The organism is Acidisoma cellulosilyticum (assembly GCF_020621385.1).
Taxonomy (GTDB): domain Bacteria; phylum Pseudomonadota; class Alphaproteobacteria; order Acetobacterales; family Acetobacteraceae; genus Acidisoma; species Acidisoma cellulosilyticum.
The window spans coordinates 111,529-335,188 of sequence record NZ_JAESVA010000002.1 but is presented as its reverse complement, the minus strand read 5'-3'; the positions used below and the strand labels follow the sequence as shown (position 1 = coordinate 335,188).

Below are 223,660 nucleotides of genomic sequence, written 5' to 3'. Positions count from 1 at the left end.
CCGGTGGCTCAGCGGCGTTGTGGCCCAGTGCACGGAGTCATACACTTCACCCCACACGTTGACCCCTTGCTGCATCCCCGCGGGGTCTCCAGCTTTGGCGTCACGCACGTCGAAGCGCATCTGTATGTGTCTGTTTTGAGACCAGTATTTGATGATACGCTGGGTCAGATGGTTCCCGGCACCTTGCAGCTTATTCTTCAGTTCCACCGTATTGTTGGTGGCCACGAGCTTGCGATGGTCAAGGCGCGCGAGGTTGATGAGGCCAATAAGCGGATAGTCCGAATTCAGGAGCTGGTCGTTGTCTTCGCGCGAGATGAGGGCGTTTAGATTGGCCTGCCCCTCCATTTGGTAGTATTCATCGAAGTAGAGGAATTTGGGCACCCGGGGCCAGATCAAGTCGTGATAGATGTAAGAGCGAACAGTATCGCTCTTGACGGCCTTAGTGACTAAGGCTTTGAGTGCCGTGACAGCTTCAGTAACTTCTGCCCCATTGAGCGCCGCAGCAAATGCCCGCCAGTCCGTTGCTTCGAGCAGCTTTGTCTTCAAGTCATCGTTTAAGGCTGCGTTGTCAGCAAGGTGCTTCCTTGCCGCAGCGTCATCGCAAGTCAGATAACCCATGCTGTTGTTTTTGCCATAATAGCAATCACGGGTGAATGTCGGGCCGATGAATGCTTTTGGTCCGAAGACATTCGATATCGCGTCGAAGTCATCCTGTTCGAGTTCGTAAGTGCAACTGACAACCACAGCTTTCTCGCGCTCGCGACTTTCGACCGAGTACCGGTAGTCCTCTACTTCGCGCTTGGGGTAATCGTAAGTTTCGTCGAAAACGGCCTCACTAGGTCGAATCGGGTTGGTGCGATAAAGGGCTGTCAGAACAGTGGTCTTCCCGGCCTCATTTTTGCCTACGAAGCAGGTCGTCTGGTCGTCTACCTTGATGGGGCCGGTGTCCCAGATGCTGCGGAACTCGCGAACCCTGTATTCCTTCAGCATCATCTCAAATCACCCTGCTATGTTCAAACTCGAGAATTGCGCGAGATATTTATGGAGGAACAGAAGTCGAACAGCAAGATTCGTTATTAGCCGACTTTTAGTCAGATACAAGAAAGATTGGCAGGAAATCAACACGGTATCGTGGCCGTTCCAATCCCGCCATTCCCGGTGTCCACCGTCAGGAATTCGGCGTGGTTACGCTTTTGGTCGTGATAGGCGTTGAGCCACCCGTTCGCCATGACGGGGGAGCGTCCGCTTCTGGGATAGCCTTCCCAGCCTCGCTATGCCGTGGAAGGGTCGGCTGCCAGCACGCCGGTGATGGGTCTTCGGGGGAAGGCCGAATGTCGGCTTCTAGCATTGGGGAGCAGAAAGCCAACAGTCACCTGTGTGCGCAATCCATTTTCCATTTCAGTCTATTTTGCCATTTCTCACAGCCACCAGTGGAAGGAATTGCTGCCTCACACTTGCCCGCACTGACGGGTCTCTCGGTTGTTTGACTTTTTTAAAAGTCACGACCAAGCAATAATTCCAAGAAAATTCATTTTCATGCGTGACTAGTAAACGTGCTTCACTAGTCACGCATTATGGGCGGCCTGCATCCATTCAATTCATGGGGATGGCGCCAGCATTTGTTTTGGCACGGGAGCAAACACAAATACATCTGCAGCATTATTGCTTCGAAGAAGGCTTACGTCGAGAATACAATCTTTTAACAGCTCCTTGTTGGACACTGCTGCCTGCTGGCAGATTGATCTAGCATGCTCCTGCTCAGGGGGAGAAAGATCAGAAACATTTATAGCTTTAGGTGGCATACTGAAGCCAATGGGGGCATCGCAAAGTAGGGAGTTTTTTTTATCTATGCGCCAACTTTCTGCATATTGCTGAAACTGACTATATGTGAATGGCGTTTTAAGCACATGTCCGTTTCTCATGACGAGACTATGAGAGTCATCTACGCTACTTCCAAGAAGACCCCGAATTGTGCTTGGGTTCGTCGCGCCCAAATTCACAGTTAAATTTATTATATCTCCAGCTCTAGCGGCTTGAACGACGTCACCACTCGGCCGCGAAATAGTGTATATGGGGCCTCTGCGGGAAACCAGGACATTCCCCGACAGCATAATGCCGTTTCCATCAGTCATTTGGGTGAGCGCGCCATTTAGCAAAACACTGTTTTCACAAATCGCGACACGCGCACTTCCCATTTTAATGCCAACTTCGGTGTTCACTGATACGCTGGGGGGATTGACTGGTTGCTGCCGAACCTGAACTTCGAGATCGGGGTCTGCCTCAAGTAGTTCGAAGTCGCCGGACGCTTGAAAATCGTAATGTGATCGGGCAAAAGTCGTGAGATGTGTGTCGCCGATGCTAACACCTTTCGGCAAATGGCCTCCTCCCGTTTCCAAGAAAGTAATGTTCGGCGAGGCACCGCCGTTAGCGGAGCATGCCCCCAATGCGAGATTATTGGTTTCCGCAGTCGCGCCACCTCCTGCGGTCGAGCCGCTCGCTGTTACCACGCATTGAGGAGCACTAGTGGATCCATTCGTCTCAGCAATGCGAACAGATAAATTAACGCCTGGATTGAAATAAGCTTCAGATGAACAGCAGTCACCAAATATGTTAAACTCCGAAGATTTCCAATCTTGTCCAAGACCAAGGGTGTTGCTTGGCCCTGAAGTTGCCAAAGGAGTATTAATATTATTCGATGTCATAATTAGAGAATCTAGTGCTGATGATTGAGCTGTGCCGATGAGATTGATCGCGTTCAAATTCGTAATCGGCTGGCTAGGAACCACTGTCGCTTTGCTATTCATATAGCAGCCGCTAGCGGATATGCCAGGCTGCCCTGGATAATAATTCCAACTACTACTAGGACAAGGCTCTCCATGTCCGATCAGCCAATATTGCATGAAGATGCAAGCCTGAAGGCCCGGAACACATCCACTATTGGTAAAAATGAACTGCTGCCAACCATAGCAACTCATCGCGCCTCCACAGGCGGTAGTGGTAAAAGTATTCGAATTGATCTGAAGCGAATACGTGTTAGGATAAACAGTTGCCGAGTTTGCTCCTCGAAATCCATATTCGTCAGTAACTCCGTTTTCCGTTGGGAAGGATGCCGTTACGGACGAAATGACACCTGACGTAACTGTAGAAAACCAATCGGATCCATTTCCGACATAAGCGGGCTTGGCTTTGCTAATCGCTAGTGGATAAGGTTGGTTGGGAGCCTCAACGCATTTGACTTTCTGCCATTTTGTTAAGGGATAGTGCGCAGCAAAGCACCCGCTACCCGGCAATTTTGTATGAACCATTAAAGTTTTGAATTTTCCTAACTTTACCGCAGCCGCTTCGTCGGAATGCTGTATTTTAGACACACCCGCGGTACCAACGGCCGTTTGTGCTTTGGCTACGATGTTAAAGGGATAAGCTAATTGAAAAACCACGACGATAAAGATTGAAAACCTGAAAAGCCAAATCAATGAGATCATGGAAGTTGTCCCTCTGGCGATGCTTTCATTCTAAGCTTCAGTAGATCTACATTATTTTGTTTATACATTAAACTGAAACATTTCATGAATTCGTTACGTTCTGACAATGCGCCCAGTGGGCGTTTGACCATGCTGTCGCGGCTCGCTTAATGAGCTTACGACCTGAGACTGGTACGGACGAGCCTTGCACGTCTGCTTTCAGACAGGCGCTGTCCCTTGCTCAACGTCTTACTTGGGTCGAAAGCCGACATCCGATATCCGTCGCGTGCCTCAACGCGATCTTGCGCGATCAGCCTTCGACGGGGACGGACGCGCGCTGTGCCTTACGGGCCGCCACCAGTGTCGCGATACGGCTCAGACGCTGGTCTTTCAACCCGAGGGATTGCAAGGTTTCCAGCGTATCCTTGAGGTAGGACGTGCAACTGCCCAGAATGCCGGATGCGGTGGCAACGCGGCTCGCGATTTCATCATCCGAGAGTTTGCTGGCATAGCGAGGGGATCGACGGTCAACCACAAAGGTCAGCGCCCGCACCGGGCCGTCGGCGGAATGCGCCGTCACCCATTGCGCACGATAGGTATAGCCCGCCATCTCCCGCCGCCACAGCAGCGGCATCTCATGTTCCAGCAGATGCGCCGGGATGCGATAGGCGAGCCCGGCGCAGGACCCGCCACGGTCCAGCGCCAGCATCAGTCCGGGATGAGCGGGAGAGCCACGGCCGAGCAGCAGCCAGATGCAATAGGCGCGGTGAAAACCGTAGATGGTGGCAACCCGCCGCTCGGCGAAATCGATGACCGGATTCCACATCAGCGAGCCATAGCCGAACAGCCAAAGATCCTCGCCGGCCGGATGGGCTGCCATGAACTTGGCCTGGCTTGCCGCCAATTCCGTCTCGGACATGAATTTCATGTCGACCGGGGCTTCGGCGATGATCCGCGCCAGAATGCTGCCGTCGCTCAGCGTTTCCCGCGTGATGGAGATGAGCTGGTCTTCGGGGGCTTCCAGGGCAGGCAGCGACCCCGTCTCAGCGTCATCCGGCGGTTCAAGATCTGACATAGCCATGAGGCTAGGGGCGGGGCTGGTGCAGGGTCAAGCGCGCGCTGCAATGGTCTGCCCTGGCAAGGATCACCCAGCGCTTTCCCTAAACCGACCACAGTGGCGGGGCGGCGAGAAGATGCCGGCGCAAACTCTGCAACTCCGCACCCGTCATGCGGGCGGCCAGGCTTTCGGATGCCACCGGCGCGGACCAGGGCAGCGCCCAGGCCCCGGTCTCCAACCCTTCCGCGACGGCGATCAGCCGGGCGGCCAGACGCTCGGCTTCAGCGTCGGCCAGGTTCCAATCGGTGGTGCCGGGCAAGGCGCCATGGGCGGCGGGCTCCGGGCTGGTCGCCAGTTCCAGCAGGCTGAGGAACAGGCGCAGGCTGCGCTGGATGCTTTCCAGCTGCGCCATGGGCAGTTTCGTCTCCCGCGCCACCGGCGGCATCAGCGGCCGCAACCGGTTGAGGACAGGGCTGATGGTCTCCACGCTCGCACGCGGCTGGGTTTGATCGTCGGCCTTGGCGGGCAGGATCAGCTCGGCACAGCGGCGCAGCGCATCGGCCATGCCGAACCGCCAGTAATCCCGCGCATAGATCGGCAGGGCGAAGGATAGGGCCAACGCGATGACGATGCCGATCAGCACATTCACCGTCCGCCACAGCCCGACCGTGATCGGGTCCAGGCCATAGCCCGCGACGATCATCAGCGTGATGGCCGATAGCTGGGCGACATAGCCGCCGCGGCTGATGGCATGATAGCCGCAGGCACCGCAGAACAAGGCCATCACCATGAAGGTCAGCGGGGTGATGCCGATCGTGCTCTGCATGCCGATGATGACCAGCCCGGCTGCCGCCCCCAGCAGCGTGCCGGCCGCGCGTTCCACCGCTCGCCTCCGAATATTGCCGTGATGCTGCAAGCCCACCATGACGATCAGGAAGGAGATCGAGGTCCATTCCCCGTTCGGGATATGCGCGCTGTAGGTGATGCCGAGGCCGAGGAAGATGCCCAGCGCACAGCGCAGCGCATGGATCAGCCGACCGTGGCGGTAGCGCAGGCGGGGATCGCGGAGCGCGCGCAGGATGCGGTTCGGGGCAGGATCAGGCATCGGTCAGTCTCGGGACAGGCTTTGCGTCCCGTGTATTACAGCGCCCTTGGATGGTGGAGGTCGCGATAGATCGACGGGCTGACCTTCCGCCAGCGCCGTCAGCACCTTCAACGGCCCGCCATGGGTGATGATGACATGACGGCCGCCCTCGGCCTTGATCTCAGCCCAGAAGGCCGAGACGCGGGCAATGAGTTGGTTACCGCTTTCGCCCTGCGGCGGGGTGAAACCGTGCAGGTCGGCCGCCCAGGCGTCCAGCGCGTGACGGGGGACGTCATCCCAGCTCAGACCTTCCCAGGTACCGAAATTCATTTCGATCAGACGGTCATCGATTTGCGCGGCATCGCCCCAATCGGCGGCGAGCGCTTCGGCCACCAGCCGGCACCGATGCAGGGGGCTGGTATGGATCACGGCGCCGCGCATCGGCGCCAATTGGCTGACGAGCAGCGGAATATCTCGCTTCGGCGCGGCCAGACGCAAATCCAGCTGACCGTAGCAGCGGCCGGCGCCACCCGACACAGCCGGATGGCGGACCAAACTATAGTGAAGAATAGAAATTTTTTTGTTCATTTTTAAAAAGAATAGAAAGCGCTTCTTTTTGAGAAAAGAAGCAAAAACTTTCCGTTCTTTTACGTCAGACCAACTTCACCCAGGTCGATTTCGACTGCGTATAGGCCAGGACGGCATCCATGCATTTGTCGCGCGCACTGCCGGACTGCTTATAGCCGCCGAAAGGCTGGGTCATGTCGCCTTCATCGAAGCAGTTCACCCAGATCGTGCCGGCTTCCACTTCTCGCGCCAATCGGTGCGCGGTCGAGAGATCGGATGTCCAGATCCCGGCGGCGAGGCCATAGATGGTGTCGTTAGCGACTTCGATGGCGTTCTCGATGCCGTCGACCGGAATGACGGCGGCGACGGGTCCGAAAATCTCTTCCTGGGCGATGCGCATTTTGGGGCCGACGCCGGTGAACAGCGCCGGGGCGACATAGGCCCCCTTTTCCAGACCCTGCGGAACATTGCCGCCGAAGGCGAGGGACGCGCCGTCCTGCTTGCCGATATCGATATAATTCAGCACGCGCTTCTGATGCTCGAAGGTCACCAGCGGACCCATATTGGTGCTTTCCAGCAGCGGGTCGGCGGGAACCCAGGCTTCCGCCTCGCGCATGAAGCTGTACAGGAACTCGTCGTGGATCTTCTTGTCGACGAGCAGACGGGAGCCTGCATTACAGACCTCGCCCATATTATTGTAGATGCCCCAGGCAGCGGTTTTGGCGGCGGTCGCGATATCCGGCAGATCGCCCATCAGCAGTTGCGGGGTCTTGCCGCCGCATTCCAGCGCCACCTTCTTCATATTGGACTGGCCGGAATAGATCATCATCAGCTTGCCGACCTCGGTCGAGCCGGTGAAGCTGACTTTCGCGACGTCCATGTGCAGCGCCAGACCTTTACCCGCGACTTCGCCCATGCCGTTGATGACGTTGAACACGCCCGGCGGGCCACCGGCCTCGGCGAAAAGCCGGGCCAGATGCACGGCCGAAAGCGGTGACTGCTCAGCCGGTTTCAGCACCACCGAATTGCCGCCCGCGAGCGCCGGCGCGATCTTCCAGACGGCCATCAGCAGGGGATAGTTCCAGGGGACGATGCAGGCGACGACGCCCAGCGGTTCGCGCGTCGTGTAATGCAGCACATTGTCAGGCGTGGCCGTCGTCGTGCCTGTCATCTTGTCGATGCATTCGGCCGAGAAACGGATGGTATGGGCGGCGGAGGGCACGTCGATCGTCATCATGTCATTGATCGGCTTGCCCATATCCAGCGTGTCGAGCAGCGACAGGAGTTCGGCCGAGTCCTCGATCAGATCCGCAAAGCGATACAGGACCGTCATGCGGTCGCGCGGCGCCATGCGCGACCAGGCACCGCCCTTGAATGCTTTCAGGCCGTCGGCGACGGCGCGGTCGACATCGGCCTGGGACGCCTGGGAAATGGCGGCGAGCACCGCGCCATCCGCCGGGTTGACGGTCTCGAAATGGCCGCCCGTCAGCTCAACCATCTCACCGCCGATGAAGGAGCGGGTTTCGAATTTGAGGTCTGCCGCTTTGTCGTGCCAGGTCGGGCTCGTCATTTCATGCTCCAGGAAAGGTTTCGGGCGGCAGCCTAACACGGGCCGCTTGAAGCGAAACAGGGGCTCGATTTTCGCCGGGCTCGCAATGATCCGACTCTTCCAAAACCTGAGGAAGTGGGTGTAACCTTCTCATGTGGCAGGGCTCACGCCCGCCGACCAACCAACAGATCCGGCCAAGAAGCCGGACAAGGGGAGACGTCAGATGAACAAGCTTGCCAACCCGGCGCCGCTTGGACTTGCCGGTTTCGCTCTCACCACCTGGATGCTCAGCATGGTCAATGCGGGCTGGTATTCGGAAGCCGGGGTGCCCATGGTCCTGGCTCTCGCCTTCGCCTTCGGCGGGGCCGCGCAATTCTGCGCCGGGCTGCTGGAACTGCCGCGCGGCAATACCTTCGGCTTCGTCGCCTTTTGTTCCTACGGCGCCTTCTGGTGGTCCTTCGCGCTATTCGTGGCCTTCTTCGCGGCCCATGTGCCGGCGGCCTTCGTCGGCTGGTACTTGTTCATGTGGGGCGTTTTCACCTTCTATATGTGGATCGGCAGCCTGACGCTGAACCGCGCCGTCTCCTATATCTTTCTCGCGCTGTGGATTACCTTCGGGCTGCTGGCACTCGGCGCCTGGGGCATCGGGCCCGCGACCAAGATCGGCGGCTATGTCGGGCTTGTGACCGCAATCATCGCCTTCTACGTGTCAGCCGCTGAAGTGATCAACGAAACCCATGGCCGCGTCGTGCTGCCCTTGGGGGCGCGGCTGTCGCCGAGTGACGTGCGTGCGGCCCGGATCATCTGATCCGCGCTTTAACTGAAGACTGACGATTGACCAGGAAAGTGAGCCAACCTTGACACAAGAACGCGTGGGATTTGTGGGCCTTGGCCTGATGGGCCAAGGCATGGCACGCAACATCTTAAGGAAAGGCTGGCCGCTTTCGGTTCTGGCCCATCGCAGCCGCACAGCGGTGGAGGCTTTGGTGGCGGATGGCGCGACGGAAGTCACTTCCGCCCGGGCGCTGGCGGAGGCATCCGACATCATCGTGCTCTGCGTCACCGGCTCGCCGGAAGTCAGTGCGGTCGTCGAAGGGCCGGATGGGCTCGCGGCAGCCGGAAAGCCGCTGATCGTCATTGACTGTTCAACATCCGATCCGGCGCAGACGGTCGCCCTGGTAACCCGGCTGGACGCGCTTGGTATCACGCTGATCGACGCGCCGCTTGGCCGCACGCCGAAGGATGCCGAAGCCGGCACGCTCGACGTCATGGTCGGCGGTGACGCTGAAACGATTGAGCGCGTGCGGCCGATTTTGGATGCCTTTGCAGGCCGCGTCTTGCAGACGGGGCCTGTCGGGACCGGGCATACCATGAAGCTGCTCAACAACTTCCTGTCGATGGGCTATGCCGCGCTTTATGCGGAGGCGATAGCGCTGGGGGCGAAGGCCGGGCTCAGCCCGCAGGTTTTCGATAGCGTCATCCGTGGCGGGCGGATGGATTGCGGCTTTTACCAGACCTTCATGAAATACACGCTGGAGCGGGACCGCGACGCCCATAAGTTCGCCATCCGCAATGCGCTGAAGGATACGAGCTATCTGGCGGCCTATGCCAATGCCGTGCAATTCGCCAATCCTGTCGGTGCGGCCGTCCGCAACTCCTTCGCCGCCGCCGTCGGTGCGGGCAGGGGGGAGGATTACGTGCCGATGCTGGCGGACTTCATCGCCGAGGCGAACGGGGTGTCGCTTACTGAAGGGGATCAGGAACAGGTGTCGATTTAATTGTAGAGCCCAATGCCCTTACGGATTGTTTCACCACCTCTGGTCCGACAAGTTGAATCAGATAGGCACCCAGAAGGATACTGAGCTCTTCTTCTTGCTTTGATCGCGCTTCCAGCTGTTGAATGGCGGTAGCGACGTCTGCCTGCTGTTCTTTGGTGATATACTGCATGGTCGTTAAACACAGAGCCGTGAGACTGCCTTTCGCTTTACTGAAAGCGATGTCTTTCATGAGTTTGGCTGCCAAATCGGCTCTGGCGGCCCCTTGCCAACGGTTAATCGATTGATCGGTGAGTGTAAGCAGGCCCTTCAGCAAGGTTGCCGGGCCGATATCGACATCCACACCGTTCACGCGCGCCGTAAAGAATGACGAACGAAAAAAGGTGACGGCGCCGAAGCTGGCAAAGAGAACCTGATAGACTTCCCCATGCGCCGTATTGTTGAAAAGCTTAAATGCGAGAACAAGACCATAAGCGCCGATGCCGGATGCGATATTAAGATAGATGTAAAGCAGTGCGGGTGAATCCGTTATCAGATGGACAGGTCTGTCTTGGTAGCGCTGAGCTATTTCTGTAAATCCGACCAGTCCTGACAATAGAGAGACAAAGGCAACACCGATAAAGACGTCGCGCTCCGCCAAGGGCGGCTGGGGCGTAAAGACAAGCACCCCCACCATGCCCAGAAGCACGATTGCGGTCAGAGTGGCCGCGCCGACCAAGCCCTTGTGCATGGAAAGGTCGTCAATGTCCGTCATTCCATGCCAGCGGCGCATGCTGACCAGAAACAACCATAGTCCGATGAGGAACGCGAATACGGCTGCCGCCGCGATTTCAAAATTCGTCATGGAGTTACCTGCAATCCAAGCTGGGCGATCCCTTCAGATCAAGCCAAAACCCTGACAGCAGCCTAGATATTCTATTGCGAAATAGGAACGTAAAAATAACGATCCCGTGACGTTTGGCTTATCGAACGTGATTGGGGCCGGTTAGCCAACCTCTGCGCTAGTGGGAAAGTCCTTGCCTTGCTCCGTCAGCCGGACGGAACCAGACTCTACCGTCACCAAGCCAAATTGCTGCAACTGGCTGAGAGCAGCGGCAAGATCATTTAGCCCGAGCTTGACGGTTCGCGCCAATTGGGCGATCGGCAACTCTCCGTTTTGCAGCGTCAGCTTAAGAAGGATTTCGTCGAGATTAACTGACACAGATACGGCAAGAGATAACGCCGAAACCTGAGGCAATCCAGGGGATGGCGCAGGTCCTGGGGCGGGAAGTTTATCCGCGTTCAGAACCGTCAAAAACGTGGAAAAATAGTCCGTTTTCACCTAACCGCTCCCATTTCCGACGCCTCACGTCTGAGAACAACGAGCAAATGCTATCATGAGATCAGGCCGGGCGATATCGGGATTATGCTACTCATCCCCGCGCAGATGCCGTTCGGCACGGCGGAGGTCGGCCTCCGTCGTGATCTTGAAAGCATCCTCTGACCCCTGAACGATCCGCACGGGAATGCCGAGCGCCTCGGCGACCGAGGCATCGTCCGTCACCGGCGGCAGGTCCCCGCGTCCGGCGACAGCGCGATGGGCGGCGAGGATCGTGGGAAAGCGGAAGGCTTGCGGCGTCTGCGCCCGCCAAAGGATGGAACGGTCGATGGTGCCGGTGACGGTACCGTCGGCGGCGGATTTGATGGTGTCGAACACCGGCATGGCGGCAATCGCCGCCTCGGCCTCATCCAAAGCCGAAATGACTGCGCCGATCGTCTCCTCCGTCACGAAGGGCCGGACGCCGTCGTGGATAAGTACGCGGTCCGGCGGGGCGCGATCCGGCGCCGTATCCGCCAGCGCTTCCAGACCCAGGCGCACGCTTTCGTCGCGGGTCGCGCCGCCGATGACAGGCGGCAGCAATCGCAAACCGCGCACGGCTTCCTCGTACAGCGCGCGATCCTCCTTATGGATGACGACGGCGATATCGGAAATCCGGCTGTGATTGAGGAAGGCGATCGCCGTGTGCCGCAGCACGGGCAGCGGCCCCAGCACGCGGTATTGCTTCGGCGCCCCCGGTCCCATGCGCGTGCCACGCCCTGCACAGACGATCAGCGCGGTCACTCTCATCTCACTCGCCTCTCTCCGGCCGCGGACAGTCACGCGGCAGGGGGCTCATGAAGCAGAAGCGGCGCCGGCTCAAGTCCTGGGGATTTCAGCCGGCTACTGGGCGCGGCCATACATGCGGTTGCCGGAGCTGTCCGAGCAGTAACAGGTGGTGCCGGGGGCGCGCGGCACTTCCATCGGGCAGGTCGATGTCGGCGTGTAGCAGGCGCGGGCGGCAGCGACGGGGGCAGGCGTCTGCGGCGGGTAATAGACCGTCGGCGGTGGCGGCGGGGCCGCGTAGATCACCGGTGGGGCCGCGTAATAGACGGGCGGCGGTGCGACCACGATCGGCGGCGGGTAGTAATAGGGTCGCGGTCCGTAATAGCCGGGGCCGGGGCCCCCGTACCAGACACCGCCACGCCACCAGGCCAAGGCCGGTTTCGGCGCGACAACCCCGCTCGCGGCCAGCAGCGCCAGGCCACCGACCAGGGCAAAAGCCATGCCCCGCAACCTTGTCGCCGTCATCACGCGATCCCTGATCATCATCGTCGCCGTTCCTGATCGCTCTATCCCCGCCACTATGGGCCCGCAACCTTGGCCAAATCGAGGCGGAGCGCTAACCGGCCCCTCAAGCTTCGGCGATCAGTCGTGCGTCAGATGGATCCATTCGCCGTCTAACACCACGCGCAGGCCCGCCATATCGGGAATCCACAGCTCGCCCTTGCGGTCGAGATTGTCGGCGGACTGGGTGGAGGCGACGGCAATCACTTGCGCGCCGGCGGCGCGACCGGCGGCAAGCCCAGCATCGGCATCCTCAAAGACGAAGCAATCCTTCGGATCGAAGCCAATACCCTCGGCACCCAGTTGATAGCAGCGCGGGTTGGGCTTGCCTTGTTCCACCGACTCGGCGGTGATGAAGACCTTGGGAATCGGGAAGCCGCAGGCACCGAGGCGGGTGCGGGCGAGGGAATCGTCGGCCGAGGTGACGATCGCCCAGCGATCGGCGGGCAGGGCCGCGATCAGCGCGCGCGCGCCGGCAATTTCGGACAATCCGTCGATGTCCAGCCGTTCGGCCTCTTCCAGCCTGCGCGCCTCGGCTTCGATATCCAGGACGGTCTTGCCGAACATGGCGATGGTCTCGATCGCGCGGCGACCGTGGGCCACCGGCATCAGCCCGGCAAAATCCAGCCCCTGCTCATCGGCCCATTTGCCCCAGACCCGCTCGACGACGGGTCCCGAATCGACGAGGGTACCATCCATATCGAAGAGGAACCCGCGCGCCGTGAGTGTCCGTCCCTTTTCAAAACGCATCTTTTGTCCTGATCTTTCCTGGGCGAGGTTGGATGATGGGCTTGGCCAGTAAGCGCTTTGCGGGCGCAGCGGTCGGGCTGAGCCGGCGCGCTTGTCTCGGCACGGCCGCCCTTGTCTGTACTGAGCGATTTACCCTTCACGACGCACAAGCGCAAATGTCGCCGCCGATTACGTCTGTCCAGGCGCCAGAGTCCGCCTCAGCGGATGGGACCGATAGTGGCGGCTATGTCTCTCCCTACGCGCTGCGCTTCTCTGTCCCGCAGCCCCTGCTGGATGCGGGTTTCGATGCCGCGCCGTGGAATGATCCGGATGCCGAATCCAATCTTTCGGCGGCGGTCTGGCAGGACCAGAATGCCCATGCCTTGGGCGCTGCCTGGGGGCCGCCGGCGCGGCAATACCCGGCGCCCAGCCTGCCGCACAGTGACGCTGGCTATCGACGCGAGCGGGTCATCAGCGTCGCCGCGCGCCATATCGGGCTGTCCTACCAGCATCATCATCTGCCGTCCTGGCAACCGCCGGGCGGCTGGCCCTGGTTGCCAGTGAAGATCGGCGCCAATGGCCCCGGTCTCGATTGCAGCAATTTCTCGTCCTTCGTCTTCAACTATGCGCTGGGGGTGAAACTGCCGACCGGGATCGGGCGTCAGGCGGCCTTGCGCCGCTTGGCAGGGCCGGGCGGGGAAGGGTGCCTGACGGCGCAGCTCATCCGCGACCAGTTTGCGGCGGTGATCGCGGCCTTGCAGCCGGCCGATCTGCTCTATTTCCGCAACCCGCAAGGCAGGATAAGGCACGTCGCCCTATGGGTGGGGGCGATCGGTCAGACCGCCGACCAGGCGCCGGCCGCGCTCGTGATCGATTGCAGCCAGCACCGGCATCGGGACGGTCAAGGCAACGCCATCCCGCCCGGGGTATGGCTGCGGCCCTTTACGGCGGACAGTTGGTATGCCGCGCATTTGTCCCATGTGCATCGGCTGATCGGCGCGACGAGCGCCCTCTGCGACGCGACGCCAGGGCCAGCGCCGGAAGGCGACGACCGGGCGTGACGCTTCTATCGCGCATGGCAAAGTCTTTCCATCAAGCCGATGCTCTGACGGGACGCTAAAATTAATTCCTACGAACGCCTGTTGGTGCAGAAAAAACAACCACATGAACGTCATGCGGGGAAGAGACTGTCTTTCTTCCGGGCGGGTGCTTGATCGGGCTAGTCCGGGATGCAATCTGGGTCCGGAAAACGCCACAAGGGACTAAGTCATGACCATTCAGCTGGGCCAGATCGCCCCGGATTTCGAGCAGGACAGCAGCCAGGGCCGCATCGGGCTCTATGATTATCTGGGCAGTTCCTGGGGCATTTTGTTTAGCCACCCGAAGGATTTCACGCCGGTCTGCACGACCGAACTGGCGGCCGTCGCAAGGCTGGCGCCGGAATGGGAAAAGCGGAACGTCAAGCCGATCGGCCTTTCGGTCGATAGCCCCGAAAACCATGCCGGCTGGGCGAAGGATATCGAGGAGACGCAGGGGGCGACCGTCAATTTCCCGGTGATCGCCGATAAGGACCGCACCGTCTCCACCCTTTACGGCATGATCCACCCCGAGGCAGATCCCTCCGTCACCGTCCGCTCGGTCTTCATCATCGACCCGAACAAGAAGGTGCGGCTGAGCATCACCTATCCGCCCAGCACCGGCCGCAACTTCAACGAAATCCTGCGCGTGGTCGACAGTCTGCAGCTGACCGACACCAATAAGGTCGCGACGCCGGCCAATTGGCAGCCGGGCGAGCATGTCATCATCGTGCCGAGCCTGTCGGATGAGGATGCCCGCGCCCGTTTCCCGCAGGGCTGGAAGACGCTGCGTCCTTATCTGCGCGTGGTCGATCTCAATGCCCCGGCCAAGGCCGCCGAATAAATCAGTAACGTCATTCGATCTTCGTCAAAAGGGCTGCTTCGGCAGCCCTTTTTTGTGCCAAGATCGACACCGCGCGCGTGGAAGGCGGCAGGGGCCGTCATTAAACCTTCACGCAAGGCCCATGGCTCCCCGTGGGCCACTCGGCTATGCGGGCTCGTGAATGGGCTCGGTCGGCTGAGATTCGATCTGGTTTTGATCGGTTACCCAAAGGCAGGTGATGTGAGATGTCGGTGACGGAACAGGCGAGACCGATCGAGGTGAACCAGGAAACGGGTGCGGCGGAAGCGGCACCGCGCATGGTGATCCGCGATCTGCACTTTTATTACGGCAATACCCATGCCCTGAAGGGCATCAATCTGGACGTGGCCGAAAAGCGCGTGCTCGCCATGATCGGCCCGTCGGGCTGCGGCAAGTCCACGCTGCTGCGCGTCATCAACCGCATGTATGACCTCTATCCCGGCCAGCGCGCCGAGGGCGAGGTCATGCTGGACGATATGAATATCGTCGGCTCCAGCATGGACCTCAACACGCTGCGCCGTCGCGTTGGCATGGTGTTCCAGAAGCCGACGCCCTTCCAGATGTCGATCTATGACAACGTCGCCTTCGGCGTGAAGCTGCATGAGAAGCTGAGCCGGGCTGAGATGGATGAGCGCGTGCAGTGGTCGCTGACCCGCGCGGCGCTGTGGGATGAGGTGAAGGACCGTCTGAAGGCGCCGGCCACCGGCATGTCCGGCGGTCAGCAGCAGCGTCTGTGCATCGCGCGCTCCATCGCCGTGCGTCCGGAAGTCCTGCTGCTGGACGAGCCGACCAGCGCGCTTGACCCGATCAGCACACTCAAGATCGAAGAGCTGATCGACGAGCTGAAGAAGGAATTCACGATCGTCATCGTGACCCACAACATGCAGCAGGCGGCGCGTTGCGCCGATCGCGTGGCGTTCTTCTATCTCGGCGAATTGGTGGAAGTGGACGCTGCCGCGACCATGTTCACGACGCCGAAGGAACGCCGCACCCAAGAATACATCACCGGTCGCTTTGGTTGAGCGCTGACATGGACAATCAGGGTGAGAGCGAGCACATCGTGAAAAGCTACGAGCAGGAGCTGGGACGGCTGAAAGCCCTCCTGACTCAAATGGGCGGCATGGTGGAAGCGCAGGCGGCCAATGCCAGCCGTGCGCTGGTCGAGCACAATTCGACCGCCGCCAGCTATGCCGTGCAGGACGATCTGGCGGTCGACCGGCTGGAGCGTGAGATCACCGATTTCGCGATCCGCATGCTGGCGCTGCGCCAGCCCATGGCCGCCGACCTGCGTCTGATCGTGTCGTCCATGAAGATCGCGAGCGATCTGGAACGCATCGGCGACTATGCCGCCAATGTCGCCAAGCGCAGCCTGGTTCTGAACGAAATGGCGATCCCGTTCTCGCTCAGCGGCGTCGCCAATATGTGCCGCCTGGTACAGGAAAACCTCAAAAACACGGTCGATGCCGTGGGCGAGGGCAATGCCGATCGCGCTTTGGAGGTCTGGCGTTCGGACATCATGATCGATGATGTCTATTCCGCCATCTTCCGTGAGCAGATCACCTATATGATGGAAGATCCGCGCAACATCACGCCCTGCACGCATCTTCTGTTCATGGCCAAGAATTTGGAACGCATGGGCGACCATGCGACGAACATCGCTGAGACCGTCTATTACGCGATCACCGGCGACATCATGCCGAGTGACCGGCCGAAGGGCGAGAGCAGCTTTACCGTCAATCGCCATAACGGCGCTTGATTTAAAGGCAGACCGTAGTGATCCCTGACAGCGTCTCTCTTTCGAATAAGCCGCTTGTTCTCATCGTCGAGGATGAGGCCGCGCTGATGACCATGCTGCGCTACAACCTAGAAAAGCAGGGTTTTCGCGTCGAGGAAGCGGGTGACGGCGAAGAAGCGCTGACACGCATCGCCGAAGTGAAGCCCGATATGGTGCTGCTGGACTGGATGCTGCCGCATCTGTCCGGGATCGAGGTCTGCCGTCAGATCCGCCGCCGTCCGGCGACCCGCGAACTGCCGGTCATCATGATCACGGCGCGCAGCGAAGATCAGGACGCGGTGCGCGGGCTGAATACCGGCGCTGACGACTATGTCACCAAGCCCTTCAGCACCGAGGCGCTGGTCGCTCGCATGCGCGCGCTGATGCGCCGCTCGAACACGGTGCCGGCGAAGGGCGAGCTGCGCTTTCACGACATTACGCTGGACCTCTCGGCCCATCGCATCACCCGCAACGGCCGCCAGTTGCATCTGGGCCCGACCGAATACCGCTTGATGGAATTCCTGATGCAGCGCCCCCGCCGCGTGTTCTCGCGGGAAGAACTGCTGGACGCGATCTGGGGCCCGTCCATCCATGTCGAGCCGCGCACGGTCGACGTTCACATCCGCCGGCTGCGCAAGGCGATCAACGGCCCGGATGAGCTGGACGTTGTCCGCACCGTCCGCGCCGCCGGTTACGCGCTCGATACCGAGAACGTCTGAGGCCCATTTAGCCGCCCGCTCATCAGCTGCAGTCACCCGCGCACTCGTTGCGCGGGCCTACCCGCTTTGGTGCCATGACGGCCGCTGGGCGCCGAGCCCGGTAGGTCCGCGGCATGAAGCCGCGGATCACGATAAGAGGTGGGGGCGGTTCGATTAAGCCCGCAGATAGGACAGATCGCCCGGCGGGCGGGCGCCCATGCGGCTGATCGTCTCGGCGGCCGCGCGTGACGCCCAAAGACCGCAGGTCGCCAAGCTCTCACCTGCGCAGAGGGCGGTCATGAAGCCCGCCGCATAGGCATCGCCGGCCCCGGTCGTATCCACGACCTTGGTCGCGACAGGCGGCACATCCACACGCTCGGCACCGCGCAGAATGACGCTGCCCCGATCACCGCGCGTCAGCGCCGCGATCTCCACCTGGCCGCGCACCGCTTCCGCCCCGGCCTCGAAATCATCCAGACCGGTCAGCGCGGCCAATTCCAGCTCGTTCGCGAACAGAATATCGATATGGTCCCGCACCATCGCGCGGAAGGGTTCCAGATTGCGTTCGACGCAGAGGAAGTCCGACAGGCTGATGGCGACGCGGCGGCCGGCCGCATGCGCGATCACGGCGGCGGCCGCGCTGGCCGCCTGCGAATCGGGCACGTACATCAGGAAACCTTCCAGATAGATGACCGCTGAATCCGCAATCAGCTGATGGTCCAGGTAATGCGGCGCCAGCGTGCTGGAAATGCCCAGGAAGGTGTTCATGGTGCGCTGGCCGTCCGGCGTCACCAGGATAAGGCAGCGCGCGGTGGGCGTGTCGCCGGTGCCGGACGGCGTCGCGTAATGCACGCCCGAGCCGTGGATATCATGACGGAAGATGCCGCCGAACTGATCATCCGCGACGACACCGATGAAAGCCGCGCGCGCGCCCATCTGGCCGGCGACGGCGGCCGTATTGGCGACCGATCCGCCGCTGGTCTGCACGGCCGGCGGCATCAGCGCATAAAGGCTGTCCGTCTGCCGGGCGTCGATCAGCTCCATCGAGCCCTTGATCATCGCCTGCTCGCTCAGGAAAGCTTCATCGACCTCGGCCAGGATATCGACGATGGCATTGCCGATGGAAAGGATGTCGTAACGAGGCGAGGTCATGCGCTTACCCAATAAGTTTAGGTTCCGGTAGCAGCGGCTTGACCATGACGCAAATGGGCTAGATCTGCCCAGGACTTCACAAAACCCCCGCCCGGGTTGTTAATATTGCCGCGTTCATGATAGGCCGACGCCTCCGTCAAGGCAGGGACGAGACGACCGTGTTTAAACGCCGCAGCACCAAACCCGAAGACGAGAGCCAGGGGGCCGCCGCACCGGCGCCGCTTTCCGGTCTCAAACCCGTGGGACAAGGTGGGAGCGCACCTGCCGCCAAACCAGCCGATAATGGCCTTGGCGTGCCGCCTTTCCGCCCAGCCCCGCCCAAGGAAAAGGATCTTCCCAATATGGCTCGACCGCCTTTCGCTCCCAGTTCATCGACCGTGCCGACCATGCCGCCGGCGCCCGGTGCCATGCGTCCCGGCATGCCGCCGCAGACCCGCACGCCCGGCCTGCCGGAGTCGAGCGAGCGCCGTACGCTCGTCGTCGGTCGCGGCATCAGCGTTCAGGGCACCATCAATGATGCCGAGCGCCTTGTCGTCGAAGGCAAGGTGGAAGCGACGCTGATCCACGCTGCTGAGCTTTCCGTCATCGACGGCGGCATCTTCAAGGGTGAGATCGAAGTCGAGGAGGCTGAGATCGCCGGCATCATCGATGGCGTCGTGACTGCCCGTACCAGCCTGATCGTGCGCGCCACCGGCCGCGTGCTTGGTAAGGCGCGCTGCCGCCGCCTGCAGGTCGAGGATGGTGGCCAGATCACCGGCCAGATCGAAATGCTGAACGATGCGCCGCCGGCAGCCTCCCCGGCGCCGTCGCCGGTCGTGACCACCGGGTTGCAGACCCCGGGTGAGATTGGCCGTCCGGATGTGCCTGCGTCGGAAGTCTGAGACGCGCGACCAAGACTAAGCGGTCGCCCGCGCACTTGTTGCGCGGGTCTACCCGTGGCGCCGCCCAAAGGCCGTTTTGGCGCCGCCATGGGTAGGTGCCCGGCATGAAGCCGGGCATGACGATGGTTTAGGGCTTGGGCGTCAAACCCCGAAAGCCTGCCGGGCCAGCGCGATAATCCGATGCGCCTCGCTCCACAGATCGTAGCGCCCTAGGTCGCGACAATCGGCCCAGGTGACATCGGCGGCGTCCGATAAAGCCTGCGGGTCACCGCCTTCCCACAGTCCCGCGAAATCCAGAATCGTATAGTGGTAGCGCACGCGACCCGCGTCGTCGCGGTCGATACTGTCGACATTGCCGGCGAGTTTGAGCGCGCCGACGGTCAGCCCGGTCTCCTCCAGCAATTCCCGCCGCGCGGCATCCTCCGCCGTCTCACCCACATCCTGCGCGCCGCCGGGCAGGCCCCAGGCGCCGAGCATCGGCGCTTGCCCGCGCCGAATGAGCAGCACCTCGTGCGGCGGCTTCAGCAATACGATGCCGATGCCGACGATCGGCCTTGCCGGATAGTCGCGTCCGCTGCTCATCCGGCCTGCATCCTTCGCACTGCGTTTTCCTTGTCGAACAGCCGCAGCAGCACATCCGCCGCCTGACCGCGCGGCGAGCGCAAATGCGGGTCGTGATCCAGCAGCATGGCGGCGTCCTTCACAGCCACTTCCCGCAGCTTCTCCTGATCCGGAATATCGGCGAGGCGGTAGCCGGGCAGGCCGGATTGCTTGGTGCCGGTGACGTCGCCATGGCCACGGATGCGGAAATCGGCGTCCGCGATGACGAAACCGTCCGTGGTGTCGCGCATCAGGATCAGTCGCTCCTGCGCGATCTTGGTCAGCCCATCCTCATGCAGCAGCAGGCAGAAACTCTCCTCCGCGCCGCGCCCCACGCGCCCGCGCAGCTGATGCAGCTGGGCGAGGCCGAAGCGCTCGGCATGTTCGATGACCATGACGGTCGCTTCCGGCACATCGACGCCGACTTCCACGACGGTCGTCGCCACCAGCAACTGCGTGCGCCCGGCCGAGAAATCCGCCAGCGCGTCCTCGCGGACCTTGCCGTCCTGCTGGCCATGCGCCAGGCCCACGCGGCCGGGGAAGCGCTTGTTGAGCATGTCGAAGCGGAATTCGGCGGCAGAGAGGTCCATCGCCTCGCTTTCGCTGACCAGCGGGCAAACCCAGTAGATGCGCGCGCCGCGCTCCATCGCGCGGGTGATGCCGCCGATGACCTGACCCATCGCACCCAGCCCATGCAGCGTGGTGCGGATGCTGCCACGGCCGCGCGGCTTCTCGGTCAGTTGGCTGAGGTCCATTTCGCCATATTGGGTGAGACGGAGGGAGCGCGGGATGGGCGTCGCCGTCATCACCAGCACATCGGTCCTGTCGCCCTTGTCGCCCAGGCTGATGCGCTGATCGACGCCGAAGCGGTGCTGCTCGTCGATGACGGCAAGACCAAGGTCGTGAAACTCCACTGTCTTCTGGAACAGCGCGTGGGTGCCGACGACCAGCGGGATGGAGCCATCGGCCAGCCCCGCCAGCACCTGCCGCCGTGCGCCGGCCGTCATGGACCCGGTCAGCAGCCCGACCGGAACGGGGGAAAGTGCGGTCAGGGTCCGGAAATGCTGCTGCACCAGAATTTCGGTCGGCGCCATGATGGCCGCCTGGGTGCCGGCCTCGGCCGCGCGCAGCATGGCGAGAAGGGCCACCAGCGTCTTGCCGGAGCCGACATCGCCTTGCAGCAGCCGCACCATGGGGCGCGGGGCCGCCATATCGGCCTCGATCTCGGCCAGCGCCATGGTCTGGCCTGCCGTCGGCTGAAAGCCGAAACGCCGCAGGGCTTCGGCGCGCAAATGCCCGTCACCGGTCAGCGACCGGCCCGGCCGTTCGCGGCGGGCGAGGCGGCGCAGGCCAAGCGCGATCTGCTCGGCCAGCAATTCGTCATAGGCGAGGCGCAGCCGGGCCAGGTCCCGCGCTTTTACGTCTGTATCCGGCGCCTGGGTCAGCCGCAGGCAGGCGGAAAAGCTCAACCAGCGGCGGCGGGTCAGCAGAGACGGCTCGATCCATTCCGGCAAGTCCGTCAGGCGCATCAGGGCGCCTGACATCGCTTTCCCGACCGTGCGGTTGGTGATGCCGGCGGTCAGCGGCCAGACCGGCTCGATCGCCGGCATTTCATGCGCGCGCGCCACCGGCAGCACGTAATCTGGATGCGGCAGGGTCAGCCGGTCCGCGAAGCTTTCCAGCCTGCCGGAGACGATGACTGTGGCACCGACCGGCATCTGGCTGAGCCTTGCCTGATGAAACAGCACGATATCGGCGAAGGCCGAGCCGTCCGTCACCACGGCGCGCCAAGGCTGGCTGCGGGTGCGCGGGCTTTCATGGCTCATCACCTGGACTTCCAGCGTCACGATGCCGCCCGGCCTTGCATGAGCCAGTTTCGGCCGCTCCCGCCGGTCCACATAACTATCCGGCAGATGCAGCAGCAGGTCGCGAATGCGGGGGCCACCGACGAGTCGCGCCAAGGGCGTCGCCAGACGCGGGCCTATGCCGGGAAGGAGGGTCAGCGGCGCGCGAATTTGGCTGAGGGGATCGGCGCTCACTGGCTGACTCTTCGGGCTTGGGTGGCTATAGCTTTGATCACCCATGAGCGATTCCGTCCCAGACCTTGACCAGCGCCGACGGCGCCTTCTGTTCCGAGCCACCCATCGCGGCACGCATGAGCTTGACCTTCTGATCGGTGGCTTCGTCTCATCCCGGCTTCTTGCCTTCACGGCCGAGGAACTGACGACGATCGAGCGACTCCTCGAATTGCCGGAGCCCGATCTGGCCGAGTGGCTGACCCGCCGTCAAGCAGTACCCCCGGAACTGGACCATCCTCTGCTCCAGGCCATGATCGCCGCAGGTGGAAAATGAGCCGTCTGACCGTCTATGGCGCGCCGGAAGGCTGGGACGCCGCGCTGCTGGTGCGGCAAGCGCTGGATGCCAAAGGCCCCATCCTTCATGTCGCGCGGGACGATCAGCGTCTGGCCCGCATGGCGGAAGCGCTGGCCTTTTTCGCGCCGGAACTGCCGGTGCTGCGCTTCGGCGCCTGGGACTGCCTGCCTTACGACCGTGTCTCGCCCAATCCGGCCATCGTCTCGGAACGCATTGCAGCACTCGCCCAGCTTTCGGGCGGCGGTTTTCAACGCGGCGTGGTGCTGACGACCGTCAACGGCCTTATCCAGCGCGTGCCGCCGCGCGGCATGTTCCAGGGCACCAGCCTCAACCTCAAGCCCGGCGCCACCGTCGAGCCCGAGAAGCTGGCGATCTTCCTGGAAGCCCACGGCTATGCCCGCGCCTCGACCGTGATGGAACCGGGCGAGTTCGCCATGCGCGGCGGCATCATCGATCTGTTCCCGGCCGGCGAGCCTGATCCGATCCGCCTCGATCTGTTCGGCGATACGATCGAGAGCATGCGCCGCTTCGATACCGACAGCCAGCGCAGCGGCGACGCGGTGAAGGGTCTGACGCTGCACCCTGTTTCGGAAGTGCCGCTGGACCCGGAATCGGTCGCGCGCTTCCGTACCAGCTGGCGCGAGCTCTTCGGCCAGGCGGCGACGGAAGACCCGCTGTATCTCTCCATCTCCGAGCGCCGCCGGCATGCCGGCATGGAGCACTGGGTGCCGTTGTTTTACGACGCCATGGAAACCCTGGTCGATTACATGCCGGGCGTCTCCATCGCGCTGGATCATCAGGCCGAGGAGGTCTTGGCATCCCGGCTGGAGCTGATCACCGATCATTATCAGGCGCGCCGCGTGCCGCCGCGTGACGGCGAGACGCCCTATCGGCCCATTCCCGCCGAGCGGCTCTATCTGAACGCCAAGGATTGGTCCGGTATGCTGGCGCAGCTGCCGAATTTCACCTTTAGCACCTTCGGTCGGCCGGACGGCGCCCAAGGCGTGGACGGTGGCGGCCGGCCTGCGCCGATCTTCGCGCCCGGCGGGGACGTTCAGCCGGATGTCTATGACAGGCTGCGCGCCCAGGCCGCGACCTGGGCCGGCGAGAAGAAGCGGCTGGTCATCGCGGCCTGGACCGATGGATCGCGGGAGCGTCTTGGCGGGCTGCTGCGCGAGCACGGTTTCGACCAGTTGACGGTCGCTGCCAACGCGGATGCCGTGCGCAAGCTGCCGCCGAACGCCATTGCGCTCGTTACCTTGGGCATGGAACGCGGCTTCGTCGGCGACCGTATGGCGGTTGTGGGCGAGCAGGATCTGCTCGGCCGACGCCTGGCCCGGCCGCCGCGGAAGCGCAAGCGCGCCGACCAGTTCATCGCCGAGGCGACCGACATCGCCGAGGGCGATCTGGTGGTGCATGAGGATCACGGCATCGGCCGTTACGACGGTCTGGTCACCATCCGTGTGAACGAAGCGCCGCATGACTGTCTGCGGCTGATCTATGACGGCGATCACAAGCTGTTCCTGCCGGTCGAGAATATCGAGGTTCTGTCGCGTTTCGGAACCGAGACGGCGGGCGTTACGCTGGACAAGCTGGGCGGTGCCTCCTGGCAGAACCGGAAAGCCAAGGCCAAGACCCGCATTCGCGATATGGCCGCCGGCCTTATCCGCATCGCGGCCGAACGCCGGCTGCATGAGGCGCCGAGCCTGGCCCCGCCCGAAGGCATGTGGGACGAGTTCTGTGCGAAATTCCCGTTCGTGGAGACGGAGGATCAGTCCCGCGCCATTGCCGATGTGCTGGAAGACATGGCCTCCGGCCGGCCGATGGACCGGCTCATCTGCGGCGATGTCGGCTTCGGCAAGACGGAAGTGGCTCTGCGCGCGGCTTTTGTGGCCGCGATGTCAGGCTCTCAGGTCGCGGTCGTCGTGCCGACGACCTTGCTCGCCCGCCAGCATTTTCGCAGCTTCTCGGCGCGTTTCGCGGGATTGCCGATCAACGTCGCCCAATTGTCGCGCATGGTGACGGCGAAGGAAGCCAGCCAGGTGAAGGCGGGGCTTGCGGACGGCACCGTCAATATCGTTGTCGGCACCCATGCGCTTCTCGCCAAATCCATCAGCTTCGCGGATATCAGCCTCGTCATCGTCGATGAGGAGCAGCATTTCGGCGTCGCCCATAAGGAACGTCTGAAGTCGCTCAAGGCCGATGTCCATGTGCTGACGCTGACCGCCACCCCCATTCCGCGCACCTTGCAATTGGCGCTGACGGGCGTGCGGGAGATGAGCATTATCGCCACCCCGCCGGTCGACAGGCTCGCCGTCCGCACCTTCATCATGCCCTTTGACGGACTGGTCATTCGTGAAGCGATTCAGCGCGAGCGCTTCCGTGGCGGGCAGATCTTCTGCGTCTGTCCGCGCCTGGAAGACATGGAGCGTGTCGGCAAGCGGCTGCTGGAACTGGTGCCCGATCTGCGCATCGTCGAAGCCCATGGACGGCTGTCGCCGACCGATCTGGAACGCGTGATGACGGAGTTCGGCGACGGCAAATACGACGTTCTGCTCTCGACCAATATCGTCGAAAGCGGGCTGGACATGCCGGCGGTGAATACCTTGATCATTCATCGCGCCGATATGTTCGGTCTCGGCCAGTTGTATCAGCTGCGTGGCCGCGTGGGTCGCGGTAAGCAGCGTGGCTACGCCTATCTGACCTGGCCGCCGAGCTTCCGCCTGTCCGCCGCCGCCGAAAAGCGGCTGGACGTGATGCAGACGCTGGATACGCTGGGTGCCGGCTTCACGCTCGCCAGCCACGATCTCGATATTCGCGGCGCGGGCAATCTGCTGGGTGACGAGCAGTCCGGCCATATCCGCGAAGTCGGCATCGAGCTGTATCAGCAGATGCTGGAAGACGCGGTGGCGGACCTGCGCGCCGAACGCGGGAAAAAGAGCCGCGCGGCGGAACGCGATTGGACGCCGACCATCGGCCTCGGCCTGCCGGTGCTGATCCCCGAGAATTACGTGAAGGACCTGCCGGTTCGCCTTGGCCTTTATCGCCGCATCGGCGCCCTGTCGTCGGTCGAGGAAACCGAGGCCATGGGTGCGGAATTGGTCGATCGCTTTGGGCCGCTGCCGGAGGAGGTCGACAACCTGCTGCAGGTGATGACACTGAAGCGCATCTGCCGGGAGGCGGGGGTCGAGAAGCTGGATGCCGGGCCCAAGGGCATGGTGCTGGGCTTCCGCGGCAATGCCTTCGGCAATGTCGCCGGGCTGATCCCCTGGATCGGCAGCCGTGGCGGGGCCATCAAGCTGCGGCCGGACCATAAGCTGGTCGTGGTCGCGGACATGGATATTTCCAAGCGCATCCGTCTCGCGAAGGATATCCTGGGTAATCTGGCGCGGATCGCCGGGCAGGAGAAGGCGGCTTAGGGTATTTGCTGATACCGCTCGCTATCAGCGAATTGTAGTTGTGTGACTGAGATGGTGGGTGAGCAAGGGATATGGTGGCTTCATAAAGGTGATGTCCGCGTGTTGTACCGGCTGGAGGGCGACAACCTGATCGTCTTCGATATCGGCCATCGAGGGGAGATTTATCGATGAGCATGACATTGCCGCAGGTCATTGCCCATGATGACGATACGGTGACGCTGCGCCGTTCCGATTGGGTTCGTCTGGTTGAAGAGCAGAGTGATCTGGCATCCTCCGCAAGGTATGATGCGATGGTGCGTGATATCGGCCTCGCTGAGGTCAAGCGGCTCAGCTATTCCGATGCTGAATTGACGCAGATTCTGGATGGCATATCACCGATTACCATCTGGCTTAGCCGCATGGGCATGACGCCGCGCGCGCTCGCCGAAGCGGCTGAAATCAGCCCCAGTTATCTGGCCGAGATCGAGTCTGCCAAGAAACCCGGCAGCGTTGCGGCATTGGCTGCCATCGCGAAGGTCTTTCGTGTGCCGATCGAGCATCTGGTAGAATGAGCGCCAAAGAAACAGGAGGGTATCGCGATGCAGGCCATACCATTGCCGACCGAAAGCGTGCTCGCGGGGCTCTATCCCGGCGCTGACCTGGCGGATGCCTTTGCGGTCCCGCTGCCGGCAGCGGTGGCTGACCGCAAGATCGAGGATATCGCCCGCAGCCTGCTGGGTGATCCGGCGCTGTGGTTCCGGACGTTACTGGCGATGCGGGACGGCGTGATGACCCGGTTCGGCGTCAAGACCACGGCGGAGGTTCGGGCGGCAGCCGCGCGCAACGGGGTGGAGCGTATCGACTTTTTCCCTGTTCTGGGACGTAGAGATCGGGAGCTGATCCTGGGGGAGGATGACCGGCATCTCGATTTTCGCGCATCTGTTCTTGTGCGTGACAGGCGCGATGGTCCTGGTCGGGAACTTGTCTTCACCTCGGTCGTGCATTGCCACAATCTTTTGGGCCGCAGTTATCTCTGCGTGATCGCGCCATTTCATCGGCTGGTTGTGATCGGCAATCTCCGCCGTGCGGTCCGGCGCGGCTGGCCGCGATTGTAAAAATCACGGAATAAAACCACCGGATGGGTGTTTACTCTTCAAAGCAGGGGTAGACGGCCATGAGGTTCAACGACAAAGCTCAGACGGCAAGGCGTCCGATCCGCTCTTGCCTGGCGGCATTCGTCATCTGCCTCTGGGCTGGAACAGCCGAGGCGCGTTCGGTCGATTACAATATCGACCAGACCACGGCCACGATCGCCTTTGGCACGCAGGTGGCCAATGTCGTGCCGGTTGATGGCAACTTTCGGCATTTCACCGCGCATATCCAGTTCGATACCGCCAAGCCGTCCGACGTCAATATCGAGGTCGTGGTCGATGACAGCAAGATCGATGTCCCTTTCGGCGGTGCGGCCACGCTGCGCTCGGCGCCCTATTTCGATACGGCCAAATTTCCGACCATCAGATTTCACAGCGATAGCGTGCAATCCTCGCCGGATGACCATTTCACCATCGCCGGCAACCTGACCATTCGTGATGTCTCGCGCCCGCAGATTTTGACGGGTGTCGTGACGCATACATCCGTCCAGGGTGTCCCGGCGATGCGCCTTGTTTTCCATAGCCGGATGAACCGGACCGATTTCGGCATGGTGGCGGATCGTCCGCTGATCGCGGACGCCGTCACGCTCACCATCACCACGGTTTTGCGCGCCCCTTGACCGGCCTCAGCCGGTCATGCGGCGCAGCACGCCGTCGCGCAGCACAAAATGATGGAAAAGCGCCATCAGCCCATGGCCGGCCGCGAGGATGATGATCGCCCAGGCCAGCCACTCATGGGTGAATGAGATGATCGGCCGCAGATCCGGCGCATAGGTAAAAGGCGAGGGGATATGGATCAGCCCGAAGACATCGACCGTGCGGCCCCGGGCCCAGCGCTTCGAAAGCCCGGCCGCCAGTTCCACCACCATCATCGTGTACAGCAGATGATGAACGCCATGGCTGAGCTTTACCTGCATTCGCGGTAGCGTTTCGGTCGGGCTAAGCGAGAAGACGCTGCGCCAGACGATGCGCAGGACCAGCGTGACGATCAGGCAAACGCCGAGCGATACATGCAGCCGCACCAGGCTATGTCCCAGATCCTCACCGACATCGTCCCAGATCAGGGCCAGGACAAATTGCGCGACGATCTGGGCCGCCATCAGCCAATGGAGGGCGCGCGTGACGCCGTCATAATGCCGGACAGTCTGGGCCTCGGCGCCAAGTTTCATGGACAAGATGAATTTCCTCATACTGTTTCATCCGTTCAACACCGGGGTTCAGGATTTATTCCCCGATAGAAGATTTAGTCGGGAATAGGATGCGTTGCGCGGTGTTGACCCTTTGACACGATCCATTCTGCCGGATCGCCATAAAGGAAATAGTCCATGAAATGCCTTCTGCTGGCTGCTTCCGCCCTGCTTTTCGTGGCACCCTTGGCCTTTGCCGGATCGCTGCCCTTCTCATCGGCCAAGACGGCCAAGGGAGCGGTCCTGGCGGATGCCAAGGGCATGACGCTCTATATCTACGACAAGGACAGCAAGGGCCTGTCCAACTGCTACGGCGACTGTGCTGAGGACTGGCCGCCTTTCCTGGCCAAGGCGGGCGCGGAACCGAGCGGTCCTTATGCCCTGGTGACGCGCAAGGACGGGCAAAAACAATGGGCCTATAACGGCATGCCGCTGTATTTCTGGGAAGATGACACGGCCCGCGGCCAGGCGACCGGCGACGGCGTCGCAGGGGTTTGGCATGTGGTCCGCAGCACCACGCAGGCTTCGTCTTCTGGCGGCGGTTCCTGGTAGACATTCTTCCGGGGGAATAGGACCGCATGACGGGCTTTCTGGACGAGATCGAGGCTTGTATCCCTGCCTTGCGGCGCTATGCCCGTGGCTTGTCGCATGACCGGGACGCGGCCGACGATCTCGTTCAGGATTGTCTTGAGCGGGCGATGCGCAAGCGGTCTCTGTTCCGCCCCTTGGGGCCGGTGCGACCCTGGCTGTTCCGTATCCTTCTCAACCTCTATCGCAACGACCAAAGGCGCGTCAGGCGACAAGGCATCCATATTCCGCTCGAACCCGACGGCAATTATCCAGATGCCTCTACCAATCAACAATCGCGGCTGGAACTCGCCGGTGTCGCGATGGCGCTGCAAAACCTGCCCGCTGAACAGCGTGAGGTTTTGATGCTCGTGGCCTTGGAAGGCATGAGTTATGAGGAGGCCTCAGAAATTTTGGAGATCCCGACCGGCACCGTGATGTCGCGGATATCCCGCGCGCGTCAGGCTTTGCGGACGGCAACCGATGCGCCGCCGCCCAGATTGCGGAGTGTGAAATGACGAGCCAACCCCACAGCCGCATTTCCGATGCCGATCTCATGGCCTATCTGGACCGCTCGCTGGATGCTGGGCGTATGGCTGAGATCGCGGCGGCGCTTGATACGGATCCGGAAGGGCGCGCGCGTCTGGCGGAATGGCGGCAGCAGAATGCGCTTATCGCCAGCCTGTATCAGCCGGTCGCGGCCGAACCCCTGCCGCCGCGTCTGAACGTCCGGCGTATGGCGGCCGAAGGCCGTGGCAAGCACCAAGCCTGGCACCGCATGGCGGCGGCGGCCATCCTTTGTCTCGGCATCGGCGCGTCTGGAGGATGGTATTGGGGGCATCAGGGTGCAGGCATCGGCGGCACTGCTCCTGCCGATCAGATCGTAGCGGCCTTGGCAGCCCACCGGCTTTATACCGCCGAGGTCGCGCATCCGGTGGAGGTCGCAGGCAATACCGACGGCGATCTCGGCACCTGGTTTTCGAAACGACTGGACCGAAAGCTGACGATCCCCAATTTGGAACAGACCGGGTGGCGGCTCGTCGGCGGCAGTCTTCTGCCTGCGGGGGACAAGGCGGGCGCGCAGATCATGTATGAGAATGCCGGGGGCCAGCGGCTGACGCTGTTTTTCACGCCTGTCGCGCCGCATAAGGACGGCGTGCCGCGCTTCGCGACATCCGGCGATCTGGGTGTCATGAGCTGGACGGATGGCAGTCTCAACTGCACGATCGTCGGGCCGATCGACCGCACGGAGATCAAGCGGATCGCGGCGGAAGTCTATGACCAATTGACATAAGGCGCTTGCCGGCCCCGAGCTTACGGGGCGTGCTGGAAGGCCCTATCCGCGTCTAGACGGAGACGGGCATCCGGAACGTGAAGCGGGTATCCGCTTCGGTTGATGACACCTCCAATGTTCCAGCATGCGCCTTGGCGATTTCCGAGCAGATAAAAAGGCCGAGCCCCAGGCCTTCCTGGCTAGAGCGAACTTTCGCGCGGAAAAACGGCTGAAAAAGCCTGCTCAAGGCATGGTCCTGAATCGGCGCGCCGCCATTCGAGACGGATAGCTCGAACACGCCCTGTCGGACCCCGCCAAGGACAATGATCGGCCGGTCGGGCGCGCCATGTGTCAGTGCGTTTGCCAAAAGGTTCGACAGAAGCTGGGAAAGTCGGACACTGTCGCAAAGGATAGGCTGCGCAAGGTCCAGGCTGACCTCGATCTGGCGGTCCAGATGTGTGCGTTGAAGTTCTGAAGCCACCTGCGTCAGAACAGGCCCCAGAACCACCTGAGCCTTATCGACGGGAAATTCCCCGCCCAAACGCCCGCGGGCAAAGTCCAGCACGCTTTCGATAAGGTTTGAAATACGGCCCGCACTTTGCTTGATCTGCCCGGCGATCTCCACGGCCATATGCGGACGCTTGAGGATTAGGGTCGCACCCGCGTCGATGGATGCGACGGGATTTCTCAGATCATGCCCCAAAACGGCAATGAACTGCTCCCGGAGTTCGGAAATGCCCTGCTGTTCATCGGCGGCCGCTTTGGCATCCGCCAGCCTGCGAATGGCGTCCAGATGGAAGGCGATCAACTCGGCGAATAGCTTGAAGGTCTGCACGATTTCGGGCGTGTTCACCCGATGGGGATGGGGGTCAATGGCGCATAAAGTGCCGAAAAACGAGCCGTCCGGCATGAGGATCGGCATCGAGATATAGCTCTTGAGGCCATAGGTCGCAGGGGTATGATGACCGCAATAAGCCGGGTCCTCGGCGACATTGTCGATAATGACGGCCTGGCGATGCTGTCGGATTTCATTGCAAATCGTCGATTTGAGGTCGAGTTCGCCCCCTGGCTTCAACCCGAAATTGATATGGTCCAGGACGCTGCAGGCCAACCACTGTGTCTCGGTCACATGGGCGACGGCTGCGAAGCCCATGCCGGTCAGGCGGCACACGACGTCCAGAATGGACGGTATAACCGCAATTTGGGCGACGGCAGCCAAATTGGCCTGGGAATTGGGCGCTTCAGTCATCTCGACTCATAAAACTGGATTGGCGGCTGAGGGTTTCAAGGCAAATTTTCCCTCAAAACCGGCCAAAAGCCAAGCTTCGTCAAACGAGAGGAGACTTGTAAAATCCGGTCGCGAGCGGCCCCCTGAAACAGTGAGACTCTGCCAGGTTGTAATCGACAATTCGTCAGATTTTTGGGGTGTTTCCAGCTAGGCCTGACGGAAATTAAGCCGAAGCAAGCCGCTCCGGCCCGCTGCCGGACAAAAGTCGCATCCTCACCCGATCGACCTCGGGCCCGATCATGCGCAGCGGCGCATAGCCCAAAGCGTCCAGCATCAGCATGGAATCGTGATGGCCAAAGCCGAAGACCGGATGAAGGGCGACAGCGCTCGCACCTTCACAAAAATTTGCGCGGTCACCGCTATCCAGATAGCTCTCGACGGCAAGGCCCTCCGCCAGGATGATGCCATGCTGGGGAAGTTCGACATGAAAATAGTCGATATGGTCCCGATCGACCTGCGCGATGCTGGACCCGTTGATGAGGTATTTCACCGGGATCAGCACGTCTTCGGCGTAGATGGCATGGTCCGGTGACAGGAACAGGTCGCGTGCGGGTCTGCCCGGGCCGAAAGCATGGGCCGCGATCCGCACGGGTAGAATATCGCTTGGGCGTGGGTGGCGCCGGCAATCGACATGGCGGCTGCCGATCCAGACGATCGGTTCAAGCTTGCCGTCCGGCGTGCGCAGCTTGTCCTCCGGCCGCAATGCCTCGACCGCGACCAGCCCTTGCTCGGCCAGAATGCGCGTCCCCGCAGCGAAGCAGGACAAGCTCACGGTGAGCAGGCTGCCCGACCCGCCATCATCCGATCGCAGCGCGAATGTGGCATGCGCATAATTGCCGGCGAGCTTCAACTCGTAATGCTCCCCACCTTCCGTCACCGTCAGCAGGCCGGTCCCACTGTCGAATCTCGCCGAAGCACCATGCGAGAAAGCGATCGTCGCCAGGTCGATCTCATCGGAAGGTTGGAAATTGTCGACGATCGCGGCAGGCATCTCCGACCCTGAAATAATCAGCGTCGCGCCGCCGTCGAGGGTGATGTCGCCTGTGGTGACGGCCCCTGCGCCGAGGGTCAGATCGCCCTCGGCTAAGTGAACCCCATCCAACACGGCGCCGTCGGTCAGCACCGCGTCACCGCCGCTCACCAGCAGGTCGGCGGCCGAACCTCCGGATGAGACCGCCAAGTAGCCGCCGCTGAGGATAGAGGTATCGATGGTGCTGCCGCCGCTATAGACGAATTCCCCGGCGGTCTGGCCGATGCTGTCCTCCACGACGGTATGGCTCGCGATACCATCGACCAGCCGCAGCGTCGCGTTTTCCTTGACCGTCGTGCTGGTCGCGAGACCACCAAAATACAGGCCAAGATAGGCGGGCGTCGCGCCATTGCCCGACAGCGCAATGTCTTGCACCACGGCGCCGTTGACGACATCGACCCTGCCGCCGCCTTGGATCGTCAGGCTGGTGGCGGAGGCGCCGGCTTCGATCTCATAATACGTGAAGGCGCTGACGACCTGATCGGTCAGGATCTGGCCGGATGCGATACTTGTCGGCTGGATGAAAAAATTGCCGCCGCTCAGCACGGTGTCGCTGATGAAACCGCCGCTCGAGACGGACAAGGCGCCGCCGGAAAACACGGTGGTTGAAACGGCGCTGCCGCCCGAGGACAGGATGACCTCCGCCAATAGCCCGACCGGCCCGGCCGGCGCGCTGACGGTGGTCACCACCGCCGTGCCGCCGGACAGGATATACAGGTCGCCGGCCGCCACACCGTTGGAGGACAAGGCGGCATCCGTGACAGAGGTGTCGCGGGCAACGCCGCCGGCCGCCAAGGTCAGAACGCCGCCGCTGACGGTCGTGCTGGTCGCAAAACCGCCGGATAGGAAAAGATCGCCGCCGTAGTCGACGACCGTATTCACCACGCTGCCGCCCGCGGTGACGGAGACTTCGCTAAAGACCGTGCCGCCGCCGATGATCGTGATATCGCTTGCCGAACCACCGTCCACTGTGACGGTGCCACCGCTGACCGTCAGATCGACGGCGGAACCGCCGGCCATAATGTCGAGACTGGTTGTCGATCCGATCGTCAATCCGCTGACGACCTGACCGGAACTCACGATGATGTCTGACATGAGGGACCATTTCAATCGAGTTGGCCGCATTGACTTGGGCAAATCAGCGGATCGCCCCTAGTCATTATCCATAAAGCAATTTTTCTTAGGAGTTTACTGACTCAATCAAAGCATCGAATTGAAATGATGACAATAATACTGAATTGTTAGCTCGTTTGATCTCCCTTTTCTGATTTTTAGACAATGCGCGGGAAGAGGCTGGGAGAATAAGGCCAGGCCCGGCCGATCGACTGGGGCGACAGAAAAAGACCCGGGCGATTGCGGCAGGGCTCTTCCCGAAGGACCTGGCCAAAGGGCCAGTACCGTCATCCAAACCTATGTGGTGGGTCGCTTGACCTTGCTATTCCGCTGGCAAATGCTCTGGCAGCGGCGCGGCGATTCCGATCGGCCTTGCCTGCTCGGTCGGATTGCCAAGCTCGTCCGTCGGGACCAGTTGCTTGTTGAACGCGGCGAAATAGGCGGCCCATTCAAGCTGTCCGAGGTCGACCAGCACGGCGCCGTCCTGCCAGATGTCATTGTGATCGTTGCTGTCATCGTCACCAACGTCAACCTTGCGATGCAAGAAGCTGCCGGTGGAGCCTTGGTTCATATGGGCGTCATGGATGCCATTGCCTTCGCTATAGAAGCGACCGAAGACATAGACCGGCGATTGCTGTTGAACCGCGCTTGTCAGCAGGCGCAGCAAGGATGCCACGGGTTCGGCTTCCACCGAGCCATCCATTACGTCGCTATTGCGCCAATCGCCGGTATTGGCCAGGAGATCGCTGCGGCAATAGTCCAGCGCGGGCAGGGCATCCTGGCCTGTCAGGGGTGACGCGCCCTGATCGGCCTGCGCCAGCTGGGCGATGATCGGGTGACGGAAATCATAAATCAGCTTGTATTTCAGCAAATCGTCGGAATCGCTGGTGCCGACATTCACCGCCACATCCCAATTCGCACCTTGTACCAGCAAGCCGAAATGCAGATGATATTGAATTTCGGAGCGATGACGCGACGGTTTCAAGACGGGTTTCGAAACGATCTTGGCTTTGACGTAACCATAGGCGAGGGTCACCGGATGCTCCTTTGATATCGTGCGTTCAAATGACGGTATCGTCATCGCCGTTCAGCAGGCGTTGCGCGATCTGTGAAAATGCCCAGCCGTCGGCGCTATGATCGAAGACCCACAAGACGTCGAAACGATCGTCGGGCCATGCGTCGGGCGTCGCCGGGACGGGATGGAGCAAGGCCGCGAGGTCAGGAATGCGGTGATGCTCCCAGGCCATCAGCACGATGCCATTGCGCGTCAGCGCCTCCGTCATCGCAGCTTGCAGGTCATCCTTGCCAAAGCTTTCGATGAAAGGAACGTGCTGGGATTGCATGAGATCAGCGAGCGGCTGCACGGTTTGCGTGGGGCGCTTGCTGTCATCCTTCGTCTTGGCACCGGCGGCGTAGATGATTGACGGAAGGAGGCCGAATCCCGGCGGCGGATGCAGGGGGCAGAAGAAGCGAACGAGCGCCCCCGCGCGTTGCCAGCCTCTTGGTGTCAAACTCTTCTTATCACAGCTGCCATTCTCGGCAATGCCCGCTATAGCCGGCTCGTCGCCTGGCTTGGTCGGTTTCTCCGCGTGGCGAATGATGATGATGCGGCTTGGTGACATGCTTGGCCTCGTCCCTCTAACAGCCCGGTCTATATTTTGGCCGGCACCCTACTGGCCTGAGAAATAGAGGCGCCGCAGCGCCCTGGATGACCCAGGCTGGTTATAATCAGCCATCCAGGAGGGGTCAGTCGCCAGGTCTTGCGGTTTCCACGTTTCTGGCGCCGCGCCGGATTGCTGGCTTGCCGTATAGGCCGCGTCGCGGAAGGCATAGCTGGAGAATTGGCGCATAAATTCGCCCAGGTAGATATCCGCCACGCGCTTGTCGCCACGGATCACCAGCATATTCTCATGATTCGTCGTCACGCTCGCGTCGCTGAAATTGGCCGATCCGGTAACCACGATCGGATCATCGGACAGCGGATCAACCAGCATGAACTTGGTGTGAACCCAACGCACATTCTCTTTCGCCTGCACGCCGCTCGCTTCCTTCAGCCAACGGTCGAACTCGTTCAGCGTGATGTTCTGGCCGATCGCGACCACCGCGTTCTTCAGGGCCCTGATCTTGGCGATCTCTGCCTCTGCCGCGGCAATCGTCTTGCCGACGCCGGCCTTATCCATCAGGGCGAAATGCAGAACCTCATTCTCGGTCTCGTAGGTCGGTATGAAGTCCTTGTTCATGCCGAAGGCAAAGGTCATGAACAGCCCACGCTGCGCGGCGGCGGCGATATCATTGTAGCGGGCCAATACGGCGGTGCTGTGCAGCGGTGAAAACACCTCCGTGATGCCCGCTATGGGCGGGTTGGGTGGCACCGGGGTTTTGGTGTCGTTCCAATCGCGGAGATCGGCGAGGGCAGGATCGCCGCTCAGTTCCGTCCACAAGTCCAGATAGGCCGAGGCCGTGGCGGCATCATTGACGATATGCGCGCAGTTGAGATGGCCGAAGATACCGTTCTCGGTATAATTCGTTGATCCGGTCAGCAGTTGAACCGGCGCACCGTCCTTCAACAGAACGATGAACTTGTTGTGCATGATTCTGCCATGCGTGATGCCGGTGCAGAGCTTATCGATCCCTGCGGCTGCGATCGCCGCTTCGTTCGGGTGGATCGGGTCTTCATGCGCATTGTCGATCGCATCATATAAGACGCGGACATCGGCACCGCGCTGCGCCGCGTCGCTGACAGCTTTCAGAACCTCCGGCCATTGAAACTCGTAAATCGCCATCCGGATTCCGTAGCTGGCGTCTGTGGCTTTGGCGAGAAAAGCGATAATCGCTTCCAGCAATCCACGCGACAGCCAAGTATAGGCGGCCGGCCCGACAACGCTTGGCCGTCTGTTCTGAAACAGCTTGGCATATTCCTGCGACGCGACGGCGCCGCGGTTGAAGAAGATGCTATGCGTCCCTGCCCATGCTGCCTCGGTCGTGATGTCGACGGCGACCTCAGCGCCATCGGTCAAGGCGCCTGGCTGCCCTGACATGGCGACAAGCCGGTAGGTGTATTGGCAGCCCGGCTGGGCGGAATAATCCGCCCATTGGAAGCTTTGAATGGGTTGTTCATGGCTGGACGCGGTGCCGCCCAAGGGCAGCGGCGTGGCGGGAAAGGACTTCATCCCCGACATCCAATAGGTCTCGCTCTTTGCGTGATCCACGCGCTGGATCGCGAAACCCAGCAGCCCGGCAGCGACCGTCTGATCCGTGATATCCCAGCCTAATAGAACGACATGCGTTCCGGCGACCGCCTGCAAGACGAGGCCCTGGGCTTTGACCTGTTGTCGCATTCTCCGCTCCTTGTCATTGAGACGGGCTCGTCTGCGTCAGGCAGCCCGGCAAAGGCGCTGTCTCTCAGGCGACGGTCTGCTACGTCAGATCGACCGTCACGGAATCGAAAGCCGTGCCATGCGGACTGCCGAGCGGCCAAAATTCCACCTTCAATTGCTTGGCCGATACCGTCAGAAAGCTGTATCCGAGCGAGGCGAGCGATCTGTCATAGGTCACGGTGCTGCTGTCGGTTGCCGGCTGGCCGGTCGCTTGGCCGACCGGTTGCGGGCTCATGCCGCCGGTGCCGGATACGACATAGACGATCATCTTGCCGTCGATACGTCTGGTATAGCGCTGGTAGTTATGCGCATGGCCGGACAGAAAAAGATCGGGATAGAGGCCGGCTGCCTTGCAGGCCGCATCGATATCGGCGCCCATCGCCGTGCTGCCGCTATGTCCGCCCTGGCTATAGGGCGGATGGTGCGTAGCGATCACCAGGGCCTTTTTCGGCTCGCCTTTGAGGGCTTTGATTGTCTTGGCAAACCAGTCGATCTGGCTGGTATCGGCGGCGCCGCCAGCGGTCTTGCCCTGCAGGAAGCCAGGATTTTCCAGCAGGTTCGAGTAAAGGCCGATCACCCGCATAAAGGGCGCGTCCAGCATCCAATAGACCCCAGGCTGGGTCATGGTTTGCCGATAGACACCGATGCCCGAAGCGGCCGCGGGCACCGCCGCATGCGCCGTGCAGAAATTCTCTCGAAAGGCCGAGAGGGAGGGCGCATCGTCGGGCGACTTGACCTCGCCATCATGATTGCCGGGGATCGCCAGAATCTTGCCCGGGTAATGCCGGTACGGACGGTAGAAGCGGTCGGTATAATTATGTGTTTTATCGGTGCCATAGACGACATCGCCGAGATGCAGCAGGAAGGCCGGATTGAGCGCGCCCGCGCTGGGGTTGAAATCCGTGGCCATATCATCGGCGACACGCTCGGCCTCGTCACCGCCGCCACAGCCGCTATCGCCGAGCGCATGGAAGCGTATTTCCCCGAGATGGTTGATCTCGTTGACACCATCCTTACCGATGATATCGATCAGATCCATATGGCCGTCGCCGATGATGGGTGGCAACGGCCCCAGATTTTGCTTATGCCAATTCTCCTCCTCGCCAGCGGCAGGTCCCGGCGCCTTGGCTGAGGCGACAAAAAAAGGATGAGCATAGCGCATGTCTGTTTTTTCCGCTGTTGAAGCGAGGTCAGACGTTCGTATTGGTTGGCCGCTGTATTATTATGCGACAAATTGATATTATATCGAATCAATATGTTTGTAAACAGATCGAAAAGTCTTGGCTTGGCTACCGCTGCGCCCCCTGGAGGGGCTGGGCCTGGCCGTTGGTGGATGATCGGCCTTTGTGCCGCCATGACGCTGGCCGAGATTGGCAGGGACCCAATTATTCCAATCAGGACTAGGTTTCAGTTTAACAAGTCATTTTACTTCTGATCGCCGGAAGCTTAGATCATAGTCTTTAGCGGCACGCGGCATGACGTAAGCCAGACCGGCGGGCCCTTGTTCTGAGGTCTTCTGCCGTGATCGATGCCATAGCCCTGCTGTTCGTCTGCCTGGGCGTCGGCGAATGCCTTCACCGCGTGGCGGGTTTGCCCTTGCCGCCCTCCGTCATCGGATTGCTGGTTCTGCTCCTTTGGCTCGCTGTCATGCGTCGGGAAAGGCCGCTGCTGAACACCGTCTCGGGATGGCTGACAGCGCATCTATCTCTCATGTTCGTGCCGGCGGCGGTCGGGCTGATCAACCAGGGGCCGGCGCTCGCCCGCTACGGCATCGGCCTTGTGGTGGCAACGACCGTTTCCACGCTTCTCACCATGCTGGTCACCGTCTCGGTCTTTCGCTTCGTCGTCAAACGGGTGGGGTCCGGTGCCGCGCAGGTGACGGCGTGAACGGCTTGCTGACGACCTCGGCCTTCTGGCTGGCGGTGACGCTGCTAGTTTTCGAGGGCGCGGATCGGCTGTCGCGCCGGTCCGGGCGGCATCCGCTCTGTCATCCGGTGCTGCTCTCCACCCCCGTTATCATCGCCATTCTGATGATCACCCACACGCCTTACGCGACCTATGCCGGCGCCACCTCGGTGCTCGCCTTCCTGCTCGGCCCGGCGGTGGTCGGGCTGGCCGTGCCGATCTGGGCGCGGGCCAGGCTGATCCGTCAGCTGGCCCTGCCGATCACGCTGGCCCTTTGCGCCGGGGCGGTCACGGCCATCGTCAGTGCGGTCGGCATTCTGTCCCTGTTCGGCGCGCCGCGGGCGATGCTGGCCTCCATCGCGCCGCGCGCGACCACAACGCCCGTCGCCATGCAGATGGCGTCTGAACTCGGCGGCGTGCCGGCGCTCGCCGCCGTCATCGTGCTATTCGCGGGCGTCGTCGGCGCGATGACGGCCACCCCCATCTTCAACCGGCTCGGCATCCGGGATTATCGGGCGCGGGGGCTTGCCATCGGCGTCACCGCCCATGGTTTCGGCGCGGCGCGGGCCTTTCAGGTCGATCCCACGGCCGGGGCCTTCGCCAGCCTGGGCATGGCCCTGAACGCCATCATCACCTGCGTCATCCTGTCGCTGGTCCAGCTGTTCCTGTGACCGGCTCCTGTGACCGGCGCCTTCGGATAGAAGTTGCGAATAATTCGCAACTCGCCTAAGCCAGCGCTGCGGGCGATGGGCTCGCTTTTCTGAAGCGAGACTTTGCCCCAGTGTCGAGGGTCGGTTGACCGAGAGTGGAGGCCCTGGCCTCGCAAGACTGGCGGCCCTGTATCAGGACGAGTTGCGGGCGCATGCGCGCCGACAAGCGCCGTCGGCGGCGGATGCCGAGGATATGGTGCAGGACGCCTGGGCGCGTTTCGCGGTGCAGGATCAAGGGGCCATCGCCAATATTCGCGCCTTCCTGCATCGCATCCTTGACAACCTCTCCATCGACCATCGGCGCAGGACTCAGCTGCGCGCGCGCTATCATGTCGCCTCCGCAGATCCCGAAGCGGTCGCGGACGTAGCGGAGCCCGCGCCGACCGTCGAGGCGCGGTTGATCGATGCCGACCGCCAGCGCGCCTATCAGGCTATTCTGGCATCTCTGCCGGCCCGCTGCCGTGAAGCGCTGATCCTCAGCCGTATCGAGGGCTGGCCCCATACCAAGATCGCCCGCCATCTTGGCGTCTCGGCCAATACCGTCACGGCCGATATCCGCCGCGCCATGGACCTCTGCTTGCAAGCCGCGAAAAATTTTGATGTCTGACTCCCCGGGAAAAGCACCCCCCTCGAACGTCATAGAGGGTGATGAGAGCATTCGCGGCCAATCCTCCGGTGACGCCTTGACCAGCGCGCGTGCGGCAGCACTCGACTGGCTGCTGGCGGGCGCGCAAGGCGACGCCTTCCAGGCCTGGCTGAAGGCTGACCCAGCCAATGCGCCCGCCTTCGCGGAGGTGGCGCGGCTGTGGCATGATCCGTCTTTCCTCGCCGCTCTGCACGGCCAGACACGCAAGCCCAGGCGCCGCATCGCCCGGCCGGTGCTCGCCTTGGCCGCGTCCTTCCTGGTTGTGGCGATCCTCGGCTGGGGCTCCCTGCGCCTCGCGGGCCTGCCGCTGCATTGGGGCGATGATTACACGACCCGCATCGGCGCCCAGCAGACGGAGACGCTGGCCGATGGCAGCCTGCTGACGCTGGATACGGGCTCGGCGGTCGATTTCGGGGTCAGCCAGTCCGAACGCCGCCTGACGCTGCAGGACGGGCGTATTTTCATCGCGGTGCATCACGCGGCGCTACCCTTCCGCGTGCATGTCAGCGGCATCACCGTTCAGGATATCGGCACGGCATTTTCGGTCGAGAGGCGCGACGGCCGCGTGACGGTCGCGGTACGGCAGGGCGCGGTCGCGATCGAGACCCCGAACGGGGCGGTGCGCGTGCGGGCCGGGCAGGCGGTCTCGGTCGATCATGGTGCTTTGCAGCCGGTGCAATCGATCGACCCCAGCATGACTTTCGCCTGGCTCGATCATCGCTTGTTCTTCCAGAATGCCCCTTTGGGCGAAGTGGTGGCGGACCTGCGGCGCTATCAGCCTGGTTGGATCATCATCGCCCGCCCCAGCCTCGCCGATATCAAGGTCAGCGGCGGCTATGATCTGCGTCGGCCGGCCGCCGCCATTCTGGATCTCGCGAAGCTCAGCGGCGCCTCCGTCACCCAGGTCTCGGACCGGCTGCTCATCCTGCACTGAATTTTGTTCGGAAATTTTGCCGGGCGATTGTGATTCCGGCGAAAGTCGCGCGTCATAGAGATGCAAACGCTTCTTAGTTGCATTTTTTGAGGAATTCTATGACGCGCCTCGTTTCAGGCCGGTTCGGCCCGCTTCCCCGCCAGAGCCGGCTTCTGGCTATTCTTGGGCTGACCACCGCTCTCAGTTGCGGTCTGATTGTTTTGCCGAGCCCGCTTTGGGCGCAAGGCGTCGGCCAGGCGACGGCGGTTGATATCGCGATTGCCGCCCAGCCGCTGGATCAGGCGCTGCGGCAGTTGATGGAGCGGACCGGCTTGCAGATCGCCTATACGGCCGATCTGACGGCCGGCAAGCGTTCGACAGAGGTGCATGGCCGCTATAACGGCGTGGACGCGCTGGGCACCATGCTGACCGGCACCGGCCTCATCTTCAGCGTCACCGGCACGGGCGTCGTCCGGCTGGATGCCATGCCGCAGGGTTCAGGCGCCAGCCTGCCGCCGGTGACGGTCGTGGGCTCCGCGAATAGCGGCCAAAGCCCGCGCGGACCCGGTGTCGGTTATGTCGCGACCCGCACGGATACGGGCACCAAAAGCAATACGCCGATCCGCGAAGTGCCGCAGGCGATCTCGGTCGTCACGCGCCAGCAGATGGATGATCAGGACGTGCAGAGCGTGCGCCAGGCGCTGTTCTATACCTCCGGTGTCGATGCCAATACGAACGGGCTCAACGGCGACAGCTTTGAGCAGATCTACGGCCGTGGCTTCCTGATGCAGGAATTTCTGGACGGCATGCTGCTGCCGCACAATGCGTACAACACCCTGTCGATCGATCCGTATGATCTGGAGCGGATCGAGGTTCTGCACGGCCCGGCCTCCGTCCTCTACGGGTCCGTCAGCCCGGGTGGCATGGTCAACCTGGTCAGCAAGACGCCGACCGAGACGCCGCAGCATGAAGTCTATCTGCAAGGCGGCTCCCCCGAGCAGATCGGCGGCGGTTTCGATCTCAGCGGCCCGGTGGACGGCAGCAATCAGGTTTTCTATCGCCTTGTCGGCTCGGCGCTGGCCGGCGATACGCAGGTCAACGGCGTCGACAAGCAGCGTATTTCCATCGCACCGTCGATCACCTACAAGCCCGACGCGGACACCAGCTTTACGATCCTTGGCCGCTATCAGTATGATCCGAAGGCGGGCTATTACAACAATCTGCCGGCCCAGGGCACGGTCTGGGGCAATCCGCCGGGACAGATTCCGGTCGATCTCAATCCCGGCGATCCGAACTACCAGAAATACAGCAAGCGCGAAGCCTCCATCGGCTATCTGTTCGATCATCGCTTCGATGATGTCTGGTCGGTGCATCAGTCGCTGCGCTACACCTATGATCAGGCCAATCTCGAAAACGTCTTTGCCTATGGCATCACGTCGAACGGTCAGGATCTGGAGCGTTACGCTTTCGCCAATGACACCTCGCTGAACCAGTTCACGGTCGATACCAACGCCCAGGCCAAGTTCAGCACCGGCCCGCTGCGCCATACGATCACCGCCGGGCTCGACTATCAGCGCATCTTCTACAAGGAAACCTACGGCAATAATTTCGACGAGCCGGACCTGGATATTTTCGCGCCCGTCTATAACCAGGCCATCAATCCGGTGACGGCCTTCACCACCGATACCGAGTTGCAGCAGCAGATGGGCCTTTACGCCCAGGACCAGATGCGCATCGGCCATCTGGCGCTGCTCATCGGTGGTCGCAATGACTGGGCAACGACGGCGGAACATGACGAGACCGACGGCAGCGCCTGGGCCAATCAGAGCGACACCAAATTCACATGGCGCGTCGGCGCCGTCTATCTGATGAATAACGGCATATCGCCCTATGCCAGCTATTCGACATCCTTCCAGCCCGAAGTCGGCACCGGCGCGTCCGGCAATGCCTTCAAGCCCACGACCGGACAGCAGTATGAGGTCGGCGTCAAATACCAGCCGCCGGGCTATAACAGCTTCGTCACGGCTGCCTTGTTCAACCTGACGCAGCAGAATGTTCTGACAACGGACCCGACGAATTCCAATTTCGAGACCCAGACGGGCGAAATCCGGTCGCGCGGGCTGGAGCTTGAGGGTCATGCCAGCCTGACGGACAGCCTCAACCTCATCCTGTCCTATACCTATCTCGATGCCGTCGTGACCAAAAGCAATACGACGAGCGGCGCCTATACCTATAATGTGGGCGATACGCCGGACGGCGTGCCCAGCAATATGGCCTCGGTCTGGGCGAATTACCTTCTGCCTTGGCATGCGCTGCGGGGCATAACGCTGGGTGGCGGCTTGCGCTATGTCGGGTCAACCTATGGCGACGATCAGGAAAGCTTTTCGGTTCATGCCGTCACGCTGCTTGATGCGGCTGTCAATTACGACCTGTCGGCTTTGAGCGATCAACTGCATGGGCTGAGCTTTCAGCTGAATGGATCCAACCTGCTCAACACCACCTATGTCGCCGGCTGCACCAGCGATATCGCCTGCACCTACGGCCTGCGCCGGGTGGTTCTGGGGTCGCTGAAGTATAAATGGTAACGTGCTTCGGTCTGACGCGACGCTCATTGCTGGCCGGCGCCGCCGGCGCCGGTCTTGCCTCTGGCAAGGCCGTCGCGGCGGTCGCGGACCCGCGTCTTGTCGTGCTGGACTGGGGCTTGCTGGAAACGGTGCTCGCCTTGGGCATCGCGCCCATCGCGGCGGCGGAGACGGGCAATTATGCCCGTGCGGCAGCGACCCTGCCGGTGCCGCCTTCCGTCACTGATATAGGCCTGCGCCTGGACCCGGATCTGGAATGGATCCACGTCCTGAGGCCGGGCGCCATCCTGATCAACGCGGCCCAATCGGCGCAGATATCCGTGCTGAAGCCGCTCGCACCGATCTGGACATTTTCCATCTATGACGGCAGCGGCGAGCCCTTGCGCAATGCGGAGACGGTCACGCGCGACCTCGGCGCGCGTATCGGACGGCGCGCCGAGGCGGCAGCGCTGGTGGCGTCAACGATGCACAATCTGCGGCCACTGCCGGGTTATGACAGTCGGCCTTTGCTGCTCTTCAGCTTTCTGGATGCGACGCATATCGCGCTCTATGACCGGTCAAGCCTGGCGGGCAATGTCCTGGATCGTCTCGGCCTCGACAATGCCTGGACGCAGGCGTCGGGCGGCTGGGGCGTGGTGCCGCTGTCGCTGCCGGCGCTCGCCCAAAGCCCCGAGGCGCGGCTGATCTGTTTCGGCCCGGTGCCGCTCTCGGCCCAGAGCATGATGGCGCAAAGCCCGCTCTGGCGCGATCTGCCCGCTATCCGGGCCGGACGCATCAGGCTATTGCCGCCGGTCTGGAATTACGGCGCGTTGCCTACCGCCGCGCGTATCGCAGACCTTATCCGCACGGCATTGGCGCGTGCGGATGGACAGGACGTTATCGGCTGATGCCATCTCGTTCGCTTGGTCTCGCTCTCGCTTTGGCTGTCCTGGCCCTGACCCTTTTGCTGCATCGCCTAGCCCATCTGCTGCCCTGCGGCCAATGGGTGCAGGCTGCGTTTCATCCCGACACCAGCAGCGTCGCGCAATTGACCCTGCATTTCAGCCTGCTGCCGCGCGTGGCGGTCGCCTTGCTGGCGGGGGCTGGCTTGGCACTGGCCGGCGTGCTGTTGCAGCAGGTCTTGCACAATCCCTTGGCCGAGCCTGCGACCTTGGGCATCTCAGCCGGGGCCGGGCTCGCCATCACGCTTGTCAGCAGCATCGCGCCCGCGATCGGGGCCAGTTGGGGTCGTCCGCTCATCGCGCTGATCGGCGCGCTCTTGGCCGTGGCACTCGTCTTCGGTCTCTCGGTCCGGCAGCGGTTTTCGCCGCTCGCCGTCCTGCTCGCGGGTCTGCTGGTCACCCTGTATTGCGGCGCCGTCAGCGCCGGCCTGCAGCTTCTCGCGAACCCTTATGATCTGTCCTTCTACCTCTGGGGCAGCGGCTCTCTCGTGCAGCAGGATTGGTCTTTGTTCCAGTCGCTGCTGATGCGCCTGCTGCCGGTCGCAATCTGCACTGTCTGTCTCATCCGTCCGCTGACCGTGATGGCTTTGACGGAGGAGGGGGCGAAGGGTTTGGGTCTGGCCCTCGCCCCCGCGCGGATGGTGGCCCTCGGCATCGCGACCTGTCTCGCTGCCTTCGTCGTCAGCGCGGTCGGCGTCATCGGCTTCGTGGGCCTGACGGCACCGGCCCTGGCGCGTGCCTGCGGCGCCCGGCGCGTCGGGCAGCAGTTGCTGTGGGCGCCGATCCTCGGCGGGCTGATCCTTTGGCTGAGCGATGAGGTGGTGCTGACGGCTTTCGGCGCGGGTCGGGAATTTCTGCCGACCGGTGCCGCGACGGCATTGATCGGCGCGCCGCTGATCTTTTATCTGGCGCCCAAGCTGCGTGGCACGGTGGGTGGCACGCGGGCCATTATCATGGCCCAGGCGCGTCACCCCGGTGTGATCCTCGCGCTCTGGGCCGCAATCCTGGTCGGCAGCGGCTATGTCGCGCTGCATCTCGGCCATATGCCGCAGGGCTGGGTCTGGTCGGACAGCATGCTCGCCTTCCGCTGGCCGCATCTGCTCGGCGCGGCGGCCGCCGGCATGCTGCTGGCCGCCGCCGGTGTGCTGCTGCAAAGGCTCACCGGCAATGCCTTGGCCTCGCCCGATCTGCTCGGCCTCAGCGAGGGCGCGGCCTGCGGTCGGATTGTCGCAACCGCTTTGTTCGGCGCTGCTTCGTCCGGTCTGGTCTGGCTCGGGTCAGCCGTCGGCGCGATGGCGGTGCTTGGGCTGGTGCTGGCGCTCGGCGGCCAGGGACCGAAAACCCAGCCGGACCGGTTCCTTCTCGTCGGTATCGCGGCCAATGCCCTGGGGGGCGTGCTGGTTACGCTGGCTTTGCTGGCGGCCGGCCCGGCGGCGGGCTCGCTTCGTGCCTGGATGCTGGGCGATACCGGGCTGATCACCGGGCGGGCCGCCATCAGCGTCACGGCGCTTTTACCGCTGGCGGGTTTAGCCCTGTTTCTCATGCGCCGCTGGCTGGTGCTGCTGCCTTTGGGCGGCCCGTCCAGCGGCAGTCTGGGCCTCGGCGTTTCCGGCGCGCGCGGGCTGTTGCTGCTGGCGGCAGGGCTGATGACCGCGACCGCGACGCTGCTGGTGGGGCCGCTCGGCTTCGTCGGCCTCATGAGCGGCCATCTGGCGCGGATCAGCGGCTTTCACCGTCCGCTGCCGCAATTGCTGGCGGCGTCCCTGGTGGGTGGGCTGATCATGCTGCTGGCCGATTGGGCGGGGCATACCCTGGCGGCACCCTTCATGCTGCCGGCCGGGCTGCTGGCGACGCTGATCGGCGGCCCTTATCTGCTTTGGCTTCTGATGGCACGGGGCCGGCGGGCGCGCGTCTAAGCTCATGCGGCGCGATCCCTTTCGATAAAAATCCGTATTATTTTTTAACCGGTCTGATAGGGTCGTGGCTGATCAGCGATTTCTTAAGATAACGCCGGAGGAAACGTGTCGGCTTCCCCCACGCTCTTTCGGCGTTTTGTTCGGATAATGGCGCGCCTTGGCTTGGATATTCGCCCCCCGGCCCGGCGGTTTCGCGAAGCGGTGCTGCGGCCACTGCGGGCCGAGGTCACCAGCGGATTCGCACAGGTCGCCCTGGCACAGCAAAATTTCCAGGACGATCTGGTCAAAGCCCAGGCAAGGTCTGACGCATTGGAGCGCATCACAGCGGCAATGCAAGATCGCCTCGATGCCTTGCAGGACGAGATGCAGAGGCAGGCGCATGCGACACAGGGGCAGCTGGACGCGATCCATGGGGAATTGCAGGCGCTGCAACAGCGTAGGATCGAACTGCTTGACCGAACAGGCGCGTTGGAACGCGATCTGACGGCCAGCAATCTGTCGCATGATGCCGATCGGGCAGCAGCGCAGGCCGATCGCGCCAAATTGGCCGAACAGCATGCCGGCCTCATCGACCTGGCGTCAGTCGTTCAAGCCTTGAACGCGCAGACCATGGCCAGGTTCCGTGAGACGCAGGAAAAGGACTCCATTCTGTCGGGTGAAATTGCATCCCTCAGGCAATTGGCTGCCGCTGAACGGGAGAGTTGGCGCGAGCGGATCTTCCGTCTTGAAAAGATCCTGACGCAATCGGCGGATTCCGCGCCTGCCGCCAGAGCGATGGAAGGTCAGTCGTCACCGGCCGTGGCGATCATTCTTCCGACCTTCAATCGGGCAAACTTCATCGGCGAAGCCATTGAAAGCGTGCAGGCGCAAAGCTTTCGGAATTGGGAACTCATCATCGTCGATGATGGCAGCACGGACGGTACGGATAATGCCGTCTGGTATTATTTATCTGATCCTCGCATTCGGCTGGTCCACCAAGCGCATCTCGGCGCTGCCGTCGCGCGCAACCATGGCATCAGGGAAACGACCGCGCCGCTGATCGCCTATCTCGACAGCGACAATCTTCTACATCCGGAATTTCTGGCGCGCGCGGTCGACAGCCTGGCATCGCAACCCGATGTCGATCTCGTCTATGGCGCGCTGATCAGTGACGATCACGAACTCGACCGCAGTTGCATCCTATGGTCGCCCTTCGACCGCGATGCGCTGCTGCGGGGCAATTACATCGACACCAATACGATCCTGCATCGACGGACGCTTGTGGCACAGTTCGGCGGATGGGATGAAGCGCGGCGCCGTCTGGTCGATTGGGATTTGTTGCTGCGCTATACGGCGGAAAAGCCGGCCCAGGCGATCCCGGTTCTGGCGGCGCGCTACAGACGGGTCGATGCGCAGAGTATTTCCGACATCGTCGCTTTCGAGCCTGATGACGTCGCGATCCGCAATAAATGGTTCCCGCCCGCCATGCCCACCCGGCGGCCGCGTATTCTCTACGCTGTCTGGCATTACCCGCAGCTCAGCGAAGCCTATGTCGAGACGGAACTTCGCTGCATGCTGGGCTGGGGCGCCCATGTGGAGCTTTGGCGGACCGCGACCGGTCCGTCCCGTTACCCAACCGTTGTGCCTATTCATGAAGGCAGTTTGGCCGAGGCGATCGCGGCGGCCAGGCCGGATGTGATCCATGTCCATTGGTTGAGCTTCGGGCTGACCCATGCCGCGGCGCTGGCTTCCTCCGGTCTGCCGGTGACGCTCCGCCTGCATGGTTTTGATACGACATCGGACGGTCTCGCGGCCTGGCTTGCCCATGATTGGGCGAAAGGCGTCTACGGCTATCCGGTTCAGATCGCGCAAACCGGGCTATCGGACCCGCGATTGATCAATATGCCGGTCGCTTTCGATAGCAAACTTTTCAAGCCGGAACCGATCAAAGACCGTCGTATGGTCGTCAGAGCGGCAGCGGCTTTACCAAGCAAGGATCTGGATCTTTTCCTGGAAGCGGCGCGACGTTTGCCCAATTACCGCTTTGTGCTGGCGGCAGTGACCTGCCATCTGCGTGAGGAATACGCGGCCGAATTGAAGGCGACCTGCGAGGGGCTGCAATCCCCCGTCGAGCTGAGGTTCGATGTCCCGCATGAGGCGGTGGCCAGGCTGGTGGGTGAGGGCGCCTTCTATCTCCATACCATGCATCCGCCGGGTGCGGCCGGTGCCACGCCCGTTGGCCAGCCGATTTCGATCTCGGAAGCCATGGCGACCGGCGCCTATTGCCTGGTCAGAGATGTCCCCGATCTGACCGAGATGATCGGCGACGCAGGGACGTCCTACAGCAATGTCGACGACCTGGTCGCGGCGATTACCGCGACCGAGGATTGGAGCGACCAGGATTGGCAGAACGCGCAACGCCGGTCCGTCAGCCGGGCCTGGGGGCAGCATGCCGATACCATGATCTTCCGCCCGTTATTCATGGAGTGGATGGCGCTGTCGGCGCAGTAGCAGGATCGGGTCGTCATGATAGATCGCGGTCTGCTCCACCACGAAGCCGAGCTTCGCGGCGACGCGCAGCGACGCTGCATGGTCGGGCTGGATGATCGCGACCGTCTCCCTGCCGGGCAGAGTGGAATCGCGCCAGGTGAGCGCGGCCTTGGTCGCCTCGGTCGCAAAGCCCTGGCCATGGGCCGCCGGGCTGAGCACCCAACCCATTTCCGGCGTGCCGTCGAAACGCGGCGTGATATCGCGGCGATAGTCGGAAAACCCGACCTCGCCCACGAACCGGCCGCCCTCGATTGTCTCGACAACCCAATAGCCGAAGCCGAGCGCCTGCCAATGGCCGATATAACGCAGTAGGCGGGCCCAGATCTGCTCGCGCGTCTGCGGCACGCCGCCAATAAACCGCGTCACCGCCGGATCGCTCCAGAGTGCCAGGCATTGCGCAAAATGGTCGATCGTCGGCACAGTCAGGCGCAGGCGGGGCGTCAGAATATCGGTCATGCCCCACCGGTTAGGACAGAACCGCCTGCCTTACCAGCGGCGGCGCGTGCCGCCGCCAGCACCGCCGTAACTGCCGCGATTATAGCCGCCATATTGCCGCGCGGTCTGATCGCGATTGAGCTGGCCCCAATTCTGGCTGCTCGTCGTCGGCCGCTGGTAGGTCGAATGGTTGGCCTGCGCGCTTTGCTGCGTCGGCTTCTGCATCTGCTGCCAGGAGCCGCTATTGTATTTCGACCAGCCGGAACTGTTGTGCTGATAGACGTTGCCGTCCGACCCGGCATAGACATTGCCGTTCGCGGTCTTCACCGCCCCGGCATTATTGCCGTTATTGGTATGGACGGCCGCGCCCTGCGCGCCATTGCTGGCATTGAAGGCGCCAGCCGTGCCGCGCGCGTTGCTGGCGCTCGCGGTATTCACGCTGCCGTTCGGGCCGCTGACCGAGCTCGATCCCCACCGCCCATAGGCATTGGCATTCTGCGTCGTGCTGCCCGCCATGCCGGTCGAGGGGTTATAGCCATAGGCATGAGCGCTGGCGCTGCCATTGCCCCAGACCGCGCTGCCATGGGCATAGGCACCGGTCGAGGGATTGTATCGCGAACCCGCCGCCGCCCCGCCGTAAGGGCCATAGACGGCAGCGCCGCGCGCATAGGTGCCGGTCGAGGGGTTGTAGCCATAACCGGCCGTCGCCGTGCGGCCATAGGCGCCGTAGACGGTGCCGGTACTGGCCCAGGCGCCGGTCGCCGTATTGTAATGGACGTTCCCGGCATAAGTGTAAGCGTAAGGGTAATAGACCGGCACATGGCCATAGGCGACGTAAGGCGGATAGTAATAGCCGGTGCCATAGGCGAGGATGCCGGCGGTGATGAAGCCCATCATATAGCCGGCGGTATAGCCGTAGGTGACGGCAGCGGTCGTCGATCCATAGACCTGCACATAAGTCACGTTATAGACCGGGCTGCTCGGCGGGATGGTGTAGATCACGGCCGGCACGGCGGTCGCCAGCATCCAGGGACCCGTCGGCGCGGATGCCACGAACCAGGCGCCCTGATAGCAGCAGTAATATTGGCCTGCGGTTCCGATCACCTGAAAGGCCGTATTGGTGGCGTAGGTCATGGCAGTGCCGGGGATCGGCGCGAAATTCGGCGCCCCGGCATAGGTGACGGCAACCTTCGTCGTGCTGCGCGGCAGCGTCGCCCGCGTCGGCACCTGGGCCTTCAGCACGGCGGCTTGGGCGGCCGTCGTGCCGGGCACGGAGGCGAGCAGATTGCCGTAGGTGCCGTCCGGCGATAGCCGCGAAAAATCGGGCGGCAGGCTGGGCGTCGCGAAGGTCCAGGGACCGTACAGGCTGCTGGCCGTGAACCAGCGGCCGGAGACGAGGTAGTAGAAGCTATTGGTCGGCGTATAGCGGAACAGCACGGCGCCGCTATTCGTCACCGCCTGCAGAGAGGTTTGCGGCACGGGCGTGAACGTCGGCGCGCCGGCGGTGACGATGATCTCGGCCGGTTTGGTCGAGATGAAGATGATCGGCACCAGGCCGGCGGTCGGCGGCTTGCCCGGCACGTTGCGCCGGATCTCGCCGAAATTGGCGTCGTTCGGAATTTTGGAGAAGGCCGCAGGCAAGGGGCCGGCCGGCTGATAGGGGCCGGTATAGGCCTGGGCCACCAGCCAGATTCCGTTATTGAGCAGATACCAGGCGCCTCCATTGGCCTGATCCTGGATGACGTCCCAATTGGTATTGACCGCATAGGTCAGGCCGGTGCTGGCGATGGGCGCCATCGTCGGCTCCCCGTCGAACACGACAAGGCTCGCCGGCTGGGCGCTGTAGAAGATGACGGGCGGGTTATTGTTAAGCGGCGGGCCAGCGGCGGCCGGCTTCTCATTCAGGCTCAGCAGCACCGTATTCAGCGGAATGATCTTGGGCGGCATCAGGGTCAGAAAGGCCGCAATGCGCGTCTGCAGTGTATAGGCCTGGCTGGTATCGAGTGCCGGGAAGCTGGAGGAGATCAGGGTCGGATTGGTGAAATAGACGAGGTTATTGTCGGTATCGACCTCGGTCGCGCCCGAAAATTCGATCGTGCCCATGATCGGCGTGGTGCGGCCGATCGGCGTGATGGCGATCGCCGCACGCGCGCTCAAGGTCGCGTGGTTCGGCCAGTCGATCGCCTGCGGCTCATAGATGGTGACGCGGGCACCATTCTCCGTGAACTGATGCGGCCAGGCGGCCATCGGCACCGCGCCGGGCGGCGGCGTCGCGGCAGCGGCTGTCAGGCCGGGCAGGGCGATGGCGGGCAGGCCGATCACGGCGGCACCGAGAAAGGAACGACGATCGATCTTCACGGTTCTCACCCTACGCTTTTGATCCTGCAACATTAATCCGGTAGAGGGCTGGCAGCAAGCGGCGCATCGGCCAAGACCGAGCGGTACTGCATGCCAGCCTTCGACCGCCGAAACGGCTCTGTATGGCCGAGACGGCTTCACCTCTGTCGTCTCACGCGACTAGAGTGCGTGTCATGCGCAAGATTATGACTTTTCTGCCCGACGCCTTCACGCTGAGTATCGTCGCCACGGTTATCTTCGCGTCCTTCGTCCCCTGCTACGGGGAAGGGGCGAGGATTTTCGGCTGGCTGACGACGCTGGCCATCGCCGTGATGTTCTTCATGCAGGGGGCAAGGCTGTCGCGGGAGGCGGTGGTCGCCGGCCTCGGCCATTGGCGGCTGCATCTGACGATCCTGGCCTCGACCTTCGTGCTGTTTCCGCTGCTGGGCTTCGGGTTTCAGGCGCTATTTCCGCATCTCATGACCCCGGCTCTGCTCATGGGGCTGCTTTATATCTGCCTGTTGCCCTCCACCGTGCAGTCCTCCATCGCCTTCACCTCCATCGCGCACGGCAATGTCCCGGCCGCCATCTGCTCGGCGACCTTTTCGACGCTACTCGGCGTCATCGTGACGCCCATTATGGCGAGCATCCTGCTCAAAACTCATGGCAGCGGCGGCGGGCTGGAATCGATCGGCTCGATCTTCATCGAACTGCTGCTGCCCTTCCTGGCGGGCCAGTTGTTGCGCCCCTGGCTGGGCGGTTGGGCTGCGCGCAACAAGCATATCCTGAAATACACGGATCGCGGCTCGATCATCCTGGTCGTCTATACCGCTTTCAGCGCCGCGGTGATGCGCGGGCTGTGGCACACGCTGCCGCTGTCGGGCTTCGTCGAGATCATCATCTCCAACGCTGTCCTGCTGGCGCTGGTGCTGCTGATCACCACCTTCGGCGCCCGCGCGCTCGGCTTCAAGCGGCCGGAGGAGATCGCCATCGTCTTCTGCGGCTCCAAGAAAAGTGCCGCGACCGGCGTGCCGATGGCGAATGTGCTGTTCGGGGCTTCCACCGTCGGGCTGATCGTCCTGCCGTTGATCATTTTCCACCAGATGCAGTTGATGGTCTGCGCGGTTCTCGCGAAGCGCTATGCGCGGCAATACGAGGCTGAGCATCCGGAAGCCGGCGGCGTCAGCGCACAGGCCGCCGAATGACAGTGGCAGAGCCAGACTGGCTGCTCTGGGCGCGTGAGATTCAGGCGACAGCCCAGACCGGCCTTGCCTTCACGAAAGACCCCTATGACCGGGACCGGTATGAGGCGCTGCGCGCGCTGGCAGCCCGCATGCTCGCGGCCCGCACCGACGGCTCGGCCGAGGGTTACGCCGCGCTGTTCGCGGCCGAGCGCGGCTATACCACGCCCAAGATCGACGTGCGCGGCGCGGTGTTCGATGCTGCGGGCCGCATCCTGATGGTGCGGGAGGTGATGGACCATAACCGCTGGACCCTACCCGGCGGCTGGGCCGATGTCAGCCAGACGACGGCGCAAAGCGCGGTGCGCGAGGTCTTCGAGGAAACCGGCTATACTGCGCGGGCTGTCAAGCTGGTCGCCGTCTGGGACTATGCGACGCAAAGACATCCTTGGCCCAGCCTGCACTCCATCGCGAAACACTTCTTCCTTTGCGAGATCACCGGCGGTGCCGCGCAGACGAGCCTTGAGACGTCGGAGATCCGCTTCTTCGCGGAGGATGACATTCCGGCCGATCTGTCCCTCGGCCGCGTTCTGCCGCGCCAGATCGCGCGCATGTTCGCCCATTGGCGCGACCGTACGCTGCCGACCGAATTTGATTGAAGGGCGACGGTTCCCGGTCCGTAAAGAGCCGGCGCCAAGTATTGAGAGAAAGTTGTGCAGTAAATCCTAAAAATACAATGGGAATTTACTTTTGTCCGCAATATCCGAGGCGGAATTTAGCTCTGGGTCAGATTTTGTCTGACCGGCCAATATCATAAGAAAATTGATCTTCTTCATATTTTTTTCCTGATTCCCGATTGCAAACTCAAGTGACCGGCATCGTGACAGGATTCTCAGCCTAAGCGGCGGTATATAAATAGTTAACATTTCGTTCTCAATATCCGTATGCAGAAACGTTTCTGGATCGTTGACAACTTCACGTTCAGGTTTAGGTTGTTCGTCTGACACTGTCTTGAATGCGCCTATCAAAATAATCGCAAAAATCGCGTCGGGCAGAATCTATCTAGGTGTTAATTCGGAGCAAGTCTTCGGCAGGGCTGGACGGGGCCTTGTTCTGTGATTATTCGGGAGTGGCATGCGATGTCTGGGATCGTTATTTCGTCTGGCGTTACGAGTTCGGGCTTGTTGATTGGCAGCGGGGAGACGCTGACGGTTCTATCCGGCGGCACAGCGCTGGCCACAGGCGATTCCGGGGGTGCCGTCATCATTTCTTCCGGCGGTTATGCCAGCGGTGGCGAGGTCAGTCTCTATGGCATCGCGCAAATACTGGCGGGTGGGACAGCCGTCGGGCTCGATGTCGCGTCTGACGGCAACGAGTTCGATTATGGGCTGGATTCTGGCGGCACGATCTACGGTGCGCAAGCTGTCACGGACGGTGGCAATGCCGTCGATGACAGCATCATGTCAGGCGCTGAAGAGCTTGTAACTCTGAGTGGGCTGACAAGCGGTTCAGTGATCTTTGGTGGCGGCACGGAGGCCGTCAGTTCAGGCGCTTCTGCGCTCTCGACCACCATCAATTCCGGAGGTGTCGTCGAAGTCTCAGATTTCGGTGCTGCGTTTGCCACGACCGTAAACGCAGGAGGTACTTTGCTCCTTTCCAATGGCACGGCGTATAACAGCATTGTAACAGGTAGTGCCGCGGAATTTGTCATTTTGGGCGGCAAAGCCTCTGGCGGATCAGTGTCTGACGGCGCCGATGCGCAGATGACGGCGACGGCCGCAACGCACTTGATCTTAGACTCCGGAAGCGAGATCAGTGCAAGCAACTCCGTGATACAGGATATGGTCGTCCTGTCCGGCGGCAGTATGTGGCTGTATGGCAACAGCGTTGAAAGTGGCACCGTCATCAGCTCCGGTGGGGTACAATGGGTCAGCGGAGGTACGACATCGGGAAATTATATATATATGGCACCCAGACAGTCACAGGACCTGCAGCCTGGGTGGTCTCCGACACAATCCTATCCGGAGGGACCGAGTTCGTAGGCTCAGGCACTTTTGCCGCTTACAATGATGTACAGGGGACCGAGGTAATTGACCGCGGTGCATCGTCATTCTTTGATACCGTTTCGGCGGGTGGCACCTATATCATTTCGTCCGGCGGCTCAGCACGAGCGATCCAGGATGTTGGAGCAGAAATCATTGTCTCGTCCGGTGGCTATATAAGCGCTGCCGGTGTTACGTCCAGTGCCGAGTTGGGCGCGGCGACGATGACAGTCCTGGCGGGTGGCACGGCAGTAGAGATTGGGCTTTTGGGAGGCGAAGACATCGTATTTGGCGAAACAAGCGGCTCGGATCTCGGTCAGGAGGAGCGCGACTCTCCGGCAACGCTGGCAACAGAGATAGTCGAATCCGGTGGGACGGCCATTGATACCCACATTGGCTACCAATTTGCAGATAACACAGATACCAGCGGTTTTGAGGAAGTAAAATCCGGCGGGGTGACTAGCGGTAGCGTTATTCAATCTGGATCAGAATCCGTGCTCTCCGGTGGTATTGCCTACGCAACATCTGGTGGTGATGGCGATATGACCGTATTTGCAGGGGGCACGAGCGTCGATGCCGTTTTTGGTTTCTTTTCAGATGCTGGCTTATACCCTATCACATACGGTGGCGGCACTATGTATCTGGCCGGCGGCATCAGCAGTGATACTATGCTCTTTGATTCGACGGAAATTGTCGAAAGCAGCAATTCAGGCAAGTCTGCTGGAACTGCAATATCTACTGTTATATCCGTATGGGGCTCGCTCATTGTCGGTGAAGGAACCGCAGTCGGAACGGTGATCAGTTCAGGCGGCTCGCTCATTGTCAGCGGGGGAACCGCGATCGATACCACGATAAAATCAGGCGGCACCGCTATCCTGGATCAAGGCGCCGTCGTTCAAAGCGGTATTGTATTCAGCGGAGGCGCGGCTGACCTTGTGGTCAGTGGCACGGATATGCCAGCGACACCGATTAGCGGCTTCGGTCTGACGGATGGAATCGATCTGGCATCGGTTATCTATGCCAACAACGGAACAGCCTCTTTCAGCGATGGCATTCTGACCGTGAAGGAAGGCAACGCAAGCTATGATCTGAGCCTTGCCGGTGACTATGACAATGCAACATTCTCCTTGACGCGGGATAGTCTGTTAGGCACCGAAATCATGGTCGCCAGTCTCGCCTGCTTCGCGGCAGGCACGCATATCGCAACCGAACACGGCGAGGTCGCCATTGAAACGATCGCGATAGACGATGTTGTCCGGACAGCGGATGGCGAGTTGCAGCCCGTGATTTGGATTGGCCACCGGCATGTCGATTGCGGACGCCATCCGGAGCCAGCGAGCATTCTGCCAGTGCTTATTACCGCTCATGCTTTCGCCCTGAACGAGCCAAAGCGCGACCTGTTCCTTTCACCCGACCATGCTGTCTTTCAGGACGGCATGCTCATCCCTGTCAAATATCTCATCAACGGAACGACAATCCGTCAGATCAAGACCGACCGCTTGACCTATTTCCATATCGAGCTCGCAAGGCATGCCGTGATCCTGGCCGAGGGTCTGCCCGCGGAAAGCTATCTTGATACGGGGGATCGCGCCTCCTTCGTGGATGGTTCAGTCACCAGATTGCATCCGCATTTCGGGGGCGCGTTGCAGGACAGTGCGCTCGTCATGGAAGCGCTGGCCTTCGCACCCCTGCGCGTCACCGGGCCGGAGGTCGAGCGGGTGAGGGCGCGGCTCGCGGCCCGCGTGCTGACGCAGCGCGCTACGGGCTAGTCGCCTGCCACACGCAGATGCGTGCCGCGCCGAAACGCCGGTCAACGAGGAGCGGCGCCTCGGTCGGCAGCGCGTCCTCTGCGCCGATTTCGGCGATGATGAGGGCGCCAGGCGCGATCCAACCGGCGGCGGCCAGGCCTGTCAATGCGGGCGGCACCAGGCCCTGGCCGTAAGGCGGATCGAGGAAGACCAGCCCCGCCGCGTCACCGCGCGGCGGCTTGCGCGCATCGGCCGCGATGACCCGCGTCACCTCTTCCGCCTTGCAGGCCGCGATATTGATGCGCAGGACCGCCAGCGCCGGCCGGTGGTTGTCGATGAAGGTCACCCGCGCGGCGCCGCGCGACAGCGCTTCCAGACCCAGCGCGCCGGTACCGGCGAAACCGTCCAGCACATGGACGTCCCGCAGACAGCCCTCCGCCCAGGGGCTATGCACCAGCATGTCGAACAGCGCCTGCCGGGCACGGTCGGAAGTCGGGCGCGTCGCGTCACCGTCCGGCGCCGTCAAGCGACGGCCGCGCAGACGGCCGGCAATGATCCGCAACGCCTTACCCCCGCCGGCGCGGGCCGGCCGCTTTGGCGCCGCCCGGCTTGGGCGCTTCGCCGGCCTTGGGCATCTGTTCCTTCAGAATCTTGCCGGGCACTTCCTCGGCGGCCCCCTTCGGCAGCACGCCCAGCTGAAACGGCCCATAGGCAAGGCGGATCAGACGCGACGTTTCCAGCCCCAGATGCTGCATGACGCGACGGACCTCGCGGTTGCGGCCTTCCTTCAGACTGACCGATAGCCAGCTATTGTCGCCCTTGCGGCTGTCCAGCCCGGCTTCGATCGGCCCATAGCGCATCCCCTCGACCACGACGCCCTGGGACAAAGCGGCCAGCGCCTTCTCATCCACCCAGCCGTTGACGCGCACGCGATAGCGGCGGATCCAGCCGTTTTCCGGCCGTTCCAGCTTGCGCGCCAATTCGCCGTCATTGGTCAGCAGCAGCAGCCCCTCGCTGTTGAGGTCAAGCCGGCCGACCGAAATCAGGCGCGGCAGGCCCGGCGGCAGTTTCTCGAAGACCGTGGGGCGGCCCTCGGGATCCTTATGCGTCGTCACCAGTCCGGCGGGCTTGTGGTAGCGGAACAGGCGCGTGCGGGCCGGGGTGTCGACCACCTTGCCGTCGACCTGCACGACATCGCCGTCCGTCACGAAGGTCGCCGGATGCTCGACCGAACGGCCGTTCAGCTTGATGCGGCCGTCCTCGATCATGCGTTCGATGTCGCGGCGGGATGCCACACCGGCGCGCGCCGCCCATTTGGCGATGCGTTCGCCGCGGGCCGCGTCTTCGACTTCGGTCTCGGCCTCAGCGCCATTTTCGGCGTCGTTTTCGATCTCGGTCATCGGCAGGCCTCGATCAGAGCGGTGAATATGCGGGCGTCACCCGGATCCGTATGGAATTCCGGGTGCCATTGTACACCCAGGCAGAAGCGATAGCGCGGATCTTCGATGCCTTCGATGACACCGTCCGGCGCGATGGCATTCACCAAAACGCCGGGTCCGGCCGTCCGCACCGCCTGATGGTGAGAGGTATTGACGGTCATCTCGGCCGCGCCGGTGATGCGGGCAAGGAGACTTTCTGGCGTCACGGCAACGCTATGGCCGGGCTCATCGTGACGGGTCTGCTGCTCATGGGCCAGCGCGTCCGAAATGCTGTCCGGAATATGCTGAATCAGCGTGCCGCCAAGGGCGACCGCCAGCAGCTGCTCGCCGCCGCAAATGCCCAGAACCGGGATGTTGCGCGCCAGCGCACCCCGCAGCAGAGACAATTCGGCCGCCGTGCGACCGGCCTTGAGGGTCACCGTCTCATGCGTATCGGCCGCGCCATACATGGTCGGGTCGATGTCGAAGGCGCCGCCGGTCACGATCAGCGCGTCCAACCGGTCCAGCCATTCGTCGGTCAGCGCCGGATCATGGGGCAGTGCCACCGGCAGGCCGCCGGCCGCGGCCACGGCGGAGGCGTAATTCTGGCGCAGGGCATACCAGGGGTAGCGGGACCAGCCGCCCGGCTCCTCGCTGTCCAGCGTAATGCCCACAAGCGGGCGGCGGGGCTCACCGATCATTGGCTGAAGCCTGCCAGGACTTGCACCAGCTTCGTCTGCGCGACCTGCACGTCGGGTGCATCGACCGCCAGCAGGGTCACACGCTGCCCGGCCTCGCTGACCGGCGCCACCAGACCGTGCAAGGTTTCCAGAAACGGGGCGAGGGCGGTGACGTCGGGCAGTTCGCCGCGGTCGCCGGCCTCATCCATCGCGACGATGAGGTCGCTGAAGGCGCGCAGCCAGGCGAAGCGCTCGTCCGACATCACGGACTGCAGCAGGCGGTAAGGGCTGGTATCAATGCCGTAGGCGCGCGCCTCGGCCTGGATCAAGGCTCGGTGCAGATCCATGATCGCGTGGGAGAGCGGGCGCTGGATAGAGCTGGGTTTCGGTTTGTCGGGTCGTATTGCCATATTGTGCTGATGGCATGAGATGGCGCCTTCGGTCCACTGGACGGTGCGCCTGCCAGAAGGCATCAAGCCGCATGACCCTGCCGATTGACCCACCGGCTGACCCACTGGCTGGCCCGTCCGCTGCCCCGATGGACCTGGCTTTGGACCAGGCCCGTGCCGCCGCCGCGCGTGGTGAAGTGCCGGTCGGCGCCGTGGTGCTGGATGCGGCGGGCAAGGTGCTGGCGGCTGCCGGCAATCGCACGGAAGCGGATCATGACGCGTCCGCCCATGCGGAACTGCTCGCTTTGCGGCAGGCCGCGCGGCTGCGCGCCTCGCCAAGACTGACGGATTGCACGCTGGTGGTGACGCTAGAACCTTGCCCGATGTGCGCGGCGGCGATCAGCGCCTTTCGGATCAAAACGCTGGTCTTCGGTGCCTATGACCCCAAGGGTGGCGGGGTCGAGCATGGGGCGAGGATCTTCGCCGCCAGTTCCTGCCACCATGCGCCGGAGGTCATCGGCGGGGTGCGTGAGACGGAATGCGGCGATATTCTGCGGGATTTCTTTCGCGCGCGGCGGTGATATCAGCCGGGAGGCAGGATGCCAAAAACCTCGACCGCGTCGTAATGCAGGAAATCCTGGCCCAACAGCCTGATGCGCAGGCTTTGTGCCGGTACTGGTTTGGCGGGGGTCCAGCGGAAAGGCTCGCCATCCGCTCCGCCGAACAGCAGATCATCCTGTTTGACGAAATGCTCGACCCAGATACCGCTGGCATCCATGAGGTCGATCGCGAATCGCGCGCCACGATGACAAACGAACCTGTTTTCCAAACGGTTATGAATGCGGACCTCCTGGATTTTGGATACGGCCTCCAGCGAGACAAGCCACCAGGGACCGGCTTCCATTGCTGTATGGAAGGCATAGCTTCCGGACAGCACGCCTTGCACGGCGCCGGCCGAATCCTCCTGCGTCGTCGTGCCACGGGAATGGTCGGACAGGGAACTTTGATCGGTCGGACGCCCGAGCGCCAGATCCGAGGTTCGCGGGGGCGGGGCGATCCGCTTCGGCGATTGCGCCGCCGCCTGCCAGTTTCTGGTCCATTGCGATTGATGAACGAATCCTACGCCATTGAGCTTGCAAGGATCGGCCAAGGGCTTGCCGATGATCGACTGCACGGCGCTTGCGGTAAAAGGCACCGAATAGTCCAGAAACCGCTTCAGAACAGGAATGAGCTTTTGCTGTGACTTCAAATGGCCGGCGACCAGATGTGCGGCGCCTTCGACGATGCTGACGGAAAAACCGTCGACCTTGTACATGCCGGCATGAACGAGGTCTTTCCAGTCCAGATTGCCGAATAGAATTTGCGCTTTGGATGTCGCGGATCGGCAGGAATAGGCCGGATATCTTTGGTCGGGATGCTCCTGCCCCAGGCGGGCGAACCTCTCGTCGAAATCGATGAAGGGCGCCATGATGCTATATTGCGGCGCGATTGCGAGGATACGATCGACGTCAGGGCAAAGCTCGGCAAAGACGATGGCCGAGGATGCCCCCATGCTTTCACCCAGAGCACCGATATTCTCGTATTGGCCGAGAAGCGTTTGGACAATCGCGATGGCTGCCGGGAAATCAGGGTGATTGCACCAGGCCGCGTTATTGTCGATGACAAAGACGATCGACGTGGACAGCTTGAGCAGCGACCCTTTGAATTCCTCGATCGGTGCGCCGATGCCATGCTGGCCGGCACTGGCAAAGACAATTGTCAGCCTATGCGGGTTCGAACGGTAATGCGTTATTCTGTAATGATCGGTTTCCCAGACATCCGGCGGCTGTGCATCCGCATCAGGGATCTCGTCTTCCGTCTGTGATGTGGACGTCATCACCGGCAAGGCTTCGTCACTCGCCACATCCGCGGAGGCAATGCCCGCCCTCGACGGCGCAGTCTCTTTGCCGAAGCTCCATAAACCCGCCATTTTATCGAGAAATCGCATCAATGGCCCTCATGCCCTGTCAGACAGGATGGCCGGGCAATGAATCCATAAAGGAACGACAACCACTCATACCCCACATGCCGGTCAATGCCTTCAGGATAGGCGGCAAAATATTACCGGGACGTTATGGGGGCGCGGTCGCGCTTCGCTTTTTTAGCGTTCTTGCAGCGGGGCCGGGCGCTCCCTCGGCCATCTCGACCAGCGTTACGCTGGCGAGACGGCTGGGGAAGGTTGCAGGCGAAGATCAACCGGCAAGATCAGGATAGGATGGTGACTTCCCCGCTATCCAGCGCGTAATAGCCGGCAAGGATTTTCAGATCGCCGGCCTTGATCAATGCCGCCAATACGGGCGAGGCCGTGCTCAGCAGCTTGGCCTGGAACAGCGCATTGCTTTTGATAGCGGCCGTCAGATCGCTGCCGGACTGCTCGATCGCTGGCTGGATCATCGCAAACAGGTCGCTGATCTGGCCGGGGACCTCATTGCCGGCAATCGCCGCTTTGACCGCGCCGCAGCCGCTATGCCCCAGAACGAGGATGGCCTTGGTGCCCAGAACGGCCGCGCCATATTCCAGGCTGGCGATGATTTCCGACGTCGCGATATTGCCGGCGACGCGCGTGACAAACAGATGGCCGATGCTTTGATCGAAAACCAATTCGACCGGCACCCGTGAATCCGCGCAGGACAGAATGGCGGCAAAAGGCTCCTGATGGGACGCGGTATTCTGCTTCAGAATGGCGAGATCCTCGTCGAACGAGACGAGTTTCTTTTCAACGAAACGCCGGTTCCCGTCCAGCAGGTCCTGCATCGCGGCATCGGGGGAGAGTTTGGTCTGTGCGGATGCCGGTTTCGCCAGAATTGCGCCGCCAAACGTTGCCGCCGCCAACCCGCCGATGCCCGCCGACAGCATGGTCCGTCTGGAGGGGCTGATACCCGGCACGCTATGCGGCTGACCGCCGCAGCAGCCGCAAGATCCGACCAATCCGACCGCTGGTATCGTCATGCCACACCCCTGTTGATCCAGCCGCTCGATCTAGCTGCCAGGACAGCAATCAATTCTAAATCGATTCGAATAATTGAATCGAATATAGAACGATAAGCGTGAACGAGCAATCTGCAACAAGGGGGAAATATTGCAGTGGCTTGACATCTGCCGAGACGCAATCAACCCGCCCGGCCGGCAATGATCGGCCGGCGCGGGCCGATCCCGTTGAACGATCAGCCGGCCTGTGAGATGGGCAAGTCTAACCCAGCCGCAGCAAGCTTCAGAATGCGGCGCAAGTGACGACGATCATTCACGGACAGATTGTCGAAACAGGCGGCCTCGCTCGCATCCGCAAGCGCCGCCAGTTTAGGCACGAAAGCGCGTCCGGCTTTGGTCAGGGTCAGCGTCTGGGCCCGTCCGTCGTGGTCGTCCGCGCGGCGTCGAACAAGATTCTTGGCGATCGCCCGATCCGCGAGTTTAGTGATCGCGCCGCGCGTCATCGCCATCTGGTTCGCGATTTCGCTCGGCGCCAAGGACGGCTGGTCGTATAGCAAGCTCAGCATCACCCATTCGGCAGGGATGACATCAAGCTCAGCCAGCTTTTGGGAAATACATATCGTGACTTGATTGGAGACTTGATAAAGCCAATAGCCAAGCTGATCGATCGGCTTAGTCAACGATTGGGACATCAGACACCCTCGAATTTTCGGCAAATTGCCGATCATTGATTTCCTCGTCAATCAGTCTCTGATCAAGAAAACGTTAACTGATATCTCAGACTTAGCCCCATTAGACCTCCCAGCAGGCGGGCTTTCCAATCACGGCGCGCAACGCCTCAACGAATAGTCGCAGCTTGCCTGGCGGCTGAGGCAAGGCGCGAAGCAGATGGATGGCGCCGGGCTGCGCATTCCAGGTCTCATTCTTCCAGGCAAGCCGAACCAAGGCGCCGCTGCGCACGTCAGGCCCCACCACCCAGCTTGGCAGGAAGGCGATGCCCATGCCGGCAAGAGCCGCCGCGCGCAGAGCCTCAAAATCATCCGAGCGGAAGGCCAACTTGGCGTCGCGCTCCTCCGCCGCCGGATGGCCGAGCACATAGGTCCAGCGCAGCAGATCGGCGCCGTGGATCTTGTCGAGCAGCCTTTGGCCGGCGAAGCCTTTCGTTGCATCGGGCGGCCCGAATTGCCGGAAATAATCGGGGCTCGCGACCAATAGGCGCCGTTCCGGCGCAAGGCGCGTCGCGATCAAAGTGCTGTTGGGCAGATCGCCCATGCGGATGACAGCGTCCAAGCGGTCAACCACCGGGTCGGCCAGCCGCTCGGTCAGGTCAAGCTCGACGGTCAGGGCCGGATAGTCGCGCATCAACCGCTCCAGCACCGGAATCACGTAGCGCTTGCCGAAGGTCGGGAAGCAGGCGATGCGCAGCACGCCGGAAACCGCTCCGTCCAGCCCGGAAACCTCGGCATGGGTATCGGCAAGCGCATCCAGCAACGGCTGGCCGCGGGCGAAAAGCCGCTCCCCGGCATCCGTCAGTGCCAGCGCGCGGGTAGAGCGGATGAAAAGCGGCAGGCCGAGATCGGCTTCCAGCGCATCGATCTGGCGCATGACGGCGGAGGGCGTCAGGCCCGCTCTGCGCGCGGCGGCCGAAAAACTGCCCGCCCGCGCGGTTTCCATGAAGACCGCCATATGCTCGGCGAATTTGACGCCCGTCATCTTTGCCATCCGCGCAAAACCATTCCTCGCAATCCCTGCCTTATCAGAAGGGCCGAGGCCGCCAATACTCCGGCCAGTGCCACGGGACGGGCTCTTTACCCAAACCCTGGCTTCACCGGAAATGCAGGAGCATTCTTTCCATGTCGACCGCGTTGACGGAGCTTGTCCTGTCCCAATCGGCTTTTACAGCCGAGATCGATCTGCCCCTTGCCCGGATCGACATCGCGGACTGGCTGTTTACCTTGCCTGAAGCCGAATATCAGCGCTGCTGTCCGCCCGACCATATCGCGGCCGGTGTTACCACAACCGACGACGGCAGGCGCATGTCCATCAATGTCGAGATGATCGGCAAGGGGCTGGTGGTTCAGCACTATGTTGCCGAAGTTCAACGTCCTGACTATGTGCGGATGAATTCGATGTCGGATGTCTTCACCGCCATCGGCCGCACCCAGGTCAATGTGGTGTGGGAGCTGATTGCGGAAGACGCAGGCGATGGGAAGACCCGCTACACGAACCGGGTGACGTCGCATCCGACGGATGCGTTCTTGGCCTTCATTGCCGAGCAAGGCCAGACCTTCGAACAGGCCGCCGCCGCGCGCCAGGCGGCCAGCGGCGATCACAATCGTCGCGAAACGCCGCTTTTTGCGGCCAGCATCGGCCGCCGGGCGCTCGCGCGGTCACGCACATCCTGATCCTGGGCCGCAGGAAGGCTAGCCATGCTGTCGTCGGCAGAGGCTCGGCTTAGGTTTTGGCGGAATCACGCCGGACGCAGCGCGGCGGTGGCGGCAAAGCCGTGGCGGTGGGCAGGGTCGCCGCCGCTACGGCGTCGGCCTGCGGGGCAGGGGTCTTGGCGACGCCCACGGGCGGCAATACATAAATGGCTTCCGCGATATCGAGCAGCAATCGCGAATCAAGGGCAAAGCCGTGATGGGCGGGCTCGGTCGTCTCAGTGCCATCGCCGCCGGACCCGCAGACCACCATGGCGGCAGCAAGTTCCTGCAGCGCCGGCGCGCCACCGCCGGGCAGGTCAACCGGCCCCGTCGCCCCCAGCGCCATGCGACTGACGATCGCGCAGGTCACGAGCGCGATCACGGCCGGAATGCGCCAAAGCGCGATCAACGGGATGCGGGGACGGTGGGGGTCTTTCATGCTGGCCTCAGCGCCCCTCGAAACCGGTCAGAACATTGACGGCATTGACGCCGATTTCTGCCACCGCATAGCCGCCTTCCATGATGAATTGGGTCGGCAGGCCAAGCTTGGCGATACGCTCGCCCATCAGCGTGAAATGCGCGTGGTCCAGTTTGAACTGGGAAATCGGGTCTTTGATATAGGTATCGACGCCGAGGGAGATCAGCAGCACGTCGGGCGCGTACTCCGCCACGCGCTGGCAGCCCGCCTCAAGCGCTGCGCTCCATCCGGCCCAATCCGTGCCCCAGGGCAGCGGCAGGTTGAGGTTGAAGCCTTCGCCCGCGCCGGCCCCCGGCTCATCGGCGAAGCCCAGCAGATAGGGATATTCCTGGTCCGGCGTCGCATGGATATTGACCAGCAGCACATCGTTCCGCTGATAGAAAATCTGCTGCGTGCCGTTGCCGTGATGGTAATCGACGTCCAGGATCGCGACGCGCTTGGCACCCTGATCCAGCAGATATTGCGCGGCGACGGCGACATTGTTGATGAAGCAATAGCCGCCGTAGTGGTCGGACCCGGCATGATGGCCGGGCGGCCGGCATAGCGAGAAGATGGACCGCTTGCCTTGGGCGATGGCGGCGGCACCGGTCAGCGCGACATGGGCCGAGCTTTCGATCGCCTGCCAGCTCGTGGCCGTCAGCGGGGTTCCGGCATCGAAACAGAACCAGGCGAGGCGGCCTTCCAGCGTCTGCGGCACGCGATCGGCGCGGAAGCCACGGGTGAAGAAGGTGAAGGGAAAGGCGCCGCCCTGGCGTCCCTGCGCCGCCCATTCGGCCGCACCTGTGCGCAGCAAGTCCAGCATGCGGGGATCATGGATGCGCGTCAGATGCTCGGCCGGAAAGGGATCGGGGGCAATGACGGGGCCGAGATCCACGGCCTTCGCACGGCTCAGGATGATCTCGGCGCGTTCGGGTTTTTCGAAGGCGGGGACAAATTCGCCGGAATTCAGCTCGCCGGGGCTCTGATGCAGCGCGTGATCAGGCGAAAAGATAATATCCACGAAGAAAGACTCCCCCCAGCAAGCTGGGGGGAGTTGTCGTTTATTTCCGGATCAAGGTCCAGATGCGGTCGAAGTCCTTGGTCGCCTTGGCGTCGCAGCCCGGCGAGAAGACGATTTTGTAATCTGCCGGCGGGTTGAATTCCGGCGCCGTCGCCATGGCCGGCAGCAGATACTTGTTGGAACCGGCAACGCCGTTCTGATAGCCCGCGAAATTGCTTTCGATGGCGGCGTTCTGCGGGTCCATCATGAAGTTGATGAACTTCTTGGCATTGTCCACGTCCGGCGCGCCGACGGGAATGGCAAGATTGTCCATCCAGCCTGCGCCGCCTTCCTTGGCATAGACATAGTGCAGCGAGGCCTTGGCCTGGCGGGCGCGCATGGCGTCACCCGACCATTGCTCGCTCATCGTCACTTCGCCGGCCGTCAGGCGGTCGATGATACCGTCGGAATTATACAGCTTCACGAAGGGCTTCTGCGCCTGGAGAAGGGCAAGCGTTTCCTTCAGATGCGCGGGGTCGGTGTCGCAGGGCGGATAGCCGAGATAAAGCAGGGCCAGATTGATGACCTCGCTCGGCGAGCCGAACATGCCGACCTGGCCCTTGAAGACCGCCGGCGGCTTGAACAGGGTGCCCAGGCTATCGACCGGCTGGGGATAGACCTTGGTGTCATAGGTGAAGGAGGTCGTGCCCCACTGCCAGGGAACGGTATATTCCGCCGTCGGATCCCAGAAGCGGGTCTTCCAGCGCGGCTCAAGATTGCCGAAATTCGACATCGTGCTGGCGTCGACCTTTTCCAGCAGATTCTGGCTGACGAAGATCTTCACGAAGTCATCGGAGACGATGACAAGGTCATAGCCCGTGGTGCCGGCCTTGAGCTTGGCGAGCAGGGTCTCGTTCGAATCATAGGTATCGAGCGTGACCTTGATGCCGGTTTCGGCCGTGAACTTCTTCAGCAGGTCCGGGGCCGTATAGTCGGTCCAGTTGAAGATATGCAGAACCCCCGCATCGGCGGCATGGGCCGGCTGGGCCAAGGGCGCGGCCGCCAGAGTGGCGGCGCCCAGGCCAAAAGCCATAAGGGCAGTCTTCAGGCTCATCGAAACTTCCTCCGGTATGGACGGGTGGGGTTCAGGTAGTCGCCGTGGCAGCCGCGGCGGCGGTGCCGGCGGCGGCTCCTGCCTCGTTGGGCCGGCTGATGAGGAAAGCGACCAGCGCAAGCGCGGCCGAAATCACCAGCAGGATGGTCGAGATCGCATTCACCTCCGGCGTCACGCCCAGGCGCATCATGCCATAGACATAGACGGGAAGCGTGGTCGTGCCGGCGCTGCTCACCATGAAACTGATGAGGAAGTCATCCAGCGAGGTAACAAAGGCCAGGATGGCGCCGGCCATGATGCCGGGCACCATCAAGGGCAGCGTGATGCGCATGAAGATGCGCCATTCGCCGCCGTATAGATCGCGCCCGGCGTCCTCATAGGCCGTGCCGATCGTGTTCAGGCGCGCCTGAATGGGCAGCATGGCGAAGGGCACGCAGAACACGGTATGCGCCAGAACAAGGTTCAGCACGCCGAAATGAAAGCCGATCGAGGAAAAGAAGATCAGCGTCGTGATGGCGGTGACGATTTCCGGCACCACGAGCGGCATCATGACAAGGCTATTGGCGGCGGCCTCGCCCTTGAAGCGGCCACCGCGCTCGAAGCCCAGTGCGGCGGCGATGGCGATGGCGGTCGAGCAGATCGTGGCGAGCACGCCGACGAGGACGGAAACCCAGGCGGCGTGGCGGATATCGCCGTTATTCGCGACACGCGTGAACCAATGCAGGCTGAAGCCGGTCCAGACGGTGACGAAGCGATTGGCGTTGAAGGAATAGACGACAAGGATGACGAGCGGCAGGTACAGGAAGCTCATCACGGCCAGGCTGAAAATACCGAAGCCCGGATTATGCCGCCAGTCGAAGGGGCGGATTTTGCGGCGTGCAGCAGTGGTCATCATCGGTTCGGCCCTCACGCTGCCTGTGCTCTGGCCGCGCGTTTGGAACGCCAACGCTGCCAGGCGAGAGAAAGAATGACCGCGAAGGTCACGAGCATGGAGAGCGCCGCGCCGAAGGGCCAGTTGCGGGAGGAGGTGAACTGCATCTCGATCAGACTGCCGATCAGAAGCTGCTTGCCGCCGCCGAGAAGATCAGGCTGCAGGAACGAGCCCAAGGCCGGTGCGAAGACCAGCACCGTGCCGGCGGCGATACCGGGCTTGGTCAAGGGCCAGATCACGCGGCGGAATAGTTGGTAGCGATTGGCATAGAGATCATAGGACGCTTCGATCAGACGCGGGTCGAGCCGCTCGAGGGTCGCATAGATCGGCAGGACCATGAAGGGCAGGAAGGTATAGACGAGACCGAGAAGAACCGAGCCCTGGTTGTAGAGCAGCGGCAGCGGATGTGAAATGAAACCCAGCCAGCCGAACAGCTTATTCGCCAGCCCCTCGTCGCGCAGAATCAAAATCCAGCAATAGGTGCGGATCAGCGTATTGATCCAGAAGGGCAGCGATACCAGGGTCAGCAGAATCTTCCGCCGGGTCGGTGACTGGCAGACGATATACCAGGCGACCGGGAAGCCGACGAGCAGGCTGAGGATCGTCGTTGCCAGCGCAAGATACAGCGAGCGGAAGGCGATCCAGAAATAATCCGGCATGAAAATCAGACTGCCGTCGAAATCCTGGTCGTACAGCATCTGCACATAGGCGCCGAACGTCATTGGCGCCTGCACGCCGCCATAAGGATTGGCGGACATGAAGGAATAGACGAGAGAAATCAGAAGCGGAATGGCCCCGAATATCCCGATGACCAGGACCGCGGGCAGGATGAGCCAATAGGCCGAGCGTTTGTTCAGCATGATGGCATCAATCCAACAGCTCGCGTTCGGCCTCCGTTTCCCAGACGAGGCCGACCTCCTTGCCCTGCGGCAGTTTCGCAGCCCCGCGAATACGGGCGCGCAAGCGGATGCCCGGAACGATGATTTCCATCAGCGTGTCGGAGCCGAGGAAGGTGGCATTGTCGACGACGCCGGTGATACGCGGGGTCACGCCAGGGCCGGCAATCTCGATCCGCTCGGGGCGGATGGCGATAACGGCGTCGGACCGACGACCGAGGCTTTCGCCCGGAATGAGATTGGCCTCACCGATGAAGTCCGCGACGAAGCGGTTGGTGGGATGATCGTAGATTTCTTCCGGCGTGCCGATCTGCTGCACGCGGCCGGTATTCATGACCGCGATCCGGTCGGACATGGCCAACGCCTCCTCCTGATCATGCGTCACCAGAATGAAGGTGATGCCGGTCTCCCGTTGCAGGCGCTTCAGCTCGAACTGCATTTCCTTGCGCAGCTTCAAATCGAGCGCGGAGAGCGGCTCATCCAACAGCAGCACCTGCGGACGCGGCGCCAGCGCGCGGGCGAGTGCCACGCGCTGCTGCTGGCCGCCGGAAAGCTGCGCCGGCTTGCGGTTCGCGAAATGGGAGAGCTTCACCAGCGACAGGGTTTCCTGCACACGGGCGGTGATGTCGGGCTTTTTCCAGCGCAGCATCTCCAGCCCGAAGGCGACGTTCTGCGAGACCGTCAGATGCGGAAACAGGGCGTAGTTCTGGAAGACCATATTCACCGGCCGTTCGCGCGGCGGCAGGCTGGCCACATCGCGGCCCTGCAACCGGATTTCGCCGGTCGTCGGATGTTCAAAACCGGCGATCATGCGCAGCAGGGTGGTCTTGCCGCAGCCCGACGGGCCAAGCAGCGTGAAGAATTCCTTTTCTTCGATCAGAACATTGATCGCTTCCAGCGCGCGGTGGCCGGTGGCCACATCGCCGAAGATCTTTTCAACGCCGACGACTTCAATCAGGTGGCGGGCAGGGGCGGTCGACCGGGTCGGCGTCGTGATCGCTGCGGGGGCGTCACTCAGTACTTCAGAGGGCATGTGAGAGAAGTCTCCCGGTTTGCAATGTGATCACGTTTTCATAACCGGCACACTCAATGCAAGTGCTTTGCCACCGAAAACGCGATTTATGCGTGAGGCTTCTCTCTCACCCCTGCGTGTCAGGTGAAATGCGCGCCGATATCGCGGCGGCAGAAACCCTCAGGCCAGTCGATCCGATCCACCGTCTGATAAGCGCGGCTTCTGGCGCCCGCGAGCGTCGGCGCCGTTGCATTCACCACCAGTACACGCCCGCCATCGGCCAGGACGCGGTCGCCGTCACCCTTGGTTCCGGCCTGGAAGATCATCACCTCGACATCGCTCGGCGCCGTCTCCAGTCCCTTGATCTCACTGCCGCGCTCATAGGCAGCGGGGTAGCCGCGGGCCGCGACCACGACGGAGACCGAGGCTTCGGCACGCCACCGCGGCGCGACATGAGCGATCCCACCGTCACAGACGGCGAGCAGCGCCGGCACGATGTCGCTGTCCAGCAGCGGCAGCAGCGTTTCGGCCTCCGGGTCGCCGAAGCGGACATTATATTCGATCAGCTTGGGACCGTCTTCCGTCAGCATCAGTCCGGCGAACAGGATACCACGGAAGGGTGTGCCGCGACGTTCCATTTCACGCAGCGTCGGGCGGATGATGTGCTCCATTACGCTGTCGCGCAGCTCATGCGTGAAGCCGGGTGGCGGCGCGATGGCGCCCATGCCGCCGGTATTGGGGCCGGTATCGCCGTCGCCGACACGCTTATGGTCGCGCGCGGCGCCGATGAAGATCGCGTCCGATCCGTCGCAGAGCGCGAAGACCGAAACCTCAGGCCCTTCCAGGCATTCCTCGATGACGACGCGGGCCCCGGCCGCGCCGAAACTGCCCTCGCGCAGGCAGGCAATGACGGCTTGCTCGGCTTCCGCGACCGTCTGCGCGACGACCACGCCCTTGCCGGCGGCGAGGCCGTCGGCCTTCACCACGATCGGCACACCGCGGCGGTGGATGAAATCGAGCGCCGACTGGGTATCGGTGAAGGCTTCCCAGCGTGCGGTCGGGATGCCGGCGGCATCCGCCACTTCCTTGGTGAACTGCTTGCTACCCTCCAATTGGGCGGCCGCCTGGCTCGGCCCCGCGCATCGGATGCCCTGCTCATGCAGGCGATCGGACAGGCCCGCGACCAGCGGCGCTTCCGGCCCCGGCACGACGAGGTCGATCGCGTTATTGGCGGCGAAACGGGCAAGCGCCTCAATTTCAGTCACCGGGATCGGCACGAGCTTGGCGAGTTTGGCGATTCCGGGGTTGCCGGGGGCACAGAAAAGCTCGGTCACCAGCGGGCTCTTCGCGATCGCGCGGACCAGCGCATGCTCCCGTCCGCCGGACCCCACCACCAAAACGCGCATCACCTTGCTCCGCCGCTGCTTCAAACCCGGGCGGCTCTAGCATAGTCTATGCCCATGGCCGACACGCTAGACGCTCCCGCTCCGTCGAATATCCCCGAATATTCGGTCAGTGAAATCTCCTCCGCCGTGAAACGCACGCTGGAGGGCGCCTTCAGCCGCGTCCGCGTGCGCGGAGAGGTGACAGAGATGAAGCGCTATCCCTCCGGCCATATCTATTTTTCGCTGAAGGATGAGGCCGGGAAGATCGCCGGTATCGTCTGGAAAGGTTCGGTCTCGCGTCTCGGCCTGGTGCCTGAGAACGGGATCGAAGTCATCGCGACCGGGCGGGTGACGGCGTACGGTGAGCGCTCCTCCTATCAGCTCATCGTCGAGAAAATGGAATTCGCGGGCGCCGGCGCGCTGCTGGCCAAGATCGAAATGCTGCGGGTCAGGCTGGCCGAGGAAGGGCTGTTCGCCGAGTCGCTGAAACGGCCGATCCCCATGCTGCCGCGTCTGGTGGGCGTCGTGACCAGCCCGCAGGGCGCGGTGCTCCAGGATATCCGCACCACCATCGCCCGCCGGTTTCCGCGCGATATCCTGCTCTGGCCGGTCGCGGTCCAGGGCGAGGGCTCAGCCGAGAAGATCGCCGCCGCGATCAGGGGTTTCTCGGCGATCCCGGCGGATGGCCCTATACCCCGGCCGGACGTGCTGATCGTCGCGCGCGGCGGCGGCAGTCTGGAAGACCTGATGGCCTTCAACGATGAGGGCGTGCTGCGGGCGGTGGCGGCCTGCACCATCCCGCTGATCTCGGCCGTCGGGCATGAGACCGATACGACGTTGATCGACTTCGTGTCCGACCGTCGCGCGCCGACCCCGACGGCGGCGGCGGAAATGGCCGTGCCGTCGCGGCTGGAACTGCTCGGCGATCTGACCCAGAAAAGCGGGCGTCTGACCGCCTCCGTCGCGCGGCTGATGGGGGAAAGCCGGCTACGCGTGACGGGCGCGGCCCGCGGTCTGCCGGATATCGCGGGGCTTCTGGGTCAGGCGCGACTCCGGCTCGATGACCGGGCGGAGCGCTTGGCGCTGGCACCCGACAATCTGCTGCGCATGCGCCGGGCCGAATGGCGTCACGCGGCGGAGCGGCTGCCCCATCCCCGCGTCTGGCTGGACGGTCTGCGGTCGCGGCTGATGGAGGAAGGCAGACGGCTTGCGCTCGGCCTGCCGCAATTGCTGATCCTGCGGCGCAATGCGCTGACGCTCTCGGTTCAGGGCTTGCCGACCGGGCTGCGCCATCGGATTTCCGTCCTCCGCCAAACCGAGGCGCGGATCAGTGCGCGCCTTTCCCCGGCGCCGGTCCTGTCCGGGCAAAGGGAAGCGCGGGCCCGGTTGGAAGGCCTGTCGGCCCGGCTGCAATCCGTCTCCTATCAGGCGGTTTTGGAGCGCGGTTTCGCGCTCGTCTCCGACGCCGGCGGTCAGCCGGTGACGCGCGCGGCGGCTCTCGCGGCGGGCGATGCCGTGACGCTGCGGTTTGCCGATGGTGCCGTCGGCGCGACCGCCGGCGAGGACGCGGCGGGCAAATCGGTGGCGCCGAAAGCCGCACGCAAGCGCAGCACGGCGCGGCAGGGGTCATTGCTATAGCGGCTCGGGTCTGATCATTTTCGACGTCGAAAATAGTCGTTTCGTCTAAATTCCGATTGCTGGCTTCATTGGCCTTTGTTTATCTGATCGGCCTTGTCCGATCAGCGAGCATCCAAGCTCCGTCGGGTCCGCTCGAAGGATGTCGATGGGGCTTGCTGCAACCGCGACGGCTAGTGCCAGTCTTCGGCTGAAGAGCATCGGCAGGATGCCGCTGCCTTTGCTAGGCGCTGCCTTTCTGCTCCTCCTGTTCCTGCGTCATCCGGGCGGCATTCTCCACGCGACCTTCTGGGCCGAGGACGGTTGGAACTGGTATCCGGACGCCTATACCCTGGGCATTCGCTGCCTTGTCGTTCCGCATACGGGATATCTGCAGACCTTCTCCCGATTGGGCGGCCTTGCCGTGCAACCCATGCCGTTGCTTTGGGCCCCGACCGTCTTCGCGGGCCTCGCCCTCATCGTTCAAGTGCTGCCGCCCTTGTTGCTGCTGTCCCGGCGGTTCGACGCGGCCTGGCCGAACTACTGGTCGCGCCTGGTCTTCGCGATCGTCTATCTTGGTTTGCCGGACAGTTTCGAGACCTTCGGTAATCTTACGAATAGCCAATGGTATCTGGCGATCCTGGCCTTTCTTGTGGTGGTCAGCACAAGGCCGCGCGGCTTAGCCGGCTTTGTCGCCGATGGGCTGGCTCTGATCCTGTCGGGGCTTAGCGGCCCTTTATGCCTCATGCTTGCGCCCATTGCGGTATGGAGCTGGTGGCAGGACAGGCGTGCTGGGCGCTTGTTGCGCCTCGGGCTGGTGCTGGCCGCAGCCTGCGCGCAATTGACGGCTTTGCTGCTCAGTCTGGCGCAAAGGCATCCGACCCTCAGGCTTGGCGCCAGCCTGATCAATCTGGCCCATATCCTGACGGCGAAGCTCGTCTACGGCTTGTTTCTGGGGTCACGCGTCATGGTGCGGCTCGACCATTCGGCTTTCTGGGGCCGTGACAGCCTTGCCCTGGCGATCGCGGCCGCGCTGACGATCCTGATCGGGCTCGCGTGGTGGCGCGGCGGGTCGTTGTTTCGTCGCTTCGCCTTGTTCGGCGGGCTTGTCTTTGCGGCGGCGCTGGTCAGCCCGGTCGTCAGCGGCGCGTCGGCCTGGGCTGCCCTGGCATCGCCGGGAAGTGGCGACCGCTATTTCCTGATTCCGATGCTGGTCGTGGCGGCAGCCTGCTTTTCGCTCGCGGCTGACCGGCAGCGATGGATATCACGCGGCGGATTTGGTCTCTGTCTTGCCTTGGGCGGTGGCGTCTGCGGCGACTTCCCTTATCCGCACATGCGGCAGACGGATTTCGACAGCCGTGCGCGGGCTTTCGCGGCGGCACCCTCCGGCACGAGCATGACCTTCCCGGTTCTGCCGGTCCTCGCGGCTACCATGGTGCTGGTCAAGAAGTAGCTTAAGTGCCGGAAGGCTGGGCCGGGGATCGTCTGACCCGCGGGTCGTAAAGCCAGCGCCGGCGCTTCACGGCAGTGACAGTACCGCTATCGGGGTGCTCGGGGTTGATGAGGATCGTCGTCTCATCCGGCACGATCACGGACGGCAGGATCAGCAAAGCGGACCGACCGGCTTTCAGCCAATCCGAGCCGAAGGCGATGCTGACCTGTCCGGGCGGCTCCGCCTCCCATCCAATCGCTAGATCAGCGGCAGTCGGACGCTCCGCCAGATCCCATATGGCGTCGGGTATCGTGATCTCCACCAGATAGCGGTTCAGCGGCAATCCGCCGCTGTTGAGATGCACGATGGTCTCCAGGCAAGCGAGCGCGCGATTTTCAGAGGTATAAATGACGGCCAGCCCCGGCGCGTTCCACCGGCCACCGCAGATTTTGGCGCCCGTCCCGGAAAGGTCATGCGCCTGATAGGACGGCGTATCGGCCGCGATCCGCCAGACAGAGCGGCTCAAGCGTAGGCGCCGCTCTGAATTTGGGCGAGAAGGGTGGCGACCATGGCCTGGCCTTCCATGGTGCCGATCAGATCGGCCGGGCAAATATGCCCCAAAGCCGGTACCGGGCTGGTCAGCCAACGCCCCATCCAGCCGAGCGCATCGAAATCCGAACCGTCTCCTGATTCGGTAATGATCACTTCCAATTGGCCGATGAGCTTACCGAGGCCGATGACGCGTTCGCTTTCATCCGGGGCCAGGCGTTCGCCCTGCTTGGCCTTTTTGTTCACCGTCGCGACAGACAGGTTGAGTGCCTTCAGCCCAAACCCTTGTTCGATACCGAGTTCATCCAGGATAAGCTTGGCATCGGTGGCGGGCAGGCCCTGCTTGATCATGGCGATGCGTTCCAGCGGCGTCGCACGATACAAGCCCGCATAATCCTTCGCGGAAGCCATATCGATGGCCGGATCGTCGTAGAGGAAAGGCTGCTGGACTTCTGCGAAGTGATACATCGAGCGAGTATGGACCATATGAATTGCTCCTTTGAGCAATTTATATCCTCAATCAGTCATCCATTGCAATACTAAAACATATATGTCGCCGTGATCGCGGGGTTAGGCGTTTGCGCCCGACCGCATAGGCTCGAACAGCGACAGAACCTCCATGCCCGGCACGGTGACCAGACCCTTATCGGTCAGGCGGATTTCGGGGATCACTGCCAGCGGTACCAGATTGAAACCCATGAAGGGCAGGGTGCAGCCAAGCTCGGCCCAGGCGGCTTTCATCGCGGCCGCTTCCTCGGCGACCACGCTCACGCGCTTGTCCGACAGCAGGCCCGCGATCGGCAGATCGACACGGGCGACGACCACCCCGTCCTTCACCACCACTATCCCGCCCTGGCTTTCCCGCACGGCAGCGAGGGCGACCTGCATATCGGCCTCGGTGCGGCCGGCGACGATGATGTTATGCGCGTCATGACCGACGCTGCTGGCGACCGCGCCATTGTTCAGGCCGAAATCCTTCAGCAGCCCCAGGCCGACATTGCCGGCGGATTTGCCGTGCCGTTCGACCACAGCAGCGAAGCACAGGCCGTGCTTGTCGAACTGGGCGGGCCAATCGCCGTCGGCCGGGTCTATCGCCACCTGTTCGTGAATGAGCACGATGCCCGGCAGCTCGGTCTTCACCGTATTGACGGTGACCGGCTCGCTGGGCAGCGCCGGTGTCAGCACCAGCCCGTCCGGCACCGTCACCGTCTCATAGGCGCGCTTCGGATAGACGTAGCGCTCGCTTTCAAGCTGCGCTTCCAGCGCCGGCGTGATGCGCCGCTGATCGACCGCCAGCACGCCGCCGTACCAAGTGCTCTGCGGCTCCAGAGCATCGTTGAGGAGAACGATATCGGCGCGGCGGCTATGGCCGAGAGCGCCGAATTCGCCGTCCATGCCGTAGCGCGTGGCGCCGTGCAGGGAACCCATGGACCAGGCGGTCTCACGGCTGACACCGGCGCGCACCGCTTCGCGCGCGACCCAATCGAGCCCGAACATGGCCAGATCATCGGCCTCGCGGTCATCGGTGCAGATGCAGACGCGCTTGGCCGAGGCCCCCAATTCCGTCACGGCCTTGATCGCCTGGGGCAGCGAATGCCAGGGCGTCGTCGGCGGCCCGCCGCGCAGAAAGACCCAAAGGCCGGCTTCCAGGAAATCATTCGCGATCTCACGGTCGATCGCCTCATGCGTGTCGGTGACACCGCTCGCCGCATAGGCGGCGACGAATTCCCGGCCGTAGCAATGGCCACTGACGGGCCGGCCGCGCTTCAAGGCTTCGGCGATGATCGCGTGGCTGCGCGCGTCGCCCATCACGACATGGACGAAATCCATTTTCTCGCCGAGCGCCGCCGCTTCCGGCCAGGCGTCGAAAATGGCGCCGATCTTCTCGGGCGTCAGATCGCCGCCGGCGGTCTCGAATTCGGGTGCGGTCGCGGGCACCGTGCTCGGCACTGTCAGGAAGATGTTCAAAGGTGCCGCGCGCGCGTCTTCCAGCATCCATTCGACGCCGTCGCGGTCCAGCACATTGCCGATCTCATGGCTGTCGCAGAAAATCGTGGTGACGCCGTTCAGCAGCGCGGCTTCGGCATAGGCGCAGGCCGTGATCAGGCTGCTTTCGATATGGACGTGGCTGTCGACCAGACCCGGCGCCAGAATGCCCCCCGCCGCGTCATAAAGCGCGGCACCCTCGCCGCGCCAGCTGTCGGCGGGTTTCACGGCGGCGATTCGGCCCTGGGCAACCCAGATTTCCCGGTTCGGGATGATCCGCTCGGAATAGGTCGAGAGGATGCGTGCGTCGCGGATCACCAGGTCCGGGGCAATCCGGCCATGGGCCACGCCCGCCAGATGGCGGGTGACGGTGGAGAGAGGCGGAACCGAGAAACGGGTCAAGGTCATGGGATTTTTTTCGTCTCCACATCTTGGGAAACGCGCAGCGCGCGCAGGCGGGAGGCCTTTTCGGCGATGCCGCTCACCCCTTCGCGGCGGGTGAGTTCGGCCCAGACCGCATCCGGGCGGACATCGGCGTCCACCCACAGAACCAGGAGATGATACAGCACATCGGCACTTTCCGCGACCAGGGCGGCTTTGCTCTCGCCGCGCACCGCCTCGATCAGGCATTCCACCGCTTCCTCGCCGAACTTCTGGGCGATTTTGGCCGTCCCGCGTGACATCAGACGCGCGGAATGGCTGGCGGAAGGGTCGGCATTACGACGGCTCTCGATCGTGTCCCACAGCCGGTCCAGCACGGCGGCGTCGCGGCCGCGTTCGGCCGGAACGGCGCGCGATGCGATGCGCTTCGCTGTCGTCTTTTTGTTAGCTTTCAGCTTGTCGCCCTTAACCTTGCGGCTCGACAGGGCGGGCTTGTCGGATTTAGCCATTTATCTCGGATCCTTGGAGCAGGCGGGGCAGACGCACAGGCAATTGGGCATCTGCCAAAGCTTGTTTAACCTCGGCGATCGTGAATTGGCCGAAATGAAAGACGCTGGCGGCGAGCAGACCGGTGGCACCAGCCTGGGCCCCTTCGACGAAATGGCGCAGGCTACCGACGCCGCCCGATGCCACGACCGGGATGGTGACGGAGCTGCAGACGGCGCGCAGCAGGTCCAGATCGAAGCCGCGGCCGGTACCGTCGCGGTCCATGCTGGTCAGCAGAATTTCACCCGCGCCCATGATGGCCATGCGCTGGCACCAGGCGACGGCGTCCAGCCCGGTGGGCGTGCGCCCGCCATGGCTATAGACCTCCCAGCGCCCGGGCCCGGAGGTGCGGGCATCGACCGCCACGACGACGCATTGATTGCCGAATTTCTCCGCCGCCTCGCTGACCAGTTCAGGGCGCGTGATCGCAGCGGAGTTGATGCTGCATTTATCGGCCCCGGCCAGCAGCAAACGCCGCATATCGGCGGTGGAGCGAATGCCGCCGCCCACCGTCAGAGGCAGGAAAATGCGCTCCGCAGTCTTCGAAACGACATCGAGGATCGTATCGCGATTTTCGTGGCTTGCGGTAATGTCCAAAAAAGTAAGCTCATCCGCCCCGGCGGCATCATAGAGCGCCGCCTGCTCGACAGGGTCGCCAGCGTCACGGAGAGAAACGAAATTGACACCTTTCACCACCCGCCCGTCCTTCACGTCCAGGCAGGGAATCACGCGCAGCTTCAACATGGGATCCGACTTCTCATCTTGCCGGTCTTTTGGGCAAGACCAGGGTTTCGCGCAAGGGAAAGCATTGTCTCCTAGCCGCGTGGGCGTCCGGTCATGAGTGGCGCTCACGCGCATAGCGGTCACGACCATGACCATGACCATGAACCAGGCGCAGATCACGGCCACGATCATGAGCACGACCACGACCACGATGATGGGCAAGACCACGCTGACCACAGTCATGCCGGGCATTCCCATGCCGGCCATTCCCACGGCAGCGGCGGGCATGTTCACGCTCCGGCGAATTTCGGCCGCGCCTTCCTGATCGGCATCATCCTCAATGTCGGCTTCGTATTCGCGGAAGTTTTCTACGGTCTTATCGGCCATTCGGTGGCGCTGATCGCCGACGGTGCCCATAACCTGACAGATGTGCTCGGCCTGGCCGCTGCCTGGCTCGCGACCGTGCTCGCCCGCCGTGCGCCCAGCGCACGCTATACCTATGGGCTGGGGCGCTCGACCATTCTGGCTGCGCTCAGCAATGGCGTGCTGCTGCTGGTGGCGACCGGCGCCATTCTGCTGGAAGCGGTAGAGCGGCTGATCGATCCAGCACCCGTCGCAGGCGGCACGGTGATGATCGTGGCGCTGATCGGCATCGCCATCAACGGCTTCACCGCTTGGCTGTTCATGTCCGGCGCGAAGGACGACCTCAATATCAAAGGCGCGTTCCAGCACATGCTGGCCGATGCCCTGGTCTCGGTCGGGGTGGTCGTCGCGGCGCTGGTCATCAGCTTCACCGGCTGGAACCGGTTGGACCCCGCCATCTCGATCGTCATCTCGGTCGTGATCGTCGCCGGCACATGGGGTCTGCTGCGGCAATCCGTCGGCATGTCGCTCGACGCCGTGCCCGAGGGGATGGATGCGGCGGCCGTGCGCGGCTATCTGGAAGCGCTGCCCGGCGTGACGGAGGTGCACGACCTCCATATCTGGGCCATGAGCACGACGGAAACGGCGCTGACCGGCCATCTTGTTATCCCCGGCGCCCATCCGGGGGATGGTTTCCTGCGCAGCACTTGCGAGCAATTGCAGAAACGCTTTCGGATCGGTCATGCGACCTTGCAGATCGAGATCGACGCGGCAGGGGCTTGTCGGCTGGCCCCCGCCGATGTCGTGTGACCATGATCGCGCCTTTGGTATCGGCCCATCTTTGCTCTATGACTGTAAATCTCTGAAATTGCTGAAAGTGCGTTAGTTGGAACTCTCTCCAGTAAGCCAGGCCTTCGTTCTGCATTTCGGTGAAATGGGCAGCCGGTGGGGCATCAACCGGACGGTTGGACAGATTTATGCCCTGCTGTTCCTCTCCGCCCGGCCGCTGGCCGCCGATGAAATTGCCGAAGCGTTGGGTTTCTCGCGCTCCAATGTCTCCATGGGGCTGAAGGAATTGCAGTCCTGGCGTCTGGTACGGTTGCAGCATTTGCCGGGCGACCGGCGCGAACATTTCTCGACGCCCGAGGATGTGTGGCAGATCGTCCGCATTCTGGCCGAGGAGCGCCGCAAGCGGGAGCTGGATCCCACACTCTCTGTCCTGCGCGACCTGCTGCTGAACGAGCGGTCGAATCCGGCGGAGGAACACGCCTATCAACGCATGCAGCAGATGCACGATCTGCTGGAACTCATCACCAAATGGTCGGCCGATATCCAGAAACTGGAGACGACACAGCTTGTCGAATTGATCCGCATGGGCGGCCGCATCGTCCGCCTGCTGGAACTCAAGAACAGGCTGCCGATCATCGGGTCACGCGGGAGCAAGACAACAGCGGGCCGGGAGGCGGAGCAGACCGCTTATCCCGAGCCGGAGGATGCGGAGGATTGACCGCTGGCGTCATGATCCCGGTGAAGTAACAATCAAAACTGAACGGTTTTTATAGTGAAAGGGACGGCTGCCGGCGGCAGCCGTCCCTTTCATATGGCAAAGGCGTGAAGTTAACGGTCAGACTGAGGGGAAACCGGTCGCGCTGTCCTTGAATCCGCCTTGCGGATGCCGGCGCAAAGCTTCTAGAACCGGAACAACGGCCTGCGTCATTCCCAGAAGAGATCGTTATAAGACCATGATGTTAAACGGTGTTGCTAAGCGGAGTGTCGCGGTCTCGGCGCTGGCCCTGGTCGTCGGGCTGTCGGCCTGCAAGAAAAGCAATACCTATGTGGCGCCCCCGCCGCCGGAGGTCTCGGTCGCCGTGCCGCTCGTCCATGACGTGCGCCGCCATCTGGAAACCACGGGCAATGTCGTGGCGCTGAACTCGGTCGATCTCGTCGCGCGTATCCAGGGCTTCCTCTACAGCCAGAACTATACCGATGGCGCGATGGTCAAAAGCGGCAGCACGCTGTTCACCATCGAGCCGCCGCCCTATTTCGCGCAGTTGCAGCAGGCGCAGGCGCAGCAGGCGGCGGCCGCCGCCAATCTGGTTCAGGCCCAGCAGCAATTCGCCCGTCAGGCCCAGCTGCGGACGCAGAACGTCAATTCCCAGGCCGATTACGACAATGCCAAGGCGAAGCAGGACGCGGCCCAGGCCGATGTCGACAATGCCATCGCCAGCACGCAGCTGGCCGCCATCAACTATTCCTATACCCAGGTGAAGGCGCCGTTCGACGGTCAGGTTTCCACCCATCTCGTTTCGGTCGGCCAGATGGTCGGAGCCGGCGGGGAAAAGACGCAGCTTTCCACCATCGTTCAGGTGAAGCCGATCTATGTCTATTTCTCGCTCAGCGAGCCGGTGGTGCAGCGTATCCGCGCTGGGCTGAAGGCCATGGGCAAGACGCTGAAGGATGTCCATAACATCCCCGTCGGCATCGGTTTGCAGACCGAGACCGGCTATCCGCATGTCGGCCAGCTCGACTATGTGGCGCCGACGGTCGATGCCGATACCGGCACGCTGACGGCGCGCGCGCTGATGCCCAATACCGATATCTCTCTGCTGCCGGGCATGTTCGTCCGTGTTCAGGTGCCTGCCGGCGTCGACACCAACGCGATGCTGGTGCCGGATACGGCCATCGGCTCCGACCAGGGCGGGTCCTACGTCCTGGTCGTTGATGCCCAGAACGAGGTGCAGCAGAAATCCGTCACCACCAGCACGCTGGTGGATGGGCTGCGGGTGGTCGACAAGGGTCTGGCGACCACCGACAAGGTCATCGTCGATGGGTTGCAGCGCGCGATCCCGGGCGAGAAGGTGGCGCCGCAGAACGCGCCGCCTTTGACCGTGACTGCCGACATAGACAGCGCCGAATAGGCGACCGCTCATGTTCTCAAAATTCTTTATCGAGAGGCCGGTTCTCGCGAACGTCCTCTCCATCGTCATCGTGCTGATCGGCCTTGTGGCCATGCTGGGCCTGCCGATCGCGCAATATCCCAATGTCGTCCCGCCGACCGTGCAGGTGACGACCAGCTATCCGGGTGCAAGCGCCCAGACGCTGATGGATACCGTCGCCCTGCCGATCGAGGAGCAGGTCAATGGTGTGCAGGACATGCTGTATATGCAGTCCTCCTCCACCAGCAGCGGTGCCTATACGCTGACGGTGACCTTCAAGATCGGCACCGATCTGAACTTCGCCCAGGTTCTGGTGCAGAACCGCGTCTCCGCCGCGCTGGCCTCGCTGCCGGCCTCGGTGCAGGCGCAGGGCGTCGTCGTGCAGCAGAAGTCGACCTCCATTCTGCAGATCGTGACGCTGTCCTCGCCCACGGGTGAGTACGACAGCCTCTATATGAGCAACTATGCCGGCATCAACATCACCAATGTGCTGGCGCGTCTGCCCGGTGTAGGCAATGTCGCGGTCTTCGGTGCCGGTTCCTACGCCATGCGGCTTTGGCTTGATCCGAACGCGCTGAAGGCGCGCGGGCTGACGCCGACCGATGTCATCAACGCGGTGAAAGGCCAGAGCCAGGCGGTCACCGCCGGGCAGACGGGCTCGCCGCCCGCGCCCAGCACGCAGGCGTTTCAGTACACGATCAATATCCAGGGCCTGCTGACGACGCCGGAGCAATTCGGCGACATCGTCATCAAGACCGGCAGCGGGGCAGGCGGGCAGGTGACGCGCGTGCGCGATGTCGCGCGTATCGAGCTCGGCGCCCAGAATTACGGTCAGACTTTCGAGCTGAACAACAAGCCCTCCGCCGGTATCGCCATCTACCAGCAGCCGGGTGCTAATGCGCTGCAGGTCGCGTCCGAGGTCAAGAAGACCATGGCGACCTTGGCGAAAAGCTTCCCGCAGGGCCTGACCTATACCGTGCCGTTCGATACCACGCTCTTCGTCACGGCCTCGGTGGATGAGGTCTATAAGACGCTGATCGAGGCAGGCGTTCTGGTGCTCATCGTCATCCTGGTCTTCCTGCAGGACTGGCGGGCGACCCTGGTGCCGGCGACGACCATTCCCATCACCGTCATCGGCGCTTTCGCGGCCATGGCGGCGCTGGGCTTCACCATCAATCTGTCGACCCTCTTCGCGATCGTTTTGTCCATCGGCATCGTGGTCGATGACAGTATCGTGGTGGTGGAAGGCTCGGCCCATCAGCTGGAGAACGGGCTAGGCCGCAAGGAAGCGGCGATCCAGGCGATGAAGGAGCTGTTCGGCCCCATCATCGGCATTACCCTGGTGCTGATGTCGGTCTTCATTCCGGCCTCGCTCACGCCGGGCCTGACGGGCCAGATGTATGCGCAGTTTGCGCTGGTGATCGCGGCGACCGCGCTGATTTCGGCAATGAACGCGGCCACGCTGACGCCCACGCAATGCGCGCTGTTCCTGCGCGTGCCGAAACCGCCTGCGGAGCGCAACTTTCTCGCCCGCGGCTTCAACCGCGGCTATGACGGATTGGCGCGCTGGTATGGCGGCATCATCCGCCACATGACCAATCATGCCGGCATATCGGTCATCGTGGCGCTGATCCTGATCGTCGGCGCGCTGTGGGGCATCGCCCGCCTGCCGACCGGCTTTTTGCCGACCGAGGATCAGGGCTATGTCATCGTCGGCGCACAGCTGCCGGACGGCGCATCGCTCGGGCGCACGCAGCAGGTGCTGACCCAGATCGGCGGCATTATCCAGAAAGTGCCGGGCGTCGAGAATGTCATCGGCATCGGCGGCATTTCGGTCATCGACAACAGCGCGCAGCTGGCCAATGCCGGCGTCGCCTACGTCATGCTCAAGCCCTGGGGTGAGCGTGGCAAGGGCGAGGATCTGCGCTCGATCTATACGAACATCACCACGGCGCTGAAGCCGGTTCAGGCGGCTGCCACCTATGTCCTTGTGCCGCCCGCCATTCAGGGCATCGGCAATGCCAGTGGCTTCACCATGATGCTGGAACAGCGCGACGGCAGCGGTGATTTCGCGAAGTTGCAGAGCATCGCCCGCACCGTGCTGGCGGCCGCCAACGGCCAGACCGGCATTGCGCGCGCAACCACGTCCTTCCGCGCCGATGTGCCGCAATTTGATGTGGTGATCGACCGTGTGAAGGCGGAAAGCCTGCATGTGAATGTGGGCGATGTCTTCTCGACCATCTCCTCCTATGTCGGGTCGACCTTCATCAACCAGTTCAATGAATTCGGGCTGACCTTCCAGGTCTATGCGCAGGCGGATTCGAAATTCCGCCTGACGATCGATCAGCTGACCAATCTTTATGTGAAGAACCGGGATGGGCTGATGATCCCGGTCGGCACGCTGGTGAAGATCAAGCCGGCGGTCGGGCCGTCGCTGATCAGCCTTTATAACCTCTACCCCTCGGCCACGATCATCGGTGGCTCGGCACCTGGCTTCAGCTCGGGGCAGGCGCTGGATCTGATGGGTCAGGTCGCAGCCCATACGCTGCCGCGCGGCACGGGCTTTGACTGGACAGCGATGTCCTATCAGGAGAAGGCAGCCGGCGGGCAAATCATCTATGCCTTCGGTTTCGCCCTCATCCTCGTCTATCTCGTGCTTTGCGGTCAGTATGAAAGCTGGGTCAGCCCGGTCGCCGTGCTGCTGGCGGTGCCGCTGGCGCTGATCGGGCCGGGCCTGACACTCGGGCTGCTGGGTGTCGACAACAACCTCTATGTGCAGATCGGTCTGTTGCTGCTGATCGCGCTGGCCGCCAAGAATGCCATTCTGATCGTGGAGGTGGCGCGCGAGCATCGCATCGCCGGCCGGTCCATCATGGATGCGGCGCGGGATGCGTCCCATGCGCGCCTGCGCCCGATTTTGATGACCTCCTTCGCCTTCATGCTCGGTGTGGTGCCGCTGATCATGGCGACGGGCGCGGGCGCCAATTCCCGCAAGTCCATCGGCATCACGGTTTTCAGCGGTATGGCGGCGTCGACCTGCCTTGCCGTGCTGTTCGTGCCGTCCTTCTACGTTGTACTGCAGCGTTTCGATGAATGGATGCGCGGGACCAAGAAGCCGGAGAAGGATGCCGGCGCGGCCCCGAACCACGGCGAGCCTCAGCCCGGACATGGCGACTGATTGGCCGGGGCCTCAGGTCAGACTGAGGCCCAGTTGATCGGCAATCGCCCGCAGCTTCTCGGGATTGCGGATGATATAGATCGCCGCGATCCGGTCATCCGCGATGGTCAGAACAGTGACCTGGGGCAGGCCGTCCGGCTCCAGCGTCACATAGCCGGGTTCGCCATTGATAAGGCCGGCGAATAGCATGGAGCGTGCCGCGCCCGCGCGCTTGCGGGCGAGGGCAGCGAACATCCGGGCCGCCTTGTCGTCTCCATAGATGAGCTTGAGCGCGGCCGGGCGGATGCCACCGCCATCGGTATGCACCACCACATCGCGCGCCAGCAGATGGCGCAACATGGCTTCGTCACCTGACTGGGTGGCGGCGAAGAAAGCCTGGGTCAGGCTGTCGCTTTCCGTTGCCGCCAAGCCATGGCGCGGCGCCGCATCGCCCAATTTAGCGCGCGCCCTTACGGCGATCTGCCGGCAGGTCGCCTCGCTACGCCCCAGAAGCCCTGCGATTTCGCCGAAATTCGTATCGAACAGGTCATGCAGAATGAAGATCGCGCGCTCGGGCGGGGATAGTCGTTCCAGTACCAGCATGAAAGCGAGCGACAGCGTCTCCGACCGCGCCCAGGCCGCCTCCTGCGGCGCGGCCTCGCTGTCCAGCACCGGCTCGGGCAGCCAAGGCCCGACATAATCCTCGCGCCGGACCCGCGCGGATTTGAGATGATCGAGCGCGAGGCGCGCCGCCGCCTTCATCAGCCAGGCGCGGGGCAGGGCGACGATGGCGCGATCCGTCGCCTGCCAACGGAGATAGACATCCTGGGCGATATCCTCGGCCGTCGCCCAGGACCCCGTCATGCGATAGCCGAGGCCGATCAGCGCGGGCCGTACCGGCAGGAAGCTCGCGGCGGGATCAGGAACGGCCTCGGACATCGCCGTTACTTGCCTGTCGGCACGGACCGGAAGCCGATGGCGATCCGGTTCCAGGCATTGATGGCGGCGATGAGCATCGAGAGTTGCACGATCTCAGGCTCCGAAAACTGTTCGGTCAGCGCCGCATAATCCTCATCCGGCGCATGGGTCTCGGCGATCAGCGTCAGCGCCTCCGTCCAGGCCAGGGCCGCGCGCTCACGCGGCGTATAGAACGGCGCCTCGCGCCAGGCGTCGAGCAGAAACAGGCGGGTGGGGCTCTCCCCAGCCTTCATCGCGTCGCGCGTATGCATGTCGATGCAATAGGCGCAGCCGTTGATCTGGGAGGCGCGGGTCTTCACCAGCTCGATCAGGCTTTTCTCAAGCCCGGCGGTGACGACGGCCTTTTCCAGGCCGAGCATCGCCTTCATGACGTCAGGCGCGGCGGCGAAATAATCCAGACGGGGTTCCATGGGGGTGTTCCTGTTTGAGGTTCACACCCAAGACGAGGCAGCAGGGTTGGATGTGACAGCGCGCAGGAAGAAATACCGGCCGAGACGCCCCAGGTTATCTTTCGAACCCTTCTGCATAAAGCGCGTCCTCGATTTTCCTTGCTAAACCAGAACGATTTGGATGCCGGTGTCGATGGGCCGATAGAGAAGGACATAGGGAGCGTCTACGGTCATCCGCGCTTCAGGAGACAGCTCCGGCCTCGCCCGTCCGGCGAAGGGATGGTCCGCGAGCATCGTGGCGCGGAGGGCAAGACGCTCTAAAACGGCATCAGCCGCTTGGGGATTATCAGCAGCGATCGTCAGCCAGAGCTCGATCAAATCCTGCCGCGCCTGCGCCGTATAGCGAATCTGCGGCATGGAAGCGTCAACCGGCGACCGCCAGCCTTTGCCTTGCTTCCGCTTTCAACGCCTCGATATCGATCTCACCGACATCCACTGTCGCCACGCCGTCAGACCAGGCGCGTTGTAAGCGCGTCTGCGCCACGGCTTTGGCGCGCTCCGCGCTTTCCAGAAATTGGAGCGCATCCCGCACGACGTCGCTGCTTGAGGTAGCGCGACCGGATTCAATCCGTGCCGTGATAAATCTGATCAAGTCCGGCGGCAGGGAGACTGAAATATCGGTCACGGCGTAGTCCCATTCTCTGTGGACGACACGCGCATCATAGACGGCAGAAACCGAGAGGCGAGACAAATCGGGGCGTAGCGTCGCTACGCCCCAATGATCTCACGCCAGACGGCCGTGGCATTGCTTGAACTTCTTGCCCGAACCGCATGGGCAAGGCGCATTGCGCGGCGTCTCGCGCCAATCGGCCGGCAGATCGGCGAGCGAGGTCGCGACCGCGGCAGCGCCGGCCTCGATCGCGGGCGGCGCTTCCAGCAACAGACCCAGACCGGACTCCTGACCGAAGCTCTGGTTCAGCAAGTCCTCGGGATGGTTCTCGAACATCATGCCGGGCGACGGCGGCATGGGTTCGGCGGATTGCGTGAAATCCACTCGGCAGAGGGTTCCGGTCACGCGCTCCTTGAGGTCTTCCAGCATGGCGCCGAACAGCGTGAAGGCTTCCGACTTGTATTCCCGCAAGGGATCAAGCTGGCCATAGGCACGCAGTCCGATGCCCTGGCGCATATGGTCGAGATTGAGCAGATGCTCCTTCCAGACCTGATCCAAAGTCTGCAGCAGTAGCGATTTTTCCACCATGCGCATCAGCTCGGGGCCGAAATTGGCGGCCTTGGCGGCCATCAGCGCATTGCCGGCCTCCTCGATCCGCTCGCGGATATGGCTTTCGTCGATGCCTTCCTCGCGACCCCAATCCTCGATCGGCAGAGCGATGCCAAGCAGGTTGCCGATATCCTCGGCCAGTTCCGCCGTCTGCCATTGCTCGGCAAAGGCTTTCTCGGGGATGCGGCGGGAGACCTGTTCGTTGATGATCTCGTTCCGCATCTGGGAGACGACTTCGGAGACATCCTCCAGCATCATGAATTCGCGGCGCTGGGCATAAACCTCCCGCCGCTGGTCGTTCATGACGTCGTCGTATTTCAGCAGGTTCTTGCGGATATCGAAGTTCCGCGCCTCGACCTTCTTCTGCGCCTTTTCCAGCGCGCGGTTGATCCAGGGATGGGTGATGGCCTCACCGTCCTTCAGGCCCAGCCGCTGCAGCATCCCGCCCATCCGGTCCGAGCCGAAGATGCGCATCAGATCGTCTTCCAGGCTGAGGAAGAAGCGGGAATGCCCCGGATCGCCCTGACGGCCCGAGCGGCCGCGCAGCTGGTTGTCGATACGGCGGCTTTCATGCCGCTCGGTGCCGATCACGAACAGGCCGCCGGCAGCGACGACCGCGTCATGCGCCTGCGCCACTTCGGCGATCATCGCCGCGTCGCGCGCGGCATATTCCGCCGGGTCGGCGATGCTGGACAGTTCCAGCCGCCGGCGCATGTCGATATTGCCGCCGAGTTTGATGTCGGTGCCGCGGCCGGCCATATTGGTCGCGATCGTCACCGCGCCGGGCGCCCCGGCCTGGGAGATGATGGTCGCTTCCTGCTCATGGAAGCGCGCGTTCAGCACCGCATGGGGCACGCCCTCGCGGTTCAGCAACTCGCTCAGGATTTCGCTTTTCTCGATGCTGGTGGTGCCGACCAGGACCGGCTGGCCCTTCTGCCGCGTCTCGGCGATCAGCTTGGCCAGCGCCATGTATTTCTCGGTCGCCGTCCGATAGACCTCGTCATTCTCGTCCAAGCGCGCGACGCCGACATTGGTCGGAATTTCGACGGTCGAGAGCTTGTAGATCTCCTCGAACTCATCGGCTTCCGTCATCGCTGTGCCGGTCATGCCGGCAAGCTTGGGATAAAGCCGGAAATAATTCTGGAAGGTGATCGAGGCCAGCGTCTGATTCTCAGGCTGGATGGTGACGTGTTCCTTGGCCTCCAGCGCCTGGTGCAGGCCCTCCGAATAGCGGCGGCCTTCCATCATGCGGCCGGTGAACTCGTCGATGATGATGACCTTGTCGTCCCGCGTGATGTAGTCGACGTCGCGGGTGAACAGGGTATGCGCCCGCAGGCTCTGCTGGGTGTGATGCAGGATCGAGATATTGAAGACGTCGTACAGATTGCCTTCCTCGATGATGCCGGCCTCGCGCAGCATCTCCTCCACCCGTTCCGCGCCGGGCTCCGTCATGGTGACGGCTTTCTGCTTCTCGTCCTTCTCGAAGGTCTCGGGGTCCAGGACCAGGACCTTCACGACCTCGTCCACCTGCCGGTAGAGGTCGGAACTGTCCTCGGCCGGGCCGGAGATGATCAGCGGCGTGCGCGCCTCATCGATCAGGATGCTGTCGACCTCGTCGACGATCGCGTAGTGGAAGTCGCGCTGGACCATGTCCTCCAGCCGGTACTTCATATTGTCACGCAGATAGTCGAAGCCGAATTCGTTGTTGGTGCCGTAGGTGATGTCGCAGGCATAGGCCGCGCGGCGCTGGCTGTCCTCCATGCCATGGACGATGATGCCGGTCGACAGGCCCAGGAAGGCGTAAAGCTCGCCCATGGTCTCGGCGTCGCGGCGGGCGAGGTAGTCGTTCACCGTCACGACGTGAACGCCGCGGCCGGTCAGCGCATTGAGATAGACGGGCAGGGTGCCGACCAGGGTCTTACCCTCGCCGGTCTTCATTTCGGCGATGCGGCCGTTATGCAGCACCAGGCCGCCGACCAGCTGCACGTCGAAATGCCGCATGCCCAACACGCGCTTGGCTGCCTCGCGCACCACGGCGAAGGCTTCGGCCATGATATTGTCCAGCGCCTCGCCACCCTCCAGGCGGGCTTTGAACTCGCCCGTCTTGGCGCGCAGGGCTTCGTCCGTCAGGGCCGCGATCTGCGGCTCCAGGACGTTGACCTGCGGCACGATCCGCCGATAGCCCTTCAGCGTGCGGTCGTTGCTGCTTCCGAAAATGACGCGGGCGAGAGATCCGAACATGATAACCTTGGGTCAGTTGGCCGGGCGCAAATGCCGGCCGCCGGCTGGCGGAATGCCCTGGTGAACCGGGCCGCGATAGCCTGGAATGGGGTGCAAGTGATAGGACCCTCACTAAGTTGGGTCAACGCGTGGCTTTGTCATGACCGATGGCCGCGAAAGTTCGGTCTAAATTGTCGCTTCTGCCAAGATAGCTACTGAAAATTGCCATCGGTGACGCTTCTTCTTGAGTCCTAAATAATTTTGAGCATTCATCCGTTCCGGAACCATATCGATAGGGGCGGGACTTGGCGATTCGGGCGGTTTTGGGAGGAAAAAGATATTCAACTGCGGAGGCCGCCCGGGAACTCGATATATCGCGGGACCGGCTGCTCCAGCTGATAGACATGCGGGTGCTCTCGCGCCCGCGTGCTTTTTCTCAGAACGATGTTGGTCCTGTCTTTACAGAAAGGTGGCTCGCAACCGCGTACAAGAAACTTGGCCCAATGCGGGCAGCAAGACGACGAGCGGCTGGAGGTGTTCATCGCCGGCCAAAGGCCGCAGAGTTATATGTCGCGGGCATTCGACCTACCCAACCCTGGCCGAAGGCTGGTGGCTCTGACAGGCCGCCCGGACCTGTGCCGCCTCCGTAGCGTATGTGAAAGCTGGTAACCTCGCCCCACTCTATTGAAGCAACCGACAGTTTCATGAACGGAATCGAGCTGTGACCCAATCGAATTCTTCTGAGAAGCTTAAATCCTGGCCCGAACCGGCGGGCTATACGCTTCAGGATCATGACCTGATGATGACTCTTTGGGATTGCGCGCGTAATGCTCGCCTGTCCGAGCTCTACTATGGCGAGAGCGGCGCGCAATGGAGCCGGTGGAACTTCATTATAGAACTTACAATTGCGACAACCGCTTCTGGCAGCGGCATTTCCGGTCTGGCTATCGTCAAATACCCTGCTATCGCCGCTGTCTGGCCTTGGCTCGCCGGTGTGACGGCCTTGCTCGCGATTGCCAAGCCGTTGGTCGCTATCGATCGGAAGCTGCGGCACGCCAGCCAGCAACAGCAAACCTATCGCCGTCTTCTCGGTACGTTTGAAAATCTGGCATTTGATGTCCAACAGGCCGGCACACTGACGGCCGAACATCGCCAACGCTTCCAACGCGCGCGCGATATCCTTCGACAGGCTGAGGAGCTGGATGACGGGGCCATCAAAACCTCGAAGCTCCAACCGCTTGAGGCGCGCGTGAGGAAGGAAATGCCTGCAGATCGGCTGTGGGTGCCCGAGGCCCGCGCCGGAGATGCCTTGGCCTGACCGGTCAGGTGGTGGGATCGGGCGCCCGTGGAATCCACGGCGCCCCAGCTTGTGGTGCGGCGGCTCTTCGGCCATTCTCCGCCGCCCTTGGCACAACCGCCGGATCAGAGGTTTTTATGCGCCTTTCTCGTTTCACGCTCGCAGTCCTGGCCAGCACGGCCTTGGCTTACCCTCTCGCCGCACAGGCGCAGAGCAGCACGGCCCCCGCGGCCACGACGACCGATACCAAGCCGAAAAACCCCGTCATCGCGACCGTCAATGGTGAGGACATCTACCTCTCCGACATGCAGGACATGAGCCGCAACCTGCCGCAGCAGCTGCAGAGCATGTCGCCGGAGCAGCTTTACCCCATTCTGCTGGACCAGCTGGTCGACCAGAAGGCGATGGCGGTTCAGGCCCGGAAAGACGGTTTGATGAATGATCCGGCCGTGAAGCGCCAGATCGAAGTCGGCACCGAGCAGGTTCTGCAGGGCGCGCTGATCCGCCAGACGATCGGGCCGGACATCACGGCCGATGCCATCAAGGCCATCTACGACAAGGACTACGCCAATAAGCCCGGCGTCGAGGAAATCCACGCCCGCCATATCCTGGTGGCTTCCGAGTCCCAGGCCGAGGACATCATCAAGCAGCTTGATAAGGGCGCGGATTTCGCGACCCTGGCCAAGAAATACTCGACCGATCCGGGTAGCGTGAACGGCGGCGACCTCGGCTGGTTCAAGAAGACCGACATGGTTCCGGCCTTCGCCGATGCCGCCTTCGCCATGAAGGATAACCAGATCAGCCAGACCCCGGTGCACAGCCAGTTCGGCTATCATGTCATCCAGGTCCTGGGCCATCGCACCGATGCGGCGCCGGCACTGGCCGATGTGCAGGACAAGATCCGCAACCAGCTGATCCAGGAAGGCATCCACAAGCTGCTGGCGCAGGCTCGCGCCGGTGTCACGGTGAAGGAATTCGCCCCCGACGGTTCGCCGATGCCGGCGGCAGGCAGCCCGGCGGCCCCTGCGGCCAGCGGAAACTAGCCGTCATGGCCAGCATCACGAGCGTCTCTCCGCTGGCGGTTCCTCTGCCGGCCATGGGTCCGATCGCAGGCGTCCGCCTGGGATCGGCCGCCGCCGGCATCCGCTACCAAGGGCGGACGGACCTCATGATGATGGCCTTTCCTCGCGGCACCACCGTCGCCGGCGTCTTTACCCAGAATACTTGTCCGGGTGCGCCGATCGACTGGTGCCGTGCGGCGCTGGAAGGCGGGAAGGCGCAGGCCCTCGTCGTCAATGCCGGCAATGCCAATGTCTTCACCGGCAAGGCGGGTGTCGCGACGGTGAAGGCGACCGCCAAGGCGGCGGCCGACCTCGCCGGCTGCCCTGCGAAGCAGGTGTTTCTCGCCTCCACGGGCGTGATCGGCGAGGTTCTGCCCGCCGAGCGCATTACGGTGGCGCTGCCTGCCTTGCATGAGGCGTTGATGGAGGATGGCTGGGAAGCGGCCGCCCGCGCCATCATGACGACCGATACTTTCCCCAAAGGCGCCACCCGCACCGCTGTCATCGGCGGTGTGACGGTGACGATCAACGGCATCGCCAAGGGCAGCGGCATGATCGCGCCCGATATGGCGACCATGCTCTGCTTCATCGCGACCGATGCCGCCATCCCGGCGGCGGCGTTGCAGTCCATGCTGTCCAAGGGCGTCGGCCCCAGCTTCAATGCCGTGACCGTCGACAGCGATACCTCAACCTCCGACACCGTGCTGCTGTTCGCGACCGGGGCGGCCGGCAATCCGAACGTGCCCGAGACCGGCGGCGCCATGCTGCGCGATTTCCGCCGCGCATTGGATGAACTGCTGCTCGATTTGGCACTTCAGGTCGCGCGGGACGGTGAGGGCGCGCAGAAGCTGATCCGCATCGACGTCACCGGGGCGGTCAACAAGCGGTCGGCGCGCGCCATTGCCTTCGCCATCGCCAATTCGCCTTTGGTCAAGACCGCCATCGCGGGCGAGGACGCCAATTGGGGCCGCATCGTCATGGCGGTCGGCAAATCCGGCCAGCCGGCGGATCGCGACAAGCTGGCGGTCGGTGTCGGCGGCACCTGGATGGCGCGCAATGGCACCGTTGTTGCAGGCTATGACGAGGCTCCGGTCGTCGCCCATATGAAGGGGCGGGAGGTTGAGATCGCGGTCGATATCGGCCTCGGCGACGGGGCAGCCACCGTTTGGACCTGCGACCTCACCCATGGATATATCGACATCAATGGCAGTTACCGAAGCTGATACCTCGGCAGCGCCGGACGTTCGGCTCAGCACCGAACGTCTGACTTTGCGGGCGGTGACGCCCGACGATGCCGAGCAGCTCCATCGCCTGCTCAATGACTGGGAGGTCTGCCGCATGCTGCAGGCCGTGCCCTTTCCTTATCCACGGCTGATCGCGGACCAATTCATCGCCGATTCGGTGTCCCAGCGGCTGGACGGTCGTGCCTATCATTTCGCTGTCACCGGTCAGGAAGACGGGCGAGAGGTGCTGGTCGGCGCCGTCGGCCTGAAGCTGCTGCGCGGCCAGCGGCGCGCGACCATCGGCTACTGGGTCGGCCGGAAGTTCTGGGGGCATGGCGTGGCGCGGGAAGCGACGGGCCGCGTGCTGCGCTGGGCGCTCGCCAATCTTGACCTGGATGTGGTGGAGGCGACGGTCGCCATCGACAACACAGCCTCCACCGCCGTGCTGCGCGCCATCGGGTTTCGCGAGATCGGTCGTGGCGAGGAAGTCTTCCTCTCGCGCGGCAGCGGCTCGCACGCGGTGCTGCGCTTCGAGGCCGCGCGCGGGGACCTGTCGCCCGCGCCCAACCTCACCACACCGGCTGCCGCCGCTTTGCCCACACATGGCGTCCCGCTGCTGCTGGTGGCGGCCTGCGTGCTGATCGACGCGCAGGGACGGGTTCTGATCGCCCGCCGGCCGGAAGGTCGCGCCATGGCGGGATTGTGGGAATTCCCCGGCGGCAAGCTGGAACCGGGCGAAAGCCCCGAGGAAGCGCTGGTGCGCGAATTGCGGGAGGAGTTGGGCGTGGATGTCGCGCGCAGCTGCCTCGCCCCTTTCGTCTTCGCCTCGCATACCTACGAGAAATTTCACCTGCTGATGCCGCTGTTCCTGTGCCGGCGCTGGCAGGGTCAGCCCTTCCCAAAGGAAGGTCAGCTCATCCGCTGGGTCAGCACGGATGAGTTGATGGATTATCAGATGCTGCCGGCGGATCGTCCGCTGCTGCCCTTGCTGCGCGACCTGCTGTAAGATTTTCTGAACATGCCATTGCCAAGGGGAAAGCCGATGACCAATCCGACCGCCTGCCTGCTCGTGATCGGCAACGAAATCCTCTCGGGCCGTACGCAGGACGTGAACATCAATTTCCTCGCCCGCCGGCTGGGCCAGATCGGCATTCCGCTGCGCGAGGTCCGCGTCATCCCCGATGTGCCCGAGACCATCATCGGCACGGTGAATGCGGTGCGGGCGAGCTTCGATCATGTCTTCACCACGGGCGGCATCGGGCCGACACATGACGACATCACCGCCGAATGCATCTCGGCCGCTTTCGGCGTGCCGTGGGAAATCCATGCCGAAGCCTTCGCCCTGATGAATGCCCGCTACCCGGCGGGAGAGTTCAACGCGGCCCGCCAGCGCATGGCGACGATGCCGCGCGGCGCCACGCTGATCGAGAATTCGGTCTCGACCGCCCCCGGCTTCACCATCGGCAATGTCCATGTCATGGCCGGCGTGCCGCGCATCATGCAGGCGATGTTCGAAGCCCTGGCGCCGACGCTGGAAGGCGGGCCGCCGATCATCTCTCGCGCCGTCTATGCGCTCGGCCTGCTGGAAGGTCGGATCGCGGCCGATCTGGAAGCGGTCCAGAAGCGCTTTCCGCAATTGGATGTCGGCAGCTATCCTTTCGCGCGTGAGGCGGGCCATGGTGTCGCCATCGTCAGCAAGGGCACCGATATCGCGGCCGCCGAAGCCGCGACGGCGGAAGTGACGGTGCTGATGGAAAAACTGGGTCTCGCCCCCATTCAGGGCGAACCGGCGGCCTGAAGGACGCGGACGGCGACCCCAAGGGGGAGAAAAAGCTATGCCGGATCAGCGATATGACAGCGATGTCCTGGCCTGGGGCGAGCATCAGGCTGATTTGTTGCGCCGTCTTTCCCGTGGCGAGCCGGTCAATGAAGCACCGGACTGGACGCATGTGATCGAGGAGATCGAGGAGGTGGGCCTGTCGGAGCTCCGCGCCTGCCGCAGTCTGCTTGCGCGGGCCATGGTGCATCTTGTGAAGCTGCATCTGTCGCCGGAAGCCGAAGCCGCTGGTCATTGGCGGGCCGAGACTGCCGCTTTCCTGGCCGGTGCCCGCCGCAGCTTCGCGCCGTCCATGCGTCAGCGCATCGACCTCGACCAGCTTTGGCAGGACGCTCTTTATGAAATCCGGGCGGAAGCGGCTGTGGGTACTGCCTTGGCCCTGCCCACCGCATGCCCCTGGCCCCTGGATGTGCTGATCTCCGACCGTCCGGACCCGCGCGATGTGCAGGCCATGATCGCCACGACCGCCGAGGGCTGATCAGGTATGGCGCAACAGACTGAGGCCGGCTCGGCCGAAGCCGCCGCGCATTGCCTGCTGCAATTCGGCCGCATCCTGCTGCAGAACGGTGCGGATACCGGCCGCGTGCAGCTTGCGGTGCGGCGTTTCGCGACCGCGCTCGGTTATGAGGCGCGGCTGCTGATTGCCTATGAAGGCCTGATCCTGACCCTGGTATCCGGGCAGCGCTTCACCACCAAAATCGGCAGCCGCATTCCGGCGATGAATGTCGGCATGAGCCAGGCGGCGGCGGCCTTCCAGGTGTTGCACGCGGTCCAAGCCGGCCGGTCCGATCTGGCCCAGGCCATCGCCCAGCTGGACCGGCTGGAACAAGCGCCGCCCGTCTATAACCGTTATCTGGTGGCGATCGCCCTCGGCATGACGGCCGCCGCGCTCAGCCGGTTGTTCGGCGGCGACTGGGTTTCGGTCGCGGTCTGTTGGGTGGCGACGGCCATCGGCACCTGGGCCCGGCAGGAATTCGGCAAACGCGGATTGAGCCCGGTTCTCGTCTCCTTCCTGACGGCGGTGGTTAGCGGCGTCCTCGGCGGGTTGGGGGCGCGGCTGTTCGGTAGCAGCACCGCAGCCCTTTGCCTGATCGCGCCGGGCATGGTCATCGTCCCCGGCGTGCCCTTGATCAATGGTGTGGAGGATATGCTGCGCAACCACGCCGATATCGGCATCGCGCGGCTCGGGTTTTCCGTCTGCGTCATCGCGGCGATCGGCCTGGGGTTGGAAGTGGCGTCGCTCGTCTCGGGCGTCGGCCTGCCGCTGGAATTGGCCTCAGGCTCCGTGCCGCTTCCTGAGGATGCCGTCTTCGCGGCCCTGGCTGCCTTGGGCTTCGTCCTGCTGTTCAGCGTTCCCCTGCGGCTCGCCTGGGCCTGCGCGGTTTGCGGTTTGGCGAGCCATACCGTGCGCCTCGCCGTCATGCAGACGACCGGTGCCAATATCGTTCTCGGCACGCTGGTGGGCGCCTTGCTGGCCGGCGGCCTCGCGCAGATTTTCGCGCGCCGGCTGAACGCCCCGGCCGCGACCTTCGCCTTTCCCGGCGTCGTCGCCATGGTGCCCGGCATCTATGCGTTCCGCACCATGGCGGGGGCCATGCAGATCGTGGCGGCCGGGACGGTCCCGCCGGCAGGGCTGGTCGATGCCACCGTATCGCTTGCCGTCACGCTGCTGATGATCACCGGTGCGATCGCCATCGGCATGGCCGTGCCGTTGGCGATCGCCAATCCGCGTCTTCCGGCGCGGGACTGACGGCGATGCAAGGGCCTTTCCCAAAGGGGCATTGGACCGGCAGAGGGCATCTGGCGCCATTCGCGAAGATGATCCCTGGGTGTCGGTATGCGGTCATCCAGCCGTTCAAGGATTACGACGGCGGATGCCACGCGATTGGTGAGAGGTGGGTGTTTCTCGGCGCCAATTTCCTGCCCTATGAGGACGGCCGGTCGCTTTTCGTCTCGCTCGACGGTCAGCGGGAATGGCACATCCGCCTGCAATCCCGGCCGGAAGCGCAGGGCCCGATCCTGGACCAGTGGGATCGCTTCGTGCGCCTTGACCAGCCTTAGAGTTTGTCTGATTTTAACTGAAGCTTGTCCCTAATATCGTCATGCCCGGCCCCCGAGCCGGGCATCCATTCGTTGGGGCGCCCAAGGACTGGATGACCGGGTCAAGCCCGGCCATGACGGGGCAAGGGGTCGTTTCCACCTAAACCTGACGGACTCTAAGGCCAGCGTTCGTCCAGCCAGGCCTCGCAGATGGCGATGCCGTCGCGCGGCTCGAAAGCACCGGGGTTGAGACCCCAGGCGATCCACAGCCCGTCGAGCAGGGAGGAGAGTGCCACGCCCGCGAGGCGGATATCGACCGGCGCACGGCGCGGATGGGCGGCCGCGAAATCCGTCAGCATCGCCTCCAGCGCAAGGCGGTATTCGCCGTTCGTTTCCGCTTGCACGCTGCGCATGGTCGCGGAATGCTGGATCATGCTCCAGAAGACGATCCAGGCGCTGAGCAGCCGGGGGTCCAGAACGGTTGGGGAGAAGGACGTCTCGAAAAAAGCCTGCAGACGGTGCCGTGGGTCAGGCCCCGCCTGCGCCACCTCGGTCATGATCTGGCGCAGGATATCGGCCGCCAGAAAGCGGTAGGCTTCCGCCACCAGATCATCCAGGCGCTTGTAGTGGTGGTTGATCAATCCGACCGAAATCTGCGCGGCAGCGGCGATGCGGCGCACGGATGCGCCCTCCACCCCGTATTCCGCCAGGCAATGCAGCGTCGCCGTCACCAGATGTTCGCGCCGCACGGCCGCCGTTTCGCGGCGGTATTTCGGAGGGGCTTTGGGCATTCTTTTTCTGTTGCACGATCTTTGCCGACCGATCGATCAAAAAATGAAACATTTTTGAGATATGATCATGCGCTAGAGTGTGTCTGATTTTAACTGAAGCTTGTCCCTAATATCGTCATGCCCGGCCCCAGAGCCGGGCATCCATTCGTTGGGGCGCCCAAGGACTGGATGACCGGGTCAAGCCCGGTCATGACGGGGCAAGGGGTCGTTTCCACCTAAACCTGACGGACTCTAAGCCGCGCGAGACGCAGGCGGCTGGCGTTTTGCCGCGACGATTCCACGATAACCCGTCATCCGCGGGTCGGGGCCCGGGGATGACGACAGAAAAGGCGGCAGGATGCGGGAACTATTGCCCCCTGCGTCAGTCCATCCTGGCCAGCCGCACGGCGGTATGACCACGGCTCGGCCGCAGGCTCGGCATCACCAGAAGACAATTGTCGTAGGGCGTCCGGATATCCGTGGGTCCGTCGATCGCCAGCAGCGTATTGCGATGACGGATGACCTGCCCGCCGCGATAAGGCTGCATGAAGGTGAAGCCTGCCGTTCTGGCCGTCACCACGCTGGTCACTTCCGCATAAAGCGGCCGGCGCGGCGCGGGCGCCATCGGCAGCAACGCATCGGCCCCGCTCGCCATATCCAGTGACCGCAACAGCCCGGCGACGGCAGCCAGCATCGTCTCCGCCGTGTCCTGCAGCCAATGCTGTCCGGCCTCGACCAGATTGGCGACCGGCGACCGCCCGTCATCGGCAAAGCGATGGTAGTCGATCAACCGGCGGCCATTGCTGTGGCCGGGATCGGCAATCACGCAATCCGGCACGCCGATGCTTTGCCCCAATGCCCGCCCGCGCTCGGTCGCGCCACAGAGGATCAGCGGATCGGAGGGCCAGAGCATGGAATGCAGGTCGAACAGCACATCCGCCGTCTCGATCATCGGACGGATTTCGCGCGCGCGGTCCAGCTCGGTCGAGTGTCGGGTCCCGTCCAGCACATCGACATCCCAGACCCGGTTCAAATCCTCGTCGATATAGCGGGACGCGATCGGGTCCGTGGGGTCGAACCGCGCGAAGGCCGCGATATTGGCAAAGCCGAAGGTCAGGCGGCCACGGCTCGGCGTCAGACCACGAGCAAGCAAAGTGTCGAGCGCGATGGCACCCGCGATCTCGTTGCCGTGGACGAGCGCCACCAGCACGGCATGGGGGCCGGGCTTGCCGCTGTCCCGCGTCGTGAAGCCGCGCAGCCCGGTATTGCCGGCCAGCCAAGGGGCGATGTCGGGCGCTGTCAGTTCGACCGCGAATCGCGGCAGCGCCATGGCGCCGTTCGCCGGGGTGCGGATGGCGTTCATCGGCAAACCCGCTCCACCATCTGGCGGATAAACCGGTCGCAAGCCGCCAGCTCGCTCACCGCGATCCATTCGTCCCCCTGATGGGCCTGATTGATATTGCCCGGTCCGCAGACGATGGACGGGATGCCGGCATCCTGGAACAGGCCTGCCTCGGTTCCGTAGCTGACGCGCCCGGCGCTGTTGCGGCCGGTCACCTGACGCACTTTGTCCGCGAGCGCGTGATCCTCGGGCAGCGACAGCCCGGGGATCCAGTTCAACACCGCGAAATCGAAACCGGTTTCGGTATCCACGTCTGTCATCGCGGGCTCGATCTCGGTCGCGACAAAGGTTCGGAAACGCTCGACCTCGGCGAAGAAATCATCGCCCGGCACGGTGCGCCATTCCATCTCGAACCAGGCAAGGTCGGGGATGATATTGATGCCGGTGCCGCCGCCCATGCGGCCGACCTGACAGGTGCTGTGGGGCGGATCGAAGCCCGGCACGAAAGGGCCTGCGACGGAAAAGCGCCGCTCCTCGGCGGCCACCCAGGCAATCGCGCGCGCCGCCGCCTGCACGGCATTGACGCCGCGCGCCGGTGTTGCGGAATGGCCGGCGCGGCCGCGTACCGTCACCCGCATGGCCAGGCGGCCCTTATGGCCGGTAATGGGTGACAGCAGGCTCGGCTCACCCACCAGGCAAAGATCCGGTTTCCAACCGCTGTCCGCCATATCCTCGATCAGCCGGCGGGCGCCGTTGCAGCTGATTTCCTCGTCATAGCTGATGAAGAGATGCACGGGGCGGGCAAGCTCGGCCGCCTTGATATCAGGAATGGCGGCGAGGCAGCTTGCCACGAAACCCTTCATATCGGCGGTGCCGCGGCCGTAAAGCCGGCCGTCCGCTTCGCGCAATGTGAAAGGATCGCTGGTCCAGCGCTGGCCGTCCACCGGCACGGTGTCGATATGGCCGGACAGCGCCAAGCCACCGGGGCCGGGCCTGCCGATCACGGCATGGATATTCGCCTTCTCGCCGCTTTCATCATAACTCAGGCGATAGGGAACGCCCTGGTTGTCGAGATAATCGGTGATGAAGCCGATGGCGGCCAGATTGCTGCGGTCGCTGGTGGTGTCAAAGCCGATCAGCCGCGCCAGCAGCGCGACCGTCTCGGTCGGCAAGGTCGATGACGTGCCGGTTCCCTCGGCCAAGGTGACAGTTTGCATAGCGACCGATCCTATACCGGTCAGTCGCCGAGGCAACGGGGCATCTGCACCTGGGCTGGGGCCTTCGGCGCGACGTTGACGTCATCCGGCGCACGGACGACAAGGCGCGCATGTCGTTCATGGCGCCTCAATCCGCGAGCTTCCCTTCTGACGGAGTTCCGTCGAGCTGGATTCTCACCGAACCCTATGCCGGTCTGCAATCCCAGGCGCTGGGGCTGGCCGAGGCGGCGGGCCTCGCGCCCGATACGCGGACGCTGACGGCCCGTTTCCCCTGGCGTTACGTCTCCGCCCCGCGCTGGCCTTGGCCGCTAAGCTCCGTCCAGCCGGAGGCGATCGCCGGACCGAGGCCCGGACTGATCCTGTCCTGCGGCGGCATGGCGGCGGCGGTGGGATCGGCGATCCGCAGCCCGGACCATCGCGTCGTCCATATCCAAAACCCGCGCATGGCCTTCAGCAAATTCGATCTCATCATCGTCAATCGGCATGATGAGGTGACAGGGCCGAATGTCATCGTCACCCGCACGGCGCTGCATCGCGTGACGCAGACGCGGCTGGAGGAAGCCCGCGCCCGCTGGGCGCCGGTCTTCGCGCATCTGCCGCGCCCGCTGGTGGCCGTGCTCGTCGGTGGCACCAATGGACGCTTCAAGCTGGACGCCCCGGTCGCGGCCAACCTGGCCCAATCGCTTGCGGGTATGATGGATAATGACCACGTCGGCCTGATGCTGACCCCCTCCCGCCGGACCGACCCCAAGGCGACAGCCGCGTTCCGCGACGCGCTTGAACCGCGCGGGGCCTATGTCTGGGACGGCGCGGGTGAAAATCCTTATTTCGGCATGCTGGCCTTGGCCGACATGATCGTCGTCACCATCGATTCGGTCTCCATGGTCTCGGAAGGCGCCGCGACAGCGGCCCCCGTCATGCTGGCGCCGCTGCCCGGCCGGTCGCGCCGCATCGGCATCTTCACGGATGGATTGATCGCGGACGGTCGTGTGCGGCATTTCCAGGGACGGTATGAGCACTGGCCCGTCGCCCCCCTGGACGACACGGCGGAAGCAGCGCAGGACATGCGCCGGCGGCTTGGCTTTTAAGCTCTCATCAAGAGGCGGCGACGATGCTCGATATCCAGACCTTTGACGCGCTGAAGGGTGGCAACGTCCTCTATAAGGCGCTGGCCCATCCGCTGGCCGCCGTGGCGATGGAACAATTGACGGCGCGTCTGGCTGCCGGCGGTCCGGTCGGGCTTTTTGACCCCGATTCTGTGGCGCCGCCGTTGCTCACCATGTATCCGGCGCTGCCCGTCGGTCGCCTCTTCGTGCAGGACGTGCGGCAGATCGGCACCGAGCGCGTCGGGCTGGTCGCCGAAGCGATGACCGAGATCGCGACCAGCGGCATTCGCACGCTGTTGGTGGCTGGCTTCGATGCCGATCGTACCGTCGCGCTGCTGCGCGCCTTCGTCCCGGCGGAGATCGACATTCTCAGCCTGGATGAGGTGAAGATCCCGGCCGAACGGCTGACCAATAAGCGCCGCTATCTCGATCCGCTGAACTTCGCCATGAACTACGCGTTTTTCCGGGACGAGGACGGGCTCTCCACCCGCCTTGTCACGGCGAATTACTGGGCCGGCTATGGCGCGACCGACGTGCGCTTCTGGCTGCGCCTTTACGATCGCGCGGGCCAAATTCTAGCGGAATGGAGCGAGCCGGCGCCGAAAGGCGCGGGCGGCGTCGCCTTCGACAGCCGCGAGGTTCGCGCGCGCTTCAATCTCAGCGATTTCACGGGCCAGCTGTTCATCCATGCCGTGGGCGTCGCCGGGCATGATGTCGTGAAATATGCGGTCGATACGATCGGCGCGGGGAATGAGCAGAGCCTCTCCTGCACCCATGACGCGAACGCTTGGCCCTCCGCCCGCTATGCCGGCCTGCCGGCGCCGCGTGCCGATGAGCGGGTTATCCTCTGGGTGCAGAACAGCCACGGCTCGGCCATCCCCAAGGGCGGTATCGAGCTCGACCGCATGGGCGCGGAACACCCCGTTGCTTTGAATGAGGAAATCCCGCCCTTCGCAACGCGCGCGCTGGATGTGTCCGAATTGCTGCCCGATCTGCGCTGGCCGGCGCAGATCGAGGTTCGCACCGGGCGGCATATCGTGCGCCCGCGCTATGAGGTCATCCGTCAGGGGCGCACGCGCATCGCGCATGTGAATGTGGAGCGCGAGGGCCTGGCCGCCGATCCCGGCATCAAGACCCTGCCGGCGCAGATGGGTCGCGGCTTTCTGCTGCCTTTCCCCATCCTGCCGCGCGGCCAGTATCGCAGCCAGGTGCTGCCGACGCCGATGGCGGAGGCCGAGGACAATCTGCCGCTGCGCATCGATGTCTTCGACCATCAGGGCAAGCTGGCGGCCTCGAAATTCCTGGGCTGCCTGCCGCGTGACCACGCAACCTTGGTCGATCTGGACGATCTCCTGCCGGCAGACGCCTTGCAGGAGTTCGGCGGTCATGCCGATCTGGTCTATGACTTTGCCGAAGGCGGTGACGCCAATGGCTGGCTGCATGCGCTGATGCGCTATGAGCGGCGGGATGAGACGCATGCCGCCGAGACCAGCTTCGGCGCGCATATCTTCAACACGCTGATGACCTATAAGGGCGAGCCGCAATCCTATTCCGGGCCGCCGCCCGGCCTCTCGACCCGGCTGTTCCTGAAGCTGGGCGGCGAGGGGCGTCACAGTTTCTCGCACCTCATCTATCCGGCGTCAGGCCCCTGGCATGAGATGTCGCAGACGCAGCTGCAGCTGCATGACGGGGAGGGTGTCGTTCTCGCCGAGGCTATGATCGCGGTCGCACGCTCGGGTTCCATGCTGGTGCGGCCGGATCTGATCTTCTCGGCCGCCGATATCGCGCAGGCCGGGCCGCGCGGCTATGTCATCATCCGCGACAAGACCTGCCGGCTCTTCGGCTATCACGGTCTGATCGACGCCGAGGGCCGCTTCTCCCTCGACCATATGTTCGGGTTCTAACTGGCGGCCCCGCGTCAGCCCATCAAGCCCCAAGGCTTCACTGACCCCAAGGGCGGCGCGGCCGAGGGGGCGGAAGACGGCGCGGGTCCGGTCCAACGCAGGATAAGGCGCGTGAAATGCCAATTGGGGTCGGTGACGCCGGGCGGGAATTTCTCGCCCGCGAGGTCGGACAGGCCCTTGGCGCCGAAGCCATATCCGTCGGGAAATTCCGAGATCAGCCGGGCGTTGACGGCCTGTCCCTCAGGATTGATGCGGAAGATGATGCCGGCACAGCCGATACGGATGCCGGCGGCCATCGCCTCTGGCGGATAGGCGCCGCCGACGATGTTTTTTAACCCGATCGCGGGCGACCCCGGATAGAGGGTCGGCCCTTCCGTCGGTCTGACACAGGCGCCCGGCGGCACAACCTGCATGGCGGTCGGCGCGACCAGCACGATGGTGTTACGGGTGCAGGCTGTCAGGGCGAGCCCCGTCATCAGCGCGAAGGCGAGGGATAGACGGTATCGATGGGGGGATGGCGGGGACATAGATCTTCATACGGAATGTACGCACACCGTAATTATCATGCGTTAAATCAGCAAGATGGCGTCTCGCGACGATGCGCTGAAAACGGCATGCCGGCCGCCCCGCTATGGGCGGGCAAACTGACTGCGCCTGTGACAGTGTCGGGAAAGATTGGACTGGTGGGTGCGACAGGGATTGAACCTGTGACCCCCGCCGTGTGAAGGCGATGCTCTACCGCTGAGCTACGCACCCAGTCCGCTGGACGTGGGCCGTTCTCTAAGGGCAAGCGTGGTGCGGAGCAAGCCCCTGTTTTCGTGCGAAAGCCATCGCATCGTGTTGGCAGCCATGCCGCGTTGGCGGTGGCGCGTCTCTCTGCTAGCGATGCGCTGAACAGGGCCCGCTTCGGGTCGCGCGCCGGAGATGATAGCGTCCATGGTCGATTACAGTGTCGTTCAATGGCAGAACCGGTCCATTATCGCGACGAGCGATTTCCGTGGTCCGCTGATCATGGCCTTGCCGGTCGCGGCCTTCTGGTTCCTCTGGCAATGGCTCAGCCTGCCCGGTCTTGTCGCCGTGCAAGCGGAATTTCCCCCGCTGCTGCGGTTCGCTTTCGACAAAGCCCGCTATATGCCGGATTTCGGACTGATCATCGCCGGTTTTGCGGCTTTTCACTTCCAGCGCGGCCTGAAGTCCGGATGGGATATGGTGGTCGCGAGGGATATGTACCTGCGTCTGGTTTTGCCGCTCCTCGCCTATTTTCTGCTTGCTCTCGTCCTGTTCGAATCTGTGGCCCTGCTGGGTCCTGACCATCATCTGCTATTCCCTTGGTCCGATCGGCTTCTTTCGCCTGCCTTCTGGATCACGGCGACCATGGTGATCGCCGTGGTTTTGCTGCCGCCGCTTCTCTGCCTGACCTGGACCTCCGTTCCGGACATCTGCATTGCGGGCATAGCCGTGTGCTTTGCCATCTATGGCATCAGCTTCGAACTGGGCTTCCATCGCTATGCCGGACTCTGGCCCGTCAGCGCGATCACGGATTTCATCCTGGGTCTTTTGATCTGCGCCGCTCTCTTTCGCGGCGTGACGTTTCTGTCAGCCGTTCGTGGTCCTGCCATCATTCTGGGCTGGGTCGTGTTGCTGGGCGGTTCGATTCTGGACGGACCGGGGCTGTTTTTCCTGGGTTTCGTCATGATCCTGGGCGGCATGGCCGTCGGCGAACGCAGTTGGTATCTGATCGGAGAGAAGGGCCTACTTGCCTGGTCGCGCACGGCCCTGGCCTTCGCTTTGGTGCAGCCCGCCGTTCTGACGGCCTGGGTCATCTGGGCACCGTCCCATCTGCGGCCGTTTTGGCTGGCGACGCTGATCGCCGCCGCCGTCACGCAGCTTCTGGCGGTCATTCTCTACGCGATCGTCATGCTGCCCGCGCGGCGCTTCTTCGCGGCACCTCCGGCCCAGGCGGCCGCACGCTGACGGCCCCGCCGCGGTCATTGCCTTTTCCTTCGCCTCTCCCAATGTAATCGCTGTCGGGACGCCCCGATCCTGGGTCTTCAATGCCTGCCATCGAGAGGTGTCTTTATGAGCGATTTCGAACCTGATCCGTCGAGCCAGGCCAAGCGTGTGTCGGACGATATCGCAAGCTTGAAGGAGGATGTCGCCGTCCTCATTCGCCAGATGAAGGATCTGGCCGGCCGTTACAGCCAGGACGCGGCCGACAGCCTTTCGGATCAGGCCGCTGGTCTGTACGAGACGGTCTCGGAAACCGGCCGGCGCGGCGCCGATACGGTGGCGGCCCATATCGAGGAGAAGCCCGTCACCAGCCTGCTGCTGGCTTTTGCGGCGGGTTTCATCTTCAGCAAAATCGTCTCACGCTGAGCGGCCCGGTTTCATGATCGGCATGCTGCAGCAGCTTTTGCGTATCGGCGTTCTAAGCGCCTTCAACCCGGCCCGCATCGTCGAGGACGCGACCTCGGCCGCGCGGCGGATGGTCATTCTTATCGCCTGCGCGGCCTTCGCGGGGTTCATTCTATTGCCTGCCGTCGGCTGTGCCGCGGCGGGCGTCTGGATTTTGGTTCAGCACCATCTGGGCCCGGTCTGGGCGGCCTTCATCACGGCGGCTGGGCTGGCTTTGATCGCGATCATCGTCCTGGTCATCGGCCTTGTCGCGTCGCGCGGCGGCAGACGGGACGGGGGGCGTGCGGCTCGCCCGCGCCCGTCCGGCGCGGCGGAGCGCGCGGGCAGCGGTCCGTCCGTCATGGATATGGCGGCGGCCGCGCTGCCCGGTGTGATCGCGCTAATGGAGATGCCGAAGAAAGCCGCCTCCAAGGCGGCCTCGGCCGGGGCGGCCGCAGGGCGCGGCGTGTTTTCACGCCACAAGGGCGCCTTTCTGCTGGGCGCTGCCGTGGTCGGCCTCGTCATGGGTCAGGATCTGTTCCGCGGCCGCGCCCGGCGCGATCGCGACCGCAGCAAGTAACCCGAGTCGCACGCCCTTCGTATCCCTGTCACCGACACGTGATGCGAAGGGCCCCTATCAAGGGCCCAATCGCGGTCGGGGCATTCGTCCGCTACATACCCGATCTGAATTTCAAGATTTTAATGAACTATAGTGCGTGAGCGGCGTATTATCCGCCGCGTGGATGAGAGCAATCGTCCGGCTTCGAGGTCTGCTGCCATCACGGCAACTTGAGATTTCTTAGTCATCACTCAACGGTTACTGCCGCTTTCGGGGTAATCGCTGGCTCGTGAAGAGACGAATTGCAGATCTCATTCTTATAAGTGGTCAACGAACCTGACCAACTTCGAACAGAGACGGTGCTTTACAGGCCGTTTCCGACGAAAAAAGGAGTCTCACTTATGGCCCTTGCTATTCTTAATCTTGCGCCTGAGGGAAATCTTTCCCGGTATCTGCAGGACATTCGTAAGTTTCCGATGCTGACGGCCGAAGAAGAACTCAGCCTGTCCAAAGCCTGGCGCGACCAGACCGACCACGAATCCGCGCATAAGCTGGTTACTTCGCATCTGCGTCTCGTCGCGAAAATCGCCATGGGCTATCGCGGTTACGGCCTGCCGGTGGGCGAGCTGATCAGCGAAGGCAATGTCGGCATGATGCAGGCGGTGAAGCGCTTCGATCCCGATCGCGGCTTCCGCCTGGCGACCTACGCTATGTGGTGGATCCGCGCCGCTATTCAGGAGTACATCCTGCATAGCTGGTCCTTGGTGAAGATGGGCACGACCGCCGCCCAGAAGAAGCTGTTCTTCAACCTGCGCCGGCTGAAGGGCCAGATGCAGGCGATCGAGGACGGCGATCTGCGGCCCGAGCATGTCACCGAAATCGCCCGCGTTCTGGCGGTGCCGGAGCAGGACGTGGTGAACATGAACCGCCGCCTCTCGGCGCCGGACCATAGCCTGAACGCGCCCGTCCGCGCCGACAGCGAGGGCGAGTGGCAGGATTGGCTGGTCGATGACAATGACAGCCAGGAAGAGATGCTGGCTGAGCATGAGGAAATGAGTGACCGCAAGGCGCTGCTCGCGAACGCGTTGAAGACGCTGAATGAGCGCGAGCGGCATATTCTGATCGAACGCCGCCTGAAGGATGAGGCGACGACGCTGGAAGACCTCTCCCAGCGCTATCGCATCTCGCGTGAGCGGGTTCGTCAGATCGAGGTACGGGCTTTCGAGAAGCTGCAGAAGTCGATGAAGACGCAGATCACCGATCGCCGCCAGCAGATCACGAAGGATGCCGAGGTCGCGCGTATCGCGGCCTAACGGCTCACACGGCAGACAGACTGAAAGGGGCCGGTCTCGCAAGAGACCGGCCCCTTTTCTATGGTGACGTCAGATATCGCTGACGCCGGCGGCAGCAGCCGCGCCGGCACCCCGCATCAGGGCCCGGCGATCCTGCCGACGCCGCTGCGTGCGCCGCTCCAGCCAGATGGCCGTGAGGATCGTGCAAAGCGCGGCGGCACTGAGCCCGGAGCCGAGCCAGGGCAGGGCGCTATAGGAAATGCCAGCCGAGACCGTCAGACCGCCGAGCAGCGCGCCGATGGCATTGCCGAGGTTGAAGGCGCTTTGGTTGAGCGTGGAGGCAAGACTGGGTGCGGCCCGCGCCTGATCCACAACCCGCATCTGCAAGGGGGAGCAAACGCCGAAGGCAAGCGCGCCCCAGATCATCATCGTGATGACGGCCGGAACCGGGCTGACGCTGGTCCAGGTGAACAGCGCCTGGACCAGGATCAGTGCGCACAGCATGGCGATGATCGCCGTCATCAGGCGCCAATCGGCCGCGCGGCCGCCGGCGAGATTGCCGAGCGTGATGCCGACCCCGAAGAGCAGCAGGGCAATGCTGACGCCGTGGGGAGAGACGCCGGTCACCTTCTCCAGCAGCGGCGTAATATAGGTGAAGACCGAAAAAAGTGCGGCGGAACAGAGCGTGCTCGTCGCCATGGCGAGCTGTACCTGCGGGTGAACGATCGCCAGCAACTCGCGCTTCAGCTTCATGCGCCGGCCCTGGCGCACCGCCGGCACCCAGATGAACAGGGCAGCGAAGGCAAAGACGCCGATGACGCAGACCGCCCAGAAGGTCATGCGCCAGCCATAGGCCTGACCGAGCAGCGTGCCGAGCGGCACGCCCAGAACATTCGCGAGCGTCAGACCGGAGAACATGAGCGAGATCGCCAGCGCCCGCTGATGCTTCGGCACCACTTCGGCCGCGACGATGGCGCCGATACCGAAGAAGGCGCCATGGGCGAGGGCCGTGAAAATACGCGCGGCCATCAGCGTGTCGTAGCTGCCGGCCAAGGCGCATAGGCAATTGCCGAATACGAAAATGACCATCAGCGTCAGCAGAGACTGGCGGCGGGGAAAGCGGCTCATCAGGATCGCCATGATGGGCGACCCGATCGTGACCGACAGCGCATAGCCCGAGACGAGCTGGCCCGCCTGCGGAATGGAGACGCCGAGGCTGCGCCCGATCTCGGGCAGCAGGCCCATGATCACGAATTCCGTGGTGCCGATGCCGAAAGCGGCGGCGGCCAGAGCCAGCAGGGCGGGGGATAATTTCACGGCAAAAGGCTCCGGGGACGATACCCGTCACCTAGCGCGGCTTGATGGCCAGATCGAGGCGTTTTGTGCGGCTGCGAAAAGGCGGGTCCGATTGGTCATCAAACTCGGCCGGTCGCGCGCAGTCTGAGGCTGGCGACGGCCGCGATGACACCGACGACCGAAGCGACGGTGAAGCAGGCGATGCCGGCTTGGACCACCACCTGCCGCGGCACGCCTTCGGCGAGGCCGGCCGCATTGGCGGCGATCCCGCCCAGCGCCGAACCGATGGCGAGTCCGGCCGAGAGCACCGAGGGCAGCATGGCGGACGCCCGGTCGCGATCCGCCTCTTCCGATCCGGTCATAATGACCTGGCTCAGCACGCCCCAGCACAACCCATAGCCGGTGCCGATCAGGGCCTGGCCGACCAGGACGATCCACAGGATTTGCCCGGCCGCCATCCCGACCCAGCCGAGCGCCAGCCCCACCGCGAGCAGGCAGGGGCCGAGCCAGATCCCCGTTCCGGTCCAGCGCGCCGGCAGGCGGCTGACGAGAACGCCGACACCGCCCCAGAAGGCCGCCACGACGGAGCCGAGCACGCTCGCCGTCAGCGGGTCATAACCCCAAACGCGTTCGATCAGCAGAATGATATAAGTGGCGGGACCGATATGGGCCGTGGGCAGCAGCAGCACGACCCAGAGAGCGAGGCCGGCCGGCTTGCGGAAAGAGAAGGCGCCGCGCGGCAGCAGCCGGTTGGGCGCCGCCAGATCGCTGCGCGCGACCAGCAGCAGCACCAGCATCGCCGCGATCAGGCTCGCCACGCGCGGATAGACGCCGGGCTCGATCGCGGCCAGCGACAGCAACAGGATGCCGAAGCCGACACCGGCCACCCGCAGCACCGGAATAGGATGATGCGCCTCGTCCCGGCGGCCGCCTTCGGGAATGACGCGCCAGACCAGAGCCATGAACAGCAGGATCGGCGGGATTTCGACCAGAAACGCCGCCCGCCAGGAGATCGCTTGCGTCAGGTAGCCGCCGATCACGGGCGCAGCGAGAGAACCCACGGCCCAGATGGTCGCCTCGATCCCGAAGATCGCCGGGATCATCGCGGCCGGGAATACCTCCGGGATCAGGATATAGGTGACGCTGGAGACGGTGCCTTCGCCCAGCCCCTGCAGGACACGACCGCCGAGCAGGGTCCAGATATTGGGCGCGAAGCCGCAGGCGACGGAACCGAGCAGATAGGCCAGGCCCGCGCATTGCAGCGCGGCACCAGTCCCGATGCGCCATTTCAGCGGCGGGGCGACGATGCCGGCGACGATCGCCGCGATCAGATAGAAGGTCAGGCTCCAGCTCATCAGCGTCAGATGGCCAAGCTCCTGCACCGCCGAGGGCATGCAGGCCGAGACCAGAAAAGCTGCGAAAGCATAAAGCGCGGAGCCCAGGCTGAAGGTCGCCAGATAGGCGCCATAGGGGCGCGCGAATAGCCGGCTCCAGGGCAAGGTCGTATCGACGCTCATGGCATGGTGACCGGTGCTGGCCTCAGCGCTTGGCGCGCTTGCGACGCGGGGGCCGCACCCTTGGCATCTGGGCCGGCCAGTCGACGACGTGATGTTCCAGGGGGCCGGCGTCACGCTCGTTGATGACGCGGCCTGCGGCCGACGCGCCGGAGGTAATGACGGTCGCCGGGTCGCCGCTGACCAAAGGATGCCAGGACGGCAGGTCTTTGCCTTCTTCCAGCAGACGATAGGCGCAGGAGGGCGGCAGCCAATCGATCTCCCGCAGCACCACAGGCGTCAACTGCACGCAGTCCGGCACCTTGGCGAAGCGGTTCGCGTAGTCGGAACACTGGCAGTCTTCGGTATTCAGCAGCCGGCAGGAGACATTGGTGAAGGAGAGGATGTCGGTCTCCTCCTCGCGCAGCTTGTGCAGACAGCAACGGCCGCAACCGTCGCAGAGAGACTCCCATTCTGCCTGGGTCATCTCGTCAAGCGTCTTGGTCTTCCAGAAGGGCGCGGTCATGCCCCTCTATATCAGATCGACGGCGTCACGAGGACTGCGCCACCCGCCAGGGCAAGGTCTCAAGCAATGCGTTCGGCGCAATGATCGAGAGAAGCTTTGCGGTTCCGGCAAAATGATCAAAACCGGCGCCAGGAACCGCACCCAGGATCGCAGCGTCGATCTGGTCATAATCCCATCCGCCGGCGATGAGGTTGATCAGCGCCGCCTGGGCCGGTGGCATGCCGGGGTTATAGGCCGCGTTCTCGATAGCGCTGCCGGTGATGATCTGGCCGTCCGCGAGTTTCAGCACAAGCGCCGAGGGGCAGCCGCTATAGGGTGTATGGGCGCGCGCGCCGCCGGCGATCAGGGCCTTAAGCATATCCGGATCGGCCTCTGTCCCTTCGTCCTCAGTGATGACGACGGTCTGGCCGCGTCCCGGCCCGGCCGGGGCTTCGCCTAGATCGGCGGGGCCGAATCTGAAGGGCAAAAGCTCAGACAGGCTCTGCCGGTCGCCGCCGGGATCGAGGATGAGCAGCGACTCATTCCCGGAAAATTCGTTCATGAACTGACGGCAATGACCGCAGGGCCGGGCGGAGACCGCGATACGCGTCAGCGTCACGCCGCGATGATAGGCGCGGGTGAACAGAAATTGCTCGGCATGGATGGTGTCGCCCGAACCGGCGCCCGGGAATTCGACATTCGCGCCGAAGATCACGTCACCGGTCTCGGCCGTCAGACCCACGGCGCCGACGCGGAAGTTTGAAATCGGCGGTCGCGCCAGATTTTGTGCCAGCGGTAGCAGCGCCAGCATCAGGGCGTCCGTATCGGCCAGGCCGGTTTCCGCCAGCAGCGCCGGAATGCGGGCCGCCGGCAAGACATGGTCTGGCCCGATCGCGGCCGCGAGGCGCGGCGACAACGCGCTCATCAGCCGGCCGTGCTCACCGCGGGCGGATGGGTGGCCCAGCTTTGCACCACGAAGGCCGCGATATCGTCGGCGGCCTGGCCCCAAAGCGCGCTCATGGTGCTGACGATGGAAGCGACCAGCGGTTCCCCGGCCGGGGCCTGATGCTGGATGGTGCGGGTGCCCAGCAGGGTCATGGTCTGGCCGTCGCGGATGCCGACCTGAAGCTGCAGGATCATCTGGCCATTGGTATCAGGGTCGAAGCGCAGCACATTGATCTCGACCAGCAGATCGGCATTCGCACCGATCGACCCGCCGGCACCGATGACGGTCGCGCCCGTCAACCTTGTCGTCAGATCCTGCACCATCGCCGCCTGCAGCATATCGGCAAGCGGCTCGGCCCAGATATCGTTGCTATGGATATCGATCTTGTAGTCCTGCGCCTTCTTCACGATGCCCGTGCGGTCGAGATAGCCGGGAATGCTGATCGTGCGGACCTCGATCTGCGGCGGCGCACCGGTTATCGCGCCGCCCGTGACAGCGCCGATCCGATAAAGGTTCGGATCGGCGGAGGCGCAGCCGCTGAGGCCCAGGGCAACCGGGCCGGCGGCGATGAGCAGGGACAGAAATTGTCGGCGTGGAGGCATCATTGTCCACCTGTCGCTCGGCCGGTGCGGCCGAGAATGAGAGCTTCCGGATGGCGATCCAGATAATCGGTCAGTTCCTTGACCGAGCGAAGCGCGCCATCGGCCTGGGACAGAAGCTGGCCGACGCTGCGCGAGAAATCTGAATTTCCGCCATAGCTGCGGCTGAATTGCCCCAGCGTCTGGTTCGCCTCGCGCAATGTGGCGTTGAGGTTGGCGGTCATCACCGGCAGTTGCTTCAAGGTCGGCTGCAATCCGCGATTGGTATTGTCGACCAGCGTCTGCACGCTCTGCAACGTGGTGGAGAGCGACGCGATCGCCTTCTTCACGTCGTCCCCGCCCAGCGTGCCATTCGCGGTGACAAGCAGCTTGTTCAGGTTCTGCCCGATTTCGCTGAACGGAATGGCGGACAGCTTGGCGGTGATCGTGGAGAGCGCGGTCAGCGGGTCGCCGCTGCCGTCCGAATTCGGCAGCAGGATGGCGTCACCCTCCTTGGTCAGCTGAACATGCGGCGACTGGGGCTCGATCGTCAGCGCCAATTCCTTCTGCCCGGTGATGAAATTGCTGCTGGCGATGGAGATGCGCAGGCCGGCATCGACCATGTGCTGCAGCACCACCATCGGGTCCAGGTTCTTGGGGAAGTCAGAGTCGCTGAACACCCGCTCGGGTTGCAGTTCCAAAGCCACCCGCACGCGGGCAGCGCCCGTCGTTGGGTTGATCAGCAGTTTGACGTTCGTGACCTCACCCACCTGCATGCCGAAGATCGTCACCGGCGTGCCGCGGCTGATGCCCGAGACCGAGCTTTGGAAATAGGCGACGGCCGGCACTTTGTGCGAATAGCCGGCCGAATCCGCATCCGCCTTGTTGTCGAACAGATGGAAGGTCGCGTTGTTCGGACTGGCGGCGGCGTCGATGGCGTCAGGCGGCAGGTCGAAGGTCACGCCCCCCGCGAGCAAGGCTTCCAGGCTCTGCACTTCGACATGGAAGCCGCCATTCTGGAAGCCGAGCGACAGGCCCGATGAATCCCAGAAATGGCTCTGCGGCTTGACCAGCTTATTGTAGGGCGCCCGCACGAAGATATTGACCGTGACCGGGCCGATGCCGTCGCCGAGGTCGTAGCCCAGCACTTCGCCGACCACGACGTCGCGATAGAAGACGGGCGATCCGCTGGAGATCGAGCCGATGCTATCGGCACGCAGCACATAGGTGCTGCCGGGCACGTCGGACCGCACGCCGGGCGGTTCCTCCAGCCCCTTGAAATGCGTCTCGTAATGCCCGCCCTTGCTGCCAGGGTCGATGCCGATGAACGCGCCCGACACGAGGGTGTCGAGGCCCGACAGATTGGTGACCGAGAAGCGCGGCCGCACCACCCAGAAGCGCGCATGGTTGGTCAGGAAGCGTGTGCCGAGATTGTTCATGCGCACCCGCACGACGACATGGTCGTTATCCGGGCTGAGATCGATGCTCTCGACCGTGCCGAGCGCCACCGCCTTGTATTTGATCTGGGTCTGGCCCGCGGCCAGGCCCTGGGCGGTGTTGAAGGTGATGGTGACCAGCGGCCCCTGCTCGATAATCGTGCGGTAGCCGAGATAGATCGCGATCACCGCCGCCAGGATCGGAATGATCCAGACGAAGGAGAAATGTCGCCGGCGAATATGAACCGGCGGCGGCGGCATGGCTGGCTGGGCCGGCTGGTCGTCGACGCGCGGCGGGTGGTCGGGATCGGTCATGCAGTGGCATCCTTGGCACCCATGCCGCGGTCATCGGCGGACAAGGGCGAGGCGGGTGTGGGCGAGGCGGGTGTGGGCGGTCCGGCGGCCGGCATGCCGGCTGTCGGGTAGGCAGCGGCTTGGCCGCGGGTCGCGTCCCACATGGTGCGGGGATCGAAGGTCATGACCGCGAACATCGTCAACACCACAACGCCCGCGAAGCAGGGCGCGCCGACCTGGGCCGTGATCTGGGCGAACTGGTCGAAGCGGACGAGGGCGACAAGGATGGAAATCATGAAAATATCGATCATCGACCAGCGGCCGATGAAATCGATGATACGAAACGCCCGCGTGCGGCCGTTCAATTGCGTGGTGCGGCCGCGCTGCGTCTGGATCAGCAGGAAAGCGAGCGTGATCAGCTTGGCCAGCGGAATGGTGATGGAGGCCACAAAAACCAGGGCGGCCAGAGGCAGCAAGCCGTAGTCGATCAGTTCCTTGATGCCGCCCATGATGGTGAAACTCTGCGTCTGACCGATCTGGGTTATGATCATCACCGGATAGATATTGGCCGGGATGTAGAGGCAAAGCGCCGCGAGCAGGAAGGCCCAGGTGCGGGCGGTGCTGTCATGCTTGCGCGGATGCAGCAACCCGTCGCAACGGCGGCAATGATCGCCGGGGGCGGCGTGGTTGACCAAGTGACAGGTATGGCAGCCGATGACCTGGGGCTCGGCCAGTTCCTGCTCGCCCGGCGTCGGTCCCACCTTCGCTGTCGGATGCCGGCGGATATAGCGCGCGTCGGCGGCCAGATCGTTGCGTTCCAACGCCCGCCAGACGGCTTCGCGGTCCAGCGCGCCGTCGGCCGCGGCCATCGAGACCATCAGCCCGATCAAGGCATAAAGCGAGGTATCGAGATGCACATGGGCAATGGCGATCAGTCGCGTGTATGCCACCAGGAAGCCCAGCAGATAGACGTCGATCATCGACCAGGGGGTGATGCGGTGATAGAGCCGGAACAGCGCGATCGACACGCGCGGCGGCACGAAACCCGTCTCCAGCCCGATCAGCGTCGTCAGCATGATGCCGAGTTTGACGCCGGGGAACACAGCGGTGACGGCCAGCACCAGCATGCCGAGCGCCAGATAGCCCTGGCTCATCAGGTTATCCGGCCCCGTCTCCAGCCGGGCGAGCTGGAAGCGACCATAGGCCGAGATTTCCAGGAAGGGCGCGACCAGCGCGAAGGCATAGAATAAGGTTGCCGCCATGCCGCAGGCGATGGGGAAGCTGAACGGGGCGCGCAGCATGCGCCACAGCGTCTTGCGGCAGCGCGGGCATTCCGCGACCAGGCCGGGCTCCATATCAGGCAGCGCGGAAACCAGTCCGCAATCCGGACATTCCCGCCAATGATCCAGCCTGTATGCCGCGCGGGCTTCGACTAGATCGGGCTCGGCCATCCGGTGCTCTCATTGGTCTGCAGGGGCTAAGTCCTTGCACTTGGAGGTTTCGCGGGCGGCTCAGGCAGATTGGACCGGCAGTCTTGCGTAGGCCCAAAGCCCATATGGGCCTAACTTTTGGGATGGCGAGAGGGCGGCGTCAATGCAAGCGAGCAGAAAACTGACCGATCGGTCAGCACACCCGCTCAGCGTGGCGGTCGGGCACGGGCGCGGGGCGGTGCCGCGCGGGTAAAGACCGTCACGCTCTCCAACCGGCTTGACCACAGAAACTGGTCGATGGGCGCGGCCGATATCAACGCGAAACCGGCGGCGCGCAGCACGGCCGCGTCCCGCGCCAGGGCTTGCGGATTGCAGCTGACATAGATGACGCGGGTGACGGTCGAAGCCGCAATCGCCTCGATCTGCGGCAGGGCGCCGCCGAACGGCGGGTCCAGCACGACAACCGCCGCGTCCTTGAACTCATTGGGCAGCAGCGGCTGGCGCATCAGATCGCGCTTATGGGCCGTGATCGGCCCATGCAGCCCGACCTCGCTGCTGCCTTTCTGCAAAGCCGTCACGGCGTAACCGTCACCTTCATAGGCGATGACGCGCGCATGGCGGGCGAGAGCGAAGGTCAGCGTGCCGCAGCCGGCATGCAATTCGATGATGCGGTCGCGGGGCTTCAGCTTTTCGGGCAGACCGGCCAGCACGGCGGCGATGATCGCGGCCTCGCCGTCCGGCGTCGCCTGCAAGAACCCGCCAGGTGCGACCGGCACAGGCGCGCCCGACAGCATGATCCGCACCGGCGACAACTGGGCCGCGATCTCGACCGTGCCGTCCTTCAGTGCCCAGGCGATGCGCGGGATGTCGTGCTCGGCCGCGAAAGCCGCCAGCAGGCGACGGTCGCCGGCCGTTAAATCCGCGTCGACGCGGAACAGCAGGTCGAGCCCGCTGTCCAGCGCATTGATGGCGCAGCTCGCGTCGCGATGGATCGCCTGCAAACGCGGCACCAGCCGGCGCAAGGCGGGCAGGATCGCGACAATCGCCGGGTCCGCCACCAGGCAGGTTTCGATGGCCACGATGGCATCGGCCCGCACCTGATGGAAGCCGATGATGGCGATGCCGGCCTGTTTGCGAATGGCAAGATCGACGCGACGGCGATTGCCGGGGCCGGTGGTGCGGATCGGTGCGATCACCGTATCGTCGTAGCCCGCGTGTTTCAGGGCCTGGACCAGCGCACCGGTCTTCCAGTGGGCGATGCCCGCATCCTGCCAATGCTGCAAAGTGCAGCCGCCGCAGGTGCCGAAATGGGGGCAGGGCGGCTCCGCGCGCTCGGGGCTCGGCTCCAGAATGGTTTCGGCAATGCCGGCCACACCTTGGCCACGCCGCATCACCGGGCGCGCTTCGACGCTCTCACCCGGCAAGGTAAATGGCAGAAACAGCGAGCGGCCGTCCGCCATGCGGGAAAGACCGTCGCCGTCGGCGCCGATGCCCTGAATGCGGGCGGTGAAGGTCGGCGCATCCGGACCGATGGTCATGGCGTCAAATTCAGCAACAGAGAAAGGAAAATGGAGGGCGATGAGACCAGGTTGGTCTCAGACGCCATCCTCGGATGCCTCGGCACGCGCCTGGCTCTCGTCACCCGGCACGAAACCGGGCGCATCGACGCTGGCCACACCCTGGCTGCGACGACGGACGAGCATGAAGGCCGGGATATCCTCGCCGAAACCGACGACGGAGGGGCCAAGATCGCCGCCACGGTCGCGATAGGGCCGGGCTGACTGATCGCCACGGTCGGGCTTCGCCCGCGGCTCGGACTGACGGGGCTCGGGCTGACGCGGTTCGGTCGGGCGCGGCGCGGCCTGACGGGTCTCCGCGACCTGTGCCTCAGGCGCGGCCTTGGCCTCGCTGACCCGATCCTTGGGCTTGTTCCGGGCTTTCGGCGGCTGGCCGCTAGCCGCAGGGCTGCTGCCTTCCGCTGCCACCGGTGCTGCGTCTTTCGCCGCCGGCTTATGGTCCTTCGTATCCTTGCCGCGACCCCGGCCACGACCTCTGCCGCGGCTTTCGCTCGCCTCGGACCAGCCCAGAAGCGCGAAGCCTTCGACGTGAATTTGCGGGATCAGCTTACCCGTCAGCTTCTCGATCGCAGCGACCGCTTCCTGCTGACCGGGGGTCGCCAGGGTAAAGGCACGGCCTTCGCGACCGGCGCGGCCAGTGCGGCCGATGCGATGGACATAATCTTCCGAGTGATGCGGCACGTCGAAATTGAAGACATGGCTCAGCCCGCCGATATCGATGCCGCGTGCCGCGACGTCCGAGCAGACCAGCAGCTGCAATTCGTTGGCGCGGAATTTCTCCAGCGTCGCGAAACGCGCGGATTGCGGCAGATCGCCGTGCAGAGCGCCGACGCTGAAGCCATGGCGCTGCAGAGACTTATACAGGATATCGACGTCGCGCTTGCGATTGCAGAAGATCAGCGCGGTCTGCACCTGCTCCGATTTGATCAGCTGGCGCAGCGCGCGGCGCTTGTCCTGCTCGTCCACGATCACCAGACCACTGGTAATGGTCGTCGCGACGGAAGCGGCGGCGGCGGTCTTGATCTCTTTCGGGTTCTGCAGGAAGGCGTCCGCCAGGCGGCGGATCTCCTTCGCCATGGTCGCGCTGAACAGCAGCGTCTGGCGGGTGGAGGGCAGCATGGACACGATGCGCTCGACATCGGGGATGAAGCCCATGTCCAGCATGCGGTCGGCTTCGTCCACCACCAGGATGCGGGTATCGCTGAGCAGCAGGCCGCCACGCTCGAACATATCGATCAGCCGGCCCGGCGTCGCGATCAGCACATCCACGCCGCGCATCAGAACTTCCTTCTGATCGGACATGCTTTCGCCGCCGATGAGCAGCGCGTGGTTGAGCTTCAGATACTTGCCGTATTGGACGAAATTCTCAGCGACCTGCAAAGCCAGTTCGCGCGTCGGCTCCAGGATCAGGCTGCGGGGCATCCGGGCGCGGGCGCGGGAGCCCGACAGGATTTCGCACATCGGCAGGGTGAAGCTCGCTGTCTTACCGGTGCCGGTCTGGGCGACGCCCATGACGTCGCGCCCCTGCAGCACGATCGGGATCGCCTGCTCCTGAATGGGCGTCGGGTGGACATAGCCTTTTTCGGTAATGGCGCGGAGCAGATCCTCGGATAGGCCGAGATCGGCGAAAGTCGTGCGCGGCGTCGCCACGTCAACCGCGGCGGGCGCGGCTTCGGCCGGGGACAGGGCCTCGGCACTGGTCGTATCATGAGGGGCCGCGGCGGCCGCCTGAGTGTTTGCGTCTGTTTGAGACGCTGCGTGAAGAGACAAAGAGGATCTGATCCTGTGGTGGTCTTGCGTCGTGATGGGGCCGATGCCGGATCCCCGGCGCCGATGACGTCATTACACGGAAAAACGTCCCGAGGCCCGCAAAACTCGGCGGCCGGGACAACTGGTCCGGTAACGTTGCAGCGCGGTATCGCTGGTCAGCCACTAAAAAGTCAATGTTTTTCCGGGCATAGCGGCCAGAAGCGGCCAGTGGTCCGGGCGGTGCAGCGCCGCTGTGGAGGTCCCGCCCGGAGTCGAACCGGGCTAGAGGGATTTGCAGTCCCTTACATAACCGATCTGCCACGGGACCTTGGCGCGTCTGACGCGGCTTATCCATAGACCAGGCAGATTGGTCAAGTCCGCCCGATTGCGGTCAGCATTGGCCTGCCTGCTTGGCGCCCGTGATCTGCCCCGCTATGTTGCCCCGCACCAAGGCTTGGAACGCGGTGGACATGATGGCGAGCACGGCAATTTCTTTCGCGACGGCGCGGCAGTTCATGGTGGATAGCCAGCTCAGGCCGACCAAAGTCACCCACCCGGCGGTGTTGGACGCCATGCGGCGCATTCCCCGCGAACAGTTTCTACCCGGCGCCCTCGCGGCGCTGGCCTATGGCGACCAGGATATCGACCTCGGTAGTGGCCGCTTTCTGATGGCGCCGCTGGCTTTCGCGCGCCTCGCGCAGCTTCTGGCGCCGGTCGACGGCGAGCGTATTCTGGTCGTGGGATCAGGCGTCGGCTACGGCGCCGCCGTGCTCGCGGCCTGCGGTGCGCGGGTCACGGCACTCGATTCGGATGACGCGCTGCTGGCCAATGGTCGCGCCGTCCATCAGGCCTTGGGCCTCACCATCACCAGCCAGGCGGGCGACCCCTTGGCCGGCCTGCCAGGGGTCCAGGCCTGGGATGCGATCCTGATCGAAGGCATGATTCCAGCCATTCCGGCCGTTTTTGCCGGCCAGCTGAAGCCGGGTCAGGGGCGCCTCGTTACCGTCCGGGCGTCGCAGGCCGTGCCGGGAGCGACCGCAACCGGTGTCGCCGTCATCGCCGAGCGCCAGGGCGAAAACCTCGCTTTGACCTCGGCATTTGATTGCACGACCGCGCCGCTGGCCGGCTTCGCGCCGGTGCCGGAGTTTCAGTTCTGAGGCTGTCCCGACCGTTTCGGATTTGACCCGGCGACGGTTTCGGGATCACATCATTGCAGGCGGATGACGTTGCCCCTTGATCTTGTGGCAAATTGCACAATGGACGCTGTTCGCGCGGCGCCCTTTCATGCATGTTGTCGGTTAATCGGGGTCCCGCATTCGGGCTCGCCTTGCGGTTTAGTCTGGAAAGTTCCGGCATCCTTGCGTTGACAAGGCGGTGTCGGAGATTGGAATGGGGTTCATGGTCTCACGCATTAGCATTCTGATCGGGCTCGGCTTTCTGGCCAGCGCGCTGCCCGCGGCGGCCCAGACGCTGGACCAGTCGCTGGCAGCCGCCTATGCGAACAACCCGACGCTGCAATCGGAACGCGCCAATCTGCGGGCGACCGATGAAGGTGTCCCGGCGGCGCTTGCCGGCTGGCGCCCAACCGTGACGCTGCAGGGCACCGCGGGCTATATTCAAGGCAATGTCGTGGCCGGAGGCGGCGGCGCGCTCGGGTCGACAGGCAGCACATCGACGATCACCGAAAATCGCGACACGGCCTCGGTCGCGGCCACGATCAGCGAAAACGTCTATAATGGCGGCGGCACCAAGGCGGCGGTCGCTCAGGCCAAGAACAAGGTCATGGCCGAGCGCGCCAACCTGATCAATATCGAGCAGCAAGTATTTGCGAACGTCGTCCAGTCCTATGTGACGGTGATCGAGAACCAGCAGCTTCTGGCGCTCGCCATCAACAATGCCCAAGTTCTGAAAGAGCAGTTGAAGGCGACGCAGGATCGTTTCTCGGTCGGTGAAATTACCCGCACCGACGTGGCACAGAGCGAAAGCGCGCTCGCCCAGGCGGAAGCGGAAGTGCAGACGGCCCGCGGCAATCTGCAGACGTCGCGCGCGCAGTTTCGTGCGGTGATCGGCCTGGAACCGGCCAGACTGACGCCGCCTCAGCCAATGGCTCTGCCGGTCCAGAATAAAAGGCAGGTGTCGGATTACGCAGGGTCCAACAATCCGCAGGTTGTGCAGGCGCTGTTCACGCAGGCCGCGTCGTCGGACGGCGTCAATGTCGCCTGGGCCAAGCTGATGCCGCAGCTGTCGATCCAGGGTCAGCTCTATAAGCAGATCAACCAGGCCGAATCCGACTACGTGTCCAACGGCGCCGAGATCCTGGCGCAGCTGACCGTGCCGATCTATCAGGGTGGCTCGGAATATGCGGCCATCCGCCAGGCCGTTCAGGAACGCGAATATTCCCGCCAGCAGGTGGAATTGCAGCGCCGCACCGCCATCCAGAATGCCGAGCAGTATTGGGAAACCCTGGTGGCGACCCGCGCGACCATCACCAGCACGCGGGCGGAAATCGCAGCCAACGAAATCGCGCTCGACGGCACCGAGCGCGAGGCCATCGTCGGCAGCCGCACGACCTTGGACGTCTTGAATGCCCAGCAGCTGCTGCTGCAGTCGCAGGTGACCCTGGTGCAGAACCTCGCGAACCTGGTGATCGCCTCCTACAACGTGGCCGAGGCCATGGGCCGTCTGACGGCGCGGGATATCGGGCTGCGTGTGCCGCTGTATGACGACAACAGCTATTACCGTGCGGTCAAGAATGCCTGGATCGGCACCGGCGACCCGACGGCGAATACCTTCGGCGACACCAACGGCAGCCCCTCGGACAATCTGAGCAACAACAACCAATAATCGCCGCAGGCGGCGCGTATCTGACGGGATAAGGCATGACGGCAGCTGAGGACGACGGCCCGCAGACCGAGCAGTCGATGGATGACATCCTCGCCTCGATCCGGCGCATCATGCTGGATGAGCAGGCGCGATTGAAGGACGGCGGTGCGCCTGAAGGTCCGGCCAAATCGCCGGAGATGACGCCTCAGGCGCCGTTCGTACTGCCGCCGGTGCCGGTTGAATCGGCGGTCGGCGGGGCAAACGTCCTGGTCCTCGATGACAGCATGGCCGTGATGCCGAATGTCCCTGCACCGGATGCTGTTCCTTTGCCGATGACCGCGAACCTGGCGGCGGTCGAGCCTGTGGTCGATCACGCGCTGCCCGTCGCCCATGACGCGGGCCCGGTGATGGAAGAAACGATCAAAGGCGCTGCCTTGCCCCCGATCGTTGCCATGCCTGCGCCTGTCCTGTCCGGCCTGACCGCGCAGGCGATCGAGGATATGCTGGCCCCGGCGGCTGCGGCCGCTGCTGCCGCTTCGGTCGAAGCCTTGCTGCGCAAGCTCGCCGAAGAACGGCAGGCCCTGCTGCAACCCGCCTCATCCTCGCCGACGATGGAAGAATTCGTCCGTGCGGAGCTGAAGCCGCTTCTGAAGACCTGGCTGGATGAAAACCTGCCCACCATCGTCGAACGTCTGGTCCGCGCGGAACTGGCGCGGCTGACGCTGCGTCACGGCGGATAGAAGGCAAGGCTGGGGCCTGTGTCAGATGGGATCGGAAGCCTGACAGCCTCTAGAGTCCGTCGGGTTTAGGTGGAAACGCCAAAAAATCTGTCGTGCGCGGGCCTAGCCGGCCGCACCCCGACCCGCGCATCTACCCGACGCAGCAAGCAATCGGCCGGCTGGGCGCCGCGGCGGGTAGGTCCGCGCAACAAGTGCGCGGATGACAAATTATCTATTAAAACCTGACAGCCTCTAGCCGCTGAGCGACAGTGTCGTCGCCGGCGGATAGGGTTTGGCCCAGGGTTCCGACGTGTCGATGACGATGACCGCGACGCCGGCCAACGGCGTCGGCGTCAGATAGGGGGAGAGCAGGGCGTGATAGCCCGCATCTGTCTCACCCAGTTTTTCGATATCCGCATCGATAATGCCATGCCGGTCCAAGAAGCGGTTCACCGCTTCCGGCAGGCGGATGCAGCCCTCGGAATCCGCGCGGCCCAGGCGCTGCGCCAGCACCGCCGGGTCGGTCGCATGCATTTCGACCCGCACCTGCATGGTGGCGCCCGGCGTCCGCCAGTCATCGCTCGTCTGCCAGCCGAAATCCCAGACGCGCATGCCCTTCACGCCCAAGCCGCGAATATGGTTCTCGTTATAGGTGCCTTGGGCGCGATAGCCGATTTCCGACCCGTCATTCAGCAGTACGCCGACCGGCGTCTTGAAATGCTCCTTCCGGCCGGGCTTGCCGGTGGAGACGGAGCGCGAGCCGAGAATTGCCCAATCGCCGTCAGGCTGGGCCAAGGTAATCGACAAGGTCTGGCCCGTCAGCGCGCGATCGACGATCAGCACAAGCTGCGGACGGCGCACGAAGAAATGCCCGCTATCGGCCATCGTCTTCGCCAGGGCGATGAGCGTTGCCTGTCGTGCGGGTGACGGAGCGAGCGCATGCGGCACCTCCGCCGCCATGGCCGCGCGGATCAGGTCAGCATTCTGCTGCACCAAAGCGGGCGATAGCGCCAAAGGGTCACTGCCCGGCGGGGCGGTGACATAGGATGCGGCATAGACCCGCGCACCGACCAAAGCGGGTGTAGCGGGATCGGCCTGTGGCGGATTGCCTACGCCCAAGGCCAAAGGGGCGACGGATGCGTCAGCGCAGCCGGTGAAACCGGCAAGAAGCGCGATGACCGCGACGGACCGACGCAGGCGGGCGCGAAAAACCATGGCCATGGCGCGCGAAGATCCTCTCGGAAACAATTGTCCTCACAGGATTTAAGCACGGACGCATTAATTGTTCGCAATGTTTCTGAGGGAAACCGATCAGATACCGCTCACGTTTTCGGGACTGCCGGACAATGCCGTCAGCGGCCAGCGCGGCTGCGGTCGCTGGTCGTGCCCGTCTTGGGCCAGACCCGCATGGAGACGCTCCAGCGCAGCCCAGCCGATCATGACCGCATTGTCGCCGCAATAGCGCAAGGGCGGCGCCACCAGCGCAATGCGCTGACGCGCGGCAAGGCCGTGCAAAGCCGCGCGAATGGCCTGATTGGCGGCAACCCCGCCGGCCACGACCAGGGCCGTCGCCTGCGGCAGCATCTTCAGCGCCTGTCCCGCGCGATCCACTAAAACATCGACGACCGCCGCCTGAAAGCTGGCCGCGATATCGGCGGCGGTCGCATGCGGAATAGCGCCCACCGGCAGCGCGCCTACGGCCTGTGCGACGGCGGTCTTGAGGCCGGAGAAGCTGAAATCGCAGCCGGCGCGACCGGCCAACGGACGCGGAAACGGGAAAGCCTTGGCATCACCCAGCGCCGCCAGACGCTCGATCCCAGGACCGCCGGGCAAGGGCAGGCCAAGAAGCTTGGCGACCTTGTCGAAAGCCTCGCCCACGGCATCATCGATCGTGCCGCCCAGCCGCCGATAGCGCCCGACACCGTCGACGGCGACGCATTGGCAATGCCCACCCGACAGCAACAGCAGCAAGTAGGGGAAGGCGACTCCACCCGGCACCAGCCCCGGCAGCCGGGCCGTCAGCGCATGCCCTTCCAGATGATTGACGGCGATGAAGGGCCGGCCGGCGGCGAGTGCCAATCCCTTGCCGAAACCGGCGCCGACCAGCAATCCGCCGATCAGACCGGGGCCGGTCGTCGCGGCGACGGCGCCCAGATCGGCCGTCGTCAACCCGGCCTCGGCGAGGGCGTGAGAGACCAGCGCGGGCAGATGACTGAGATGCGCGCGCGCGGCGATTTCCGGCACCACGCCGCCGAACGGCGCGTGATCGGCGAATTGGCTCAGCACATGCTCGGCCATGATCCTGCCGTCCGGTGCCAGGATAGCGACCGCCGTCTCATCGCAGGAGGATTCGATAGCGAGCAGCGGCCCGACAATACTGGCCGGCAGATTATTCCCGACCAAAATCCCGCTAGGGTCAGGGCCGGTGTGCAGTGCAAAAGTCTTTTCTTCGGACAAGTCTGGCATTACCACGCGCAAATGAGGTCTTCAGACGTTTTATCGCATGAACCGCGCGTAAAACCCCATCGTCGCGCGCTGCCCCTGCGTGTCGGTACACGCGGATCTCCGCTCGCGCTCGCGCAGACGCGGGCCTTTCAGGCACAGCTCAGCCGGTTCTGTCCCGTGCTCGACGCGATGAATGTCTTCGAAGAGCATATCATCACCACCACCGGCGATCGCATTCTTGACAAGCGCCTGGCAGAAGTGGGCGGTAAGGGTCTGTTTTCAAAAGAAATCCATGAGGCACTCACCGATGGCCGCATCGATTTCGCGGTCCATAGCCTGAAGGATCTGGAGACCGCGCTGCCGCCGGGCATCATCCTCGCCTGCACCCTCAAGCGTGAGGATGCGCGGGATGTGCTGATCCTCGGCGATGCGATCGCCCGGCCCGATCCGCTCGACCCCTACGCCACACTGCCGCAGGGTGCGATCATCGGCTCGGCGTCCGTCCGCCGTCAGGCCCAGCTCCTCCATGCGCGGCCGGACATCGCCGTGCGCACCATCCGTGGCAATGTGCAGACCCGGCTTGGCCGCGTGAAATCCGGCGAGTTCGACGGCAGCCTTCTGGCACTGGCCGGTCTGCGCCGGCTCGGTCTGGCGCATGAGGCGGCTGTGGTGATCGAGCCTGAGATCATGGTTCCGGCGGCGGGCCAAGGCATTGTCGGTGTCACGGTGCGCGAGGACGATGTCGAGCTTTGCGAGCTTCTGTCCGCGATCGAGGATCCGGACGCGCGCGCGGTATCGCTCGCCGAACGTGGGCTGCTGGCCGCGCTCGACGGGTCCTGCCGCACGCCGATCGGCGGCTATGCCCGCATTTGCAACGGCGAATTGCACCTGACCGGTCTGGTCGCGCGGGAAGACGGGTCCTTCCTGCTGCGCGCCGAATTGCGCGGCAATCCGCGCCAGGCGGAGGCGCTCGGCCGCGCGCTGGGTGACGAACTGCGCGGCCAGTCCCCCGCCGATATCTTCCTCGACTAGAGCCGGTACCGCGCCGATGGCCGTCCCGGTTCTGGTGACGCGGCCGCAGCCTGGCGCCGCCATGACCGCAGCACGCCTGCAGGCTCTCGGCTTCCTGCCGGTCGTGGCACCCCTGTTGCGGATTGAAACCTTCGTTCGGACATTGCCGGCGCCGGAAACCTTGCGGGGCATTCTTATCGCCAGCCAGCAGGCGATCCCTGCATTGCCGGACCTCTATCATGATCTGCCACTCTATGCCGTGGGCGACGCGACGGCCGCCGCGGCGCGCGGCCAGGGCTTCAAGCAGGTTCAGAGCGCCGACGGCAAAGCGGAGGATCTTGCAGCATTAATTATCCGAGACCTGCCGCGTGACGGATTGCCTTTGTTGCTCGCGACCGGCACCAATCAGGGATATCGATTGAAGACAATACTGCAAGCCTTTGGTTTTGAAGTAATGCGAGAGGAAGTTTATGCGGCGCGCTCGGTCACGGCGCTGCCGGTGCCGGCCATGCAGCTTTTAAGCTCCGATGCCGAAGGCTGCGTCTTGCTCTTTTCGCGGGAGACCGCACTTTGCTTTCATCGCGTCTGCATTGCCGCGAACCTTTCGGCGCGTCTCAGTCGGTTCAGACTGGCCGCCATCAGCCACACGGTCGCCGAGGCCGTCCGAGACTTGCCTTGGGCCACCATCCATGTGGCAATGGATCCCCATGAGAAAGCGGTATTGGCCCTTCTGAATGACTGATGAGACCAGGACGACCCAGCAGCCCGAGACCGACGCGGTCCGGGAGACGAGCCCGGCCGACAAGCCGGCGGATGGCATCTCTGCGCCCGCCGATCGGCGGCCCGTGGATGACCGGCAGAGGCTGCAACCGCTGCTGACGCTGGCCGGTTTCATCATTCTCGCCGGCGGGATCGTCTATCTTTGGACCCGGCCGGTGCCGGAACCCTCCATGCCGCCGATGCCCCCGGACCAGACCGGCGTCGTCGCCGCCCTGAAATCCGAAGTCTCCTCCCTGCAATCGGCGGTCTATTCGCTCGATACGCGGGAAAGGGCGGATGTGGCGGCGCTGCATGAGGCGATCGCCAATATCCAGACCAGCCCGTCCGGCGCCGCGCTGCCCACGGCAACGCCGGCACCATCGTCCCCGCCCGATGCGGGGTCCGGCACCGCGATCGCCGCATTGACAGCGCAGATGGCGCAGTTGCAGGCGACGCAATCGGCCCAGGCCCAGGCGTCGCAGTCTCTGCCCTCGGCCGCCTCGGTCGCGACGCTGTCCAGCCGGGTCGATGCGGTGGCACAGCAACAAGGCACGGATGCCGACGCACTGCACCAACAGATCGCCGGCCTGACCACGCAGATCAATCAGCTCAGCGCCCAGGCGCAATCGCTGACGCAAAGCACCAAGGCGCTGCCTCAGCTGTCCGCCCAGTCCGACCGTCTGACGCGCTTGCTGCATGCCGAAGCGGCCCTCAGTGCCGGGGCACCCTTGGGTGACATTCCGAATGCGCCCGCGGCGCTGAGCCAGTTCGCAACAACGGCACCGCCGACCGAGGCAGCGCTGGTGCTTGCCTATCCGCAGGCTGCCGCCGCGGCCGACAAGGCCGGCGGCCCCGCCGATACCCATACCGGCTTCTGGCACGGCATCTGGATGCGGGTGCAGACCCTGGTCACGGTCCGCCAGGGCGATCATGTGCTGGTGGGTGACCCGACCAGCGGCGTCCTCGCTCATGCCCAGCGCCTGCTGGTGGCGGGCGACCTTCCCGGCGCGCTGACCGTTCTGAAGACCCTGCAAGGCCCGGCGGCCGCCGCCATGGCGGGTTGGACCGCGACAGCGCAGTCGCTGGTCGACGCGCGTCAGGCCCTGGCGCAGATGGCGGCCGGCTGATGCGGCGCGTCATCGGTTTCCTGCTGCTCGCGATCATCCTCGTCGGTATCGCCTTCGGCCTCGGCACGCTGCCCGGCGAGATTTCCGCCACCATCGGCACTTACAGCTTCGCGGCATCGGTCCCCATCGTGATTCTGGCGGCGGTGATCCTGTTCGTGGTGCTGTATGCCGTGATCCGTCTGCTGGGCGCGATCTTCGCCGCACCCGGACGCTTCGGTCGCGGGCGGCATCAGCGTCAGGTCCGTCAGGGTGACCGCGCCGTCACGCGCGCTTTCGCGGCTTTGGCCGCCGCCGACCCCAAGGCCGCGAAACGCGAGGCCGATCGCGCCCGCCGCCTGCTGCCGCAATCGCCCATGGCGCTGCTGATCTCCGCCGAAGCAGCAAGGCTGTCCGGTAAGCCGGAGGAGGCAGAGGCAAGCTATCGCCGTCTGGCCGAACAATCGGATTCCGCCTTCCTCGGCCTGCGCGGGCTTTTGCGTCAGGCGCTGGACGCGGGGGATTGGACGCTGGCCGCCGATTTCGCCCGCCGTGCGGAACTCGCCCATCCCGGCGCGCCCTGGTTGCGGGCCGAGCGGGCGCGGCTGGCGCTGCGCACCGGCGCCTGGGCCGAGGCTTTGGCGCTGTCCGGGCCGGAGGCGCCGCGCGCGGTGATGGCGACCGCCGCCGCCGACGCGGCGGACGACCCGGCCCAGGCGCTGCGGCTTGCCCGCGATGCTTTCGCGGCCGATCCCGGCCTGGCGCCCGCCGCCATTGCCTATGCGCGCCGCTTGCGGGACCGTGGGGAGCAGCGCAAGGCCGATGCCGTCATCGAAAAGGCCTGGACGCGCGGCCCGCATCCCGATCTCGCCCGCTTCTATCTGGACCGCGAAAGCGACGTCATGGCGCGGTTGAAGGCGGCTGACCGTCTGGCGAAATGCAATCCGGAACACGGTGAAAGCCACCTGATCATGGCGCGGACGGCGCTGGCCGCCAAGCTGACCGGTCAGGCCAGGCAGGAAGCGCAGGCCGCCATCGCGGCCGGGCTGGATCAGCGCCGCGTCTGGGTGCTGCGCGCCGATATCGAGGAGGCGGATGCGGCGGCCGGCGGCGGTGAGGCCGCGACCTTCGCGGCGCATGAGGCGCTGCGCCGCAGCCAGACGGCCGAACCCGATCCGCGCTGGCGCTGTGCGGCCTGCTCGGCGGAGCAAATGGAATGGCATCCGTCCTGTCCGGTCTGCGGCACGGTGGGGCAGGTGGCCTGGACGAACGCGACGGCGCCCGCCACCCGCGCCAATCCGCCGGTCATCACGCTATTGCCGAGCGAGGCGCCTTAATGCTTCGCCTCTGCGCTTGCTGACGGCCATGGTTATAGTCTTGGGCGTGGGAGCCAGTCAGATTTATCGGAAGCGCCCCATTGTTCCGTCGCCCGCGGACTCGTTCCGCGGGTCTACCCGACGGCGCAGGCAAGCAACCGTCTGGGCGCCGCGGCGGGTAGGTCCGCGCAACACGTGCGCGGATGACCTATTAATAATGGCCAGCCAACAACCTTGATCTGCGGGCTGTCCCGCGGATCCAACCTTCAGTTTGACCTGTCTTGCCGCATTTCAGGCAGATCCAACCACCCAAGTGGTTCAAAAATAGCACGGATCGAGTCTACCCAATCGCCCTCCTTGGCCTCTGCCGGAACCCCCAGCTCTTCCACCAGGATGGCCCGCACTTCCTCCTCCATGGAATGTCCATGGGAGGCGGCCTGTTCCTTCAGCCGGCGATGGATGTCGTCATCGACATTGCGGATGACCAGAGTTGCCAAGGCATGCGCCTCCGTGACAGCGATGCAAGCATGCTAGCACGCAGGGCAAAGTCTGGGCGACAAAACCCTCAGCGCTTGATCAGCACATAGGTTTTGCGCGCCGTTTCCTGAATATCCCAGATGCCGGTGCTATTGGCGGGCATCAGGAAAGCGTCGCCCGCCTTGAAGGCGATCGGTTCGCCGTGATCCGGGGTGAAGGTGCCGCTGCCCGCGATGAAATGGCAGAATTCCTGTTCCATGATCTGCCGGCGCCAGCGGCCGGGCGTGCATTCCCAGATACCGGTCTCGACCTGATCCGGCCGCTCGACATCGACGCAGGCGACCTGGGCCACAGGCTCGCCCAAGGGAACGCCGACCGGGCTGCGCTCCCCCAGATCAGCGGCGATGGCGTTCTGCAGATGCGTGATGGTCATGGACGTCCCTTCGGAGAGCAAATCAGCCGATTTTCCAGGTCATGAGCGCTTCCATGCGCTCGGACAGGCTTTGCGCCATGCGGCGGCGCCAAGGCGGCGTGCGGGGATCGGCGAGGACGCTGTCCTCGTTCGTGAAGCTGCGCATGATGGCGTTATAGCCTAGCCAGCGGAAGGGTTCGGGCTCCCAGGGACGCAGGGCTTCACTGACCGGGCGGTCCTGGATGACCCAGGGCTGCCGCGTCTCCAGCGTATCCCGGCCGAGGATGAGATCGGCGAGGGTGCGGCCGGCAAGATTGGTGGCCCCCACGCCTTCGCCGCCATAACCGCCGGCGAGCGCCAGGCGCTGGCGGCGATCGATCAGCATATGCGTCCGAAACCGCCGGCCCATGCCCAGATTGCCGCCCCAGCTATGGGTGATGCGGACATCCTTGAGCTGCGGGAAAAGATCGGTGAACAACCGCCGGCGCAGCGCGATCTCGTCCCCGGTCAGCGTGAAATCCTGCCGGATGCGGCCGCCGAAGCGATAGCCGCCGCGCGCCCCGAAAACGAGCCGGTTGTCGCAGGACCGCTGGCCATAGGTCACCTGCCGGCTGAATTCCCCGAAACCCTGACCGCGGGTCAGGCCGATGCCGGCCCAGACATCCTCGGGCAGCGGTTCCGTCGCGACGATCAGGCTATGGACGGGCAGTTGATAGCGGCCGAGCGATGTGCCGCCCGATGGCGGCAGGCTGCCGGCAAAGCTTTCGACCGCGGGCACCACCCAATCGGCCTTCACCTGGCCGGACGCCGTGCGAATTTTACCGGAATGCCAATGTGTTACCGGGCTTTTTTCATAGATCATCACGCCCAGACCTTCCACCAGGCGGGCAAGGCCACGGGCGAGTTTCGCCGGCTGGATAGTCGCGCAATGCGGCGAATAGAGGCCGCCGAGTGCTCCGGAGACGCGAACTTCCTGGTTCAGCTCTGCAGGCGACAGCCACCGGAAATCGTCTTCGGAAAGCCCTTCCTGATAAAGGCTCGCCATATAGGCGCGCAGCCGCACTTCCTGCTCCGGATAGCGCGCGGCGCAATAGACCATGCCGCCTTTGCGGAAATCGCAATCGATGCCTTCGGCTGAGGTGACGCGCGCGACCTCGTCCGGAATGCCGTGCAAAAGGGCCCAGCTCTCCCGGCGGCGCGGCTCAGCCAGATGCCCGACCAGCCGATCCTCGCCCAGCAATCCGCCGATGACCCAACCGCCATTGCGGGAGGAGGCGCCGAAACCCGCCGTCTCGGCCTCCAGCACCGCAATGCGCAACTGCGGCGCGCGGGTCTTGAGGTAATAGGCCGTCCAGAGACCGGTATAGCCGGCGCCGATAATGGCGACGTCGACATCGATCTCGCTCTCCAGCGACGGACGCGGCGCAAAAGTATCATCGATCTGCGTCGTCCACAGGCTGATCGACCGCCAGTCCGGCGCCATGCCCTTAGCTCAGGACGCGCAGCGCGTCGGCCGGCAGGATGCGCCCGTCATAAAGCGCGCGACCGACGATGACGCCCTCGATGCCCGGCGTCTCGGCCGCCACGGCCCGCAGCGCCGTCAGATCGTCCAGCGTGCCGACGCCGCCCGAGGCGATGACCGGGGTCGTCACGGTGCGGGCGAGGGTCGCCGTCGCATCCAGATTGAGGCCCTGCAGCATTCCGTCGCGCCCGATATCGGTGAAGATGATCGCCGCCGCGCCCGCATCCTCGAAACGCAGCGCCAGCCCCTCGGTAGAAACGGTGGAGGTCTCGGCCCAGCCTTCGGTCGCGACGAAACCGTCCCGCGCGTCGATGCCGACAGCGATATGGCCCGGAAAAAGCCGGCAGGCTTCGTGCACCAGATCAGGATTCTTGGCGGCGATCGACCCGAGGATGACGCGCGTCACGCCCGCCGCCAGCCAGGCCTCGATGGAAGCGATTTCGCGAATGCCACCGCCGAGCTGCACCGGCACGCGGGCATTGGCCAGAATGGCCTGCACGGCGGCTGTATTCACCGATTTGCCGGCAAAGGCACCGTCGAGATCGACGACATGCAGCCAATGGCAGCCGGCCTCCTGCCAGGCGCGCGCCTGGGCACCCGGGTCCTCGCCATAGACGGTCGCCTGATCCATATCGCCACGGCGCAGACGCACGCAGGCGCCGCCCTTGAGGTCGATCGCAGGGTAGAGGGTAAGGCCAGCCATGGTCGGTTTCAGCTCTTCCGCTGCAGAAGTTTGTGGAAATAGGCGCCCGCGATCATCTTGCCGCCGACGCGGGCATAGGCCGGATGGGTGCCCCATCGCGTGAAGCCGAGCGTCTCATAAAGCGCGATGGCGCTGCTATGGGTCTCCCGCACGTCGAGGTTGAGCACCTGATAGCCCATGGCGCGGGCGCGTTCCTCGGCGCGGATCACCATCATCCGCGCCAGACCCAGGCGGCGCGCATAGGGTGCGACGAAAGTCTGGGTCAGCGTCGCGGCCATCGCCTGCGCCTCATTGCTGCGCGGCGGACGGACGAGCTGGGTCGAGCCGACAATGACGCCGTCGACCCGGCCGACATAAAGTTCCCTCTCAGGAACGAGCAATAGTCCTTTGAAATAGCTCTCGATAACCTGCCGACCCGGCGGGCTGAGCCAGCCGAAGCCGCCACCTTCGATAATGGCAGCGTCAGTCGCCTCGCACAGCGCCAGCAGATCTTCCTCATCGAAACTCGTGATGCGATCGACCGTCAGCTTCGCCTTGGCTTGCGGTCCCGGCGGCATCCCACTGGGATGGCCCTCTGCCGCGCTCATGGTGTCCACCGCAGGAAATTGCCGATGATGGCGAGCCCGACTTCCTGGCTCTTTTCCGGATGGAATTGCGTGCCGGCGCGATTGCCGCGTGCAACCACGGCGACGATCGGGCCGCCATAATCGGTGGTGGCCAGAATTTCCTCCGGGCTGCCGTCGCTGAGCGCGAAACTATGGGTGAAATAGACGTGATCGCCGGGCACCAGACCGTCCATCAGCGGATGCGCGCCGGGTTCGAAATCCAGCGCATTCCAGCCCATCTGCGGCAGGCGCAGACCGGGCGCGTTGATGCGCGTGATTTCGCCCCGCACCCAGCCCAGCCCGTCAGTCGCGCCATATTCCAGGCCGCGCTCGGCCATCAACTGCATGCCGACGCAGATGCCCAGGAAGGGCGTGCCGCTATCGACCGTTTCACCCAACGCGTCGCGCAGGCCGGGCACCGCGCTTAACCCGCCCATGCAATCGGCGAAGGCGCCCTGGCCGGGCAGCACGATGCGCGAGGCCGCGCGGATATCGGCCGGATCGCTTGTCACAAGCACATCCGCCGCGATGCCGGCACGGTCGGCGGCGAGTTGCACAGCGCGGGAGGCGGAGGCGAGATTGCCGCTGCCGTAATCGACGACCGCGATCTTCATGCCAATTCCTCTGATGCGAGGGAGGGGTCCCGGAGTAGGAGCCGGCCATAAGCCGCTTCCGCATCGCGGCCGGCGACGACATAGGTCTCGGTAAAGCCGCGACGGCCGAGCGACCAGCGCTGCAGGTCCCGTCCATTGAAACCCATGACGGCGGCATAGGCCAGCAGCAGACAAGGGGTCGCGCCCGACAGGACCGAGGCGAGGGTCAGGATGCCAACCAGCACGGCGAGCGCGATGACGCCCGCAATCCAGGCGCGATTGGCGAACAGCCAAAGCGGCCCGAACAGAAAGGCGCCGAGCGAAAAGCCTTCCCGCACCAGATGCGGCAGCCTGCCGGGACGGAGGTGAGCGGTATAGACCTTCATCCCGCGAGCGAGCCCTTGGTGGAGGGGATAGCGCCCGCCTGGCGTGGGTCGATGGTGACCGCCATGCGCAGCGCCCGCGCCGTCGCCTTGAAACAGGCTTCCGCGATGTGATGGTCGTTGCGCCCAGCCTTCTGCACCAGATGCAGGTTGAACAGCCCATTGGCCGAGAGCGCGCGGAAAAATTCCTCGCAGAGCTGGGTATCGAAGGTCCCGATCTTCTCAGCCGTGAAGGCGACCTGCCAGCCGAGGGCGGCGCGGCCCGAGAGATCGATACCGCATTCGACCAGCGCCTCATCCATCGGCAGCAGCGACTGGCCGTAGCGGGTGATGCCGCGCTTATCGCCGACCGCCTGCAGGATCAGCTGACCGAGCACGATGCCGACGTCTTCCACTGTATGATGGTCGTCGACGTGAAGATCGCCCTTCGCCGCGATATCGAGATCGAACAAAGCATGGCGGCCGAGGGCCGTCAGCATATGGTCGAAGAAGCCGATCCCCGTCGCGGTCTTCACCTGGCCGGTGCCGTCCAGGTTCAGGCTGATGGTGATGTCGGTCTCAGACGTCTTCCGCGACAAAGCGGCCGTGCGAGGGGTGGCGCCGAAGGGGGCAGGGGTCGCGTCCATGTCTCTGCTCATTAGCCTATCTGGCGACCGATGACACTGCCGGTCGTTGCAGGAAGCCGACGAGGCGCTCGGCCTCGGCGACGATGGGACCCGCGATCGCTTCCGCCCGCGCGGCACCCGCGAACAATATCCGGTCGATATGGTCGGGTTCGGCCAGCAGGCGGCGGGTTTCCGCCGCAATCGGGCCGAGCTTTTCGACCATGAGATCGGCGAGGTCGTTCTTGAACGACGCGAAACCCTGGCCGCCGAACTGGGTCAGCACCTCGGTTTGGCTTCGGCCCGACAGGGCCGCGTAGATGCCGACCAGGTTGCGGGCTTCGGCCCGGCCCTCAAGCCCGGCCACCTCGCTCGGCAACGGCTCGGCATCCGTCCGGGCGCGTTTCACTTTGGCAGCGATCGTTTCCGAATCATCGCTCATATTGATGCGGCTCTGATCGGAAGGATCGGATTTCGACATCTTCTTGGTGCCGTCGCGGAGCGACATCACACGCGCGGCTTCCGGCATGATCAGCGGCTGGATTTGGGGGAAGAATTCCACACCGTAATCATGATTGAACTTCTGGGCGATATCGTTCGCCAGTTCCAGATGCTGCTTCTGATCGTCCCCCACGGGCACGCGGGTCGCGTGATAGGCGTGGATATCGGCCGCCATCAGGTTCGGATAGACATAAAGCCCGGCCGAGGCTGCCTCGCGGTCCTTGCCGGCCTTGTCCTTGAACTGGGTCATGCGGTTCAACCAGCCGATGCGCGCGACGCAGTTGAAGATCCAGGCAAGGCGGGCATGGGCCGGCACGCCCGACTGGTGAAACAGGATATGCGTCTCGGGGTCGATGCCGCAGGCGATGATGGTCGCGGCCATTTCCCGCGTCTGCTGGCGCAGCACCGCCGGGTCCTGCCATGTTGTGATCGCGTGAAGATCGACCACGCAATAGAGGCAATCGTGGTCGGCCTGGAGCGCCACCCAATTGCGGATCGCACCGAGATAATTGCCGAGCGTGGGTATGCCGGAGGGCTGAATCCCGGAGAAGACGCGCTGCATCGAAGCACCTTTCGTCAGGCGGTGAGGTTATGAATAAGTCTCATACCTCGGATGTATAGATCCAGGCCGCGACGCGGCTGTCTGACGGGGCTTTTCCCCGTATCCCGCCAGCCCGTCAATCGCTTGACGGGGCGGCGCCAGGAAGCGGCAGACTATGTTGCGCTGCGAGACCAAGGTTGACCGTTCGGTCAGCAAGCCTCACAAATATCGTGAACGATCCGTCATGGTATCTCCATCGAGATCTTTTCGCCTAAGAACGCACCGCCAGAGCGATCGCTCCAGCCAGGAACCCCTGATGAGACTCCCGTATTCCGCGATTGTTTTCGCAAGCCTTGTGGCCGGCGGTGCGACTGCCGCCGAAGCCCAGATGGGCCCGGGCGGCCCGCCGGCTGTCGGTGTCACCAAAGCGGCGGAAACGCCGATCTACCAGTCCAGCGAATATGTCGGGCGTATCCAGGCGGTGAGCAAAGTCACCGTCCGCGCCCGCGTCACCGGCCTTCTGGAAGAGCGCGACTTCAAGGAAGGCGATGAGGTGAAGCAGGGCCAGCAGCTCTTCATCATCGAGCAGCCGCCCTATCAGGCCGCCGTTCTGCAGGCGCAAGGTGCCGTTATCCAGGCGGAAGCTTCGCTGAAAAACGCCAAGCAGAACCTCAACCGGTCCTCGACGCTGCTCAATACGCCGGCCGGTCAGCGCTCTACGGTCGATACCGATACCGCAAGCCAAGGGCAGAGCCAGGGCCAGCTTCTGGTTGCCGAAGCGCAATTGCAGACCGCGCAGATCAATCTCGGCTATACCACCATCCGCTCGCCGATCGACGGCCGCATCGGTATTTCGACCGATCCCGGCAATGTCGTGGCCTTCACGGACTCGCCCCTGGTGACGGTCGTCAGCGAAGACCCGGAATATGTTCTGTTCCCGGTCTCGGAAGTCGACGCCATGAAGCTGATCGCCCAGGGCAAGGGCGGTCTTGACCAGATGAGCGTGAAGCTGCGCCTGCCGAACGGCCAGACCTATGACCAGACCGGCAAGATCGACTTCAGCGATATCAGCGTCAGCTCCTCCACCGACACGATCGACCTGCGCGCATCGATCCCCAACCCGGCGCGGGGGGCCGCCACGGACGCCGGCGGCAATCGCACGCTGGTCGACGGCGGCTTCGTCACCGTTATCCTGCAGTCGAAAAACCCGGTCCAGAGCATAACCATCCCGCGCGCGGCCGTGCTGGCCGATCAGCAGGGTTTCTATGTCTTCGTCATCGGCGACAAGAATGTCGCGGCTCGACGTAATATCACCATGGGCCAGTCGCCCGATCCGTTGCTGGCGGTGATCGCAAGCGGGCTGAAGGTCGGCGATCAGGTCGTGGCCGACGGCGTGCAGCGCGTCCACCCCGGCGCGCCGGTCAAGCCCGTCCCCTATCAGGCGCCCGTCATGCCACCGTCCGCTAACGGCGACGGTTCTGACGACTAAGGCAGGAACAGAACCCGCGCCATGATCTCATCCGTCTTTATCGATAGACCGCGACTGGCCATCGTCATCGCGGTCCTCATCTCGCTCGCGGGGTTGATTGCGCTGACGCGCATTCCGGTCGCGCAGTTCCCAGACATCGTGCCGCCGCAGGTCTCGGTCACGACAAGCTATCCGGGTGCCTCCGCCGCCGTCGTGGAAGCGACGGTCGCGCAGCCGATGGAAGCGCAGATCGTCGGCGCCGACAAGATGATCTATATGCGGTCGTATAGCGGCAATGACGGCAGCTACAGCCTGACGGTCAGCTTCGCGCTCGGCACCGACCCGAATATCGACGTCGTCAACGTCCAGAACCGCGTCGCCGCCGCGCTGTCGCAGCTGCCCAGCCAGGTGCAGGCCGAAGGCGTGCAGCTGCGCCAAAAATCCTCGGCCATTCTGCAGTTCGTGCTGTTCTCCAGCCCGGACAAGTCGCTGAGCCCGCTGTTCATCTCGAACTACATCACCATCAATGTGCTGGACGTGCTGTCCCGCACGCCGGGTGTCGGTCAGGCCTTCCTGTTCGGCGCGCAGAACTACTCCATGCGCGTCTGGCTCAATACCGACCGTCTGACGCAGCTTGGTCTGTCGCCGCAGGACGTCATCGACGCCATCAACGCCCAGAACACGCAGGCGGCGGTCGGCATCATCGGCGGCCAGCCGATCGGCCATAACCAGCAGTTCCAGCTCAATATCCAGACCCAGGGCCGCCTGTCGACGCCCGAGGAATTCGGCAAGATCATCCTGCGCGCGAATAGCGACGGGTCGGTGTTGCGGATCCGCGATGTCGCGCGCATCGCGCTCGGCGCCGAAAGTCTGGCGACCCAGGATCAGCTCGACGGCGCGCCGTCCCTCGGCATCGGCATCTATCTCGAACCCGGGGCCAATGCGGTGGAAACCGCGCAGCGCGTCAAAGCCGTGATCGCGGGGCTGAGCAAGGGCTTCCCGAAGGGGCTGACCGCCGGCGTCATCTACGACACCTCGGACTTCGTGAACGAAACGGTGCATGAGGTTATCCGCACCATCGTCGAAGGCTTCATCCTCGTCGTGCTGGTCGTCTTTTTGTTCCTGGGCGGCAATATCCGCGCGACGATCATCCCGACGCTCGCCGTGCCGGTCAGCCTGGTCGGCGCCTTCGCCTTCCTGGTCGCGCTCGGCTATTCCGCCAATACCATCTCGCTTCTCGCCCTTGTCGTCGCCATCGGCGTCGTCGTCGACGATGCGATCGTGGTCGTGGAAAACGTCGAACGCGTGATGGAAGAGCATCCTGACATGGACCCGCGGGAAGCGACGAAGCTCGCGATGCGGCAGATCACCGGGCCGATCATCGCGATCTCCCTCGTGCTACTGTCGGTCTTCGTGCCTGTCGCCTTCATTCCGGGTCTGTCGGGCCAGCTGTTCAAGCAATTCGCCGTCACCATCAGCTGCACCATGCTGATTTCGGCGACGAATGCGCTGACGCTGTCGCCCGCGCTTTGCGCGCTGTTTCTGCGGCCGATCACCAATAAGGAAACGCGGAAGGGGCCGTTCTCGCGCCTCAGCCGCGGTATCGACAAAGTCCGCAACGGCTACGGCCATGTCGTCAGCCGATTGGTGCGGATGGCGATCGTCATCGTTCCCGTCATCCTCATCGGCGTCGGCGTGCTGGTCTTCATGGCGGGCCGCACACCGGGCGGCTTCTTGCCGGAAGAGGATCAGGGCGCCTTCTTCACGGCCGTGGAACTGCCGGACGGCGCGTCCATCAACCGTACGCAGGAAGTGGTCGATCGCGTCGCCGGCATGCTGAAGGCGATGCCGCAGGTGGCGCATACCATCTCGATCGTCGGCTATTCCATCCTGGACGGCGCGGCGGAACCCAACGGCGCCTTCGTCGTCGCGCGGTTGAAGGACTTCGTGGATAGGCCGGGCCCCGCCAATGGCGTGCAGACGCTGATCGGCAAGATGTTCGGCATGTCGCAGCAGATCATGGGGGCGACGGTTTTCCCCTTCAATCTGCCGCCCATCATCGGTCTCTCGACCGGTGGCGGTTTCGAATATCAGTTGGATGCGCTGGAAGGTCAGGACCCGCAGGATATGTCGGCGGTCTTGGGCAGCCTGCTTGTCGCGGCCAATACCGATCCGCGCCTCAGCCGCGTCTTCTCGACCTTCTCGGCGGCCAATCCCTCGATCTATCTCGATATCGATCGTGACAAGGCCCAGGCGCTGGGTGTGAATATCAGCGACATCTTCACCACCCTCGAAGCGACGATGGGCGGCTATTATGTCAATGAGTTCAATCTGTACGGCCGCGTCTGGCAGGTGAACGTGCAAAGCCGCTCGACCGACCGCAACGACTTCTCGTCGCTGTGGAAGATCTATGTGCGCAATGCGAGCGGCGGCATGGTGCCGCTGCGCAGCCTGGCGACCATGCGCGTGATCACCGGCCCGCAGGTCATCACCCGCTATAACAACGTCCGCTCGATCACCATCGACGGCTCGCCCGGGGCCGGCGTCTCCTCCTCCCAGGCGCTGGCCGCCATGGCCGAGATTTCCGAGAAGGTGCTGCCCTCCGGCTATAGCTACGAATGGACGGGCACGGCCTATCAGGAAATCCAGGCCGGCGGGCAGACGGGCGTGGTGCTCGCCCTCGCCGTGCTGTTTGCCTACCTGTTCCTGGTCGCGCTGTATGAAAGCTGGACCATTCCGATGTCGGTGCTGATCTCGGTCATCGTGGCCGGCATCGGCGCCTTCATCGGGCTGACGGTGACGCAGCTGCCGCTGAACCTCTATGCCCAGATCGGCCTCGTCACGCTCATCGCGCTCTCGGCCAAGAACGGCATTCTGATCGTGGAATTCGCGAAGGAGCAGCGCGAGATGGGCGTGCCCATCCGCGAGGCCGCGGTCGCGGGGTCGCGTCTGCGGTTCCGCGCGGTGATGATGACCTCCTTCGCCTTCATCCTCGGCCTGGTGCCGCTGGTGATGGCGACGGGGGCAGCGCAGATCAGCCGCCGCTCGGTCGGCACGCCGGTCTTCTTCGGCATGATCGCGGCCAGCTTCGTCGGCATCTTCGTGATCCCGATGCTCTACACCTGCTTCCAATACATGCGGGAATGGGCGCGGGTGAAAATCTTCCGCCTGCCGCCGCTGGAATTCCACAAGAAGAAAGACGGGGTCTGATCCTCGCCAGTCTTGTCTGCAAAAACCCCGGAGCGGTATCCCGCTCCGGGGTTTTTTGTTGGTGCAACGAGATGCGCGATCTGTGGCGACGCGCCAAGTCTAGATGAGTTCGATCCTGAGCGCCTGGAGGGCGGGAACCAGATCCGCCAGCCTCTCCATTTGCGTGACATCGCCTGTGCTGAGTGCGGCGCCGGCCGCACGATCATAGACAGCGACGCAATTCTGGCGTTTGCGTAGCCGCGATTTGTAGAGAATGCCGTGAAGGTGCGTTTTTGCGTAAAGCTCTTCGCTGAATATGCGGGCGTCGTCCTGGGACTTGCCGCCGGCAATATCGGTTGAGACACCGAGATGAAGACAGCCATCCCCACGCAGGTCGAGAAGCTGGAGAGGGTGTGCCACCGTCACTGCGCACACGCCCCATCGGGATAATTCGTTTCTCGTCAGCACGCGGCGCGTTGACCCTTCAAAGCGATCGCGGATGATGGCCTCCGCGATGCATGTCGGCAGATCCTGTCCGAGATAAAGCAGCTTGAACTTGTCGGTCGGGCTGGCAAAGCGCGTTTTGCCGAAGCCCATGCCGAGCGGTGACGTTCGATGCTGCCACCGGAAGACCCGCAAATAGCCGATCGGCTTGAACGTGCAGACAAATGGCTTGATCGCAGCAGGATCAAGCTGCATCGGCTATACGAAATCCTGCTCGGCAATCCGGGTCACGCTACCCACATGCCCGCGTTTGAGCGCATCGAGAGGCGTTTGCCCGTCCAAAGCGCCATGAGCCTGACGGAGCCATAACCAGGCTGCCCGGTCGTCCGGGGCAATCTTCACCACCTCCGCCAATCCTTTGATGGGACGTCCATCAATGAACTGATCCAGAGGATAGGCGAGGTTACGTTGCCCTTTCAGAAGACCGATGATCGCTTTCTGCTGCCGCCAGTTGTTTAGGGTCTGACGCGGAACACCAAAGCTTTGGGCGATTTCCCCAGCACCGGCAACGCGACCGGCCCAGCTTTCAAGCGGGCGGGGGGTGATATATCCGTCAAGCCGCGCAAGACCTTCTTCAAGGCTGAGCGTTTCCCCCAAGCCGGTACCCTTGCTTTGCTCGACAGGCGCGTCGGCATGATCTTTAGCCGCTCCGGCTAAGCTCTCGCCTCTGCGCGAGAAGGCTGCAGGCTGATGACGACGAACGGCTTGGGCCATCGCTCCCACCTCAGAATTGAGCCTGCATTATTGTCCAATTGTCCCAATTGTCCATACCTGTGGTCATGCCGGGCTGTGCGATCCCTGGGCCCTGCTTGCGTTCCACGATGCCGGCGGCGGTTGGAGCCCTCTGCACACGAAACTGTAACGTCTCCAAACTGTAAAGCTGGCAGAGGAAATGGTCCTGTAACCACCCCCACTTATTGATTTGGCCAAGTTTGTGACTTTCTCATTGAGATGAATGACAGCCAGCTTGCGACCGTCTTCCGATCCGGCTCCTGTCGAACCTGGACGACGTCGATCTCGATCGACGAACGCTCTTCTCTGCTGGAGCAGCTTTTTCTGACGGAACCCGCTTTGCCGGGCATCATCGTCTGCCAGGGCAGCGATATCCGAGGGCTGTTGAGCCGGCGGGTTTTTCTCGCCGCCCTCAGTCAGGCCTATGGGCGCGAGATTTTCCTGAACCGTCCGCTGCAGGAATTGCTGACCTCGGTCGCGCTCCAAACGCTCACGCTGAGCGAGGACACGCCGCTGCCCACCGCCTGCCGCGCGGCTCTGGCGCGGGAGGAGGTCACGCGCTTCGAACCCCTGCTCGTCACGGTCGGTGGCGAGACCCATATCGTGCAGCTTGCCGATCTTTTGCTCGCGCAGGCCGGTGCGCTCGAACGCAATGTCGCGCTCAAGAACGAACTCGCCGAACATAGTGCGAAGGTCGCGGCGGATTTGCAGGTGGCACTGGCGGAACAGCACCAGCTCGCGCGGGATCTTGTGGGGGCCAGGAATCTGGCACTCTACGACGCCTTGCACGATCCGCTGACGGGGCTTCTGAACCGTAAGGGGCTTTTCACGGAGATCGCGTCCAGGACAGAGGCCGCCGTGAGCCTTGGCCGGGACGCCTGCCTGCTGTTTCTGGATCTCGACCGGTTCAAGCTCATCAATGACAGCCTTGGCCATCACGTCGGCAATCAACTGCTGGTCGAGGTCGCGCAGAGACTATCCGCCATCGCTGACCAGTATGGCGAGGAAAGCTGCGTCGCTGCCCGCCATTCGGGCGATGAGTTCGTGCTGCTGTGTACGGCACAGCATGGCGAGGATGAGGTTCTGGCCCTGGCGCAGGCGGTGCATCGCTCGCTCACCACGCCCTATATGCTCGACGGCAAGCCCTATACGCTGGGGGTGAGCATCGGCGCGGTTGCGGCCGTGAGCTTCTATCAGGATGTCGAACTGGCCATGCGCGATGCCGATATCGCGATGTACACAGCGAAGCGCAGCAAGGATCGCAAGATCATGCTGTTCGAACCCGCCATGCACAAGGTCGTCGAGCGTCGGGTGGCGCTGGAGGCGGCGCTGCGACAGGCCGTCTCGCGGGGCGAGTTTCGTTTGCATTATCAACCGATTCTGGACGTCGAAACCGATCGCGTTTTCGCCTATGAGGCGCTGCTGCGCTGGCAAAGGCCGGACGGGATCATGTCGGCCAGGCATTTCATCGATCTGGCTGAGGAAACGGGCCTCACCAACGAGATCGGCCTCTGGGTCGTCCGCACGGCTTGCCGCTGGCTGAAGACGGTCCAAGCCAAAGGCCAGGGCCCTCAGACCAAGGTGAGCCTGAACGTCTCAGCCGCGCAGATCATGACTATCCATCTGCCCGAGCAGATTGCGCGGATCTGCCGGGAGGAGGGGCTGGCGCCGGAACATTGCATCATCGAGGTGACCGAGCAATCCGCCATGGTCGACCCCGAGCGCGCGGCACTGGTCCTTCAGGAATTGAAACGGCTTGGTTTTTCGCTGGCCTTGGACGATTTCGGCACGGGCTATTCGTCGCTCAGCTGGCTGCACAAATATCCGTTCGATGTTCTGAAGATCGATCGGTCCTTGACGGCCGAAGTCGGGCAGCCCGGCGGCTCATCCAAGATGGCCGCCGGTATTCTCCATTTATCCCAATTGCTCGGCCTGCATGTGGTGGCCGAGGGGATCGAGCGGCAGGAGCAGATGGACGCGCTGCACCAGCTCGGGTTCCGGCTGATGCAGGGCTATCACATCGGGCGCCCGCAGCCCGACTGGCCGATGGCAGTGACGTTTCCGCGGGCCGAGGGTCAGACCTCTCCCGCATAGGCGAGCGCCCGCTGGAAGGTCTCCGGATCGACATTGCCGCCCGAGAGAATGATGGCGGTCGTCTTGTCGCGCCCGTCGAAAGCCCCAGAGAGAAGGGCTGCCAGGCCGATCGCGCCTGACGGCTCCAGCACCAGTTTCATATGCAGGAAGGCGAAGGCCATGGCCTGCAGCACCGCGTCATCCGTCACCACGACGCCGCCCGCGACATGGTCCTTATTGACCGCGAAGGTCAGCTCGCCCTGCTGCGGCGACAGCAAGCCGTCGCACAGAACGGAGCCGTCTGGGCCGTTGACCTCCCGCGCGCCGGACAGCAGCGAGCGGCGCATGTCGTCACGGCCCTCAGGCTCCACCGCATAGGTTTTCGCGTCCGGAAAGCGGGACTGCACGGCAAGCGTCGTGCCGGCCAGTAACCCGCCGCCGCTTACGGGGGCCAGCAGCGCATCGACCGTGAGGCCGCTGGCCCGCGCATCCTCGGCGATCTCCAGACCTGCGGTACCCTGGCCCGACATGACCTGAAAATGGTCGTAGGGCGGGATCAGCGCGCCACCCGTGCGCTCGCATTCGGCGCGCGCCAAAGCCTCGCGGTCATCGGTCAGGCGGTTGAAGGGCACAACTTCAGCGCCCCAGGATTTGGTCAGGCGGGTTTTGATCGCGGGCGCATCGGCCGGCATGAAGATGGTCGCCTTCAACCCGGCGGCGGCGGCGGCATAGGCGGTCGCCTGCGCATGATTGCCGGACGAGAAGGCGACGATGCCGCCCTTGTGGCCCTGCTCGACCAGCGCCAGCACGGCGTTCATGGCGCCGCGCAGCTTGAAGCTGCCGGTATGCTGCAGGTTCTCGGCCTTCAGCAGCACGGCGCCGCCGATGCGGCGCTCCAATGCGGCACTCCGCAGCAGCGGCGTGTGGCGCAGCCGCGCCCCACAGCGCGTGCGGGCGGCTTCGATATCCTCGATGCTGGGCAGACGGTCAGTCACGGTGATGCTCCGGAAGGAAGACGGGCGAGAAGGGCGGGCGCACTTGGCCCAAGGGTCACGGCATAGAGCTTATAGCTCTCTCCTACACGCCCGTTACGGCTGCGGGAAATACTGCCGAGTTCGCGCATACTGCTCCAGGGCGTAGCATCCGGCGCGTCATGGCGGCGCTCGGTGCGGATCAGCAGGCCGGTGGCGCCTGTGCGCAGGCCGGCCGTGGCGGGGCCAGGCAGATTGAAATACTGCCAGCGCGGGTCATCCGCCAGCAGCGGAATCGTCTTGGGCAGGCGCAAGGCCAGTTCGGAGCCGAGCCCGTATTCGTCGACCGCGATGAACTGCGCGCCGGTCTGCCGGGCATGGATTTCGGCCGCACTACCCAGCTTATGCCAGCCGCCGAGCAGCCGGATGGTGGGGTCGCTGGCGCCGCCCATCGGGATCGGGCTGGCGATCGCCTGGACATAGACGATGAGGGTGAGGGCGAATCCCAGGATCGCGCCGGGCTTCAGCCAGCGCTGGCAGCACGGCAGCCCGATGGCCGCGATGACGGCGGCCGGATAGAGGATTTCGGGCCAATTGCCCTGCACCCGGTCGCCCAGCGCATGCTGGATAAAGACCAAAGCGGGCAGAAGGCCGAGGGCGACCAGCAGGCTCGGCGCCGCATTCCGGGTCGCGATGGCAATGGCGGTCGCGCGCCACAGGCCGAGGACGCAGAGGATGAAGATAATGGGGGTCGCGAGGCCAAGCTGACCGCCGATCAACTCACCCAGGAACTGCAAAGCGCGGGCAGGGTGGAAATCGGCCGTGCGGCCACCCTGCTTGGCGAAACTCACCCAATGATGATCGGCATTCCACAGAATGACGGGCAGAAACACCGCCAGCGCCAGGACAAGACCGGCCCAGGGCCGGACGTCACGCAGCAGCCAGCGGCGGCCGAGCGGGGTCAGCAGCGCCCAGAGCCCGATCCCGGCGAGCAGCAGGGCGGCCGTATATTTGCTGTCGAGCGCCAGGCCGGCTGCAGCACCGGTCGCGATCCACCACCAGCCCGAGCCGCCGGCGGCGATCCGCGCGGCCGTCCAGAGCGTCAGAATCCAGAAGAACAGCAGCGGCGTGTCGGGCGTCATCAGCACGCTGCCGGCGCCGAACAGCAGCGTCGCGTTCAGCAGGATGGCGGCGCCGTATCCGCGCCCATACCCCAACCGCCGCGCGGCATCGAGAATGAGATAGGAGCCGATCGCCGTGCTGATCGGCCCGAGCAGGCGGATGCCGAGCCCCGTATTGCCGAAAAGCCCGGTGCCGATATGCACCCAGGCGGCCACCATGAAGGGATGGTCGTAATAGCCGGCGGCCGGCGCCTGCGCCCAAAGCCAGTAATAGGCCTCGTCCGGGGATACCGGAATGGCGGCCGCGACGACCAGTCGCAGCAAGGTCAGCAGGCCCAAAGCCAGCGCGAAGCGACCAGCGTCGGAGCGGGAGGAGGAACGGTCAGGCATCGGTTCAGCCTATGGCCCAGGCGGGGTAGGGCGCACCAGTCCTGAAAGCGGCGCCCCACCTCAGCGCCTGGAAACGGTCTTGCCTGCACGCGATGTTAGATACGCGGCATGAAGCCCGGCCGGACAGGCCGCGCGCGACTGATTGGGGGGTGTTTCCAACTAAACGCCTAACGAAGGGCGCCCCAGGTTAGGACCATGACCGATCTGGAATAAATCGGACCCGTTTGGGACAATCCTGCGTCGAAAGCGCTGGCTTGCCCGGTCGGCTCTCGGCATTCTTCCATGACGCTGGCAAAACCCAGACAGCCGTATCTAATCCAATGGGCGGAGGAGGCGCGCTTGCTGGCTGATCGTATTGCGAAGGGCCTGAGCGAAAGATTCAAGATCCCGCCGCCGCCCACAATCGCCGCGAATCTGGTGGGTAAAACGCAGATTGCATTTTCCCGCTTTCAGAACTTAGAGCCAAAACGAGAAAATAACCTCGCGGGAGGAGTGGAAGATGCTTTCTCATTCTGTTCCTCGATCACCGCGACAAGGTTCTCCCGCGTTTCCATTGCCGGACGCGTGCAATCCGTCTTGCAGTCTCCGGGGGAGGCTTATCTTTTTGACATGACCGCGCGGACGGAGATCAGTCTGGACGAAAAGTTCGACAATATTCGCTTCTACATCCCAAGGGCCAGCATCGACGAGATGTCCTACGAAAAGGGCATTCGCCGGATAGGTGGATTGCATTCGAAGTATTTCGGGCAGCAGGATCAGATTCTTCACCGACTGGCGCAAGTCCTGTTGCCCGCCATAGAAAACTCAACCGAAGTCACCACAGCTTTCGTCGAGTATATCGCGCTCGCGACATTTGACCATATCATCTACACTTACGGTGGCTCGCCACGCGGCAACCAGATTTCAGGTGGGTTGAGCCCTTGGCAACTCCGCCGTGTCTGCGATTTCATTGAAGATCACCTGTCGGATGACCCTTCAATTGTCGCAATGGCCTCCGAGTGCGGATTATCGATGGGCTATTTCTCACGGGCTTTCCGGTCTTCCACGGGCATGACCCCGCATCAGTGGATTATTCACCGGCGCATCACGCGGGCGAAATCTCTGATCCCGGATCCAAGTCTGACCCTCGCCGAAGTGGCGATTCTGTGCGGATTCGTGGATCAAAGTCATCTCGGCCGCAGTTTTGTGCGCGCAACGGGCGTGACCCCGGCACAATGGCGCCGCGAGCGACTGCCCGGTAAATAGAGCTCGGCTTAAGCGCAGACCTCGGATCGGGGCGGCCGACGCCCGGCAGCGTGCGGTCAGTCCTGCCGTTCGGATAATGCCTTGCCGTCAGCACTCGCGACCCGATCAAGATTGGCGATCAGGCGCGTCAGCAGGGCTGCCAGAAGCCCAGCCTCCTCATCCGTGAAGCCCAGCAATACCTCCTGGTTCCCCCGCAGCAGGACAGCGACCGCGTCCGGCAGACGTGCCTCGGCTTCCGCCGTCAGCGTAATGCGACTGCTACGCCCATCCGCCGGGTCCGGCGCGCGTCGGATCAGCCCGTCCCGTTCCATGCGGGCGAGCATCTGGGCCATCGGCGGCTGTTCGACCTTGGCGAAGCGGGCGAGATCACGCTGCGTGCTGGCCTGGCCATCCTGCAGGGCCACCAGCACCGGCAGATGCCCGACACCGAAGCCGAGCGGCTTGAGCCGCGCTTCGCTGAGGCGCGCGAAACCGCGCGCCGCGAGGCTGATCAGGTGCCCAGGTGTCGACAGCACATCCAGGTCCATCGCGGCTTCCTCCTTGCGGGCATAATTATATACGTGCATATATAATTGCATCGACCTGCCTTGCAACACCCGCCCTCAGCCAGGACAGACCCCATGGACGATGACGTCACAATGCTCGAACACCTGTACGACCGCTTCAACGCGCGAGACATAGACGGCGTGCTGGACGCGCTGACCGACGATGTCGCCTGGGCCAACGGGATGGAGGGTGGCCATGTCCAAGGCCGCGCGGCCGTCCGCGACTATTGGACGCGCCAATGGGCCATTGTCAGTCCGCATGTCGAGCCGGTGGGTTTTCATCGTGCGGCCGATGGCGCGATCGTCGCGGAAGTCCGGCAATCCGTCCGCGATCTGGACGGCAAGCCGCTGCAGGGGCAGACGCACGGGCTTCACGACAAGACGGTCGGGCATGTTTTCCGGCTGCGCGCGGGCAAGGTGGCCCGTTTCGACATCCAGGACGTCGTTTAGAGAGCCTCAGCCGCCATCCGCTCAGACCGTCCGCCAGACAAGGGTGGAGGAGACGGCGTAGTTCCACACTACGCCGATCGCAGCCCCGATGGCGGCGGCCGCGAAGCCGTTATGGCTGCCGCTGGAAAACAGCGCCGTCGCGATGCCGACATTGGCGATCGCGCCCAGCCCGCAGACCAGCATGAACAGGATCAACCCCCGGATCAGCCTGGGTCCGCGCAGCCGGTGCGTGCGGTAGGTCAGCCGGTTATTGAGCTGGAAGTTGAACAGCATGGCGATGATCGTCGCGATGATCTCGGCCGCGACGAAGGTCAGCCCGACACTCTCGCCCGCCCAGAGGGCCGCGAGATTGACGATCATGCCGAGCGTGCCGACCAGCCCGAAGGCGACGAAGCGCATCGGCACATAGCCGCGCAGCCCCTTGTCCAGCAGCAGGGAGGCGAACTGGATCATCACCAGCGCGTCGAGCTTGCTCTCTCCCGCCTCTCGCCTGTGGAACTGGCAGGGGATTTCCTTCACCCGCAACTGCTGAGGCTCAGGCGCGGACAGGATCAGGTCGAGCAGGATCTTGAAGCCCTGGCCCGAAAGCCGCGGGGCGATGGTCTCGAACCGGCTGCGCGGCATCATGAAGAAGCCGCTCATCGGATCGGTGATGCGCATGGGCAGGAAATATTGCGCGACGGAGATGCCGGCATTGGAAATGCGGTGGCGCATGGCGGATGAGAGACCGTCGGAGGAGCCGCCATCGACATGCCGGCTGCCGATGACGACATCGGCCTGGTTGGCGCGCAGCTGCGCCAGCATGGCGGGCAGAATGGTCTGGTCATGCTGCAGATCGCCGTCCATCACGGCCACGAAATCGGCCGAGGAGGAGAGCGCGCCTTCGATCACGGCGGTGGAAAGCCCGCGCCGGCCAATGCGCTTGATGCAGCGCACCCGGGGATTGATCCGCCCCAGCGCACGCGCCTCATCCGCCGTGCCGTCCGGGCTGTTATCATCGACGAAGATGACTTCCCATTCCACGCCGGGTAAAGCCGCGCCGATCCGCTCCACCATCGGGCGGACGTTCGGCCGTTCCTTGTAGCAGGGCACGACGATGGACAGCTCCGCGCTCACGCGACGGAGTACAGGGGCCTCGGCAAGGTCCGGGGCAGATTTGGGCTCTTCGACCATGGCGTAGTCCATAAGCGAGCACTCCGGCAGGCGAAAGCCCCCAAAGGCTTCGCCGGCGCGCAGAGAGCACTGGATTTGCGGCGGTATTCTGGCGGCGGTGGGGCGTGCTGGGGGCCGGAACGCTGCGACCATCGCTTGGCTCGCGACTGTGGAGCTCTCGATCAGGCGGCACCGATAGGGACGGGCAGGATTGTCAAATATAATTGACATATGATCGAAATCCGTGTCGCGCCTTTTCGCCCGAGGGGTATCGACGCTGACGGCCTTGACCAAGGCGCTCGGCTTCAGCCTGTCGATCAAACCACTGGCGCCAGAGGCAGAGTAAGAGAGTGGGACGCATATAGGCTATTGGCCAGCCAGTCGGTTTATGTTTTTGTGCAAAATCGAAATGAAAAATAGGCTTGGATTTTCCAAATTTGATATGGAGCCGCAACTTATCGCGAATATCGCCTTAGTTAGATGATCAAAGGACAAAAATGAGTTCGGATCTTCCGGATAATAAGCCCCGACCTTCATTACGAATCTCCGCCAGGGACATGGCCGAGGAGATGGATGACGTCAAGAAAGTCGAAGGGTTTTTTGAAGAACGAGGGGTCAGTGATGATTGTCCGTTCTGCGCCACGACTGAATGGGGTGTCTTTGCAAACGGAGAGATAACAGTCAAAATTACGACCGGCGTGCCGGAAAACAAAATGGATACTTACGTTCTAGTTTGCCTGAATTGTGGATTTGTCCGGATGCACCTCAAGGACAGGCTACTCACCCCAAAGAGGTCAGTGGGGCAGTGACCGGCAAGTTGATTCCTTATCCGGTTCCAATGGCGGCTTCAGATAATTCCCTTGTAAATGATGCTGGCGGAGGTGATTCTGGGGGCATGGAAAGCCGCCTGACCAAACTAGAAACGCATTTCGAGTACGTCCAACGGGATCTGGCGGAGATCAAGGCTGACCAAAAAACCATCTCCCACCAACTGATTGGCATCGATAAGAAGCTTGATCGACTTCCAACCAATGATGACCTCTGGTCGTGGAAGATCCAATGGATCGCGATTGGCATCGGTGCAGTCGCCCTTATCGTTGGCGGCATAATTGGCGGACTAAGCTGGCTTAAATGACCTCAGTTCCCGACGAGTTTTCTTTGAGCTGACGGAGCGTCGCGGTTAGACCTCGTCCTTCTTGTCCCATCTGGTCGCCGTACCGATCGTCTGGTCGAAGGTAACGCGGGCGCGTTCCAGATCGTCAATCGCCTGCGATCGCCCGCGCGACGACGTTTCGGATGATGTTGCGCCAGGGAAAGGCAAAAGACGGGCATGGCCGTTTTTAAATCCGGCTTTCGAACAGGGCTGCTGGCCGAGCGGACGAGGCCCAACTGGTCCGATGACGGACCGCGCCCCCTAGAGTCTGTCAGGTTTTAATAGATAATTTGTCATCCGCGCACTTGTTGCGCGGACCTACCCGCCGCGGCGCCCAGCCGGCCGATTGCTTGCTGCGTCGGGTAGATGCGCGGGTCGGGGCCCGCGCACGACAGATTTTTTGGTGTTTCCAACTAAACCTGATGGACTTTAAGCTGGTCGGGCCGGTATTCAATACGGCATCCGAACCCTATCGCCCGGAAGGCTTTATCGACGCATTGCAAGGGTTTGCTCGCTGACGGGCCTGACGGCAGAACTCTCCGTCTCCAGCGTCGGTCAACAAGGAAGATTCAGGTCAAGGGCCAAGGTCCTGGCCAAAAAATCGAGCAGAAGGCGAACCTTGGTCGGCAGATGCCGCCGGGACGGATAGACAGCGTTGATGGTCGTTGTCTCCATCTCGTAATCGCGCAAGGCCAGGTGCAAGGCGCCTGACGCGAGTTCGGGTGCCACGATCCAGGCCGGCATATGCGCGATACCGAGATGCGCCAGAAGGGCGGCCCGCCCTTGCTCCGCGTCGCTGGTGCGGAATGGCCCGTCCGGACGATGGACGGCCCCACCCGCGAACCGCCAGGGACGGATGCTCTGCTGCGAGGCAAAGGTGATACAGGCATGACCGGTCAAATCACCCGGTGTCGTCGGTGTACCGTGACGCTCGAAATAGGTGGGTGTGGCGACCGTCAGGAAAGGGCTGGTCGCCAGCTTGCGGACGGTCATGGAGGAATCGCTCAGATCGCCGTGACGGATCGCGAGATCGAACCCGTCCTCGATCAGATCGACGTGACGGTCGGAGGCTGACATTTCGACGCTGATATTGGGGAACAGGCCAAAGAATTCGGGCAGGCGTGGCACGATGTAAAGGCGCCCGAAAACCGGCGCGACGGCAACGCGCACAAGGCCCGAAGGATTGGACTGACCTTGACCGACCAGGGAGTCCAAGGCCGAAAAATCCTCGACCAGTCGCAGGGCAGCGTCATAGACGCTCTGCCCGAGTTCCGTGACGGCTAGGCTGCGCGATGTGCGTTGGAGAAGCTGCGCGCCCAGCCGCGCCTCCAGCGCCGCGATCTGTTTGCTGGCCGCCGACTGGCCGATCCCGGCTTCCCGCGCGGCCGCCGAGAAGCTGCCTTTTTCAACGACGCGCACAAAAAGCCGGATTGCATCGAGCCGATCCACCGATCATCCCTCATTCTGTCCTGTCAGGAATAGATGGTAGTCTTATCCCCTGTCTATCTGCAGAAAATGGAATGGCTCAAAACCCCGCCTCAACGGGTCGGGCTCAGCCGATCCATGCAGAGGCGAGATCCCATGACCGACCCTGGTCTTCCGACCCTGATCGCAACACGCCATCCGATATCGGAGGCCGAGAGCGCCATCGAGCGCGCGCTGCTGGCCAAGGTGCAGCAGCATTTCGCAGGCTTCACCGGCACGATGCGGGAAGCCTATGACGCGATGACGGCCCAAACGCCGATCGCGGATGGCATGGTGCTGCTACAGGTCGATGACGGCGCAATGCAGGGCTGGTGGGTCAGCCCGGCCGATGCTCCGGCCGATCGCGCCATTCTGTTTCTGCATGGTGGCGCCTATATGCTGGGCTCCGCCGCCGCTTATCGCGGCTTTGCCAGTCAGGTGGCTTGCCGCACCGGCATTGCCACCTTCGTGCTCGATTATCCGCTGGCGCCGGAACATCCTTTTCCGGCGGCGTTCGACGCGGCCATCGCTGCCCGTCGCTGGCTGGCCAGCCGAGGCTTCACGCAAATCGCGCTGATCGGTGATTCCGCTGGCGGCGCGCTGACGCTGGGGGTCCTGCAAGATGCGGAAGGACAGGGCGCAGAGGTCGCGTCCGTCGTTGTATTGTCACCATGGCTCGACCTTGCTTTGACGGGCGCATCGTTCAACGCTGAGACCTATGACCCGATCTTCAAGCCACAGATTCTGGCCAAGGCGGCGGAGACCTATCTGGCCGGCGCGGATCCGCGCGACGGTCGCGCTTCACCGCTCTACGACTTGCCGGCGGCACTGCCGCCGCTCGCCATTCAGGTCGGCACCGACGAGATTTTGCTGGATGATTCACGGCGCTATGCGGAAGCCGCCGCAAACCTGGGCGGGGCGGTGCATCTGGATATCTATGAGGGCCTGCATCACGTCTTTCAGCGCTCCGTGACAGACCTGCCGGCGGCGCGCCTGGCCTTGGACAATGCCGCGTCATTCATCACCCGGCACTGGCGGAGTTGAGCCAAGACAACCGGGTCCGACAGCCTGAATTTGTCGCCACCAAAACCTGAATAGTCTCGTTGGCCGGCGGCCGCCGCGCACGGCAAAACCCATGGCTCTGCGCAGGACAAGCCTAGGTTTTCAGGGCATGCCGCGCCTCCTTCCGGTAATGCGACTGAGAAATGTGACGAATTCATCGTATTTTCTGTCGGACGCAGATCGTGTCGAGAGGAGATATGTCGCATGACCGCTATAAGACGAACCGCCATCGTGACGGGGGCTTCCAAGGGCATCGGTGCCGCGATCGCCATACGACTGGCGGCCGATGGGTTTCAGACCATCATTAACTATGCGGCCAGCACAGCCGCGGCGGAAAACTTGGTCTCGGTCATCGAAGCCGCTGGCGGGCGGGCCAAAGCGATGCGCGCAGACGTCGCCGATGCAGCCGCCATGACAGCGCTATTCGATGCCGCCGAAGACGCCTTCGGGCCGATCGACGTTGTGGTGAACAATGCCGGTATCAGCGCAATGTCGCCGCTGGCGACCGTCACCGACGAAGACTACCAGCGCCTTCTGGCGGTCAACCTGACCGGCGCCTTCAACGGCATGCGTGAAGGCGCGCGACGGGTGCGGGACGGCGGTCGCATCATCAACCTTTCGACCAGCATCATCGGCGCCTATCTTCCGGCGCATGGTGTCTACACGGCGACGAAAGCTGCGGTGGAAGCGCTGACCCATACGCTGGCGAAGGAATTGGGGACACGCCAAGTGACCGTCAATGCGGTGGCGCCCGGTCCGGTCTTGACCGAGCTGCTTCTGGCCGGTCGATCGGAGACTATCCTCCAGCGTTTGACCCAGGATATTCCGCTAGGCCGGCTCGGTCAGCCGGACGATATCGCGCGCATCGTCTCCTTCCTGGCCGGGCCTGACAGCGCTTGGGTCAACGGACAGGTTATAAAGGCGAATGGCGGTAGAAACTGATCCCGGCTAAGCTCGACCCATCGGTCAGCGGCCCTTAAGCGTTCACGCCAATCAACGCGCAAGAATAAAAATAATGCGGAGCTTTTGACTATGCTTGCAGCCGATCTGGCCTATCGCCGCGTCATTCTTCTGACGGCGGCTCTGTTCGTCTCCTATCTTTCCGTTGCCATGTCGCTGCCCGCCGTGCCGCTGCATGTCGTGCAGGGTCTGCATCTCAACAACGCTTTTGGCGGCGTGGCGGTCGGCATTGCCTTTCTGTCGACCATCCTGTCGCGCGCCTACGCCGGCACCCAGGCGGACCGGCATGGCGGCAAACGGTCCATGCAGCGCGGCCTGATCGTCTACGCAGCCGCCAGCTTGATCTGTCTGCTGTCGACCTGGTCCCGGCTGCCGGCATCGGCCGATTACGCGGTGCTGATCGCAGGGCGCTTGCTGCTGGGCCTGGGCGAAAGCCTGGCGCTGGTCGGCATGATCAGCTGGTCCATCGGCCTGATGGGCCAGCCCAGATCGGGCAAGGTTCTGTCCCTGGTCGGCATGGGCATGTATGGCGGTTTCGCGCTGGGTGGTCCGCTCGGCCTTTGGCTGATGCACAGCTGCGGCTTCGGTGCTCTCATGCTCGTCTGCGCGGTTGTGCCACTTCTGGGACTGGTCGTTGTGCAGAGCCTGCCGGCCGTCGCCCCGCAGGGCGGTCATCGGGTTTCCTTCTGGTCGATCATCGGACAAATCTGGAAGCCGGGCGCAGCGGTCGGTCTGCAAGGGGTCGGCTTCGCGGCCTTGGGCGCCTTCTTCTCCCTCTATTTCCTCAGCCGCCATTGGCCCTATGCGGGTCTTGGGCTTACCTGTTTCGGCCTTGGTTTCGTGGTCGTGCGTGTGCTTTGCGGCCATCTGCCGGACCGGATCGGCGGCACACCCGTCGCCATCGCCTCGCTGGCGGTGGAGGCCTGCGGCCAATATCTGCTGTGGGTCGCACCCGGACCAGTCCTAGCGCTGGTGGGCGCGCTGCTGACCGGCCTCGGCTGTTCGATGGTCTTTCCGGCCATGGGGTCCGAAGTCGTCAAGCAGGTGCCGCCACAGTTGCGCGGCACGGCGCTAGGCGGTTTCGCGGCCTTTCAGGATCTGGCCTATGGCGCGACCGCGCCGGTGGTCGGCCTGCTCGCCGACCGTTCAGGCTATGCTTCGGTCTTTCTGATCGGCGGTATCGCGGCCACAATCGGGTTGGGGATGGCGATCTGGGCAAGGCAGGCCATGCGAACGGCCAATGCCTAAGCCGCCGGCGCCGGCTCCCAGCCCGGCGGGGCCAATTCGAAACCGCTGAACAGAAAGGCCGGGGAGACGGTGCAGGAAACGAGGGTCCAATCGCCCAGACTCTCTGCCCTCTGCCAGGCATGCGGCGGCACGAAACCCTGAAAACTCTGGCCAGAACCCAGATCGCGCCCGAGCGTCACCTTTGCCGGTTCCGCGTCAGCGGATGCGATATCAAGCCGCAGCGGCGCGCCCGCATGCCAGAACCAGATCTCGACCGCATCGACCCGGTGCCAATGGCTGATGACGCCGCGCGGCAGCAGGAAATGGATGGCCGTCACCACGCCCCGCTGATCCAGATCGCCGTCGCGGAACGTTTCCCGGTAGAAGCCGCCTTCGGGATGCGGCAGCAGGCCAAGACCAGCCACCACATCATTCGCGCTGAGGTCAGGACGGGCGAGATCGATCACGCGGCGAACCCGTTCAGACCGGCGGCGCGGTTTCGGCGAAGGCCGGCGTCGCCGCCACGAAACTCTCCAGCCAGCGGGCCAGGCGCGGGTGCCCGGCGCGCCAGTCATCGGCCGCAAATCGGAAGTCCAGATAGCCGAGCATGCAGGCGACGGAGATGGTGCCGATGGTCGGGTGGCCGGCTTCCGGCGGCGTCTCCTCCAGCAAAGCCAGGCCACGCGTGACGGCGGCCTTTTGCCGTTCGATCACCTTGGCCCGCGTCTCCTCCTGCGGGCGGACGCTTTCCATGCGGCCCAGGACCGCCGCATCCATCATGCCGTCGGCCAGGGCCTGCTGACGCAACGCGGTCCAACGCACCCCGCCATGGTCAGGGAAAAGCGGCGGCGCGTCGCCCAGGCTGTCAAGATATTCGCAGATGACCGGACTATCGAACAGCGCCACGCCGTCTTCCGTCATCAGACAGGGCACTTTCGACAGCGGATTGGCCGAGAGAAGGGCGGCCGGCGAGCTATGGGCGTCGGTCGGCACAAGCTCGATCTGCGAGTCGATCTCGCGGATTTTGGCGGCCAGCACCACTTTGCGCACGAAAGGGCTGGTGGGCGAGTAAAACAGCTTCACCGGGACGTCCTTTACGGAGGGAATATTGGGGAAAAGGTGGGCAGCAAAAGCGGCCGATCAACCTTTGAAACTGTCTTTCAGCTGGCGGATGCGCCCGAAGCTGACGGCATCGCGCGCCAGCAGGTAGGGGTTCACCGGCAGTTCGTCTTCCAGACGGACCGGCAGCGTCATCTGGCCGGCCGCGCGTAGCCGGTCGACCTCGGCCGCCTTGTCGCGCAGCGCCTGATTGTCCGGATCGATGGAGAGCGCGAAGCGCGCGTTAGACTGCGTATATTCATGCCCGGCATAGATCAGCGTGCGCGGCGGCAAAGCCGCGATCTTGCGGAAGCTTTCGAAGAACTGCACGGGCGTGCCTTCGAACATACGGCCGCAGCCGAGGCTGAACATGGTGTCGCCACAGAACAGCATCGGCCCGTCGGGCAGGAAGTAGGAGATATGGCCGACCGTATGGCCGGGCGTATCGATAACCTCGACCGTGTGGCCGGCGAAGTCGAAGGTCTCGCCCTCGCGCACGCCATGGTCGAGCGGGGGCAGGCGATGCGAGTCGAGCGCCGCACCGACGATCTGCGCGCCAAAACGCGTGCGCAAAGCCTCGGCCCCGCCGATATGGTCGTTGTGGTGATGGGTCAGCAGCACGGTGTCGAGCGCGCCGCCCATCGTCTCCACCGCTTCGCTCGCGGCTTCGCTGTCGGCAGGGTCGATGAAGGCGAGCTTGCCGGACGCCTCATCCCGCAGGAGCCAGGCGTAGTTGTCGGAGAGCATGGGAACGGGAATTGCGATGAGTGCCATGGGATGAACCTAGCATCGGCAGCCTTGAGCGGGAATGCGCTGCGATACGACTTTTACACTCATCGCGGTGCTGTGTGCTTTACGCTATGCTCGGCCGAATGGCACTCGACGTTCACTCAGCCGCCGATTTCTACGCGACCGCTCAGGGGATCGTGGCGGCGCGCCTGATCCGCAAGCGGATCGCAGCACTTTGGCCGGACATGACCGGGCGGGCGGTCCTGGGCCTGGGCTATGCGCCGCCTTATCTGCGCGCCTGGCGAGAGGATGCGCGGCTGACGGTCGCCGTCACCCCGGCCCAATACGGCGCGGCCCGCTGGCCGGTCGGCGCCGCCAATCTGACCTGCATGGCCGAGGAGGACGCGCTGCCTTTTTCGGGGCCGATCTTTGACCGTGTGCTGCTGGTGCATGGGCTGGAGGGGGCCGAGAATGCGCGACGCCTGCTGCGCGAGGTGTGGCGGGTGTTGAAGGATGACGGGCGGCTGATGGTCGTCACCCCCAATCGGCGCGGCATGTGGGCCTATTTCGAGAACACGCCCTTCGGCCAGGGCACGCCCTATTCGGCCGGGCAGGTCGGGCGGTTGCTGTCGCAAAGCCTGTTCCGCGTCGAACATCGGGAAACCGCGCTGTTTCTGCCGCCCATGGAAATGCGCCTGGTGCTGCGGAGCAACCGGCTATTCGAGCGTGCTGGCCATTGGGCGGTGCCGCAATTCGCGGGCGTCACCATCGCGGAGGCGGTCAAGGACGTCTATTCCGCCTTACCCACCAATATGACGCGCTCCCGCCGGTTCGTGCTGGCCGAAGCGCCCTAGCCGGGCCGCTCGGGGAAGCAACCTCGACCGAAACGGAAGGAGTTCCTCGGCATGCGCTGGGATGATGACGCAGTCTTATGGCCGCTCTCCGTTCTTTGGAATTACATGAGGCTCGTTCACCCGCTCGCGCCCGCCGACGCGATCCTGACACTCGGCAGTTTCGATCCCATGGCTGCGGTTTGCGCGGCGGAACTTTGGAAAGCGGGTCAGGCCCCGGTCATCATTATGTCCGGCGGGATCGCCCATCAGGGAAGTTTGCTCGATCCCGGTTGGGATCGGTCCGAGGCAGAGGTCTTTGCGGATGCGGCGCGAGAGAGCGGCGTGCCGGATCACGCCATCATTCTAGAACCCATGGCGACGAATACCGGTGAGAATTTTGCTTTCACCAAAACCATGATGGAAGACTCTGACCGTAGGATCGAAAGACTATTGGTCGTCGCGAAACCCTATATGACGCGACGCGGGTTTGCGACCGGGCGATTGGTTTGGCCCAATGTGGACTTGCGCATGCAATGCGAAGACATTTCGATGCATGATTATTTTCAGCGCGACCGTCAGCCTGAGCGGACCGTGCGGGCCCTCGTCGGGGACATGCATCGGATCATGGTCTATCCAAAGCTTGGCTATCAGATTGAGCAGGCGGTGCCGGTCGCGGTTACTGCCGCGCTTCAGGCGCTGACGGAAGCGGGCTTCGGCGATCGTCTTGTCTCGGGTCAGCCGGTTTAGCCCTCGGACTGGACCTCGGCTTATGGCCGGAACAGCGGTCCTGAGCATGCGCCAAGTTTAAAGGTGGACCGTCATGATTATTCGACTGTCCCGCATGGGCCCTATCGTCACGTTCCCGTGTATCGCCCCCTGCCGTTTTTCGGTGGCGGTCCATCTATTGTCACAAGATGTCGCGCTGGCCGGTGTAAAGGGTCAGCACGCTTTATTGGGAGACGATGATGTTTCTGATCCTCATTATTATCCTGCTCGTGCTGGTCTTCGGCGGCGGCGGATACGGTTATAGCCGCGGCTATTACCGGGAGCGTCCGCATTACGGCTATGGCATGGGCGGTCTCGGCTTCTTCCTGGTCGTCGTGCTGATCCTGCTGCTGCTCTTCGGCGGCCATCACTACTGAACGAGCCGTCTTCGGGTTGAAAAGGGCGCGGCGCCGAAAGGGCCGCGCCCTTTCTTTTGCCGGCCTATCTTGCGTGACCCGCCTGGGGGGCGCAGATTCGTGGCCGATAAAAAGAGACCAGGGAGAGGGGCCGTTGCGATGATCCGCCTACCGGAACCGAAAGCGGCGACGCTCGCCAAGCGCGACGCCATTATCGCCGGGCTGCGGCGGATTCTGCGCGATAGCGGCGTCATCGCCGAAGCGGCAAGGCTGAAACCCTATGAGATGGACGGGCTGACCGCCTTCCGCCAGCCGCCGCTGGCGGTCGCCTTGCCGGAAACGACCGAACAACTCGCCGCCGTTCTGCGCTTCCTGAATCAGGAAGGGGTGCGCGTCATTCCCCGTGGCGCCGGCACCAGCCTGTCCGGCGGCGCGCTGCCCCTGGCCGATGGTGTCGTCATCGGCATGATGCGCATGAACCGGATTCTGGAAATCGACTACGACGACCGCTTTGCCGTCGTGCAAGCCGGGGTCACCAATCTTGGCATTACGGCGGCGATGCAATCCGATGGTTTTTTCTACGCGCCCGATCCGTCCAGCCAGCTTGCCTGCATGATCGGCGGCAATGTCGCGATGAATTCCGGCGGCGCGCATTGCCTGAAATACGGGGTCACGGCGAATAACCTCCTCGGCCTCAAGATCGTCACCATCGAAGGCGAGATACTGGATATCGGCGGCATGCATCTGGACGCCGCCGGCTATGACTGGCTGGGCCTGCTGACGGGAAGCGAGGGGCAGCTTGCCATGGTGTCCGAAGTCACGGTCCGCATCCTGCGGGCGGCCGAGGGCCAGCGCGCCATGCTGGCGGCCTTCCGGTCCAACGAAATCGCCGGTGCCTGCGTCGATCGTATCATCGGGTCCGGCATCATTCCTGTCGCCCTCGAATTCATGGACCGTCCGGCGATCCATGCCTGCGAGGATTTCGCCCATGCCGGCTATCCGCTGGACGCCGAGGCCCTGCTTATCATCGAGGTGGAAGGCTCCGTCGCCGAACAGGATGAACTGCTCGGCCGCATTCGCGCCATGTGTGACGAATTCGACCCGATCAGCTGCCGCGTCTCGCAATCGGCGGAGGAGAGTGCCGCTATCTGGAAGGGTCGCAAAGGCGCCTTCGGGGCGGTCGGGCGGATCAGCCCCGATTACCTTTGCATGGACGGCACCATTCCGACCGGGCAATTGCCTTTGGTGCTGCGCCGCATCGGGGAGATGAGCGATCACTACAGGCTCAAGGTCGCGAATATTTTCCATGCCGGTGACGGCAATCTGCATCCGCTGATCATGTTCGATGCCAATGACGCTGATAGTTTCCATCGCGCCGAAGCCTTCGGCGCCGATATCCTTTGTCTTTGCGTCGAGGTCGGCGGCTGTCTGACGGGCGAGCATGGCGTGGGTGTGGAAAAGCGCGACCTCATGCACCGCCAGTTCACCGAAATCGAGCTCGATCAGCAGCGCGCCATCAAATCGGCCTTCGATCCGGATTGGCTGCTCAACCCTGCCAAGGTCTTCCCGCTGGTGGCCGCCTGACCATGATTGCTATGGCTGAACGCAGCGATATCGCAGCCGCTGACGAGGCTGAGCTCGCTGTACTGGTGGCGCAGGCAGCGACCGACCGCCGGCCGCTGCTGGTGCAGGGCTTCGGGTCCAAATCCGGCATGCTGCGACCCGTACAGGCGGATGCGACGATCTCCACCCGGCGCCTGTCCGGCGTCACGCTCTATTCGCCGCGCGAACTCGTCATCTCGGCCCTTGCCGGCACGCCGCTGGATGAGATCGAAGCCGTATTGCGGCAGAGCGGTCAGCAGCTGACGGCCGAGCCGCCGGACCTGTCCGGCCTTCTGGGCAGCGATGCGGGTCAGAGTTGGGGCGGCATGGTCGCCGGCAATCTGAGCGGGCCAAGACGTATCGCCTGGGGTGCCACCCGCGACCATGTCATGGGCATCAGGGTGATCAACGGTCGTGGCGAGGTCATCCGGTCCGGCGGGCGGGTGCTGAAGAACGTCACCGGGCTCGATCTCTGCAAGCTCCTCGCCGGCAGCCAAGGCACGCTCGGCATCATGACCGAGATCACGCTCAAGGTACTGCCCGCGCCGGCCACCACCGGCGCCATCATCATCCGCGGCCTGGACGCAAACCAAGGCGTCTCCGCTCTGTCGGCCGCGCTCGGCTCGCCCTTCGGCGTTTCCGGCGCTGCCTTTCTGCCGTCCTGGGCCGCCGAGACCATCCCCGCCTTGGGTTCGCAATCGGTGACCATCATCCGCATCGAGGATTTCCCCCACAGCGTCGCCTATCGGCTGGACCAGCTGTCCGGGGTCCTGGCCCGCTTCGGCCGGGCCGAGACATTGGATGACCTGACAAGCCGTGCTGTCTGGAAAGCGATCCGTGACGTCACGCCGCTGCGCCCCGGTGCCAGCGAAGCGGTCTGGCATCTCTCCACCCGGCCGTCACATGGACCGCAGCTTCTGGCGCTGATCGAAGCCGCCGGGGCGCGCGGGATCATGGATTGGGGCGGCGGGCGCATCTGGGCGGCCGGGCCCGGCACCGAGGCCGTCCACGGCACCGTCATGCGGGCCGTCCGCGACCTGGGCGGCCATTTTACGCTCATGCGCGCGCCGGACAGCCTGCGCACGGCGGTTCCGGTGGTGCCGGAGGAGGCACCGGCGCTGGCCGCGCTGACGCGACGGGTCAAGGCCGCGATGGACCCGGCCGGCATCTTCAATCCTGGCCGTCTCTACGCGGGGCTATAGATATCCATGCAGACCAATTTCTCCGTCGAACAGCTGCGGGATTCGGATAATGCCGCATCCAACTCGGTGCTGCGCACTTGCGTGCATTGCGGCTTCTGCACCGCGACTTGCCCCACCTTCGTCCTGCTGGGCGATGAGCTGGATAGTCCGCGCGGGCGCATTTACCTCATCAAGGAGATGCTGGAATCCGGCAAGCCGGCGACAGAGGAGGTCGTGCGCCATGTCGACCGCTGCCTGTCCTGCCTGTCCTGCATGACGACTTGCCCCTCGGGCGTGAACTATATGCATCTCGTCGATCATGCGCGCCGCTATATCGAGGAGACCTATAAACGGCCTTGGCCTGAACGGTTGATGCGCGGCGCGCTGGGGCGCGTGCTGCCCCATCCGCGTCTATTCCGCCTGGCTTTGCGGGGGGCGGCACTGGCGCGGCCCGCAGCCGGGCTTATTCCGACCGGGACCATGACAGGCAAGCGGTTGCAGGCGATGCTGTCCCTGGCGCCGGCCAAGCTGCCGCCGCAAAGCGCTGCTCAGAAGCCGCAGATACACCGGGCCGAGGGCGCGCGGCGCGGACGTGTGGCCCTTCTGACCGGATGCGCCCAGACCGTATTGGCGCCGTCGATTAACGAGGCCACGATCCGGCTGCTGACCCGTCTGGGGATCGAGGTCGTGATCCCGGCCGCGATCGGCTGCTGCGGCGCGCTGACGCATCACATGGGTCAGCACGATCCGGCGATGGCGGCGGCCCGCGCCGCGATCACGGGCTGGACGCGGGAGATCGAGGGCGAGGGGCTGGATGCGATCCTGATCAATACCTCCGGCTGCGGCACCACGGTGAAGGATTACGGTTTCATGTTCCGCGACGCGCCGCCAGCCGAGGCGGCGCAGGCCAAGCGTGTCGCGGCCCTGGCCGCCGATATCTCGGAATACCTCGTCCGGATCGGCTATCAGCCGCAGCGCCCGGCGCCCGATCTGACGGTCGCCTATCACAGCGCCTGCAGCCTGCAGCACGGCCAGAAGATCACGAGCGCCCCGAAAGACCTCCTCAAAACGGCGGGATTCTCGGTGGTCGAGCCGCGTGACCCGCATCTGTGCTGCGGGTCCGCCGGAACCTATAACATCATGCAGCCTGAGATCGCTGGGCAGCTCCGCAGCCGCAAGCTCGCGACCCTGAAGGATCGCCGCCCGGATCTGATCGCCGCCGGCAATATCGGTTGCATTACCCAGCTCTCGGGTGACGGCATGCCCGTGCTGCATACGGTGGAGTTGCTGGACTGGATGGCCGGCGGCCCGCGGCCTGACGCTATCGGCCAGTCTGACGTCTGAACGAAACAAGAGGCAGCGCGGCCCTCCACCGAAATGAGGTCTTTGACGGCTCTCTTTTGATAGTGCAGTTCTGAACGCGATGCGCCAGGTTAGCTGCGAGATATTCCAGGCGATTGAGCCGTTCTGCCAACCTTATCTGTGGCTTGTACCCAAAACCTGCGTCACTTAGCCGCAAATGAGGCTTTAATTTTTCGCCATGATCGGTAAAGGAGGAAGACCCTCCGACGATGGGTGGCCTTGCGCGGTTCTGTGGGGAACGAAGGATGAACGAGCGTCACGTCCCGCCGGGCTTTAGCACAGCGGCCATCGGTATCGCGGAAGCATACGCGCGCGCGCTCAGCCAGCGCGTGAAACGTATCGGTGCCGCCTTATTCGTTAACCACGGCACCCTTTTTGCTAGGACAAGATGCGGTCACCTTATCCTGATCGCCGAAAAGGGGCCGCGTCTCATCTTGTATCCATGCAGCAGTCATCGTGACGTCGCACGCCAGACCGGCTGCGACCAGGCTGCGCGGCAGCCGGAACGCTTGGCCATTATCTAGCCAATGCAGGCTCAGCGCGAGACAGGCCGGCGCCGCCTGATAAAACTATTTTTGGCTGGGGTGCTCGTCTGTTTTGCCATGGCGGCAGCGGCGACGTCCTACCTTGTGCTGCAGCAGACAGCAGCAGCCCACCGCCTGGCGAGCTATAATCTGGCCTTCGACGCCAGTCAGGGCGCGGCCGAGGTGATGCGCGTGGAAACGACCGCCGCCCGGCTGTCGATGGGTCTGCCGGGCGCGTCGCGCGGGCTGCTGCGCCTGCGTTTCGCCATTCTGCAGAACCGCATCACGGTTTTGAACCGCACGGAATTCACGAATTTCATCGCGGGCCATCCCGAAGTCGCGGATATCCTGCCGCGACTGTCGGTGGCCGTACAGCAGATCGCGCCGCTGGTGGAGCGCCCGGATCAGACCGGCGCATTGCCGTCCATTGTGGAAACGCTGCAACCGCTCGAACCCAGTCTGGTCGAGCTGATGTCCCTGACCGCCAATACGGTCGGCGACAATATCGAAGCCGGTGAAAGCCGCCTGCAATGGCTGCACAGCATTTCGGCCGCCGTTACCGGCATACTGATCGTCCTCGGTATCGTCCTGATCGTGATCCTGCTGCGCGACAATCGTCTGATGGCGGAAAATTACCGTCGTCTCAGCCGGATGACGGATGAGTTGCAGCGCACCGGTTCCCAGCTTTCCTCCGCCCATGGCGCGATCGCGAAGGCCAATGAGGAATTGAACGCCCAAAACGCGGTGTTGCGAAGCCGCGACCAGGATCTGGCGGTGCAGAATGCGCGTTTCGACGCCGCCCTCAACAACATGTCCCAGGGCCTGCTGATGGCAGACGGGGCAGGGCAAGTGATCGTCTGCAACAACCGGTTTCTGGAACTCTTCGGGCTCGATTGGCTGGATGCGCCGCCGGGACGGAATATCGGCGCGCTGTTCGCGCAAGTGGCGGAGCGTGGTCTGGTGCCGCCCGTGGTCGGCCGCGTGCTTCTCGACCGCGTCCCGGGGCTGACCGGACAAAGCGAGCCGATCGCTTTCCTGGCGGAGACGGAACAGCAGGCGATCAAGGTCGGCCACAAGCCCATGCTGGACGGCGGCTGGGTCGCGACCTTTGAGGATATTACCGTGCAGCGGCGGGCCGACGCGCAGACGGAGCATCTGGCGCATCATGACACGCTGACCGACCTGCCCAATCGCCTCATGTTCGGGCAGTCGTTGCAGACGACGCTCAATCATCGGGCAGCCGGCAGTTTCTTCGCGCTGCTGCTGCTCGACCTCGATGACTTCAAGGACGTCAACGATACGCTTGGCCATATCGCGGGTGATACGCTGCTGGTCGCGGCGGCGGAGCGGCTGCGTCGTTGCATCGGGCCTGAGGACAGCGTCGCCCGGCTGGGCGGCGATGAATTCGCGATCATTCAGACGGGACCCCGCGGCATCGCGGAGACCGAGGAACTGGCGCGGCGCATTGTCGCCACCATCGCCGAACCCTTCTATTTTGAAGGGCAACGCGTGGCCGCAGGCGCCAGCATCGGCATCGCGCTCTGCACCGATAATGGCATGAACGACCCTGAGAGCCTGCTGCGGAGCGCCGATATGGCGCTGTACCGGGCCAAGGCCGAAGGGCGCAGCACCTGGCGGTTCTTCGCGCCCGAGATGGAGGAAGTCGTTCGCGTGCGCTCGGCGATCGCGTCCGATCTTCGCAGCGCGCTCGACCGTCAGGAGCTGGAACTCGTCTATCAGCCGATTTTCGCGTTCGAGACCGGTCGGCTGCGCCAGTTCGAAGCGCTGATGCGCTGGCGTCATCCGACCATGGGCTATGTGACGCCCGACCGCTTCATCCCGGTGGCCGAGGAAACCAGGCTCATCCTGCCGATGGGCGAATGGGTGATCGGTGAGGCCTGCCGCACCGCCATGAACTGGCCGGAGGATGTCCGTATCGCGGTCAATCTATCCCCGGTGCAGTTCCGGTCCCTGCAATTGCCCCGCGTCGTCGAGGCGGCGCTCGCGCGGAGCGGATTGGCGGCGCAGCGCTTGGAATTGGAAGTCACCGAAAGCGCCCTGCTTCAGGACGGTGACGACGTGCGCGCCATGCTGCGCGAGCTGCGCGCGCTCGGCGTCACCGTGGCGCTGGACGATTTCGGAACCGGCTATGCCTCGCTCGGGTATTTGCAGAAATTTCCTTTCGACAAGATCAAGATCGACCGCAGCTTCGTCAGCCAGATCGAGACGCGCGCGGATTCGGTCGCCATCGTCGAATCGGTCGTTCGGCTCGGCGCGAAGCTCGGCATGATGACGACAGCGGAGGGAATCGAGACGCGGGAACAGTTCGAGATCCTGCGCAGCTTCGGCTGCGATCTGGCGCAGGGCTATCTGTTCGACCGGCCGCAGTCTTTTGCAACGATCCAGCGCAAGATCGCCGAAGGCCTCTACAATCCGGCGGCGCGCGAGGGCATGGGTTTCTGACCGGCCCGGCCCAGCTCAGCGCTCCGTTGCGTCCAGAAAATAGACCGTGGAACCGCCACCGACGACCTTATCCGCAATCGCGGCATTGAAGGCGCGGCCATGGGCGCTGCCGATATGCGCGGCAAAGGCAGCGTCATCGGCGTAGATTTCATCGACGTGAAAGGCAAGCGGATTATCGGCGCGCGTGTAAGCGACGAAGCGCAGACAGCCGGGTTCGGCCCGCACCGCCTGGGTCAGATCGGCCATCATCTGCCGCAGTGTTTCTTCCTGCCCGGGCAGGACTTCAAAGGTCGCGTAAAGGGCTTTGGGCATAGCGGTTTTCCGTGAGCGGTGATGTCCGGCTATCAGATTAGGCAATGACTTGCCGGCCGACCAGTCGGTTCAAGCCAAGAACCTTCCCAGGCGAAGCGTCGCGAGATCGGGCAGTTCCGTGCCACCGAGATTGATCCAGCCGGCGCGGATCACCGCCAACATCGCGTCGGCCGCTGCCTGCGCGTCACCCGCCGCGATCGCTGCGACCAATGGCCCGTGGTCGTGCGGCGCTTGGGCGCCGTGCCCGTTGGTTTCGTCGGGTGTGCTCATCGCGAAACTCGCCAGCAGCGCGGTGCGAATCAGCGCACCGATCGATTGCAGAAAGGGATTGCCGGTGCTTTCGAGAATCAAAAGATGAAAGGCGAGGTCGGCGGCCGCGATCGCTGCACGGTCCTGTCCGGCGACCGTCATCTGTGCCGCCAATTGCGTGAGCTGTCGCAAGCTGTCCTCCGTCCGGCGGGTCGCCATGATGGCAGCCGCCATCGGCTCGAAAGCCTGGCGCAGCGTGAAAAGATGCGCGAGGAAGGAACGATCGACACCTGCGGCGAAGCGCCAGTCCAGGATATCGGCATCGAACATATTCCAGTGCCGCTCTGCCAATATCCGCGTGCCGACGCGGGTCTTGGGATGGATCATGCCCTTGGAGGACAGCTTCTGCAAAGCCTCGCGCAACGTACTGTTCGAAACCTTGAACTGGCGACTGAGGATTTCCTTGGCCGGCAGCAGGCTGCCGGCGGGATAATGGCCGGAGACGATATCGAGGCCGATGCCGCGCATGACCATATCATGGGCGGCTTGCGGTCGTTTGCGGACGCGCGGACCGGCACCAGGACGGCGAGGGGCGACCGGACTGAATATGCGGGCCATTCATCGCCCTTTACCATCGGCTGACCTGACTTGGTCATCCGTTCGGTAAACGATACGATGATGGGATCGCAATGATTAATCACATAAATGACAACTCGTCATTTTTCTATCTTCGCCGGCAGGGAAAGCGAAAGTCCGAAGCGTCAGCGGTTCCAGCCGGCCAGGCGCAGCTTCTTATCGGTCTCATATTGATTGAGGGCATAGACTGCCCAGATCGCCGCCGGGATCCAGCCGATGATGGTCAGATGCAGGAACAGGCAAAGAATGCCGGACCAGGGACGACCGATGAAGAAGAAAGAAACCGCCGGCAGAAGCAGCGCCAGGAGAAGACGCATAGAACCCTCGACATAAAAGACGCGCGGCGACATCACCGACTGCTTCTTAAGATAGTGCGAAAATGCCCGATGTCATCCTGGCCCTTAAAAGCCGAGCGGGCCGAGCCTGATCGCCGGCACCATCTCGCCCGTCGCCAAAGCCGGGGCGAAGGGTGGCCGCACCAGCAGTGCGTCGGCCGCCGCCAGCCGGCTGATCTGTCCTGAATCCTGGGTCTTGTAGGGGTAGGCGGCCCAGCCGCCATCCTCCCGCACCAGCAGGGACGCGCGGACGTAATCCTCCCTTATGTCATTGGCCGGCAGATCGGCGCCCAGTCGCACGGGTTCGGCCAGTGGCGCGTCGCCCGGCAGGCCGAGCAGACGCTCGATCGCGGGAACTAGGAAAAGAATCCCACAAACGAGCGCGGAGACCGGATTGCCGGGCAGACCCAGCATCGGCACATCGCCCAGCTTGCCATGCATCAGCGGCTTGCCCGGCCGCATGGCGATCCGCCAGAAATCCAGCACCAGCCCGGCGGCGGCCAGACCTTCCTGTACCAGATCATGCGCGCCGACGCTGGCGCCCCCGGTCGTGACCAGCATATCGGCGCCCCGCGCCGCGGCGGCGGCAGCGATGATGGCCGGCAGCTGATCCGGGACCGTGGGCAGCAGTATCGGCTCGCCGCCCGCCGCGCGCACCAGGGCCGCCAAAGCGGGTCCGTTGGAGGAGACGACGCCACCCGGCGGCAGCGGCTCACCCGGCAGGGCGATCTCGTCACCGGTACACAGGATCACCACGCGCGGACGGCGATGGACGGCAACCCAAGGGTGACCGGCGCCAGCGGCCAGACCGATCAGGCGCGGGTGCAGGCGCTGCCCGGCCTTCGCGACCGTCTCGCCGGCCGTGAAGTCGGCACCTTGGAAACGGACATGGCGGCCCCTGGCGGTCGCCTCATTCACCACGACCCCATCGCCCTCGGCCGTTGCATTCTCCTGGATCAGAATGCTGTCGGCCCCTGCCGGCACGACGCTGCCCGTGAACAGCCGCACGGTCTCGCCGCGTTCGAGCCTGTCCGGGAAAGGATGGCCGGCCGGGGCCGCGCCGATCAGCCGCAGACGGGCGCCGACCAAGGCGTCCTCGGCCCGCACCGCATAGCCGTCCATGGCCGAGACATCGGCCGGCGGATTGGACAGGCGGGCCGTCAGCGGGGCGGCCAGCACGCGGCCAAGGGCCTCCATCAGAGAGACCGTTTCGCCGGCCGTGGGCGTGAGCCCTGCCAGAATCCGGCTGCGGGCTTCGGTGACGGAAATCATGGTGCTGAAAAATCCCCGGAAGCGCCGCCGGATTTGGCGGTGACGCGCAGCCCGTCCACCACCATGCCGCGATCGACCGCCTTGCACATGTCATAGATCGTCAGCGCGGCGATGGATGCCGCCGTCAGCGCCTCCATCTCCACGCCCGTGCGGCCGGTGGTGCGGACGGTCGCGATGATGTCGATGGCGGAGGCAGCGGCGTCGCTCTCGAAAGCAAGGGTCACGGCCGCAATCGGCAGCGGGTGGCAAAGCGGGATCAGATCGGCCGTGCGCTTCGCGGCCATGATGCCGGCCAGGCGGGCAACGCCCAGCACATCACCCTTCTTGGCTTCCCCCCGCGCGATCAGCGCGAAGGTCGCGGGCTGCATGCTGATGCGGGCGCGGGCCGTGGCTTCCCGCGTCGTTTCCGGCTTGGCCGAGACATCGACCATGGCGGCCTGGCCCGAAGCGTCAAAATGGGTCAGCCGCTCGCCCGTCTTGTCGCTCATCGAGGCCGGCTCCTGACAGACGTTAAATTCGCTCGATTTTGATAGAAACTTGGCTGGCCAACCCAAAATCTGTCTTCCCCGGGCTTGACCCGGGGATCCATTCGTAGCGGTGCCCCAACGATTGGATGACCGTGTCAAGCCCGGCCATGACGGATTTGGGTGACCGTTACAATCAACTTTGGCAGACTTTAGAGCAGATCCCGGTCAGATGGAATCATCTGTCCGGGTGAAGATGCTCGCAAAAACAATAGTCTAGAGCGGCACCTGTGAGCATAAGCGAACAGGAAACGCTCTAGGCGGCGGCGTCTTCTGTGCGCTGCGCGCCGATCAGGTCGCGCACGGCCTGGGCGACATCGTCCTGCCGCATCAGGCTTTCGCCGACCAGATAGCATTGCAGCCCGGCATCGACGAGGCGCTTCACATCAGCCGGCGTCTGAATGCCGCTTTCGGCGATCAGGAACCGGTCGGGCGGCACCTGCGGCGCCAGCGTCACTGCCGTTTGAAGATCGGTCTTCAAGGTCTTGAGATTGCGGTTATTGATGCCGATCAAGGGCGTCTGCAGACCCAGCGCACGGCCAAGCTCAGCCTCATCATGCACTTCGGCCAGCACGTCCATGTCGAGCGCGCGGGCGAGGGCTTCCAGCTCCCGCGCCTGATCGTCCGACAAAGCCGCCAGGATCAGCAGAATGCAATCCGCGCCCATCGCCCGGCTCTCGTACACCTGCCAGGGTTCAAGGATGAAATCCTTGCGCAGCACCGGCATCGACACCGCCTCGCGCACCGCGACCAGATGCGCAGTCTCACCCTGGAAATATTTCTCGTCCGTCAGAACCGAGACGCAGGTGGCGCCGCCATCCTGATAGGCCTGGGCGAGGGCAGGCGGATTGAAATCCGTGCGGATCAGCCCGCCGGAGGGCGATGCCTTTTTGACCTCGGCGATCAAGGCGACGCGATGCAGATTGACGTGATCCATCAGACGGCGGCCGAAGCCGCGCGGCGGCGTCTGCGCCGCGATCCGCTGCTTCAACGCCTCCACCGGCTCCTCTGCCTTGCGGCGGGCGGTCTCGGCACGCGTATCGTTGCAGATCTGGATCAGAACGTCGTGGATATGTGAACTCATGCTTCCGTCAGTGCTTGGGATTGGCTTGGGAATGGAGCTGGCTTTCCCGGCGCAGCGTGTCAAGCGCGCCGCGTGCGCGGCGCTCATCAATGGCGGTGGTGGCAGCCATGACGCCTTCGGCGAGGCTGCCGACGCGGCCGGCGACGACCAGCGCCCCGGCGGCGTTGAGGATGACCGTATCGCGGTAAGGGCCGGTCTCGCCCTCCATCAGGCGTTGCAGCGCGCCGGCATTGGCGGCGGCGTCACCACCGCGCAGCGCCGATAGCGGCGCCTGCGGCAGGCCGACATCGCCGGCATGGAGGATGACATCCTCGACCTTTCCATCCTTGAGAATGGAAACATGGTTGGGGCCAGCCAGCGTCAGCTCGTCCAGCCCCTGGCCATGGACGATCCAGGCGGCTTCCGTGCCGAGATGGCCAAGCGCCTCCGCCACCGGCCTTGTCCAATGATTGGCATAGACGCCGGTAAACTGGCGCGGCACGCGGGCGGGATTGGCCAGCGGCCCAAGCAGGTTGAACAAGGTGCGCGTGCCGAGTTCGGCCCGCACGGGCGCCGCATGACGCAAAGCCGGGTGATGGGCGGGGGCGAACAGAAACACGCAGCCGGTGCGGGTCAGCAGGTCTTCCAGGGCGGCAGGCGGCATGGCGACGCCGATGCCCAAATGCTCCAGCACATCGGCGGCACCCGATTTGGACGACAGCGCACGATTGCCGTGCTTGGCCACCGGCACGCCGCAGCCAGCAACAACGAAGGTAACGGCGGTCGAGATATTCAGCGTGCCCTGCTCATCGCCGCCGGTGCCGCAGACGTCGATCGCGCCGGGCGGCGACTGGATCGCCACCATCCGCGCCCGCAGCGCACGTACGGCACCGACCATTTCGGCCACCGTCTCCCCACGCACCCGCATGGCCATAAGAAGGCCCGCGATCTGCGCGTGGGTCGCGTCTCCGGTCATGATAGCCGAAAAGGCGCCCTCGGCCTCGGCCTCGGTCAGCGTTTCCCCGCGGGCCAGGCGCGCCAAAAGGGGGCGGATCGCGCCGCTCATGCGCTTACACTCATCATCGCGGATTGGCCGATCCGGGTCAGGCGGCCCGGGCCGGATGGTTCCGGCCGCGGGCGATATCCAGGAAGTTCGACAGGATCTTGTGGCCGTGTTCGCTGGCGATGCTTTCGGGGTGGAACTGCACCCCGAAGACCGGCAGGCTGCGATGCCGCAGACCCATGATCAGACCGTCTTCCGTGAAGGCGGTCGGCACCAGAACCTCCGGCAGCGTCTCCCGCTCGACGATCAGGCTGTGATAGCGGGTCGCATTGAAGGGCGAGGGCAGGCCCTCGAAAATATCCGAATTGGCGTGGGTGACGGGGCTGATCTTGCCATGCATGGGCGCGGGCGCGCGCAGCACCTGGCCGCCGAAGGCCTGGCCGATGGCCTGATGGCCCAGGCAGACGCCGAATAGGGGGATCTTGCCCGCCGCCGCCTGGATGACGTCGAGGCAGATACCAGCCTCGTTCGGGGTGCAAGGGCCGGGCGACAGCACGATCGCTTCCGGCTGTTTGGCCATGACGTCCGCCACGGACAGCGCGTCATTACGCCAGACCTCGCATTCGGCGCCGAGATCGCCGAAAAACTGCACGAGGTTGAACGTAAAACTATCGTAGTTGTCGATGAGCAGGATCATGCCAATATTCTGCGCGGAGAGGCGGGCCAGGGTCAATCGGAAGCCCGGAACGTCTGGGTTGCGGCCCAGGATAGGGCCGGGCTACCCATATGAACGCATGATCCGCTCCCCATCGATTTAACGGGCGGATTTCAAAGGACAGACATCATGGACATGCAGACGGGCGGAAAGACCTACCCGGTCACGCTGACCGAAGCTGAATGGCGCGCCAAGCTGACGCCGGACCAATTCGCGATCCTGCGCGGCCACGCGACGGAACGCCCCGGTTCCTGCGCGCTGCTGCAGGAAAAGCGCCCCGGCACCTTCTCCTGCGTGGGCTGCGACACGCCGCTGTTCCGGGGCGATACCAAGTTCGAAAGCGGCACCGGCTGGCCGAGCTTCGACACGCCGCTGCCCGGCTCGGTCGAGAATACCGAGGACCGCACCCACGGCATGGTCCGCACGGAAGTGCATTGCGCGACCTGCGGCGGCCATCTGGGCCATGTCTTTCCGGACGGCCCGCCGCCGAGCTTCCAGCGCTACTGCATCAACGGGCTGGTGCTGAATTTCGATCCTGCCTGATCGCAGCGACCCGCGACGCCATGGCTTGCCAAGGCGTCGCGTTCCAGGCGCGGCAGGCAAGGCCGGAGGTCGACGGCAGCACCCAGATTTCCGGCATCTCGGGCAGCGGCGGCTGCATGCCATAGGCGATGCGGCCGGTGGGCATGGCGTAGAATTCCGAGGCCGCGCGCTTGCTGTTGAAGGCGAGCAGCCGCGGCCGATAGCGCTGCATGGCGGCGTGCAGCCTCAGTCGATCAAACCCATGACGCGGCAAATGCTCGTCCTGGCCCGACACCGTCTTGCAGACATCCGTCAGGCCAATCCCCAGCGATAGCAGCGCGGGAAATTCCGGCGGCAGAAAGCGCCGGGGCGTCAGCCCTGTTTCCGCCAGGATCGGCCAGAAGCGATTGCCGGGGCCGGCGTAATAGGCACCCCGCGCGGCCGAGGCGGCACCGGCCGCCGTGCCGCATATAACCAGATCAAGCTTGTCCGTCAGAAGGTCGGGCAGAATATCGGGAATTGGCGCGTCCATGACCACTTCTAGCAGGGATAGCGTGGCATCCACAGGCGCCACAATTCGGGGGATAAAGGACTTGCCGGCGACGCCCATCAGCATCCTGCCGATATCGGATCGTCCCGATCTGATTCCCTTGATAACCGATTGGCTTTGGACGGCTTTCTGGCAGGACCTCGGCCAAGACCGGGCGCAGACGCGCGACTATGTGGCCAGCGGCGTATCGGCGTCAGGGCCGCCGCAAACCTTCGTTCTGCTGGTTGATGGGTCCCCGGTCGGCACGGCAACCCTGGCCGTCCATGATCTCGCCGAACGGCCGGATCTGACGCCTTGGCTGGCCGATGTCTTCGTGCTGCCGGAAGCGCGCGGCTTCGGCTATGTCGGGCATCTGATGGACGCGGTGGAGACGGCCTGCCGCGATGCCGGCATCGCCACGCTCTGGCTCTATACGCACACGGCCGAGCGCATCTATGCCAAGCGCGGTTGGGAAACGGTCGCGTATTTCGAGCGCGGGGGACAGACAAACGCGCTCATGCGACGGGATCTGCTGCCGGAAGCGGAATGCCGAGAAGCAGAGTCTTGACCCTACGAAACGTTGTCAGACACGAAAAACCCCGAGCCTTGCGGCCCGGGGTCTGAGAAGCGAGACTGTGCCGGCCGGTGCGATTATTCGCCCTGAGCGTGACCGAACATGATGCCAGCCTGGACTTCCGAGATCGCCTGCGCGACGAGTTGCCGCGCCGCCGCCGCATGTCCGCCTTTGTTTTGCGTGACGCGGCTCAAATGACCTTGAGCGCTTTCCAAGGCATGGAGCGCACCTTCCATATCCGGCTGGCCGGCGACCGCCATGCCTGCACCAAGGCCGGTTCCGGCGGCAAAAATCGCGACGGCAACCATCCGGCTCATGCTCGTTTTGAAAAGAGGCATAGAGATTATCTTTCTATTTCAAACTATTGTGGGTGCCAGGTAGCTGTGCCGTCTCGTAGTGTCGGGACCCGGCGCTGTAAAATGAATTGCTCGAATGAGTAGATGAACAAAATGAATGGTTTAAGTCGTCCCGAAAACCTCGACCTGGATTTGCTCCGCACCTTCGTCCGCATCGCCGAAATGGGTAGCTTCACCCGAGCCGGAGAGATGGTGGGGCGGACCCAATCGGCCGTTTCCATGCAAATGCGGCGGCTGGAGACCATGACCGGCAAACCGTTATTGCTGCGCGGCAAGGGCGGCGTCGTCCGGCTGACTGCGGACGGCCAGCACATTCTAAGCTATGCGCAGGAGATCCTGGAACTGAATGACAGCATTCTGGCCGCATTCCGCGGCCAGACACCACGACCGCGCATTGTCCTCGATCAGGATCCGCTGCCGGCCAAGGCGCAGCGCGAGGCGTTTACAGCGCAGATCATGGTGACGCTGCTGACCAATGACAAGTTTTGTGAAGCGAATGCGCTCATCATGCGTCATGTCGAAAACAAGACCGTGGTTGAACCTCAAAATATAAATGAGAGAGACGATGATCTGATCATGTCTCTGCTGAGTATGTTGGAATATATATCGATCAATTTCCTGTCCAATGCGATGGACCGCACAATAATTCTTCGGCAGCGACAATCAGGACTTTTACGGACCTATGAGGTTCTGCAAAATTATATCGCCCATAAGCGAGAAGCCTGGGGGCGGCCGAACGCCTATCGCTCGTTCGAGGAAGTCATAAAAAGCCATATCCTAACCGGTTCGGCGCTGCAGAATTTCGCGACCAATGCCACCGACCCAATTCCGGATTTCCCCGCCCGGATGGCGGCCATGGACATGCGGGCGCCGTAAACGAGACGTTCGATGCGGTGTCACGCTCGTCTTGACCTCCGCCAGGGCGCCGTTTCGGCAAGCCATTCTGCCGCGCGAGCCTCCGGGTTGTTGTTAAGCAGCACATCCGTCACCACGGCCGCACTATCGGCACCGGCTTCCAGCACCGCGCGGCCGCGTTCGGGTGTCAGCCCGCCGATGGCGACCAGCGGCACGCTGCCCACACGCCGCTTCCAGTCCGTCACGCGCGGCAAGCCCTGCGGTGCCCAGGGCATCTGTTTCAGAATGGTCGGAAAGACCGGGCCGAGCGCGATATAGTCAGGTGAGGCCGATAATGCGCGGTCCAGCTCGGCCTCGTCATGCGTGCTGATGCCGAGTTTCACGTCATGCCTGCGAATGGCGGGCAGATCCGCCGTTTCCAGATCTTCCTGACCCAGATGGATGAAGTCGCAGTCTTCGTCTATGGCGATCTGCCAATAGTCGTTGACGACAAGGACAGCACCGGCCCTGGCGCAAAGATCGCGCGCCCTGCATATTTGCTCGCGCAACTCCGGCTCCGCCTTGTCCTTGATGCGGAGCTGAAAGAACCGGACGCCGAGCCGCAGAAACCGGGGCAGCCAGGATGCGTCATCGATAATGAGATAGAAGGGATCAAGGGTCTTCATGAACGAAACGCCAGTCCCAGAACGGGTGTGGAAGGTTCCGCCATATCGCGCGGCGGCATCGGGTCAGCCTCATAGGCCTGTCGGCCCGCCGTAATGGCGCCGGCAAAGGCTTCCGCCATCCGTGCCGGATGGCCGGCCTTGGCCACGGCAGTATTGAGCAGAATGGCGTCGAAACCGAGCTCCATCGCTTGCGCCGCATGGGACGGCAGGCCGATGCCGGCGTCGATCACGAGGGGCACATCGGGGAAATGCGCGCGCATGGCGCGGAGGCCGTAGAGGTTATTGAGACCACGGCCGGAGCCGATCGGCGCGCCCCAGGGCATCAGAACCCGGCAGCCGGCATCCAGCAGTTTTTCGCCGACGATCAGATCCTCGGTCGTATAGGGAAAGACCTCGAACCCATCGGCCGCCAGGATGCGCGCGGCGTCCACCAGGCCGAACACGTCGGGTTGCAGCGTGTCGTGATTGCCGATGACTTCAAGCTTGATCCAATTCGTCTCAAACACCTCGCGTGCCATCTGCGCGGTCGTCACCGCTTCCTTGACCGAATGACAGCCGGCGGTATTGGGCAGCACGCGGACGCCAAGGTTGCGGATGATGGACCAAAAACCCTGGCCTTGTCGCTCGGCCCCGGATTCACGACGCAGTGAACAGGTGACGACCTCTGTCCCGGACCGCCGCACGGCCTCCGCCATAATGGCGGGCGAGGGGTATTGCGATGTTCCCAGCAACAGACGGGATGACAGGGTAACGCCATAGACATCCATCGCCTCAACCCCCGCGCATCGGGGCGAGCAGTTCCAGCCTGTCGCCCTCGTTCAGCATAAGCTGCGCGCGCCTCTGACGCGGCGTGAAATCCCCGTTGACGGCGGTCGCGATGACCGCGCCGTCATAGCCGAGTTCCGCGAGCGCATCGGCCAGACTGGCGCCCGTGACAGTCTTTTCTTCATCATTGACCCGGATTTTCATCCATCACCTCCCGTGATCTTGTGCCGTGAAGCAGATAGTCGGCCGCCCGTCTGGCGAGTGCTGGCGAGAGCAGAAAGCCGTGCCGATAAAGACCGTTGACGCGCAGGCTCTGTTTCCCGAAGGGGCGCAGGCGCGGCAGATTGTCAGGGAAAGCCGGCCGCGCATCGGCGCCCATTTCCAGAATCTCAGCCTCGGCAAAGGCCGGATGCAACGCATAGGCAGCATTGAGCAGTTCCACGACCGAGCGTGCGGTGACACGGTTGCGTTCTCCACTCTCCAGCATCGTGGCACCCAGCATGAAGACGCCGTCGCCGCGCGGCACGATATAGAGCGGAAAGCGTGGATGCAGCAGGCGAATTGGCCGGCTGAGGGTGAGGGCAGGGCAGCGCAGGATGAGCATTTCGCCTTTGACACCGCGGAGATCCGCGAGCCGGTCCTGCGCGGCCAAGCCTCGGCAATCCGCGACAATGCCCAAAGACGGGTCATCGGCATCGGTCTCGCGGCCGAAATCGAAATACACGCCGCGCGCTGTCAGGGCATCGGCCAAGGCCGGCAGCACGGCGCGCGGGTCCAGATGCGCTTCGTCGGGGAAAAAAAGACCGCTGCGGAAACGCCCGGCGAGGTCCGGCTCCAGAGCCGCGATGCCGTCCGCGTCCAGGGTCTGGAAGCGCTCCGTGCGGCGGGCAAACCGGGCCAGGTCGGGCGCATCGCGTCCGGGCGCGAGCACCAGGCTGCCGCGCTGGACGGTAGCCGCATGAACCTTCGGCCAGTAGCGCAAGGCCTCCTGGCCCAGTGCCACGACCAGGGCGTCAGCCGATTCCGCCTCGCACCAGGGTGCCAGCATGCCGCCGGCATAGCGGGAGCAGGCGAGGGCGCCGAGCGCCGCGCTCCGCTCCATCACCCGCACCTCGGCGCCCGCTTCCGCCAGCGCCCAGGCCGTGGTGAGCCCCGCAATGCCCGCGCCGATCACTGTTACCTGCACCGCTGGCCGCCCTATCTGTCGACCAGGCCAGACTGACAAGGGGAGAGGGGCTTGGTCCGGCGCACCCCTTTAAGGGTAGCGGGCTCCGGAGACGGTCCATCCCTTCGCCAGCATGACCTGGATCAGGTTCTAAGGGTCGCCAAGCCGGGACATCCCGAATGGCCTCTCAGCCCCTCTATGGGGCTCCCCTTGGTAGGCTCAGCCTAGGCTGGCCGGGCCCGGCCGTCAAAGGTTGAAGCTAAGGGCTGGCCCCGGCCATAATCCTTTTGACTGAGAAAAACTCGGCTGCTTGCTATTTTATCTTTTTAATTAACCCAATTTGCTTAATTATGGTCGGGGCAAATCACGCGCTCCTAGCGCGGCTGGCGGCAACCCGCAGGAAAACCGCCCCGTTGATCTGGCCCATCGGGTCGATGCCGGTTCGGCAAATAGCATTGCTTGCCTGCCGAAACATTCCTATCGAACCTTGTTCTGTTTCGCGTTCACAGCACCGACGCGATCGCTAGGTTGATCTTGCATCCAATGCATCGATCGCTGTGCAAATCCTTCTTCAAAAAAGACAATTTCTAAACAAATTGGACAAGTTTTCAATCCAACCGCCTATTCATCCTTTTATCATTTTTCTTATTTGATTTTTCTATAAGTATTTTTTTAAGTGAAACGTTGCATTGTCATTTAATTACTCAACTATGCTCTCGAATAGCGCGATTGACGAGAGCGATGCGCAATTTCGGGAATTTTGACACTCGGGACGAAAATCGAATCAAGCCTCATGCTTAACCTATTTTCATGAGAGTCCGACGGAATCCAACCTATCCCTCACAGAAGCCGAGAAGGCATCGCGCGTTAATGACTAAGTCATTTGATAGTCCGACCCGGAGGTTGATCTGCAAAGACCAAGCAAAGAAAGGGAATTTGACGCGATCTTCTGATTGTGCCGGCGGCAAAGCCTGCGCTATCCAGTCGAGACAGTTTGTCACAGACAAAACCTGAGAATCCCTCTGGAGATGACATGAGCTCGACCGTTGAACGTGCTGCGGACTTCATCGGTTCCATCGGTGTCAACACACGACTGGAATATACCGACGGCACTTATGCCAAAACCCAAACTGTCATCGATGATCTGGCTTATCTTGGCATTTCCAATGTCAGGGACTCGATCGCAGAGGAGACGGGCGGAACGGCGCCGCTGCAAAGCTATGAAACGCTCGCCGCCGCCGGCATAAAATTCACGATCGAGCCTTTCTCGGGCGGAGACGTGACTGATGCCAGCATCACCGCCGCGCTGGATCTGATCGATCAGCTGGAAGCTAGCTATCCCGGCAGCGTCATCGCCGTGGAAGGCGCCAATGAGGTCAATAATTTCCCGCTGACCTTTGACGGTATCAGCGGTCTGGACGGCGCCGTCGCGCTACAGGAAGCCCTATACGCGGATGTCAAAAACGACCCGACCTTGACGGGCGTCGCCGTCGATTATTTCACCGGCTATAATGCGGGCAGTATCGGTGTCGGGCCCGACCCTTATCTGGAGCCGGGGCTAGCCGATAACGACACGCAGCACCCTTATCCGAATAACGGTGAGCCGCCTTATCTGGCCGTCACCCCGATCATCGCGCTCGGCAATGAGGTATTGGGCATCGGCCCCGCCGTCTATACCGAGACCGGCTATAGCACCAACGGCGGCACCACCGGTGATGTCAACCAGGACGTTCAGGCCAAGTACACGCTCGATCTTCTGATGGACGATGCCAAGAACGGCATTGCGGAGACCTATCTCTACCAGTTGCTTGATGCCTATGCGCCCGGATCGTCGCAGGGCGATAGCGGCTACGGATTGTTCGACTATACCGGCCAGCCGAAGGAAGCGGCGGTCGGCATTCATAACCTGACGACGATCCTGGCCGATACCGGCGCCAATGCCGCCAGCTTCACGCCAACCTATCTCACCTACGCGCTCTTTGACCTGCCTTTGACCGGCAATAGTCTGGAACTGCAGAAATCGGACGGCGCCACCGACATCGTCGTATGGAACGAGCCTGCGATCTGGGACGAACTGACGGGGGCGGAAATAACGGCGCCGACCACAACGGTCACGGTCGATCTCGGCACCAGCTACCAGACGGTCGAAGTCTTTGACCCGCTGGCCGAGAATACCCTGCTCGAAACCCTGCACAATGTCAGTTCGGTTGCACTCGGGATCACGGATCATCCGCTGATCGTGGAAGTGGAGCCCGATTCGGTCGCCTGCTTCGCGCGCGGCACGCATCTGCGGACCGATCGGGGTGACGTCGCGGTCGAGCATTTGGTGGTCGGTGACCTTGTCGAGACGATCGGCGGCGTGTTCCGGCCCATTACCTGGATCGGATCGCGCCGCATCGATTGCGCGCGGCATCGCGCGCCCGACAAAATCCTGCCGGTGCGGATTACAGCCGGGGCTTTCGGCGAAGGACTGCCGGAGCGTGATCTGGTCCTGTCGCCGGATCATGCGGTTTTTGCGGAGGATGTCCTGATTCCCGTCAAACACCTGATCAACGGAACCTCCGTCCGGCAGGAGACGGTCGCGGTCCTGACCTATTTCCATATCGCGCTGGCGGATCACGATGTGCTGCTGGCCGAGGGCCTGCCCACGGAAAGCTATCTCGATACCGGCGACAGCCTGTCCTTCGGTGAGGGGCGGGTGGTCAATCTTCATCCGGCCTGGGGCGAGGACGCGCGCGACCTCGCCTTTGTCCGGGACGCGCTGGCCTATGCGCCGCTTCGTGTCGACGGCGATGCGGTCCATCGCCTGCGCGCGCGCCTGCACGACAATTGCGGTCTGACAGCAACGCCCAAAACGATGCGCGCCGGTTGATCATCACGACCGCATAAGCTCAGGCAATCGTCACAAAAAAACGCCGGCGACCGAAGTCGCCAGCGCTTTTATCCGATCCGTCCTACGCGGCTTTTACGCCGCGCAGGTCGTGGTCGCTATTACCACTGGATCTGCGTGCCGACGCCGAAGAGCTGCGACTGCACGGTGTTATGCTGGGTGCCGGCATTGCCGTTCGAGAAGTCGAGGCCACCCTGGTGACGCCAGCCCCAATCGTAGTCGAGGAACAGGTTGACGCCCGGAACCAGCGTATAGGTGGCGCCAGCCGCGAAGCCCGCGTCCATCTGCTGGCCGGTGGTCAGGCCGGCTGCGGTAACGGTGCCGCCGTCGTCCACGCCGCCCGGCAGATCACCGGTCGTGTTGAAGCCGAAATAGCTCGCACCGAAGGTGAGCGGGCCCTTGGTGTACTGCGCGCCAGCCAACCAGCCGATCGCCGCCTGGCCGCCATCGGGCTCCATCTGGAAGCTGTAGCCGCTGACTTCGTTGTAATCACCGTAGACGACGTTGCCGCCGAAGGTGACGCCCGAGATCGTGGCCGTGGCACCGCCGGAGAAGATGCTCAGGTTCTTATAGCCGGTCGGCGTCTGGTAGCCCGCGGTCTGCGCGTTGGTGCCGGCAACCTGACCAGCATACTGGTAGTCGGCGCCAACCTGGATGCCGACCGGGCCGAAGGTCTGGGTGTACTGGCCGCCGATGTCGAGCAGGTTCTTCGGCGTGCCGCCCAGAACCGTGGTGTCAACCGAGGTCAGGGCCGGGGAGTAGTTCATGCCCGTGTTGTTCGGCGTGAAGCCGAAGGCGAACTGGAAGCCGGCGATCGTCGGAGACAGATAGACGAGCTTGTCGCTGGTCTGGTTGTACCCGGTATCGACGAAGGGATAGATGACTTCGGCGTTCTCGGGGATGATGACGGGAAGATCGCCGAACCAGGCGCCGTCGTTGAAGCCTTCGAAGGTGCCGGTTTCGAACAGCACGGTCGGGCCGTTCTGCTGACCGAAGCTGACCTGGCCGAGTTCCGGCGTGCCGAGGTAGCCGTAGGCCTGGAAGACATAAAGGGTTTCGGCGCTGGCCGAGGACTCGAAGTTCATACGGATCTGCGTGGACGCACCATAGTGCAGGCCGTTGGCGGCAACGCCGTCAAAGCCCGGGTACAGACGCATATAGCCGTAGAAGCTGTCGGTCGCCGTCTTCGTGCCATTGACGCTGTCGAGCGAGGAACCCTCGATACCGGCGTACCAGTTGATGCGACCGTTCAGGTGAACGGTCACCGAACCGGGCGCGGCTGTCTGCGCGAAGGCAGCACCGAGCGTCAGAAGCGAGGTAACGCCGATGGCGCTCGTCGCCATCAAGATTTTCTTCATCGTGTTGTCATCCCGATACGAAACGCCAGGTCTTGCGGATTGCATAACGGCGCGCAGGAGACTGTGTATTCGATATCAAGCTCGCTTCAATAAAAACTGCATAGGTAAAATGTCGCGAATGATGGTTGTGTCTTATATGCCACGTCAGCTTATGTGGCATTATCATCACAATGTTCGTTCCGTGATGTTGCTCGCTGGACACTAGACCGTTCATGCCAAGTCAGGCAGGAAACCTATGTCGCCAGCGCATCTAGTGCAGACCGTTCCTCTCGCATTACAGCAAGCGGGATCGGTTCATGATCAGGCCGGATTCTCTATTCGGTGCGAATAATCAACAAAAATCAGAATAAGCTCCGTCCCTTTGGGGGCTTGTCTGGTTTTGCCATTGAATAATTGCGGAGACCGGGGTTTGAACAATTTCACGCGGGATATGTTCTTTACTGCGACCGAAGGTCGTACCCGCGCGGAGGGTTCCTCCTCGATCGGTGCTGCGACCGAGCAAGCCTATCAGCATGATTGGATGCGCTTTTCCCAGTGGTGCGCAGAGAATCATGAATCTGAGTTGCCAGCGCATCCTCGCTCCGTCAGCCTTTTCCTGGCGAGTGAGAAAGGTACCGGCGCTGGTCTGGCGACGCTCAACCGCCGGATCGCGGCGATCAGCTATATGCATCGGAACAACGACCTTCCGTCACCAATGATTCACGAGGAAGCGCCGCTGATCCGTGCTATGATTGCGCGACCCAAGGTCACGACCGTGCGCCGCATCGTACAGCGGCCAAGCATCCATATCTGGCAGGAAATCGTCGAGGCGATAGGTGAGGATGCGCCCGAAGATCTTCGCGATCGCGCCATCCTGTCGCTGCACGTGTCCGGCGCCTTCCGTCTGCTTGAACTCGCGCGGCTCGCTTTCCCGCAGGTGCGGTTCGATCGCTCCAGCGCGCAAATTCATCTCGGCCGTTTCCGCTCCCATACGGCGCGCGGCTCCTCCGCCATCACCATCATGGATGACCAGCTTCTAAACCCGGTCTCCCATTTGCGTCGTTGGATGGATGCTTGCCCGACGCAGAGCGGCAGCCTGTTCCGTCATGCCGGGGATGGGCGGATCACCGACAAGCCGCTGACGGAAAGCGAGATCGCGGCGATTATCACAGGTCGCGCCAATGCATCCGGCTATGACGCCAAACCGCCGGAGGGCGGCGGGCTTTTTCAGGTAAGGCAAGTAGCAGCTCAGTCATAAATCTCCGGTTTTCTTTGAAAAACCGAGATTTTCTTTCCTGAATCGTTCCGATAGGTTCGATGCCTCATATATCTGCCAGTAACGGCCAAACCTGTTCTCACGCTGTCTTGGTGATTTTTCGCAGGCCAAAACTGGGCGGGTGAGGCGGGCAGGGGCGGCCATCGGTTATTTCTGCCTTATCCCCAATCTCCACAGGTTCAGGAGGTGCGCCGGGCCCCCCGACCGGGTTAAGGTGGGGAGATGGATCACATCGACTCTCCGCTGAACGCTCTGTCCCCGCGCTTGCCGCCCAGCAACCTTCAGGCCGAGCAAGCGCTGCTCGGCGCGCTGCTCGCCAATAACAAGGCCTACGAGCGGGTCTCGGAATTTCTCGCCCCCGAACATTTCGCGGACCCGATCCATGGCCGCATCTTCCAGGCCATGTCCCGCCGGATCGAGGCCGGACAGCTGGCCGACGCGGTCACGCTGAAGGCAGAGTTCGAGCATTCCGGCGTGCTGAACGAGGTCGGCGGCACCGCCTATCTCGCCCAGCTGCTGACCGCGATGATCGGCATCATCAATGCCGGCGATTACGGCAAGACCGTCCATGACGCCTGGCTGCGCCGCCAGCTGATCGATGTCGGCGAGACCCTCGTCAATCGTGCTTTCGGGGCGGATGCCGAGCTTGACGGCCGCCAGCAGATGGAAGCGGCCGAGCAGCAGCTATTCGACCTCGCGACCCGCGGCGGCTCGGAAGGCGGCTTCATCAGCTTTGAGAAGGCTCTGGCCCAGGCGATCGAAACGGCCGAGCGCGCCTTCCAGCGGTCCGGCTCGGTCTCTGGCCTCTCCACCGGGTTGCGTGATCTGGACGCCAAGACCGGCGGCCTGCACCCGTCCGATCTGGTTATCCTCGCCGGCCGCCCCGGCATGGGCAAGACAGCGCTGGTCACCAAAGTCGCCTCCGGCGCCGCCCGTGCGTCGCTGGCCGAGTCGCGGAAAGAAGGTGGCGGCGACCCCGCCCTGAAGGGTTCGGTCGCGGTCTTTTCGCTGGAAATGAGTTCCGAGCAGCTGGCCGCCCGATTGCTGGCTGAGGAATCGCGGGTCAGCGGTGACCGTATCCGCCGTGGCGATATCGGGCCGAAGGATTTCGACCGCTTCGTCCAGGTGTCCCGCGATCTGGCCCAGATGCCGCTGGAAATCGACGATACACCGGCGATTACGCTCTCCGCGCTCCGCACTCGCTGCCGGCGCTTGAAGCGCAGCAAGGGCCTGGCCCTCGTCATCGTCGATTATCTGCAGCTGATGCGCCCGGCCGCCGGCACCCGGCCGGAAAGCCGCGTGCTGGAAATCAGCATGATCACCCAGGGGTTGAAGGCGCTAGCGAAGGAGCTGTCGGTGCCGGTCATCGCGCTGTCCCAGCTCAGCCGCGCGGTCGAAAGCCGTGAGGACAAGCGCCCGCAGCTCTCCGATCTGCGCGAATCGGGCTCCATCGAGCAGGACGCGGATATGGTCATGTTCATCTATCGCGACGAATATTACCTCGCGCAGCGCGCGCCGCAGCAGATGGGCTTCGATTCGGAAGACAAGTTCCAGACCGCGCTGGATAAATGGCAGCAGGATATGGAGCGGGTCCATAACAAGGCCGAGCTTTACATCGCCAAGCAGCGCCATGGGCCGACCGGCAAGATCGATCTGTTCTTCGAAGGCGAATTCACCCGCTTCGGCGACCTGGATCAGGTTCACGACGACAGCCATTGATGACAATCTGCACGGTATGACTTTCGTCGATGTCCTGATTATCGGTGCCGGCTCCGCCGGCTTGGCCGCCGCCGCCAGCCTGCGCGCGGCTGGCAAAACAACCCTCGTTCTGGAAGCCTCGGCCCGCGCCGGCGGGCGGGCGCGCACGTCGCGCCCGGATTTCCTCGGCGGCGCCTGGCTGGATGAGGGGGCGGCCTGGCTGCATATGGCGGAACAGAACCCGCTGGTGGATCTGGCCCAGGCCCGCGACGTTCCGTTGCGGGAGGCTTTCGGCAACCCAAGCCGCATGTTCCTGGGCGGGCGCGAGGGCAGCCCCGCCGATCATGCGGCCTATGAGGCCGCCGAATCCGCCTGGTTCGCGCGCGTCTTCGCTCATCCCAAAACACCGGACCTTCCGCTGGCCGAGGCCATCGGCCCTTTCCGGCACGAGAATCCCTTCGCACCCACCATCGAAGCCTGGGAAGCGAGCCTGATCGAGGCATCGGACGCAAAGGTGCTCAGCCTGACCGATTTCTGCCTCAACCAGCTCGACGGCACCAATATGATGGCGCCCCAAGGGTTGGGGCAGCTGCTGCTGGATATGCTGACCGACAGCGCGGGGGAGATCCGCCTGAATTGCCCCGCCACCCGCATCGATTGGGACGGGCCGCGTACGCGGGTGGAGACACCGCAAGGCGTCATCGAAGCCGGCGCCGTCATCGTCACCGTCTCGGTCGGCGTTTTGGCCGCCGGGCAAATCGCCTTCACACCCGCGCTGCCCGCGCCGACGGCCCAGGCGATCGCCGATCTGCCCATGGGCCTGCTCAGCAAGATCGTGCTGCGCGCGGCGGCAGGCGACCGGCTGGGGATGACGGGCCCGACGCAGCTTTTTCGCTGCGTGGAGAAGCTGGGCGATCCCTTCATCAGCTTCATCGCCTGGCCGCGCGATACCGACCATGTCATCGGTTTCTGCGGCGGCCAGACGGCCTGGGATCTGGCCGGAGACCCAAGGGCCGCCTTCGCTTTCGCGCGCGAGGTTTGGCGCGACATGCTCGGCAGCGACGCCGATCGCATCTTCGCCGAGGGTGGCATCACGACCGATTGGGCGACCGATCCGCATCATCTCGGCGCCTATACCTATTCCAGGCCCGGCGCCACGACGGCGCGCGCAACCTTGGCAGAGCCCCTGGCCGGCGGGCGTCTGATCTTCGCGGGCGAAGCCTGCCGCACGGACGGCATGGCCGGCACGGTCGGCGGTGCCATTCTGGACGGCAGACGCGCGGCCGCTATCATCCTGGGGTCAGAAAGGAACACCGATCATCGCTGAGCCCTATGCCTCCGCCGGATCGGTGCTGGAGATCGACCTTGGTGCCCTCGTCGCCAATTGGCGGCAGTTGCGAGACCTGCACGGCCAAGGGCGAGATACGGCAGCGGTCCTGAAGGCGGACGGCTACGGCCTTGGCGCAAGCCGGGTCGCGTCGGCGCTGTACAAGGCCGGCTGCCGGCATATCTTTACGGCCCATCTGATGGAAGCCGTCGCCATCCGGCACAGCGCGCCGGACGCGATGCTCTCGGTGTTGCATGGTCTGGGGCCGGGCGAGGAACGGGATTTCATCGCCCATCGTCTGGTGCCGGCATTGGGCTCGCTGGCGGAGATCGAGGCCTGGGGCCGCGCGGCCGCCGGGCTGGGACAGCCTTTGCCCGCGCTGCTGCATATCGACACGGGCATGAACCGCACCGGCCTGTCTCCGGAGGCGCTCGCCCGGCTGATCGCCGAACCGACGCGGTTGCAGGGCATAGATCTGCGTTACGTCATGACGCATCTGGTCTCGGCCGATATCCCCGGCGCGCCGATCAACCTGCAACAGGCCCGCCGCTTTGCCGCAGTGGCTGCGCATTTCCCGACCGCGCAGCGCTGTTTCGCCAATTCCTCGGGCCTGTTTCTGGGGCCGGATTTCGCCTCCGATCTCGCGCGGCCGGGGGCCGCGCTCTACGGCATCAACCCAATACCGGATGCCCCCAATCCGATGCGCGCCGTCGCCCGTCTCAGCGCCCGCATCATGCAGATCCGGGATATCCCGGCGGGGGAGAGCGTCGGCTATGACCGGCAATGGGTCGCGACCCGCCCGAGCCGGATCGCGACTTTGCCCATCGGCTATGCCGACGGCTATCATCGCGCCTTGAGCGGCAAGGCCGCGGTCGCGTTCGGCGGTCAGCTATGTCCCGTCGTCGGCCGCATCTCCATGGACCTCATCACCGTCGATGTAACGGACTGCCCGGCGGCCGTTCTTGGGGCGTGGATGGAGGTCATCGGCCCCACCATCCCGCCCGAACGCCTGGCCCGGCTCGCCGGAACTAACGCATATGAAATCCTGACCTCCCTGGGCAGACGCTTCCATCGCGTCTATCTGGAAGCATGAATGCGATTCTGAACGTGGTGGCGACAATTGGTCGCGGCGCCATCGCCTGCTGCCGCTCGGCCGGGGCTCTGGCGATCTTCGCCGTCGAAGGCCTGATCCATATATTCCTGCCGCCCTATTACCCGCGCCTATTCGGCCGGGCGATCTTCGGCATGGGCTTCCTGTCCCTGCCGGTGGTGGCGCTAACGGCGATCTTCGCCGGCATGGTCATCGCGCTGCAATCCTATACCGGTTTCGCGCGCTATGCCGCGCAGTCGCAGATCGCGACGATCGTGGCCCTGTCCGTCACCCGCGAGCTTGGCCCGGTGCTGGCGGGACTGATGATGGCGGGCCGCGCGGGGGCGGCCATGGCCGCCGAGCTCGGCACCATGCGGGTGACCGACCAGATCGACGCGCTGCAGACGCTGTCGACCAAGCCGATGAAATATCTGGTGGCGCCCCGGTTGCTGGCCGGCATCGTCGCCATGCCGATCCTGGTGATCATCGCCGATATTCTGGGCGTGCTCGGCGGCTTTATCGTCTCCACCGTCAAGCTCGGCTTCAACGGCCAGACTTATATCCAGGACAGTCTTGCCGCCCTCCACACCGGCGATGTGACGCTCGGCCTGGCCAAGGCCGTGGTCTTCGGCTTCATCATCGCGCTGTCTGGCTGCTTCCACGGCTATCGCAGCCGAGGCGGCGCCGAAGGCGTGGGCTCGGCCACCACCTCCGCCGTCGTCATGGCCTCGGTCCTGGTCCTGGCGCTCGACTACGGCATGACCGAGGTCTTCTTCACCCGATGAGCGCGGCTGACATTCCCAAAATCCGTATTCGCGGCCTGCGCAAGGCTTTCGGGTCCAAGCCCGTGCTGGACGGCGTCGATCTCGACGTCGCTGCCGGCACCTCCATGGTCGTCATCGGCGGGTCCGGCACCGGCAAATCGGTGCTGCTCAAATGCATTCTGGGCCTGATCGAGCCTGACGCGGGCCGTATCGAAATCGACGGGCAGGATATCCTGACGCTCGGACGCCGGGCGCGACAGGATGCGCGCGCCGAAATCGGCATGCTGTTCCAGAATGGCGCGCTGTTCGACAGCATGACGGTGCGCGACAATGTCGCCTTCGGGCTGATCGCGCGGCACCAGTCCAGCCGCGCCGCCGCGCATCAAAAAGCCGATACGGTGCTGGGCCAGGTGGGTCTGGCGCCGTCCGTCGGCGATCTCTCGCCCTCGGAACTCTCGGGCGGCATGCAGAAGCGCGTGGCGCTGGCTCGCGCCATCGCGTCGGAACCCGCGATCATGTTCTTCGACGAACCGACGACCGGGCTGGACCCGATCATGGGTGCGGTCATCGACGGTCTCATCGTCGATTGCGTGAAACGTCTGGGCAGCACGGCGATTGCGATTACGCATGATATGGCCAGTTCGCAGCGCATCGGCGATCGCGCGGCCATGCTGCATAAGGGGCGGATCATCTGGGAAGGCCCGGCCGCCCAGATTCTCGAGTCGGGCAATCCGATCGTCGATCAATTCACCCACGGCCGCCGCGAAGGCCCCATCCAGATGGAACTCCGGCGCTAGCGTTCCGATCACGGGTTGAACTTTCCGCCCCGAACCGGCAAACCTCATGTCTGAGATCACATAATTGCGATGCCGGACATTGGTCCGGAAAGGGGAATAGTGGGCGCTGGCTCTCTGCAAAAGCGCGCCGGCCGGTGGTGGTTAAGACTTGCCCCCCAGGCCCGGCTTACGTTTTGGCAGGGCCAGGCCTTGGCATTGGGCTGCCTTGTGATCGCGGTCGTCCTGCGCTTCGGTTTGACGACGGCATCGGGCAGTCGCGGCGCCTTCTTCACCTTCTTTCCCGCCCTGATGATCGCGAGTTTCTGGGGGGGAATCGGTCCCGGCCTGACCTGCCTGGTGCTGAGTGCGCTGATCGGCGACTATTGCTGGCTGGTCCCGCATAACGGCTTCATCGTCAGCGCGACGGATGTGCAGGTCCTGCTCGGCTATCTGGTCTCCGGCATCGTCATTCTGGTGATCTGCGGCCTGTTCAAGAAACTGGTCGAGTCCCATCGCGCGGCGGAGGAGCAGGCGCTGCTGCTGACGCAGGAGATGCGCCACCGGATTCGCAATCTGATGGGCCTGGTGCAGGCGATTTCTCAGCAGACGGCGCGGCGGTCCAAGGGGCTTCCTGACTATCAGGAGCAGTTCTATGACCGGTTGGAGGCGCTGGGCCTGGCACTCGCCCTCGACATGACCGATAACGAGGCGCTGACGCCGGCCAATCTGGATATGCTGGTGGCGCGCGTCCTGACCCCCTTCGGTCATCATAATTGCCAGATCAGCGGCCCACCGGTGCCGATTACGCCGCGCACCGCGACGCCGCTGGCCCTGATCATCCATGAACTCGCGACCAATGCGGTGAAATACGGGGCCTTGTCGGTGCCGGACGGGCGGGTGGAGATCGGCTGGCGCCGAAAGGGTCGCATGGTGCATCTGCAATGGCGGGAAATCGGCGGTCCGCCGGTGTCCCCGCCCAAGGCCCAGGGCTTCGGCACGCGGCTGATCGGGTCCGCGTTCCGTGGCCAGGAAGGCAAGACCGAAATCACCTATGACAGCACGGGCGTGCAATGCGTCGTGCATTTCTGCCTGTAAGGAATGGGCGCGATGACCGGTGAAACCGCCGACGCCGTCACGATTTTCCACAACCCGGCCTGCGGCACGTCGCGGACCGTGCTCGGCCGGATCGAGGCAGCCGGCATCACGCCCACGATCGTCCTTTATCTCAAGACCGGCTGGACCAAGCCGCAGCTGCAATCCCTGCTGCGCGCCATGAAGGCGCACCCGCGCGATATTCTGCGCCGTCGCGGCACGCCGGCCGAGGAACTCGGTCTTTTGGATGCGGGCGTCTCGGACGACGCCATTCTGGACGCCATGGTGGCGCATCCGGTTTTGGTGGAAAGGCCGATTGTGCAGACAAGGCGCGGGGCAAAACTCTGCCGCCCGGCTGAGACTCTGACGGAACTGCTGTGACCTCGGCCAGGGCAGGCTGCCTGTCCCTTTAGCGGGAGCCTGGGTCCGAATTTCGCGATGACACCGATCCGTTAAGCGGATTGGAAAGCGGGCAGAGACAGCGCATACAGCCTGTCTCTGTGAAGAACATAGGACGCTCACATGTCTCGTCCCGCCAAACGCGTGACCGTAACCGGCGCTGCCGGCCAGATTTGCTACGCGCTTCTCTTCCGTCTCGCCCAAGGCGACGTTTTCGGCCGTGACCAGCCGATTATTCTCCAGCTTCTCGACCTGCCGCAGGCCCAGGCCGCCGTCCGCGGCGTGGTGATGGAGCTTGAGGATTGCGCTTTCCCGCTGCTGCAGGACGTCGTCATCACCGATGATCCGGCGGTCGCCTTCCGCGACGCCGATGCCGCCTTCCTGGTCGGCTCGCGCCCGCGCTCGAAGGGCATGGAGCGCGCCGACCTGCTGCTCGCCAATGCCGAGATCTTCAAGGTTCAGGGCAAGGCTTTGAACGAGAATGCCAAGCGCGACGCGAAGGTGATCGTGGTCGGCAATCCGGCGAACACAAATGCCGGCATCCTTTCGGCTTTCGCGCCCGATTTCCCGAAGGCGAATGTCACCGCCATGGTCCGCCTGGACCATAACCGCGCGCTGTCGCTGCTCGCCGCGAAAGCCGGGGTTCCGGTCTCGACCGTCGAAAAGATGATCATTTGGGGCAATCATTCGCCGACCATGCTGGCCGATTGGCGCTACGCGACCTCCGGCGGGCAGAGCCTGTCCGCGATGGTGAATGACGAGGCTTGGTATCGCGAGACCTTCATCCCGAAGGTGGGCCAGCGCGGTGCGGCCATCATCGAAGCGCGCGGCGCGTCCTCCGCTGCCTCCGCTGCCAATGCCGCGATCGACCATATGCATGATTGGGTGCAAGGCTCGAACGGCGGTTGGGTCTCGATGGCGATCCCGTCCGACGGCTCCTACGGCATCCCCGAAGGCATCATCGCCGGCGTGCCGGTGATCTGCGCCGACGGCGAATACCAGCGCGTCACGGGTCTGGAAATCGACGCCTTCTCGGCCGAGAAGATCGCCGTCACCGTCAACGAGTTGCAAAGCGAGATTTCCGCCGCTCTGGGCAAGTAACGCTCCTCCGTCGTCGTTCCCGGCTTCATGCCGGGGACGACAGCTAAGGGTAGGCAGCTAAGGGTAGGCGCGGGACGGCGATCCTGCGGGGGTGGCCTTACCCGGCGATGCCCGGCATCGGCATATAGCCGAAATGCTCGATGACCTTATGCGTGCCTTCCCAGATCATCTTCACCGCGACGAATAGCACGACGGCGAGGCCGACCCAGGCGATCCAGCGGCGCTTTTCCAGCTGTGTGGCGATGACGCTGGCGGCGATTCCCATCAAAACCACCGACAGCAGCAGGCCGAGGGCGAGTATCCAGGGATGCTCATGCGCGGCCCCGGCCACGGCCAGCACATTGTCCAGGCTCATGGAAATATCGGCGATGGCGATCTGAATGGCCGCCTGCAAGGGCGTCTTGGCGATAGCCGGCGCACCGCCATCCGCGTGATTCGCGCGATGGCGCAATTCGCGGAACATCTTCCAGCAAACCCATAGCAGCAGGATGCCGCCCGCCAGCGTCAGCCCGACGATGGCGAGAAGTTTCAGCGCCACCATGGCCATGGCGATGCGGATGACGACAGCGAAGCCGATGCCGGCCAGCACGGCCTTGCGCTTCTGCGCGGGCGCCAGCCCCGCGACGGCGAGGCCGATGACGACGGCGTTATCGCCCGCCAGCACCAGGTCGATCATCAGCACCTGGGCGAGGGCGGCAATTTGGGAAAGCAGGATTGTTTCGTTCATTTCCCTTCATCTGAAGCCAGCACCGTGCTTGTCAACGCTGGCCATGGGGTTTAGGGCGGCCCCAACGCGCTTTTTTTGGAGACGTCACATGGTTCCTCGTTATTCTCGCCCCGAAATGGCGGCCATCTGGGCGCCCATCAATCGCTACCAGATCTGGTTCGAGATCGAGGCACTGGCGGCGGAAGGCATGGCGATGGTCGGTGCCGTGCCGGCGGAATCCGCCCGCACCATCCGCGAACGCGGCGCGCCGATGGTGGCCGCCATGACCGAGGCCGATGTCACCAAGATCGACGAGATCGAGGCCGTGACGCGCCATGACGTCATCGCCTTCCTGACCTGGCTTGCCGAAGGCGTGGGGCCGGACAGCCGCTTCGTCCATCTGGGCATGACGAGTTCGGACGTGCTCGATACCTGCCTGGCCGTGCAGCTGACCCAGGCGACCGATATTCTGATCGCCGATGTGGACGCCGTTCTGGCCGCGCTGAAGAAGCAGGCTTTCGCGCATAAATACACGCTGACCATCGGCCGCAGCCACGCGATCCATGCCGAGCCGACCAGTTTCGGCCTGAAGATGGCCGGGCATTACGCGGAATTCGCCCGCAACCGCGCGCGTTTGGTCGCGGCGCGTGCCGAAATCGCGACCTGCGCCATTTCCGGCGCCGTCGGTACCTATGCCCATCTCGACACGCGGGTTGAGGATTACGTCGCCGAGAAGCTCGGCCTCGCGTCCGAACCCGTCTCCACCCAGGTCATCCCGCGTGACCGGCACGCGGCCTGGTTCTCGGCACTCGCCGTGGTCGCCGCCGGCGTCGAGCGGCTGGCGACCGAAGTGCGCCATCTGCAGCGGTCGGAAGTGCGCGAGGCGGAGGAATTCTTCCATGCGGGGCAGAAGGGCTCGTCCGCCATGCCGCATAAGCGCAATCCGGTGCTGAGCGAGAACCTGACCGGTCTTGCCCGTATCGTCCGCGCGGCCGTGGTGCCGGCGCTGGAGAATGTGACGCTGTGGCATGAGCGGGACATCAGCCACTCCGCGGTCGAGCGCGTGTTCGCGCCGGACGCCTCCATCGCGCTCAACTTCGCGCTGCAGCGTCTGGCCGGGATGATGGACAAGCTGCTGGTTTATCCCGAGCGGATGGCCGCCAATCTGGAAAGCCTGGGTGGTGTCGTGCATAGCGGCGAAGTGCTGCTGGCGCTGGCGCGTTCCGGCATTCTGCGTGAGGACGCCTATCGCATCGTCCAGCGCAATGCGATGGAGACCTGGACCAAGCTCGGCACGCCCGAAGGCAAGTCCTTCCGCGAAAATCTGGATGCCGATCCGGAAGTGGGCGGCGTCGTGCCGGCAGAGGTGCTGGATAATGCCATGGATTCCCGCATCCATCTGAAAGCGCTCGATGCGCTCTATACGCGCGTCTTCGGCGAAGCCGGGCCGCAGGCCTAGAGCAAATCCCGGTCAGATGGACTCATCTGACCGGGTGAAGATGCGCGCAAAAACAATAATATAGAGCGGCGCCTGTGAGCGTGAGCGAGCAGGAAACGCTCTAAGTCGAACAACCAAGATCAGGCACCCGCGCAAACCTGGTGCGGGTGACTTGGCTCATCAAGACATTATTGATTCGATTTCGAAACAAATATAGGGCATTGAACGCGCAGCGGTATGGATTTGGGACAGGGGCTCGCGCGCGACCATGGAGCTTTCCCGCCGCGACATCGCTGCCCCCGGCGCCGGCCCGCAGCGCCTTTTCGCGCGTCACCCGGCCGTTCTTCTCGGTGCCTGGGATGCTTTCGGCATCATCGCGACCGGGCTCGCCTGCCGTAGCCTGAACCCGGCATCCCATGCCGGGCAGACGCTGCGGGCGATGCTGGTCATCCTGGGTACGGCTGCCCTGGGGCTCGTCCTGCTCCACGCCCAGGGCTTTTACCGTGAAGGCAGCGGCAGCCGGCAGATGCGCCTGCTGTTCACCATCGCCCAATCCTTCGCGCTGATGCTGCTGATGCTGCTGATGTGGGAAGGCTTCATGACGCTTTGGCCGGTCGCGGCCCCATCCTTGCCCGACGGTATCCTGGTCATCAACCGCAATTGGCTGTTCAGCTGGAGCGTGACGGCGCCATCGCTGATCATGCTCACCCGACCACGGCTGGAAGCCATCCTGCTAAGCGCCAAGGAGCGGGCACCTATGCGTCGGGCGGTGCTGGTGGCGGACCGGGCCGGGCTGCGGCGGCTTGGTCCTGTCATCCTGCCCGGCGGATTGTTGCAACTTTGCGGCGTGTTGGAGATCGCATCGCGTGACGAGGACCGCAACTGTCACACGGTCGTCGCGCCGGCGCCGGTTCTGCCCAGCTTGCGCGACGCACGTGCCATGCTGGAACGGGGGGACGCCGATCTGCTGCTGATCGCCCTGCCGGAGACCGCCGGCCGGAGCATCGCCGCGATCGATCGGCTGATGGCCGGTGTCGCCGCCGATATCTGGCTGGCGCCGCCGGATGCCGCGCGCTTCTACGCGGCGGGCGCACGGCTTTCGACCCTTGGCGGTTGTCCCTTCGTGCCGCTGCGCGACAAGCCGATGGCGGGTATCCAGGCTGTGGTGAAGCGCGCCGAGGATCTATGTCTCGGCCTGCCGCTGTTGATATTGGCGGCGCCCCCGATGCTGCTGATTGCCTTGGCAATCCGCCTGTCGTCCAAGGGACCGGTCCTGTTCGTCCAGCCGCGCCTGGGCCTTAACCGCCGCGTCATTCCGGTTCGGAAATTCCGCACCATGCGGATCGAGGCAGGGGATGCCGGCGGCGTGCGTCAGGCAGTGGTGGGGGATCGGCGGGTGACGCGCCTCGGCCGCTTCCTGCGCCGGACCAGCCTGGATGAACTGCCGCAGCTGATCAATGTCGTGGAAGGGTCGATGTCCCTGGTCGGTCCCCGGCCGCATGCGCTCGGCACCGAGGCCGGGGGCCTGCCGTTCAGCGAGGCGGCCGCCGGTTACGCGGCGCGCCATCGCGTCAAACCGGGCATGACCGGCTGGGCGCAGGTCTGCGGCTGGCGCGGTGAGACGAATACCGTGGACAAGCTCCGCCGCCGCATCGCGCATGACCTGCATTATATCGCGCATTGGTCGCTGGGGTTCGACCTCCGCATTCTCGTGCTCACGATCCGCGCCGTGTTGAGAGGCGAGGGAGTATGATGAGGCAGGGTCGTCGGATCTGACACCCGAGCAACGAAAACACCTATGACGCATAATGGAAGAACAGGGTGATGGCTGAGGAAGGATAAGATCTTGGACAGGCGCTGGTCGAAGCCCTGGAAGATGTTCGGGCCTGGAAGCGCGGCGAGATCGAACTGGAGATCGCAAGCATCAACCCCATGCCGCCCGAACGCGTCAAGGCTATCCGCCGCAAAGTTGCCCGCAGCGCCAAGGCGTTTGAAGAGCGTTTCGGTATCCCCGCCGCGACACTCAATAACTGGGAGCAAGGTCGGCGGGAGCCGGATCCCGCCGCGCGTCTGCTGCTGCGTGTCATCGAACGTGAACCGGAACTGGTCGCCGCAGCGGCTCGGGCGCGCGACTAGAGTCCGTCAGGTTTAGGTGGAAACGACCCCTTGCCCCGTCATGGCCGGGCTTGACCCGGTCATCCAGTCCTTGGGCGCCCCAACGAATGGATGCCCGGCTCTGGGGCCGGGCATGACGATATTAGGGACAAGCTTCAGTTAAAACCCGGCAGACTCCAGCCTATCGAGCGGACGGGCATGTGGTCCGGTTGACCGGTCCACACACCTGCCCGGATGTCCGAACCCTCAACGCGTCGTATAGCCACCGTCGATCGTGAGGACTTCACCGGTAATATAGCTCGCCGCGTCGGACGCGAGAAACAGAGTTGCCTGAGCAACTTCATCGGCCTCGCCCGGACGGCGCATCGGCGTCATGTCCAGCCAGATCTTCGACCATTCCGGATTGTCGAGCCCGCCTTGCGTCATTTCGGTGCGGATATAGCCTGGGGCGATGGCGTTCACCCGGATACGCCGGTTGGCGAATTCGCTGGCCAGCGACTTGGTCAGCATATGCACCGCCGCCTTCGACGCATTGTACACAGCCTGATTCTGCGGCACGTTGGAAACAATGCCCGAGATCGAGCCGATATTGACGATGCTGCCGCCTTGTCCGCGTGCCGCCATATGGCGCAGCGCTTCCCGGCAGCACTGATAAGTGCCGCGCAAATTGGTATTCATCAAATAATCCCAATGCGCGGGGTCCGTGTCCTCCGTATTGCAATGGGCCGCGACACCCGCGCTATTGACCAGGATATCGATCCCGGTATCGGCCGCTATGGTGCCGATAACACGGGTGATGTCATCTTCTGACGTCACGTCAAGGCGCTGAAAGCTGGCGGAAATGCCGGCCGCCGCGAAATCCCGCAAGGCCGCCGCACCGGCTGCCTCATCCCGCCCAGTAATGACGACACGCGCACCGGCTTCGCCGAGGCGGCGGGCGGCGGCAAGGCCAATGCCGCGCGTGCCACCGGTCACCAGCGCAAAACGGCCGCTCAGATCGATCGTGTAAGCCATGAAGCCGAAACCCTCCCGAACAATCCCGCATTTTTTGGTTTTGATCTGCGGGGACGGCACAATCGGCCGTCACGGGTCAGAGGATAGCGCGGAGAGACAGGCTGAACAGGGCCAAGGCGCTTAAAAACGCAAAAACCGGCGCGAAGAAGCCGCGCCGGTCCTGTCAGCCGGTCCTATGACCCGTGATCAGTTCGCGATCGCCCAGTCGCCGGGGCTGCGCTCGCACCAGTTCAGCTTATAGGGCAGGCCATCCTGGGCCGTGCCGGTATGGAAGGTGTAGCGGAAGCCGCGGCATTCCATGCCCGACTTGTGATACTGGCGCAGGAAGGTGACGGTGCCGGAATTGCCCGTCTTAGGGTTCTTCCAGCTTTCCTTTTGCGGTCCCTGCGGCCCCAGCTTGCCCGCTTCATAGGAGAGGATCTTCATGTCACTGCCGGTCAGGCGGCGCGGCAGATAGGTCTGCATCGACTGGGCCGCGGCCGGCGTCACCAGGGCAGGGGCAAGCGCGAAGGCAAGACCCAGAGACGCCACCATGATCGATAGGGATTGACGCAGCATAAGACGCTCCTGGCTCACCGGATTGGAAACCTTAGTCGATCCGGCTTATCGCGCCACGGCGCTCTCGGCAACCGCGACGCGATAGATTGCGGTATCCTCAGCGAAGCGCGGCGAGTTTCGCCAACAGGCGGGCATGGCTGCGCGCGCCGCCCAGATAGCAGGACCATTCGAATTTCTCGTTCGGACTATGCACCTGATCGTCGTCCAGGCCGAAACCCATCAGAATGGTGTCCAAGCCGAGTTGGGCCTTCAAGGTGCCCACGACGGGAATGGAGCCGCCGCAGCCCATCAGCACCGGCGCCTTGCCGTATTCCTCGGACAAGGCTGCCTCGGCCGCCGCGATGAAGGGCCCCTCGGTCGAGACCTCCACCGCTGGATTACCGCCGAAATCCTGCACCTTAATCTGTGCGCCGGCCGGCGTGCGCTCGGCCAGGAACTGTTTCAACCCGGCCATGATGGCGGCCGGGTCCTGTTTCCCCACAAGGCGGAACGACAGCTTGGCATGAGCGTGGGAAGCGATGACGGTCTTTGCCCCGGCCCCGATATAGCCACCCCAGATACCGTTGAGATCGGCCGTCGGCCGCGCCCACATCCGTTCCAGCGCCGAGCGTCCGGTCTCGCCGGCGGGGTCGGTCAGGCCGATCGAGGCCAGCATCGCGGGTTCATCGAAGCCGAGCCCGGCCCATTGCGCTGCCAGCGACGGCGGCAATTCATCGACACCCTTGTAGAAGCCCGGGATCTGCACGCGGCCCTGATCGTCATGCAGGTCGCCCAAAATCTTCGTCAGCGCATTGATCGGGTTCAGCGCCGCACCGCCATACATGCCGGAATGCAGGTCCTTGTCCGGCCCGACCAGATCGATCTGCGTATAGACCATCCCGCGCAACCGGGTGGTCAGCGCAGGCGTCGTGCGGTCCCACATGCCGGTATCGCTGATCAGCGCGACATCGGCTTTCAGCAGGCTTTTATTGGCTGCAATGAAAGCCTCAAGATTGGCGGAGCCGACCTCTTCCTCGCCTTCCAGAAGCAAGGTGACGCGAATCGGCAGACCGCCGGTCGTGTTGTACCAGGCACGGCAGGCCCACAGAAAACAGGCGACCTGCCCCTTATCGTCCACCGCCCCGCGCGCGACGATGCGTGGCCCCTGCGGCCCCGGCACCAGCTGCGGCTCGAAAGGCGGGCTTTCCCACAAATCCAGCGGATCGGCCGGCTGCACATCGTAATGGCCGTAGAACAGGATATGGGGGAGGGAGGCTGGGTCGACGCCGTCCGGCCCCGGATAATGGCCGACCACGATCGGATGGCCGGGCGTCTGGCGCATTTCGGTCGCGAAGCCGACGGAGGCGAATTCATGGGCTAGCCAGCGCGCGGCGGCAGCGCAATCGCCGGCATGGTCAGGCTGGGCGCTGATGCTGGGGATCGCCAGGAAATCGAACAGCCTGTGCCGGGCTTCGTCCTGGCTGCGGTCGATTTCGGCCAGAACCTCAGGGGTCGGGTCGTAGGTCAATGTCATGAATTTCGATCCTCCAAACGCGGCGCCGCATAGGCTTTCAGAAAAACGCCAATCGCACCATCGACGACACGATCTACCTCTGCCGGATCGGCGGTTTCGATCAGCCGCAGGCGCGAGCGCATGACGAGCTTGGTCTGACAGAGCGCAAAAAACTGCTCTGCCGCGAAATCAGGGTCCGGCACCAGCAAACGGCCGCGCCCGGCCTCCTGTCGCAGCCAGGTCGAGAGGTAGTTCAGCGCCCGGCTGGGGCCGGCTTCGAAGAAGGCACGGGCGAGTTCCGGAAATTTCAAAGCCTCCGACATCACCATGCGATAGATGGCCTGACGGAAGGGCGACAGCATCATCTCCATCACCGCGACGGCGACGCGGCGCAGCGTCTCCTCGGGCGTATTCTCGGGCGGCGCGATCGTCAGAATATGCTTCAGCGTCTCATCGCAGCCGTTGGAGATGAACCCGCTGAAAAGCGCGGCTTTGCTGGGGAAATAATTGTACAGGGTGCCTTTGGACACGCCCACTTCCCGCGCGATATCGGCCATGCTGGCGCCCTCATACCCGTCGCGGGCAAAGACCCGGCCGGCGCCATCGACGATGGCGCGTCGTCGCTCCGGCGACAGCGCGTCACCCCCGCGGTCGGGAGGAGAAGTGATATCAAACTTATGAGAGTTACCGGCTAGGTCCACGTTCATTCATCCTGCGCGTGGTTTGACAATGGCCGCACCCTTTCTATCATACAAGCGGCTAACCGAACCGTTCGGTCAAAGCGCATGGCAGGAGCGGCTCTGGTGGCCCAAGACATGAGACGAGCCCTTCGCAAGAAACGGCTGGCCTTCTCACGACCGCTGATTTCGTCGGTTCTGATGCTGGCGGTGGCCGGCTGCACGATGGGGCCGGACTTCAAGCACCCGACCCCACCCTATGACCCGTCCTCCTTCCTGGACGGCCGTGCCTCGGCCACAGGGCGCAGCCAGCCGCAGGTCGCACCGATCCAGGTCGAATGGTGGCAAAGCTTCAACGACCCCGAGCTGAATTCGCTGGAACAGCGCGCCGTGGCGCAGAATCTCGATGTGCTGACGGCGACGGTGCGCGTGGCGGAAGCGCGGTCCAATGCCGGCGTCACCGCCTCGGCCTTTTTCCCGACCGTCAGCGGCAATGTTACGGCCGCCGATATCAAGCCCAGCGACAAGTTCTCCCTCGGCAGCAGCAGTTCAAGCTCAGGCAGTTCGGGTTCCTCCGGCGACATCAACCCGCTGTCGCTCTACCAATACGGGTTCGACGCGACTTGGACCGTCGATCTGTGGGGTAAGGTCCGCCGTCAGGTCGAAGCCGGCAATGCTGCCATCCAGGCGCAGGAAATCGATCGGCGCGGCACGGTCATTCAGATGATGGCGGAGGTTGCGCGCGACTATCTGCAGATGCGCAATGCCCAGATGCAGCTGAAGATCGCGCAGGACAATGTGCGCACGGCGCAGAACCTGCTGAACCTGACGCAGCAGCGCGCCAATGCCGGCCTCACCGACCAGCTCGACGTCGCGCAGGAACAGGCCCAGCTGACGACGACGGAAGCGACGGTGCCGACCTCTGAACAGTCCGTCGCGCAATATATCAACGCGCTGAGCCTGCTGCTGGGCGAGGGGCCGCGTGCCTTGGCGGCCGAACTTGATACGCCGGAAGTTGTGCCGCCGACCCCGGCCATCGTGCCGGTCGGCCTGCCGTCCGACCTGCTGCGCCGCCGCCCAGACGTGATGGAGGCGGAAGCCAATCTGCACGAGGCGACGGCCAATATCGGCGTCGCCGTCGCCAGTTTCTTCCCGACCTTCGACCTGCTCGGCTTCTTCGGCATCCAATCCGGCGCGACGCAGGATCTGTTCACCACCGCCGCCCGCACCTACGTCCTGGGCGGCATGGTCTCGGTCCCCATCTTCCAGGGCGGCAAGCTGGTCGAGACGCTGCATCTGCGCAAGCAACAACAGAAGGAAGCGATGATCGCCTATGACAAGGCCGTGCTGACGGCCTTCTCGGATGTCGATACCGCGCTGACAAATTACGACAAGGAGCAGCAGCGCCGCGTGCTGCTCGGCCGCGCCGTTCTGGCCGATCAGAAGGCCTTCGCGCTCGCCCAGCAACGCTACACGGAAGGCATCGCGACCTATATCGACGTGCTGAATGCACAGCAGAGCGTGCTGTCCAGTGCGCGCGAATATGAGGACAGCACGGCGGCGGTTTCGACCGATCTCGTCTCGCTGTATCTGGCGCTCGGCGGCGGTTGGGAAGACGCTTTCCCGACGCCGGCAATGGAGGCCGAGCCCAATGCCTCCATCGGCCAGACCATCAAGACGGCCATCACCCAGGGCAATGCGAGCTAGTTAAGGACCATCTCCACCGATGAGCGACAGCCTTCTGCCGATCGACCCCGGCGCGAAACGCGCCATCCTCCAGGCGGTCGAGGGGTTGCAGGCGCGCTCCACCGAAACCTTGTCCCGGCTGGTGCGTCACCCGAGCCTGCTGGGTGACGAAGCCAGTTGCCTTGCGGATATGGCCGAAATCTACGGCGAGCTTGGCCTGTCGCCGAGGCGCGTCGGCGTGGATCCGGCGGCGCTGGCGGACCATCCCGGTCTCTCCCCGCCCTTGATCCCCTACGCAGCGGGCCGGGACAATGTCGTCGCCATCCATACCCCGCGCGAAAGGCTCGGCCGCAGCCTGATGCTGCAAGGGCATATCGATGTCGTGCCGGTGGGCGCGGCCGATCTATGGACGACACCGCCTTTCGAGCCTTCGGTGCGGGACGGACGCCTATATGGTCGCGGCGCCTGCGACATGAAGGCCGGCGTCGTCTCCTATCTCATGGCCTATGCCGCCCTGCGGGAGGCCGGTTTTCAGCCGGCCGCCGAATTGCAGATGGCCGCCGTCATTGAGGAGGAATGCACCGGCAATGGCGCGCTCGCGGTGATGCAGGCGCTGCCCAAGCCGGATGCCTGCCTGATACCGGAGCCCGGCCAGCGCCTGTTGACCGCCGAAGTCGGCGTCGTCTGGGCCTGGGTCACCGTCACCGGCAAGCCTGTTCATGTGTCGCAGAAGCTGTCCGGTATCAATGCCATCGAGGCCGCCTATATCGTCTCGGAAGCCTTCCGCGCCTATGAGGCGCGGATGAACGAGGCTGACCGCCGCCACCCGGCCTATGCCGGCCATAATCACCCGATCAACGTCAATTTCGGCACGATCGAGGGTGGGGAATGGAACAGTTCGGTCGCGACCCGCGCGCGCATCGGCATGCGCGTCGGTGTCATGCCCGGCTATTCCTGCCGCGATACCAAGGCCGATATCGAAGCGCTGGTGGCGAAGGTGGCGGCCGATCCGCGTCTGGCCGGCACCACGGTCGATGTGCAGTTTCGCGGCTTCATGGCCGACGGCGCCATCTTCCCGGCGAGCCAAAGCATTTCGCAGGCGATCTCGGCCTGCCACCGCGACCTGACCGGCGAGACGCTACAGCCGACGGCCATGCATGCGCTGACGGACGCGCGTTTCTACACGCTGTATCAGGGCACAGAAGCGACCTGCTACGGGCCGGAAGGCGAGAATATCCACGGCATCGACGAATGGGTTGATCTTGCAAGCGTCACGGACGTGACAAAGGCGCTGGCGCTGCTGATCGCCGGCTGGTGCGGATTGGAGAAGGTTAGCGGCTGACAGGCTGCCGGGCTAAATGCCGCCTTGCTCGACCAAGCCTTCAATCCTCGCCACCAGTTCCGCCTCCTGAAACGGCTTGGCATGCCATTGCCAGTCCGGCCGGTCCGCAGGCAAGGCATGCACGCCATAGGCGGTCAGCAGGATGAAGGGGATCTTCCGTTCCGCCAGGATCTCGGCCACCGGATAGCTCAAGACGCCAACCAGATTGACGTCGAGCAGCGCCAAGTCGACTTGCGATATTCTGGCGGCCTCTCGCGCTTCCGGCAAATGTCGAAACGGACCGACAATGACGCATCCGAGCTTGTCCAGCATATCCTCGATGCGCGCGGAAACGGTCTTGTCATCCTCCACGAGGAGTACGCGACGGCCAGCGAGGCGATGTTCAGTCACGATGGCGTCCTTAAAATCGCGTCCCTGGTATATTTGCGGGGCAGGCCGAAGATGACAAGCCTTTGTGCCCGGATAAGGATGGCGGCCGGCAGACGGCGAAGACGCAACGGCAAGCGGCCGTCGCCTGAGATCGGCATGATTATTATCGATGGGCAACTGTCAGGTGATAACACAACCGGAAACAGTCTCCCCGAATGGACGGTATCGCGAGCCTGTCAGGTTTGATCGGCCGCGCCTGGCCGGCCGCACCTAACCGGCCGCTCCGTCCACACTTCGTCATCCGCGCACTTGTTGCGCGGACCTACCCGGTGCGGCGCCTCAACGGCGTCTGGGCACGACCACGGGTAGACCCGCGGCACGAGGCTCGGCCGGACAGGCCGCGGGCGACGATCAGTGAGGTTCGGCCAGGATTCTATTAAAACCCGACAGGCTCTAGGACCCTTGCAGAAAGGCGCGCAAATGCGCGGCTTTTGCCTTGTCTCCGGCCTGATCCTCGGCGAGGTCCGCATAAAGCCTGGCCATGCCAAGATAGATATCGCGGATCGCCGCATCCTCACCCGCGAAGTCAGCGATCTCCTCCATTTCCGCGACCCAGCGATAGGCCTTCGGCGCCATGTCCGGCACGCTCTGCGCGAAGCGCTGCAATAGCTCCGGCTGGCTCTCCGCGAGTTCCGCCCGCAGGGCCTCCGCCGCGCCGTGGCGGCCAGCCGCCAATATCATGGCCGATCCCAGCGCGGTCAGCCCCTTGGTGATCCCCGCATAGCTCATCTTGAGCGCGGAGGCGCTGCCGATACGATCGTCCAAAAGCTTCACGACCAATCCATGGGCGTTCAGGGCGGTCAAAGCCGTCGCATCGGCGCCCGAGACATAAAGCGACGGTCCGCGCGTCCCCGGTTTCGGCGGACCGCCGATGATGCTGCCGTCGACAAACCTGACCTGGGGCGAGGGGAACGCCATTGAAACCGTCTGCGCCGTCGCCGGGCTGATCGCGTTGCAATCGACATAGACGGGGCGATGGGTCGTCTGCGCCAGGACCGGCGCAAGGCGGGTCGCCAAGGCCAGCGCTTCCCCCGGCGGCACGATCGACAGGATGAAATCGCAGGCCGCGATCGCCTCGTCCGAGACCGGCTGCAGGCCGGCCGCCTCGGCGCGCTGCCGGCTGGAAGGGCTGCGTCCGGTAAGGGAGGTTCGGACCTCGACACCGTTTTCGACAAGCCGCTGGCCGATCGCAGCGCCCATGGCGCCCGGAGCAATAATCGCGACAGCCATGCGGATGATGTCCTTCCTTGCGGTTCTCGATTGTCGGGCAAGGGGCGGCCCTTGGGCAAGACCGCCAGAGGGCAGGGGCCGAGTGACGGCACGTCACAAAATGACATTTGTTGTGACCGATGACATATGCACAATTCCCTAGACAGTGAGTCTGGAATGAGCTAATGTCGTCTCACAGAACAAATGAGAGACCCTACCATGACGATCCTGACCGAAACCTCCGACACTCGCTTCGCCCCGACTGCCGGCACCCAGGCGATTGACTTCCTTGGCCTGACGCTTGTCGCCAATGCGGTGAAGCGCCTTGTTGCCTTTGTCCGCGTCGAGCGTCAGTCCGCCCGTGCGCGCCTTCAAATGGTCCGCGAACTGAACACCTATACCGACCGTGAACTGGCTGAACTCGGCCTGACCCGCTTCGAGATCCGCGCTGTCGCCGCCGGCACCTACCGCGCCTGATCGGACGGCGCAGGCGCCCTACAGCGCCAGCAGCGCGTGGATGAGGATCGCGGCCGCCACGAGCCAAAGCAGTCCCAGAACCAAGCGTCGATAAAGCACGTCGCTGACGCCCGCAAAACTATGCGCGCCGAGCCAAAGACAGGCGCCGTAGAGCGGCATCAGCACCACTGCCAGCACAAGCATCCGTCGCGTCACCATGCCATAGAGCAGGTAGGTCGCGCCGAGGAGCAGGCTCTCGCCCGTCAGGAAGATGACGGCATTGGCCCTTGTGGTGGCCGCGTCCGACTGCCGACCGAGCAGATAGATCATCGCCGGCGGTCCGAAGATTCCGCAGATCCCGCCGGCAAGGCCTGAAACGGCGCCCGCGATCAGGCTCTGGCCCGCGCCGCCCGCAAGATGCAGGCGGGGGCCGAGCAGCAGGTACGAGGTCGCGGCGATCAGCACGAGGCCGAGAATGGCCATGACGTCGCGCGCCGGCACCATCAGAAGCAGGATGACCCCGACAGGGCTGAGTGCCGCCGCACCCAGCGCCATGCAGAGGATGGTCGGGCGCCATTCGCAGTCCCGCGCCGCTGTGCGGACCAGCGGGACCGAGGGCAGCAGATCGACCAGAAACAAAGTCACCACCGCCGTTTTCGCGTCATAGGCGAGCGTGACCAGCGGCACATAGATCATCGCCGTGCCGAAGGCCGCGAAGCCCCGCGAAAAGCCGGCGACAGCGGCGGCCAGCCCCACCAATAGCCAAGCTTGCACCGAATATCGCTTCCCAAAACCTGGCCGAGCGATGGCATGGCCGGGCGCGGTGGTGCAGGCTGGAAATTATGCTATCGCCGGGAGTGATAGCGGGGCGGGAGGGCAGATGCTGGACCAGGGGGCGCGATCGGAACTGGCGGACTTCCTGCGGCTGCGACGGGCCCGTCTGGCGCCGGCCGCCTTCGGATTTCCCGCCGGCCGCACGCGGCGCAAGCCGGGTCTGCGGCGGGAGGAACTGGCGGCCGCCGCCGGTATCGGCCTCACCTGGTACACGGCATTGGAACAAGGCAAGCCGATCCAGGTGTCGGCCGGCTTTCTGGACAATCTGGCGGGCGCCTTGCAACTCAGCGAGGCCGAGCGGACGCATCTTTTTGCGCTCGCCCAGCATCGGCTGCCGCCTCTGCCAACGATGCCGAAGCCGGATGAGGCGGCCGGGCGCCTGCAACCCGTTCTGCAGGCGATCGCGGCACCCGCCTATCTGCGCAATGCCCGCTTCGACGTCCTCGGCTGGAATGACGCCAATACCGCCATGTTCGGGAATTTTGCGGTCTTTCCGCCGGAGGAGCGCAATCTGCTGCGGCTGATCTTTACGCGCGACTATCACCGCCGCAGCATGCCGGATTGGGAGGGGGACGCACGCGCGCTCGTCGCGCGATTTCGGCTCAATTTCGGCCAGGCCGCCGATGCGGCGATCTTCCAGACGCTGATCAGCGACCTGAATGCGGTGAGCGCCGACTTCCGGCGTCTATGGGCGGCGCATGACGTGAGCGATGCCGGGGAGGGGGTGACGCATCTCATCTCCCCGCGCCACGGCGAACGCCGCTTCCGCCATCAGGTTCTGCTGCCGGAAGCGATGCCGGATCTGCGCATCATCGTCTTTCTGCCAGAGACAGCCTGATCCTTATCGCATCAGCACCAGGCGCAGCGCCGTCGCGGCCATGGTCAGCGCGATCAGCACCTCCACCGCCTGCCAGACGCGTGGACGGGCGAGCAGCGGGCGCAACCAGGCGGCCCCCTGGCCCAGCGCGATGAAGAACAGGAAGGAGCCGGTAATGGCGCCGGTCGCGAAACTCATCTGCTGACCGTGAAACTGCGCCGACAGGCTGCCGAGCAAAACCAGCGTATCCAGATAGACATGCGGGTTGAGCCAGGTCAGCGCCAGGCAGAGCAGGATGGTCTTGGACAGCGAGCCGCCGTCAGTCTCCGCCGCTGCCAATGCGCCCGACCCCGTGAAAGCGGAATGGAGGTTGCGCGCGGCATAAAGGGTAAGGAACGCCGCACCGCCATAGCGCATGACCGGCTCGAAGGCCGGCAGGACCTGCGCGACCTGATGGAAGCACAGCACGCCCACCACGATCAGCACGGTATCCGAGAGCGCGCAGACCAGCGTCACCGGCCAGACGAAACGGCCGAGCAATCCCTGGCGCAGCACGAAGGCATTCTGCGCGCCGATGGCGACGATAAGGCTGAGGCCCATGGCAAGGCCGGTGAGAAAGACAGGGACGGACATGGCAGCGCACTTTCGGGGCAAAAGGGGTCGTTGCCTGCTTAGTCTGGCGCATTTAATTCAGGCCAGTTAACTTCCATAAGGTGAATTAAGGAAAACTAATCCATGATCGACTATGGCGGCCTGCGCGCCGTCGGCGCCGTGGTGCAGACCGGCAGTTTCGAAAAGGCCGCGAAGCTGCTGCATGTGACGCCCTCGGCCGTGTCCCAGCGGGTCAAGGCGCTGGAGGACAGGCTCGGCTTCTTCCTCATCCAGCGCGGCAATCCCTGTATCGCGACCGAAAAGGGCGAATGGCTCTGCCGCCATCTGGAACAGGTCGGCCTGCTGGAACGCGCGCTGCTGCAACAACTGCCGGGCCTCGCGCGGGATGACGGGCCGTCCCCGCGGGTGACGCTGCATATCGCCGTCAATGCCGACAGTCTCGCGACGTGGTTTCTGGACGCCGCCGCCCAATACACGCGGGAGACCGGGGTGCTGCTGGATCTGACGGTCGATGAGGAGGGGCGGACAGCGGATTGGCTGGCCCATGGCCGGGTCGTCGCGGCCGTCACGAGCCGCGAGCAGCCTGTGACCGGCTGCCGTCGCGTTTCCTTGGGCGCCCTGCGCTACCTCGCCAATGCCAGCCCTGACTTCGCTGACCGGCATTTCGCGGAAGGGCTGACCGAGACCGCTTTCGCCCAGGCGCCCGTGCTGACCTTCAACCGGCACGACAGTTTGCAAAGCGGCTGGATGAAGACGGTGCTGGGCCGCGAGCCGGATTGCCCGACGCATTGCCTGCCGTCGACCCATGCCTTTCTCGATGGCTGTCTGGCGGGCATCGGCTGGTGCATGAACCCGGTGCTGCTGGCGCAGCACCATGTCGATGCCGGGCGGCTGGTCGATCTGCTGCCCGGACGGCCGCTGGACGTGCCGCTCTATTGGCAGGTCAACCGCCTCGCGGCCGATCTGATCGCCCCGCTTACAAGGGCCGTGACGGCAGCGGCGGCGGCGCGGTTAATTCGCCTGTCCTGAAGCCTGCACTCAGTCTTCGGCGAAGCAGATCTGGTTGCGTCCGCCACGTTTGGCCGCGTAAAGCGCGCGATCGGCGCGGCTCATCAACGTATCGATATCGACCTCCGCGACGCTGGCGGAGGCCACACCGATGCTGATGGTGACATGCACGTCGCGCACCCGCGCGGAGGCCGGCGTTGCCGCCACCGACCGGCGCAATCTTTCGGCAATCCTGGCCGCGAATGCCGGACTGCTGTTCGGCAGAAGCACGCCGAATTCCTCGCCGCCCAGCCGGGCGATGTGATCGCTGCTGCGCAATGCCTTGCGGCAGCGGTCTGCCACTTCCGCCAGAACCTCATCGCCGATGCGATGGCCGTATTGGTCGTTCAAGGCTTTGAAATGATCGAGGTCGAACATCAGGGCAACCAAAGGCTGGTCGCGGTCGGTGATCAGCGCCTCGCCGATTTCGAAAAAATGCCGGCGGTTGGAAAGCTTGGTCAGCGAATCGGTATAGGCGAGACGGCGGAGTTCGGCTTCCATGTGATGGCGCGCCGAAACATCGGTATTCAGATAAATATAGTAGTTTCCAACGCGACGAACATGGAACTCGATGACTTTCTTCTCGCCGCTCTTGCAGGTCAGCGTGCGCTCGATGATCGGTATTTCCGTCTGCGTCGCCTCGGCATGCGCCAGTCTTGCCGTCCAGTCCTGGCGTATTCTTGTCCGCTCGATCGGATCCGGATAGGCACGCGCAAACCAGTCATCCAGGTCGGCGATATCCGCCAGCGTATAGCCCAGCATCTGCGTAAACTTGTCGTTTACGTAGATGGTCCGGTGATTGAGATCGTCGACCTGCACGCCCATGGGTAACAGGCCGAGCACATCGGTCACCGATGCCCCGATTTCGAAGCTCAGATCGTCGGGCGATCGCGACGTCTCCAGGTTTTCCCGTGCAATGGCGGCGGCCAGATGATGTCTCCACATGATCGCGGTTCCGGTTCGGTCTCCGGAAACCAATTGGGCTCCGATAAAGCTGGTGCGCAGTCAAGCATGATGCGCATCTCAGACTTAGCCGGTCTATTGGCCCATCGCACCGATGGCAAGCCCGTTCAAGGCCGACGCGGTCTTGCTTTCCGGCACAAGCTTAACGCGAAGGCAATTGCAGGGCATAGGACTGAAAAATATCGAGCAGGCTTTCCGCCAAAAGGTTGTGTGATCCCGGCCCGATGACGACGAATTCGATCTCCCCCAAATCCGGCAAGACGAGCGTGGGGGAGGGAGAGAGCACCGCCAGCCCTGTCGGCCGCAACCGCCCGGAATGCGGTATCAGCCCCAGGCCGGCCTCAGCCGCTGCGTAAAGCCCATTGAGGCTGCCGCTTGTGCAAGCAATCCGCCAGCTTCGCCCGGCGGCTTCCAGCGCCGTCAGCGCACGGCCGCGCGTGATGCTGGGCGAGGGATAGAGCAATAGCGGCAGCGGCGCATGCGGGTCCGGCCGAATGCCGTTCTGGCCGAGCCAGACCAGACGCTCGCGCCAGACGACCGCGCCACGGCGATCCCCCGTGCGGCGCTTGACGAAGATGACATCCAGGTCGCCGGAATCGAAACGCTCATACAACGGCACGCTGAGCCCGACCGTGAGCGCGACATCGACCGTCGGGTGCAGGCGCGCGAAATCCTGCAGAACCGCCCGCAGGCCGGCCGCCGCGAAATCCTCCGACACGCCCAGGCGCAGCCGGCCGCGCGTGGCGGTGCCGGTCATGACCTGCAGCAGCCGATCCTGGGCCGCAAGCACCTGCCTTGCCAAAGCCAGCAGCGTGTCGCCGTCGGGCGTCAAGGTCACCGAATGGGTGTCGCGCGCGAAGACCGGGCGGTGGATCGCATCTTCCAGCCGCTTGATATGCTGGCTGACGGTCGATTGGCCGAGGCCGAGGCGCCGGGCAGCGAGCGAGAAGCCGCCTGCTTCGGCCACCGCGACAAAGGAGCGGAGAAGATCGGGATGGAGCATGGCCTGGCCTGGCTATCGTTAAAGCCAATTACTGATATCCTTTTCATCAAGATTGGCAATAACGCTCGCCGGGCCTAACCTGTCATGTCATGAGAGCGCTCCGGGCCGGTTTGAAGCCCGTGTCGCATAAGGGAGAGTGGCGGGTGCCGGACGACAGCCTGGAGACAAGGACAAGCCTGGCGCCTTTTCATCCGCCCACCGATACCGACCGGGATATCCCGTCGGATATCCCGCATGCGGCCGTCATCGAGACAAAGCCTGACCCGCTGCCGGCGGCCGTCTCCACGACACCGCTGCCGCAGTTGATCCTGGTGACGCTGCTGACGGGCGTCGCGGGCGGCATCGGCGGCATGGGCCTCGCTTTACTGCTGCATTTCATTCAGCACATCGCTTACGGCTACAGCCTGCATGCGGTGATCAGCGACGAGAATTTCCTGGCGGGCGTGACGGCGGCCCCACCCTGGCGGCGCTTTCTGGTGCTGCTCGGCGCCGGCCTTATCGCCGGCTTCGGCTGGTGGGCCATGCATCGCTTCGGCCGCCCCTTGGTCAGCATCAAGAAGGCCGTGACGGAGGGCGCGCCGCCCATGCCGATGGGCACCACAATCGCGCATGCGCTGCTGCAGATCGTGACGGTCGCACTCGGCTCGCCGCTCGGCCGCGAAGTGGCCCCGCGCGAAATCGGCGCCGTGCTGGCGGGCTGGTGCTGCCGTCGGCTGGGGCTGACGGTCGAGGACACGCGGCTGATGGTCGCTTGCGGGGCGGGGGCCGGGCTTGCCGCCGTCTATAACGTGCCGCTGTCCGGGGCGGTCTTCGTGCTCGAAGTTTTGCTGATGACCGTGCGGCCGCGCGTGGTCATTGTCGCCCTCGCGACCTCCGTCATCGGCACCGTCATCGCCTGGATCGGTCTCGGCACCGACTGGCAGTATCAATTCCCGCATTATCCGGTCAGCACCGGGCTGATGGTCTGGGCCTGCCTGATGGGGCCGGTCGCCGGTGTCGCTGGCCTGTTCTATAGCGAGTTGACCGCCTGGGCGCGCAGCCGGGCGCCCAAGAATGCGCGGATCATCGTCACCACTCTGGCGGCTTTCGCGCTGGTCGGGCTGCTCACCGCCTGGCTGCCGCAATTGCCGGGCAACGGCAAAGGGCCGATCCAGCTGGCCCTCAGCGGCGCGGAAGGCCCCGGTTCGGCGGTGCTGATGCTGGCCGTGAAACTGGTCGCGGTGATCGCCTGTCTGCTGGCCGGAGCGGAGGGCGGATTGCTGACGCCGGGCCTGGCCATCGGCTCGCTGCTTTCGGTCCCCTTGGGCGAAGTATGGAACGCTGCTTTTCAAACCGGCATTCCGCTCGGCGCCTTTGTCATCGTCGGCGCCACCGCCTTTCTCGCGGTCTCCATGCGCATGCCGGTCACGGCTATCCTGCTGCTGATGGAATTCACCCGCGCCGGGCAGGATTTTTTGATACCAATGATTGCAGCGACGGCCGGCGCCATGGCGGTACGCGAGGGTTTGGCCCGCAATCCGCGCGGGCTTATGGGGCGCATCGGCGGCTGTCTATTCAGTCGCACTATGCTAAACAATGCGGGCATGACCCAGATCAAGACGCTGCCTCAGGTGAAGCAGCTATGACGGCCGCCGAGAACCGCGGCCCTGACACGGACATCGGGTTGGTTGCGCCTTTCCCCATGCCACTCAACGAATGACAAGCATGACACCTGATCTTTCGCGACGAGCCTTCTCCCTTCCGTCCGACCGCCTGACACCCGGGCGACGCGGCTTTATGGGCCTCGCCTTGGCCGGCGCCGCCGCGCCGCTGCTGCCGTCTCTGGCCCAGGCCGGCGCCATGAAACCGCTCGCCATCGTCATGAATTCGGGTGAGGCATCGGTCGCCGTCATCGACATGACAACGCGCCAGGTGCTGAACACCGTGCCGACGCTGCGCGAGCCGAGCCATTGGGCGCTGTCGCCCGATCGCAGCAAGCTTTATATCGCGGATGCCGGCGGCAATGCCTTGTTCATCATGGACCCTGTCACCGGGGCGGGGCTTGGCCATATGGTCATGGCCGATCCCTATCAGATCGGCTATACGCCGGATGAGCGCTATTTCGTCGTCAATGCGCTAAGGCTCGACTTTGTCGATGTCTATGACGGCAGCAGCCTGAAGCTGGTCAAGCGCTTCAAGGTCGGCGGCATGCCTAGCCATCTCGATTTCTCGCCCGATTCGCGCTGGAGCTTCAACTCCATGCAGGAACCCGGCACGCTGGTTTCCATCGACCTCACCACCATGTCAGTGCGCTGGAAGTCCCATGTCGGCAGCACGCCGGCCGGGGTGATGTGGTACAAGGGCCATGTCTATTGCTGCGTCATGGGCGAGAATTACGTGGCCGAGGTCGACCCCGTTTCGGGCCAGGTTCTGCGCAAGATCCCGACAGGGGGTATCGGCCCGCATAACATCTTCCTGACGCCCGATCGTCAGACCATCTATGTCAGCAATCGGGTCGGCGGTTCGCTGGCGGCCCTTGACCCGGCGACCATGGCGATCCGCCGCGTCTATCCCTTCCACGCCGCCGGGCCGGACGATATCGCGGTCGCCCCTGACGGAAAGCTGTGGATCGCGCTGCGCTTTCATGAAAAGGTCGCGGTGCTGGACCCGGCTTCGGGCGATTATGAGACGATCGACGTCGGTCGATCTCCGCACGGCATTTTCCTCAATACCATGATGGATCGGCCGGGCTTGGTCACCGCGGAAAAACTATAGAGGAGCGGGCAGGGATGTTCTCACCGCTAGACCGTTTCTTCAGCACCATCGCCGGCTGGATCGACCAGACGGTCATCCTCCCGATCCTTTATCACTTCGGCTGGATGCAGTGGGAGGAACTCTCCTTCGATTGGATGCTTGTCTGCGTCTACGGATTTTTCGCCGTCGTCGTGACCTATGCCATCTGCTGGCCGCTGGAAGCGCTGTTCCCGATCGAGAAATGGCCGTCCCAGAAGGCCGTGGTGACGGACGTGCTCTACACGCTGGTATCCCGCGTCGGCGTGCTGCCGATTTTCAGCTTCCTGGTCTTCTATCAGATCCAGGTGGCGGTGAACGGCTTCGTGGTCGATCACGGCTATATCCCGCCGATGATGGAGACGCTGATACCGGGGTTGCTCGGTCATCCGGTGCTGACCTTCCTGGTCTATGCCATGATCCTGGATTGCGCGGACTACTGGCGACACCGGCTGTCGCATACCTTTCTTGGCTGGTACGCGCTGCATGCTTTGCATCATGCCCAGCGGCAGATGAGCTTCTGGTCGGATGACCGCAACCATATGCTGGACGATCTGATTTCCGGCGTCTGGTTCGCGGTCATCGGCCTCGCCATCGGCATTCCGCCGCTGCAGTTTCCGCTGCTGGTGATGTTCATGCGCATCGTCGAAAGCCTGAGCCATGCCAATGCCCGCATCTCCTTCGGTTGGCTGGGCGACCGGCTGCTGATCTCGCCGCGCTTTCACCGCATCCATCACGGGCTGCATGCGGCGGGTCGCGTTTCCTGCAATTACGGTGCGGTCTTTCCGTTCTGGGACATGATCTTCCGCACGGCCGACTTCTCGGACCATTTTCCGGCGACGGGCGACCGCAACGCGCCGGAAGCGATGGCGACCGGCGGCTATGTCGCGCAACAATGGAGCGGGCTGCTGTATTTCGGCCAGATGCTGAAAAAAAGCCGCGACCGCAAAGCCCGCGCGAAGGCCAAGATGAAGGCCAGCGTTTCGTAATAAACAAGGGCGCCGCAAGGCGCCCTTCTTCGTCTCAATCCGCTTCCGCGCCGGCCGGCAGCGCGGAGCCACCCGGCCCCAGAATAGCGTCGCAGGCGACAGGCAGCGTCGGGGGTTGGGCGCCGGGCGCCGAGGGCGGCGGCACCCGCACGGACCCGTCAGCGTTGAACCACCAGGCGAGGCTGGCGTCGCAACCGTCGCCAGCTGGGATCGGCGCCTGATCGACGCAATCCGTCTGACCCGCGGGGCAAGCGAAATGCAGATGCATATGGCCGCGATGCCCCCACCATGGCCGCACCTTGTGCAGCCAGGAACGATCCCCGGTCACGCTGTCGCAAAGCTGCCGCTTGATCACGGGATTGACCAGCAGGCGATTGAGGCCGGGCAGTTGGGTCGCCAGATGGATCAGCGTCACGGTCTGGGACGACCATTGCGCGGGATCGACCTGGGTCGCGCCGTAAGGCACGATCAGCGGCGGCGCCAGCCGGTTCAGCGCGCTGGCGGGAAGGTTGGGCTTCGGCTGGGTATCGAGATAGATATCGACGTCGACGCCGCGCTGATGAGCGACATGCCCGCCCGACAGCGGACCGCCGCGCGGCCCGGACAGGTCACCCACATACAACTCGGGCAGGCCATCGGCCCGCGCCTCGGCAGCGAGCGTCTCGACGCCGAACAGCGTCACCGGCGCGCCCCAGAAACTGCTGATCGGCGCGCGGATCACCGTGTAGCCAAGTCCCACATGCGGCAGCTGTTGCGCGCCCACGATACAGCCGGTGCCGGCGCCGATGATATGCAAGGGTCCGCGCACCGGGCCGAGTGCCGCGTCGATGCCGCTGGCCGCCTGGGCCATCGCCGTGGAACCCAGAAGAAGGGCCGCGAGAGGCAGAAAAACCCTGGCAAGACGCATCAGTAAACCCGATCGAAAATCGTGATGACGTCGCCTGGCGCCAGGCGATCTTCCGGTCTCGTCAGACCCTGCTGGGTTGTCTTGCCCTTGGTTCTGACGACGGCTTCATAGCGCTTCACGGCGCGATAGGTATAGCCGCCGGCCAGCGATACGGCGGCGATCACGGTCATGTCAGGCTCATACGGATATTGGCCGGGCCTTGCCACCTCACCCAGGATGAAGATCGGCCGATAGATCGCGACCTCCACCGCGACCGAGGGGTCCTGCATCATGCCCTTTTTCGCGAGTTGCGCGGCAATGCTGCGCGCCAGTTGGTCAGCGGTCAATCCGCTGGCCGATACATCCCCCGCCAGCGGCAGAGAGATAAGACCGTCATCGCCGATCGCGAAAATGTCGGAGAGTTCCTTGTCGCCATAGACGATGACGCGGACGCGGTCTCCGGGACCAAGATGATAACGCCCGGTCTCCGTCAGCGGCGGCAAAGGGGGCAGGGCACTGCCCGCGGGCACGCAAGCGCTGGTGAGACATAAGGCCAGAAGAGCCAGTATCGTCTGGCCGTTGCGCGCCATGCCGCTCTCCATCATCGAGGATTTCAAAACGATGTATTAACAAAATTTCCTTTATCGGTATATGTTGCGATATTGCATCTATTGGCTAAGCGGGAGGGACTGCGTGTTGGACGACGCGGACGGGCGTCTCTATCTCGGACGCGGCTGGGGAGAGACCGCGCAGACCGGCGCGGCGTCAGCGGCGGGCAAGGATGCCCATGGCGCCATGCTGGACCGGGTGCTGGGCGTCATCGGGCGGCAGCTTTGGGCGATCCTGCTGCCGCTAGTCCTGATCCCTGGCATCACCGGCATCGCCCTCAGCCGCATGCCGGTGCTTTATACCGCCAGCGGCAAGGTTTTGTACGACCCTGCCGGCTATACGCCCGATGTTCTGCAAAGCATCGTCAAAAGCGATCCCACGACCGATACCGTGGTGGCGAGCCAGGCGGCGATTCTGGCCAGCGGCACCATCGCGCATCGTATGGCGCAAGCGCTGGACCTCGGCCGCCGGTCAGGCTTCCGGCCAAGCCCGACCGTCCCCTTGGCCGAGCAGCCGCATGCGGTCGATGCCGCCGTCCTGAAAGCGATCAGCGTCTCGCCGGTCGACGCTTCGCGGGTCTTTTCCGTCTCCTTCACGGCCCGCGACCCGACTGTCGCGGCTTCTGCCGTGAACCTGATCCTGGACCTTTATCTCGCCGATCAGCTCGCGGCCAAGACAGGGGCTTTGAACGCCGCCGATGCCTGGATGCAGGCGCGGGCCGCGGCGCTGAACGCGAAGCTGCTGACCGAGGAGGCCGCCCTTGCGCGTTACCGCGCGGCGAACGGGCTGACCCAGGGCGTGCAGGCGCGCATCGGCACGGAACAGATGTCGGCGCTGGGCGCGGAGTTGATGCGGGCCGAGAACGATTTGGCTGGCGCGGACGCAAAACAGACCGCGAGCGGCGGCCGTGCGGCCGGCGTCGCGCAGAATGTCGTCGCCATGCGCTTGGCCCAGGCCCAGGTACAGGCGCAGCTGGATGCCGCGCGCACGCGGCTTGGCCCCAATCATCCGCAGGTCCGCGCGCTGCGGGAGCAATTGGCGACCTTGCAGGCCGCGACCGGGTCCGAGATGGCGGCGGTGCATGCGGATGTCGCGGGTGACGCCGATGCGGCCTCGGCCCGGCTTGCCAGCCTGCGCCAGAGCCTTCTCCTCCTCAAAGCCGAAGGTGTGGCGGAAGCACAGGCCGAGGGACCGCTGGCCGCGATGGAGCAGGAGGCGGATGCCACGCGCAAGCTGCGGCAGACGCTGCTCGCCCAGATGGATCGGACGGCGCAGCAGGCGGCCATTCAGACGCCCGATGCGCGCATCCTGTCCCGCGCCGAGCCGCCTCTCACCCCATCCTCACCGAAGGTCATGCTGCTGATGGCGGCAGGCGTCCTGGCGGGCCTGGCGACGGGGCTGGGCCTTGCCTGGCTGCGCGAAGCCGGCCAGCTCACCTTCCGCACGGAGGCGGAAGTGCAGGCGGCCCTCGCTCTGCCGGTCATCGGCAGCCTGCCGCTGATCAAGGGCCGGGCGCGACGGGATGTGGCGCGCGCGCTGGTCGCGGATGGCGGGCTGGCGGCCCGCCAACTGGACAGTCTGCGGGCGCGGCTGCGTCTGACGCTCGGCGATCCGCGCGTCATCGCCGTGACCTCCAGCCGGCCGGGCGAGGGGAAATCGACCTTCGCCCTCGCTTTCGCCCGGCGCGCGGCGATGGGCGGCGAGCGCGTGCTGCTGATCGACGGCGACCGCGCCAGGCCCAATCTCAGCCGCATGGTTCTCGCAGGATCGCGCGACGGGGGTGGCGATCGGACGGCGGGCGCCTTGTCGCGCGATGCGCTCTCGGGCTGTGCGATCCTGCCGATGGGGGATCATGGCGACACCACCCCCACGGCCCTGCGCGGCGTTCTGGCGCGGGAAAGCGGGCGACGGGATTTCGATCTCATCATCCTCGACGCGCCGCCGGTGCAGGCGAGCGCCGATGCCCTGGCGCTCGCCGATCTGGCCGAGGCCGTGCTGTTCTGCCTGCAATGGCGCCGCACGCCGCAACGTCTGGCGGCGCATGCCCGCAGGCTTCTGGCTTTGCCCAACGCGCGGCCCATCGCCGCTGTCCTGACGCAGTTGGACCCGAATGCGCGAGCCATCCGTGGCTTTCCGGAGGCCGAGATCGGCGCGCGCGCTTACGCTGCCTATATCCGCCGCTGAAGCGCTGGATTGCGGTTGCACTCGCGCCACAGCCGCGCGGCCAGGATTGGTCCCAGGACGCCGGCTGCCATCAGCACCGGGGCGTAAACGGCAAAGGACGCGGCAGTCCAGGGCAGAATCTGCAGCAGCGCTGCCTTGGCCAGACCGATGAAGACCGTGTTGAGCAGATAGATCGCGAAGGCATAAGGGCCGAGGCGGTCCAGCGCCCGCAGCAAGGGCAGCCATAACCGCCGGATCATCGCATGCAGCGCGGGCAAGGCGATCAGGCTAGCGCCCAGCATGGTTTCCGGCCTCGGCCAGGACGCGGCACGCAGCATGAGGACCGGAAGAACCGCCAGAAAGATCAGCATCAAGGGCCAGCGCGCCTTGTCCAGAAACCGGCACCAGGGCCGATCCTGCTCGGCCGCCAGCAGCCCCGCCAGATAGAAGGGCAGATAGAGCAGAAAGCGGTCGGCATAGAGCACCGGCGGCAAAGGCAGCGCCATCAGGGGCAGGCACAGCAGCAGAAGCGGCAGAATGCCCGCGCCCGTCAGCTGCCGCATGACCGGCACTAAGGCCGCGAAACCGAACAGAACGACCAGATACCAGACGGATTGCGCCGGGCTTTGGTCAGTCTGCCAAACCAGCGCGAGCAGCCCGGCCCCAAGTGACGCGGGCGCATGATCGACCGGCATCAGCGGGTGCAGCGCCACTTTGCCGCAGGCGACCGCCAGACCAAATAGCAGCGCCGGCAGCAGCCAATGCTTCGCGCGCCGGCCGAGCATGGCGCGATACGCGCGGCCGGTGAGGCTGGCAGCCCCTGACCAGCCGGCCGTGTAACCGCTGAGATAGAACAGAAAGGGGATGTGGAAACTGTACAGCGCGGCCCGCAGCGGCTCGTACCAAGCCGATCCCCAGCCTTGGCCGACCGGGTCCTGTCGCGCGACGAGATGGCCGAGCACCACCAGCAAGACGCCCAGTGTCTTACCGCGATCGATATCCCGCCGTCGCCAATTGCGCTCATTCATAAAATATTAGTATCGTTATCGATATGAATTGACCAGATTGAGGCGAGGATTTCTTGACCGGATATCGCCTTGCGCCAAAGCCGCCTGACAGGGTCTCTGCGCGTCGTGCTGGCTCTTCTGGGACCGGTTCTGCCGATGCATGAAGCGCAGGCGCAGCTTATTGAAAACGCCTATCCGCGCGACGTGCCGGGTTTCGATACGGCGGCCGGCGTCTCCGTCACGTCGCGTATCCAGACCGATACGGCCTGGCAGAATATTCCCCTCGGCGCCGAGCTTCTGCACCCGGAAGTGACCGAGAGCACCGGTTATGACAGCGCTATCCTGGCCGGCCAGCGGCCGAGCTGGATCGTCACCACCGCGCCCTCCGTCACGTTGACCTCGACCGACGGCGGCACGACCTTGGGCGCGGTCGCCTCCGCCACCAACGCGCGCTATCTGCAGGCGCCCGATCAGTCGACCACGGATTGGACGGCGGCGATCGGCGGCACCGTCGATATCGCCGATTGCCGCGTGACGGCGGCAGTCGCGCATTTCGCCCTGCATGAGAACGATAACGGGCTGGACGCGGCAGAATACGACACGCCGCTATCCTATCATGTCGATGTGCTGCGGCTCAGCGCCCTGACGCCGCCCGCGCGGCTGACGCTTGAGCCGAGCGTCGCTCTGACGCGCTTCACCTTCGGCAATGCGACGATCGACCAGATCCCGGCGCCGCAATCCTATCGTGACCGGCTGGTGGGAGAGGTGGGGCTGGCACTCTCCTACGGCATCATGGGTTTTCAGGACCCGAACCGGCTGCAACTCATTCTGCGCGGTGCCGGCGCGCATTATCCGAACGAGAGTTTCGGTCAGCCGCCAAGGGACTTCATCGGCGGATCGGCACTGCTCGGAGTCGAGCATGATCTCGACGGTATTTGGGGCTGGCGCGTCGCACTCGGCTTCGGCAAGCGCGTCTATAGCCAGGCCTATCTCAACCAGACCGTGCCGCTCGCCGAGATGGCGCTGACCTGGCAGCCGAGCGCGCTGACTACCTGGCATGCGGCGCTCTTTCGCAAGATCGAAGACGCGCAGCAGGAAGGGGTCGGCGGCTATGTTGCGACCATCGGCGGCCTGGCCTTGGACCAGGAAATCAACCGCCATCTCATTCTCCATCTCGGCAGCGATATCGAGCGGGCGACCTATGCCGATAGCCCCAACCAGACCATCGTCACCGGCCGCACCGGCCTGCTTTGGCTTGTCAACGCCATGCTGCGCGTCAACGCGGATGTGACGCTCAGCACCCATCGCGGTGTCACGACCGACCCTTATGCCGAGGATGCCGTTCTGCTCTCCATCACCGCGGGGCTTTAAGCGATGCGGGAGGTCTCGCTCCTCGGGCTGAGGCTGCTCGACATGGAAGCGGAGGCCATCGCGGCGTTAATGGCGGCGCGTCCGCCCTCCGCCCCTTTCGCCTATTTGGTGACGCCCAATGCCGATCACTTCGTGCGTCTGCGCCGCCAGCCGATCCTTTCGAGCCTCTATGCACAAGCGACCTGGCGCTCCCTCGATTCGCGAGCAATTGCCCAGGCTGCCCGGCTGCTCGGCCTGCATTTGCCCGCGGTTGCGACAGGTGCCGATATTCTGGCCATCCTTCTCGACCGGCATCTGCGCGCCGGAGACCGCTTGACGGTCATCGGCCTCTGCTCTGAGGGCTTGGCTGCACTGCATGATCGCCTTCCCGACGTCGATATCGCGCATCACGCACCGCCCATGGGCCTGTTGCAGGACCAGAACGCTTTCGCCGCCGCCCTGGCCTTCGCGAGCAGCCATCCGGCGCGGTTCACGCTGCTCGCCCTCGGCTCGCCGGTTCAGGAAATGCTTGCGCAAGCAATAGCTTCCGGGGAAGACGCGACCGGCATCGGGCTTTGCATCGGCGCCGGGCTCGACTTCTGGTTGGGGCGCAAATGTCGCGCGCCACGGCTTATGCGCCGGCTCGGCGCGGAATGGCTGTTCCGCTTGGCCGCCGAGCCGGAACGTCTATGGAAGCGCTATCTAGTTGATGATTGGGCGATTTTGCGGTTTTTGGTCGATGAGCGACGACAAAGCCGCGAGGTGAGGCCCCCAAGCTGGATGCCAGACCCCCCGGTGTAGTACAGCTTTTGCATCAGCACGCCTGCCACGCATAAGGGCGTGAACAATGATGCGGTTAAGGCAACAACAAAAAGGATAGGTCGGTGGCCACTGATAAAGCGCAGAATGTTCAGGACGTGTTCCTGAACCATGTGCGAAAGAACAAGACGCCGGTTACGGTGTTTCTGGTGAACGGTGTGAAGCTGCAAGGCATCATCACCTGGTTTGACAACTTCTCCGTCCTGCTGCGGCGGGATGGGCATACCCAGCTCGTCTACAAGCACGCGATCAGCACCGTGATGCCGGGCGCGCCGATCCAGCTCTTCGATCCGGTCGGAAAGCCTGAAGGGACTGCCGCTACGCCGTCCCGTGACGTGCTTTCGGTCGGCGGCGCATCGGCCGCGTATGAGTGAACGGGTCGCTGGCGGCGCCCCGACAAGGGCTGCCGTCATCCTGCCTTGGGAACGGGAGGAGGTCTCTGACAGCCGCCGTTCCGCAGAGGCGCGGCTTGCCGAGGCCATGGGCCTCGCCGCGTCCATCGGCCTGGTCATCGTGCATTCCGCCATCATGCCGCTGCGCCGCCGCCGGCCGTCCGCCCTGCTGGGCGAAGGCCAGGTCGAAATGGTGCATGCCGACCTGAAGACGCATGAGGTCGACCTCGTCGTCATGGATACGGCGCTGAGTCCGGTGCAGCAGCGCAATCTAGAAAAGGCCTGGGGCTGCAAGGTGATCGACCGGACCGGCCTGATCCTTGATATCTTTGGTGAGCGTGCGCGCACCAAGGAAGGCGCGCTGCAGGTCGAGCTGGCGCATCTGGATTATCAGCGGTCCCGGCTGGTGCGGTCCTGGACCCATTTGGAGCGTCAGCGGGGTGGCTTCGGCTTCCTCGGCGGCCCCGGTGAGACCCAGATCGAAGCGGATCGCCGCATGATCGCGGTGCGCATGGCCAAGCTGAAGCGCGAGATCGAGGAGGTGCGCCGCACGCGCGGGCTGCACCGGGAAGCGCGGCGCCGCACGCCTTACCCGATCGTCGCTCTCATCGGCTATACCAATGCCGGTAAATCGACGCTGTTCAACGCGCTGACGGGTGCGACCGTCCACGCCCAGGACCAGCTTTTCGCGACGCTGGACCCGACCATGCGCACGATCGCGCTGCCCTCGGGCCGGCCGGCGATCCTATCCGATACCGTGGGTTTCATCAGCGATCTGCCGACCGAGCTGGTGGCCGCCTTCCGCGCGACGCTGGAAGAGGTCGCCGAGGCCGATATCATCCTGCATGTGCGCGATATCGCCCATCCCGATACGGCCGCGCAGAAGGCCGATGTGCTGGGCGTGCTGAATACCATGGTGCGCGACGGCGGCCTGGACGCGGATTGGCCGCGCCGCACGCTGGACGTGCTCAACAAAGCCGATCTTCTGGGTGGCATCAGCGCTGTGCCGGGGATGGTGGAAGGTGGCGCGGCCGTGCCTATCTCTGCCTTGAGTGGAGAGGGGCTGGATCTGCTGCGCGTCGTGATTGACGAGCGGCTGGCGAGTGCCAAGGAAGTGGCCTCTTTCGATATCCCTGTCTCGGACGGGGCAAAGCTCGCCTGGCTCTACCGTCATGGGGAGGTGCTGGCGCGGGAAGATCAGGAGGAGGCGATCCGCTTGACTGTTCGTATGCTGCCCGCCGATCGGGCGAAATTCGAGGCGATGTCTGGAGTAGGGGCATGAGGGGCCTGTCGGCCGCCCAGCTGGCGGAGCTGTGGGGCGTCATGCGGGAAGCGGCGGCGCAGGAAATCCTGCCCCGTTTCCGTCAGTTCGATAGCTGCGGCGTGCGCACCAAATCCGGTCCGCTGGATCTGGTGACGGACGCGGATGAGGCGGCGGAGCGTTTCATCACGGCCCGCATCCACAAGCTTTTCCCCGGTGCGCTGGTGGTGGGCGAGGAAGCGACGGCGGCCGATCCGTCTTTGCTCACCCAGATCCGCGATGCCGATCTCGCCTTCGTGCTGGACCCGATCGACGGCACGGCGAATTTCGCCGCCGGCCTGCCGCTGTTCGGCGTCATGGCGGCCGCGATCGTGCGGGGCGAGATCGTCGCCAGCATCATACATGACCCGATCGGCGATGACGCCGCACTCGCGTTGCGGGGGGAGGGCGCGTGGATGGAGAAACCGTCCGGCGGCCGCACAGACCTTAAGGTCGCGGACAGCGTGCCGGTGGCGCAGATGACCGGGGCTTTCGGCTGGCGCTATATGCCGGAGCCGCAGCGGACGACGCTGCTGCACAATCTGCCGCGCGTCGCGACCAGCTGGGACTATCGCAACGCGGCGCATGAATACCGGCTGCTGGCGCAAGGCTTCGCCCATGTGGCAGTTTTCGCGCGCATGATGCCCTGGGACCACGCACCCGGCTGGCTGATCCATCGGGAGGCCGGCGGTTATTCCGCGCGGCTGGACGGCACGCCCTATACGCCTTGCGAGACGACGGGCGGTATCATCCTCGCGCCCGACCGCGCGGCCTGGGACTTGGTGCGCGCGCTGATCGGGTAGGGGCACCAGCGCCGCCGCTTTGAAGCCAAAGGCGGCGCTGCCCGAGCGCTGACCGGCGTCGCCCCGCGCCCGGTCAATCCATCGCCATATGCGTCTCGCCCGGCTCGGCGGGCTTCGGCGCAGCCTTGGGCTTGCGCATCAGCAGCAGCAGGAACAGGCAAGGCACCGAACTGATCATCAGCGCCTTGAAAGCATCGCCATAGCCGATGATGCTGGCCTGGCGCTGGATCATCGCGTCCATCTGCTGCGCACCCAGCGACGTCGTCGGGTCAAGCATGCGCATTGCATTAGTGGTGAAGGGATGCGCGAAGGGCGTGATGAACCAGCTCAGCACCGCATGCTCGTATTGCGACATCTGCGTCACGATGGCTGAGCTGACCGAGGTGCCGATCGCCATGCCGACGTTACGCGTCAGGCTCATCGCCGCAGCGCCGTCGCCGCGCAGCGCCGGGTTCAGCGTCGCGAAGGCGATCATCTGCAGCGGCATGAAGACCGCGCCGATACCGAAACCCTGAACGACGATGACGGTGATGATCCAGTTGCTGGACACGTCCGGCGTCCACAGCGTCATCCAATACAGCGACAGCAACAGCAGCACGATGCCGACCAGCATCTGCAAGCGCACGTCG

The 223,660-nt window shown here is 63.7% G+C and carries 214 protein-coding genes, 2 tRNA genes, 1 pseudogene and 1 riboswitch (2 of these 218 running past the window's edge); of the genes and pseudogenes, 104 read left to right on the top strand and 113 right to left on the bottom strand.

Translation table 11 applies throughout. From position 1 onward, the window contains the following. The 6 genes from ACELLULO517_RS05965 to ACELLULO517_RS05940 form a co-directional block, all read right to left on the bottom strand. Positions 1-993: the 5' portion of an ATP-dependent nuclease gene (locus ACELLULO517_RS05965; protein ID WP_227306387.1), read on the bottom strand. The gene continues 978 nt to the left of window position 1, outside the view; the window shows 993 of its 1,971 coding nt (coding positions 1-993); its start codon is at positions 991-993; its stop codon lies off the left edge, out of view. 605 nt (positions 994-1,598) lie between these two features. Then, entirely contained in the window at positions 1,599-3,482 is a 1,884-nt protein-coding gene (locus ACELLULO517_RS05960; RefSeq protein WP_227306386.1) for a hypothetical protein, read from the bottom strand. A 289-nt stretch (positions 3,483-3,771) separates the two neighbouring features. Next, on the bottom strand, positions 3,772-4,536 hold the full coding sequence (locus tag ACELLULO517_RS05955) for a gamma-glutamylcyclotransferase (RefSeq protein WP_227306385.1): 765 nt from the start codon (positions 4,534-4,536) through the stop codon (positions 3,772-3,774). Positions 4,537-4,621: 85 nt separating this feature from the next. Then, entirely contained in the window at positions 4,622-5,623 is a 1,002-nt protein-coding gene (locus ACELLULO517_RS05950) for an FUSC family protein (RefSeq protein WP_227306384.1), read from the bottom strand. 3 nt (positions 5,624-5,626) lie between these two features. Next, positions 5,627-6,190: a histidine phosphatase family protein gene (locus tag ACELLULO517_RS05945; RefSeq protein WP_227306383.1), complete on the bottom strand. Its 564-nt coding sequence runs from the start codon at positions 6,188-6,190 to the stop codon at positions 5,627-5,629. Between the two features lie 64 nt (positions 6,191-6,254). Further along, positions 6,255-7,739, bottom strand: coding sequence for an aldehyde dehydrogenase (locus tag ACELLULO517_RS05940; protein WP_227306382.1), 1,485 nt, complete (start codon positions 7,737-7,739; stop codon positions 6,255-6,257). 133 nt (positions 7,740-7,872) lie between these two features. Between ACELLULO517_RS05940 and ACELLULO517_RS05935 the strand changes: the two genes are divergently transcribed. After that, positions 7,873-8,526, top strand: coding sequence for an acetate uptake transporter (locus ACELLULO517_RS05935; protein WP_406566242.1), 654 nt, complete (start codon positions 7,873-7,875; stop codon positions 8,524-8,526). A gap of 49 nt (positions 8,527-8,575) precedes the next feature. Next, positions 8,576-9,496, top strand: a complete 921-nt coding sequence (locus ACELLULO517_RS05930; RefSeq protein ID WP_227306380.1) for an NAD(P)-dependent oxidoreductase — start codon at positions 8,576-8,578, stop codon at positions 9,494-9,496. Here ACELLULO517_RS05930 and ACELLULO517_RS05925 read toward each other — a convergent pair. The 5 genes from ACELLULO517_RS05925 to ACELLULO517_RS05905 form a co-directional block, all read right to left on the bottom strand. Continuing rightward, positions 9,462-10,337: a hypothetical protein gene (locus tag ACELLULO517_RS05925; protein ID WP_227306379.1), complete on the bottom strand. Its 876-nt coding sequence runs from the start codon at positions 10,335-10,337 to the stop codon at positions 9,462-9,464. The two genes, ACELLULO517_RS05930 and ACELLULO517_RS05925, sit on opposite strands and share 35 nt — an antisense overlap. A 141-nt stretch (positions 10,338-10,478) precedes the next feature. Next, positions 10,479-10,814, bottom strand: coding sequence for a hypothetical protein (locus ACELLULO517_RS05920; RefSeq protein ID WP_227306378.1), 336 nt, complete (start codon positions 10,812-10,814; stop codon positions 10,479-10,481). Between the two features lie 87 nt (positions 10,815-10,901). Further along, a complete protein-coding gene (gene ispD, locus ACELLULO517_RS05915) occupies positions 10,902-11,600 on the bottom strand; it encodes a 2-C-methyl-D-erythritol 4-phosphate cytidylyltransferase (protein ID WP_227306377.1) in 699 nt (232 codons plus the stop codon). Positions 11,601-11,693: 93 nt separating this feature from the next. Beyond that, positions 11,694-12,122, bottom strand: a complete 429-nt coding sequence (locus ACELLULO517_RS05910; protein WP_227306376.1) for a hypothetical protein — start codon at positions 12,120-12,122, stop codon at positions 11,694-11,696. A 96-nt stretch (positions 12,123-12,218) separates the two neighbouring features. After that, positions 12,219-12,887 (bottom strand): HAD-IA family hydrolase, encoded by a 669-nt coding sequence (locus ACELLULO517_RS05905; protein ID WP_227306375.1) that lies wholly within the window; start codon positions 12,885-12,887, stop codon positions 12,219-12,221. 41 nt (positions 12,888-12,928) lie between these two features. On the opposite strand from ACELLULO517_RS05905, the gene ACELLULO517_RS05900 reads away from it, so the two are divergent. The 5 genes from ACELLULO517_RS05900 (at position 12,929) to phoB (ending at position 17,297) form a co-directional block, all read left to right on the top strand. Then, on the top strand, positions 12,929-13,927 hold the full coding sequence (locus ACELLULO517_RS05900) for an NlpC/P60 family protein (protein ID WP_227306374.1): 999 nt from the start codon (positions 12,929-12,931) through the stop codon (positions 13,925-13,927). A 208-nt stretch (positions 13,928-14,135) separates the two neighbouring features. Then, positions 14,136-14,786, top strand: a complete 651-nt coding sequence (locus tag ACELLULO517_RS05895; protein WP_227306373.1) for a peroxiredoxin — start codon at positions 14,136-14,138, stop codon at positions 14,784-14,786. Between the two features lie 224 nt (positions 14,787-15,010). Next, positions 15,011-15,826, top strand: a complete 816-nt coding sequence (gene pstB / locus ACELLULO517_RS05890) for a phosphate ABC transporter ATP-binding protein PstB (protein ID WP_406566241.1) — start codon at positions 15,011-15,013, stop codon at positions 15,824-15,826. 8 nt (positions 15,827-15,834) lie between these two features. Then, on the top strand, positions 15,835-16,560 hold the full coding sequence (gene phoU, locus ACELLULO517_RS05885; RefSeq protein WP_227306372.1) for a phosphate signaling complex protein PhoU: 726 nt from the start codon (positions 15,835-15,837) through the stop codon (positions 16,558-16,560). A gap of 20 nt (positions 16,561-16,580) precedes the next feature. Continuing rightward, positions 16,581-17,297 (top strand): phosphate regulon transcriptional regulator PhoB, encoded by a 717-nt coding sequence (phoB, locus tag ACELLULO517_RS05880; protein ID WP_456304387.1) that lies wholly within the window; start codon positions 16,581-16,583, stop codon positions 17,295-17,297. A 153-nt stretch (positions 17,298-17,450) separates the two neighbouring features. On the opposite strand, the gene ACELLULO517_RS05875 is transcribed toward phoB, so the two are convergent. Then, the gene (locus ACELLULO517_RS05875; RefSeq protein ID WP_227306370.1) at positions 17,451-18,428 is read right to left on the bottom strand and encodes an adenosine kinase; all 978 of its coding nucleotides are present in this window, start codon (positions 18,426-18,428) and stop codon (positions 17,451-17,453) included. Positions 18,429-18,586: 158 nt separating this feature from the next. On the opposite strand from ACELLULO517_RS05875, the gene ACELLULO517_RS05870 reads away from it, so the two are divergent. Continuing rightward, positions 18,587-19,309 carry a bactofilin family protein gene (locus ACELLULO517_RS05870; protein WP_406566240.1) on the top strand — a complete coding sequence of 241 codons (723 nt, stop codon included), beginning with the start codon at positions 18,587-18,589 and terminating at the stop codon, positions 19,307-19,309. A 141-nt stretch (positions 19,310-19,450) separates the two neighbouring features. Here ACELLULO517_RS05870 and ACELLULO517_RS05865 read toward each other — a convergent pair whose 3' ends face one another. Both ACELLULO517_RS05865 and recG read right to left on the bottom strand, forming a co-directional pair. After that, the gene (locus ACELLULO517_RS05865) at positions 19,451-19,891 is read right to left on the bottom strand and encodes an NUDIX hydrolase (RefSeq protein ID WP_227306369.1); all 441 of its coding nucleotides are present in this window, start codon (positions 19,889-19,891) and stop codon (positions 19,451-19,453) included. Beyond that, positions 19,888-21,993 (bottom strand): ATP-dependent DNA helicase RecG, encoded by a 2,106-nt coding sequence (gene recG / locus ACELLULO517_RS05860; protein WP_227306368.1) that lies wholly within the window; start codon positions 21,991-21,993, stop codon positions 19,888-19,890. Before recG ends, ACELLULO517_RS05865 begins: the two co-directional genes overlap by 4 nt. Between recG and ACELLULO517_RS05855 the strand changes: the two genes are divergently transcribed. The 5 genes from ACELLULO517_RS05855 to ACELLULO517_RS05835 all read left to right on the top strand — a co-directional run bounded on the left by ACELLULO517_RS05855 (position 21,992) and on the right by ACELLULO517_RS05835 (position 27,451). After that, positions 21,992-22,261 (top strand): FAD assembly factor SdhE, encoded by a 270-nt coding sequence (locus ACELLULO517_RS05855; protein ID WP_227306367.1) that lies wholly within the window; start codon positions 21,992-21,994, stop codon positions 22,259-22,261. The genes recG and ACELLULO517_RS05855 overlap by 2 nt on opposite strands. Continuing rightward, positions 22,258-25,701 carry a transcription-repair coupling factor gene (mfd, locus tag ACELLULO517_RS05850; RefSeq protein WP_227306366.1) on the top strand — a complete coding sequence of 1,148 codons (3,444 nt, stop codon included), beginning with the start codon at positions 22,258-22,260 and terminating at the stop codon, positions 25,699-25,701. The genes ACELLULO517_RS05855 and mfd overlap by 4 nt, the downstream gene beginning before the upstream one ends. A 167-nt stretch (positions 25,702-25,868) precedes the next feature. Beyond that, a complete protein-coding gene (locus ACELLULO517_RS05845; protein WP_227306365.1) occupies positions 25,869-26,252 on the top strand; it encodes a helix-turn-helix domain-containing protein in 384 nt (127 codons plus the stop codon). Between the two features lie 27 nt (positions 26,253-26,279). Next, the gene (locus ACELLULO517_RS05840) at positions 26,280-26,795 is read left to right on the top strand and encodes a DUF2867 domain-containing protein (protein WP_227306364.1); all 516 of its coding nucleotides are present in this window, start codon (positions 26,280-26,282) and stop codon (positions 26,793-26,795) included. A gap of 59 nt (positions 26,796-26,854) precedes the next feature. Continuing rightward, positions 26,855-27,451, top strand: coding sequence for a YceI family protein (locus ACELLULO517_RS05835; protein WP_227306363.1), 597 nt, complete (start codon positions 26,855-26,857; stop codon positions 27,449-27,451). Positions 27,452-27,457: 6 nt separating this feature from the next. Here ACELLULO517_RS05835 and ACELLULO517_RS05830 read toward each other — a convergent pair whose 3' ends face one another. Then, positions 27,458-28,000 carry a cytochrome b gene (locus ACELLULO517_RS05830; RefSeq protein ID WP_227306911.1) on the bottom strand — a complete coding sequence of 181 codons (543 nt, stop codon included), beginning with the start codon at positions 27,998-28,000 and terminating at the stop codon, positions 27,458-27,460. 156 nt (positions 28,001-28,156) lie between these two features. On the opposite strand from ACELLULO517_RS05830, the gene ACELLULO517_RS05825 reads away from it, so the two are divergent. From ACELLULO517_RS05825 to ACELLULO517_RS05815, 3 genes are read left to right on the top strand one after another with little or no spacing between them, the layout of a single operon-like run. Then, positions 28,157-28,570, top strand: a complete 414-nt coding sequence (locus ACELLULO517_RS05825) for a COG4315 family predicted lipoprotein (protein WP_227306362.1) — start codon at positions 28,157-28,159, stop codon at positions 28,568-28,570. 26 nt (positions 28,571-28,596) lie between these two features. Then, positions 28,597-29,103 (top strand): RNA polymerase sigma factor, encoded by a 507-nt coding sequence (locus tag ACELLULO517_RS05820; protein ID WP_227306361.1) that lies wholly within the window; start codon positions 28,597-28,599, stop codon positions 29,101-29,103. Continuing rightward, positions 29,100-29,879, top strand: coding sequence for an anti-sigma factor family protein (locus ACELLULO517_RS05815; protein ID WP_227306360.1), 780 nt, complete (start codon positions 29,100-29,102; stop codon positions 29,877-29,879). Before ACELLULO517_RS05820 ends, ACELLULO517_RS05815 begins: the two co-directional genes overlap by 4 nt. A gap of 52 nt (positions 29,880-29,931) precedes the next feature. On the opposite strand, the gene ACELLULO517_RS05810 is transcribed toward ACELLULO517_RS05815, so the two are convergent. From ACELLULO517_RS05810 to ACELLULO517_RS05785, 6 genes are all read right to left on the bottom strand, one after another. Beyond that, entirely contained in the window at positions 29,932-31,107 is a 1,176-nt protein-coding gene (locus ACELLULO517_RS05810) for a GAF domain-containing sensor histidine kinase (RefSeq protein ID WP_227306359.1), read from the bottom strand. Positions 31,108-31,309: 202 nt separating this feature from the next. After that, positions 31,310-33,271, bottom strand: a complete 1,962-nt coding sequence (locus ACELLULO517_RS05805) for a Hint domain-containing protein (RefSeq protein WP_227306358.1) — start codon at positions 33,269-33,271, stop codon at positions 31,310-31,312. 340 nt (positions 33,272-33,611) lie between these two features. Continuing rightward, positions 33,612-34,325 (bottom strand): DUF2278 family protein, encoded by a 714-nt coding sequence (locus tag ACELLULO517_RS05800; RefSeq protein WP_227306357.1) that lies wholly within the window; start codon positions 34,323-34,325, stop codon positions 33,612-33,614. Positions 34,326-34,350: 25 nt separating this feature from the next. After that, on the bottom strand, positions 34,351-34,911 hold the full coding sequence (locus ACELLULO517_RS05795; protein WP_227306356.1) for a histidine phosphatase family protein: 561 nt from the start codon (positions 34,909-34,911) through the stop codon (positions 34,351-34,353). 48 nt (positions 34,912-34,959) lie between these two features. Then, the gene (locus tag ACELLULO517_RS05790; RefSeq protein ID WP_227306355.1) at positions 34,960-36,627 is read right to left on the bottom strand and encodes a phospholipase D-like domain-containing protein; all 1,668 of its coding nucleotides are present in this window, start codon (positions 36,625-36,627) and stop codon (positions 34,960-34,962) included. A 79-nt stretch (positions 36,628-36,706) separates the two neighbouring features. Beyond that, a complete protein-coding gene (locus ACELLULO517_RS05785) occupies positions 36,707-37,828 on the bottom strand; it encodes a metallophosphoesterase family protein (protein ID WP_227306354.1) in 1,122 nt (373 codons plus the stop codon). A gap of 359 nt (positions 37,829-38,187) precedes the next feature. On the opposite strand from ACELLULO517_RS05785, the gene ACELLULO517_RS05780 reads away from it, so the two are divergent. From ACELLULO517_RS05780 to ACELLULO517_RS05745, 8 genes are all read left to right on the top strand, one after another. Continuing rightward, a complete protein-coding gene (locus ACELLULO517_RS05780) occupies positions 38,188-38,553 on the top strand; it encodes a CidA/LrgA family protein (RefSeq protein WP_227306353.1) in 366 nt (121 codons plus the stop codon). Beyond that, complete coding sequence (locus ACELLULO517_RS05775) at positions 38,550-39,242, top strand: LrgB family protein (protein WP_227306352.1); 693 nt, start codon at positions 38,550-38,552, stop codon at positions 39,240-39,242. The genes ACELLULO517_RS05780 and ACELLULO517_RS05775 overlap by 4 nt, the downstream gene beginning before the upstream one ends. 124 nt (positions 39,243-39,366) lie before the next feature. Next, complete coding sequence (locus ACELLULO517_RS05770) at positions 39,367-39,888, top strand: RNA polymerase sigma factor (protein WP_227306351.1); 522 nt, start codon at positions 39,367-39,369, stop codon at positions 39,886-39,888. Further along, the gene (locus ACELLULO517_RS05765; protein WP_227306350.1) at positions 39,881-40,861 is read left to right on the top strand and encodes a FecR family protein; all 981 of its coding nucleotides are present in this window, start codon (positions 39,881-39,883) and stop codon (positions 40,859-40,861) included. Before ACELLULO517_RS05770 ends, ACELLULO517_RS05765 begins: the two co-directional genes overlap by 8 nt. A 98-nt stretch (positions 40,862-40,959) precedes the next feature. Then, complete coding sequence (locus ACELLULO517_RS05760) at positions 40,960-43,425, top strand: TonB-dependent siderophore receptor (RefSeq protein WP_227306349.1); 2,466 nt, start codon at positions 40,960-40,962, stop codon at positions 43,423-43,425. Beyond that, positions 43,419-44,309 carry an ABC transporter substrate-binding protein gene (locus ACELLULO517_RS05755; RefSeq protein WP_227306348.1) on the top strand — a complete coding sequence of 297 codons (891 nt, stop codon included), beginning with the start codon at positions 43,419-43,421 and terminating at the stop codon, positions 44,307-44,309. Before ACELLULO517_RS05760 ends, ACELLULO517_RS05755 begins: the two co-directional genes overlap by 7 nt. Beyond that, the gene (fhuB, locus tag ACELLULO517_RS05750) at positions 44,309-46,279 is read left to right on the top strand and encodes a Fe(3+)-hydroxamate ABC transporter permease FhuB (RefSeq protein WP_227306347.1); all 1,971 of its coding nucleotides are present in this window, start codon (positions 44,309-44,311) and stop codon (positions 46,277-46,279) included. The genes ACELLULO517_RS05755 and fhuB overlap by 1 nt, the downstream gene beginning before the upstream one ends. 162 nt (positions 46,280-46,441) lie before the next feature. Then, positions 46,442-48,769 (top strand): glycosyltransferase, encoded by a 2,328-nt coding sequence (locus ACELLULO517_RS05745; protein ID WP_227306346.1) that lies wholly within the window; start codon positions 46,442-46,444, stop codon positions 48,767-48,769. On the opposite strand, the gene ACELLULO517_RS05740 is transcribed toward ACELLULO517_RS05745, so the two are convergent. Both ACELLULO517_RS05740 and ACELLULO517_RS05735 read right to left on the bottom strand, forming a co-directional pair. Then, positions 48,734-49,264, bottom strand: coding sequence for a GNAT family N-acetyltransferase (locus tag ACELLULO517_RS05740; protein ID WP_227306345.1), 531 nt, complete (start codon positions 49,262-49,264; stop codon positions 48,734-48,736). The two genes, ACELLULO517_RS05745 and ACELLULO517_RS05740, sit on opposite strands and share 36 nt — an antisense overlap. A 30-nt stretch (positions 49,265-49,294) precedes the next feature. After that, the gene (locus ACELLULO517_RS05735; protein WP_227306344.1) at positions 49,295-51,601 is read right to left on the bottom strand and encodes a hypothetical protein; all 2,307 of its coding nucleotides are present in this window, start codon (positions 51,599-51,601) and stop codon (positions 49,295-49,297) included. 185 nt (positions 51,602-51,786) lie between these two features. Between ACELLULO517_RS05735 and ACELLULO517_RS05730 the strand changes: the two genes are divergently transcribed. The 4 genes from ACELLULO517_RS05730 (at position 51,787) to ACELLULO517_RS28860 (ending at position 56,572) form a co-directional block, all read left to right on the top strand. Continuing rightward, the gene (locus tag ACELLULO517_RS05730) at positions 51,787-52,785 is read left to right on the top strand and encodes a bile acid:sodium symporter family protein (RefSeq protein ID WP_227306910.1); all 999 of its coding nucleotides are present in this window, start codon (positions 51,787-51,789) and stop codon (positions 52,783-52,785) included. Positions 52,786-52,787: 2 nt separating this feature from the next. Beyond that, positions 52,788-53,420 carry an NUDIX hydrolase gene (locus ACELLULO517_RS05725; RefSeq protein WP_227306909.1) on the top strand — a complete coding sequence of 211 codons (633 nt, stop codon included), beginning with the start codon at positions 52,788-52,790 and terminating at the stop codon, positions 53,418-53,420. A 480-nt stretch (positions 53,421-53,900) separates the two neighbouring features. Then, complete coding sequence (locus tag ACELLULO517_RS05720) at positions 53,901-54,803, top strand: hypothetical protein (RefSeq protein ID WP_227306343.1); 903 nt, start codon at positions 53,901-53,903, stop codon at positions 54,801-54,803. Then, positions 54,761-56,572 carry a Hint domain-containing protein gene (locus ACELLULO517_RS28860; protein ID WP_227306342.1) on the top strand — a complete coding sequence of 604 codons (1,812 nt, stop codon included), beginning with the start codon at positions 54,761-54,763 and terminating at the stop codon, positions 56,570-56,572. Before ACELLULO517_RS05720 ends, ACELLULO517_RS28860 begins: the two co-directional genes overlap by 43 nt. Here ACELLULO517_RS28860 and rsmD read toward each other — a convergent pair. Genes rsmD through ACELLULO517_RS05695 form a run of 4 tightly spaced genes read right to left on the bottom strand, consistent with a single transcriptional unit; the run spans position 56,562 to position 59,059 of the window. Then, a complete protein-coding gene (gene rsmD, locus ACELLULO517_RS05710) occupies positions 56,562-57,113 on the bottom strand; it encodes a 16S rRNA (guanine(966)-N(2))-methyltransferase RsmD (RefSeq protein ID WP_227306341.1) in 552 nt (183 codons plus the stop codon). The genes ACELLULO517_RS28860 and rsmD overlap by 11 nt on opposite strands. A gap of 4 nt (positions 57,114-57,117) precedes the next feature. Next, a complete protein-coding gene (locus tag ACELLULO517_RS05705; RefSeq protein ID WP_227306340.1) occupies positions 57,118-57,951 on the bottom strand; it encodes a pseudouridine synthase in 834 nt (277 codons plus the stop codon). After that, positions 57,948-58,670: a gamma-glutamyl-gamma-aminobutyrate hydrolase family protein gene (locus ACELLULO517_RS05700; protein ID WP_227306339.1), complete on the bottom strand. Its 723-nt coding sequence runs from the start codon at positions 58,668-58,670 to the stop codon at positions 57,948-57,950. Before ACELLULO517_RS05700 ends, ACELLULO517_RS05705 begins: the two co-directional genes overlap by 4 nt. Continuing rightward, entirely contained in the window at positions 58,667-59,059 is a 393-nt protein-coding gene (locus ACELLULO517_RS05695) for a hypothetical protein (protein ID WP_227306338.1), read from the bottom strand. The genes ACELLULO517_RS05700 and ACELLULO517_RS05695 overlap by 4 nt, the downstream gene beginning before the upstream one ends. A gap of 71 nt (positions 59,060-59,130) precedes the next feature. Between ACELLULO517_RS05695 and ACELLULO517_RS05690 the strand changes: the two genes are divergently transcribed. After that, positions 59,131-59,619 (top strand): nucleoside deaminase, encoded by a 489-nt coding sequence (locus ACELLULO517_RS05690; RefSeq protein WP_227306337.1) that lies wholly within the window; start codon positions 59,131-59,133, stop codon positions 59,617-59,619. 2 nt (positions 59,620-59,621) lie between these two features. Here ACELLULO517_RS05690 and ACELLULO517_RS05685 read toward each other — a convergent pair whose 3' ends face one another. From ACELLULO517_RS05685 to ACELLULO517_RS05670, 4 genes are all read right to left on the bottom strand, one after another. Next, positions 59,622-61,025, bottom strand: coding sequence for an alpha/beta hydrolase family protein (locus ACELLULO517_RS05685; protein ID WP_227306336.1), 1,404 nt, complete (start codon positions 61,023-61,025; stop codon positions 59,622-59,624). Positions 61,026-61,282: 257 nt separating this feature from the next. Then, the gene (locus ACELLULO517_RS05680; protein ID WP_227306335.1) at positions 61,283-62,026 is read right to left on the bottom strand and encodes a carbonic anhydrase; all 744 of its coding nucleotides are present in this window, start codon (positions 62,024-62,026) and stop codon (positions 61,283-61,285) included. A 215-nt stretch (positions 62,027-62,241) separates the two neighbouring features. Further along, complete coding sequence (locus ACELLULO517_RS05675) at positions 62,242-62,697, bottom strand: MarR family winged helix-turn-helix transcriptional regulator (protein WP_227306334.1); 456 nt, start codon at positions 62,695-62,697, stop codon at positions 62,242-62,244. Between the two features lie 100 nt (positions 62,698-62,797). After that, positions 62,798-63,718 (bottom strand): LysR family transcriptional regulator, encoded by a 921-nt coding sequence (locus ACELLULO517_RS05670; protein ID WP_227306333.1) that lies wholly within the window; start codon positions 63,716-63,718, stop codon positions 62,798-62,800. Positions 63,719-63,858: 140 nt separating this feature from the next. Here ACELLULO517_RS05670 and ACELLULO517_RS05665 point away from each other — a divergent pair, with 140 nt between their 5' ends. Beyond that, the gene (locus ACELLULO517_RS05665) at positions 63,859-64,410 is read left to right on the top strand and encodes a hypothetical protein (RefSeq protein WP_227306332.1); all 552 of its coding nucleotides are present in this window, start codon (positions 63,859-63,861) and stop codon (positions 64,408-64,410) included. Between the two features lie 49 nt (positions 64,411-64,459). Here the strand turns inward: ACELLULO517_RS05665 and ACELLULO517_RS05660 are convergent, their stop codons facing one another. From ACELLULO517_RS05660 to purD, 7 genes are all read right to left on the bottom strand, one after another. Beyond that, positions 64,460-64,867: a hypothetical protein gene (locus ACELLULO517_RS05660; RefSeq protein WP_227306331.1), complete on the bottom strand. Its 408-nt coding sequence runs from the start codon at positions 64,865-64,867 to the stop codon at positions 64,460-64,462. Positions 64,868-64,874: 7 nt separating this feature from the next. Continuing rightward, positions 64,875-65,906, bottom strand: coding sequence for a histone deacetylase family protein (locus tag ACELLULO517_RS05655; protein WP_227306330.1), 1,032 nt, complete (start codon positions 65,904-65,906; stop codon positions 64,875-64,877). A gap of 40 nt (positions 65,907-65,946) precedes the next feature. Further along, a complete protein-coding gene (locus tag ACELLULO517_RS05650) occupies positions 65,947-66,999 on the bottom strand; it encodes an extracellular solute-binding protein (RefSeq protein WP_227306329.1) in 1,053 nt (350 codons plus the stop codon). A 31-nt stretch (positions 67,000-67,030) separates the two neighbouring features. Then, positions 67,031-67,894, bottom strand: coding sequence for an ABC transporter permease (locus ACELLULO517_RS05645; RefSeq protein WP_227306328.1), 864 nt, complete (start codon positions 67,892-67,894; stop codon positions 67,031-67,033). Positions 67,895-67,905: 11 nt separating this feature from the next. Continuing rightward, a complete protein-coding gene (locus tag ACELLULO517_RS05640; protein ID WP_227306327.1) occupies positions 67,906-68,790 on the bottom strand; it encodes an ABC transporter permease in 885 nt (294 codons plus the stop codon). Between the two features lie 7 nt (positions 68,791-68,797). Continuing rightward, positions 68,798-69,859, bottom strand: a complete 1,062-nt coding sequence (locus ACELLULO517_RS05635; RefSeq protein ID WP_227306326.1) for an ABC transporter ATP-binding protein — start codon at positions 69,857-69,859, stop codon at positions 68,798-68,800. 119 nt (positions 69,860-69,978) lie between these two features. Then, a complete protein-coding gene (gene purD / locus ACELLULO517_RS05630; protein WP_227306325.1) occupies positions 69,979-71,244 on the bottom strand; it encodes a phosphoribosylamine--glycine ligase in 1,266 nt (421 codons plus the stop codon). Between the two features lie 54 nt (positions 71,245-71,298). Here purD and xseA point away from each other — a divergent pair, with 54 nt between their 5' ends. Together xseA and ACELLULO517_RS05620 are read left to right on the top strand one after the other, a co-directional pair. Continuing rightward, positions 71,299-72,861 carry an exodeoxyribonuclease VII large subunit gene (xseA, locus tag ACELLULO517_RS05625; RefSeq protein WP_227306324.1) on the top strand — a complete coding sequence of 521 codons (1,563 nt, stop codon included), beginning with the start codon at positions 71,299-71,301 and terminating at the stop codon, positions 72,859-72,861. A gap of 145 nt (positions 72,862-73,006) precedes the next feature. Next, complete coding sequence (locus ACELLULO517_RS05620) at positions 73,007-74,290, top strand: hypothetical protein (RefSeq protein ID WP_227306323.1); 1,284 nt, start codon at positions 73,007-73,009, stop codon at positions 74,288-74,290. Between the two features lies 1 nt (position 74,291). On the opposite strand, the gene ACELLULO517_RS05615 is transcribed toward ACELLULO517_RS05620, so the two are convergent. From ACELLULO517_RS05615 to hisF, 5 genes are all read right to left on the bottom strand, one after another. Next, positions 74,292-74,795, bottom strand: coding sequence for an RES family NAD+ phosphorylase (locus ACELLULO517_RS05615; protein ID WP_227306322.1), 504 nt, complete (start codon positions 74,793-74,795; stop codon positions 74,292-74,294). After that, complete coding sequence (locus ACELLULO517_RS05610) at positions 74,792-75,304, bottom strand: antitoxin Xre/MbcA/ParS toxin-binding domain-containing protein (RefSeq protein ID WP_227306321.1); 513 nt, start codon at positions 75,302-75,304, stop codon at positions 74,792-74,794. The genes ACELLULO517_RS05615 and ACELLULO517_RS05610 overlap by 4 nt, the downstream gene beginning before the upstream one ends. 84 nt (positions 75,305-75,388) lie before the next feature. Beyond that, positions 75,389-77,212 carry an adenine deaminase C-terminal domain-containing protein gene (locus ACELLULO517_RS05605; protein WP_227306320.1) on the bottom strand — a complete coding sequence of 608 codons (1,824 nt, stop codon included), beginning with the start codon at positions 77,210-77,212 and terminating at the stop codon, positions 75,389-75,391. Continuing rightward, positions 77,209-77,694 (bottom strand): phosphoribosyl-ATP diphosphatase, encoded by a 486-nt coding sequence (locus tag ACELLULO517_RS05600; RefSeq protein ID WP_227306319.1) that lies wholly within the window; start codon positions 77,692-77,694, stop codon positions 77,209-77,211. The genes ACELLULO517_RS05605 and ACELLULO517_RS05600 overlap by 4 nt, the downstream gene beginning before the upstream one ends. Then, complete coding sequence (gene hisF, locus ACELLULO517_RS05595; RefSeq protein WP_227306318.1) at positions 77,687-78,475, bottom strand: imidazole glycerol phosphate synthase subunit HisF; 789 nt, start codon at positions 78,473-78,475, stop codon at positions 77,687-77,689. Before hisF ends, ACELLULO517_RS05600 begins: the two co-directional genes overlap by 8 nt. A 93-nt stretch (positions 78,476-78,568) precedes the next feature. On the opposite strand from hisF, the gene ACELLULO517_RS05590 reads away from it, so the two are divergent. The 4 genes from ACELLULO517_RS05590 to ACELLULO517_RS05575 all read left to right on the top strand — a co-directional run bounded on the left by ACELLULO517_RS05590 (position 78,569) and on the right by ACELLULO517_RS05575 (position 84,931). Further along, complete coding sequence (locus tag ACELLULO517_RS05590; protein ID WP_227306317.1) at positions 78,569-79,627, top strand: cation diffusion facilitator family transporter; 1,059 nt, start codon at positions 78,569-78,571, stop codon at positions 79,625-79,627. 76 nt (positions 79,628-79,703) lie between these two features. Further along, positions 79,704-80,324, top strand: coding sequence for a GbsR/MarR family transcriptional regulator (locus tag ACELLULO517_RS05585; RefSeq protein ID WP_227306316.1), 621 nt, complete (start codon positions 79,704-79,706; stop codon positions 80,322-80,324). A 235-nt stretch (positions 80,325-80,559) separates the two neighbouring features. Continuing rightward, a complete protein-coding gene (locus tag ACELLULO517_RS05580) occupies positions 80,560-81,735 on the top strand; it encodes an efflux RND transporter periplasmic adaptor subunit (protein WP_227306315.1) in 1,176 nt (391 codons plus the stop codon). Between the two features lie 10 nt (positions 81,736-81,745). Continuing rightward, the gene (locus tag ACELLULO517_RS05575; RefSeq protein WP_227306314.1) at positions 81,746-84,931 is read left to right on the top strand and encodes an efflux RND transporter permease subunit; all 3,186 of its coding nucleotides are present in this window, start codon (positions 81,746-81,748) and stop codon (positions 84,929-84,931) included. Between the two features lie 12 nt (positions 84,932-84,943). Here the strand turns inward: ACELLULO517_RS05575 and ACELLULO517_RS05570 are convergent, their stop codons facing one another. From ACELLULO517_RS05570 to secA, 5 genes are all read right to left on the bottom strand, one after another. Then, entirely contained in the window at positions 84,944-85,849 is a 906-nt protein-coding gene (locus ACELLULO517_RS05570; RefSeq protein ID WP_227306313.1) for a sigma-70 family RNA polymerase sigma factor, read from the bottom strand. 5 nt (positions 85,850-85,854) lie between these two features. Continuing rightward, positions 85,855-86,298 carry a carboxymuconolactone decarboxylase family protein gene (locus tag ACELLULO517_RS05565; protein ID WP_227306312.1) on the bottom strand — a complete coding sequence of 148 codons (444 nt, stop codon included), beginning with the start codon at positions 86,296-86,298 and terminating at the stop codon, positions 85,855-85,857. A gap of 141 nt (positions 86,299-86,439) precedes the next feature. Continuing rightward, positions 86,440-86,694, bottom strand: a complete 255-nt coding sequence (locus ACELLULO517_RS05560) for a type II toxin-antitoxin system RelE/ParE family toxin (RefSeq protein WP_227306311.1) — start codon at positions 86,692-86,694, stop codon at positions 86,440-86,442. Positions 86,695-86,701: 7 nt separating this feature from the next. After that, the gene (locus ACELLULO517_RS05555; protein ID WP_227306310.1) at positions 86,702-86,962 is read right to left on the bottom strand and encodes a ribbon-helix-helix domain-containing protein; all 261 of its coding nucleotides are present in this window, start codon (positions 86,960-86,962) and stop codon (positions 86,702-86,704) included. 99 nt (positions 86,963-87,061) lie between these two features. After that, complete coding sequence (secA, locus tag ACELLULO517_RS05550) at positions 87,062-89,797, bottom strand: preprotein translocase subunit SecA (RefSeq protein ID WP_227306309.1); 2,736 nt, start codon at positions 89,795-89,797, stop codon at positions 87,062-87,064. 700 nt (positions 89,798-90,497) lie between these two features. On the opposite strand from secA, the gene ACELLULO517_RS05545 reads away from it, so the two are divergent. From ACELLULO517_RS05545 to ACELLULO517_RS05505, 8 genes are all read left to right on the top strand, one after another. Further along, entirely contained in the window at positions 90,498-91,094 is a 597-nt protein-coding gene (locus ACELLULO517_RS05545; RefSeq protein ID WP_227306308.1) for a hypothetical protein, read from the top strand. A gap of 116 nt (positions 91,095-91,210) precedes the next feature. After that, positions 91,211-92,116, top strand: coding sequence for a peptidylprolyl isomerase (locus ACELLULO517_RS05540; RefSeq protein WP_227306307.1), 906 nt, complete (start codon positions 91,211-91,213; stop codon positions 92,114-92,116). A 5-nt stretch (positions 92,117-92,121) separates the two neighbouring features. Beyond that, entirely contained in the window at positions 92,122-93,357 is a 1,236-nt protein-coding gene (argJ, locus tag ACELLULO517_RS05535) for a bifunctional glutamate N-acetyltransferase/amino-acid acetyltransferase ArgJ (protein ID WP_227306306.1), read from the top strand. Then, positions 93,338-94,363 (top strand): 8-oxo-dGTP diphosphatase MutT, encoded by a 1,026-nt coding sequence (mutT, locus tag ACELLULO517_RS28855; RefSeq protein ID WP_319796414.1) that lies wholly within the window; start codon positions 93,338-93,340, stop codon positions 94,361-94,363. Before argJ ends, mutT begins: the two co-directional genes overlap by 20 nt. A gap of 36 nt (positions 94,364-94,399) precedes the next feature. Then, entirely contained in the window at positions 94,400-95,155 is a 756-nt protein-coding gene (locus ACELLULO517_RS05520; protein WP_227306305.1) for a competence/damage-inducible protein A, read from the top strand. A gap of 37 nt (positions 95,156-95,192) precedes the next feature. Continuing rightward, on the top strand, positions 95,193-95,672 hold the full coding sequence (locus ACELLULO517_RS05515; RefSeq protein ID WP_227306304.1) for a DUF29 domain-containing protein: 480 nt from the start codon (positions 95,193-95,195) through the stop codon (positions 95,670-95,672). Positions 95,673-95,678: 6 nt separating this feature from the next. Further along, positions 95,679-96,944, top strand: a complete 1,266-nt coding sequence (locus ACELLULO517_RS05510) for a threonine/serine exporter family protein (RefSeq protein WP_227306303.1) — start codon at positions 95,679-95,681, stop codon at positions 96,942-96,944. A gap of 68 nt (positions 96,945-97,012) precedes the next feature. Beyond that, positions 97,013-97,255: a DUF3601 domain-containing protein gene (locus tag ACELLULO517_RS05505; RefSeq protein ID WP_227306302.1), complete on the top strand. Its 243-nt coding sequence runs from the start codon at positions 97,013-97,015 to the stop codon at positions 97,253-97,255. 155 nt (positions 97,256-97,410) lie between these two features. Here the strand turns inward: ACELLULO517_RS05505 and ACELLULO517_RS05500 are convergent, their stop codons facing one another. The 3 genes from ACELLULO517_RS05500 to argE form a co-directional block, all read right to left on the bottom strand. Continuing rightward, the gene (locus ACELLULO517_RS05500; protein WP_227306301.1) at positions 97,411-98,025 is read right to left on the bottom strand and encodes a TetR family transcriptional regulator C-terminal domain-containing protein; all 615 of its coding nucleotides are present in this window, start codon (positions 98,023-98,025) and stop codon (positions 97,411-97,413) included. 361 nt (positions 98,026-98,386) lie between these two features. Next, on the bottom strand, positions 98,387-99,367 hold the full coding sequence (locus ACELLULO517_RS05495) for a M14 family metallopeptidase (RefSeq protein ID WP_227306300.1): 981 nt from the start codon (positions 99,365-99,367) through the stop codon (positions 98,387-98,389). Further along, entirely contained in the window at positions 99,364-100,563 is a 1,200-nt protein-coding gene (gene argE / locus ACELLULO517_RS05490) for an acetylornithine deacetylase (RefSeq protein WP_227306299.1), read from the bottom strand. Before argE ends, ACELLULO517_RS05495 begins: the two co-directional genes overlap by 4 nt. 119 nt (positions 100,564-100,682) lie before the next feature. On the opposite strand from argE, the gene ACELLULO517_RS05485 reads away from it, so the two are divergent. After that, positions 100,683-101,651 (top strand): mitochondrial fission ELM1 family protein, encoded by a 969-nt coding sequence (locus ACELLULO517_RS05485; protein WP_227306298.1) that lies wholly within the window; start codon positions 100,683-100,685, stop codon positions 101,649-101,651. Positions 101,652-101,674: 23 nt separating this feature from the next. Next, positions 101,675-103,573: a hypothetical protein gene (locus tag ACELLULO517_RS05480; protein ID WP_227306297.1), complete on the top strand. Its 1,899-nt coding sequence runs from the start codon at positions 101,675-101,677 to the stop codon at positions 103,571-103,573. A 14-nt stretch (positions 103,574-103,587) separates the two neighbouring features. Here ACELLULO517_RS05480 and ACELLULO517_RS05475 read toward each other — a convergent pair whose 3' ends face one another. Together ACELLULO517_RS05475 and ACELLULO517_RS05470 are read right to left on the bottom strand one after the other, a co-directional pair. Next, positions 103,588-104,100 carry an energy transducer TonB gene (locus ACELLULO517_RS05475; protein WP_227306296.1) on the bottom strand — a complete coding sequence of 171 codons (513 nt, stop codon included), beginning with the start codon at positions 104,098-104,100 and terminating at the stop codon, positions 103,588-103,590. Between the two features lie 154 nt (positions 104,101-104,254). Next, positions 104,255-104,329, bottom strand: a tRNA-Val gene (locus tag ACELLULO517_RS05470). Between the two features lie 180 nt (positions 104,330-104,509). Between ACELLULO517_RS05470 and ACELLULO517_RS05465 the strand changes: the two genes are divergently transcribed. The 4 genes from ACELLULO517_RS05465 to rpoH all read left to right on the top strand — a co-directional run bounded on the left by ACELLULO517_RS05465 (position 104,510) and on the right by rpoH (position 107,839). Further along, positions 104,510-105,547, top strand: a complete 1,038-nt coding sequence (locus ACELLULO517_RS05465; RefSeq protein ID WP_227306295.1) for a hypothetical protein — start codon at positions 104,510-104,512, stop codon at positions 105,545-105,547. Positions 105,548-105,652: 105 nt separating this feature from the next. Continuing rightward, entirely contained in the window at positions 105,653-105,949 is a 297-nt protein-coding gene (locus ACELLULO517_RS05460; RefSeq protein ID WP_227306294.1) for a DUF883 family protein, read from the top strand. A 13-nt stretch (positions 105,950-105,962) separates the two neighbouring features. After that, complete coding sequence (locus ACELLULO517_RS05455) at positions 105,963-106,547, top strand: hypothetical protein (RefSeq protein ID WP_227306293.1); 585 nt, start codon at positions 105,963-105,965, stop codon at positions 106,545-106,547. Positions 106,548-106,927: 380 nt separating this feature from the next. Next, positions 106,928-107,839: an RNA polymerase sigma factor RpoH gene (gene rpoH, locus ACELLULO517_RS05450; protein ID WP_227306292.1), complete on the top strand. Its 912-nt coding sequence runs from the start codon at positions 106,928-106,930 to the stop codon at positions 107,837-107,839. 69 nt (positions 107,840-107,908) lie between these two features. On the opposite strand, the gene ACELLULO517_RS05445 is transcribed toward rpoH, so the two are convergent. The 10 genes from ACELLULO517_RS05445 to ACELLULO517_RS05400 form a co-directional block, all read right to left on the bottom strand. After that, positions 107,909-109,135, bottom strand: a complete 1,227-nt coding sequence (locus tag ACELLULO517_RS05445) for an MFS transporter (RefSeq protein WP_227306291.1) — start codon at positions 109,133-109,135, stop codon at positions 107,909-107,911. A gap of 98 nt (positions 109,136-109,233) precedes the next feature. After that, the gene (locus ACELLULO517_RS05440) at positions 109,234-110,631 is read right to left on the bottom strand and encodes an MFS transporter (RefSeq protein ID WP_227306290.1); all 1,398 of its coding nucleotides are present in this window, start codon (positions 110,629-110,631) and stop codon (positions 109,234-109,236) included. Positions 110,632-110,653: 22 nt separating this feature from the next. Continuing rightward, on the bottom strand, positions 110,654-111,133 hold the full coding sequence (locus ACELLULO517_RS05435; protein ID WP_227306289.1) for a YcgN family cysteine cluster protein: 480 nt from the start codon (positions 111,131-111,133) through the stop codon (positions 110,654-110,656). A 25-nt stretch (positions 111,134-111,158) separates the two neighbouring features. After that, positions 111,159-112,037 carry a cytidine deaminase gene (gene cdd, locus ACELLULO517_RS05430; RefSeq protein WP_227306288.1) on the bottom strand — a complete coding sequence of 293 codons (879 nt, stop codon included), beginning with the start codon at positions 112,035-112,037 and terminating at the stop codon, positions 111,159-111,161. Continuing rightward, complete coding sequence (locus ACELLULO517_RS05425) at positions 112,037-112,660, bottom strand: PqiC family protein (RefSeq protein ID WP_227306287.1); 624 nt, start codon at positions 112,658-112,660, stop codon at positions 112,037-112,039. The genes cdd and ACELLULO517_RS05425 overlap by 1 nt, the downstream gene beginning before the upstream one ends. Then, the gene (locus tag ACELLULO517_RS05420) at positions 112,660-114,387 is read right to left on the bottom strand and encodes a PqiB family protein (protein ID WP_227306286.1); all 1,728 of its coding nucleotides are present in this window, start codon (positions 114,385-114,387) and stop codon (positions 112,660-112,662) included. The genes ACELLULO517_RS05425 and ACELLULO517_RS05420 overlap by 1 nt, the downstream gene beginning before the upstream one ends. Next, on the bottom strand, positions 114,384-115,817 hold the full coding sequence (locus ACELLULO517_RS05415; protein ID WP_227306285.1) for a paraquat-inducible protein A: 1,434 nt from the start codon (positions 115,815-115,817) through the stop codon (positions 114,384-114,386). Before ACELLULO517_RS05415 ends, ACELLULO517_RS05420 begins: the two co-directional genes overlap by 4 nt. Before the next feature lie 185 nt (positions 115,818-116,002). Then, the gene (locus tag ACELLULO517_RS05410) at positions 116,003-117,334 is read right to left on the bottom strand and encodes a class I SAM-dependent RNA methyltransferase (RefSeq protein ID WP_227306284.1); all 1,332 of its coding nucleotides are present in this window, start codon (positions 117,332-117,334) and stop codon (positions 116,003-116,005) included. A 57-nt stretch (positions 117,335-117,391) separates the two neighbouring features. Beyond that, positions 117,392-119,143, bottom strand: coding sequence for a DEAD/DEAH box helicase (locus ACELLULO517_RS05405; protein WP_406566239.1), 1,752 nt, complete (start codon positions 119,141-119,143; stop codon positions 117,392-117,394). A 233-nt stretch (positions 119,144-119,376) separates the two neighbouring features. Beyond that, positions 119,377-119,450 (bottom strand) — tRNA-Cys (locus ACELLULO517_RS05400). Positions 119,451-119,592: 142 nt separating this feature from the next. Between ACELLULO517_RS05400 and ACELLULO517_RS05395 the strand changes: the two genes are divergently transcribed. The 3 genes from ACELLULO517_RS05395 to ACELLULO517_RS05385 all read left to right on the top strand — a co-directional run bounded on the left by ACELLULO517_RS05395 (position 119,593) and on the right by ACELLULO517_RS05385 (position 122,685). Beyond that, positions 119,593-120,279: a protein-L-isoaspartate O-methyltransferase family protein gene (locus ACELLULO517_RS05395; RefSeq protein WP_227306283.1), complete on the top strand. Its 687-nt coding sequence runs from the start codon at positions 119,593-119,595 to the stop codon at positions 120,277-120,279. Positions 120,280-120,520: 241 nt separating this feature from the next. Continuing rightward, a complete protein-coding gene (locus ACELLULO517_RS05390) occupies positions 120,521-121,966 on the top strand; it encodes a TolC family outer membrane protein (RefSeq protein ID WP_227306282.1) in 1,446 nt (481 codons plus the stop codon). Positions 121,967-122,001: 35 nt separating this feature from the next. Continuing rightward, positions 122,002-122,685: a DUF2497 domain-containing protein gene (locus ACELLULO517_RS05385; protein ID WP_227306281.1), complete on the top strand. Its 684-nt coding sequence runs from the start codon at positions 122,002-122,004 to the stop codon at positions 122,683-122,685. A gap of 231 nt (positions 122,686-122,916) precedes the next feature. Here ACELLULO517_RS05385 and ACELLULO517_RS05380 read toward each other — a convergent pair whose 3' ends face one another. Together ACELLULO517_RS05380 and tsaD are read right to left on the bottom strand one after the other, a co-directional pair. Next, positions 122,917-123,885 carry a hypothetical protein gene (locus tag ACELLULO517_RS05380; protein WP_227306280.1) on the bottom strand — a complete coding sequence of 323 codons (969 nt, stop codon included), beginning with the start codon at positions 123,883-123,885 and terminating at the stop codon, positions 122,917-122,919. A gap of 90 nt (positions 123,886-123,975) precedes the next feature. Next, positions 123,976-125,067 carry a tRNA (adenosine(37)-N6)-threonylcarbamoyltransferase complex transferase subunit TsaD gene (gene tsaD / locus ACELLULO517_RS05375; RefSeq protein WP_227306906.1) on the bottom strand — a complete coding sequence of 364 codons (1,092 nt, stop codon included), beginning with the start codon at positions 125,065-125,067 and terminating at the stop codon, positions 123,976-123,978. Between the two features lie 75 nt (positions 125,068-125,142). Between tsaD and hemC the strand changes: the two genes are divergently transcribed. Genes hemC through ACELLULO517_RS05355 form a run of 4 tightly spaced genes read left to right on the top strand, consistent with a single transcriptional unit; the run spans position 125,143 to position 129,319 of the window. Further along, positions 125,143-126,141, top strand: coding sequence for a hydroxymethylbilane synthase (gene hemC, locus ACELLULO517_RS05370; RefSeq protein WP_227306279.1), 999 nt, complete (start codon positions 125,143-125,145; stop codon positions 126,139-126,141). 16 nt (positions 126,142-126,157) lie between these two features. Further along, positions 126,158-126,862, top strand: a complete 705-nt coding sequence (locus ACELLULO517_RS05365; RefSeq protein WP_227306278.1) for a uroporphyrinogen-III synthase — start codon at positions 126,158-126,160, stop codon at positions 126,860-126,862. Next, on the top strand, positions 126,855-128,006 hold the full coding sequence (locus ACELLULO517_RS05360) for a hypothetical protein (protein ID WP_227306277.1): 1,152 nt from the start codon (positions 126,855-126,857) through the stop codon (positions 128,004-128,006). Before ACELLULO517_RS05365 ends, ACELLULO517_RS05360 begins: the two co-directional genes overlap by 8 nt. Further along, positions 128,006-129,319 (top strand): heme biosynthesis HemY N-terminal domain-containing protein, encoded by a 1,314-nt coding sequence (locus ACELLULO517_RS05355; protein ID WP_227306276.1) that lies wholly within the window; start codon positions 128,006-128,008, stop codon positions 129,317-129,319. Before ACELLULO517_RS05360 ends, ACELLULO517_RS05355 begins: the two co-directional genes overlap by 1 nt. Positions 129,320-129,564: 245 nt before the next feature. On the opposite strand, the gene ACELLULO517_RS05350 is transcribed toward ACELLULO517_RS05355, so the two are convergent. The 8 genes and pseudogenes from ACELLULO517_RS05350 to trpS all read right to left on the bottom strand — a co-directional run bounded on the left by ACELLULO517_RS05350 (position 129,565) and on the right by trpS (position 135,658). Next, positions 129,565-129,795, bottom strand: coding sequence for a FitA-like ribbon-helix-helix domain-containing protein (locus ACELLULO517_RS05350; RefSeq protein ID WP_227306275.1), 231 nt, complete (start codon positions 129,793-129,795; stop codon positions 129,565-129,567). Positions 129,796-129,863: 68 nt separating this feature from the next. Then, positions 129,864-130,208: a cupin domain-containing protein gene (locus ACELLULO517_RS05345; RefSeq protein WP_227306274.1), complete on the bottom strand. Its 345-nt coding sequence runs from the start codon at positions 130,206-130,208 to the stop codon at positions 129,864-129,866. 22 nt (positions 130,209-130,230) lie between these two features. Continuing rightward, positions 130,231-131,670 (bottom strand): NAD(P)/FAD-dependent oxidoreductase, encoded by a 1,440-nt coding sequence (locus ACELLULO517_RS05340; RefSeq protein ID WP_227306273.1) that lies wholly within the window; start codon positions 131,668-131,670, stop codon positions 130,231-130,233. Between the two features lie 4 nt (positions 131,671-131,674). Next, positions 131,675-132,969: pseudogene (gene hisA, locus ACELLULO517_RS29030) on the bottom strand (1-(5-phosphoribosyl)-5-[(5-phosphoribosylamino)methylideneamino]imidazole-4-carboxamide isomerase). A 26-nt stretch (positions 132,970-132,995) separates the two neighbouring features. After that, positions 132,996-133,631 carry an imidazole glycerol phosphate synthase subunit HisH gene (gene hisH, locus ACELLULO517_RS05330; protein WP_227306272.1) on the bottom strand — a complete coding sequence of 212 codons (636 nt, stop codon included), beginning with the start codon at positions 133,629-133,631 and terminating at the stop codon, positions 132,996-132,998. After that, a complete protein-coding gene (locus ACELLULO517_RS05325; RefSeq protein ID WP_227306271.1) occupies positions 133,628-133,996 on the bottom strand; it encodes a DUF2628 domain-containing protein in 369 nt (122 codons plus the stop codon). Before ACELLULO517_RS05325 ends, hisH begins: the two co-directional genes overlap by 4 nt. Beyond that, entirely contained in the window at positions 133,993-134,619 is a 627-nt protein-coding gene (gene hisB / locus ACELLULO517_RS05320; protein ID WP_227306270.1) for an imidazoleglycerol-phosphate dehydratase HisB, read from the bottom strand. The genes ACELLULO517_RS05325 and hisB overlap by 4 nt, the downstream gene beginning before the upstream one ends. 16 nt (positions 134,620-134,635) lie before the next feature. Next, positions 134,636-135,658: a tryptophan--tRNA ligase gene (trpS, locus tag ACELLULO517_RS05315; protein WP_227306269.1), complete on the bottom strand. Its 1,023-nt coding sequence runs from the start codon at positions 135,656-135,658 to the stop codon at positions 134,636-134,638. Positions 135,659-135,953: 295 nt separating this feature from the next. Here trpS and ACELLULO517_RS05310 point away from each other — a divergent pair, with 295 nt between their 5' ends. Both ACELLULO517_RS05310 and ACELLULO517_RS05305 read left to right on the top strand, forming a co-directional pair. Next, on the top strand, positions 135,954-137,126 hold the full coding sequence (locus ACELLULO517_RS05310) for an efflux RND transporter periplasmic adaptor subunit (protein ID WP_227306268.1): 1,173 nt from the start codon (positions 135,954-135,956) through the stop codon (positions 137,124-137,126). A gap of 21 nt (positions 137,127-137,147) precedes the next feature. Beyond that, positions 137,148-140,315 (top strand): efflux RND transporter permease subunit, encoded by a 3,168-nt coding sequence (locus ACELLULO517_RS05305; protein ID WP_227306267.1) that lies wholly within the window; start codon positions 137,148-137,150, stop codon positions 140,313-140,315. Positions 140,316-140,414: 99 nt separating this feature from the next. On the opposite strand, the gene ACELLULO517_RS05300 is transcribed toward ACELLULO517_RS05305, so the two are convergent. After that, a complete protein-coding gene (locus tag ACELLULO517_RS05300) occupies positions 140,415-140,993 on the bottom strand; it encodes an RES family NAD+ phosphorylase (RefSeq protein WP_227306266.1) in 579 nt (192 codons plus the stop codon). Positions 140,994-140,996: 3 nt separating this feature from the next. Then, a complete protein-coding gene (locus tag ACELLULO517_RS05295) occupies positions 140,997-141,512 on the bottom strand; it encodes an antitoxin Xre/MbcA/ParS-like domain-containing protein (protein WP_227306265.1) in 516 nt (171 codons plus the stop codon). 237 nt (positions 141,513-141,749) lie between these two features. On the opposite strand from ACELLULO517_RS05295, the gene ACELLULO517_RS05290 reads away from it, so the two are divergent. Beyond that, positions 141,750-143,624, top strand: coding sequence for a putative bifunctional diguanylate cyclase/phosphodiesterase (locus ACELLULO517_RS05290; RefSeq protein ID WP_227306264.1), 1,875 nt, complete (start codon positions 141,750-141,752; stop codon positions 143,622-143,624). On the opposite strand, the gene ACELLULO517_RS05285 is transcribed toward ACELLULO517_RS05290, so the two are convergent. Together ACELLULO517_RS05285 and ACELLULO517_RS05280 are read right to left on the bottom strand one after the other, a co-directional pair. Further along, entirely contained in the window at positions 143,606-144,598 is a 993-nt protein-coding gene (locus ACELLULO517_RS05285; protein ID WP_227306263.1) for a threonine ammonia-lyase, read from the bottom strand. The genes ACELLULO517_RS05290 and ACELLULO517_RS05285 overlap by 19 nt on opposite strands. Further along, entirely contained in the window at positions 144,595-146,085 is a 1,491-nt protein-coding gene (locus tag ACELLULO517_RS05280) for a glycosyltransferase family 39 protein (RefSeq protein WP_227306262.1), read from the bottom strand. Before ACELLULO517_RS05280 ends, ACELLULO517_RS05285 begins: the two co-directional genes overlap by 4 nt. Positions 146,086-146,424: 339 nt before the next feature. Between ACELLULO517_RS05280 and ACELLULO517_RS05275 the strand changes: the two genes are divergently transcribed. Further along, entirely contained in the window at positions 146,425-147,330 is a 906-nt protein-coding gene (locus tag ACELLULO517_RS05275; RefSeq protein ID WP_227306261.1) for an AraC family transcriptional regulator, read from the top strand. Positions 147,331-147,386: 56 nt separating this feature from the next. Here ACELLULO517_RS05275 and ACELLULO517_RS05270 read toward each other — a convergent pair whose 3' ends face one another. Next, positions 147,387-147,896: a MarR family winged helix-turn-helix transcriptional regulator gene (locus tag ACELLULO517_RS05270; protein WP_227306260.1), complete on the bottom strand. Its 510-nt coding sequence runs from the start codon at positions 147,894-147,896 to the stop codon at positions 147,387-147,389. A gap of 54 nt (positions 147,897-147,950) precedes the next feature. On the opposite strand from ACELLULO517_RS05270, the gene ACELLULO517_RS05265 reads away from it, so the two are divergent. Further along, a complete protein-coding gene (locus tag ACELLULO517_RS05265) occupies positions 147,951-148,325 on the top strand; it encodes a nuclear transport factor 2 family protein (protein ID WP_227306259.1) in 375 nt (124 codons plus the stop codon). A 21-nt stretch (positions 148,326-148,346) separates the two neighbouring features. Here the strand turns inward: ACELLULO517_RS05265 and ACELLULO517_RS05260 are convergent, their stop codons facing one another. After that, complete coding sequence (locus tag ACELLULO517_RS05260; protein ID WP_227306258.1) at positions 148,347-149,510, bottom strand: glycosyltransferase; 1,164 nt, start codon at positions 149,508-149,510, stop codon at positions 148,347-148,349. 536 nt (positions 149,511-150,046) lie between these two features. Between ACELLULO517_RS05260 and ACELLULO517_RS05255 the strand changes: the two genes are divergently transcribed. Continuing rightward, positions 150,047-150,286, top strand: a complete 240-nt coding sequence (locus ACELLULO517_RS05255) for a hypothetical protein (protein ID WP_227306257.1) — start codon at positions 150,047-150,049, stop codon at positions 150,284-150,286. Then, positions 150,283-150,612 carry a hypothetical protein gene (locus ACELLULO517_RS05250; protein ID WP_227306256.1) on the top strand — a complete coding sequence of 110 codons (330 nt, stop codon included), beginning with the start codon at positions 150,283-150,285 and terminating at the stop codon, positions 150,610-150,612. Before ACELLULO517_RS05255 ends, ACELLULO517_RS05250 begins: the two co-directional genes overlap by 4 nt. 573 nt (positions 150,613-151,185) lie before the next feature. Here the strand turns inward: ACELLULO517_RS05250 and ACELLULO517_RS05245 are convergent. Next, positions 151,186-152,079: a LysR family transcriptional regulator gene (locus tag ACELLULO517_RS05245; RefSeq protein ID WP_227306255.1), complete on the bottom strand. Its 894-nt coding sequence runs from the start codon at positions 152,077-152,079 to the stop codon at positions 151,186-151,188. Between the two features lie 132 nt (positions 152,080-152,211). Here ACELLULO517_RS05245 and ACELLULO517_RS05240 point away from each other — a divergent pair, with 132 nt between their 5' ends. From ACELLULO517_RS05240 to ACELLULO517_RS05230, 3 genes are all read left to right on the top strand, one after another. After that, complete coding sequence (locus ACELLULO517_RS05240; protein WP_227306254.1) at positions 152,212-153,138, top strand: alpha/beta hydrolase fold domain-containing protein; 927 nt, start codon at positions 152,212-152,214, stop codon at positions 153,136-153,138. A 222-nt stretch (positions 153,139-153,360) separates the two neighbouring features. Further along, entirely contained in the window at positions 153,361-154,098 is a 738-nt protein-coding gene (locus ACELLULO517_RS05235; protein ID WP_227306253.1) for an SDR family oxidoreductase, read from the top strand. A gap of 90 nt (positions 154,099-154,188) precedes the next feature. Further along, positions 154,189-155,364: an arabinose transporter gene (locus ACELLULO517_RS05230; protein ID WP_227306252.1), complete on the top strand. Its 1,176-nt coding sequence runs from the start codon at positions 154,189-154,191 to the stop codon at positions 155,362-155,364. On the opposite strand, the gene ACELLULO517_RS05225 is transcribed toward ACELLULO517_RS05230, so the two are convergent. From ACELLULO517_RS05225 to gloB, 3 genes are read right to left on the bottom strand one after another with little or no spacing between them, the layout of a single operon-like run. Then, entirely contained in the window at positions 155,361-155,810 is a 450-nt protein-coding gene (locus ACELLULO517_RS05225) for a cupin domain-containing protein (protein ID WP_319796411.1), read from the bottom strand. The genes ACELLULO517_RS05230 and ACELLULO517_RS05225 overlap by 4 nt on opposite strands. Before the next feature lie 13 nt (positions 155,811-155,823). Then, the gene (locus tag ACELLULO517_RS05220) at positions 155,824-156,426 is read right to left on the bottom strand and encodes a glutathione S-transferase N-terminal domain-containing protein (RefSeq protein ID WP_227306251.1); all 603 of its coding nucleotides are present in this window, start codon (positions 156,424-156,426) and stop codon (positions 155,824-155,826) included. Positions 156,427-156,483: 57 nt separating this feature from the next. Continuing rightward, on the bottom strand, positions 156,484-157,215 hold the full coding sequence (gene gloB, locus ACELLULO517_RS05215; protein WP_227306250.1) for a hydroxyacylglutathione hydrolase: 732 nt from the start codon (positions 157,213-157,215) through the stop codon (positions 156,484-156,486). A gap of 98 nt (positions 157,216-157,313) precedes the next feature. Between gloB and ACELLULO517_RS05210 the strand changes: the two genes are divergently transcribed. The 7 genes from ACELLULO517_RS05210 to ACELLULO517_RS05180 all read left to right on the top strand — a co-directional run bounded on the left by ACELLULO517_RS05210 (position 157,314) and on the right by ACELLULO517_RS05180 (position 166,256). Further along, positions 157,314-158,024, top strand: a complete 711-nt coding sequence (locus ACELLULO517_RS05210) for a class I SAM-dependent methyltransferase (protein ID WP_227306249.1) — start codon at positions 157,314-157,316, stop codon at positions 158,022-158,024. 105 nt (positions 158,025-158,129) lie between these two features. Then, on the top strand, positions 158,130-158,750 hold the full coding sequence (locus ACELLULO517_RS05205) for a YdcF family protein (RefSeq protein ID WP_227306248.1): 621 nt from the start codon (positions 158,130-158,132) through the stop codon (positions 158,748-158,750). A 215-nt stretch (positions 158,751-158,965) separates the two neighbouring features. Beyond that, positions 158,966-159,145, top strand: coding sequence for a DUF3309 domain-containing protein (locus ACELLULO517_RS05200; RefSeq protein ID WP_227306247.1), 180 nt, complete (start codon positions 158,966-158,968; stop codon positions 159,143-159,145). 138 nt (positions 159,146-159,283) lie between these two features. Beyond that, positions 159,284-160,708 (top strand): FAD-linked oxidase C-terminal domain-containing protein, encoded by a 1,425-nt coding sequence (locus ACELLULO517_RS05195; RefSeq protein ID WP_227306246.1) that lies wholly within the window; start codon positions 159,284-159,286, stop codon positions 160,706-160,708. An 11-nt stretch (positions 160,709-160,719) separates the two neighbouring features. Then, the gene (locus ACELLULO517_RS05190) at positions 160,720-161,928 is read left to right on the top strand and encodes an FAD-binding protein (RefSeq protein WP_227306245.1); all 1,209 of its coding nucleotides are present in this window, start codon (positions 160,720-160,722) and stop codon (positions 161,926-161,928) included. Positions 161,929-161,934: 6 nt separating this feature from the next. After that, positions 161,935-163,251, top strand: coding sequence for a glycolate oxidase subunit GlcF (glcF, locus tag ACELLULO517_RS05185; protein WP_227306244.1), 1,317 nt, complete (start codon positions 161,935-161,937; stop codon positions 163,249-163,251). A 602-nt stretch (positions 163,252-163,853) separates the two neighbouring features. Then, positions 163,854-166,256, top strand: a complete 2,403-nt coding sequence (locus ACELLULO517_RS05180; RefSeq protein ID WP_227306904.1) for a putative bifunctional diguanylate cyclase/phosphodiesterase — start codon at positions 163,854-163,856, stop codon at positions 166,254-166,256. A 15-nt stretch (positions 166,257-166,271) separates the two neighbouring features. Here ACELLULO517_RS05180 and ACELLULO517_RS05175 read toward each other — a convergent pair whose 3' ends face one another. The 8 genes from ACELLULO517_RS05175 to ACELLULO517_RS05140 form a co-directional block, all read right to left on the bottom strand. Continuing rightward, positions 166,272-166,568: a putative quinol monooxygenase gene (locus ACELLULO517_RS05175; RefSeq protein ID WP_227306243.1), complete on the bottom strand. Its 297-nt coding sequence runs from the start codon at positions 166,566-166,568 to the stop codon at positions 166,272-166,274. A 69-nt stretch (positions 166,569-166,637) separates the two neighbouring features. Beyond that, positions 166,638-167,435 (bottom strand): FadR/GntR family transcriptional regulator, encoded by a 798-nt coding sequence (locus tag ACELLULO517_RS05170; protein WP_227306242.1) that lies wholly within the window; start codon positions 167,433-167,435, stop codon positions 166,638-166,640. A 143-nt stretch (positions 167,436-167,578) separates the two neighbouring features. Then, on the bottom strand, positions 167,579-167,770 hold the full coding sequence (locus ACELLULO517_RS05165; RefSeq protein WP_227306241.1) for a YqaE/Pmp3 family membrane protein: 192 nt from the start codon (positions 167,768-167,770) through the stop codon (positions 167,579-167,581). A gap of 84 nt (positions 167,771-167,854) precedes the next feature. Then, positions 167,855-169,060 carry a molybdopterin molybdotransferase MoeA gene (locus ACELLULO517_RS05160; protein WP_227306240.1) on the bottom strand — a complete coding sequence of 402 codons (1,206 nt, stop codon included), beginning with the start codon at positions 169,058-169,060 and terminating at the stop codon, positions 167,855-167,857. After that, positions 169,057-169,548 (bottom strand): cyclic pyranopterin monophosphate synthase MoaC, encoded by a 492-nt coding sequence (moaC, locus tag ACELLULO517_RS05155; protein WP_227306239.1) that lies wholly within the window; start codon positions 169,546-169,548, stop codon positions 169,057-169,059. The genes ACELLULO517_RS05160 and moaC overlap by 4 nt, the downstream gene beginning before the upstream one ends. A gap of 292 nt (positions 169,549-169,840) precedes the next feature. Further along, the gene (trpC, locus tag ACELLULO517_RS05150) at positions 169,841-170,668 is read right to left on the bottom strand and encodes an indole-3-glycerol phosphate synthase TrpC (protein WP_227306238.1); all 828 of its coding nucleotides are present in this window, start codon (positions 170,666-170,668) and stop codon (positions 169,841-169,843) included. A gap of 7 nt (positions 170,669-170,675) precedes the next feature. After that, entirely contained in the window at positions 170,676-171,713 is a 1,038-nt protein-coding gene (trpD, locus tag ACELLULO517_RS05145) for an anthranilate phosphoribosyltransferase (RefSeq protein WP_227306237.1), read from the bottom strand. A gap of 37 nt (positions 171,714-171,750) precedes the next feature. Beyond that, positions 171,751-172,347 carry an anthranilate synthase component II gene (locus tag ACELLULO517_RS05140; RefSeq protein WP_227306903.1) on the bottom strand — a complete coding sequence of 199 codons (597 nt, stop codon included), beginning with the start codon at positions 172,345-172,347 and terminating at the stop codon, positions 171,751-171,753. Positions 172,348-172,500: 153 nt separating this feature from the next. Between ACELLULO517_RS05140 and msrB the strand changes: the two genes are divergently transcribed. Next, positions 172,501-172,908 (top strand): peptide-methionine (R)-S-oxide reductase MsrB, encoded by a 408-nt coding sequence (gene msrB, locus ACELLULO517_RS05135; protein ID WP_227306902.1) that lies wholly within the window; start codon positions 172,501-172,503, stop codon positions 172,906-172,908. On the opposite strand, the gene ACELLULO517_RS05130 is transcribed toward msrB, so the two are convergent. After that, the gene (locus ACELLULO517_RS05130; RefSeq protein WP_227306236.1) at positions 172,874-173,419 is read right to left on the bottom strand and encodes a mismatch-specific DNA-glycosylase; all 546 of its coding nucleotides are present in this window, start codon (positions 173,417-173,419) and stop codon (positions 172,874-172,876) included. The genes msrB and ACELLULO517_RS05130 overlap by 35 nt on opposite strands. A gap of 61 nt (positions 173,420-173,480) precedes the next feature. Between ACELLULO517_RS05130 and ACELLULO517_RS05125 the strand changes: the two genes are divergently transcribed. Then, positions 173,481-173,984, top strand: a complete 504-nt coding sequence (locus ACELLULO517_RS05125; RefSeq protein ID WP_227306235.1) for a GNAT family N-acetyltransferase — start codon at positions 173,481-173,483, stop codon at positions 173,982-173,984. 83 nt (positions 173,985-174,067) lie between these two features. On the opposite strand, the gene ACELLULO517_RS05120 is transcribed toward ACELLULO517_RS05125, so the two are convergent. Then, on the bottom strand, positions 174,068-174,328 hold the full coding sequence (locus ACELLULO517_RS05120) for a hypothetical protein (protein ID WP_227306234.1): 261 nt from the start codon (positions 174,326-174,328) through the stop codon (positions 174,068-174,070). 102 nt (positions 174,329-174,430) lie between these two features. On the opposite strand from ACELLULO517_RS05120, the gene ACELLULO517_RS05115 reads away from it, so the two are divergent. After that, on the top strand, positions 174,431-175,222 hold the full coding sequence (locus ACELLULO517_RS05115; protein WP_227306233.1) for a LysR family transcriptional regulator: 792 nt from the start codon (positions 174,431-174,433) through the stop codon (positions 175,220-175,222). Positions 175,223-175,242: 20 nt separating this feature from the next. Here ACELLULO517_RS05115 and ACELLULO517_RS05110 read toward each other — a convergent pair whose 3' ends face one another. From ACELLULO517_RS05110 to thiO, 4 genes are read right to left on the bottom strand one after another with little or no spacing between them, the layout of a single operon-like run. Continuing rightward, complete coding sequence (locus ACELLULO517_RS05110) at positions 175,243-175,866, bottom strand: thiamine phosphate synthase (RefSeq protein ID WP_227306232.1); 624 nt, start codon at positions 175,864-175,866, stop codon at positions 175,243-175,245. After that, positions 175,863-176,633, bottom strand: coding sequence for a thiazole synthase (locus tag ACELLULO517_RS05105; protein ID WP_227306231.1), 771 nt, complete (start codon positions 176,631-176,633; stop codon positions 175,863-175,865). Before ACELLULO517_RS05105 ends, ACELLULO517_RS05110 begins: the two co-directional genes overlap by 4 nt. Before the next feature lie 4 nt (positions 176,634-176,637). Further along, positions 176,638-176,835 (bottom strand): sulfur carrier protein ThiS, encoded by a 198-nt coding sequence (gene thiS / locus ACELLULO517_RS05100; RefSeq protein ID WP_227306230.1) that lies wholly within the window; start codon positions 176,833-176,835, stop codon positions 176,638-176,640. Beyond that, a complete protein-coding gene (thiO, locus tag ACELLULO517_RS05095; RefSeq protein ID WP_227306229.1) occupies positions 176,816-177,817 on the bottom strand; it encodes a glycine oxidase ThiO in 1,002 nt (333 codons plus the stop codon). Before thiO ends, thiS begins: the two co-directional genes overlap by 20 nt. An 82-nt stretch (positions 177,818-177,899) precedes the next feature. Continuing rightward, a riboswitch (TPP riboswitch) is annotated at positions 177,900-178,017 on the bottom strand. Between the two features lie 812 nt (positions 178,018-178,829). On the opposite strand from thiO, the gene ACELLULO517_RS05090 reads away from it, so the two are divergent. Then, positions 178,830-180,668, top strand: coding sequence for a Hint domain-containing protein (locus tag ACELLULO517_RS05090; RefSeq protein ID WP_227306228.1), 1,839 nt, complete (start codon positions 178,830-178,832; stop codon positions 180,666-180,668). Between the two features lie 119 nt (positions 180,669-180,787). Here the strand turns inward: ACELLULO517_RS05090 and ACELLULO517_RS05085 are convergent, their stop codons facing one another. After that, entirely contained in the window at positions 180,788-182,044 is a 1,257-nt protein-coding gene (locus tag ACELLULO517_RS05085; protein WP_227306227.1) for a porin, read from the bottom strand. Positions 182,045-182,453: 409 nt separating this feature from the next. Between ACELLULO517_RS05085 and ACELLULO517_RS05080 the strand changes: the two genes are divergently transcribed. The 9 genes from ACELLULO517_RS05080 (at position 182,454) to ACELLULO517_RS05040 (ending at position 191,546) form a co-directional block, all read left to right on the top strand. Next, positions 182,454-183,281, top strand: coding sequence for a site-specific integrase (locus ACELLULO517_RS05080; RefSeq protein ID WP_227306226.1), 828 nt, complete (start codon positions 182,454-182,456; stop codon positions 183,279-183,281). A gap of 240 nt (positions 183,282-183,521) precedes the next feature. Then, a complete protein-coding gene (locus ACELLULO517_RS05075; protein ID WP_227306225.1) occupies positions 183,522-185,018 on the top strand; it encodes a replicative DNA helicase in 1,497 nt (498 codons plus the stop codon). Between the two features lie 16 nt (positions 185,019-185,034). After that, positions 185,035-186,324: a flavin monoamine oxidase family protein gene (locus ACELLULO517_RS05070; protein WP_227306224.1), complete on the top strand. Its 1,290-nt coding sequence runs from the start codon at positions 185,035-185,037 to the stop codon at positions 186,322-186,324. Further along, a complete protein-coding gene (gene alr, locus ACELLULO517_RS05065; RefSeq protein ID WP_227306223.1) occupies positions 186,254-187,417 on the top strand; it encodes an alanine racemase in 1,164 nt (387 codons plus the stop codon). Before ACELLULO517_RS05070 ends, alr begins: the two co-directional genes overlap by 71 nt. Beyond that, positions 187,414-188,199, top strand: coding sequence for an MlaE family ABC transporter permease (locus ACELLULO517_RS05060; RefSeq protein WP_227306222.1), 786 nt, complete (start codon positions 187,414-187,416; stop codon positions 188,197-188,199). Before alr ends, ACELLULO517_RS05060 begins: the two co-directional genes overlap by 4 nt. Next, complete coding sequence (locus ACELLULO517_RS05055) at positions 188,196-188,975, top strand: ABC transporter ATP-binding protein (protein ID WP_227306221.1); 780 nt, start codon at positions 188,196-188,198, stop codon at positions 188,973-188,975. Before ACELLULO517_RS05060 ends, ACELLULO517_RS05055 begins: the two co-directional genes overlap by 4 nt. Positions 188,976-189,074: 99 nt before the next feature. Next, positions 189,075-190,049 carry a sensor histidine kinase gene (locus tag ACELLULO517_RS05050; protein WP_227306220.1) on the top strand — a complete coding sequence of 325 codons (975 nt, stop codon included), beginning with the start codon at positions 189,075-189,077 and terminating at the stop codon, positions 190,047-190,049. 12 nt (positions 190,050-190,061) lie between these two features. Next, entirely contained in the window at positions 190,062-190,427 is a 366-nt protein-coding gene (arsC, locus tag ACELLULO517_RS05045) for an arsenate reductase (glutaredoxin) (protein ID WP_227306219.1), read from the top strand. Positions 190,428-190,568: 141 nt separating this feature from the next. Beyond that, a complete protein-coding gene (locus tag ACELLULO517_RS05040; RefSeq protein ID WP_227306218.1) occupies positions 190,569-191,546 on the top strand; it encodes a malate dehydrogenase in 978 nt (325 codons plus the stop codon). A 97-nt stretch (positions 191,547-191,643) separates the two neighbouring features. Here the strand turns inward: ACELLULO517_RS05040 and ACELLULO517_RS05035 are convergent, their stop codons facing one another. Beyond that, positions 191,644-192,273, bottom strand: a complete 630-nt coding sequence (locus ACELLULO517_RS05035; RefSeq protein WP_227306217.1) for a YjbE family putative metal transport protein — start codon at positions 192,271-192,273, stop codon at positions 191,644-191,646. A gap of 88 nt (positions 192,274-192,361) precedes the next feature. Between ACELLULO517_RS05035 and purB the strand changes: the two genes are divergently transcribed. The 3 genes from purB (at position 192,362) to ACELLULO517_RS05020 (ending at position 195,826) form a co-directional block, all read left to right on the top strand. Continuing rightward, positions 192,362-193,711: an adenylosuccinate lyase gene (gene purB / locus ACELLULO517_RS05030; protein WP_227306216.1), complete on the top strand. Its 1,350-nt coding sequence runs from the start codon at positions 192,362-192,364 to the stop codon at positions 193,709-193,711. Positions 193,712-193,958: 247 nt separating this feature from the next. Beyond that, on the top strand, positions 193,959-195,443 hold the full coding sequence (locus tag ACELLULO517_RS05025; protein ID WP_227306215.1) for an exopolysaccharide biosynthesis polyprenyl glycosylphosphotransferase: 1,485 nt from the start codon (positions 193,959-193,961) through the stop codon (positions 195,441-195,443). A gap of 179 nt (positions 195,444-195,622) precedes the next feature. Next, positions 195,623-195,826 (top strand): helix-turn-helix domain-containing protein, encoded by a 204-nt coding sequence (locus ACELLULO517_RS05020; RefSeq protein WP_227306214.1) that lies wholly within the window; start codon positions 195,623-195,625, stop codon positions 195,824-195,826. Positions 195,827-196,051: 225 nt separating this feature from the next. Here the strand turns inward: ACELLULO517_RS05020 and ACELLULO517_RS05015 are convergent, their stop codons facing one another. The 4 genes from ACELLULO517_RS05015 to ACELLULO517_RS05000 form a co-directional block, all read right to left on the bottom strand. Next, positions 196,052-196,819, bottom strand: a complete 768-nt coding sequence (locus ACELLULO517_RS05015) for an SDR family NAD(P)-dependent oxidoreductase (protein ID WP_227306213.1) — start codon at positions 196,817-196,819, stop codon at positions 196,052-196,054. Between the two features lie 186 nt (positions 196,820-197,005). Beyond that, on the bottom strand, positions 197,006-197,377 hold the full coding sequence (locus ACELLULO517_RS05010) for an RT0821/Lpp0805 family surface protein (RefSeq protein ID WP_227306212.1): 372 nt from the start codon (positions 197,375-197,377) through the stop codon (positions 197,006-197,008). 97 nt (positions 197,378-197,474) lie between these two features. Further along, complete coding sequence (locus ACELLULO517_RS05005; protein WP_319796410.1) at positions 197,475-198,890, bottom strand: dipeptidase; 1,416 nt, start codon at positions 198,888-198,890, stop codon at positions 197,475-197,477. Next, positions 198,887-199,570, bottom strand: coding sequence for a TetR/AcrR family transcriptional regulator C-terminal domain-containing protein (locus ACELLULO517_RS05000; protein WP_227306211.1), 684 nt, complete (start codon positions 199,568-199,570; stop codon positions 198,887-198,889). Before ACELLULO517_RS05000 ends, ACELLULO517_RS05005 begins: the two co-directional genes overlap by 4 nt. 114 nt (positions 199,571-199,684) lie before the next feature. Here ACELLULO517_RS05000 and ACELLULO517_RS04995 point away from each other — a divergent pair, with 114 nt between their 5' ends. Together ACELLULO517_RS04995 and ACELLULO517_RS04990 are read left to right on the top strand one after the other, a co-directional pair. Continuing rightward, on the top strand, positions 199,685-201,253 hold the full coding sequence (locus ACELLULO517_RS04995; protein ID WP_227306210.1) for an efflux transporter outer membrane subunit: 1,569 nt from the start codon (positions 199,685-199,687) through the stop codon (positions 201,251-201,253). Positions 201,254-201,272: 19 nt separating this feature from the next. Next, the gene (locus tag ACELLULO517_RS04990; protein WP_227306209.1) at positions 201,273-202,574 is read left to right on the top strand and encodes an ArgE/DapE family deacylase; all 1,302 of its coding nucleotides are present in this window, start codon (positions 201,273-201,275) and stop codon (positions 202,572-202,574) included. 12 nt (positions 202,575-202,586) lie between these two features. On the opposite strand, the gene ACELLULO517_RS04985 is transcribed toward ACELLULO517_RS04990, so the two are convergent. Both ACELLULO517_RS04985 and ACELLULO517_RS04980 read right to left on the bottom strand, forming a co-directional pair. Next, positions 202,587-202,964, bottom strand: coding sequence for a response regulator (locus ACELLULO517_RS04985; RefSeq protein ID WP_227306208.1), 378 nt, complete (start codon positions 202,962-202,964; stop codon positions 202,587-202,589). 432 nt (positions 202,965-203,396) lie between these two features. Beyond that, on the bottom strand, positions 203,397-204,233 hold the full coding sequence (locus tag ACELLULO517_RS04980) for an NAD(P)-dependent oxidoreductase (protein ID WP_227306207.1): 837 nt from the start codon (positions 204,231-204,233) through the stop codon (positions 203,397-203,399). Between the two features lie 198 nt (positions 204,234-204,431). Here ACELLULO517_RS04980 and ACELLULO517_RS04975 point away from each other — a divergent pair, with 198 nt between their 5' ends. After that, positions 204,432-204,689, top strand: coding sequence for a DUF1127 domain-containing protein (locus ACELLULO517_RS04975; RefSeq protein ID WP_227306206.1), 258 nt, complete (start codon positions 204,432-204,434; stop codon positions 204,687-204,689). Between the two features lie 18 nt (positions 204,690-204,707). Here ACELLULO517_RS04975 and ACELLULO517_RS04970 read toward each other — a convergent pair whose 3' ends face one another. Further along, positions 204,708-205,442, bottom strand: coding sequence for a TSUP family transporter (locus ACELLULO517_RS04970; RefSeq protein ID WP_227306205.1), 735 nt, complete (start codon positions 205,440-205,442; stop codon positions 204,708-204,710). A 106-nt stretch (positions 205,443-205,548) separates the two neighbouring features. Between ACELLULO517_RS04970 and ACELLULO517_RS04965 the strand changes: the two genes are divergently transcribed. Continuing rightward, entirely contained in the window at positions 205,549-206,340 is a 792-nt protein-coding gene (locus ACELLULO517_RS04965; RefSeq protein WP_227306204.1) for a helix-turn-helix transcriptional regulator, read from the top strand. A 3-nt stretch (positions 206,341-206,343) separates the two neighbouring features. Here ACELLULO517_RS04965 and ACELLULO517_RS04960 read toward each other — a convergent pair whose 3' ends face one another. Then, a complete protein-coding gene (locus ACELLULO517_RS04960) occupies positions 206,344-206,952 on the bottom strand; it encodes a LysE/ArgO family amino acid transporter (protein ID WP_227306203.1) in 609 nt (202 codons plus the stop codon). Positions 206,953-207,054: 102 nt separating this feature from the next. On the opposite strand from ACELLULO517_RS04960, the gene ACELLULO517_RS04955 reads away from it, so the two are divergent. Continuing rightward, positions 207,055-207,960, top strand: coding sequence for a LysR family transcriptional regulator ArgP (locus ACELLULO517_RS04955; protein WP_227306202.1), 906 nt, complete (start codon positions 207,055-207,057; stop codon positions 207,958-207,960). A 9-nt stretch (positions 207,961-207,969) separates the two neighbouring features. Here the strand turns inward: ACELLULO517_RS04955 and ACELLULO517_RS04950 are convergent, their stop codons facing one another. Both ACELLULO517_RS04950 and ACELLULO517_RS04945 read right to left on the bottom strand, forming a co-directional pair. Then, positions 207,970-208,923 carry a GGDEF domain-containing protein gene (locus ACELLULO517_RS04950; protein WP_227306201.1) on the bottom strand — a complete coding sequence of 318 codons (954 nt, stop codon included), beginning with the start codon at positions 208,921-208,923 and terminating at the stop codon, positions 207,970-207,972. Positions 208,924-209,083: 160 nt separating this feature from the next. Then, positions 209,084-209,944: a LysR family transcriptional regulator gene (locus tag ACELLULO517_RS04945; RefSeq protein WP_227306200.1), complete on the bottom strand. Its 861-nt coding sequence runs from the start codon at positions 209,942-209,944 to the stop codon at positions 209,084-209,086. Positions 209,945-210,087: 143 nt separating this feature from the next. On the opposite strand from ACELLULO517_RS04945, the gene ACELLULO517_RS04940 reads away from it, so the two are divergent. The 3 genes from ACELLULO517_RS04940 to ACELLULO517_RS04930 all read left to right on the top strand — a co-directional run bounded on the left by ACELLULO517_RS04940 (position 210,088) and on the right by ACELLULO517_RS04930 (position 213,702). Then, a complete protein-coding gene (locus ACELLULO517_RS04940; protein WP_227306199.1) occupies positions 210,088-211,569 on the top strand; it encodes a chloride channel protein in 1,482 nt (493 codons plus the stop codon). A gap of 79 nt (positions 211,570-211,648) precedes the next feature. Next, on the top strand, positions 211,649-212,698 hold the full coding sequence (locus tag ACELLULO517_RS04935; RefSeq protein ID WP_227306198.1) for a YncE family protein: 1,050 nt from the start codon (positions 211,649-211,651) through the stop codon (positions 212,696-212,698). A gap of 14 nt (positions 212,699-212,712) precedes the next feature. Next, positions 212,713-213,702, top strand: a complete 990-nt coding sequence (locus ACELLULO517_RS04930) for a sterol desaturase family protein (RefSeq protein WP_227306197.1) — start codon at positions 212,713-212,715, stop codon at positions 213,700-213,702. A 34-nt stretch (positions 213,703-213,736) separates the two neighbouring features. Here the strand turns inward: ACELLULO517_RS04930 and ACELLULO517_RS04925 are convergent, their stop codons facing one another. Together ACELLULO517_RS04925 and ACELLULO517_RS04920 are read right to left on the bottom strand one after the other, a co-directional pair. Continuing rightward, positions 213,737-214,609 (bottom strand): penicillin-insensitive murein endopeptidase, encoded by an 873-nt coding sequence (locus tag ACELLULO517_RS04925; RefSeq protein WP_227306196.1) that lies wholly within the window; start codon positions 214,607-214,609, stop codon positions 213,737-213,739. After that, on the bottom strand, positions 214,609-215,178 hold the full coding sequence (locus ACELLULO517_RS04920; RefSeq protein WP_227306195.1) for a polysaccharide biosynthesis/export family protein: 570 nt from the start codon (positions 215,176-215,178) through the stop codon (positions 214,609-214,611). Before ACELLULO517_RS04920 ends, ACELLULO517_RS04925 begins: the two co-directional genes overlap by 1 nt. Before the next feature lie 103 nt (positions 215,179-215,281). Here ACELLULO517_RS04920 and ACELLULO517_RS04915 point away from each other — a divergent pair, with 103 nt between their 5' ends. Next, complete coding sequence (locus ACELLULO517_RS04915; RefSeq protein ID WP_227306194.1) at positions 215,282-217,381, top strand: GumC family protein; 2,100 nt, start codon at positions 215,282-215,284, stop codon at positions 217,379-217,381. On the opposite strand, the gene ACELLULO517_RS04910 is transcribed toward ACELLULO517_RS04915, so the two are convergent. Further along, positions 217,366-218,388, bottom strand: a complete 1,023-nt coding sequence (locus ACELLULO517_RS04910) for an acyltransferase family protein (RefSeq protein WP_227306193.1) — start codon at positions 218,386-218,388, stop codon at positions 217,366-217,368. The genes ACELLULO517_RS04915 and ACELLULO517_RS04910 overlap by 16 nt on opposite strands. A gap of 69 nt (positions 218,389-218,457) precedes the next feature. Between ACELLULO517_RS04910 and ACELLULO517_RS04905 the strand changes: the two genes are divergently transcribed. The 5 genes from ACELLULO517_RS04905 to ACELLULO517_RS04885 all read left to right on the top strand — a co-directional run bounded on the left by ACELLULO517_RS04905 (position 218,458) and on the right by ACELLULO517_RS04885 (position 223,031). After that, entirely contained in the window at positions 218,458-219,738 is a 1,281-nt protein-coding gene (locus ACELLULO517_RS04905; protein WP_227306192.1) for an outer membrane beta-barrel protein, read from the top strand. A 3-nt stretch (positions 219,739-219,741) separates the two neighbouring features. Further along, the gene (locus ACELLULO517_RS04900; RefSeq protein ID WP_227306191.1) at positions 219,742-220,518 is read left to right on the top strand and encodes a WecB/TagA/CpsF family glycosyltransferase; all 777 of its coding nucleotides are present in this window, start codon (positions 219,742-219,744) and stop codon (positions 220,516-220,518) included. Positions 220,519-220,601: 83 nt separating this feature from the next. Further along, a complete protein-coding gene (hfq, locus tag ACELLULO517_RS04895; RefSeq protein WP_227306190.1) occupies positions 220,602-220,910 on the top strand; it encodes an RNA chaperone Hfq in 309 nt (102 codons plus the stop codon). Further along, entirely contained in the window at positions 220,903-222,210 is a 1,308-nt protein-coding gene (gene hflX, locus ACELLULO517_RS04890) for a GTPase HflX (RefSeq protein WP_227306189.1), read from the top strand. Before hfq ends, hflX begins: the two co-directional genes overlap by 8 nt. Further along, on the top strand, positions 222,207-223,031 hold the full coding sequence (locus ACELLULO517_RS04885) for an inositol monophosphatase family protein (RefSeq protein WP_227306188.1): 825 nt from the start codon (positions 222,207-222,209) through the stop codon (positions 223,029-223,031). The genes hflX and ACELLULO517_RS04885 overlap by 4 nt, the downstream gene beginning before the upstream one ends. 73 nt (positions 223,032-223,104) lie before the next feature. Here the strand turns inward: ACELLULO517_RS04885 and ACELLULO517_RS04880 are convergent, their stop codons facing one another. After that, positions 223,105-223,660 carry the final stretch of a DHA2 family efflux MFS transporter permease subunit gene (locus tag ACELLULO517_RS04880; protein ID WP_227306187.1) on the bottom strand. 1,013 nt of this gene lie beyond the right edge of the window, so only the last 556 of its 1,569 coding nucleotides appear in the window; its start codon lies off the right edge, out of view — the gene reads right to left on this strand; the stop codon is at positions 223,105-223,107.

What these genes read in the sequence shown, in the direction of transcription:
- ACELLULO517_RS05075 (WP_227306225.1), top strand. Translation starts at nt 183,522, where the DNA reads ATGGATCACATCGACTCTCCGCTGAACGCTCTGTCCCCGCGCTTGCCG.
- ACELLULO517_RS04990 (WP_227306209.1), top strand. Translation starts at nt 201,273, where the DNA reads ATGAGCGACAGCCTTCTGCCGATCGACCCCGGCGCGAAACGCGCCATC.
- ACELLULO517_RS05810 (WP_227306359.1), bottom strand. Translation starts at nt 31,107, where the DNA reads ATGACTGAAGCGCCCAATTCCCAGGCCAATTTGGCTGCCGTCGCCCAA.
- ACELLULO517_RS05300 (WP_227306266.1), bottom strand. Translation starts at nt 140,993, where the DNA reads ATGCAGCTTGATCCTGCTGCGATCAAGCCATTTGTCTGCACGTTCAAG.
- ACELLULO517_RS05085 (WP_227306227.1), bottom strand. Translation starts at nt 182,044, where the DNA reads ATGAAGAAAATCTTGATGGCGACGAGCGCCATCGGCGTTACCTCGCTT.
- ACELLULO517_RS05695 (WP_227306338.1), bottom strand. Translation starts at nt 59,059, where the DNA reads ATGGCAATACGACCCGACAAACCGAAACCCAGCTCTATCCAGCGCCCG.
- ACELLULO517_RS05340 (WP_227306273.1), bottom strand. Translation starts at nt 131,670, where the DNA reads ATGGCGCCGGACTGGCGGTCGATCAGCCTGTGGACGACGCAGATCGAT.
- ACELLULO517_RS05035 (WP_227306217.1), bottom strand. Translation starts at nt 192,273, where the DNA reads ATGAACGAAACAATCCTGCTTTCCCAAATTGCCGCCCTCGCCCAGGTG.
- ACELLULO517_RS05260 (WP_227306258.1), bottom strand. Translation starts at nt 149,510, where the DNA reads ATGGACTACGCCATGGTCGAAGAGCCCAAATCTGCCCCGGACCTTGCC.
- ACELLULO517_RS05105 (WP_227306231.1), bottom strand. Translation starts at nt 176,633, where the DNA reads ATGGATGTCTATGGCGTTACCCTGTCATCCCGTCTGTTGCTGGGAACA.
- ACELLULO517_RS05240 (WP_227306254.1), top strand. Translation starts at nt 152,212, where the DNA reads ATGACCGACCCTGGTCTTCCGACCCTGATCGCAACACGCCATCCGATA.
- ACELLULO517_RS05190 (WP_227306245.1), top strand. Translation starts at nt 160,720, where the DNA reads ATGGCTGAACGCAGCGATATCGCAGCCGCTGACGAGGCTGAGCTCGCT.
- purD (WP_227306325.1), bottom strand. Translation starts at nt 71,244, where the DNA reads ATGCGCGTTTTGGTGGTGGGGTCCGGCGGACGGGAGCATGCGCTGGTC.
- ACELLULO517_RS05605 (WP_227306320.1), bottom strand. Translation starts at nt 77,212, where the DNA reads ATGACCTTGACCCGTTTCTCGGTTCCGCCTCTCTCCACCGTCACCCGC.
- ACELLULO517_RS05175 (WP_227306243.1), bottom strand. Translation starts at nt 166,568, where the DNA reads ATGCCCAAAGCCCTTTACGCGACCTTTGAAGTCCTGCCCGGGCAGGAA.
- ACELLULO517_RS05795 (WP_227306356.1), bottom strand. Translation starts at nt 34,911, where the DNA reads ATGTCACCAAGCCGCATCATCATCATTCGCCACGCGGAGAAACCGACC.
- ACELLULO517_RS05950 (WP_227306384.1), bottom strand. Translation starts at nt 5,623, where the DNA reads ATGCCTGATCCTGCCCCGAACCGCATCCTGCGCGCGCTCCGCGATCCC.
- ACELLULO517_RS05345 (WP_227306274.1), bottom strand. Translation starts at nt 130,208, where the DNA reads ATGACCATCACGCATCTGCAGAACGCCATCGCCGCTGATCTGGGGGAG.
- ACELLULO517_RS05115 (WP_227306233.1), top strand. Translation starts at nt 174,431, where the DNA reads ATGAACAAAATGAATGGTTTAAGTCGTCCCGAAAACCTCGACCTGGAT.
- ACELLULO517_RS05635 (WP_227306326.1), bottom strand. Translation starts at nt 69,859, where the DNA reads ATGCCCTCTGAAGTACTGAGTGACGCCCCCGCAGCGATCACGACGCCG.
- ACELLULO517_RS05475 (WP_227306296.1), bottom strand. Translation starts at nt 104,100, where the DNA reads ATGTCCCCGCCATCCCCCCATCGATACCGTCTATCCCTCGCCTTCGCG.
- ACELLULO517_RS05025 (WP_227306215.1), top strand. Translation starts at nt 193,959, where the DNA reads ATGGAGCTTTCCCGCCGCGACATCGCTGCCCCCGGCGCCGGCCCGCAG.
- ACELLULO517_RS04965 (WP_227306204.1), top strand. Translation starts at nt 205,549, where the DNA reads ATGCTGGACCAGGGGGCGCGATCGGAACTGGCGGACTTCCTGCGGCTG.
- ACELLULO517_RS05960 (WP_227306386.1), bottom strand. Translation starts at nt 3,482, where the DNA reads ATGATCTCATTGATTTGGCTTTTCAGGTTTTCAATCTTTATCGTCGTG.
- ACELLULO517_RS05210 (WP_227306249.1), top strand. Translation starts at nt 157,314, where the DNA reads ATGGCACTCGACGTTCACTCAGCCGCCGATTTCTACGCGACCGCTCAG.
- ACELLULO517_RS05760 (WP_227306349.1), top strand. Translation starts at nt 40,960, where the DNA reads ATGACGCGCCTCGTTTCAGGCCGGTTCGGCCCGCTTCCCCGCCAGAGC.
- msrB (WP_227306902.1), top strand. Translation starts at nt 172,501, where the DNA reads ATGCAGACGGGCGGAAAGACCTACCCGGTCACGCTGACCGAAGCTGAA.
- ACELLULO517_RS05540 (WP_227306307.1), top strand. Translation starts at nt 91,211, where the DNA reads ATGCGCCTTTCTCGTTTCACGCTCGCAGTCCTGGCCAGCACGGCCTTG.
- ACELLULO517_RS05255 (WP_227306257.1), top strand. Translation starts at nt 150,047, where the DNA reads ATGGATGACGTCAAGAAAGTCGAAGGGTTTTTTGAAGAACGAGGGGTC.
- argE (WP_227306299.1), bottom strand. Translation starts at nt 100,563, where the DNA reads ATGCAAACTGTCACCTTGGCCGAGGGAACCGGCACGTCATCGACCTTG.
- ACELLULO517_RS05675 (WP_227306334.1), bottom strand. Translation starts at nt 62,697, where the DNA reads ATGTCCCAATCGTTGACTAAGCCGATCGATCAGCTTGGCTATTGGCTT.
- ACELLULO517_RS05205 (WP_227306248.1), top strand. Translation starts at nt 158,130, where the DNA reads ATGAGGCTCGTTCACCCGCTCGCGCCCGCCGACGCGATCCTGACACTC.
- ACELLULO517_RS05815 (WP_227306360.1), top strand. Translation starts at nt 29,100, where the DNA reads ATGACGAGCCAACCCCACAGCCGCATTTCCGATGCCGATCTCATGGCC.
- ACELLULO517_RS05700 (WP_227306339.1), bottom strand. Translation starts at nt 58,670, where the DNA reads ATGATCGGTGAGCCCCGCCGCCCGCTTGTGGGCATTACGCTGGACAGC.
- glcF (WP_227306244.1), top strand. Translation starts at nt 161,935, where the DNA reads ATGCAGACCAATTTCTCCGTCGAACAGCTGCGGGATTCGGATAATGCC.
- ACELLULO517_RS05365 (WP_227306278.1), top strand. Translation starts at nt 126,158, where the DNA reads ATGGCCGTCCCGGTTCTGGTGACGCGGCCGCAGCCTGGCGCCGCCATG.
- ACELLULO517_RS05425 (WP_227306287.1), bottom strand. Translation starts at nt 112,660, where the DNA reads ATGCCTCCACGCCGACAATTTCTGTCCCTGCTCATCGCCGCCGGCCCG.
- mutT (WP_319796414.1), top strand. Translation starts at nt 93,338, where the DNA reads ATGGCAGTTACCGAAGCTGATACCTCGGCAGCGCCGGACGTTCGGCTC.
- ACELLULO517_RS05420 (WP_227306286.1), bottom strand. Translation starts at nt 114,387, where the DNA reads ATGACCGATCCCGACCACCCGCCGCGCGTCGACGACCAGCCGGCCCAG.
- ACELLULO517_RS05070 (WP_227306224.1), top strand. Translation starts at nt 185,035, where the DNA reads ATGACTTTCGTCGATGTCCTGATTATCGGTGCCGGCTCCGCCGGCTTG.
- ACELLULO517_RS04935 (WP_227306198.1), top strand. Translation starts at nt 211,649, where the DNA reads ATGACACCTGATCTTTCGCGACGAGCCTTCTCCCTTCCGTCCGACCGC.
- ACELLULO517_RS04910 (WP_227306193.1), bottom strand. Translation starts at nt 218,388, where the DNA reads ATGAATGAGCGCAATTGGCGACGGCGGGATATCGATCGCGGTAAGACA.
- ACELLULO517_RS05270 (WP_227306260.1), bottom strand. Translation starts at nt 147,896, where the DNA reads ATGCACGTATATAATTATGCCCGCAAGGAGGAAGCCGCGATGGACCTG.
- ACELLULO517_RS05620 (WP_227306323.1), top strand. Translation starts at nt 73,007, where the DNA reads ATGGGGCTTGCTGCAACCGCGACGGCTAGTGCCAGTCTTCGGCTGAAG.
- ACELLULO517_RS05580 (WP_227306315.1), top strand. Translation starts at nt 80,560, where the DNA reads ATGATGTTAAACGGTGTTGCTAAGCGGAGTGTCGCGGTCTCGGCGCTG.
- ACELLULO517_RS05110 (WP_227306232.1), bottom strand. Translation starts at nt 175,866, where the DNA reads ATGAAGACCCTTGATCCCTTCTATCTCATTATCGATGACGCATCCTGG.
- ACELLULO517_RS05305 (WP_227306267.1), top strand. Translation starts at nt 137,148, where the DNA reads ATGATCTCATCCGTCTTTATCGATAGACCGCGACTGGCCATCGTCATC.
- ACELLULO517_RS05265 (WP_227306259.1), top strand. Translation starts at nt 147,951, where the DNA reads ATGGACGATGACGTCACAATGCTCGAACACCTGTACGACCGCTTCAAC.
- ACELLULO517_RS05685 (WP_227306336.1), bottom strand. Translation starts at nt 61,025, where the DNA reads ATGCGATTTCTCGATAAAATGGCGGGTTTATGGAGCTTCGGCAAAGAG.
- ACELLULO517_RS05575 (WP_227306314.1), top strand. Translation starts at nt 81,746, where the DNA reads ATGTTCTCAAAATTCTTTATCGAGAGGCCGGTTCTCGCGAACGTCCTC.
- ACELLULO517_RS05290 (WP_227306264.1), top strand. Translation starts at nt 141,750, where the DNA reads ATGAATGACAGCCAGCTTGCGACCGTCTTCCGATCCGGCTCCTGTCGA.
- ACELLULO517_RS05755 (WP_227306348.1), top strand. Translation starts at nt 43,419, where the DNA reads ATGGTAACGTGCTTCGGTCTGACGCGACGCTCATTGCTGGCCGGCGCC.
- ACELLULO517_RS05385 (WP_227306281.1), top strand. Translation starts at nt 122,002, where the DNA reads ATGACGGCAGCTGAGGACGACGGCCCGCAGACCGAGCAGTCGATGGAT.
- arsC (WP_227306219.1), top strand. Translation starts at nt 190,062, where the DNA reads ATGACCGGTGAAACCGCCGACGCCGTCACGATTTTCCACAACCCGGCC.
- argJ (WP_227306306.1), top strand. Translation starts at nt 92,122, where the DNA reads ATGGCCAGCATCACGAGCGTCTCTCCGCTGGCGGTTCCTCTGCCGGCC.
- ACELLULO517_RS05565 (WP_227306312.1), bottom strand. Translation starts at nt 86,298, where the DNA reads ATGGAACCCCGTCTGGATTATTTCGCCGCCGCGCCTGACGTCATGAAG.
- ACELLULO517_RS05600 (WP_227306319.1), bottom strand. Translation starts at nt 77,694, where the DNA reads ATGGCTAAATCCGACAAGCCCGCCCTGTCGAGCCGCAAGGTTAAGGGC.
- ACELLULO517_RS04955 (WP_227306202.1), top strand. Translation starts at nt 207,055, where the DNA reads ATGATCGACTATGGCGGCCTGCGCGCCGTCGGCGCCGTGGTGCAGACC.
- ACELLULO517_RS05830 (WP_227306911.1), bottom strand. Translation starts at nt 28,000, where the DNA reads ATGAAACTTGGCGCCGAGGCCCAGACTGTCCGGCATTATGACGGCGTC.
- ACELLULO517_RS05825 (WP_227306362.1), top strand. Translation starts at nt 28,157, where the DNA reads ATGAAATGCCTTCTGCTGGCTGCTTCCGCCCTGCTTTTCGTGGCACCC.
- purB (WP_227306216.1), top strand. Translation starts at nt 192,362, where the DNA reads ATGGTTCCTCGTTATTCTCGCCCCGAAATGGCGGCCATCTGGGCGCCC.
- ACELLULO517_RS04920 (WP_227306195.1), bottom strand. Translation starts at nt 215,178, where the DNA reads ATGGCGCGCAACGGCCAGACGATACTGGCTCTTCTGGCCTTATGTCTC.
- ACELLULO517_RS05835 (WP_227306363.1), top strand. Translation starts at nt 26,855, where the DNA reads ATGAGGTTCAACGACAAAGCTCAGACGGCAAGGCGTCCGATCCGCTCT.
- ACELLULO517_RS05705 (WP_227306340.1), bottom strand. Translation starts at nt 57,951, where the DNA reads ATGACCGAGATCGAAAACGACGCCGAAAATGGCGCTGAGGCCGAGACC.
- ACELLULO517_RS05090 (WP_227306228.1), top strand. Translation starts at nt 178,830, where the DNA reads ATGAGCTCGACCGTTGAACGTGCTGCGGACTTCATCGGTTCCATCGGT.
- ACELLULO517_RS04885 (WP_227306188.1), top strand. Translation starts at nt 222,207, where the DNA reads ATGAGGGGCCTGTCGGCCGCCCAGCTGGCGGAGCTGTGGGGCGTCATG.
- ACELLULO517_RS05230 (WP_227306252.1), top strand. Translation starts at nt 154,189, where the DNA reads ATGCTTGCAGCCGATCTGGCCTATCGCCGCGTCATTCTTCTGACGGCG.
- ACELLULO517_RS05015 (WP_227306213.1), bottom strand. Translation starts at nt 196,819, where the DNA reads ATGGCTTACACGATCGATCTGAGCGGCCGTTTTGCGCTGGTGACCGGT.
- ACELLULO517_RS05730 (WP_227306910.1), top strand. Translation starts at nt 51,787, where the DNA reads ATGACTTTTCTGCCCGACGCCTTCACGCTGAGTATCGTCGCCACGGTT.
- ACELLULO517_RS04950 (WP_227306201.1), bottom strand. Translation starts at nt 208,923, where the DNA reads ATGTGGAGACATCATCTGGCCGCCGCCATTGCACGGGAAAACCTGGAG.
- ACELLULO517_RS05140 (WP_227306903.1), bottom strand. Translation starts at nt 172,347, where the DNA reads ATGATCCTGCTCATCGACAACTACGATAGTTTTACGTTCAACCTCGTG.
- ACELLULO517_RS05020 (WP_227306214.1), top strand. Translation starts at nt 195,623, where the DNA reads ATGCCGCCCGAACGCGTCAAGGCTATCCGCCGCAAAGTTGCCCGCAGC.
- ACELLULO517_RS05690 (WP_227306337.1), top strand. Translation starts at nt 59,131, where the DNA reads ATGACCCTGCCGATTGACCCACCGGCTGACCCACTGGCTGGCCCGTCC.
- ACELLULO517_RS05640 (WP_227306327.1), bottom strand. Translation starts at nt 68,790, where the DNA reads ATGCTGAACAAACGCTCGGCCTATTGGCTCATCCTGCCCGCGGTCCTG.
- ACELLULO517_RS05945 (WP_227306383.1), bottom strand. Translation starts at nt 6,190, where the DNA reads ATGAACAAAAAAATTTCTATTCTTCACTATAGTTTGGTCCGCCATCCG.
- ACELLULO517_RS05865 (WP_227306369.1), bottom strand. Translation starts at nt 19,891, where the DNA reads ATGAGCAGCGGACGCGACTATCCGGCAAGGCCGATCGTCGGCATCGGC.
- ACELLULO517_RS05410 (WP_227306284.1), bottom strand. Translation starts at nt 117,334, where the DNA reads ATGACCATCGGTCCGGATGCGCCGACCTTCACCGCCCGCATTCAGGGC.
- pstB (WP_406566241.1), top strand. Translation starts at nt 15,011, where the DNA reads ATGTCGGTGACGGAACAGGCGAGACCGATCGAGGTGAACCAGGAAACG.
- ACELLULO517_RS05560 (WP_227306311.1), bottom strand. Translation starts at nt 86,694, where the DNA reads ATGCCGCAGATTCGCTATACGGCGCAGGCGCGGCAGGATTTGATCGAG.
- ACELLULO517_RS05785 (WP_227306354.1), bottom strand. Translation starts at nt 37,828, where the DNA reads ATGCGCTATGCTCATCCTTTTTTTGTCGCCTCAGCCAAGGCGCCGGGA.
- ACELLULO517_RS05840 (WP_227306364.1), top strand. Translation starts at nt 26,280, where the DNA reads ATGCAGGCCATACCATTGCCGACCGAAAGCGTGCTCGCGGGGCTCTAT.
- ACELLULO517_RS05940 (WP_227306382.1), bottom strand. Translation starts at nt 7,739, where the DNA reads ATGACGAGCCCGACCTGGCACGACAAAGCGGCAGACCTCAAATTCGAA.
- ACELLULO517_RS05520 (WP_227306305.1), top strand. Translation starts at nt 94,400, where the DNA reads ATGACCAATCCGACCGCCTGCCTGCTCGTGATCGGCAACGAAATCCTC.
- ACELLULO517_RS05130 (WP_227306236.1), bottom strand. Translation starts at nt 173,419, where the DNA reads ATGGACGCGCCAATTCCCGATATTCTGCCCGACCTTCTGACGGACAAG.
- ACELLULO517_RS05455 (WP_227306293.1), top strand. Translation starts at nt 105,963, where the DNA reads ATGATCGGCATGCTGCAGCAGCTTTTGCGTATCGGCGTTCTAAGCGCC.
- ACELLULO517_RS05925 (WP_227306379.1), bottom strand. Translation starts at nt 10,337, where the DNA reads ATGACGAATTTTGAAATCGCGGCGGCAGCCGTATTCGCGTTCCTCATC.
- ACELLULO517_RS05650 (WP_227306329.1), bottom strand. Translation starts at nt 66,999, where the DNA reads ATGAGCCTGAAGACTGCCCTTATGGCTTTTGGCCTGGGCGCCGCCACT.
- ACELLULO517_RS05435 (WP_227306289.1), bottom strand. Translation starts at nt 111,133, where the DNA reads ATGACCGCGCCCTTCTGGAAGACCAAGACGCTTGACGAGATGACCCAG.
- moaC (WP_227306239.1), bottom strand. Translation starts at nt 169,548, where the DNA reads ATGAGCGACAAGACGGGCGAGCGGCTGACCCATTTTGACGCTTCGGGC.
- ACELLULO517_RS05195 (WP_227306246.1), top strand. Translation starts at nt 159,284, where the DNA reads ATGATCCGCCTACCGGAACCGAAAGCGGCGACGCTCGCCAAGCGCGAC.
- ispD (WP_227306377.1), bottom strand. Translation starts at nt 11,600, where the DNA reads ATGAGAGTGACCGCGCTGATCGTCTGTGCAGGGCGTGGCACGCGCATG.
- ACELLULO517_RS05465 (WP_227306295.1), top strand. Translation starts at nt 104,510, where the DNA reads ATGGTCGATTACAGTGTCGTTCAATGGCAGAACCGGTCCATTATCGCG.
- ACELLULO517_RS05165 (WP_227306241.1), bottom strand. Translation starts at nt 167,770, where the DNA reads ATGCGTCTTCTCCTGGCGCTGCTTCTGCCGGCGGTTTCTTTCTTCTTC.
- gloB (WP_227306250.1), bottom strand. Translation starts at nt 157,215, where the DNA reads ATGGCACTCATCGCAATTCCCGTTCCCATGCTCTCCGACAACTACGCC.
- ACELLULO517_RS05845 (WP_227306365.1), top strand. Translation starts at nt 25,869, where the DNA reads ATGAGCATGACATTGCCGCAGGTCATTGCCCATGATGACGATACGGTG.
- fhuB (WP_227306347.1), top strand. Translation starts at nt 44,309, where the DNA reads ATGCCATCTCGTTCGCTTGGTCTCGCTCTCGCTTTGGCTGTCCTGGCC.
- ACELLULO517_RS05670 (WP_227306333.1), bottom strand. Translation starts at nt 63,718, where the DNA reads ATGACGGGCGTCAAATTCGCCGAGCATATGGCGGTCTTCATGGAAACC.
- ACELLULO517_RS05005 (WP_319796410.1), bottom strand. Translation starts at nt 198,890, where the DNA reads ATGACATTGACCTACGACCCGACCCCTGAGGTTCTGGCCGAAATCGAC.
- ACELLULO517_RS05055 (WP_227306221.1), top strand. Translation starts at nt 188,196, where the DNA reads ATGAGCGCGGCTGACATTCCCAAAATCCGTATTCGCGGCCTGCGCAAG.
- ACELLULO517_RS05665 (WP_227306332.1), top strand. Translation starts at nt 63,859, where the DNA reads ATGTCGACCGCGTTGACGGAGCTTGTCCTGTCCCAATCGGCTTTTACA.
- ACELLULO517_RS04960 (WP_227306203.1), bottom strand. Translation starts at nt 206,952, where the DNA reads ATGTCCGTCCCTGTCTTTCTCACCGGCCTTGCCATGGGCCTCAGCCTT.
- ACELLULO517_RS05485 (WP_227306298.1), top strand. Translation starts at nt 100,683, where the DNA reads ATGGCGCCTCAATCCGCGAGCTTCCCTTCTGACGGAGTTCCGTCGAGC.
- ACELLULO517_RS05820 (WP_227306361.1), top strand. Translation starts at nt 28,597, where the DNA reads ATGACGGGCTTTCTGGACGAGATCGAGGCTTGTATCCCTGCCTTGCGG.
- ACELLULO517_RS05790 (WP_227306355.1), bottom strand. Translation starts at nt 36,627, where the DNA reads ATGCGACAACAGGTCAAAGCCCAGGGCCTCGTCTTGCAGGCGGTCGCC.
- ACELLULO517_RS05460 (WP_227306294.1), top strand. Translation starts at nt 105,653, where the DNA reads ATGAGCGATTTCGAACCTGATCCGTCGAGCCAGGCCAAGCGTGTGTCG.
- ACELLULO517_RS05510 (WP_227306303.1), top strand. Translation starts at nt 95,679, where the DNA reads ATGGCGCAACAGACTGAGGCCGGCTCGGCCGAAGCCGCCGCGCATTGC.
- ACELLULO517_RS05570 (WP_227306313.1), bottom strand. Translation starts at nt 85,849, where the DNA reads ATGTCCGAGGCCGTTCCTGATCCCGCCGCGAGCTTCCTGCCGGTACGG.
- trpC (WP_227306238.1), bottom strand. Translation starts at nt 170,668, where the DNA reads ATGAGTTCACATATCCACGACGTTCTGATCCAGATCTGCAACGATACG.
- cdd (WP_227306288.1), bottom strand. Translation starts at nt 112,037, where the DNA reads ATGAGCGCGTTGTCGCCGCGCCTCGCGGCCGCGATCGGGCCAGACCAT.
- rpoH (WP_227306292.1), top strand. Translation starts at nt 106,928, where the DNA reads ATGGCCCTTGCTATTCTTAATCTTGCGCCTGAGGGAAATCTTTCCCGG.
- ACELLULO517_RS04925 (WP_227306196.1), bottom strand. Translation starts at nt 214,609, where the DNA reads ATGCGTCTTGCCAGGGTTTTTCTGCCTCTCGCGGCCCTTCTTCTGGGT.
- ACELLULO517_RS05160 (WP_227306240.1), bottom strand. Translation starts at nt 169,060, where the DNA reads ATGATTTCCGTCACCGAAGCCCGCAGCCGGATTCTGGCAGGGCTCACG.
- ACELLULO517_RS05515 (WP_227306304.1), top strand. Translation starts at nt 95,193, where the DNA reads ATGCCGGATCAGCGATATGACAGCGATGTCCTGGCCTGGGGCGAGCAT.
- ACELLULO517_RS05280 (WP_227306262.1), bottom strand. Translation starts at nt 146,085, where the DNA reads ATGCCTGACCGTTCCTCCTCCCGCTCCGACGCTGGTCGCTTCGCGCTG.
- ACELLULO517_RS05390 (WP_227306282.1), top strand. Translation starts at nt 120,521, where the DNA reads ATGGTCTCACGCATTAGCATTCTGATCGGGCTCGGCTTTCTGGCCAGC.
- ACELLULO517_RS05440 (WP_227306290.1), bottom strand. Translation starts at nt 110,631, where the DNA reads ATGAGCGTCGATACGACCTTGCCCTGGAGCCGGCTATTCGCGCGCCCC.
- ACELLULO517_RS05765 (WP_227306350.1), top strand. Translation starts at nt 39,881, where the DNA reads ATGTCTGACTCCCCGGGAAAAGCACCCCCCTCGAACGTCATAGAGGGT.
- ACELLULO517_RS04975 (WP_227306206.1), top strand. Translation starts at nt 204,432, where the DNA reads ATGACGATCCTGACCGAAACCTCCGACACTCGCTTCGCCCCGACTGCC.
- recG (WP_227306368.1), bottom strand. Translation starts at nt 21,993, where the DNA reads ATGGGTGATCAAAGCTATAGCCACCCAAGCCCGAAGAGTCAGCCAGTG.
- ACELLULO517_RS05500 (WP_227306301.1), bottom strand. Translation starts at nt 98,025, where the DNA reads ATGCCCAAAGCCCCTCCGAAATACCGCCGCGAAACGGCGGCCGTGCGG.
- mfd (WP_227306366.1), top strand. Translation starts at nt 22,258, where the DNA reads ATGAGCCGTCTGACCGTCTATGGCGCGCCGGAAGGCTGGGACGCCGCG.
- ACELLULO517_RS05310 (WP_227306268.1), top strand. Translation starts at nt 135,954, where the DNA reads ATGAGACTCCCGTATTCCGCGATTGTTTTCGCAAGCCTTGTGGCCGGC.
- ACELLULO517_RS05495 (WP_227306300.1), bottom strand. Translation starts at nt 99,367, where the DNA reads ATGAACGCCATCCGCACCCCGGCGAACGGCGCCATGGCGCTGCCGCGA.
- ACELLULO517_RS05120 (WP_227306234.1), bottom strand. Translation starts at nt 174,328, where the DNA reads ATGCCTCTTTTCAAAACGAGCATGAGCCGGATGGTTGCCGTCGCGATT.
- hisH (WP_227306272.1), bottom strand. Translation starts at nt 133,631, where the DNA reads ATGAAGATCGCGGTCGTCGATTACGGCAGCGGCAATCTCGCCTCCGCC.
- ACELLULO517_RS05955 (WP_227306385.1), bottom strand. Translation starts at nt 4,536, where the DNA reads ATGTCAGATCTTGAACCGCCGGATGACGCTGAGACGGGGTCGCTGCCT.
- xseA (WP_227306324.1), top strand. Translation starts at nt 71,299, where the DNA reads ATGGCCGACACGCTAGACGCTCCCGCTCCGTCGAATATCCCCGAATAT.
- ACELLULO517_RS04930 (WP_227306197.1), top strand. Translation starts at nt 212,713, where the DNA reads ATGTTCTCACCGCTAGACCGTTTCTTCAGCACCATCGCCGGCTGGATC.
- hemC (WP_227306279.1), top strand. Translation starts at nt 125,143, where the DNA reads ATGAGGTCTTCAGACGTTTTATCGCATGAACCGCGCGTAAAACCCCAT.
- hisF (WP_227306318.1), bottom strand. Translation starts at nt 78,475, where the DNA reads ATGTTGAAGCTGCGCGTGATTCCCTGCCTGGACGTGAAGGACGGGCGG.
- ACELLULO517_RS05610 (WP_227306321.1), bottom strand. Translation starts at nt 75,304, where the DNA reads ATGGTCCATACTCGCTCGATGTATCACTTCGCAGAAGTCCAGCAGCCT.
- ACELLULO517_RS05905 (WP_227306375.1), bottom strand. Translation starts at nt 12,887, where the DNA reads ATGCGTTTTGAAAAGGGACGGACACTCACGGCGCGCGGGTTCCTCTTC.
- ACELLULO517_RS05010 (WP_227306212.1), bottom strand. Translation starts at nt 197,377, where the DNA reads ATGCTGCGTCAATCCCTATCGATCATGGTGGCGTCTCTGGGTCTTGCC.
- ACELLULO517_RS05380 (WP_227306280.1), bottom strand. Translation starts at nt 123,885, where the DNA reads ATGGCCATGGTTTTTCGCGCCCGCCTGCGTCGGTCCGTCGCGGTCATC.
- ACELLULO517_RS05295 (WP_227306265.1), bottom strand. Translation starts at nt 141,512, where the DNA reads ATGGCCCAAGCCGTTCGTCGTCATCAGCCTGCAGCCTTCTCGCGCAGA.
- ACELLULO517_RS05740 (WP_227306345.1), bottom strand. Translation starts at nt 49,264, where the DNA reads ATGACCGATATTCTGACGCCCCGCCTGCGCCTGACTGTGCCGACGATC.
- trpS (WP_227306269.1), bottom strand. Translation starts at nt 135,658, where the DNA reads ATGCAGCGCGTCTTCTCCGGGATTCAGCCCTCCGGCATACCCACGCTC.
- ACELLULO517_RS05590 (WP_227306317.1), top strand. Translation starts at nt 78,569, where the DNA reads ATGAGTGGCGCTCACGCGCATAGCGGTCACGACCATGACCATGACCAT.
- ACELLULO517_RS05200 (WP_227306247.1), top strand. Translation starts at nt 158,966, where the DNA reads ATGATGTTTCTGATCCTCATTATTATCCTGCTCGTGCTGGTCTTCGGC.
- ACELLULO517_RS05325 (WP_227306271.1), bottom strand. Translation starts at nt 133,996, where the DNA reads ATGAAGGTCTATACCGCTCACCTCCGTCCCGGCAGGCTGCCGCATCTG.
- ACELLULO517_RS05355 (WP_227306276.1), top strand. Translation starts at nt 128,006, where the DNA reads ATGCGGCGCGTCATCGGTTTCCTGCTGCTCGCGATCATCCTCGTCGGT.
- trpD (WP_227306237.1), bottom strand. Translation starts at nt 171,713, where the DNA reads ATGAGCGGCGCGATCCGCCCCCTTTTGGCGCGCCTGGCCCGCGGGGAA.
- ACELLULO517_RS05480 (WP_227306297.1), top strand. Translation starts at nt 101,675, where the DNA reads ATGCTCGATATCCAGACCTTTGACGCGCTGAAGGGTGGCAACGTCCTC.
- ACELLULO517_RS05645 (WP_227306328.1), bottom strand. Translation starts at nt 67,894, where the DNA reads ATGATGACCACTGCTGCACGCCGCAAAATCCGCCCCTTCGACTGGCGG.
- phoU (WP_227306372.1), top strand. Translation starts at nt 15,835, where the DNA reads ATGGACAATCAGGGTGAGAGCGAGCACATCGTGAAAAGCTACGAGCAG.
- ACELLULO517_RS05395 (WP_227306283.1), top strand. Translation starts at nt 119,593, where the DNA reads ATGATGGCGAGCACGGCAATTTCTTTCGCGACGGCGCGGCAGTTCATG.
- hisB (WP_227306270.1), bottom strand. Translation starts at nt 134,619, where the DNA reads ATGGACGCGACCCCTGCCCCCTTCGGCGCCACCCCTCGCACGGCCGCT.
- ACELLULO517_RS04980 (WP_227306207.1), bottom strand. Translation starts at nt 204,233, where the DNA reads ATGGCTGTCGCGATTATTGCTCCGGGCGCCATGGGCGCTGCGATCGGC.
- ACELLULO517_RS05505 (WP_227306302.1), top strand. Translation starts at nt 97,013, where the DNA reads ATGATCCCTGGGTGTCGGTATGCGGTCATCCAGCCGTTCAAGGATTAC.
- ACELLULO517_RS05235 (WP_227306253.1), top strand. Translation starts at nt 153,361, where the DNA reads ATGACCGCTATAAGACGAACCGCCATCGTGACGGGGGCTTCCAAGGGC.
- ACELLULO517_RS05415 (WP_227306285.1), bottom strand. Translation starts at nt 115,817, where the DNA reads ATGGCCGAGCCCGATCTAGTCGAAGCCCGCGCGGCATACAGGCTGGAT.
- hflX (WP_227306189.1), top strand. Translation starts at nt 220,903, where the DNA reads ATGAGTGAACGGGTCGCTGGCGGCGCCCCGACAAGGGCTGCCGTCATC.
- ACELLULO517_RS04945 (WP_227306200.1), bottom strand. Translation starts at nt 209,944, where the DNA reads ATGCTCCATCCCGATCTTCTCCGCTCCTTTGTCGCGGTGGCCGAAGCA.
- ACELLULO517_RS05040 (WP_227306218.1), top strand. Translation starts at nt 190,569, where the DNA reads ATGTCTCGTCCCGCCAAACGCGTGACCGTAACCGGCGCTGCCGGCCAG.
- ACELLULO517_RS05360 (WP_227306277.1), top strand. Translation starts at nt 126,855, where the DNA reads ATGACTGATGAGACCAGGACGACCCAGCAGCCCGAGACCGACGCGGTC.
- ACELLULO517_RS05660 (WP_227306331.1), bottom strand. Translation starts at nt 64,867, where the DNA reads ATGAAAGACCCCCACCGTCCCCGCATCCCGTTGATCGCGCTTTGGCGC.
- ACELLULO517_RS05895 (WP_227306373.1), top strand. Translation starts at nt 14,136, where the DNA reads ATGACCATTCAGCTGGGCCAGATCGCCCCGGATTTCGAGCAGGACAGC.
- ACELLULO517_RS04995 (WP_227306210.1), top strand. Translation starts at nt 199,685, where the DNA reads ATGAGACGAGCCCTTCGCAAGAAACGGCTGGCCTTCTCACGACCGCTG.
- ACELLULO517_RS05720 (WP_227306343.1), top strand. Translation starts at nt 53,901, where the DNA reads ATGTCTGGGATCGTTATTTCGTCTGGCGTTACGAGTTCGGGCTTGTTG.
- ACELLULO517_RS05060 (WP_227306222.1), top strand. Translation starts at nt 187,414, where the DNA reads ATGAATGCGATTCTGAACGTGGTGGCGACAATTGGTCGCGGCGCCATC.
- ACELLULO517_RS05855 (WP_227306367.1), top strand. Translation starts at nt 21,992, where the DNA reads ATGAGCGATTCCGTCCCAGACCTTGACCAGCGCCGACGGCGCCTTCTG.
- secA (WP_227306309.1), bottom strand. Translation starts at nt 89,797, where the DNA reads ATGTTCGGATCTCTCGCCCGCGTCATTTTCGGAAGCAGCAACGACCGC.
- thiS (WP_227306230.1), bottom strand. Translation starts at nt 176,835, where the DNA reads ATGAAAATCCGGGTCAATGATGAAGAAAAGACTGTCACGGGCGCCAGT.
- ACELLULO517_RS05910 (WP_227306376.1), bottom strand. Translation starts at nt 12,122, where the DNA reads ATGATGATCAGGGATCGCGTGATGACGGCGACAAGGTTGCGGGGCATG.
- ACELLULO517_RS05680 (WP_227306335.1), bottom strand. Translation starts at nt 62,026, where the DNA reads ATGACGATACCAGCGGTCGGATTGGTCGGATCTTGCGGCTGCTGCGGC.
- ACELLULO517_RS05170 (WP_227306242.1), bottom strand. Translation starts at nt 167,435, where the DNA reads ATGGCCCGCATATTCAGTCCGGTCGCCCCTCGCCGTCCTGGTGCCGGT.
- ACELLULO517_RS04900 (WP_227306191.1), top strand. Translation starts at nt 219,742, where the DNA reads ATGCGGGAGGTCTCGCTCCTCGGGCTGAGGCTGCTCGACATGGAAGCG.
- ACELLULO517_RS05805 (WP_227306358.1), bottom strand. Translation starts at nt 33,271, where the DNA reads ATGTCAGACATCATCGTGAGTTCCGGTCAGGTCGTCAGCGGATTGACG.
- ACELLULO517_RS05875 (WP_227306370.1), bottom strand. Translation starts at nt 18,428, where the DNA reads ATGACCTCGCCTCGTTACGACATCCTTTCCATCGGCAATGCCATCGTC.